The organism is Chryseobacterium arachidis (assembly GCF_900129245.1).
In the GTDB taxonomy this organism is placed as follows: Bacteria; Bacteroidota; Bacteroidia; order Flavobacteriales; family Weeksellaceae; genus Chryseobacterium; species Chryseobacterium arachidis.
Genome location: NZ_FQUT01000003.1, coordinates 172,450 through 403,135, shown reverse-complemented (window position 1 = coordinate 403,135; position 230,686 = coordinate 172,450). Strand labels below are relative to the sequence as shown.

Below are 230,686 nucleotides of genomic sequence, written 5' to 3'. Positions count from 1 at the left end.
CTTGGATGCTGGTGTGAAATCTATCTTGATTCACAAAGAAAACAGCAATGAATTCTCTATCATCCAGAATACATTACAGAAAGACCCTACTAACTCTGAAAAAGAAGCAGTAGAGTACATCTATCGTCAGTTAAGAAACGCAGATCCACCAGATGAGGAAACTGCAAGAGGAATTATTGAAAAATTATTCTTCTCTGAGCAAAGATATTCATTAGGTGAAGTGGGACGTTACAGACTAAACAAAAAATTAGGTCTTAACATTCCTACAGATACTGAGGTTCTTACAAAAGAAGATATCATCGCGATCGTAAGACACTTGATCGAGTTGGTAAACTCTAAAGCTGAGGTTGATGATATCGACCACTTATCAAACAGAAGAATTAAAACTGTGGGTGAGCAATTGGCTGGGCAGTTCGGTGTAGGTCTTTCGAGAATTGCAAGAACGATCAAGGAAAGAATGAACGTTAGAGATAACGAAATCTTTACTCCGCTTGACCTTGTTAATGCTAAAACTTTAACATCAGTAATCAACTCATTCTTTGGTACCAACCAGCTTTCTCAGTTTATGGACCAAACCAACCCACTATCAGAAATCACGCACAAGCGTAGACTTTCTGCACTAGGACCTGGAGGTTTATCAAGAGAAAGAGCAGGTTTCGAGGTTCGAGACGTTCACCATACGCACTACGGAAGAATTTGTCCGATTGAAACTCCGGAAGGACCAAACATCGGTTTGATTTCATCTTTAGGTATTTATGCTAAAATCAACAGACTAGGTTTCATCGAAACTCCGTACAGAAAAGTAGAAGATGGTAAGATTGATCTTGCTGCGGATCCTATCTACTTAAATGCTGAGGACGAAGAAGACAAAGTAATTGCTCAGGCAAACGTTGAATTGAGTGATAATGGTGATTTCTTAACAGACAGAATTATTGCAAGATTGGATGGTGACTACCCGGTAGTTGAGCCAGCTCAGGTGAACCTAATCGACGTTGCACCAAACCAGATCTCTGGTATTTCAGCTTCATTGATTCCTTTCTTGGAGCATGATGATGCGAACCGTGCATTGATGGGATCTAACATGATGCGTCAGGCAGTTCCTCTATTGAAGCCACAAGCTCCAATCGTAGGTACAGGGCTTGAGCAGCAGGTTGCAAGAGATTCTAGAATTTTGATCAATGCTGAAGGTACTGGTACTGTAGAGTATGTAGATGCTGACAAAATTGTTATTAAATATGAAAGAAGTGAAGACGAAGATTTAGTACAATTCGAGTCTGCTACTAAAACATATAACCTTACTAAGTTTAGAAAAACTAACCAGAGTACAACTATTACCCTAAGACCAAACGTAAGAGTAGGTGATGTAGTGGAAAAAGGACAGGTACTTTGCGACGGTTATGCTACTGAAAAAGGAGAATTGGCTCTTGGTAGAAACTTAGTAGTTGCGTTCATGCCTTGGAAAGGATATAACTTCGAGGATGCGATCGTAATCAACGAAAAAGTGGTTCGTGAAGACTGGTTTACTTCAATCCACGTGGATGAATATTCTCTTGAAGTTCGTGATACCAAATTAGGTATGGAAGAGCTTACAGCAGATATTCCAAACGTTTCTGAAGAAGCTACTAAAGATCTTGACGAAAACGGTATGATCAGAATCGGTGCTGAAGTGAAGCCTGGAGATATCATGATCGGTAAGATCACTCCAAAAGGTGAATCTGACCCGACTCCTGAAGAAAAACTTTTGAGAGCAATCTTCGGTGACAAAGCTGGTGATGTAAAGGATGCTTCATTGAAAGCAGACTCTTCATTAAGAGGTGTTGTGATCAACAAAAAATTGTTCTCAAGAAACATTAAAGATAAAAAGAAGAGAACTGAAGAAAAACTTAAACTTGAAGAAATTGAAAACACTTACAAGGCTAAGTTTGATGATTTGAGAAATACTTTAATTGAAAAATTAAATACACTGGTAAGCGGTAAAACTTCTCAAGGGGTGAAAAATGACCTAGACGAAGAAATTATCGGTAAAGGTGTGAAGTTCACTCACAAATTATTGACTTCAGTTGAAGATTACGTAAACGTTAGCGGTTCAGACTGGACTGTTGATAACGATAAAAACGAATTAATCAAACAATTAATTCACAACTACAAAATCAAGTTCAACGATATTCAAGGAGTTAAAAACCGTGAGAAATTCGCAATTTCAATCGGAGATGAGCTTCCAGCAGGGATCATGAAGTTGGCTAAAGTGTACATCGCTAAAAAACGTAAGCTGAATGTAGGGGATAAAATGGCGGGTCGTCACGGTAACAAAGGTATCGTTTCGAGAATCGTTCGTGAAGAAGATATGCCATTCCTGGAAGACGGAACACCAGTAGATATCGTATTGAATCCACTTGGGGTACCATCTCGTATGAACATCGGTCAGATTTATGAAACAGTTCTTGGATGGGCTGGTCAGAAATTAGGATTGAAGTTCGCTACACCAATCTTCGATGGAGCAAGCTTGGATCAAATCACTGAGTACACTGAGAAAGCAGGTCTTCCTAAATTCGGTCACACTCACCTTTATGATGGTGGTACCGGAGAAAGATTTACTCAGGCTGCGACAGTAGGTATCATCTACATGTTGAAACTAGGACACATGGTTGATGATAAGATGCACGCACGTTCTATCGGTCCTTACTCATTGATTACTCAGCAGCCGTTAGGAGGTAAAGCTCAGTTCGGAGGTCAGAGATTCGGAGAGATGGAGGTTTGGGCTCTTGAAGCATTCGGAGCATCGAATATCCTTAGAGAGATCCTTACTGTGAAGTCGGATGACGTGATTGGTAGAGCAAAAACTTACGAAGCAATTGCAAAAGGTGAATCTATGCCAGAACCTGGTATTCCTGAATCATTCAATGTATTACTTCACGAGTTACAAGGTCTTGGATTAGACGTAAGATTGGAGGAGTAAATTAAGATTTAATTATTTAAAAATTAAAGTATTAATTAACTCCGAGATGATAAGAGCGAAAGTGTAACAGCTTTCAATCTTTAATCTTTATAATCAAAAATAAAATTATGTCAAATAAAAATAAATCAAGTAGATTTAATAAAATAACCATCGGTTTAGCTTCACCGGAGTCTATTTTACAAGACTCAAGAGGGGAGGTGCTTAAGCCGGAAACTATTAACTACAGAACGCATAAACCTGAAAGAGACGGTTTGTTCTGTGAAAAGATCTTCGGTCCTGTAAAGGATTACGAATGTGCTTGTGGTAAATACAAGAGAATTCGTTACAAAGGGATCGTTTGTGACCGTTGTGGTGTAGAGGTTACGGAGAAAAAAGTAAGAAGAGAGAGAATCGGGCACATCAACCTTGTTGTTCCTATCGCTCACATCTGGTATTTCCGTTCTTTACCGAACAAAATCGGTTACCTTTTAGGAATTCCTTCTAAGAAATTAGATATGATCATCTACTACGAAAGATATGTGGTGATCCAACAAGGTATTGCTAAGAAATTAGACGGTTCTGATTTCGAAAATATGGAGTTCTTAACAGAAGAAGAGTACCTGGATATCATGGAAACTCTTCCGATCGAGAACCAATATCTTGACGATTCTGATCCAAACAAATTCATCGCTAAAATGGGTGCTGAAGCTGTTGAGGAATTATTAAAAAGAATCGATCTTGACGCATTGTCTTTCGACTTGAGACACAAAGCTCACAACGAAGGTTCAAAACAAAGAAGAACTGAAGCTCTAAAAAGATTGAACGTTGTAGAAGCATTGAGAGGTGCTAATACAAGAATGATCAACAGACCGGAGTGGATGATCATGCGTGTACTTCCAGTTATCCCACCAGAACTAAGACCATTGGTTCCGTTGGATGGTGGACGTTTCGCTACTTCCGATTTGAATGACCTTTACAGAAGAGTTATTATCAGAAACAACCGTTTGAAGAGATTATTGGAGATCAAAGCTCCGGAAGTAATCTTGAGAAACGAGAAGCGTATGCTTCAGGAATCAGTAGATTCATTATTCGATAATACAAGAAAATCTTCAGCTGTAAAATCTGAATCAAACAGACCATTGAAATCTCTTTCAGATTCATTGAAAGGTAAGCAAGGTCGTTTCCGTCAGAACTTACTAGGGAAAAGGGTAGATTACTCTGCGCGTTCGGTAATTGTTGTAGGTCCAAACTTACAGCTTCACGAATGTGGTATTCCTAAAGATATGGCAGCTGAACTTTACAAACCATTCATCATTAGAAAACTAATTGAAAGAGGTATTGTAAAAACAGTAAAATCTGCAAAGAGAATTATTGATAGAAAAGAACCGGTAGTTTATGATATCCTAGAAAATGTGATGAAAGGTCACCCTGTTCTATTGAACAGAGCACCTACGCTTCACAGACTGGGTATCCAGGCTTTCCAACCTAAGATGATCGAAGGTAAGGCAATCCAGCTGCACCCGTTGGTAACAACAGCATTCAACGCCGATTTCGACGGTGACCAGATGGCGGTACATTTACCGTTAGGTCCTGAAGCGATCCTTGAAGCTCAGTTATTGATGTTAGGTTCTCAAAACATCTTGAACCCTGCAAACGGTTCTCCGATTACGGTACCTTCTCAGGACATGGTTCTTGGTCTTTATTTCATGACTAAAGAATTGAGCTCTACAGAAGACAGAAAAGTTTTGGGTGAAGGTCTTGCATTCTATTCTCCTGAAGAAGCGGAAATCGCTTATGCTGAAGGTAGAGTATCTTTAAATGCTAAAGTAAGATGTAGACTTCCTGTTAAAGAAGACGGACAAATCGTTACAAGATTAATCGAAACTTCTGTAGGTAGAATTTTATTCAACCAGATTGTACCTAAACAGTCGGGATATATTAATGAACTTTTAACCAAGAAATCATTAAGAAACGTTATCGGTAGAATTCTTGCGGATACGGATTTCCCTACAACAGTGAAGTTCCTGGATGCAATGAAAGACTTAGGTTATTCAAATGCATTCAAAGGAGGTCTTTCTTTCTCATTAGGGGATATTGTAGTTCCTGTTGAGAAAAAACAGATGATTGCACAATCAATCGAAACAGTAGACGAAATTAGAGCTAACTATAACATGGGTCTAATTACCGATACAGAACGTTATAACCAGGTAATCGACGTTTGGACAAATACCAACGCTGGATTAACTGAAATGATCATGAGCAGAATGAAAACCGACCAAGGTGGTTTCAACTCTGTATACATGATGCTTGACTCTGGAGCGAGGGGTTCTAAGGAACAGATTCGTCAGTTATCAGGGATGAGAGGTTTGATGGCGAAACCGCAGAAAGCTGGTTCCACCGGTGCGGAGATCATTGAAAACCCGATCCTTGCAAACTTTAAGGAGGGTCTTTCCATCCTAGAATACTTTATCTCTACCCACGGTGCCCGTAAAGGTCTTGCGGATACCGCTCTTAAGACTGCCGATGCTGGTTACTTAACGAGAAGATTGGTAGATGTTGCACAGGACGTTATCGTTACAGAAGACGACTGTGGAACGCTAAGAGGTACAGAAGTTACTGCACTTAAGAAAAATGACGAGATTGTTGAAAAAATCTCTGAAAGAATCTTAGGTAGAGTTTCTTTACATAATGTTTACGATCCTGAAACAGATGAATTAATTGCTGAAGCTGACCAGGTGATTACTGAGGCATTAGCTAAGAGAATTGAGGAAGCTGGATTAGAAGCTGTTGAAGTTCGTTCACCATTGACTTGTGAAGCTAAGAAAGGTATCTGTGCGAAATGCTACGGTAGAAACTTGGCTACAGGTAAAATGATTCACATGGGTGAAGCGGTAGGTGTAATTGCAGCACAGTCAATTGGGGAACCTGGAACTCAGCTTACGTTGAGAACTTTCCACCAAGGGGGTACTGCAGGAAACGTATCAGAAAACCCGTCAATCGTTGCAAGAAGAGATGGTATCGTTGAAATGGATGAAGTAAGAACAATTACTTCTGAAGATGAAAACGGTAATACAGCTGAGGTTGTAGTGTCTCGTTCAACAGAATTCAGATTGGTTGCTGATAATGAGTCCAGAACTCCATTAATGGTAGCTAACGTACCTTACGGATCTATATTATCTGTAAAACCAGGTGATAAAGTAAGCAAAGGAGATACAATCTGTAGATGGGATCCGTATAACGCGGTTATTATTGCAGAAACTTCAGGTAAGGTAGAATACGAGGATATCATCCAGGGTATTTCATTCCAACTTGAAATTGACGAACAAACAGGATTTGAAGAGAAAGTAATCTCTGAATCTAGAAATAAGAAAGCCGTACCTACCTTGAAAGTGGTGGATTCTAAAGGTGTTGAGCAGAAAGCTTACAACTTACCGGTAGGAGCCCACTTAATGGTAAACGATGGTGAAAAAATTAAAGCGGGTAAAGTTTTAATTAAGATCCCAAGAAAATCTGCAAAAGCAGGGGATATCACCGGAGGTCTTCCGAGAGTTACCGAATTATTCGAAGCAAGAAACCCTTCAAACCCGGCGGTTGTTACAGAAATCGATGGGGTAGTTTCTTACGGAAAAATCAAGAGAGGTAACAGAGAATTGATCGTTGAAGCTAAAACTGGTGAAAGAAAAATTTATTTAGTTAAATTATCAAACCAGATCTTGGTACAGGAGAATGACTTCGTAAGAGCTGGTTCGCCACTTTCTGACGGTTCAATTACTCCAGACGATATCTTAAGAATCAAAGGTCCAACGGCGGTTCAGGAATACTTGGTAAACGAGATTCAGGAAGTTTACCGTCTACAAGGGGTGAAGATCGACGACAAACACTTCGAAATCATCGTAAGACAGATGATGACAAAAGTATCTATCGTTGACGGAGGTGATACTCAATTCCTTGAAGGAGCTCTTGAGCACAAGTATGACTTCTTAGAAGAAAACAACAGAGTATTCGGTCTTAAAGTAGTTGTTGATGCTGGTGATTCTAAAGTATTCCAGCCAGGTCAGATGATTACTGCAAGAGAACTAAGAGACGAAAATTCTAAATTGAAGCGTGAAGATCAGGCTTTAGTTGAAGTAAGAGAAGCTTTACCGGCTACAGCAACGCCTGTATTACAAGGTATTACAAGAGCAGCTCTTCAGACTAAGTCATTCATGTCTGCTGCATCATTCCAGGAAACAACTAAGGTTCTAAACGAAGCGGCGGTAGCTGGTAAAGTAGATGATCTGAACGGTCTTAAAGAAAATGTAATTGTAGGACACAGAATCCCTGCAGGTACAGGTCTTAAAGAATACCAAAACGTGATCGTAGGTTCTAAGAAAGAATTCGAAGATCTTAACTAAAATTAATGATTCGGAAATTTGAGGTTTGAAATTATTTTTATATTTTCACAACCTCAAAATTTCGAATAAAAAAATATTTTATAACAATGGACAACAATCAGAATCCACAAGACGGAAACATCAACATCGAATTAAATGAAATGGTAGCTGCAGGAGTTTATGCTAACCTTGCTTTGGTAAACCACTCTCCATCAGAATTCGTAGTAGATTTCATCCAGTTAATGCCAGGTGTACAACAGGCTAAAGTAAGATCAAGAATCATTCTTGCTCCACTTCACGCTAAGAGAGTACTTACTGCTCTTCAACAAAACATTGCTAACTACGAGCAGCAATTCGGAGAAATCAAAGAAGTTGAGCCTTTCGTATTAGGTGGAAACAACGTACAAGCTTAAGATTTTTCTTAATCATACATAAGAATGCCTCAGTTTTACTGGGGCATTTTTTATTGCAGGAAAATTTCGAAATAATACTTTTCTATAATTTAATTATGCTATAAAATATATATTAAGTCTGTTTAAACTATTTTTTAATTTAATTGCATCAGTCACATAAGATTTTAAAATGACTGTTAACCTGCCTATTAGAACACATTAGTTTTGAAATTTTCGATTTTCTCTTATGTGATCTTTATTTTTTCACGGCTTAAACTACAAACTAATGTGACATGTGGTTATGTCAAAAATTTAAACAAGTTTATTGCTAAAACGATATTTCCGTTGCAAAATGCTTATTATTTTTTCTTTATCATTAAATAATATTAATAGATAAAAAATCTGTCATACGGATTCTCTAATTTTATATATTTGTTGTTGAAAATGATACAACAGATATGATAAATGATCCATTTATTAATAATAAATTCGGTTTTTTGGGTGAAGAATTTTTAATTGAGTTTCATCAGCATGCTGTTGCCAGCAAAATAAAAGCAAAAACTGAAATTGTAAGAGAGGGGCAGAAGAACAAATTTGTTCCGTTTCTTATCAAAGGTTCTATAAGGGTTTTCACGCTGAATGATGGGCGGGAACTCATCTATTATTATATCAGGGAGAACGACAGCTGTCTGATGACATTTTCGTCAATTTTTACAGATTGTACCAGCAGAATTTATGCGGTAGCCGAAGAAGATTCCGATGTGTTGCTTGTACCCATTTCCGTTGTCCATGAATGGCTGATCAGGTTTCCTGAAATCAACAGGCTTTTTTACTACGAATATGATAAAAGATTCTTAGATGTCATGAATATGGTAAATGATGCTGTTTTCCATCGGCTCGACAAAAGAGTTTTGAACTATATCAAACAGCAGATCACAATACGCGGCAATAATCCGATTAAGCTTACCCACCGGGAAATTGCCAACAGTCTGGGAACTTCAAGGGAAGTGATAAGTCGTGTTTTGAAAAAAGTTGAAAACGAAGGCGAAATTATTCAGACAAAAGAGGGGATAAAAATGCCTGTAAATGAAAATGTTAGATAAGACTAATAAATAATATTTAATTAATTTAACAATATAATTGATAAAAACAATCTGTCCGGTGACTTTTATCACACAATTTTGAAGTTTTAACTCTATAAGTTTGCCATACTAATTTAAATAAATGTGTATGACAAAAACTCTCTTATTTTTGTCGATGTTAGCTTCAGGTTTTGCCTATTCACAGGAAGATCTGTTGAAGGATATTGACACCATTCAAACAAAAAATACCGAAATCTCGCCGCCTGCTTTTAAAGCATTGCAGATCGTCACAGGACAGTCTACAAAACTATCTGCGAAGAATGAATGGTATGTTGTCGTAGCTCACCGCTTTGGGGATGTAAGCAAAGGATTCAAAGATTTTTTCGGACTGGATGATGCTTCAACCAAATTAGGGGTTATCTATGGGGTCACAGACAATATTTCCGTCAGTCTTTCCAGGGAGACCAATCTCAAAACTTTCGAAGGTGGGGTAAAGTACAAGCTTGTAAAGCAAAACGAAAAATTTCCGGTTGATATTGTGGGATACAATGTGATGGCGGTAAATACGGACCTCAGCAAAGACAATTATCCGCATCTTCAGTTTGGAGACAGACTTTCGTACCTCACTCAGGCATTGATTTCGAGAAGATTCAGCGATGGCTTTTCTTTACAGCTGACTCCCTCTTATGTCCACAAAAATCTTTATGAGCCTTTAATCGAGGATAAAAATCAGTTTCTGGCAGGATTAGGCGGAAGATATAAAATTTCAAAAAGAATTTCGATCAATGCGGAATACTTTGTGAATTTCGACAGTCACAGTTTCTACAAAAATCCGCTCTCTCTGGGAATGGATATAGAAACCGGGGGACACGTGTTCCAGCTTTTATTCACCAATTCTCAGCTTAATTCGGACATCGGTTATCTCACCAATGCAGCCGGAAAATGGGAAAAAGGGCAGATTTTCTTTGGGTTTAATCTTTATAGAGTCTTTTAATTATGAAAAAGTATATGTATATCATTTCATCGGCGGTTTTACTAATTGCCTGTGAAAGCAGAACGTATGAAGAAATTTCAGATAAAACTCCGGTCGCAGAGCAGGTGACTTTCAATAAAGATGTAAAGCCTATTATCGATGCCAACTGCATCAGCTGCCATTCTCCCGGGTCACAAGCGCTTACGGATTACGGCCAGGTGAAAAATAATATTGACAATATTATCAACAGAATAAGCAGACCGACAGGAGATCCTCTGAAAATGCCACAGGGAGGAAGCTTATCGCCGACACAAATTAACATCATCACAAAATGGAAAGCCGACGGGCTTCTGGAAAACTAAAATTAATATGAAAAAGCTAGTATTACTTACCGCTTCGTTGCTTTTTACCAATCTTGTTTTTGCTCAGAAATATACGACTAAAACAGGTAAAGTAACGTTTGAGGCATCTGTGCCTTTATTTGAAGATGTTTTTGCCCAGGATGACAACAACATTGCTGTTATTAATTCGGATAATGGAGATTTTGCCTCTGTTTCAGCTGTTAAAAACTTTCATTTCAAAACTAAATTAATGGAAGAACATTTCAACGAAAGCTATGCCGAAACTGCAAAATATCCGAAAGCAACTTTTACCGGAAAGATCTTGAATTTTGATAAATCTAAATTATCTGCATCGCCACAGAAATATACAGTTCAGGGAACTTTAAATTTTCACGGAGTAGATAAAGCATACAATTCTACGGCTACCGTTTATGCCAAAGACGGGAAGATTTATATGTCGGGCGGATTTGTTGCAAAAACTGCAGATCATAAGGTGACAATTCCGAAAATGGTGTCCAAAAAGATTGCTGAAAATGTAAATGTTCAATATAATTATATCCTTTCAAAACAATGAGAAAATTAATTTTATTGATGGGGATTTTACTGAGTTTTTCATTCTTATCGGCTCAGGAAAAAGCAAAATCTATTTTTGATGTTGCAAGAAGCGGATCTGTAGAAGAAGTAAAAGAACTGATGAAACAGAACCCAGATATTATCAATCAGACCAATGAAGGGGGCTTCTCTCCTTTAATCTTAGCTTGCTACAGAGGAAATATAGCTGTTGCAGAATTTTTAATGAAAAATGTAAAAGATATTAATTCTGGGAGTGCTCAAGGCTCTGCACTTACAGCTTCGGTTTTTAAAAATAACAAAGAACTCACTCAGAAATTATTGGCAAATGGCGCCAACGCTAATCTTGCGGACAGTAATGGGGTAACTCCTTTAATTTATGCAGTACAGCTTCAGGACAAAGATTTGGTGAAAATATTATTGGAAAATAAAGCAAATAAAAACTTAGCAGATAAACAAGGAAAAACAGCATTTGAATATGCTATCTTCTCTAAAAATCAGGAAATTATTAACTTATTAAAAAATTAATTATGAAACAAATATTATCTTCTTTACTATTAATTGTAGGATTTTGGGGGACTTCTCAACTGAAATCTACAGGAGTGATGACATGTACAGTGGGTACAAGATCGGTAACGGCTAATATTACCTTGAATAATACCACAAACAAAGTGAGATTGGATTTAACAGGGCCTTCCGACAGATGGTTTGGATTTACTTTTAGAAGTGCAGCAAATGCAGGTATGTCCGGAGCGCCTACCGATGCTTTAACATTTAGTGATGCTGGATTTACTGACAGGAATCTTGGTGGCATTGGAGTTTATAATTCAGATACCCAGGATTGGACAGTAATAAATGCACCTTCAATATCTGGAGGAACAGTTTCAATGTCTTATGAACGTAATTTAACGACGGCAGATGGAGCCAATGATTATCAGTTTAATTATGCTACAGCAAGTAGTATTACCACGAAATGTGTTATTACAAGTTCTGCAGGTTTATCAATAGCACCCCATGGAGGAGCTGCAAATACTGCTGTTACAAATGGAACCTTTTCTACAGTATTAGCAACAAATGATGTTGCAGCAGAAAGTAAAAAAGTAGTTCTTTATCCTAATCCTGCAAAAGAATCTATTAGTTTTAAAAATGCAGATAAAATAAAATCTGTCGATATTTACGAATCTACAGGAAGAAAAGTAAAATCGATAGTTGGTGAAGGAAAAGACATCAGTATTTCTGAGTTGAAATCCGGAAATTATTATCTGGAAATTACCTTGAAAGACGGATCAACCTCTTTTGAACAATTAATTAAAGAATAAATGAAAGGCCACTGAAAAGTGGCTTTTTTATTGAAATAAAGCGACTCCTGTAATTACGATTAAAACCAATAATAAAATCCCTGCCAAAGAGTTTTTTAATCCCTCGGATTTTGGGTTAGTAGTATATATTTTGTTCATTTGCTTTGTATCACATCGATAAATAACAATCCAACGAACAAAATTTCCTAAAATGTCAAAGAAGAATTCCATTATTTTTTGTTTTAAATCAAATATAAATATTCTTCTATGTACATTAATTCTAAAAAATGTTTTTAATGTTTTTTTAACTCGCGAAACTTTTGTGTGAGACCTGCGGGAAGTAACTTTGCAGAAAATTTAAATAATGAAGCGAGGATTACAATTCTTACTGTTGATATTGTCATTGACAGTTTTTGCTCAGAAAGAAAATGCAGATACGGCTCAGGTAGTTATTCCGGACAGACATAATAGTGTTGAAGCCCAGACAAAACCTTATGTGATTATGATTTCTACAGACGGCTTCCGCTATGATTATGCTAAAAAATATAATGCAGAAAATCTTTTGAAGCTTTCAAATGGAGGAGTGCAGGCAAAAGCAATGATTCCAAGTTATCCAAGTATTACGTTTCCGAATCACTGGACTTTAATGACAGGTTTATATCCTTCTCATCATGGTTTGATTGACAATTTTTTTTACGATTATAAAAGAAAGCAATCCTATGCCATGAGCAATAAGCAAAATGCGGAAGACGGAAGCTGGTACGGCGGAACTCCGCTTTGGGCATTGGCTGAAAAGCAGGGAATGGTTTCTGCTTCTCTCATGTGGGTAGGCTCAGCAAGTGAAGCGGGAGGAAAAAGACCGACGTATTATTATCCTTATCACGAAAAATTCACGCCATCTGAAAAAGTGGAAAAAGTGGTGAACTGGCTGAAATTGCCTGTGGATAAAAGACCACATTTTATTTCATTATATTTTCCTGAGGTAGATGGAAGCGGACATCATTTCGGCCCGGATACCCAAGAAACAGAAACTGCGGTTCATTTGGTGGATAATGCAATCGGTGAATTGGTACAGAAAGTAAATGCTTTAGGATTGAAAAATGTAAATTTTGTTTTCGTCTCCGATCACGGAATGATAAAAGTGGATGGCGGAAATCCTCTTGAAATTCCTGCTATGCTTTTTAATAAAGATAAATTTGATTACTATAATTCTCAGACCTTGTTAAGGATTTACGTTAAAAATCCTGCAGAGGTAAAAAGCACTTACAAAGAATTAAAAGCAAATAAAACGGAGGACTATGAAGTATATTTAGATAAAAAATTGCCAAAATATCTTCACTTTGCAACAAAAGATGATAAGTATAACAGGATCGGGCAGATTTTGTTAATTCCAAAAGCTCCAAAGATTTTCTTGGAAAAAGGAAAGAAAACGTCTGTTGGGAAGCACGGTTACAATCCGAAAGAAGTTCCTGAAATGAAAGCTACTTTTTTTGCCTGGGGACCGGAATTTAAAAATAATCTTGAAATTGATGAATTCCAGAATATTAATGTATATCCTCTGATTGCAGAAATTTTAGGTCTGAAAATCGACCAGCCCATCGATGGAAAATTAAAAGTATTAAAAGAAATTCTAAAGAAATAAAATCGGGAGTCCCAAAGGGACGACTTACTAAAGGATAGGGTAAAACCCTATCAACAATATAATAAAAAATACAATAGTTTCGGCGAGCCTTTGGCTCGCCGAAACTATTGTATAATGACTGTAATTAAAACGACATAGGAAAATGAAGCGTTAAGAAAAATATTTTTGTGAACGTTAAGAAAATCCCACTGTTTGAGTGCGAGATAACTGTAGAACCGAAGAACCCATATTTAATCCGCACGAGTTTTGGGATTTTTAGAGAACAAAATTATTTTTTAGCGAAAGTTTCCAAGTCTTGAACTTTTCGTTCTTTTGTTTCAAGACAAGAGGACTAATCAAACATTAAATTTATCCGCAAACTCCTTCGCAAATTCTTCCAGCTTAACTTCTCCGCTAACCTCGGAACCATGTTCAATAAAATCCTTTTGTACAACACCTGTTCTGATTCCTCTTCCCATTTCAGTATACAATTCGGCCATTTCCTGTGGAACTCCTGCCTGAAGCATTCCGTTTAAAGAATCTTCATCTTTAAACTCGATCCACGGAAGTTCAGGTTTTCCAATTGCATTTCCAAAAACTGTGGCAAAATCAGAAGCGGGATGAACGTCACTCACAATATATTTCACATTTTTACCTTCAGAGTTTTCAGTCAATTCTTTTGCAGCTGCTTTCGCAATATCGTTTGGATGAACCAATGGAATGGTTGCGGTTGCAGGGAAGTTAGCTCCGATAATTCCGGCATTTTTAATTAATGGAATATCATTGAAGAAATTTAGATAGAAATACCCGGCTCTTAAGAAAGTGACAGAAGTATTTTCCAATTCATTGTAGAATTTTTCAATAAAATGAAGCCCTTTGATCGGCCCGTTTTCAACAGGAGATTCCACACCGATGCTGCTTAGCATGACAATTCTTTTAACCCCGGTTTGTTTGATGGCTTCTGCATAATTTTTCCCTACGGCAATGGTATTTTCAACAATATTCATGCCGCCCATATTCGGTGGCGTCATCAAAAATGCTGCATCAGCACCTTTAAAAGTCTGAATTAAAAAATCTAAGTCTGTAATGGAACCGATCGCTGATTTTGCTCCTGAATTTTCAATTTCATTTCTCTTAGTTTCGTTACTGCTAATGACAGTAATATCGTGTCCTTCTGCAATTAATTGTTGAGCAAGAGGTTTTGCAACGTTTCCTAATGAACCCGTGATTACAATTTTCATAATAATTTTGTATTGTTTGTTAATAAATATTTTTTTTATTTCTGAAAACAAAGGTATATTTGTACTTACTTTTATACAAGTACTTACCCTAAAGTATGTATTATGACAGCCATTAAAGAATCATCAACCATTCAGCAGAATAAGAAATACGCATTGGATTCCTGCCCGGTAACGTATGTCATGGAAAAAATCGGTGGATTTTGGAAACCTATTATTTTATATCATCTTTCAAGCGGTGATAAAAGGTATAGTGAATTGAAACGTGCCATTCCTGCTGTTACGGAAAAAATGCTGATCCAGCATTTAAAACAATTGGAATCTGACGGATTAGTGATAAGAACAGCAAAGCCTGTTGTTCCGCCACATGTAACGTATGAATTGAGTGAGGCTGGGAAAGGTTTAATTCCCGTCATCCACGCAATGGCAGAATGGGCTTTTAAAGATATGGACGGAAAATATGATATTTAATATAGCCATTTAAGAATCATAAAATGTAATTTCCTTAAACCTTAAACCTTAAACCTTAAACCTTAAACCTTAAACCCAAAAAAGACTCTCCGAAACCGAAGAGCCTTAGCATTAAAAAAGACGAAGAATTATAAAGATTGCATATCAATCACGAAACGGTATTTTACGTCGCTTTTCAGCATTCTTTCATACGCTTCATTGATGTCCTGCATTTTGATTAATTCAATATCAGAAACGATGTTATGTTTTCCACAGAAGTCTAGCAGCTCCTGAGTCTCAGCAATACCACCGATTAATGATCCTGCTACGGAACGACGTTGGAAGATCATAGGTCTTGTGCTTGGAGATTCGTTTTCAAATTCGCCTACAAATCCTACCAATACCAGGGTTCCGTTTAAGGCAACTGTCTGCATATATGGATTGATATCATGCTCATAAGGAACAGTATCAATAATCACATCAAATTTCCCTTTTACAGCATCCATTTGGTCCTGCTCAGTTGAGATAACCACATAATCTGCTCCTAAGTTTTTAGCATCTTCAGTTTTTCCCGGAGTTCTTGAGAATAAAGTCACTTCAGCGCCTAAACCTTTTGCTAATTTGATCGCCATGTGTCCCAAACCTCCTAAACCTACGACAGCAACTTTAGAGTTGGGTCCAACATTCCAGTGTCTAAGAGGTGACCAGGTTGTGATCCCTGCACAGAGAAGGGGGGCTACTGCTGCTAAGTCTAAGTTTTCCGGAACACTTAATACAAAATGTTCATCAACTACCACTTTCTGAGAATATCCACCGAAAGTATGACCTCCCAGATGCTTGTCTTTTCCATTGTAGGTTCCGGTAAATCCGTTTTGGCAATATTGCTCCAGGGCATGTTTACAGCTGTCGCAATGTCCGCAAGAATCTACCATACAGCCTACTGCTGCTAAATCTCCTATTTTAAATTTAGAAACTTCACTTCCTATGTTGGTAATTCTTCCCACAATTTCGTGTCCCGGAACTGCCGGATACATCGATCCGCCCCAATCGTTTCTCGCTGTGTGAAGATCCGAGTGGCAAACACCGCAATATAGAATTTCGATTTCTACGTCTTTGGGCGTTACTTCTCTTCTTTCAATATGTAATTCCTGTAAATCAGCAGTTTTAGATTCTGCTCCGTAAGCTTTTACTGTAAATGTGTTCATTGGTCTTTTAAAGTTTTAGTTTAATTTTAAATGTTTCAATCTTTTCCTGATACAAAATTCGTCAGTTTAAAGTTAACAATACTTATATAAATTACGGAAAGATTTACCAATTTTACCGACACTGTAAAATGTCCGCTCGGAAAGTGGTAATTTTGAATATTGATAAAATATACTTTATGGAAAATCCGGGTATTGAAATATATAACAGTGTTTCAGAATACAATAAAATGCTGAAGCATGAGACGAAGCATCCGTTGGTAAGTGTGATTGATTTTTCTAAATCTGATCCCATTTGCCAATTCAAAAGAACATTTGGTTTTTACACTGTTTTTCTGAAAGATGTGATGTGCGGAGATATGCAGTACGGCAAACACAGCTATGATTATCAGGAAGGGACATTGGTTTTTATTGCTCCCGGACAGACCTATGGACTTTATAATGCAGACACTTACATTCAGCCTGCAGGTTTTGCGTTAATTTTTCATCCGGATTTACTGAAGGGAACCAATCTCGGTAAGAACATCAAAGATTATAATTTTTTCTCGTATGAAGTTCATGAAGCTTTACACCTTTCCGAAAAAGAGAGAGAAATTGTCTTGGAATGTTTTAAAAATATAAAACTGGAACTCGAGCAATCTATAGACAAGCATAGTAAGTCTTTAATTGTCAATAATATCGAATTGTTTTTGAATTACTGCATGCGTTTCTACGACCGTCAGTTTATTACAAGAGACCACGTGAATCAGGGATTTATCGGGAAATTTGATAATTTACTGGATGAATATTTACAATCTGATAAGCCTAAATATATCGGTTTGCCAATGGTCAATTATTTTGCGGAACAACTTAATCTTTCTGCGAACTATTTCGGTGATCTAATGAAAAAAGAACTCGGAATTTCCGCACAGGAATATATTCACAATAAACTGATTGATGTGGCTAAAGACCAGATTTTCGATCCGGCAAAATCCATCAGTGAAATTTCTTATGATTTAGGTTTCAAATATCCTCAGCATTTTACAAGATTATTCAAGAGTAAAGTAGGCGTTTCACCAAGTGAATATAAAACTCTTAATTAAAATGTATAAGAAACAAAATTTGTAAATTGTATGCATCAATGAAATTTAAATCTACCAGATGACGATACAGCAAAACATTGTAACCCATACTTTTGAAACTCCTTTCGGAAAGATTTTAGGATTAAGAGAAAATGGAGTTATCCGGGTAAAAAATATTCGTTATGCCCGTTCTGAGCGTTTTAAAAAACCTGTTCCTGTGCAAACGGCAGATTTTGAGATTTCCGATAAAATTCCGGTGTGCCCGCAACATGTGAGCCCGTTTTTGGAGAGGTTAATTGGTAAAACAGATGTTAATCAATTTATTTCAGATGAATCACCGCAGTTTCTCACAATCACTCGTCCGGAAAATTATGATGAAAACGAAAGGCTTCCTGTGGTTGTATGGATTCATGGAGGTTCGTATGAAATTGGAGGTGGAGATTTGCCGACTTCAGATCCTTCGGTTTGGGTGCAAGAACAGCATATTATGGTTGTGGCGGTAACTTATCGTTTAGGTGTTTTCGGATTTTTGGGCGGTGATGAAGACCGGCCTGCCAATTTAGGTTTATTTGACATTATAGAATCTATAAAATGGATTAAGAAAAATATTCATAGTTTTGGTGGAAACCCTGAAAATATTACGCTTTTCGGACAGTCGTCAGGAGGTGATGCCATTGCACATCTGATGATCTCGGAAGGTGTGGATGATTTATTTCAGAGAGCGATTATTCAAAGTGCACCTTTGGGTTTTCGGATTAAAAGAACAGCCATGTCCGCCGATTTTTTTCAAAAGACACAATTTTTAAAAGATGAATCGGACCCGATGAATATGGTCGATCAGTATGTGAATTTTTTGCCGTCTTTTAGAAAATATGGTTTGAAAACAGCTATGCCTTTCTGTACACAATACGGGCATTCACCTTTATGTAAGGAAGAAGAAAGTCTTCCAAAATGGAAAGAAAACGCCAAAAAATATGATGTCTTAATTGGTTTTAATAATGATGAAACGGCTTTTTATGTAAAAACTGCTGAAAAAGGAATTTATACGTATTTACCTTCAACAATTTTAGATAAAATCGTAAGCGTTACGACAAAATCAATTTACGGAAAACCTATCGATATTTTTGCTCAGAACTACAAAGAGGGTGGGGGAAATATTTATCAGTACAAAATAAATTCAACAATAAAAAATCACTATATCGGAGCCTCGCACTGCATCGATCTTCCTTTTATTTTTGAAAATGAAGCTGAATGGAAATCTGCCGGATTACTAAAAGATGTTCCGTGGGAATATATTCAGGAAAATGGGAAAAAGCTGCGGGCGCTTTGGGCAGAATTTGCCAGAAACGGAAGCATATCAGAAGATTTCGAAAGACCGGAAGTTCTGGAACTCCGAAAAGTTTAATTTAAAACAACAAATAACACGAATTTTTACACGAATAAAATACCCATAATATTTGTCACTCCGTAGGAATCCAAGCGTAGTATTAGAGATAAAAATATTAGCCTAAATTCCTACGGAATGAGAAATGTTATGAAATATGAACCTATCAAATTTCAAGCTTCTAACATCCATCTTCCAGCCCGAGAACTATTCAGCAAGCCAAACACTTACATTTCCCGCCGGAACAGGAAAGTTCCCCCAACCGTTTTCGTCTATGGTAACTTTATCTTCAAATCGTCCTAATGCATCATAAAATGTTTTTCCAATATATTTTTCTCCCATTTCCATAGGTTTTTCGTAGGCTTCTTTATTGCTTAAAACGACAGCACATCCGGAATGTTCTTCATCTCCTTCACGAACCCAGCCCAGACAATTGGCGTCTTCAAAATAATCTCTTTGGTTGCCGTAAGCATTATTTTTTCTGGCTTTTAACAATTCTTCAATTCCATCGACCTTATTTAGAAATATTTCCTGATCGTTGCCTTCTCTATCTTTATCCACATAATGTGCACCATACAAATCAGGATAAAAAACACAAGGATAACCGTCTTTCCTCAACAAAATAAGAGCATACGCCAAAGGCTTGAACCATTCTTCAACAGGTGCCTCCAAATCCTGTAAAGGCTGCGTATCGTGATTGTCAACCAGACTTACCGAATGAAAAGGATCTGCCTGTGTAAGGGTTTCGTCAAAAATTCTCCGTAAATCGTAAGAACCGCCTTCTTTGGAAGCCGTGTGAAAATTGTTTTGTAAGGAACTGTCAAATAAACTCATGCAGCCCTCTGTCACTTCAATATATTTTTGTAATAAATTTAAATATCCCGGAGCCCAATATTCTCCAACCGCAAAAATATTTTTCCCTGAATTGGAACGCAATAAGGTGATCCATTCTTTATAAAAATCAAAGGAAATGTGTTTTAACGCATCTAATCTTACCCCATCAAAATCGGTTTGTTCGAAATACCATGTGGCCCAATTATTCAGTTCTTCCCGTACAAACGGATTGCGGTGCTCCACATCATTAAACATCAGATAATCATAATTTCCTTTTTCATCATCAATCATCTCTTCCCAGTCGGTTCCGTATTCATTTTTAATTTTGAAAATATGAGAATCCATTCCTTCTGCATAATCTACTCCGCTGAAACACGTGTAATTCCATTCAAAATCGGAATATTTTTTTTTGCGTCCCGGAAATGTAAATTTGGTATACGATTGTATTTCTATCTCATTGGAAATTATTTTTTCTCTGTTTTCTTCATCCACTTTCAGGGCTTTAAAAGTTTCTAATTCGTCACCGCCTGCTTTGTGACCCAGCACAATATCAACAATAACCTGGATGTTTTTATCTTTTAAAGCTTTAATAGCATGAGTATAATCATCTTTTGTTCCGTATTTGGTGGGAATGGATCCTTTCTGATCAAACTCACCTAAATCGAATAAGTCGTAGGCGTCGTAACCTATCGAATATCCCCCATTTGTTCCTTTGTAAGCGGGAGGAAACCAGACTGAAGTAATCCCGAGTTCTGATAAATAATCTGCCTGATTTTGGGCTTCTTTCCAAAGTTTCCCGTCTCCTTCTGAATACCAGTGGAAAAATTGAATCATCGTTTCATTCATAAATTGTAAAATTTGGTAACTACAATGTAGTGAAAAAAATCCGGATTATCAATCTTCAAATTCTTTAAACGGTATTTTTAGTTGAACGGATACAAGTTTTTTTTCTTCGGTATTAAGTTGAGATAGAGACAATCCCAATAATCTTACGGGTTTATCGAACGGGCGGAGTTCCCAAAGTTTTTTTCCTGTTTTTAAATATTGTTCAGCAGATGAAAAGTATTCTTCTTTGGTAATGCTCCGGGTGAATAAGGAGAAGTCTTTATACTTGATTTTTAAGGTCAATGTTCTTCCGAGAATATTGTTTTTCTGTAAACGGGTATGAAGTTCTTCGCTTAGATTTTCCAGCTTTTCGTTGACCTGATTTTCATCAAAAAGGTCTTCAAAAAAAGTTCTTTCTACGGCAACACTTTTCTGGATACGATGAGGTTTTACTTCGGAAGTATGAATTCCACGGACGACGTTATAATAATACGCTCCGGATTTTCCGAACATTCTTGTTAAATCTTCAATAGATCTTTTCTTTAAATCTTTTCCTTTGTAAATCCCTAAACTAAACATTTTGTTAGCTGTAACTTTTCCAACACCGTAAAATTTTTCGACAGGCAGTTCTTCTAAAAAACCTTCAATTTTGTCGGGATGGATCGTTTTTTGTCCGTTAGGTTTGTTGATATCTGAAGCAACTTTAGCTAAAAACTTGTTCACAGAAATTCCTGCTGAAGCGGTTAAGCCCGTTTCGTTAAATATTTTCTGACGAATCTCCTTGGCAATCTGATTGGCAGATTCTATTCCTTTTTTGTTCTCGGTGACATCAAGATAAGCTTCGTCCAGCGAAAGCGGTTCTACAAGATCTGTATATTCATAAAAAATTTCTCTGATTTTTCGCGAAATCTCTTTATAACGAGGGAATCTCGGCGGAACGAAAATAAGATGAGGACATTTTTCTTTAGCCGTTTTACTGGGCATGGCAGAACGAACTCCAAATTTTCTCGCTTCGTAACTCGCCGCCGAAACAACACCCCGGTGTCCACCGCCTACAGCAATGGCTTTTCCTTTCAATGCAGGATTATCATGCTGCTCCACGGAAGCATAAAATGCATCCATATCAACATGAATTATTTTGCGGATAGGAAAAGGAAAATCCATATCGCAAAGATATGGATTCATTATTTTAAATAATTTCTTTTGTCTTGAAACAAAAGAAACAAAAGTTCAAGACTTGGAAATTCCGACTAAAAATAAATTCTGTTCTCTAAAAATTCTAAACTCGCGCGAATTTGAGATTTTGTTATTCGATTCGAAATTTGTCTCGCGCTCAAACAGAAGAATTTTTTTAACGTTCACAGATTTTATTTTCTTAACGTCCCCATTTCCTATGTCGTTATTTTAAAAGTTTATCAATTGTAGCTTGAATTTCGGGGTCTTCAGGAGTAATGGCGTAGTATTTTGCAATCGCAGACTTTTGATCGATCACCATATATCTGGGAATCCAGTTTAAATCAACATAATTATTGAAGTCATTTTTCCAGCCAGAAGCAAACCAGTAATTTTCTTTGTCTTTCATTTCAAATCGTTCAAGATTTTTATCAAAACCTTCTTTTGAACGGTCTAAAGAAAGGAAAACAAAATCTATATTTTTATTGTTTTCTTCTAATTCTTTGGCTTTTGGAAGTGCTTTCAGACAGTCTCTGCACCAACCTGCCCAGAAATCAATCACCAAAACTTTTCCTTTATGCTGATCTAAAATTTGTTGGATTGTAATATTTTTCCCTTCTTCATCTTCCAGTTTCTGTGCTAAAGCTTCTTTGGAAAAACTTGTTTTCAGAACTTCAGGAACCTGCTGTGAACAGCTCAATCCAAAAAATCCCATCATTAATAATAACAACGGCTTTTTCATATTCAATATCATTTTGTGCAAATCTAAACAATGAAATGCAATTTGAAACTGATTTTGTATGAATTAATAAAAATTTATGAAATTGAGAAATTCTATAAAGATGAAGAGTAATTTTTCACCAAACCCTTTACTACGGTGATTACACTTGGCATGGCTTTATTCGCTGCATTTAAAACTTCTTCGTGAGAAACGGCAAACGCAATATCTGGTCCACCTAAATCTGTAATTACAGATATTCCGAAAACATTCATATTCATGTGTTTGGCAACGATCACTTCAGGAACAGTACTCATCCCGACCATATCGCCACCGATTGCTTTGATCATTCCGTATTCTGCGGGAGTTTCGAAAGTGGGCCCTTGTAAAGCAACGTAAACGCCCTGATGAATTTTAATACTATTTTCAGAGGCAACCTGTTCGGCAACAGCAATCATTTTTCTGCTGTAAGGTTCACTCATATCTACAAAACGGGGTCCGAATTCATCGATATTTTTACCACGCAGCGGATGTTCAGGCATCATATTGATATGATCCTTTAAAATGGCAATGTCGGCAACGCTGTAATTTGAATTAACACCACCGGAAGCATTGGAAAGAATTAAATTTTGAATTCCTAATAAATGAAAAACTCGGATAGGGAAAACAACGGTTTCGATAGAATGACCTTCATAATAATGAAAACGGCCACTCATCATCAATACTTTTTTGCCTTCAAGAATTCCGTAAATTAGTTTTCCGCCATGACCGGCAACCGTAGTTTGAGGAAAGTTAGGAATTTCATGATACTCCAAAGTATGAATGGCTTCAACTTCGTACTGCAATTTTCCTAATCCCGAACCTAAAACGATAGCGAAATCAGGAGTTTCTTTAATGATGTTTTTGATGAACCCGGCAGCTTCCTTAATTTTTTCTAACATAATCTAAGATGATTTGGTTGAATTCTTCCTTTTTATCAATGATCACATTGATAGGCCAGTAGTAAACAATATCTCTAAGATAGTCAAAACTTTTAAGACGAACGTAGTCTTTCTCGGTTGTTAAGATTAATTTATATTCACCTAACTTTTTATATTCTGCAATGATATTCTTAATATCCGCATCTGTAAAATTATGATGATCCCTGAATTTTAAATGTTTTACCCTTTGCGAAAATTTGGCAAGATGGGTCAGCAACGGTTTCGGATTGGCAATTCCTGTGATCAAAAGAATGTCGTAATAATTCAGGTTGTTATCAGGAAGTATTTTCTCTTTCCCGTACACATTTTCGTCGTATCCAATGGATGAAAAGAATACTTTTTGGGTACGATCCGGCCTTATTCTTGAAACATAATATTGCTTGGTTTCCTCCGTCAGTTCATCCGGACATTTGCTTACCATAATAATATCCGCCCTTTTTGCCCCGTTTCTTGACTCTCTTAAATCTCCGGCAGGCAAAAGATGGTCTTTAAAATAAGGATCATTAAAATCGGTCATCAGAATATTGAAACCCGGTTTAATGGCTCTGTGCTGCATGGCATCATCCAGTACCAGAACATCAAGATCCATATCATCGATCACTTTTTTGGCTCCGGGAACTCTTTCTTCGGAAACAGCGATCACAAAACGGTTTTTGAAGCGCTCAAATAACTGCATCGCTTCATCGCCTACCATTTTATAATTACTGTCATAGTTGGTCACGGCATAGCCTTTTGTCAGTCTTCCATAACCCCGGGAAAGGACTCCTGTTCTGTAATGTTTGGATAAAAACTGGGCAAGGTACATCACCATCGGCGATTTCCCGCTTCCGCCCACAGAAAGGTTGCCGACACAGATTATCGGTGTTTTGAATTTCGTAGATTTAAAAATTCCCAGATCATACATTGTGTTTCGGATACCCGTTACCATGTGATAACCGAGGGAAAAAGGATAGAGGTACCATCTTTTCATACGTTTGCAAAAATAGGAATTTTCGGAGGGATTTGACTTAATATGGTAGCTACTTTTCTATATTTATTTAAAAAAATCAATAATTGATTATCATTAAATTAAAGTATTTTTGTAGAGTTATAATCCGTTGTGTATTTTAACTTGTCTTTCTATATTAAGTGAAACACCTTTGTTTATCTTTAAGATATTGGAGAAATTTTAGATAAATACAAATCTTTATTTGTCTTTGCGTTTAATTTCTCGCAGGGTTAAACAAAGTCTTATTAAAACAGAACTTTTTAAGTCAAACAAAGCCACTTCGTTTATGAAAGAAATACAAACTGATTTATATATCGAGATGAACAACAGATATTTATTTTTATTACATTGAGGTATTTTATTGAATTTTCCTACAACGGCAAAAATTATTTCGGTTATCAGATTCAGCCGAATGCTGTTTCCGTGCAGGAAGAACTGGAAAAAGCACTTTCCACGATTTTAAGAGAAGAAATTAAAACGACAGGGGCGGGCAGGACAGATACAGGTGTTCATGCAAAAAAAATTTTTGCCCATTTTAATACAGAAAAAGTATTGGATGAAGAACTGCCGAGAAGATTGAACAGCTTCCTTCCGGCGGATATTTCCATTAAAAGAATTTTTCAGGTGAAAGATGATTTTCATGCCCGTTTTGACGCTACTTTCAGGACGTATGAGTATTATATTTCACTGGAAAAAAATCCTTTCACGGAAGAATCGGCATGGCAGCATTGGAGAAAACCTTTGGATATTACCAAAATGAATGAAGCCTGTAAAATTTTATTTGAATATGAAGATTTTACAAGTTTTGCAAAACTTCACACCGACAATAAGACCAATCTTTGCAAAATGTACAAAGCGGAATGGGAACAAAACGGAAGTGAGCTGAAATTCACGGTTTCTGCAAATCGTTTTTTAAGAAATATGGTGAGAGCGATTGTGGGAACAATGGTTGAAATTGGTTCAGGAAAACTGAAACCTGAAGATTTACGAAAAGTAATTGAAGACAAACACCGTAATTCTGCAGGAACTTCTGCGCCGGCGCATGGATTGTATTTGGTGGATGTGGGGTATGATTTTTAAATAAAAATTATGATCTCGGTTTTCATCTCTCAAATATTTTTGGAAGAAAAATACTTAACTTTATCAGAGAAAATGAAAATATAATGATGGTGGCTTGATGTATCAAAGTCACCATTTTTAATTTAAAAAACTAAAACCATGGATGAAATTGAAAAGCTGGCCTTTGCCCTCAATCATTTTGCAGGACTTACGGAAGAGGATTTTAAATTATCTGAAGATTGCTGGCTTCCTAAAAATTATAAAAAAGGAGATTTTTACAACCTGAGAGGAACGGTTTGTACCTATTTTGGATTTATTGTGGATGGCGTTTTCCGTTCTTATACCATTGATGAAAAAACAGGGGAGGAAAAGAATGTTTTCCTGTATTCTGCCAACGGTTTTGTGGTTTCTTTTAAAAGTTTTATCAATCAGATGCCTTGTGATTATCATACTCAGGCTCTTACGGATGCTTCTATTATTTATATCCGATATACCGATTTGTTGGCGCTGTATCACCAATCGCACCGTTGGGAAAAATTTGGAAGATTGCTGGCTCAAGAAGCTTTTAATGTAACGATGAGCAGAATCGAAGGTTTTATTTTAAAATCCCCCGAAGAACGTTATCTGGATTTGATTAAACAGCATCCTGATATTTTCAATAATGTTCCCTTGTATCATATTTCTTCTTATTTAGGCATTCAGGGGCCTTCTCTAAGCAGAATCCGAAAAAGAATTTCGGGTAAATAATACGATTTTAACCAAGGTTAAAATTATCCTCATTTAATTCGCGGAACTTTGTCTCATAATTTAAAACCAACAAAAAATAAAAGTTATGAAAACAAAAACTATCGTATTAATTCATGGATTATTTGTGAACAATACAAGCTGGAAAGAATGGAAAACTTATTTTGAAGCACAAGGTTACACGGTACACACTCCTGCCAATCCGGGACACGCCGGGAACCCTGTTGATTTGAAGAAAAATATTCCGGCAGATTTAAAAGATGTAGGATTTGATGATGTAGTAGATTATTTATCAAGATTTATAGACACCCTTCCCGAAAAACCGATTGTTGTAGGACATTCTTTCGGAGGATTGATGGTTCAGAAGCTGATCGATATGGGGAAAGCTGTTGCCGGAGTAAGCATCGACGGAGCTCCTCCTAAAAATATTGTTGCTCCCTTTGCAACCGTGAAAGTGGTTTGGCCCGTGGTGAATTTCTTTAAAGGAAACACCGTATTTATGGGATCTAAAGAATGGTATCACAAAGCATTTTTCAATAATTATACCAGAGAGGAAAGTGATAAATTATATGAAACCGTTGCGGCTCCTGAAAGCAGAAAACTGGCAAGAGATCCTTTATTTAAATCATCAGCTCAATTAGATTTAAAGAAACCTCACGAACCATTATTGTTTATTGCAGGAGAAAATGATCATATTTTTGCAGCCAATTTCTCAAGAAAAATCGCAGAATCTTATAAAGATAAAAACAGTATCGTAGATTTTAAAGCGTTCCCAGGAAGAAGTCACTTTATCGCTGGTGAAAAAAACTGGGAAGAAGTTGCGGGATATGTTTTGGAATGGCTGAAGAAAGTAAGTTAAAAAATAGTAATTATCAATTGATGAGCCGTGTCAAGGTTTTAAACCTTGACACGGCTTTTTAGTGTTGTAGAAACAAGAAAAATGGACACTGTTTTTTTTCTTGAGATTATTTCTTCACTTTGTCTATCTTAATAACAACAGACTGCAACCCTAGCCCAGATTGCAGCATTTGTCTGAGCTCATTTTCTAATTTTTAGGCTGCGGCGGCGAAGCCGCCGCAGCCTAAAAATTAGAAAATAGCGAGTGCGGAAAGCTGGAAAAAGCTTCTAAAAATGAGTGATAAAAACAATTGTCAATCCCAAATCATCTATACCATAAATAACATCAATCTGTATTTTTCATGGGGATTTCACAAACTTGTAAAGGCGGAGAAATTATAAAGTCTTATTTTTGCAGGGAATTTTATTTTAATTCTTTTCTTCAATTCGTACAATGAAAAAACAAGATACCTGGGGAATTGTAAAGAGGCTGTTCTTTATCGGAATGAAGTTTCGTTCGTGGTTCATCCTTACTTTAATCATCTCCGTGATATTGGCTGTAGTTTCCACTTATCGCCCATATCTTACCATGGAAGTGGTGGATAATGACATCACAAAGCTGAAAGATAAGGCTTTGATGATGAAACATATCTATATTTTGGTGGGATTGGTTTTTGCCGAGACCATTTTAAACTTTTTCCTGGTGTATTTCTCCAATTATATTTCGCAGAACGTAATCAGGGACATCAGAGAAAGATTATATAACAAACTGATTTATTTTAAAACCTCATTTTTCGATAAAACACCGATCGGTCAATTGGTAACAAGAGCTGTGGGTGATGTAGAAACCATTGCTACCGTTTATACAGACGGATTCCTGATGGTTTTCGGAGATGTGTTAAGAATTATTTTTGTGTTGGTAATGATGTTCAGCACAAATGTTCATCTAAGTTATATTACACTGGCAATTTTACCTTTAATGGTGGTTATCACAAGATTTTTCCAGAAAAGACTGAAAACGGCTTTCGGAGATGAAAGAAACTGGACATCCAATCAAAACTCTTTTGTTCAGGAAAGATTAGCAGGAATGCCAATTATTCAGGTGTTCAACAGACAGGAATCTGAGTTTAAGAAATTTGATGATATCAACATCACACTAAAAGCCGCCCTGCTAAGAACGGTTTTCATATTCTCTTTATTTTTCCCTGTGGTGGAATTGATTTCTTCGCTGTTTATCGGATTTATTCTTTTCTACGGAGGATATATTACGATCAGTGCCGGGGTTGTCATTGCATTTATCCAATATATTTCGATGCTGATTCGTCCTTTAAGACAGATTGCAGACCGATTTAACAATATTCAGAGAGGGATTGTTGGGGCAGAAAGAGTGTTGGGATTGATGGATGAAGATAATGCGATGCCAAATACCGGGAAAGTGGAAAAAGATCAGTTCGACGGAAAAATTGAATTCAAAGGAGTTCGTTTCGCGTATGATGATAAACAGGAGGTTTTAAAAGGGATTGATTTTAAAGTAAATCCGGGAGAAACCGTCGCCATTGTAGGAGCAACCGGAGCAGGAAAATCTACGATTATCAGCTTGATTACAAGATTGTACGACATTAATTCAGGAAATATTCTCATTGATGATGTGGATTTAAAAGACTACGAATTGTATAACCTGAGAAGCCACATCGGGGTGGTATTGCAGGACGTTTTTCTTTTCCACGGGAGTATTTTCGAGAATCTTTCCTTTGGTGATGAGAGCATTACTTTAGATAAAATAAAAGCAGGAGCAAAAGAAATTGAAGTCGACCAGTTCATAGAACAGCTTCCCGGCGGTTATGATTATGTGGTAAGTGAAAGAGGTTCGTCGATTTCTTTGGGACAGAGACAGCTTCTGTCATTTTTAAGAGCTTATTTATCAGATCCGAAGATTTTAATTTTAGATGAGGCAACATCTTCCATCGACCACGAAAGTGAAAAATTAATCCAGAGAGCTACGGAAAAAATTACCAAAAACAGGACATCAATAATCATTGCGCACAGACTTTCCACAATTGAAAAAGCGGATAAAATTATCGTCATGGAGCACGGTAAAATTGTAGAAGAAGGAAAACATCTGGAACTTTTGGACAAAAACGGATATTATTCCACACTGTATAAAGCCCAGTTGAGACATGAAGTGGAAATAGAAGAAGAAAGTTCACAATAACATCATTAAAGCATAAAAAAAACGGTTAAAATCGACGTCGATTTTAACCGTTTTTTTATTTGATCATATATTCTTTCTGTAAGATTTCCAAAAATTCCTGTTTGGAAATTCCTTCTTTCGATTGGAAATTAATATTGATTAAACCCTCATCAGTAGTATGTTTGTCCTTTCCGTAAATATGATTCAGTAAGTTTTGAAACTGATATTGTTTTGCTTCCACTTTGTAGATCGTATCATCTTTGCTATTAACGTCAATAAGAACAGGCTCATCTTTATTAATAAACACTTTTTGTTCAATGTGGAGATTGTAATTTTTTCCGTGGTCAATGTATGGATTGATGAAAAATGCCATGACACAAGGAATTGTAATACCAAACAACAGATTCCATATCGCATGATAAAGCATACTGCAGAAAATATTCAATCTCACCCGGATAAAGCTTAAAATAAGACCTCCTGACAACTGAGACGCAACAATTAAAGGTGATAAGGCATAGAACTTCCACGAATCATTCATATAATTATCCAGATGAACCAATCCGAAAACGGAAGATAAAATATACACTAAGAACGGGAAAATTTTATTCCATTTTTCCCGGCTGACCAATTTTGAAAATAAACTGTTATATCTCAGAGAATATCGGAAAATCCATTCTTCCAACACAGGAGCAACGATTACAAACAAAAAAACAGCTTCGTACCAACCCAAATTTTCAAAAGCTTCGGACTGCTTTAAAGTAATCAGTTTTTCAGCGATATAATTTAACGGAAATACAAAGATCAGAAAGAAAATAATCTCAATCATCAATAAATTAAAGATAAATAAAAACTTTTCTTTTACGGAAAGTTTTATCTGCACATCATTTGGCCTTTTAATGAATTGTAATAAATCAACAGTATCGTTCTTTAATCTTAAAAAGTAATTCACGGAAAATTTTTTCCTTATATGTTCTGCTGAAAGGGGTTTTGTTACAACATCAATATCATTTTTTGTTGTTCTTAATAATAGGATGTATTCTTCAAGAAGCGTCTGTGGTAAAGCTTTTGCAAGAGCATTTAATTTTTTTTAAACAAAGTAAATCTAAATAAATTAAGAATATGTTGCGAAATTGATTCTTTATTTTAAATAAAATTACAAAAATGTTAACCAAATGTTGTGTTTGTATTAATAAATTTATTAACTTTAATCAGAATTTGAACACCACCCCTGTAAAATGGTAGGGTGTTTGATATAAAAAGGTAATTTTAATTAAATCCCAAAAATATAGATGAAGAATATCCAAGATGAATTTCAGGTTTTTAAAGACGAACTGAGAAAATTAAATATCGAAGTACAAAAAGTGGTGAAAGTAGGAAATGGCAGTATGGATTTCCACGAAGTTTTTTACAAGTCGCCAAGGTATGAAGATGTGAAGAGTGTGTATGTTCAGCGACATAATCTGGACAATATTCTGGCAAAATTTAAGCAAGCCTATCATTAAAAATAAAGCGTGCGGCTCAGGTTTCCTGAGCCGCACGCTTCTTTATGCTGTAACACAATTAATCCCGATCCAATGTTGAGGTTTTCTTTGTGTCTTTCATTTGTACATACACCACAAATGAAAATAAAATACAAATTGTAATATACCAGTAAAAATAATGTTCTACATGCTCCTGCTTAAACCAAAGAGCAATGTACTCTGCAGTTCCGCCGAAAATGGCAACCGTTAATGCATAAGGCAATCCTACTCCCAAAGCTCTTACTTCTGAAGGAAAAAGTTCAGCTTTTACCACTGCATTAATTGAGGTGTAACCACTCACAATAATCAATGCCGACATGATCAGAAAAAATGCGCCCCACATAGAAGTGGTTGTACTTAAAGCATTAAGCAATGGATAAGTGAAAACCGTTCCCAGAATTCCAAAGCATAACAATAAAGGTCTTCTTCCTATTTTATCCGACAAGGCTCCGAAAACAGGCTGAAGACAGGCGAAAATAAACAACGATATAAAAGAAATCAGTGTAGATTCCTCTTTGGTGAGGTGAACCGTATTCACCAGAAATTTCTGCATGTAGGTGGTGTACGTATAGAATGCCAACGTTCCGCCCAATGTTAATCCGACTACAGTTATTAATGCTTTCGGATGTTTCAGTAATTCTTTTATGGTTCCTTTTTTCTTTTCGCCCACATCTTTTTTGTTTTTAAAAGCTTCAGTTTCATGAAGATTTGATCTCAGATACAATGCAATAACAGATAGTAAAGCCCCGATTACAAAAGGAATTCTCCATCCCCAATCTTCAAGCTGGGCTTCTGTTAATAATAATTTTTGTAGAATTAATTGAATTCCCAACGCAATCAATTGTCCGCCAATCAACGTGACATACTGAAAACTTGAGTAAAATCCTCTTCGGTCTGAAGTGGCCATTTCGCTGAGGTAGGTTGCCGATACTCCGTATTCCCCGCCAACACTTAATCCCTGGAGCAATCTGGCCATCAACAATAATAATGGGGCTAAAACACCGATTGTCTGATAAGTCGGGGTTAAAGCGATCAGTAAAGATCCAAAAGACATTAATAAAACCGAAAAAGTCATTGCTTTTTTTCTTCCGACTCTGTCGGCAATGCTTCCGAAAAGCCATCCTCCTACAGGTCGCATCAGGAAACCGACTGCAAAGATTCCGGCAGTGTTTAGGAGCTGCGCCGTCATATCAGAATCCGGAAAAAAAGAGTTGGAGAAATAAATGGCAAACGCAGCATACGCATACCAGTCGTACCATTCTACCAGATTTCCGATCGATCCGCCTACAATCGCTTTGATTCTTTGGGCAGTGGTGATTTGTGATGAATTCATGGGGAAAAGATATAAATTTTTGAAATAATGAAATAATTCAAATTTCCAACATTAAAAAAATAAAAACCGCTCTCAAAAAGAACGGTCTCAAAACTATGTAGATAGATGTTAAACTCAAAAAATTCTCCAACCCTAAAACTCTCCGACTAAAACCTGTATCCCAAAGACAGCCCGCTTCGGAAACCAAGCCAGGGTCCGTCAATATTCACTTTTGCTCCATTTGCGTTCGTTTCTACCGTGTAATTTACATACGGAATATCGAGATCTTCAATTTCCTTTTTCAGCTGTGCCTGCATATCGGGTGTTAAAACGACGTCGCTGGTCATGGTAAAGTCGCCCTGTCCTTTTCCGTAGTGGGCGCCTGCAATCCAGAAATCAAGAACAAGATTGCGGCTTGATGTCAGGAAAAACTGTACTCCGACCATTACTCCGCCACTGTTTCCGTGGGCGCTGCCGTTTCCTTTCAAAGGAATTTGGTAGGTCGTTCCGCTGAAGGTATAATCATAATAAAAATCAAAAGTATTGGATGTAATTTTCGAATAGCGGTAATAAGGAGCAATATAAAACCCCTTTCCATAGCCTGCACCGAGATAGAAACGCGGTTCGATGGTGAAATTAAAAGACTTTACTTCAAGATTCTGAAACCTTTTTTCATCTTCATCACCTAAAAAAGAATTAATAAAAGGAACCTTTCCTTCGGGCATTGTACCGAATCCCATATTTACCGAAAACCAGTTGGTAAATGCTCTTTCATACGAAAGATTGATATTTCTGAATACATAAGCGGTGACATTCGTTTTAATGATGTTCATTTTCTCCGAAGATTCGGCGCTGGCTGTTTCCTGTGCAGATATTCCTGAAAAAATAAAGCACGGAAGTAAAAGAAGATATTTTTTCATGATGGTATATTTTAAGATGTGATGGTATTGAACTGACAGCAAAAAACGGGCAAAAATTTTATGGATAATAAATTTAATTTTAATTATGATTAAAAATTAATGTTTAATAAACAAAAAAGAATCCGCACAGAATATTTCCGTGCGGACTCATCGTTAACAATTAAAATGTAATTTCTATTTCTTGATAAATTTCGATGCTTCCGGTTTTTTATTATCCTTACCTGAAACCTCAATAAAATAAGAAGCAGCAGGGAGATCAGAAACCTGTACTTTTCCTGAGTTAATATCAGATGTTTTCACCAATTTTCCATCTAAACTGTAAATTTTTGCTGTTGAATAATTGTCTGAATGACCTTTAAATTCAATAAAGTCCTGAGCAGGATTCGGATAGATTTTTAAACCTTCTTTTTTAATGATGGTATTGTCATGTGCAGCAAGAAAGGTTTCGCTTAAAGCCTGAGCTCCTGTTGTAGTCTGGTTGATGTTAAGAACCTGTGAATTAAGGTTTGCACTTGTATAAGAAAGCAAAGGATACTTTTGGCTGCCATTATAATAAAAGTAGGCTGTATTGGTAAGAGTTGCCAAAGGAATTCCATTGATTATTAAATAAAAAGTTTGAACAGATTTTACCCTTAATACATTGGTATATGTTTTCGCACCAATAATTAAAGTCCCACTCGCATCTGCTAAAATATTAATTGTTCCGGTAAAATTTCCGTTGGCAATAGATGATGTAAACGTTCCGGAGGCAGTATCGTTAGTGGTCGTTCCAAGAACTGTAGGATAGGCAATATAAGTTCCGTTATCGGTAGAGAAATTCAGAGTTGCATCAGGAGTAACGAGCCCTGTGATTTCCAATAGGCTAGCCGATTGCTTAAAGAAAATTGTGTTTCCACTCCCGACCATTTTTAACGTAGATCCAGGATATGTTGAAATTTCACTGGAAGTTGGTGTAGAATAGGTTGTGGGAGAAGCCGCTCCTTGTGTTACAGAAGGGTTATTAAATGTTGCGCCACTACCGGTCGCAGAATTATCTATCGTTCCGTTTACGGTGAAATAGTTAGGCGAATCTCCCGCAGTTGGATCATTAAATGCTTTCGTAATAGTTTGTGCCGACAAAATACCAGAAGCTGCCAGCAAAAAGAATAAAGTTTGTTTCATAGCTTAAATTTTCATTAAAGTTAAATAAAATAAATAATATTTAGATTTTAAAAATGTTAATTATCTTGTTGGAATTGAATGTAATATATTGTAGATCTTTGTTTTTTAGAAATGTTTTTAAATTGTTTTTGTACAGAATTTGTGTGAATTTTACTTTTTGTGAAAATATATCTTTTCTATGAAAAAGATCAGGTGTTTTTTACAGTTAATTCGTGGATTGGTTAAGGCTGAAAATTTATTTTAAAATAAAAACCGCTCAAAGATTGAACGGTTTTCTGTACGTTAATATTTTTGCTAAAGGTTGGATGATAGAAGTTTAAAGTATGAAGAATTGTATGCTTCAGGATGACTTCCGGTTCCATCTTCCAACTCTCTTAATTTTGACTAATCAGCATTTTTCGGTAAGAATAAATATCTTCAATGGTAACGACAGTCATTTCTCTTTTCTCTGCGAAATCTGCAATTTCGGGAAGTCTTGCCATCGTTCCGTCTTCGTTGGTGAGTTCACAAAGTACAGCATCGTTGCCAAGATTTGCCAGTTTTATCAGATCTACGCTTCCTTCCGTATGTCCGCGTCTTTCAAAAACACCATTTTCCCTTGCAATTAAAGGAAAAACGTGTCCCGGACTTGCAATGTGATTGGCTTCTGCATGTTCAGCAATTGCCGTTCGGATGGTTGTTACACGGTCTTTCGCTGAAACTCCGGATTCTACACCTTCTTTTGCTTCAATCGAAATCGTAAATGCAGTTTGATTTTTAGAATTGTTGGCTTCCACCATCGGGCGAAGATTAAGATGTCTGCTTTTCTCTTCAGAAATACATAAGCAGACAATTCCACTGCATTCGCGGATTAGAAGTGCCATGTCTTTTTCTGTGATGGTAGAGGCGGGAAAGATGATGTCGCCTTCGTTTTCACGGTTTTCATCATCTACTAAAAGGATTCCTTTGCCTTGTTGTAATTTCAGAAGTGCTTTTTCTACACGTTCTTTCGGAGTTGCTCCGAATTTTTCTAATAATTTTTCCATGTTATTTTACTTTTGAAAGTTAAAATACACTTCGGTACATGGAAATGAAACACAATACAATGAGTCCATCGAAATAGCCTCACTGATTGTTCCATTTTCTTCTCCCATCCAGACTTTAACTGTCGGTTTTGGAATTTCACCAAATCAGTCCTCTCAAAAAGAAAGGAGTCGCGGACTGTAACCGCCGGTAGGGAATTTCACCCTGCCCCGAAGAAAACTTATTCTAAGTTTTACTGTATGTTCTGTTTAAATTTTTAATTCATTAATTTTTTGTTTAACGCACAGGCTGCTAATTTCGGAATTATTATTTATTTTTCTAAAGATTTTTTCCATGGATTTTCCTTTTGCCAGTTCATCAATCAGTTATGCTTTTTCAATATAATATGGATAAACTCCCGCAAAAGACATCTTATAGACTCTTTCGTTGTTTTTCATGAGTAAAGATTTAATAGCTAAAGATAAAAAAACGCTCTGAAAATCAGAGCGGTATTTCTTAAGAGATCTTTGCCATAGAGTGTTGTTCTTCCAGTTCTTTCATCAGTTTCAAAAGCTCTTTTTTCTTGTAAAAATATTTTCTGTGGAGAAAGTAAGGAAGATAATTGATAGCCTTCATCAGAAGCTGAAGGTTGCGTTCCATATATTCGTTATTGTTAAAATAAAGATGCTCTTTTTCCGTATAGAATTTCAGGTCCTTTATATCTTCTTCATTCATTTCTTTAACAAGCATCTCATTCTGATAAAAAACGGTAATCTGGTATTTTAATTTTTCCTCAAGAGGTTTAAGATCGCTAAAGTTTTTTCTGATCTGTTCGAAAGGGGTCTTCGTATTCAGGAACGCCGTTGCATTCATTAAATCGATATACAGTTTGTATTGATTATCATATTCAGCATCGTATTCTCCAAAGCTTTTGTAAAGCTGTATAAAGTCAGTTTTTTTCTGTTGCTCTTCTGCTTTCTTTGCAAAATAATTGTAAATAATGGCGTCATTCTGATGGATCTTTTCCTTAGTTTCTTCAATTGCTTTCTGGACAGTAGGAATTAAATTTTTTGCTTCAGCCTGTTTGTATTTTTTACCATCATAATCAAAAGTTTTAATGTTGTATTCCTTTTGGGAAATCGCCTCTACGGTTTTTAGATCATTTTCAAGAGCAATTAATGTATATACCCATTCCACTTTTTCCTTGCTGAAAAGCTCATCGAAAGAAATTTCGTTGGTTAATTCACTTTCTTTTACGGTGAAATCCGGGTTTTTGTTGTCATAATAAGCATTGAAAATTTTATCGAATGAATCTTTCTGATATTGTTTTTCGAATTCAGACTGAAATTCCTCAAATTCCAGATCTGTTTTTTGTTTCTGGTATTGTACTCCTGAAAAAAGCTTTGAAGTGATCTGTTCTTCTGTTTTCTGAAAGTTTTTGAAAATATTTTTTGCAGGCAGATTATCCTGTTCTTTTACAATATTTAAAGCTCTGAGTTTGGTGATTCTCTCTTGCTGGGAAGGGTGGGAGGCCCACTGGTTTTCAATATTGAGTTTTGATTTATTAAATAATCCCGATTCCGAAAGCTGAATGTTGGGAAGTCCGTTTTTGGATTCCACTTCACTCTGTTCGGCAAGAAAATTCATGACAAAAAACTGTTCGCGGTAGATGTTTTTACTCGATTCGTTTTTAGAATATCTTTTATCATAAAAGCTTAAAACATTCTGATAGGAATTGTCGGCAAGTTCCAGCCTTAAAAGCGATTCTTCCAATGCCAGTGAACCTGCAATATTAGCAGCTACTTCATCCGCATGAAACTCCATTTCTCTGGAAAGTGCCATGTGACGGATATTGACAAAATTATACATCTTTACCAAAACCCACTTGATTTTTCCGGTAAAGAAAAATGCGAGGGCTGCAAATATGGAAAAATAGCCGCTTACACTCGCAAACTTTTCTACCGAATTACGGTAAGATTCATCATCGTTTACCAGGTTGAAAATGATCTGATTAACATTGTAGACATAACTTCCCACTTTCATGGAACGTTGGGAAAAGTGCCCGAATTCGTGGGAAAGAATGGCTTTCAGCTCCTGTTTTGTCGTGGTATTGATCAGTCCCATTCCAATCGTCAGATTTTTCTGAATGGGTAAGAACATGCTCCAGAAACTTGAATCATAAAAAACGCTTGCATTCACATCATAGGAAAGATAAACTTTTTTGGGAGCATTGGTTCCTGCTTCCTGTACGATTTCATCGATCATTCTGAAAAGTTCAGGCTCGTCATTTCTTCTGATTTCGGTAAGGTCACTTCTGTCGTTGATGTGTTTTTTAAATAAAAACTTAATAATAAAAAAGAATACGAAAAGCCCGGTTCCCGCCAAACCTGCCCCTAAAATAAGGGTAATAAACATTGGTTTAGCGGCGATAATAGCAATTCCACCAGCGATGCATCCAAGCGCCAAAGCTATTGTAAATAAAAATAAAAGGATATAAACGAAAACGAAAATGGCAATAGACAATACAGCCGCTTTGGTTTTCTTCTGAAAATCCTGAGAAACTTGAATATACATGGAAATAATTTTTTACAATAATACGTACAACGGATCAATAGAGCAAAAAAAATTCCTGAAATTGAGTTACTTTATTCTGCCTTAAAGTAATTAATATCAAGCAGTCCCTGTTTAAATTGTAGGCGGATTGTATTTATTTTTTTCAATTTTGAAGCATCTTTTATAAAAAAACAAAATAGTAACGGGATTTAAGAAGGTAGAAATTTTTAAACAGGTTTTATTTAAAATAAAGATTCTCCATTCAGATCCGTAGTTAATACTTCGCTCATATAGTCAAAAAAAGGACGCATGGCTAATAAGGTGAGAACAGCCTCTTTCTGAAAATCATCGGAGAGAACTTCCTTATCTGTAAATTTTCTCATGACTACATATTGTTTTTTTCTGATGAGGTGTATAGCGGGATGATCTTTATCAAAACCTCTGGGAGCAGTTTTTACGGCATCGCCTTTAATTTCTCCAAAATATTTTATGAATGTATCGTCTGAAGTGATCTTTTCAATTTCTGTAGTACTGATTTCAAACTCTTTACGGATGCGGAGCAGATCTTTAGCATCCGGACCCCAGAATCCGCCTCCCACAAAACTGTTGCCGGGCTCCAGATGAATATAATATCCACCTCTCAACATAGGTTTCGAACGGGAATATCCAACTCCGAAATTAGTCTTGTACGGAGTCTGATCTTTGGAAAAGCGAACATCTCTGTAAATTCTGAAAATATGGATTCCTTTTAAATTATCATATTCCTGAAGTTCAGTATAAATCTTATGAAACAATGTTTTGTTTTCTTTTACCACCGAATCATAATCTGCTTTGTGCTGGGCAAACCATTCACGATTATTGTTTTTCTCTAACTGTTTAAGGAATTCAAAGGCTTTTTTCATTGGTGGTCTTTTAGCAACTGGTGATGTTTTTATTGAGTATTATTTTTTACAATTCTAATTGATAATCTCAGCATCGGGATTTTCACGCAGTTTTGCAATTCTTTCTTTCCAGTTTTGAAGTTCTTCATCAGTTAGTTTTATCCATTCTTTTACTTCGCCGACAACTTTCAGAGGTTCTGAACTTCGGTAAGATCTGGTAGGATTCCCTGGAAATTTTTTATCAGTGACATTTGGATCATTTTCAAAACTTCCTAAAGGTTCTACAATGTAAATACGTTCATCACCATCACCTTTTGCTAATGCTGCAGCCAATCCGGCTCCATTTTGCAATGCTGTAAAATAGATATGATTCATGGTGATCTCAGAATAATAATTCGATTTGAATCCGGCGGTAAGTAAATCTCCTATTTTCAGATCGGCTTTTGTTCCGTGATAGAATGGGCCGTTGTCCAGAATGTTTTCGTCTTTTTTGTTTTCCATTGTGTGAAGTGTTTTTTGAGGTTGGAAGAACCTATAAATTTAGGAATTTGTTTTTGAATAGGAAAAATAAAAGTCTTATTTCATGGCTGGCTTAAGTCTAGGCAATTACTGTTACATCTGTATCGTGTGCCATTTCATTATTAAACTTCCATCTCCTTTTCTGTCTGATATTTCAAGAAATTGAAATTTATTTTTAGAAATTTTTTTATATAATTTATGAAAATCTTCAAAGGCTTTATATTTGCCGTTATTATAATAAAAAGTAAATACTCCGACAGATTTCCATTGGCTATTCTTCAAAGTCCAAATCCGGATTGCTTTAAAATTACTGGTGCATGATGAATTATATTCTGCAATTTCATTTCCGCCATTTTCGTCAATATCTCCGATGCTGAAAATACTTTCTGTATGACAACAATTTGATTCAGTTTGTATCCTTGGAATTTTATTATTGGTAAAATAATAGGACTGTCCTTCTTCACACCAATTCAAACCGGGCAAAATGAAAACTGAATCATTTTTTTTATCGCCATCCAAATCACCTAAATTTTTAAAATCTTTGATGAAATTTATATCTCCTTCGACAGGATATTCATAAAATAAGTCTTTTTTAATTATATTCGGAAGACATTTTTTTTGAATATCTTTAGATTCGTATCGAGAAATATCTAATTTGAATTTTCCTTTAAGGACTGAGTCGTTTATATATTGAATATCATTAGATAATACGGAGTCTTCAGATTTATTAATTTTAAAATTCTCAATTTTATCTTCACAAGAAAGTGCTTTTTGAAAATTTGCTTTAATAGCCATTTTTCCGTTGTTTTTTTCCTTCTTATTTGTACAAGCAAATAATCCCAAAAGTATAATTAAAAAGATAATATTTCTCATAATAAGATGTTGTGATGTGTTTTAAAATTCTTTTTTTTTACCTAACCTAACTGAAAATGTAAATTTTAAAAAACTTCTGGATTATTGGTTTAAACTTTTTTAATCTTTGAAATATAGAAATCAAGAACATTCTAAAACATTATTTTGTTGATCTCAGAATTAATTCTTTCGATGATCCACTGTTTGTCTTCAAGAGATAAATCATTCAAAAGATTGTCATTATTTTCATTAAAATCTGTGATGACATCTTCTAAAAATTCTTTTTTTATTTCTGAAACTCGTGTCTCGTTGTTCATATCCAATGTGCCAATTTTAGAAATTGCACTTTTCAGCCTGTTTTGAGTGACATAGTTTCTCAGTTCATCTACAATAAAAGATAATTCTTCTGTTTTAGAGGAAATATTAGGAATGAATGACCATTTTTCAGCCTCGTGGAATTTCTCTTCTTCATCAAATTCAGGATTTTTCAATTTAATAATTGGTCTTGTAAAAAGTTTGTTATCTGTCTGATTAAAAGGTTTTATCACCACTCCTTCAATTAAATTATTCTGTAATTCCGGAAGGTTGAATTCTTTAGGAATAGAGGAGTTGATTCTAATATTAAAATTCATCGCTTCATTGAATTTTCCGATCAATAATGGCTGTGCATGAAAAATTCCAAACTCATTAAAATAAGCCACTGAACTTTCATAATCTAAATAATATTTAGAACCTGAACCATCGGTTTCAATAGCAATATCAAAAGCGCAAAATTCAATATTGGGCGTATAATAAACTCCTGTCTGGATGGCATGTAAATCTTTTACAGGTTCTACTTCAGGATGAGGATATTTTCCTCCAAACAATTCCCCGTAAATAATATATTTTTCTGCGGTTATTTCGTGGCTTAATTTTTCGAAAAGACGTAGAATGTTATTCTCTAATTTGCTTGCAACCAATTGAAAACCAAAAAAATCGTCTGTCCAGTTGAGGTATTCTTTTCTTTTGGCAAATTTAAGATTGCTGTTTTCATAGACAAAGCTGAAGTTGGCGCCGTGAACTTTTTCTGTAACCACCCATTTCAGTTTTTCCATTTTCGAAAAATCACTTTCGCTAAGACCTAATTTTTTTAAGTTGTTGGGCATTTTTTCGTACCCTGAAAATTCATTCATTGTTTTGTTTTAATTGTGTAATACTTCTTTGGATTAATATGTTGAGATTTTGAAAGTTAATGTCAAAAATAAAAACAAATGAATCAAAATGAAATATTTTATTTACGGTTTTATAATGGAACGGCATCTATTCCTTGTAATTTAAGATTTTCATATACTTTGGGATCATTACTGAAAAGCGTCATTTTCTTTAAGTTCGGAAAATGTTTGATATCATCGTAAACTTCAATATTAAAAGAATCGTCTTCGCCATCCCAATAAGGTGTGATGTTCATGTAAATGTCATTTCCACCGTCTTGGTATATTTGAGTGATCTCTGTGGCAAATTTTTTATCAATTTTTAATTCTTTGAAATATTCTATTGCTTCAGGAATCGCTTTATATCCTTCTTTTTCAACATCTATTTCTCTTTCTTTGTAAGAATCTACAAACTCAAAAATATCGAACTTAGGTTGTATAAGCTCTTTGATGTACATTAATTCTTCAATAATAGCCAATTTAAAATTGAAGTCTGTAAATTCAATTTTTTCTCCTTTCATATAAAAATTCTGATTTAATCAATTTATTTTACTCATACATTCTACCCATTTCTAATAAATCGCCTAAAGTTCGCCAACTTACTTCAAATTCCTGATTATCATCTCTTACGTGATCCATAAAACATCTCATTCCACAATCTAAAATAGAACTTGGATCAAAATTATACCATCTGTTTCCTGTTTCAGAATCAATTCCAAAATATCTTCCTTCATCTTCCAATTGTTTACCTTTCATTTTGTGCAATTCAGCAATCTGAAACTTCAGAACGGCAACTGAATAATAGAATTCACCGATATCTGAAACTCTGGTTTTATCTGTTGAAGAGTTTGTTTTTGAATTCATAAATGTATTTTCATCAGGTTCGTCTTTGATTTTTAACCATTCAACATTAAATTTTTTTGGTTTGGAAGTACATGCATCCTGTAAAAGTTTTAATAATAATTCGGCGGTTAAAATTTGTTCTCTTTCCTGCTCAGCCAGCTTGAGTAAAGCCAAGAGATAAGTTTCCAAATCTCTATTTTTTAGGCTTCCAAGATTAATATTATTGTCAAATTCTTGATACGTCATATTTTAATCAAATGTATTGGTAATTATGCACTTCATTTCAGGAGATTAATCCATAAAAATATCTAAATAATCCTGTAGAATAGTATCATTTCCTATTATCTCGATGGTGAATTCCTTAATTTTTTGGATCAGCTTAGATTCGTTGGTATTTTCGTCTATATCTATCAAACGCAATGAAATTTGCGATTCGTCATCTTGTAGATTGATTTTTATTGATCTTCCGTCAAGAATGGTTATTCTGGTGGGAACAGACGGGTTTCTGTAACACTCTTTTATAAGATTTGTGATCTCAAAAAGCTTTTCTGTTTCCAGAATTTTTCCACTCCAGACTTTGCCATTGTGATCTCGGAAATACTCGGATTTAGATGCGATCACTAAAAGAGCATAAAAATCTTCATTTCTTTTGATTTCTACATCAAATTGCCCATCAATAGTATGTATTTTAACCTTGATCATTTGGTTTTATAAGCTTCAATTTTTTCTGATAATCTTTTGGCTAAATAATCATTTCCGTCTTTTAAATATTCAAGAATAATTTTTGCTTCTTCGAGGTATTTTTCTTTTTTCGATTCGTTCCAATAATAGGGTGGTGCATATAAATTACAGATTCTGTCTGCCATTTTAACTGCCCAGACTTCCTTTGGCTGTGCTTTTATCCGTTCTAAGCTATCGATCATCTGATGCTTTTTTTCAAGGTTTGTGTTTTTTGTGAGTGCAAGAACACCCTCCTTTACTTCTTGGCCATATTCCTTTTCAAGATTTTCGATACTAAAATCTGTATCTTCTATGATATCGTGTAGAAATGCACATTTTACGGCAAGATCGAAGTTAAAATCTGAAGTGTTTTTAGTTGCATTCATGATTTCAAATACAACGCTGCCGATGTGGTTGATGTATTCTATTTTTTGATCTTTATTTTGTCCACCGTAGGTTTGTCCGTTATGCAAAATGCTTACTTTTTGCCATATATTCTGTAAGTCGTCGATTGTAAAATTGTTGTTCATTTTTTTGTGATTTTATTAACAGTTATCTATTTGAATTTTCAGCCAGTCTTCTAATTCTTTGAATTTTTCAACGGAAATGTAATCTTTACAGTTCCTGAATTTATTTAATAAATCTTCATAATCTTCCTGATCATAATAAACATTTAGATTTTCACCATTTTCCATTAATTCGTTATTGAATAATATTAATTCATTTATTTTTTCAATATAAAAATCAGCAATAATTTCCGGAGATGAAGCATAATCTAAAATAAGATAATTATCGAACTCATCGAATTTGCCCTTATCTTTGAAGTATAAAACACCGTCTTTAATTTCATATTTATCAATATTATCGCAATAATCTACACAAAATAAAGCATCTTCTAAATAGGCAGACAGAGTGCTCATAAAATCCACATAATCATAACGATTGGGACCATGTTTGCTTTGACCTCTTACTTGTACGTATATTCCGGGTGTTTTAAAATCGATTACTTTCTGATCATAATACATGGCATATCTTTCTACAATTCCGTCATTAGAAATTGTCATAAATGTATGATCAAAAATTCCCATTTCGCCTAAACTCGTAATACCAACAGGGTATTTTTCTAAAAATGCTGCTTCTTTTTCTTTTTTTATTTTCAAAATAGCTCCACCCAAAATTATTCTAGGTTTTAGCTGTGTGACTCCATGTAAATCTCCCATTTTTTGATTTTAGATTAATAAAGTTGAACAATAAAGATTCTGTCCGGTATTTAGAAACTTAGATTCTATCCAAATATTTTTCTCTCATCAAATCAAGTATTGGGCTAAATAGATTAATATCTTCTGTTGCAGCTTTCCAAGTGTAATCTATATTTTTATTTTTTAAAATGAAACCGAATTTCCAAAGAGAGCTATCTAAAATGATTACATTTTCTTCGTTTATATTTTCGGGCAGCTGGATTTTTTCCAATTGTGACAAATGTTCTTTCAGCAAGGCGGATTCTGTTTTGGAAAGAATGTTTTCTTCGGTGATTATTCGCAGTCTGTCCAGATTAAAAATTCCGTTATCCCATCGTGTGAAATCATATTCTGTATCCCATTGTCTAAATCTTGAATAAACAATCCCCTCAGAGTTTTCAACTAAAATTATTTTATAGGGAAATCCACTCATTGATGGTAATTCAGATAAATAAGCAATGATGTTTTCTCCGTTTTTTAGAGCGAAATTTTCTATTTCAATTTTAGCCTCACTCATCAGTGCTTCTATTCTGTTTGAAAATCTTTCCATTTTTATTAAACATTTTTTATGGGAGTTTCCAATTAAATTTTGTCATTTTATTCGTCAGTTTCTGATCCACAATTTCGATGCTCAATTCTCCGTTTTCTTTTGTTAAAATAATCATACAGCCTTTTTCTAAAATCCCACTTTCATTAAATTCCAGCTCTTTTATTTTGATGGCTTGTGTGATGCCGTTGAAATCTGTTTCTTCTTTAAAAGGCTCTCCCGTATGTCCGTAAAAATGATAATGAAAAATGACATTATCGAGCACTTCCCGGATTTCTGCCATTCCGTATCCTCTTTGGCTGCTGTCGTCTTTATCGTGGGTGATTAAAACATCAAAAGTATTTTTTGTTTTCAGCAATTTCCTGATTTCCTTTCTTTCATAATCCTGAATAAATCGTTTCTCCGATCTTCCTTTTCGATCTCCGATTCTGCCGATACCCACAAAATTTAAAACCTCATCTTCCGTTTCTAGTTTTTGTTCCAAACCAGATCTGCATACAAAAACTCTTTCATAAACATCAATAGGAAATATACTTTTATCTAAGTTTTCTTTTTCCAGAGCATCTAAAAAATCGTGGTCTTCATGATTTCCGCGAACACAAATCATATTGATATTGAGTTCATCTAAAAATGCCTTGATATCTTGATCGACTTTGGTAAAATCGTCATGAAATCCCAATTCATCCCTGTCGTATTGTGCGTGCTTTATCGTTGCTTTGTCTAGGTTTTCTATAAAAGGATATGCTCCCATATCTCCGCATTGCAGGATGAAATCAATTTTATTCCCTGTTTCTTTTTGATATAGATCGACAAGTTTGAAAGGTAATAGAATTTTTCCGTGGATGTCAGAAAAAAGAGCGATTTTCATGGTTTGTGTTTTTTTGTTCTGAATTTAGCTTATCAGATTTGAAATTAATAAAATAAGTTGATTAACAAAGATAATTGAAAAACATTTAAAGTAAAAGATAGATTTTAACAGCTTTAGAATTCTTTAGAAACAAAATCCCGAACCTGAAGTCCGGGATTTTAAAACTATTGTTTAATGCTTTTTAGAAAAGTTTGCATATATGTATCTAAATCCTGTGCTGTTGCTGTACTTCTTAGTACTTTGTTACAAATCATCAATATCAGATCAGGATTTGTAGGATGATTTAGAATATAGATTTTAAACTGGCCTACATCTTTATATAATTTTCCGTCTTGTCTGCCGGTATTGTATAAACCAGACTCAAAAGAATAGCCTTTCATTTTACCAAATTCTGCTTTTTGATATAAGGTCATCAAATCAATAGATTTTACTGATTTATTGGTGTAATAATCCACGTTTTGGATATGTTCATCACGGAAAAGATCACAGATGTCATACCAAGGTAGTTCATATTTTTTAAAATCATATTCATGAATTTTTTTTACTTTATCGTTATTAGAATCATAAGCAACTTTATGAATAAAATCTTTAGCTACTTCATCAACTGTTAAGCCAGGATGTGAACTTTTTTCAAAAGCATAAACAAGATAAGTAACTTGATTACGATTCATTTGATAACCCACTTCGGTGCGGGGATCCGCTGTACTACCTGTTTGGTCTGTGTCGATATCTTCTTTTATATTGGTTTTGTCAATAGTTAAATCAAGATAAGGAAGATAAAGATTTTTTGTTTCCCAAATAGGAACATTGAAAGAGATAGGCTCTAATAACTGAACTTTTTGCCCATATTGCTGATAACCTGTTTCTTCCTTAACCCAAAGTCCGATTTCTACTTTTATGCTTTTTTGGTTTTCCGATCCATTGGCTCCATCCAAAACCCATTGAAGTGTATTTCCTTTAGTGTAAAAATCATTTCCTTCAAAAACACTGAATTTCTTTGTAGCGGGTGTGTTTTTAAGAAAATCTTCCATAGCAGTATAGCCGTCTTTTTGCATACCCCAATGGGTGATGTAGGTATTGGTATTATCCGCAAACTGAACATACAAATGCGAAAAACCAGAATAAGGAATTACATTTTTTGGTTTTTTGAAGCTAACCTGTAAAGTTGCCAAGTCTTTTTTTGAAATAGTTGCACCGGATTTTACTTCTTTCCCATTAATAAATGCCGAAAGCTGTGCCTTACCAAAACTGAAAAAAAGTAATGATAAGAATAAAAATAAACGAGTAATTTTCATGATATAATTTAAGAATTCAATTGTTGTTAGTTTTTATAAAGATTTGCCAAATATAGGTTTTATCTTATGAAAGTGCAAATACGGAAGAATACGAAATCCTTTAAATACAGTGAGTTTTGAAGTATTTTTATTCAAGTGTGAACCGTAAAGTCTGCAGGTATGTTGTCAGCCAATATAATTTTTAAGTATAGCTTCTTCATTCATTTTCAGTTTGATAAGATCTTTTATTTGATAAGCTTCATCCGTAAGATCGACTTTTCTTGCCAAATCAATGATATTATCATTTTCCTGATTCCATTTGAATAATGTGGTATAGATTTCTGCAAACGATTCCTTTTTATGGACTGCAATATCATTAACTTTTATTCTAAGTAATGCAAAAAATACGTCCAGATAATATTTGAGCTCTTCTTTATCGGAAACTGTTTTTATTTCCTGATATAATTCTTTAAAAGTGATGTCTAAATTTTTTAAGCCCTGATAAGCGAAATGAACAGTACCTGTTCCTGTAGAAGATGTTTCCCAGTCTCTGTCAAAAAGAACTTTCTTAAAATATTCTCGTCCTTCTTCTCCACAAAGCGAAAAACTAAGTATTATTCCGGCATTGCAGTCTGTGGAAGCAAATTCACTTCCCAATTCATAAAGCTTTTCAAGGATTAAAGTTCTGTCTTTTAGTTTGCAGACCAAAGCAGGAATAAATTCAGGAAATAAGCCCTGTCCATAGCATTTTTCAATTTCTGTTTCAATCTCTTTTTGGTATTCGGTACAGTCAAAATGTAACAATCCCAAAATGGCAGATCTTGAAAGATAGTAATCGTTTTTTTCCTGATTTCCAAATGTATAATCAGCCAGGATTGGCTTTACAGGTTCATATTTTAAATGTCCTAAGACTTCCAAAATTTCATAATTGGTATCTTCCATTAATTTGTTTTGGCGGATAGAGCTCTTAAAAAGCTTTTCTGCAAGAGAAAGATCTCCAAATGCTTTAAAAACAGGGAGTAAATAGGTGTAATGAAAATCAAAAGGATCAATCAGACATTGTTTTAGAATTTCGTCGGCATCAGTTTTGCCGCCGCATTGTAGAATAGAGTAGACCAAGGAAAAAATGACAGTCGATTCCCTTTCGGAATGGTCAAGTTTTAAATATTCAATGAGTTCGGATGTGGTTTTCAGCATTTGGTTTTTGTTTGATTTTAATTGATGGTTTTTAGTATTTCAATATATACTATTCTTAAATTTCAAGAGGAAAACTGTTTTTTATTATTGAAATCGCCAAATCTTCTTTGTTGAAAATAGTTGAATACCAAAATCCTTTTCCCCACGTTCCTTTTCCTACAAACTTATCCGGATATTCAAAGCTTAAAAGGGTTGCCGTTCGACTTTTTAATCTTGCAATTTTTTGATTAATTGATGTGACATCTGAGAATACCAACATCTCGACTTTTGATTCACTGATGTTCAGCATTGCAATGTCAGGTCCATCAATAATTCTGTCTCCGTTCTGTCGGCAGAGTTTTTCGATATCAAGCCTTAATTGGTTCATTGACTTTTCATCTAATAAAAGCCGATCATTTCGCGAATCTCTATTGACATATTCCGTGGGTAATTCACGAGATGGGTTACAGTTGATATAGTTTATATTCTGCTTTTGTAATTCGGCATAGGTATCAAGAAGCTTTTGCCAATTGCCATTTCTATCCCATACAGGATATTCGTTGAATGTTGTCCAGATAATATGAAATAGCTGTTTCTTACTCATGGCTTATCAGTCAGATTTAATGTTTTGGCTTTCAACTAAATTAACAATTGCTTTTATGGAGGGAATTTTGGGAACAAATTATTTACATAAAAACAGTGAGCTGCAATAATTAACTTAAAAGTTCAACTATTTCTTGGTTTTCTCTTGCTTTTGCTAATGTTAAGGCTGTGTGTCCTTCAGCTTCAATATCTTTATCGGCACCATTTTCCAAAAGAAGTACAACGATTTCTTTATATCCCATTTCAGAAGCTCTGTGTAATGCTGTAAATCCTCTGTCATCTTTAGCATTGACTAATGCTCCATATTTCAATAATGCTTTTAGATGGTCGATTTTATTAGACTTAGACTGGGCTGCATTCATTATTGGTGTTGCTCCCTGAATAGTTCTTATATTCGGATCTGCTCCTAATTCTAAGAGTTTTAGCAAAGATTCAGGATCTTCCGGTGCAATGGCCCAATGCAAAGTTGCCAAGCCGTCACCTGCCAAAGAATTGATGTTTATTCCATTGTTAATTTGGTTTTCAATTTCCTGTATATCCGATTGTGCAACGGCAATGTGCAGCAAAGAATGAGAACGTAGCTTTCCTCTTGGTGGAACGATAAAGTTTTCTTTGAAAATTCCGACGTGTGCCATGTTTCCGTAACTTGAAAATGCCCAAAGTCCTGCACTTTTTGTATCAGATATGAGCTCTTTAGGCAAAGGAGCAGGGATAACTTCGTCAAGACAATGGCTGATAAGAAGAAAATTCAGAAAAGAAATTGTAAAAGCCTCTGTTTCTCCTTCTGTGAATTCTCCAATTATATTTTCGATAATGAGATGATCAAGTTTTTGAGAAGCTTTAGCAATTACAAAAACCTCTCTTAGCCAACTGCGGATAAAGATCAAGTATTCTCCGTCAAAATAGATAGCCCATTTATGCTCCATGGTTTCAGGTTTAAATAATACTCCCGGAGCTAAAGAACCATCAATAGGAAACCATAAATTAGTTTGTATTGTTCTGGTATTTTTTGGTCTTTGGTTATAAAAAGATCTTCCGTCTTCTGCTCCATAAGAGATAGCATTCACAGCCATTTGCTGGTTTTGAGAAGTTGAAAGCATGGTCTGGCTGATAGGTCTCAAGTCAAGCAGTCTCACATTCCACGGGTTTTCTGTAGGCTCTATCCAAGGTAAATTTTCCTCAGAATTTTTTGATTCCTGCTGTTGATCTTTTTTTCCAAAAAGTTTTTTAAAAAATGACATAATCTTTTGTTTTGTTAGGTGGGTAATTTGAATTACTCGTCATAATTTGGTGTTATATTCATGATCATGTATTACAATATAAAATCTGTATTATTACTGAAAATTAAGATTTATTGAATGAATAATAGGTTACATACGTCCAGTATACAGACAATGTATTGATATTATTTTTTATCTCTTGCAACCAGTATATATCTTTAAAATCAAATACATTTTCAGGCTTTTTCTCCAGAATTTCATCAATGTCTTTAGAAATTGAGATGATTTCGTCGTAGAGTGCTTCATTTTGCTCTTCAAGAGGATAGAGGTCTCCCACCAGGTCATAAACTTCACCTGCTTCCATAAAAAACAGATCCAATTCTCTTTCCGGATACTTTTCAAAGAAATCTTGTGTTTCCTGCCTGAATCCTGATATTACTTCTTTATCAATATCTGCCTGAGTTTCGAGATACTCTAAAAAATCGTTAAACTTCTTTAATCCTTTTTTAGAATCCCCTGTTATGATAATCGGAAGTTCAAAATTCCATATTTTGGAAGTAGACATTTGAGTTTCAGAACCTAAAATAATTTTATAGAATAAAGGGATTTCGTTTGCCCATTCCGATACATCACGGAATTGGGTTAATTCTTTGTTTGCGCTGTATAAATAGGCTCTGTTTGCCATTGGTTATTAGTTTTTATTAAAATTGTAGAATTTCAAATCTACGGATTGCATAAATATTTCACAAATAAAGTCTTACATATCAATGAAAAATTAATGTATATAATCCAACTATTGTGGAAAAAAATCAAGGTTTTGCATTTAACCAAAAAATTGAAATTTTCTCTTTAGCAATATATTGTTAAGCCGATATTGGATGACCTGTTTTTATATTTCCAATACTTTTGTTTCAGTATTTCGATACTTTGCCTTTAAGGTTTCAATTTTCTCTGCAAATTTTTTATGATTCTCTTCAATTTCTCCGGGATAAAAATCAAGCCAGCGGCTATGCTCTCTATACGCTCTTTGTCCATCAGCAAGCTGTTGTTGTCTTTTGGCTTCATTGGGGACCAAAATATTGTTGATGATTAATTCATGCGGCTTTAACATTTCAGAGATGGTATCAAAATCTTCAAAATTTGATCCTGTGTTGTAAATTACAATATTATCCTCTGAATTAATAATCTCTTTTGAGAGGAATTCAAGTTCATTCAGCTCGGAATCTTTTTCGGGATGATAATTGTTTTTCAGAAGAACGTCAGAAAAATCCACAATTTTAAAATGAGCAAATTCTGAATTTTTTATATCGGATTCATAAATTCTATAAGTTAAAATTACCTTTATTTTCTTTTTTGATGCTGATAAATTGTTTTCTATGATATTCATGAGTTTGTTTTTTTTTATTAAATCGACGTCCACATTGGCCGTCTTTATTGTGTATGAGACAGAGCGGTTTATCTTTTCCATATTAACCCAGAGGAGTTTTCCAATGTCCAGGTTCCAGGTTTCACGATCTTATTATTGGGTAGCAGTTCCAATATATCTTCTCTCATATCAACACCTGTAATGAAGCCAAGTTCGTTACTATGCGCAGCTTCAAGAAGTGAAAGAAGTTCCTCCCCTAACGAATCATCATCATGTTTCAAATTCTCCTTGTCCAGATAAAGATACTGAAGATCTTCATGAGTAAGCCAATTGGTAATTCCCATCCCAGCATTATGAAGAAAAGGGTTCCAATCATCAAGTTCATCCATAACTGAGCAGGCAAGTGTTTCTGGAGATAGTTTAAACTGTCGCATTACACCACCTTTTCCAAGAGGCAAATGTGGGAAAAAATCGGCACAGGTCTTAAAGATATAAAACTCAAAAAACTTACAAAAATCATAATGGATGTTTAAGTTATTTAAAAATTCTATCTGAGCATTATAATCTCCTATTTTTTCATATTCACTGTTTATTTTAAAAGTTTTGTCAAATGAGTTGGAGATTGAAACAATATTTTCAATGGTTTCATTAACGAGTTTAGACAAATGTACAGTACTTCCGGTGACATGAGATTTTAAGAATTCCTGACAATCGGCGGTTAAGTCTCCTGTTTCTCCTTTTAATGTGGGAACTATTTCTTTATAAAATTTTTTATCATCGAATAAATGTAGCGTGCGCCAATATCCCATTTGTGTTGTTTTTATTACGTTTGTATTATTTATAAAATTTTGATTATTGATATTTTAGCAGATTTTTAATATTCAATAACTGAAGTTGTTGAGCTCTACTTTTTAAACAGATTCTTAGCTACAACCAGTTTTTTCTCTGAGTGAAATTACTCTGAGCTCTCTGTCCGTAGAAACAATCAGATTTTCTTTATTTTGATCTAAATATAAGTCTTTTATTTCGGCGGATAAGTCTAATGTTAGTTCATCATTCATAGTTTGATGAAAGATATCAATCATTAATAATATTTTCCCTTTTCCGACAATAATTGTATTATCGTTTATAATTGATACACAACTGTGATTGTGTTGCGATTGATATTTTGAAATGTCAATTTCCCAATGTTTTTTCAGTTTTCTTTTCTTAAAAGAATAATATTCTGCGACATAAGGAAATGAAACGGCAAAATCATTTTGATGGAAGCTAAAACCACATGAAGCATTATTCCAGTCTTTGAAAAAACTATCAATATATGTAATATTTAAATCATCGTCAATTTTGTATAGCGTATAGAATGTTTCCTGATCGTAGCTTAAAAATGAAACCAGACTGTTATCCTTGCTTATTTTGGCTCGAATCGTTCCGTATTCCGCTTTTGATCTCTTAATAACTTTATAATCTTCTGAAAGCAAAACCAATTTCCGATTTTGAGAGCTTCCGATAAAGATTTTTTTGAGCGGTAAATATTCAATCTGGTCTAGATCTAAGCCGTTTTCAAGTTCAACAGAATTGAGTAAGCGGAATGTAATCTGGTCAACGATTAACAATTTATTGTCAGCAGTTGGAATGACTATATTGTCATTTTTATCAAAGCTGAAATTCCTGCTATGTGAAATATCTATTGCTGCAATCCTGTCAATCCGAAGCTCCTCATTCTCCAAGACATACTTGATGAGTTTATTTTTTACTGTTAAGCCAATGAAACAGTTCGGGCTGATCAAACTTTGTTTAAGAAAAAATATCCTTTCAAACTCGTAATGATCTATCGGAATATCCACAATTTGGTGCGATATCAAATCTGAATACTTTTCCTTAAAATGTTTCAGGATATTTTCGCGTCGCCCTTGTTTAGCTACATAATAAGGTGTTCGGCCGCCAATGTCTTCCTGCCAGGGACAGCCATTATTGTAGGCAAAATCAAAAACTTCAGGAAGGTCTAACCAGGATAATTTATGTAATAGGTTGCTTTTAAAATTATTACATCCATCTATTTCTATGTTGTGCTTAAGGTAAATTTTGATGCACTGAATACTTTTACATTCTAAATATTGAGGTTCTGTGAGATCAATTTTTGCTCCTTCGGACAATAACAAATCAACAATATCAAATTTATCCTGATTGGTGGCCAGATCAAGTTCTTTTTCATTCATTGTTGCTCCATGATCAAGGAGAAATTGAGCTATTTCGAGGTTATCCGCCCAGCATAAAGGTGTCGCAAATTTTCCACTTCTTTCGGCATTGACTTCAGCTCCGTTTTCGACCAGATATTTCACCATTTCAAAGTTTCCGTTTAATGAAGCAATGTGTAAAGGCGTATTGTCCATCCAGCCTTTAAGGAATATTTCGGAAGGATTTTGCTTTAAATACCTTATGGCGTCGTCGTTTTTCTTCTCTTTAATGAGCGTGAAGATTTCCGGTGTTTTTTTGTAATCTGTTTGGTAAATGTTCATCTTTAGTAATTGTATACAATACTCAAATATTTATGCGCCGCCATTCAAAACAGCATTGCAAAACGTTTTGAAATCGCCCAACTCAATTCCATCTTCCGGACTCATGAAAGGACTGTCATCATAGAATTCACATACCTGACCATACAATTCAGACCGTTTGTCACAACAGATGAAGAAAAATCCTCGCTCATTTCGATGACCTACATAAAGCCAAAAGACAGGTTTCCCTTCTTGATTGCCATTACATTTCATATCATCAATGGTATAATAAATCATCTGATATAAACCATAAATGTATTGATCTATTTTGAAAAAAGCGATACCCGAATTTTCTGTCTTCTCTATAAACCGAGCATAATCTTCCGGAATTGCAAGATGTTTATAGTCTTCATAAGGACAGTTATTGTAAAAACTTCTAAAAATATTTTCAAAAAAGTTTTCTAAATCAGCTTCCATAGAATATAATGTTCCTTCTGAGGCTAATCTGCTGTATATTTCATCCATTTTTTAATTTTATTTGAATATCCGTTATTTATCATACTTGGATTTTAACCACTAAGTGCACTAAAGATTTCACAAGGAATACAATAGTTGTGAGCTTAGTGGATAACCTTAGTGTACGTTGTGGTAAAAAAATAATCATGATTACTGCAAACAACATTTAATTATAGCATATTGCGGACAATCAGAAGTGATAAAAATTCATCAAAATGCACAACGGGAATTTGTGTATTAAAACCTAATACGATGTGAAAATACTAATTTCAAAGAAAAGCGAGAAATTTTATAAAGTTAAATACTAAACTAAGCTTTGTAATAGGAGTTATTTTAAGTACTGAAATTCAGATGATGTGGATTTATAATCCGTGCTCAGTAAGTGAATCGAAATTGAACCCATTAAAATATTTCTTCTCTGAAAACTCCTGTAAGTTATTGAAAAGCAATAAATTACACTTGATTACCTCTTCGGAGTGGTTGATTGAGGCTTCGGACTGCTTGAACGCCTCTTCGGAGTACTTGATTGTCTCTTCGAACTGCTTGATTCCCTATTCGAAATGATTGATTGGGCTAAGGAAGTACTTGATTGCTTTAACGAAATGCCTGATTGACCTATCGTATCAGTTGAATGCTACGACGAAGTGGTTTTTGGGATTATGTTGGAAACTTTGGTTATTTTTAGAACCAACCACCCAAAAATTTCTTTAAAATCTATCCAATGTATAAACAATGTATTCAAACTGGTCTAAAGCCATCTCTGTGAGGATCGGTATCAACTTTCGATTTAAATACATTCTCATTGGCTTATTTCGCGGAAAGTGCTCCTTCACTAATATCCGCAACCTGAATGCTTTTAAGGGCTGATTGGGTTGAAGACGTTGTACTTCCGCCGATGATGTATAATTTATTGTTATAGATTTCCGCAGCAGAATGTCTTCGTGGAATCATGTTGGATGATAACTGATGTAATTTATTGGTTTCTGTATCAAAATAAGCCAGAAAAGTTTGATTATTATAACCTCCTGCAATAAAAATCTTATTGCCGGATACCGCTAATGAATGACCGGATATCGCAGCAGGCATGGTATATTGCTCAGTCCAAAGATTTTTGTTAAGATCATACACATTAATCAGGCGGGAAGATGTACCATTAAAACCTCCAATGACATACAGTTTATCATTCACAATTTTGCCCTTTGTTTCTCTGGCTACGGGCATATCAGGTAATGGATGCCAGGTATTGGAAGCAATATCATAATATTGGAATCTGTTAGAAAATACAGTGGTTGCAGCATTGTTTAGTCCACTGCCTCCGAACACATATATTTTTCCGTTATGGATGGCAGAACCTGCATTTCCTGTATAGGCACGATTAACAGCTCCCTTCGTTATTTTATGAGTTTTAAGGTCTACAATTTCAAGATGGCTATTTCCCCAACCGTTAAAAATATAAATTTTATTTTCGTAAGTCTCCGAATTAGCGAACTTTCTGGGAAGCAGAGTAGAGCTGATGATACTCCAGCGGTTATCTTTAATACTGTATTTCTCCATAAAGTTGGCATTACCATCCGAGCTTTTATACCCATTGCTCACATAGATATTATCATCTACAATGACACTGCTTATACCTCCTCTGCCCATAGACATACTCGCAAGATGTTTAAAATTTAGGGTTTGTGCATTCGCGAAGAATAAGCCGAAAAGTGAAAGGAGGAATAGTTTTGTTTTCAAGGGTGGTGGGATTTGGTTTTAAAGATAGGGAAAAGTCATGGATTGTTAATTCGCGACATAGATTAGACAACATTGTTATCTAATTTAAAATTATTAGTTATTAGCTCTTACATATGGATCTTTATCTATAAGACTTTTTGTAGAAAGTCGTGATAATATTTCTGTAAACCCAAATCCCATTGTGCCATTAATTGCCCTTATCCAACCACTTACAAAAATATCTTCTATTCCATCATCATTGAAATCTGCTCTGAATTGTTCTGACAATGAAGTTTCAAAACCTGCAAACTCTAAGCTAAATTCAAATATTCCAGCCGAAACATGATATTTTATAATTCCTTTTTTTACTAATTCTCCAATTGATGCCCCTTCTTTTATATATTCACTTAATCCTCCTTCTACATCATATATAATGTTTGGAGATAAATAATCTAGCATATTTATTTCTATCCATGGATTATTAATAAATGAAACTTTAGGCATTTTTGCTATTTGTAGAGCTTCAATAAACTCTTGGAAAAATGTAAATGTATTTGACATTTTGATAGCATATGTTGTCATAGGATAAAATCCTTTTTTAGTAGCGTCTTTCCATTCATTTAATGTAGAAACATTAAATCGTTCATTTTTATCATTTTCTAATTCTAAATATTCAGCATCATTATATATCTTTAACTTGTCTAATAGGCCTTCAAAATTTGTGTCAAAATAAAATATATCATATATTTCATCGATGAACTCAATTCCTATTGGTAATTTTATTTCTTTCAAATTCCAATCTTTTTGTTCCGCTTCATATAGAATTCTTTTTAATTCTTTGGTATCTATAATTTTTGCTGAAAGTGCAGACTGAAGTTTAGAAATAATTAATCCCTTGTTTTTTTTTGTTTTGAGTCTTATGATTTCAGCTTTAACTTTTGGTTCAGCTTTTAAAGCAAGTGAAAGGTAATAAAGAGTAGTCTGCTTAATATAAAGATCATCACTTTTTCTTGAGTTACATTTGCTGTGAGAAGGAACTAAATTGTAAGTTTCATTAAGGTTGAAATTTTCATCCAATCCTAGATCCTTTTTAATTAAATCAAATTTTTCTTGCTTATTTTGAAGTGACTCTGGAAGGATATGATCAATTTGTAAATCTCCCCAATCTAATGCTTAACTGCAATAAAAACATAAAAAGTTGTGTGCAGTCCATATACTACTTCTGGTTATATTATCAAATGTCGTTTTACTCATTGTTTTTATCCTTGTGATTTATTAAATATATAAAAATAGTTGAAAACTGTATTACAAACAAAAAACCGCTCTATTTTTATAGAGCGGTTAGTATATTAAATTGTCTCAGCGACACGCTGTTACATCATTCCCGGCATTCCACCACCCATTGGCATAGCTGGCTCATCTTTTTTCACTTCAGTGATTACACATTCAGTTGTTAAAAGCATTCCAGAAACAGAAGCTGCGTTTTCAAGGGCAACTCTTGTTACTTTTGTAGGGTCGATGATACCTGCTTCAAGCATGTTTACATACTCGTCAGTTTTAGCGTTGTATCCGAAATCTCCGCTTCCTTCTGCAACTTTAGCAACGATTACAGAACCTTCACCACCTGCATTGGCAACGATTTGTCTCAATGGCTCTTCGATTGCTCTTTTTACGATTTTGATCCCTGTATTTTCGTCTGCATTTGATCCGGAAAGAGATTCTAATGAAGAAATCGCTCTTACTAAAGCAACACCACCACCAGCAACGATACCTTCTTCAACTGCTGCTCTTGTAGCGTGAAGTGCATCATCCACTCTGTCTTTTTTCTCTTTCATTTCAACTTCAGAAGCTGCACCTACGTAAAGAACGGCAACACCACCGGCTAATTTAGCTAATCTTTCCTGCAATTTTTCTTTATCATAGTCAGAAGTAGAAGTTTCCATCTGAGCTTTGATCTGAGCCACTCTGCCTTTGATTTTACTTTCTTCACCACCACCGTTTACGATCGTTGTGTTGTCCTTATCGATAGATACTTTCTCAGCAGTTCCCAACATATCCATAGTAATGTTTTCCATGGTGAAACCTTGCTCTTCAGAAATCACTGTTCCTCCTGTAAGGATCGCGATATCTTCCAACATTGCTTTTCTTCTGTCTCCGAATCCTGGAGCTTTTACAGCAGCAATTTTAAGAGAACCTCTTAATTTGTTTACCACTAAAGTTGCTAAAGCTTCACCTTCAACTTCTTCAGAGATAATTAATAAAGATTTACCACCTTGAGCAATTGGTTCAAGAACAGGAAGCAATTCTTTCATTGAAGAGATTTTTTTCTCAACTAAAAGGATGTATGGATTTTCCAGTTCAGCTAACATTTTTTCAGGATTCGTCACGAAATATGGCGATTGGTAACCTCTGTCAAACTGCATACCTTCTACAACATCAACCGTTGTATCGATACCTTTAGCTTCTTCTACAGTGATAACTCCTTCTTTACCCACTTTTCCGAAAGCTTCAGCGATCAAAGCACCAATAGTTTCGTCGTTGTTAGCAGATACAGAAGCAACTTGCTTTACTTTATCTGTAGAATCTCCAACAGCCTGAGATTGAGTTTTCAAGTTTTCAACAACTGCAGTTACAGCTTTGTCGATCCCTCTTTTCAAGTCCATTGGATTTGCACCTGCAGCTACGTTTTTAAGACCTTCTCTTACGATAGCCTGTGCCAAAACAGTAGCGGTAGTCGTACCGTCTCCTGCAATATCATTAGTTTTGGAAGCAACTTCTTTTACCATTTGTGCCCCCATGTTTTCTACTCTGTCTTCAAGTTCGATTTCTTTTGCAACTGAAACACCGTCTTTAGTTACGTGAGGTGCACCGAAAGATTTTTCGATTACCACGTTTCTACCTTTTGGTCCTAAAGTCACTTTTACTGCATTAGCCAATGCATCAACACCTCTTTTTAAAGCGTCTCTTGATTCGATATCGAATTTTATTTCTTTTGCCATTTTGATTAGATATTAGATGTTAGATGTCAGAAGTTAGACATTAACACTGGTTTTAATTTGATTTTAACTTAAATAAATCTGAAATCTGATGTCTTGTATCTGGAATCTTATCCGATGATTCCCAATAAATCTCCTTCTTTTACAATTAAATAATCCTTTCCTTCCAATTTCAATTCAGAACCTGAATATTTTCCATAAAGAACTTTGTCACCCACTTTTACAGTTGTAGGCTCATCTTTTTTACCTGGACCAACTGCCACTACAGTACCTTCCTGTGGTTTTTCTTTTGCGGTGTCCGGAATAATAATACCTGAAGCTGTCTTAGTTTCTGCAGCGATTGGTTCTACCAAAACTCTGTCTGCTAATGGTTTAAAGTTTACTGACATAATATATTTAATTTTTTAATTATTTCTGTGTTGAAATTCTCTAATTGTGTGCCATCGATTGTTCGTGACGGAAATGGCAGAATTTATTTTTCAGGGTGGAAATTTTGGCAGAAAAAAACCTCCGAATATTTTCGAAGGTTGGATTTTATTTTGTGCATTTTGAAGCATATTCGTCCAAAAGCGTTTCGTAAGGTTTCATTGCATAATCATGATCGATTTTCATAGCTGCAAAATTTTCCTGACCTCTGTCTTTAAGTTCTTTTCTTGCCTGATTTTTCAGTTTTATGCCTTCTCCTCTCGATGCTTTTACTTCTTTTTCCAAAGCTTTCATTCTTGTACTTAAAGCGTTAGAAAATGCAGGACAATCTTTTGTAACTTCAAATAAACCTTTCTCAAGTTTATCATCAATTTTGCCCATGTTGAAAAGATTGATCCTATTGATATCTATCAAAATATATCCATACTCATCATCCGGTTTTTTAACATAAGGAAGATATAGACTGCTTACATATTTATTATTTTGAAAAAAGGCGATATTAATTCCATAAAGATTTACTTTTCCTTCCTGTTCAAGAGGTAAAACAACAGTTTTATTGACGTCTATCACTTCATTGGAAGAATTGATGGTCTTTAGCTTCATTTTGTCGTACACAAGCTTTTCGGAGCCATCATTATTTAAAATGACAATTCTTTTTAGATCTTCAATTTTAATGATTTGTATTGCTGAGGTTTTTTCTTCTTTAAACTTAAATTCTTTAGTTTCAAATTTCAATTTTTTCTCTATACCACTTAAAAAGCCAACATCAGTTTCCACAAATCGGGGAGTCTGAAAATTTTGGAGAAATCCTGTTTTGATGTCGCCGTTTTCCATAATGATTTCTGCTCCTACAAAGGGTTTTCTGCCAAAATATAGATCAACCTGTGAAAAAGTTGAAATACAAAGCAAAAGAGAAAATAAGGTTATTAATTTCTTCATAAATTATAAAGTTTTATCTGGGACAAATCTAAAAAAAAAGTATCCAGATTCTGAATACTTTTTATAAATAAAATTTGATGTGTTTATTATTTTTTTCCTGCGGCCTGCATCGGATTTACCTTTCCGTTAGAAGCGCCTCTTGCATTTCCTCCTTCTTTTTGTTTGAACAGTTCAAACTTCGATACCTGTTCTGTTCCTCCGCTGTTGCTCCAGAAATTATTTGAAGTATCGATATCTGCGGTTTCTCTCATCGGATCAAGCTGAACAGATTTTAATTTTTTATCAAAATAATACGTTTTGGAAACTTTCTGTTCGTTCATTCTCCAGATTTGTGCTGAAGATTTATCCGTTAATTTTGTTCCGTCTTCGAAAGTAAATTCAAGAATAATTGGCATTACCAAACCACCTTTATTCACGAAATCGATCTGATAAGCCGTAAGATTTTTGAACTTGTCTTTTTCTTTCGGTGTTAAAGGCTCTGTTCCTTCAAATTTAGAAGTGTATTCTTTATTGCTGTCTACTTTTTCCTGACCTCTGTCGTATCTGTAATAAAAATCCTGTGCTTCTTTGTCTTTATCTACATAGAAAGTAATGTTTTTATCCTCTCTGTTCCTGATTTTTGAAATATCTTCAAATTCGTTCAGGGCAGGTTTGTCAACTTTATATTTGTTTTCTTTGGCTTCTCTTGGAGGTGTATTCAGATCGGGAGTTGCAATCGTCACTTTATCAATCGCGATATCTACAGGATCAGTTCCGTAGAACCATCCTCTCCAGAACCAGTCCAGATCTTCACCGCTGGCGTCTTCCATTGTTCTGAAGAAATCTGCGGGTTCAGGATGTCTGAAGGCCCATCTTTTCGCATAGGTTTTAAATGCTTTATCAAAAAGTTCTCTTCCCATGATTGTTTCACGAAGAATATTCAGTCCTGTTGCCGGTTTAGAGTACGCATTCGGACCAAACTGAACGATGTTTTCAGAATTCGACATAATGGGTTCCAGCTGATCTTTCGGAAGTTTCATGTAATCCACAATCGTCCACGCCGGACCTCTTTTTGACGGGAATTTATTGTCCCATTTTTCTTCGGTAAGGTATTCTACGAAAGTGTTTAGTCCTTCATCCATCCAGCTCCATTGTCTTTCATCAGAGTTGATGATCATTGGGAAAAAGTTATGTCCGACTTCGTGAATTACTACACCCAACATTCCATTTTTAATCCCTTCAGAATAGGTTCCGTCTTTTTCTGTCCTTCCGTAATTGAAGCAGATCATCGGATATTCCATCCCGTTTGCCGCTTCTACAGATTGTGCAACAGGGTATGGATAAGGAATAGTGAATTCTGAATACGTTTTGATCGTATGTGCAACGGCTTTTGTTGAATATTTTCTGTACAGACCGTAAGCTTCTTTTGGATAAAAGCTCATTGCCATTACTTTATTGTTGTTTTCCGGAATGGTAACGCCCATTCCGTCCCAAACAAATTTTCTTGAAGAGGTCCAGGCAAAATCTCTTACATCATTCGCTTCGAAAACCCAGGTTTTTCTTTGTTTTGAATGATTTTTCTCTGCTTTTTTAGCTTCATCCAACGTTACAATTTCTACAGGCTCCGTCGAAGTTTTAGATTTGTTATATCTAGATAATTGATCCGATGTTAAAACCTGATCATAGTTTTTACATTCCCCGGTTCCGCCCACCACGTGATCTGCAGGAACGTTCATGGAAACTTTAAAATTTCCGAAAACCAAAGCAAATTCTCCTCTTCCCGTAAACTGATGATTCTGCCATCCGTGGAAATCGCTGTACACGCACATTCTCGGATACCATTGTGTCATCGTGTAAAGATCGTTTCCGTCTTCCGGGAAGTTTTCGTAACCGCCACGTCCGCCCATTTTCATTCGGTTCGGAATATTATAATTCCAGTCCACTTTGAAAACCAGTTTTTCCCCTTTTTTAAGAACTTTAGGCAGATCAATACGCATCATCGTTTTGTTAACCGTATATTTTAAAGGATTTCCAGACGCGTCCGTTACTTTTTCAAGATTCACCCCATAACCATTGTCTGCAACAGGCAATTCGGAAACTTTCAACTGCTGATCTGTCGAAGCTTTCGGAAGAGTAGAGGAGTATGGAAAATCCGCTTTCTTTACCGTAGATTGTTGATTTTCATCCAACTGCAGCCAGATATAATCCAAATCATCCGGAGAATTATTGTAATAGGTAATGGTTTCGGAACCTTTTAAGTTTCTTTTGTCTTCATCCAGATAAGCCGTGATGTCGTAGTCGGCTTTATTTTGCCAGTAACCGTGACCCGGTGCTCCTGAGGCAGTTCTGTAAATGTTTGGAGTAGGAAGAATGGTTCCCAACTGTTCAAATTTATTTCCGTGGTTGCTCCCCGGGTTATTCTGAATATTTTGTGCGGTGAAACCTGTATACGCAAATACAGAAAGAGAAAGTATGGCAACTTTTAGTTTCATAACCGAGATTGTTTAAGGATTTTCAAATATAACAATAAGTAGCTGAAAAGTTGAAAATGTTTCAGCGTTAAAACGGAATTCTTTCCAATGTCATTTTCAATGATAAGGCAAATACTCCGGAAGAGACAAAAAGGATCCAGTCTTTCTGGTTTACCTTACATATTTTAAGTAAAATAAATAACAGAATTAAAATTCCAAAGACAATCGCAATCTGCCCTAGTTCCAGCCCGATATTAAAGCCTAAAAGCGGTATGGTAATACTCTGGCTTTTGGCAATCATGACTCTGGCGGTATTCGCAAATCCCATTCCGTGGATTAACCCAAAGATTAGAGCCAAATAATAACTGACTGTATTTTGTGACTGTTTTTTATTTTTCATTACAATATTTCCGAGAGCCGTCAAAACAATGGTGAGCGGAATTAAAAATTCCACCCAGGCAGAATTGATTCTTACAATATCAAAAATACTTAACGCTAAAGTGATGGAATGCCCGATCGTAAAAGCAGTGACAAGAATTAGGATTTTCTTTAAATCATTAAAAGAATATACCGCAATTAATGCCAATACAAAAAGCTGATGGTCTAATGCGTCTAAAGAAATAATATGTTCCCAGCCAAGGTTTAAATAGAATAAAAAATCCTGCATCATAATGAAAATATAAAGGCTTACGAAAATAATGATTAATTTCGGAACAAATTAAAATATTTAGGTTTATGAAATGCCTGTGGCTGTTCTTGCTTCCGATCTTTCTTTTGTGTTCCTTTACTAAAGAAAAACACCCTTACCATGTAGGTTCTGTAGAAATCAGTTACAATCAGAAATCAAAGACATTTGAAATTACAGGACGTTTTTTTTTGGATGATCTGGAAAACGGACTGAATAATAAATACGGCAAATCTCTTCATTTTAATGATCCTAAATTTAAAGTTCAGCTTAATGAGTCGCTTAAAAACTATTCTGCTGAATATTTTAAATTAAAAACCAACAATAAATTTTTAAATGTAAATTTTGTAGGCTACGAGGAAGATCATGAATCTGTAAATGTTTATCTGGAATCTGAAAAAGTTGACAGCCCTAAAAAAGTAGAAGCGGCGGTAAGTTTTCTGTATAATTTATTCGACGACCAGATGAATATTGTGCATATCATCGTCAACGGAGACAGAAGAAGTGAAAAACTGACGTATCCGAACCGATATCTATTCCAGCAGTTTTAATATGTATTTGATCAATCGAATTCATTAATCATCACCATTTATTTAAAAAACTTTTAATTCAGCCTTAAATAATATTAATTCGGTAATTTTGCGCCCTATTTTTAATTATGAAGATGAAGACGGCGATTACGGTATTCGGGATATTATGTTCTATAATGACATGGGCTCAGCAAGACAGTATCAGCATAAGTACTGACAGTCTGGAAGTACAAAAAGATTCAATCTTAATTTCCAACTCCGACGAGTCTGTTGCAGATCAAAATAAAAAAAACAATATCTGGAACCGATTAAAATATGATGTAAGTGCAATGGCCGGTGGCTTTGCCAATGCGTATACGCGCCCACTTTCCTGGGAGAAAAAAGATTATTTGAGATTGGGAGCTACTGCTGCTGCTGTTGGGGTGGCATATCTTGCAGATGAAGATATCAGTCGTACTTTAGTGAGGAACGAAGAACACGTTCCAAATGTTTTTAAAAAGTTTGGATGGTATTTTGGTAGCCCACAGATTAATTATGGTATTACTGGGGCTGTATATGTAACGGGGCTTTTAATAGATAATGAAAAACTAAGAAGAACGGGAGTGTTAATGATTACAGCAGCCAGTGTTACAGGTGCTGTTCAGCAGATTTCTAAATCAGCTACAGGTAGGGCAAGACCGATAGCGGGGCTTGGAAAACACTTTTTTAAGCCGTTTGGTAATGACATTGCTTACAGAAGTTTTCCTTCCGGCCATACCGTTCTTTCTACCACGACGAGTTATGCATTGTCAAAACAGTTTAAAAATCCATGGATAAAAGGAGGAATTTTAGCTGTGGGATCTATTGTTCCGATATCTCGGGTGGTTGATGGGGCACACTGGTTTTCGGATGTTACATTAAGCGCCATTATGAGTGTTGCTGTTGTAGAAGGAATCGATAAATTTCTGAAACGAAAAGAGAAATATGCCGAGGATAAAAAATATAATCTGGAACAGAATCTTAAAAGAAAAATCACCTGGAATATTAATGCCGGCCCTTTGGGAATGGGAGTTGTCGGACAGTTTTAATCTATTTTTCCAATTGTAAAAGCGCATTCACTCCTTTTGCGTGTTCTAATAAATCAGGAAAAAAATCATCATAGCATTCCTGAAGAAAGTCTTTATTCTTCAAAAAAGCTTCATGAACCGGAATATCCGTATGTAAATATTTTGCTTTATGAAGGACGTTCCGCATGCTGTAGCCGATATTTTTATCGTTGCGGTAATTATACAACCAGTCTTCATTTTCCATCCTTTCAAACATTATTCGGAAATTTTCGGGAAGAAACTCATAATGCTCATTAAGAACTTTATAGACGTGAAGAGAATGTGCTTTCCACTGTGCTAAAGAATTTAGAGATAAATCATTCGCAACAAAATAATCCATCGAAACATCCACAAAAGCTCCGGCGTACAATCTTACCAAAGGCGCAAAAACTTTTTTCGCTTCATGAATGGCCGGGTGAGAATCTGTAAAAGTATCTATGGCTCTGTGCAGGGTGATACCCTCCTGAATATCTTTCGGGAAAGAAAAACGGTCTCTGTTTTTAATGAAATCTTCCAAAAACTGACCAACAATCTGTCCGTTGCTAAAAGTCAGAAAAGAATGAGCCAAATAATTCATAAACGAATATAAAAATTTTTACACAAAGTTTTACCGTCTTTTACTGTTTCAACCCAGACTCCGTTTTCAGTTTCAGAATAGTTGAAATCGATCTTAGTTAAAACGATTTCTTTCTGCGAAAGGAGATGGACGGAAAGTTCTCCATCGTTTACGAGACATCTTAACTGAATCGGAAATGAAAATGGATTTTGTATCTGCAAATCTTTGTAACCGTAAACCACCGTACAATCCGAACCCAACGGTGCAAAACGCTCATGTTCTTTGTAAATATCCATCGAATGTGGAAATCTCTCAATAATTTTTAAACCTGACTGCAATGCCAGGAAATATAATATCGAGGAAAACTGACAAATTCCGCCGCCAAAATCACTCGAAATCTTGCTTTTAATTAAATTTCGACCTTCTTTAAAACGGTTTTTCTGAGTTGGTTTTCCGATTAATTTCCAGAATGAAAAAACTTCATTGGGCTGAATAACCAGATTATTGATTTTATTTCCGACAATTTTTAAATTATGAACTTTATTCTCATAAAATTCTCCTTTTTTAATACTTTGCTTAAGCTCAAGTTTGTGTTCACCAATATTTTCCGAACTGTAACTTTTTGGATAAGAATATTGTGTTTTTTGCTCATCAAAATACCGCTGCAATAGCTTTAACTGTAGTTTCCAGTGATGAGGTAAGTGTTTTTGAAGCAGCCGTTTCATATTTTTTCCAAAACGGCAATGTGGTAAGACGCCCAATTTTTCAGGAAAGTTCTACACAAAAGAATATCTAATGGTAGAAAATATTTTCTCAGATTTTTAGGGAATCTATGAATGGGAAACAATAAAACTCCGGTAGTATTTTTTAGTTTGAACTGATTTTCTGAAAGTTGCGAAATTTCCGAGGAAGTAAAGCTGTTATTCGCATGCCAGTCCTCCTGTGGAGAAACCACTTTTCGCCTGTTTTTCGTTGGATAATCAAATATTAAAGTTCCGTTTTTGCTTAATTTTTTGTGACATTCATTTAAAAAAGATTTCGTTTCTTCCTTACTTTGATGCATAATGACATGGAAACAAAAAATACAGTCGAAATCATCACGAAAAGGGATTCCGGAAATTTCTCCTTTGGATATAATTTTTTCAGGATGTTTTCGTTTAGCAACATTCAGCATTTCTTCACTAAAATCCGTTCCGTGAGTGGCAAAATTTAATAATCTTCCTGTTCCGCAACCCAAATCCAGAACCTTTGAATATTTTTTATTTCTAAAGAAAGAAGTTAAAAATTTTCTTTCCTGCTGATCAATATATTTCCCGTAAGAATTCCCAAACCGATTTTTGTCGTAGGTTTCTGCGAGATTATTATAATATTCAAGGATGCTGGTTTTCATGGTTTAAAACAGTCTTTCGTGGAAATCTTCAATTTTGCTCACTTCTTCAATTTTGATTCCGAATTTTTTCTTTGGAAGTTTATTTAAATTAGAAATGAAAATTTTCTCGTAACCCAATTTTTCAGCTTCTGTAATTCTTTGTTCCGCCTGTGCAATAGGACGGATTTCTCCACTCAAACCAATTTCTCCCGCAAAACAATAGTGTTCAGAAATCGCAATGTCTTCATTGGACGAAAGAATTGAAGCGACAACTGCCAAATCCAAAGCCGGATCATCGGTTTTTATTCCTCCCGTGATGTTTAGAAAAACGTCTTTGGCACCCAGCTGGAAGCCCGCTCTTTTTTCCAGAACAGCAAGAAGCATGTTTAATCTTTTGGCATCAAAACCTGTTGAACTTCTTTGCGGAGTTCCATACACTGCGGTACTCACCAATGCCTGAATTTCTAATAGCATCGGTCGGTTTCCCTCCAAAGTTACCGCCACGGAATTTCCGGAAAGTTCTTCGAATTTCTTTGTAATTAAAATTTCAGAAGGATTTTTAATTTCCTTTAAGCCCTGAGAAATCATTTCATAAATTCCAATCTCGGAAGTCGATCCGAAACGGTTTTTATTGGCTCTTAATAATCTGAAAAGGTGATTTCTGTCGCCATCGAAATTCAAAACAACGTCTACCATGTGTTCCAAAACTTTTGGTCCTGCGATTTGTCCGTCTTTGGTAATATGTCCTACTAAAAATACAGGAACATTGTTTTCTTTGGCATATTTTATAATTTCATTGGAGCATTCACGGATTTGCGAAACCGTTCCGGGAGAACTTTCAATCAGTTGAGACTGTAGGGTCTGAATAGAATCGATAATGACAAAATCCGGCTCTAATTTTTTAGCTTCGTGAAGGATTTTTTCCAGATTGGTTTCCGTAAAAAGAAAACAGTTCGGATTTTGGATATCCGTTAATCGGTCGGCTCTCATTTTAATTTGGGATGCACTTTCCTCACCGGAAACATAGAAGACTTTTTTCTTCATTTTTAAAGCCAACTGAAGAAGAAGAGTAGATTTCCCAATTCCGGGTTCACCGCCAATTAAAGTAACAGATCCTAGAACAATGCCTCCACCCAAAACACGGTTGAGTTCTTCCGAAGGAGTCTTTATTCTCGGTTCTTCATTGGTTTCAACTTCTACTATATTGATAACATGCTGCTTCGTTTTAGAAAAAGGCGGTGTCTTGTGTGAAGAGGTTGTTTTTTCTACAATTTCTTCCACCAAAGTATTCCATTCTCCACAGTTTTTGCATTGCCCCATCCATTGTGGGTACTGGGTTCCGCAATTCTGACAGAAATATGCTGTTTTTAATTTTGCCATACTGCGAATTTCAAAATTTTTTTTGAATTTTTGTTACTTTTAAGTTATGAAAAATGTTTTCCTGAAAAGCTTTGTGATTTTTATAGTGATGAGCCTTCTGAATGCTCAGTTTATAGATTGGTCTTTAAGTTTTGTAAAAAAGCATTCAGGAGGAATTGGAATGGCTCCAATTGCGGTTTTCATTGAATGTCTAATCGCTTCTGCAATAGGTTTTGTAACAGTTTTAATTTTCAGAAAAACTTATTCCTCAATTTTAAAAATTGCAGTTTTATTTGAGATTATATATTTAGTTACTATAACTATTTCAGGTGCAAATCCTTTTCTATATTTTTTAGGTGATAATGAAATGGCGCTTTTGGATTTTTTATTGTATTTAAATTCATTAATCGTTTTATTGATTATGTATTTGCTTCATTTACTCTATTCAAAAATAATTTCATTACAATCAAAATAATACCATAGATCAATGCGAGACTTTAGTATTCAACATAAATTTGTCAAATAAAATAAATAATATATACAATGAAAAAGATATTTCTAACTTTTGTATTTACCTTAATAAGTATGGTAAGTTTTGCACAGAACGTATGGGTAGTAGATCCGATGCATTCTTCTGTTAATTTTAATATCAAACACATGGGCATCAGCTTTGTGCAGGGTAGATTTGATAAGTTTGACGGGAAAGGAGTCATCAACGGGAATACTCTTGATAAGGCAGAACTGAGCTTTAATGTAGATGTAACCACCATCAACACAGGAGTTGAAATGAGAGATAAGCATCTGAAAAGTGCAGATTTTTTTGATGCAGAAAAATTCCCGAAAATGAATTTTGTAACAGGCTCAATTACAAAAGAAAAAAATAATACATATATCCTGAAAGGAAAACTGACGATAAAAGATGTCACTAAAGAAATCAGTGTTCCGGTAACCTTCGGCGGGGTGACAAAAAACCAGCAGGGAAAAGAGGTGATGGGTATTCAGACAACATTTAAAGTAAACCGTTTAGATTATAATATCAAATATGATCCAACGGGAGCAGGTGTGGCTAAAGACGTTGACGTTAACTTATACTTTGAGTTAATTAAGCAATAGTTTTCATATATAATTTGGTTTAGGAAAAGGTTTTCAAGTTTTTGGAAACCTTTTTGTTTTAATAATGAATTTTTCTTGTGATCCAAAATTGAAAATCCACAATTTATAAAAATTATGGACTTTTGGTTGATTAATTTTAAGCAGATGCTAAATAAGACAAACCCCAAAGACAAAGTCTGTGAGGCTTATATTAACATTGGATTTTAAAATTTAAATATTCTTACTTACGAATTCAATTTCCCTGAAGAAACCGTAAAAATTCCAAAATCGTCGATCAGCATATTTTCCTTTTGAATATTGTTAAAAGTAAATATTCTGTCAAGTTCCTTTTGTGAGCGCCTTCTCATAATCCAGTCTTTGTTTTGATGATTATTTAAAACATAAGCAATCATCTTCAGTTGCGGATGCCACGGTTGCCCGGTATAAACCACGAAAGAATTTTTTTCTGAAATAGAAACAATTCCCTGAACAGCTTTACTGGTCATCTCATTGTCTCCGAAAAGTTCAAAAATCCCTGAGACGATTGTGATATTAGGTTCAAAATTAAGTTTCTGATAAGTTGCAGGATCAAAACAGTCCAAATTGGTAAAACGGATATTCTGATAATTTTTGTTTTTGATAACCCTTTCCCCAATTTCGATATTTGCCTGTACAAATTCGTTGATCACAACTTCTGCTTCAGGATATTTTTCTTTGATGTCAAATAAATAATTTCCGGTTCCTCCGGCAATATCAAGAATTTTAACCGCTCTTCCTTCCCGCTTTAACTGCTGAATTTTTTCTTCTAAAATTTGAATCAAATGTTGCTTTCTAATCCTGATTCCTCGCCAGCCAATCGCCTCCAGATAATTTTTATCCATTATCTTCCCGAAACCTAATTTTCCGTTAGGCTGATTATGATAAACATAATCCAATGAAGCTCCGGAATCAAAACCATATTTCAGACCAATCGCCATTCCGTTGCTGATCTTTCCAATTTTACTTAATGAAAATTTTTGAAGTTTAAAATTCAGGTTGTTATCAACATTATTTTGTAAATCCTGATATTCTTTTACCGAAAATTTGTCAGGCGAAAGTGAAGGCGTTCTCTGAGTTTTATTGAAACATTTTTCTGCAAAATCTACAATTTTATCATACACCATTTCTTTTCCGGTATCAAATAAAATTCCGTGGAAGAAATTAGGTAGAACTTCATAATGTTTTAAATCCGTATCTAATTTATCATGAAAAATTTTCTGATCTTTATTAAAAACCACATGATCTTTTTCTGCGGCCAAAATCAAAGTCGGGGTATCGATTGCTTCGGCATCTTCAACCATTCTTTTTCCTGCTTTGGCAAGATCAATTAGTAATTCTGCATCAATCGATCTTGAAATCAACGGATCGGTATCGTAAGCTTTTTGCTGTTCAGGATCGTGGGTCAGCATTTTTGATTTTACATAACTTTTTATGATTAATCCTTTTTTTAATTTAGTCCCCAAAGTAATCATTTCGTTGGCTAAAGGAACAATGAGATTAATTCTGAATGCCGGTGCCAATAAAGCCATTCCTGCAATCTGTGGAGCAAAATCGTGAGCCCAGGCCGATGCCACAACCCCTCCGATACTGTTGGCAACGACAAAAATATCCTGAATTTTCACTTCATATTTCGTCTGTAAAAACTTAGCAAACGCGTCCAGATCACGAACGTAATCCATAAAAATAGAAGATGTTTTGGTCTTGGTATGACCGTGACCACGAAGGTCAAACGCAAAAATATTATATTTAGAAAATTGAGGGGATTGTGCGATGTCATTCAGTCTTTCAGAATGTTCATGACCACGATGGATCATGATGATATTTTTTTGCTCAGGCTGAAAATTCCATTCACGATAAAAAATTTCATTGCCGTCAAAACTTTTAAAAATTCCGCTGTTCATAAAGTTAAATTTTTTTCAGAAAATCCAATATATAAGAATGGATAATTGCATTTTTATTCTTGTTTTTCATGTGGGTTACTGCTTCTTCTACTGATAAAGATAGAATATTTTTCATTACCAGAATCCCAATGACAGAACTTCTTGTAAAGCCCATGGTACAGTGAATCAGAATTTTTCCATCTTTCGGAAGATTGTGATAAATGTTGCTGATTTCGGTTACTAATTTTCGGGTTTCATCAATATCAAAACTTCCGATATCTAAAAACGGGAGGGAATGATATCTTGTGTTTTCTTTTAACTGTTTAGTTTCTTCAATTTCAGCCGACAAATCATAAACGAAAGTATTTTTATTAACATTAAAGCCAATTAAATCTTTCTTGCTTGGTTTTGATGAAATATAAATATTGTGAACAATTTCAATAGGTTTTTTATTCTTTCTTAAAAACTTCCAAAATGTCCAATAAATCAATAAATAAGGCACGTAGAATATCTTTTTGGAGACGGGAATATTTCCGTTTTTATCTTTTAAAAAGTGAACATTATTCTTTTGATATTGATAACCAATAAGAGCTATTGAAAAAGTTATCCACAATTTTATCCACAGAGTTATCCACAAAAAGATGGAATTTGATTGCTGTAAAAATTGATAAAATAATAATGTAATTGTTAAGAAAACCCAACTGAATAGAAAATAATAATTCGCTACTTGGAAATTTCGGTATTGAAAATCATTTTTTCTAAAGGGAAATATAATAAAACTGATATGTGCAAGAGCAGCTCCTGTTAAAACGTCCATCAAATGATGTTGATATGTTGTGAGTGTAGAAATTCCTAAAAGAATCAGCCATATCATTAAAAATATTTTCCCATGTTTTAAATTTCTGAAAACTGACCAAAAGATAAAAGCATACGCAATATGTAGCGATGGGGCTTGATTAAAAGGGGAATCGAATATTTTTAAAAACTGAAATGGAATTCCCAAAACAGAACTGTTGATTTCAGGTTTATTTAAGGAAAATTTTAAGGGAAATAAAAGAAAACAAGTTCCTGCAATCAACGTCACGAAAAGTATTCTTTTGGTTAAAACATACAGTTCTTCCTTGGTTTTACAAAAGAAAAATACCAGACAAAAAAAGAGTCCGCTGGTCATATAAGGAATGATTGACCATGGAATAAAAGGAATTTGTTTTTCAAAATCAAAGACAAAAGACGGTACATGTTCCAACTTTGAAATATGCCATGCTGAGTAATTGTAAACCATCGTAAATACAACAGAACACAAAACTAAAGCATAAATTTTCTGTGATATTTTCAGTCGTTTTTCATCCATTTTGCTTTTCTGAACATGATGATATTTAGTAATGAAGCAGGAAGGATGGAGAGTGATTTCATCATCCATTTCATTTTTGAAGGAAAAATGATAAATTCTTTTTGGTCATTAACCGCTTTAGAAATGATTTCTGATGCTGTTTTTTCATCAATCAAAAATGGTTTTTTGCTGAGATCATTATTGTTGAGGTTTCTTAACTTTTGGGTGTCAATATAACCCGGAGCGACAGTCGTTACGGAAATACCAAAGGGTTTTAAAGCTCTTCGGTAAGCATCGGCAATCTGAATCACAGACCGTTTCGTTTTTGTGTACAAGCTTGAATTTTCGTAGTCTAAAATTCCTGAAACAGAAGCAATCGCTGCAATTCCTCCTGATTGTTGATCTTTCATGAAATTTCGGGCAACTTCAAAACAGTTGACTGTCCCCAGAATATTGGTTCTTAACATTTCTTCGGCTTCTTCGTAAGAAATATTTCCGGCAACATCTTCTGCATAACTTCCTGCGCAGTTGATAAACAAATCTAAATTTTCATCGTTGAGAAGAAAATTGTTCACTGCGGAAGATAAAGCATTTATATCACAGACATCGGCTTCAAAAGCTTTGAAATTTTCGGAATGATTTTCCGGAATTTTACTTACATCACGTCCGCAAACTCCTACCTTAAAACCTTTTGCTAAATAATGTTCAGCAAGAGAATAACCGATTCCTGAAGTTCCGCCTGCAATAAAAATGGTCATGAGATTTTTGTGATTTTGAATTCGATGTAAAAATAGATTTTATTTAGCAATGGAATGAATGTTTATACTTTTTATCGTCTTATCAAAACCATACTGCCATTGTTTTTCCATATCGCTTTTAAATTGTGGATAACTTTTAGGAAAAGAAAAATCAATTTCAAATTTTCGCCAATTGATGCCCTTGTTTAAATAATGCCCTTCTAAATCTTGTTTTATATTAACAGTATCAATCTGAAAATCGGGTGAAAGTTTTTCAATTTCCTGTAATCTTTCATTTCCGCTGTATCCTAAAACGGAGCGAACAAATGCTTCTTCTGTCATATTATAAGATTGTTTTTTTTCAACAATAACCTGATCAGCGATATGTTTTGCTAATTCAATCGGAACAAGGTCAACAGCTCCACCAGCAAAATATTTCCCATGAAAAAAAGCGGGTTCAACGTAAAACATATCAGAAATTGAAATTCTTGTGCTTTCCAGCATTGAAAATCGGGTTTCTATTTTGGGAAGATTTTCAATGGCGCTGTTTTTTAAATTTTCAGAATTAATAATGATTTGATTGGGAATAATTTTCTTTGCCGTTTCAAAATCGGTGAAAATTGTTTTCTGATATAATTTCCTGTTGCTTCGTTTTTGATTGACTTCTTTTGAATTAAATAAAATTTCTGAACCGATAATTAAAGTCGGAATTTCCTGTGAAAATTTTACATTTTTTAATGACGGAAAATCTTCCGATAAATCCTGATTCATTTCTACCAAATAGCGATTAAAGACATCTTCGATAAAGGGTGCGTTATTTTTGTTAAATAATTTTTTTAAAGTGAACAGCCCAATTTTATTGAGTTTTCGATGCTTTGTTAAAGTCGTTTTTGATACAAATTGATAATATTCTTCAGACTGTAAATATTGTTTTCTTGAAAGATTATCTGAAAAAGCATTAACCACAGTTGCTGCAAAAGCTCCACCACATGAAGCGATTAAAACATCGGGTTTCATTCCGAGTTCTTCGAGGGCGGAAAACATCCCGAGGTAGATCATCAATCTTGTTCCACCTCCTGAAAATAATACTGCTTTTTCAAATTTTTGATTCATTTTTTAAATCTTTAAAAGATAAGGAAGTAACCAGAAAAATAGGGGAGCATTAAAAATTAAGCTGTCCATTCTGTCTAATAATCCGCCATGTCCTGGAAGAAGCTTTCCGGTGTCTTTGATGCTGGCTTTTCGTTTTAAATAAGATATAAAAAGATCTCCGAAAAATCCTGAAATTCCTAATGCTAATCCTAGAATTGAATTAACTAAAATGTTAGTTTTCAATAAAAAAAATCCTAAAATATTGCTTAAAATGATTGTCAGAAAAACTCCTCCAAGAAATCCTTCTAATGTTTTGTTTGGGCTGATTTGTGGCGTGATTTTATGTTTTCCAAAGAATTTTCCCATTAGATATTGAAAAACATCATTCAATTCTGTGACCACAACAATAAAGATAATGGAATGAATGCCTGAAAAATTTTCTCTGATAAAATACAAATGTGGAAAAGCAAAAAGGCAGACAATCAAGGCAATTACAATTTTTGAAATCTGCTGAAAAGGAGTTTTTAATAATGAAAAATAAATCAGGACAATTATACTTAATACTAAACTATACAAAAAATAATTTTCCAGGCTTGAAAAATTCAACAACAAAAATTGTGAAACTCCTACAAAAATGGATGGAATAATTCGGTTTGAACTGATTTTAAATAATCTTAAAAATTCAAAAAAACTTTGAAAAGCAATCCATGAAACGAAGATTGTCATGATAAAAGGATGTGAAATTCCAAGGGCAAAAATGAGGATGATGTAGATCCATGTTTTTACGCGCAAAGGAACATCAGCGAATTTATTTTCTTCTTTATTCATGCAGAGATTTCTTTAATCTTATCAATGTACTGACGACAAGAAGAGCGATAATAATGCCGAAAATATAGTTGGAAATTCCTGAAATATTTACCCCGAAGAAAATTAATAATCCATATAAACCTAACATCAAAGCGCGGTCACTTTTTCCCATTGGTCCGTCGTAACGTCGATCTTTGCCAACCGCTTTTCCGAGCAAACCTGAAAATTCATTAATAACACTTAAAATGATGAAAAGAATAATTAAATATAAGCTTTCGGGCTGAAATTTTAATAAAGGAAAAAAGATAATCACGTCTGAAACGATGTCACCAACTTCATTCAAAATCTCGCCTAATTTGCTGGTTTGGTTGAACTTTCTTGCCATCATTCCGTCCAAAGCATTCAATGCCATTCTTATCAATAACCCGACTGGCAGGCTCAGAAAAAAACATTTTGAATGATCGGCGTTCCAGAATAAAATTCCAATTGCTACAGAAAGCAAAATAGAACTTACGGTAATCTGGTTTGCCGTAACTTTATTTCGATGAAGAAACAATAGAATAGGAGTGAGGAGCTGTTGAAATTTTGGTTTGAGCTTATATACGGAAATCATTGTGTCTATTAGCTTTTCAGATTTTGGTAAGATCAAATATAAATAAAATTACGGATCAAATTTCAGAAGATATTTTTGTTATTTCTAAAATTGATAAATCTAAAAAATTGCTTTGTATTTCTTTTTCCCCTAACTTTGCACAAACCTAATCTAATGAGTAAAAAGAATACAAAGTACATCTTTGTGACAGGAGGTGTAACTTCATCTTTGGGAAAGGGAATCGTTTCAGCTTCTCTTGGACTTCTACTAAAATCACGTGGCTTCAACGTAACCATTCAAAAGCTTGATCCTTATATTAATATTGATCCGGGAACTTTGAATCCTTATGAGCACGGAGAATGCTATGTAACCGAAGATGGCGCGGAGACGGATCTGGATTTAGGACACTATGAGCGTTATCTTGATGCTCCGACTTCCCAAAACAACAACGTTACAACAGGAAAAATTTACCAGACTGTAATCGAAAAAGAAAGAAAAGGAGATTTCCTTGGAAAAACGGTTCAGGTAATTCCTCATATTACGAACGAAATCAAACGCAGAATTAAAATTTTATCGAAACAGAACTACGATATCATTATTACTGAGATCGGAGGAACTGTGGGAGATATCGAATCTTTACCTTACATCGAAACTGTTCGTCAGTTGAAGTGGGAATTGGGTGAAAAAAATTCTATGGTGATTCACTTGACATTACTGCCTTATCTGGCTTCAAGTGGAGAATTAAAAACAAAACCTTCTCAGCATTCTGTTCGTCAGTTAATGGAAAGTGGAATTATGGCGGATGTTTTAGTTTGTAGAACGGAGCATAAAATTCCGAAGGATCAGAGAGCGAAATTGGCTCAGTTCTGTAACGTTCCTTTAGATAATGTCATTGAATGTAAAGATTTGGAAACGATCTATGAAGTACCGATGTATCTTCAAAAGCAAAATTTTGACGATGTGGTTCTTAAAGAATTGGATCTGAAAAGTGATAAGGAAGCTGATCTTAAAGATTGGAAATCTTTCTTAAAGAAATTCCAGAACCCTAAAAGATCTGTGGAAATTGCATTGGTTGGAAAATATGTTTCTCTTCAGGATTCTTATATTTCAATTGCGGAAGCTTTCAAACATGCAGGTGCAGATTTGGAAACCGAAGTGAAAATCAGATGGGTGTACAGTGGAGATTTGACGAGTGAAAATATTAAAGAAACTCTAGCTGGTGTTAGCGGAATCCTTGTTGCTCCAGGTTTTGGCGACAGAGGAATCGAAGGTAAAGTTCTTACTGCACAATATGCAAGAGAAAATAAAGTTCCGATGTTGGGAATTTGTTTGGGAATGCAGATCATGACTGTTGAATTTGCCAGAAATGTTTTAGGATATTCTAAAGCCAACTCAATGGAATTTGATACATCTACGGAACATCCTGTAATTTCATTAATGGAAGAGCAGAAAAACGTAGTAGACAAAGGAGGAACAATGCGTCTTGGGGCTTGGAAATGTTCTTTGAAAAACGGTTCTAAATTAAACGATATCTACGGAGCAAAAAATATCACGGAAAGACACCGTCACAGATATGAATTCAACAGTGACTATATCGGTGAATTCGAGAAAAACGGTTTCTTAGCAACAGGTACAAACCCTGAAACAGGTTTGGTGGAAGCCTTGGAAATGCCGGATCATCCGTTCTACGTGGGTGTACAATACCATCCGGAATATAAGAGTACGGTAGCAACACCGCATCCTTTATTCAGAGCTTTTATTAAGGCTTGTTCAGGGAAATAGCATAAATTATTAAACCTTTAAGGTTTAAATCTTATGGGTTTAAACGAATATAAAGTAATTTAAATACTACAAACGTCATACATAAACTCAGACTGATTATTCTCAGCCTGAGTTTATTATATAGTAACATATTATAGTATAGAGTTTTGATAAAAAAACAGTATTTTTGTCGACTCGAATTACGTACATATATTTATGTACAGATAAAAGTTAAAAATTTTAATTAAGATAAAATGCAACAGAACAACGGACTCGATAAAAGTCAGATTATTAGTTTTGCGGTTTTATGTTTGGTTCTTTTTGGTTTCATGTTTTATTTCCAAAACAAGCAATCGAAAGAAGATGCAGTAAAAGCTCAGCAACAGAAAACCGAACAGGCAAAAAATACTGTAAAACAAACTCAGGCAAGCAATATCAATCCAAATGTAACTCCGAATGCCATTCAGACTGCAAATCTTTCTAACAAAGAATTGAAAGTGGAATTTGCAAGCTTGGGTGGTCAGGTTTCTAAAGTAGAACTTGCGGAATACAAAGCATACGATCACAAAACGGATAATGCAGACCTTCCGTTGTACCTGATCACAAAAAACAATTCAAACTACGGTTTCCAGTTTAAGGATAAAACTGGAAAAGTGATCAATACTAAAGATTTAGTTTTTGCTCCGACTGTCAACGGAAATGCAGTAACCATGACGGCTAATTATAACGGAGCTGTTATTCAATTCATTTATACATTACTTCCAAAATATACCTTAGATTTTAAAGTAAGAACTCAGGGGCTTGCAAAAATTACGGCTGATAATAAAGCAGATTTCATCTGGGATTACAACGTAAGAAACCTTGAAAAAGGTAGAGCTCAGGAGCAGTCTCACTCAGAATTCTCATATGCTTTTAATAATTATAAAGATTATGATTATGATGGAAGAACCACAATGGAGGAAGATAAAGAAACACTGAACTGGATCGGTGTAAAACAACAGTTTTTTGCTTCTGTTATTGAGTCTAAAACAGGATTTACACAAAGTAAAGGAAATCAGGAAACAGTAGAAGAAGGTGAATATTTGAAAAAACTAAACTATGAAGGTTTTGTTCAAATGACAGGAAGCGAACTGAATCAGGATTTTACCTGGTACTTCATGCCTTTGGATTTACCTTTATTAAAATCTTACGATAAAAACTTCGACGAAATTTTACCATTAGGCTGGTCTTTCATCGGATGGATGAACAGAGGATTCTTTATTCCTATTTATAATTTTATTGCTTCTTGGGGATTAACTGCAGGTTGGGCAATTTTCTTATTAACGATCTTGGTTAAATTGATCTTATCACCAATTATGTACAAACAACATAAATTGAGTGCAATGATGAGAGTAATCCGTCCGGAAATTGATGAAGTCAATGCTAAATTTAAGGATGCAGATCCTATGAAAAAGCAGCAGGCAACAATGGAGGTTTACAGAAAAGCGGGTGTTAATCAGATGGCAGGATGTTTGCCTGCGTTGGTACAAATTCCTATTTTCTATGCACTGTTCCGTTTCTTCCCGAATTTTATTGATTTAAGAGGTAAAGGATTCTGGTTTGCAAAAGATTTGACGGCATATGATGATTTGATTAAACTGCCATTCAAAGTTCCTTTCTTGGGAGATCACTTAAGTATTTTCGCGATTGCATGTACGATTGTAATTTTAATTTATACTGTAATGACCTCAGGAAACATGCAGCAGCCACAACAGGAAGGAATGCCAAACATGAAAGTACTGATGTATATTTTCCCGATTACATTCCTATTCTTCCTGAATACTTCTGCTTCCGGTCTTTCCTGGTATTATTTTGTATCGAATGCAATTAATATCTTAATTATATTAGTGATTAAATATCTGATTTTAGATGAAAAGAAAATCCATGCTCAGATTCAGGCGAATAAAGAAAAGCCAAAAGCAGAAGGGAAGTTCCAAAAACGTATGAGAGAAATGATGGAGAAAGCTCAGGAGCAGCAGAATGTACAACAGCAACAGAGAAAGAAAAAGTAAATTATTTTTATACAATAAAAGAGAGGCAAATTGCTTCTCTTTTTTATTTGTACATATAATAAGAAATAAGAATTATGAAAAAGAAATTTAAATTTTAATCATATTTTAGCCTGAATGACTGACGATGATATTTTGTCGGACCCAATTTAATTAAAGCTTCCTGGTGTTTTTTTGTGGCATACCCAAAGTTTGTGTTCCAGCCATATTCCGGATGTTCTTCGTGAAGTTCAATCATTAATCTGTCTCGGTAATTTTTTGCCAAAATTGAAGCGGCAGCAATCGATAATACTTTTGAATCTCCTTTAACGATACATTCATGTGGAATGAAATTATAAGGATGAAATCTGTTTCCGTCGACCAATATCAATTCCGGGCGGATTTCCAGCTTATCAAGTGCCTGGTGCATGGCATGAATGCTCGCATTTAAAATATTATGCTCATCTATAAATTCTGCCGGCAATTCGGCAATTGCATATTCTTTTACATTGTCTTTTATATAGTTATCCAGATCCATTCTGGTTTTAAAATTTAGCTTTTTTGAATCGTTAACTAAATTTTGGTTAAAATTTTCATCCAAAATGACTGCCGCTGCTACTACAGGCCCACATAAGCAGCCTCTACCAACCTCATCGCACCCTGCTTCAACATAAAAAATCGACCATTTTTTTATTAAATCCATAATTATCCTGCTAATCAAAACATAAAAACATGCAATATTAAAGATTTTTAACAAAATATTTGGTTACTTTAAGAAAGTTTTACATATTTGCAAATAATAAAAAAATAATCAATTTAAATATGAAGAAATTAACAGCAAGTGTTTTTTTAGTGGTTGTGTCTTCGTCTTTCGCTTTGGTTAAAGCGCAGGATTCAACTAAAATTAAAACACAAGATATTTCTGAGGTCATCATAACTGGACCAATGAATATTAAAAAGAAAATTGATCAGCAAACATCATCTGCAGCCGTTATTAATAATGCAGAGTTAACACAAGCAAATAATCAAAATGCTGTTCAGTCATTGACTGGTAAAGTTGCTGGTTTAAATATTAGCCAAACAAATTCTAGTGTAAATGGAACATTTGATATTAAAATTAGAAGTTCTAAAACTTTAACAGGATCTACAACACCACTAATTGTAATTGATGGGGTTAAATCGACTGCAGCAATTTTTCAGCAGCTTCCATCAGATATGATAGAATCTCAGACTATTCTTAAAGGTATGCAAGCGGCAGCGCTTTATGGATCCGATGGTGTTAATGGTGCTATTATTGTTACAACAAGAAAAGGAACATCTGGTAAAAAAGTTAGAATTACATTAAATAGTGGGGTCGAATTTGAAAATATTGCATTTGTTCCTACTAGACAGAAGAAATATGGCCAAGGATGGTATGGAGAAAGGATTCATGTAGAAAATGGAGCATGGGGACCTGCATATAGTGATCCTGCTTATGCAGGTCAGGAGCTTCCAGTAGGCATTCCTCTATATGATGTTGATGGAGATGGGCAGATTTCAATTAATGGTAATAATGGAAATTATCCATTAAATGACATTACAGCTTCTAAATATTTTAAAGATGCTCCTTTAGATAAAGATAATGTAAAGAATTTTTTCCAAACAGGAACGGCTTTGACTAATAGTTTAACTATTGCAAGTGGAGATGCGAATGCCTATTCTGCTTTATCTCTTACACGTCAAGATAGAGAGTTCATTGTAATGGATGATACATCTAAAAAGACTACTGCAATGTTTAAAGGTGGTTTCAAAAAAGATAAATGGACTTTAGATGGTGTTGCAACTATAACTTCTATTAGTACAAAACAAACTAACGGAGATATATATCCCACATTACTGCATACAGCTTCAGAAATCGACCCAACAGCTTGGAAAGACTTTAATAATAATGATCGGGCTTATACTTGGAATATGTATTATTCTAATCCTTATTGGCATATTAAACATAACAGAGCGAACTCAAAATCCACAATTATTAATGGGACTGTAAATTTATCATATAAATTAAATGACCATATTACAATTTCAGATAATGGATCTGTTCAATATGTTGTGGGTGATGGTTTAGCATATAGAGATGCTTATTCTGGGACGAGTGAAGGGATTGCTGGAGTGGCTGCTATTACCTCTGCGTATTCTCAAAATAACTCTATAAGTAGAGTCATATATAATGATTTTATGGTTGATTTTGATTACGACTTAACAAGTGATTTAAATCTTAAATTTTTAGCTGGATTCAATACGCAAGAAAATTATACAAAAATTACAAGTGCTGGAGGATCTATTCTAAATATTCCTGGAATTTATACTGTTTGGAATGTTTCTACTCCTACGCAGCCTTATAACTTAAGCAACGCTAGAACACTATTTAGAAAAAATGGTTTATTTGGTAACTTAGATTTGGCTTATAAGGACTATTTAAACTTTAATGCTACTATTAGAGGCGATTGGAGTTCAAAATTTCTTAATAGTAATTCTTCATTCTCGAGCGATTATCAATACTGGTATCCATCTTTTGGGGTTTCATTCAATGTTAAAAATGCTTTCCTAAAAGAAGTTAATCCGCAGGCTTTGAGTAGATTTGTAGTTAAAGGATCTTGGACTAGAGTAGGTGGTGATGATCCAATTGGAGCTTATTCTATTGAAGACACAGCTGTACTTGGAGCGGGATATCCTTATGCCTCAGGGCCTCTTAGTTTTGTAAATAACGCAAGTCCTACGGCTTTTGATGTAAAGCCTCAATTTATTACATCTGTTGAATTTAACTTAGGATTAGGTTTTTTTAAAGATAGATTAACATTAGATGTTAATGCTTTTCAAAATGACACAAAAGATCTAATTACTTTCCAGACTACTTCAAGTGCTTCTGGTATTAATTTTAAAAGGATTAATGTAGGGCAAATACGTTCGAGAGGTATTGAAATAGAATTGGGAGCAACCCCTATTAAAACGAGTGATTTCAGATGGGATCTTAGAGCATCGTATTATGCTGATACTCAAGAGGTATTGGAGCTTCCTGATGGTCAAGATGAAGTTGCTTTATATTCAGCTGGAAATGTGGGAATTTATGCTATTAAAGGTGAAAAATATCCAGTGATAAAAGGTACAGGATATATAAGAGATCCTCAAGGTAGAATTGTGATTGATCAGGCTACTGGTGATCCTTTATATAGTAATAAGTTCATTGAATTGGGAAATGCTAACCCTAAATATGTTTTAACTTTCAATACTAATTTGAAATATAAAAATTGGGGGTTATATGCAAGTATGGATTTCCGTACAGGTCATAAACTTTTTGCTGAATCTATGCAAAGACTTGCTTGGGGCGGATATTTAGAATCCTCTGCTGAATTTGATAGAACTCAAGGAGGGTATGTTATTCCAAATTCGGTTTATTTAAATTCTGCAGGGCAGTATGTTGCAAATACATCTATAAAATCGGGAGGTACATCTTATGCTGACTTACCATCATATTATGGAGGTGTTTACCAAAATATAGCTGAAAACTTTGTAATTGATGCAACAGCATTTAAAGTTCGAGAATTAGGTATTAATTATACATTAGGAAAAGATACCGCTAAAAGTATTGGTATTGAGGGGCTTACTTTTGGTGTTTATGCCCGTAATCCATTCCGTGTATTTTCAAAAGAAAACAAAGGATACGTGGATCCAGAAACAAGTGTAGGAAGTGGATCTAATGTTTATGGTGTTGCATCACAAAGCCAATATCCTACAACAAGGGTAATTGGTTTTAATACAGTTATTAACTTTTAAATTTTAAGTCAAAAATGAAAAAAATAATATTATCATCTTTGGTAATCACCAGCTTAATAGGGCTAAACTCATGCAATGATTATTTAGATGTAAATGAAAATCCGAATGAGGCATATAATGAACAATTATCTCCAAAAGAACGTTTAGCTGCTGCAGAAACGACACTGTATTCTACACAGGCTGTTACATTAAATAGATTTGGGAATCTTATGATGAATGCATGGGCTGGAAATATTTATCAATATACAGCTCCATTCGATGATGAGATGAAAATGAACGTTTCAAGTACATTTTATAGTGGAATTTGGGATAATTATTATATTGGAATAGCTAATTTACAGTCTATTATTAATACAAAGGATGCATCTGTACAGTACCCTTCTCATGTAGCTGCTGCAAAAATATTGAAAGCTTATTATATGCAAACTATTGTTGATTTATATAATGACGCACCTTATTCTGAAGCTTTTCAATTACAGAGTAACGTATCCCCTAAATATGATAAAGGTAAGGATATCTATAAAGCTTTAATTAATGAAGTTGATGAAGCATTTGTTCTTTTAGCAAAAAATGCTACGATTACTGCAAACCAAGACCCTATGTTTGCAGGTAGTTTAGCAAAATGGGGGCAATTTGGGAATTTGGTGAAACTTAAGCTTTTAGTAAGATTGTCTAAGAGCACGGATCCAGAAGTTATAGCTTATCGTAATGCTGCTTTGGCTACATTACCTAACGCTAATGCAGCAGTTCCTACTGAAGTTGTAAAATATATTCCAGCTTCGTTGACAGAAGATTTTACTATTCAACCAGGCTATAATAGTGGTAACGCAACTCAACAAAACCCTTTATATCGTAACTATGGAGTTTTGGTTATTGGCAATGAAATAAATGCTAACTATAGACTTATCTTTGGCTCTGCAAATATTGTAGATAATATGATGGGACGAGTATCCAGAACAACAGGTTTAGTAGATTCTAGAATAGCAAGAATGTTCCAGGCAAATGTTTGGAGTGCTTTAGAAGATGCTGATGTTACTCCAGGTTTTGAAGGATACTACGGAATTCCACAAGGAACTAATAATAATCCAAGCAATACTGTTGGTGATTATGTTGGTCTTGGGCAAAAAAACTTTTTAGTACTTAATTCTGCAGGGCAATTGAGCTTATCGTTGGGATCAAGCCAAGCGGGAATAGTAATGTCAAATGCAGAGGCTCAATTCTTATTAGCAGAAGCAGCTGTTGTTTTTCCATCTAAATTTACTGGGGCACAAACATTCTTTAATAATGGTATTTCTTCTTCATTCTTATATTATGGATTAACTGCAACACAAGCAACTACCTATATCAATAACTCCAATTTAAGAGCTAATGTAGGTTGGAATGCTACAACTGACAAGATTGCTGCAATTCAATATCAGAGATGGATTGCGTTAACAAATATTAATCCGACAGAAACTTTTATTGGTTATACAAAAACAGGATATCCTGTAACGCCGATGCCACTTAATGCATCTACGTCAACAAGACCATTACGATTAATTTATCCACAATCTGAATATGTTGCTAATAGTGCAAATGTACCTAACTTAGTAAAATCAGATGCATTTAGTTTAAATCAATACTCACCATTCTGGTTAAAATAATAAATTCAATTTATTATAACATATCAAAACCGCCTTCGGGCGGTTTTTTTATTTTCAAGTGTTAAAATTTAACTTTTGTAAAAAAAATTATTATGCATAACATTTCACCTTAAATATCTTTAAATAATTGTTAATCCATTTTTTAACGTATAATTTATTGTAAATCACGATGTTTAGATATTATTTTAACAAGTGTTAAGTATAGATTTTTTCAATTGATAAAAATTGCATTTTACTTAATTATACAATTGTTTTAAAATTATTATTTTGTTAATAATTTTATTTTTAACAATTATATTTGAACTTTAATTATTTATTTTTGATATATTTTGAATAATTAATATATTTTATTGTTTTTCTTTTGTCATTTTAAGAAAGTTTTACAAATTTGTTGAAGCAAATTAATTTGATATTGATATGAAGAAAATAACAATGGGTGTACTAGCTCTAGTACTCTCCTCCTCTTTGGCTATAGCTGAAGCACAGCAACAAAAGAGTGATACAGTAAAAACTCAGGATATCGAAGGAGTGGTTGTAACTGCACTAGGTATTAAAAGAGAAAAGAAATCTTTAGGGTATGCTTCCGAGGAAGTAAAAGCAGAAGCTCTTACAGGAGGTACTACTAATACTGGAAACGTAGCCTCATTACTTTCCGGTAAAGTTTCCGGTTTACAGGTAAATACTAACAACAACTTTGGCGGTTCTGCCAATTTATTAATCAGAGGATATAAATCGTTATCAGGAGGAAGTCCTCTAATCGTAATCGACGGTTCACCAGTGAATAATGGAACGGTTGGCGGAGCGATTTTCGATTATGGTAACTTCTTATCTGATATCAATCAGGATGACATCGAAAGTATGAACGTTCTGAAAGGAGCTGCCGCATCAGCACTTTATGGTGAACGAGGTAGTGATGGAGTTATTTTGATCGTAACAAAAAACGGACGTGGAAAACAGGACGGAAGTTGGGGCGTTACACTAAACTCCGGTATCACAGCAGGTTTTATTGATAAATCTACTTTCCCTAAATATCAGACGAGATATGGAGCAGGATATGGTCCTGTATACGGAAATGATACCAATGGAGACGGAAATCCGGATGAATATTTTAATTATGATCCTGTTACCGGACAGTTACAAACACCTTTTACAGAGGATGCTTCGTATGGAGCGGAGTTTAATCCGAATATAATGGTAAGACAATGGGATTCTTATAACCCTGACTCTCCTAATTACGGAAAAGCAACTCCTTGGCAAGCTGCAAAAAATGGTCCGATTAAGTTTTTCGAAACACCGGTAACCTATGTTAATACAATTTCATTAGAGAAAGGAAGTAAGTCATCAAATATTTCACTTTCTTACACAAATATGCTGTCTAATGGTCTTTTACCTAATTCAGATTTAAGAAAAAATAGTATATCTGCTAAATTCAATTATGATTTTACGGATAAATTACATGCAAGCGTATTCTCGACATTGACAATTCAGGATACAAAAGGGAGAAATGAAACGGGGTACTCTGATAACCTGGTTACAGGTTTCAGACAGTGGTGGCAAACCAACGTAGATGTGTATGAGTTAAGAGATGCCTATGAAAGAAGTAATTCTAACCTTACTTGGAACAGAACTTCAGGCTCAAACGGGACTCCGGCATATTGGAACAATCCATATTTCCAGAGATACCAAAACTATCAGTCTGATACCCGAACAAGAACGTTTAGTTATGCTCAATTGAAGTATGACATTACCAAAAACTTCGGAATTACAGGAAAGCTTTCTTACGATCAAATGCAGATGTTGATTGAGGAAAGATTAATGAATGGCTCATTGCCACAGGCTTTTGGTGCCTCAGGAAACAATGTGACTTCGGGATACTCTCGTCAGGATATTCGTACAACGGAAACCAATTTTGATTTATTCTTAAATTACAAATTCGATATCACAAGCGATTTGAATGTTAGCGGTATTGTGGGAGGAAATGTCAGAAGAAATTTAATTGATAATGTATATGCAAGTACAGAAGGCGGGTTGGCCACTCCGGGATTATTTGCTATTTCCAACTCAGCAAGTCCGATTATTCCGCCAGATGAAAATTACGAAAAATGGGTAACTTCAGGGGTGTATGCTACCGCATCATTCGGATATAAAAACTTATTGTATGTAGATGGGACTGTGAGAGCAGACCAAAGTTCAAACCTTCCGAAGAATAATAACTCTTATGTCTATCCTTCAGTTACAGGATCTTTAATTTTATCAGAATTATGGAAGCCAAGCTGGTTAAGTTTCTGGAAAATTAGAGGGAATTACGCAGAAGTAGGATCTTCAACAAAAAATTATCAATTACAGAATACTTATAGAGTAAGAGGTGGTTTTGGAAATACAGGTCTTGTAGACCAATCGTATTTCCTGGCAAATCCCAATTTAAAACCTCAAAGATCCAAAGAAGTGGAATTTGGTATGGAGGCGCAGTTCTTTAAAAACAGACTCGGTTTCGATGTTGCTTTATATAAAACAAGAACCTTTGATCAGATTATTAACCTGCCAGTTTCTTCAGCAACAGGATACAGAACTTTCCTTGTAAATGCAGGGCAAATTAATAACAAAGGTATTGAGGTACAGTTGAATGGTACTCCTGTGAAAAATGAAAACTTTAAATGGGATATTGATGTAAACTGGTCTAAAAATGAAAATGAAGTAATTTCGTTATACGGAGATTCTCAGAATTATCTGTTGGCGTCTTACCAAGGTGGGGTTTCATTGAACGCCAGAGTAGGAGAGGCTTTCGGAGCACTTGTAGGATCTGATTATGTCTATTTGAACGGAGAAAGAGTAGTCAACCCTACTACGGGAAGATATTTAACAAATCCCAATCAGGTGATTGGAAATATTACTCCCGACTGGATTGGAGGGGTGCGAAACAGTTTTAACTACAAAGGGCTGTCAGTGAGTTTCCTTATTGATGTAAAACAGGGAGGAGATGTATTTTCAACAGATATGTATTACGGACTTGCGACAGGTCTTTACGAAGAAACTGCTGTTGGAGATTACAGAACTGCTGGTGTAGTGAATCCTGGGGTTAATCCTAACGGACAGGTCAATACAACGCCAACCTCAGCTCCAAATACTTTCGGAAACGTTGACGGATACAGAAGAATGCCAAATTCCAGATTTGTATATGATGCGTCTTATGTGAAATTAAGAGAGGCAAGTATTGGATATAGCCTTCCTAAATCTTTATTGGCAAATACATCATTCCAGGAAGTAAAAATTTCTTTAGTAGGAAGAAACCTGTGGATTATTCATAAAAATTTACCTTATGCAGATCCTGAAGCTGGAACAGGAAATGGCTTAGCTTCAAAAGGAAATTCTATTGGTGTATTACCTACAACACGTGATTTAGGTGTCAACGTAACCTTAAAATTCTAAAAAATGAAAAAAATATTTTTAATACTTAGCATACTTTCTTTAACAGTCGTTACCAATTCTTGTGAAAGCGACATCACCACACTCAATGAAGATCCGAAACACCCGACTGTTGTACCTTCCGGGCTTTTAGTGGCAAGTGCGGAGCAGGAACTGATTTCTCAATTGCTTACTCCGAATGTAAACAATAATATTTCGAGATTTTTCACGCAGCAATGGGCACAGACTACCTATATCGATGAGTCTAATTATGATATGGTGACAAGACCTATTCCTAGAAATCACTATAACAGGATGATGGCTTCAAGTTCGGCGATTGTTCATTCTCCGGGAGTTTTATCGGCACTTAGAGATGCGAAACAGTTTCTCCAGAATGAAAGTCTTTCTGCCGCTGAAAAAGGAAATAGAGAAGCAATTATAGAATTAATCAGTGTGTATACCTGGGCAAATTTGGTGGATACGTACGGCGATGTTCCTTATTTCGGCGCCTTGAAAGCGGTAGCTGGAGCAAACAACGCTTCTGAAATACCGTACGACGATGCCAAAACCATTTATCTTGATTTAATTAAGAGAATTGATGATGCGAATGCAATGATTAACACCAATCAAAGTGGTTATACTGATGACATTTTCTATAAAGGGAATATGGGGAAATGGAAAAAAATGGCTAATTCTTTGAAATTCAGACTGGCTGTTACATTAGCAGATGTTGAACCTGCTTTATCAAAAACCTATGCTGAAGCAGCTTACAATGCCGGTTTGTTTGATAATAAGGATGATAGCTGGGGATTATCTGCCTTCCCTTCCGGTTTATTTGCTAATCCTGTTTACCAGGAATATGTACAGTCGGGAAGAAGTGATTTTATTCCTTCGGATGTATTGGTAAATTATATGAATTCTACAACAGATCCACGAAGAGACAGATGGTTCGTAAAAGCTGACAGAGTATTTGATGATGTTGCTGGAGATTATGTTGCCGGAACAGGAACATATAAGGGAGGAGTTTACGGAGCTAATAATTCTTTTCTAAGTTACTCACGTATGTCGTCTCCTAAAGTTGATATTAATGGAATTGCTGATGCAGCAGACGATGGAGATTATATGATTGTAACTGAAAATGCTCAGGGTTACTTGTTAGATTATACAGAAATTTCATTTTTAAGAGCAGAAGCTGCGGCACGAGGATATAGTGTAGGTGGAACTGCCGCAACATTATATGCTGCTGCAATTACTGCTTCCATGAAAGAATATGGAATTAGTGATGATAAGATCACACCTTTTATTGCTGCAAACCCTTTCAATGCTTCAAACTGGAAACAGTCTATTGGGTTCCAAGCATGGGTAGCGATGTTTAATAAAGGTTTCCAATCTTGGAATTTTGCCAGAAGATTGGATTATCCGGTATTTGTAAATCCTGACGATTCTGCAGTAGACGGTGTTCCGGTAAGAATGAAATATTCGGATCAGGAATATTTGTTAAATAAAAATAATGTAACAGCGGCAGCACAGAAAATAGGAGGAGACCAGGTAACAACAAAAGTTTTCTGGGACGTTTTCTAATTATAACAGATTAAAATACACAGAATATTCCTGTCATTAAAAGCAGGAATATTTCTTTAAAATGAAAAATATGAGATTATTTATTAACCTATTTATCTTAATGGCTACTGTTATTTCATGTTCAAATGATGATAATAGGGAAGATACAATCATTGAAACACCCAACCTTAATGGAACCTGGAAACCTGTAAGGTATGAGTACAAAGGAAAAACATATCCGTTAAGCGAATGTGAGAAAAAAGGACAGATACTCGTGAATACGAATTCTTCCGGAGTATATGAAAGATATGGAGCTTCAAGTTCAGGAACAGATTGTAATTTATACGATTCATTTTCGGGAAGTTGGAATTATGATGCGATGAACAGAACCCTGACTCTATCATATAATGAAAATGGAACTCCTAAAACATTGCAAAAACAGATTGAAGATTTTTCCAGTACAGAATTAAAAGTTACAGATACTTCAAAGGATCTTGACAATGTGCCCGGTAACGACGAGGCAAGTCTGGTCTTTGCAAAACAATAATTTAATTTCCTTCATATTTATTCCGCCTTCGGGCGGTTTTTTTATTTCCGTATATTTGTACTTCAAAATTTCAGAAGAAAATTGCTGCGGCGGTTTTACAAAATCAATATCAACAGATGAATATTAAAAATATAATAGAAGAAAAACTTTCAGAAGTTATTTTAAATGTCTATCAATTGAAAGGCATTAATCTGGAAGTTCAGGAAAATAAAACCGAATTCGAAGGAGATTTCACGATTGTAACATTCCCTTTGGTGAAGCAATTGAAAAAAAATCCGGAAAGCATCGGAGTAGAATTGGGAGAAGCTTTAACAGAACAGACTGAGTTGCTGGAAAGCTTTAATGTGGTAAAAGGTTTTCTTAATGTTAAGGTCAAGAATCAGTTTTTTGTAGACAATTTCAAATCTGTTACGACTGGCTTTGATACTATTAAAAAGAAAAATTCTACGGTAATGGTGGAATATTCTTCTCCGAATACCAATAAACCGCTTCACTTAGGACATGTTAGAAATAATTTATTAGGTTTTTCGGTTGCTCAAATTTTGGAAGAAGCAGGTTATGATGTGATTAAAACACAGATTATCAACGACAGAGGAATACACATCTGTAAATCGATGCTGGCCTGGGAGAAATTTGGAAAAGGAGAAACTCCGGAATCTACTGATACAAAAGGAGACCATTTCGTTGGAAAATATTATGTAGAGTTTGACAAGGAATTGAAAAAGCAGACCAATATTATCTTTAATGATTTTAGAGTAAATAATTTTGAACGTTTTGATACTCCTAAAAAAGAAGAAGTCAAAAGTTTAAACGAAAAAATAGATCTTCTTGAAAATAAGAAAAAAGAAGCCATTCAGATAGCAGATGTATCGGAATTATCTACATTGCATGAAGAGTTTAAAAAACAATTTCAGGCAGCTTTGGATAACGATTCATTGATTTCTGCGGTTCCTAAAAAAGTGGAAGAAATTATTTCTAAAAATGTAGAAGAGAAAATTTCCGATGAAAAAGAAATGGAAATTGTCAGAGCACAGACTAAAACATTTACAGGTTTATTTAAAGAAATCATAGAAATTGAAAGCAAGCTTGAATCTGAAAAATCAAATCTAAAAGAAATCTGCAAGCCGCTTACTGAGATCATGAAAGAAGCTCAGAAAATGTTGTTGGATTGGGAAAACGGAGATGAAAAAGTAAGAAACCTCTGGAACGAAATGAATTCTTGGGTTTATAAAGGTTTCAACGAAACATATAATAGATTAGGAGTAGATTTCGATCAGGTTCAGTACGAAAGCAATACATATATTTTAGGAAAAGACCTTATTCAGGAAGGTTTGGATAAAGGTGTTTTGTACCAGAAAGAAGATGGTTCAGTTTGGTGTGATTTAACAGATGAAGGTTTGGATCAGAAATTATTATTACGTTCAGACGGAACTTCTGTGTATATGACTCAGGATTTGGGAACTGCCGTAGAGCGTTTTAAAGAAGGAAATATCCAAAAGTTAATTTACACGGTTGGAAACGAACAGGATTATCACTTCCAGGTTTTATTTAAAATCTTAGGAAAATTAGGATATTCGTGGGCAGATCATTTATATCATTTGTCTTACGGAATGGTAGAACTTCCAAACGGCAAAATGAAATCTCGTGAAGGAACCGTTGTAGATGCTGATGATCTGATGCAGGAAATGCACAATATTGCAAAATCTGCGGCTGAAGAATTAGGTAAATTGGATAATTTAACGGAAGACGAAAAAGCAGCAAACTACGAAAACGTAGGAATGGGTGCATTGAAATATTTCATGCTAAAAGTTGATCCTAAGAAAAAAATGCTTTTCAATCCGGAAGAAAGTATTGATTTTAATGGAAATACGGGACCTTTCATTCAATATACTTTTGCACGTATCCAGTCTTTATTGGCAAAAGCAAATTTTGAATATAAAGAAGTGAATGATGTACAGCTGAATCAATATGAAAAAGAATTGATTATGCAATTGACAAATTATAAAATTGTCGTTCAGAAAGCAGCGGAAGTTTTAAGTCCGGCTTTAGTAGCCAATTATGTTTATGATTTGGTAAAAACATATAATTCTTTCTATCAAAGTAATCCTATTGTCATCCAGGAAGATGAAAATATAAAGCAAATAAGATTAAACCTGTCGGATCTTACGGCAAAAACAATACAAAAATCTTTACAACTTTTAGGGATAACAACCGTAAATAGAATGTAAACAAAACAAGACCTTCAGACCTTCTGAAGGTTTTTTCTTTAGTATAACGTGGCAGAGTTATAGTTTTTACAACATTCAGAATGTTTTATACAATTTTTGGCAATGCCGAAACAATAATTTTGTGAAAAATAAATTGTACCAATGAATATACTAAAGAAAATTTTCTACGCCGCTTCTATTTTTGTTTTCACGGCAACTGTTGTGTCATGCAGTTCAGATAATGACGAAATTGTGGCAGAAGTTGTACTTACACCTTCTCAGCTGCTGTCTTCCACGCCTTGGGAAACCACCTCATCCAAAAATCAAAACGGACAGTCCGTAAGTTTAACGGATCCGAATGTGTCTAATTTTGTAGGATTTGCTTATTTCAAAGAAAACGGAACATTTACGATGTATAACCTCGATGATTCACCAAAGATGCAAGGCGATTGGTCGGTATCTGAAGACGGCAAAACGAGAACTATTATTGCTAAAGATAATAATGGAAACGTATTATTTACCCGAGTGGTACAAATTACGCTATTAACGAAAACCGAATTTACCTACAGAATTTACCCTGATGCAGCGGATACTTCAAAATATTATGATATTATCCATACTCCGACTACCCATCCGGAACCATAATAAAGTTAAAGTTTAAGCAAGTTATAAACAAAAAAAGGAACTCAAACGGGTTCCTTTATATTGGTTTTTTCTGGCTTTCTTCATACAGTTTTGCATCGCTCCACTTTGCATGTTTAGACGGGATAATCGTATGCCCCTTTTTATAGGCGTAAACCTTGGTATATTCTGCGCCAAAAAAAATCAGCATGCAGGAATAATTAATCCACATCATGATCAGAATAACCGTTCCTGCGGCTCCGAAAGCGGAAGTGGGTTTTGCGGTTCCGAAATAAAGACTTAATAAAAATTTTCCTAAAGTAAATAAAACCGCTGTCAGAAAAGCACCTCGCCAAACCGGTTTCCAGCTGACTTTTACATCGGGGAGAACTTTGAACATCAAGGCAAAAAGAAACATAACGATGGCGAAACCGATAATAAAATTCACCAATTGTACCAACAGATAAGTTTCTAATCCGAAATAAGCGGTAATCCAGTTATTCAAAACACTGATCAGGGAGGAAAGAACCATCGTAATCATCAGTAAAAAACCAATGATAAGGATCATTCCCAATGAATTAGCTCTGTCTAAAAGAAACTTTACAAAAGCTTTTTTCGGAGCAGCCTGTACATCCCACAATGTATTTAACGAATGCTGAAGCTGAAAAAACAAGGTAGTGGAACCATACACAAGTGACCCGACACCTACAGCCTTCATGATTACATTTTCTTTATCAATTAAAGCTCCGGCAATCATATCCTGAATACTTTTGGCCACATCCTGCCCCATAATTCCACTGATCTGATTGCTGATTTCACCACGGATGGCTTCCTCACCAAAAAAATATCCGGCAATCCAGATGATGATAATTAATAATCCCGGGATAGAAAAAATAGCATAATAAGCTAAGCTTGCAGAATCATTAGACGCAGAAGAATTATTCCACTTTTTGAATGTTTCATTTAATGTGTCCCAGAAAAAATTAATATGCTTTGTCATCTGTAATTATTTAATGAATTAGAAAGGATATCCGATGGCAATATTCAAAACAAGGTTATCTCTTCTCCAGTTGGAATCTCCGAAATTAATTTTATCAAAAGCCCATCGGTCGTTCTTTTCATAATACGGGATACGCAATGGCATGGCAAGATCCAGTCTTAAAATTAAAATAGAGAAATCAAGTCTCAGACCAAATCCGGCTCCCACTGCAATTTCACTTAAAAATTCTTTCGAAAATTTGGCTCCCGGCCGCTGTGGGTCATCATTCACCAGCCATATATTTCCTGCATCTGCAAAGAGGGCAACATTTAAAAATTTATAAAGATTCGCGCGGTATTCTGCATTTAATTCCAATTTAATATCTCCCGACTGATCAAAATAAAATCCGTCGTTAATGGTTCTTGGATCAAAGCTTCCAGGCCCCAATGTTCTTGCACGGAATGCTCGTACACTGTTGCTCCCTCCGGAGAAGAACTGTTTGGAGAAAGGGATGAATTCAGAATTTCCGTAAGGATAGGCAATGCCTCCGATAAATCTTGTGGCTAAAGATGTTTTTTCATTAAACTTATGATAGAATCTGAAATCATTCTCAATCTTGGCATACTGACTGAACGGGATTCCGAAGATCTCCTTTTCCTTATCTTTTTTTGCATTGGCTCCTGTCACCAAACCTGTAATATTTCCAGCTAAATCCAATGTTCCTTTATAATACATGGTATTGGTTTTCGGCAACATCGTGTTGGTATATGTATAAGAATAGGTTGGCCCGAAGATCAGCTGTTTCTGGACAACCCTCTGCAAAGCATCACTGTTTTGGGCATATTGTTTATAAAGATCGGTAACGTTGGCAGGAGATACTAAGGTGATATCGATAATTTTCAGGTCGTGTTCTTTTCTTGCGTTTTCCTTCCAGTTGTAGCCAAACGATCCGGTGAATGTATTTAAAGTATAATATTCCGTACGGTTCTGGAACTCATACCCTAAACTGATATTGGTTCTCGGTACAAATGCACTGGAAGAATTAAAACGGAACGGAGCCACAATTCTAGGAATCGAAAGCTGTACATTGCTCCCGGCTCTGAAAATATTTTTAGCATTTTCCGGTCCGCCGATCTGTACATCAAATGCTCCGTATACTGAGGCTTTAAACTGTTCTGCTCCACGGAAAAAGTTTCTGTGTGTCCAGTTCAGATTCAGTTCGCTTCCTGCGTAATTTGCAGAGTTTGTTCTTCCTAAAGCTTCCAGGCGGAGAGACTGAAGTTCCCGTGGAGTCAGCAGATAATAGGCATCAAATTTATTCTGTAAAGAGTCTGAAACAATAAATTCATTTTTAACAAATTTAAAAACTCCTAAACTGATCAGCCGGTTTAGCGTAAGGTTGTGATTGGTTCTGTTATAAAGATCTCCTTTTTTAAAATACAAAGCCCTGTCGAAAATCTTTGGTTTGAATTTATTTTGAGGATCAATAACGTAAATATCTTCATGCGCATATTTCTGAAGAGAATCTGCCTCCATCGGAATTTTGTATTTCCCGTTTTTTACATCTTGAATATTGTAATTCGGAAAAACAATCACTTTATCAATGCTGAACTGCTGAGTGGAAAGATCCGGCGTATTGTCCTTCAGCTTTACATTAAGCTCTACATTGTGGCTTTTGGTTACCGTACTGTCGGCCTGAACAATAATATTGTCGGGATGAAAATAGTAGAACCCTTTTTCTTTTAATCCGTTATCGATTCTTTCTCTTTCGGTTTTAATGACATCCAGATCAAAGGGTTTTCCTGCTTTTAACAAAGTTTTTCCTGTAAGGTTCTGGATTTCCTGATTCACCAATGAAGAATCTTTCTGGAACTTAACATTGCTGATCAGATATCTTGCCCCCGGTCTCAAAGTATAGATAACCTGCGCTTTTTTATTCTTAGAAACCGTATCATACGTTGCTTTTGCATTGAAATATCCTTTGTTTTCAGAATAGTTTTCAATAATATCTTTATTGAATTCACGATCTACATCACCCAATAAAACAGGTTTTTCACCCACTTTATATTTCAGCCAGTAATTGAATCCTTTTTCTTTTTTAGGTTCTTTTGCAATATTATAAAAATATAATTTCGGTCTCAATCCTAAGAAAGAAGAATTGGGTTTTGGAGTAAGATTGGCTTCCAATGCAGTTTGCAGATCTTTTTTTTCATTTTTAGACAGCGTATCATTTTCAATCTTAATCTTAGCTCCGGTGTAAAGCATCTGGCCTTCTTTAAGGTACCTCGTATTGCTGCAGGAAAGAGCTACGGAAGCAACTCCGAAACTGAACAGATATCTGAAATATGTATGATAATTTTTTTTCATTATTTAAATTCTACAACTTGGTTCTGTTGATTTTTTCTTAATTCTCTCTGTTTTTTATTCTTTGACCGCTGGAAAATATCCCGGAATTTGTCATAATCCAGTGTGATGATAAACCCAAGTCCCGTTTCCACGATCTGCCCCTGAAGTGCTACCTGATATTCGTTTTTACGGTAGGCACGAAGCATATACCTTCCGTCTTTGGAAAGGCTGTAATCCACAGTGACGTCCCCGGCGATATTCGTCATGTTTTCATTTTGGCGGGCTTCACCTTCGAGGGCAAAATTACTTCCCACCGAAACTTTCAGACGGTCGTTTAATAATTTTTTACTCAATCCGACATTCAGGTCGGTTCTTGTATTTTTGGCTCCTGAAGAATAATCTTCGGAAGATTCAAGATCAAAATTCAGATCCACACCTTTGATGAGGTCGGAGGCAAGATTATTCAACTGTTGCGAAAGAATTTTACTTACACTCTGTCTCGCCAGCATCTCCCCGGAAAGTCCGGCACCCGATTCGAAAGGATTTTCACCGATGAATCTGTTTAACAGCAATAAAGCGAAAACCTGTTTATTCATTTCGGATTCCTGAGTTCTCAACTGAGACAGCTTCTGATCGACAATATCTGTAACGGTAGAAGAAACAGCATTGTTTTTCTCGTCTGTAGTAATGTCGAAAGTAATAACAGGCTTTAATAATTCACCTTTCATTTTAAGTAATGTATTGAAAGGAATTCTCTGTTTAAACTGGTTCAACGTTCCCGCAGCTTCTCCACTGATCTGCTGTTCCACTAAATCAATCGGTGCAGCTTCGGTTTTATAGATGGCGGTGATGTCTAGATTAGCAGTGGTCGGTTCTCCTGTCCAGGTAATGGTGCTTCCTTTCTGAATATCGAACTTACGTTTCAGGACACTCACTGTCATTTCATAGCTTCCGGATTCCACTTCATACACACCGACAAGAGTCGTTTTTCCGGATGGATCAACACCACCTGTTAGCTCAGCTTCTCCCTGAAGTTTCACAAAATCCCCGTTGGCTTTGTCGATTAATAGAGATAGTTTTGCTTCTTTGCTGATTTCAATATTCACGTTCACATCCATTCCTTTGATGCGGCTGTCGGTATTTAAAGAATCTGCTTTAACGGTTTTGTTTAAAACCACCTGATCCTGATCAATAAACTCTACAATCCCTTCTCTTTCCTGTAAAGTAGGCGAAGACTGAGGAAGAACAAAAGTGAAGTCTGTATTATCTGCAACTGCCAGTCTTCCGTCTACTTTTGGCAGATCTAGATTTCCACGGATTCGCAATCCTGCATCAATAGACAGAATTCCGTACATAATCGCATCATTGGATTTTTCAGAATTTACGACTTTAAAATCTTTGGCATTAAGATCAAGATTGAAAGCAAAATCTCTGTAGGTCTGTGTTAAAACCTGTCCATCTATATTCAGAGAGTTTCCATCTTTATCATTAATTTTAAAATTATTGAATTCAATTCCTCTGCTGGTAAAATCAATTTCATCATTCAGCTTTCTGAAATCGCTTCCTGTTTTGGCAATTTCAAGGCCTGCATCATTAAATTTTACTTTACCTAAAATATTCGGTTTATCAGCTGTTCCCGTTATTTTTAAATTTCCGGAAATATAACCTTCCGTATTGGTGATCGCATTCATCGAGAATCCCTGAACACTTTTCATCTGTAACTGATTGATGGCCATATTCAGATCAAATGTGCTGGAAGTAGTGTTGTAATCTCCCAGAATTTTAACATCATTATTATTTCCGGAAAGGGCAATGTCTGCATTTAATAAATTCGGTGAGTTGTTGTTCACTTTTACCGCAAGATTTCCGACTGCATTTCCGTACACAATTAAATCTGAAATATTCAGGTCCGAAGTGAAGGTCATGTTTTTCGTCAGGTTGCGTAGCTGAGCCGTTCCGTTAATGGTTCCTCTTGCTAAAACGGTGTCTTTTTTAATAAGTTCTGTAATCGTTTCAATTTTAAAATCTTTCAAAGAAACATTCAGAGGGGCATTGGCTGTCTGACTTTCAGATTGTAACAGGATTTCGCTGCCTCCGTTTGAAAGCCTGAAATTGTCTGCCAGTATCCCGTTTTTCCCAATCTGGATCTTATTGTTTTCCGAAACAGTCCAATCGGTGTAATTTAATTTTAAACCATTTGGATTTAAAGAGATTTCGGTGATGTCATTTAGTGATTTTGCATTTCCTGCAATTAAAAATTGCGTGGCATCTTTCTCGTCTTTTGTAGTAATGTTGTAATTGATGATATTATTGGCAACATCTCCCGTGATTCCGACTTTATTTAAGGCAAAGCTTGAGCTTTTCAGACCGGCAACATACAGATTATATTGTAAAGCCTGATTTTCATTGGTGACTTTTAAAGTCGCATTTTCAATAGAATTTTCGCCATATAGCAATTGAGGAATCTGTCCGTCGATTTCAATTTTTTGTGAATCGGCATTATAATTTCCGTTTAAATTAATGGTTTCAAAACTTTTCAGATCCGGAACAAATTTTCTGATCAGATCATCATTTTTAATTTTTGCATTAAAGGTAAAAAACTGTCCGGCCTGAATTTTCTGAGTTTTTTCCGGCTTTTGGAATTGATAATATTGATTAACTGTGTTCGCTAAAGAACCAAAAATCTGTGTCAGTTTATATTTTCCTTTTAATTCAACATCTGCAATCTGAGAATTGAAAACGATATTCGTAGAATCGTTGGTTGAAGATGCTTTTAAATTCACTTCCTGAACGGGATACACTTCTTTGGTATCGGAAAATGCAAAATCTTTTAAGTTTAAATATCCGTTCAGATGATCGGGATCTAAATTAGTAAAGTCTCCGTCGATTTTTCCTGCTAAAATCATAGGATCTTTATAGAATCCTAATTTATTGAGATCAAGCTTGATGACTTCTCCATTTACTTTTACGGTAGGATTTTTTTCGTCATACATTCCGGAAGCGGTTAACAGTAAATTGGCATTCGGATCTTTTGAGTTTAAAATAATATGGTAAGCTCCACGATTTATTTTCCCCGTCAGATTCATATTTTGGTAACGGTAACCTTTGTAAACTGCCGAAGCAACGTGACCTTTCAGATCTGCTTTTGCATTTTTGAAATCGAAGCTTTCTCCTTTGGCATAAATCTGTGCTGAAATCGGCCCGATATCTTTATTCTGAATAATTTTTCCGATTTGTAATCCCTGAAGATTTGCTTTTACATCATACAGTTCACGGTTTTCTCTGCGCATGTCGACATTAGCTTTGATTGCGGCATTTCCCAACGTGGAGTAGAGGTTGAGATCGGCATTCACAACTTTCGTGGTTCCCTTTGCTGTTCCTTTCACACTCATGTTGGTAGGCAGAGAAATATTGGAAGGAATGGTGTTTTTCGGAACTAAATTGAATATCGTTTTAGCGGATGAAGACAGTTCGGCAATCCTTAAATCATAATATAAATTGTCGGGATTCATTGCATTTTTAATTCTTCCTGAAGCAGCAACTCTCAATTGATCCAACCCTGAGACTTTAAGATTATTAATCAACAAATCATTGACGTTGCCTTTAACATTGGCATTGACATTTAAAATAGCATTCGGATATTTATTGAAAGGAACTGTGTTTCTCAAGGTAGGAACCAAATTCAGGATATCTGAAAATCCGATTTTTGAATCTTCGATATTCGCTGAAATCTGTACGGCTCCCAAATTGGAACTCAGCTGTTCAACAGAATTATAATTTAAAATAACCTCATCACGCAAAACTGTTTTCGGGGTTTGTAAATACAAATCTTTCAGATAAGCTTCTTTATCATTATACACGAAATCCGTATTGAACTTCTGAATATCCAGTCCTCTGGCTTCCTGAATTTCCGCTGAATTCACGCTCCCTGCAAATGTATTGTTCTGCATTTTGAAATCCCTTACCTCAACATTCATTTTAGAAAAATTCAGATGGTTGAAATCCATTCCCTGCTTTGTAGGAGCGATGGCTGGGTTGTTGTAAACGACTTTCACATCGTTCAGAACTAATTTATCAAGCAATAAACTCAACGCTTTCTGCTGATCTGTAGCTTTTGAAACTTCAGGTTTTTCGGTGTTTTTCGGATTGGCATTTTGAGCCGGAAGATAAAGATTGGCATTGATATCAGCTCCGGAAAGAAAAACATTATCTACATCGTAAGCGCTGTTTTCCAGATCCAGTTTGTTGACTTTCGTGCTTAATTCTTTAAAGAGAATTTTGGCAAAAGTTTTGGTATTGTCATCGCCGTAATCAATATTGAAATTGGTAAGCTTTATACCTTTTAAACCGATCTGCATCGGCTTCTTATTATTTAAAGAATCGACCTTCTTTTCAACAGTCTTGGAAACTTCTTCTACCAAGTCCTGTTTTAGTTTTAATTGTAATCCGTCAAGATTAATGTCGTTAACAGCATATTTATTGTTGTTGAGATCAAAAGTTTTTACTCTTGTATCAAAAGATTTAAAGTAGAGTTTTATATCATTTCTGGATTGCTGGTCATTAAATGTGACACCGATATCTTTTAATTTGATTTTATCTAACGAAATAATGAAAGGTTTTGAAGGGCTTTCCTCCTTATCACTGGTGGCAAAAGCATCTAAAATATAATCGAAATTGAACTTTCCGTCGGGTTTCCTCACCACATTGGCTCTCGCGCCTTCCAGATCAACAGAGGTGATATCTGCCGTGGAATTGATAAGTTTAAGCATATTCAAGCCTACATCCAGTTTTTTCACCGCCAGAAGGGTGTCGATATCCTGTCCTTTCAAGTACAGATTTTCCATCACCAGGCTGTTAGGGAATCCTATGTAGACTCTTTCGAGGCTTACTTGGGTTTTAATTTTTTTCTCAAGATAGACGACCAGCTTATCTTTGATGAAGTTCTGAACTACGGGAAGCCGCAAACTGAGAATAAGCAATATAAGAAAAACCAATATCGAAATAATGGTTATTACAAATCGCCTTAAGAGTTTTCTTTTGTTGATTTTTAGTTCCAAGAGTGATCGGGTTTAAACAAATATAATAATACTAAATGTACTACTGTTGTGTTGTGGTACCCTTTGCGAATACAAAAATCCTGCCTTGGCTGCCAATTATGGAATTTAGTTTAGTGAATTGTCAAGTGAATGAGTTGATGACGACAGCCAAGACCCGGATTTTTTAGTTTTAAAAGCCCCCTTAGATCATTTCTGTTGAAAAGGTTAGCAAAAATGAAAATTCAAATGTTAGTTTAGTTCTTCAAAGGGGGCATAGCATGAATCATATGCTGAGATAATAAATTTTTATTCGTTCCCGTTTTCCCATTTTACTTGTTCGCCTTGGGGTTCCGCACCGCCCTGAGCTGGAGTCACAGAAGGTGTTTCCTGATTGATATGATAGACATACGCTGCAATTTTTTCGGCATCTCTTCCTGTGATGGTTCCTTCTTTTATAAAAGGTCTCATGGTAGGATTATTTGGTGAGCCGTTTTCCAGCATCCAGATCACATTTTTGAATAAACTTTTTTGTTTTATATTGATCCAATGAGTGTCTGTCAAATTAGGTCCGATTCCGCCTTTTCCGTTGTCTCCGTGGCAGGTTACGCAGTTCGTTTTAAATAATTCCTGCCCTTCTGCGATATTGTCAGCACTGTATTTTGCGGTTTCCAGTGTTACCTGTGGCGCGGTTTTTTCAAACTCAGCAATGGAAGCAAGCATGGTTTTGGTTTCGCTGTTCAGTTCGGCTTCAGGATGCGCATAATCTGTGAAGGCAAAAGCCGTAAGATACACCGCACAGAAAATACACCCGAAATAGAACAATCCGATCCACCATTTTGGGAGAGAATTGTCGAGTTCTGTAATTCCGTCGAAGCCGTGATCTATCAAAATATCTTTTTCCTCTGTTGCAGATTGTTTCTTAAATGCGGAATTCCAAAGCTTCTGAAAATAAGGTGTATTTTTATCTTTTAAATATTGAGCTTTTTCCTCATCTGATAATTTGCTGAAATTCTGATTTTCAATTAAATCTCCGATCGAATTCATAATCAAAAGAAGAATAATCGCGATCAGCATCAATACCCAGAAAAAAGGTGAAGAAAAATATCCTGAATTGTGCGCAAACATTTCGAACGCCATGATGGTCAAGCCTATTGTGACAAGGATGTAGATGGAAATTGGAGTTCTTGTTTTCATTTTTAATTGATTTTAATTATTCTGCACTTGCAGTTTTAATCTGAGTGGTTTTAATATCTGTTCCCAACCTCTGCAGATAAGCGATCATAGCGACGATTTCTCTCTGCTCCAGCGGAACAAATGTTGCTCCTTTTGCAGTTCTGTCTTTTTCAATCTGATCTTTTACATCTTTTGCTTCGGAATAAATTCTTTTTACAATATTTTTTGCCTGATTGTCTGCCCATTGATTGGCGGAATCTATTTCAGCTTTTGAATAAGGGACGTCGAAGTAATTTTTCATCAGTTTCATTTTATCCACCATTTGCGTTTTGTTTAATTTATTCGTGATCAGCCAAGGAAAACGAGGCATTATTGAACCTGCTGATGTAATTCTTGGGTTGTACATGTGTTTAAAGTGCCAAGAATCTGGGTTTCTTCCGCCTTCTCTCTGCAGATCCGGTCCTGTTCTCTTTGATCCCCAAAGGAAAGGTCTGTCATAAACGAATTCTCCAGCTTTTGAATATTGTCCGTTTTTACCTTCAAATCTTACAATTTCATCTCGGAAAGGTCGTATCATTTGTGAATGACAGGCGTTGCAGCCTTCTCTGATATATAAATCTCGTCCTTCCAACTCTAATGGTGAATAAGGTTTTACCGCCGAAATTGTAGGCACACTCTGCTTTAAAGTCAGGGTTGGAATAATTTCTACCAAACCTCCGATTGCTACTGTAATGAAAGCTAAGATTGCCATAATTCTTGGTGTTCTCTCGATCCAAAGGTGAATTCCTTCGCCTTCTTTTCTTGCCGACCCAATGTTTGCCAATGCTGGAGCTTCTGCCGGAACATCTTTTTGGAAAGATCCTGCTTTAATGGTTTTAATAACATTCACCATCATTAAAATAGCTCCCGAAATATAAAACAAGCCTCCCAGGAATCTCATTTTATAGTATGGAATGATCGCCGTTACCGTATCCAGCCAGTTTTTCCAGACTAAAGTTCCGTCGGGATTGAATTGTTTCCACATTAATCCCTGCGTGAAACCTGAAATATACATTGGTACTGCGTAGAAAATAATTCCTAAAGTTCCCAGCCAGAAATGCCAGTTGGCTAATTTTTTAGACCAAAGCTGTGTTCTCCACATCACAGGAATCAGATAATAAACGATCCCGAAAGCCATGAAACCGTTCCAGCCCAACGCTCCGATGTGTACGTGACCGATTACCCAGTCTGTGTAATGCCCAATTTTATTTAAAGATTTTGTTGCTAAAAGCGGCCCTTCAAAAGTTGCCATACCATAACAAGTTACGGCTACTACAAAGAATTTCAGAATAGGATTTTCTCTCACTTTATCCCAGGCTCCTCTTAACGTCAATAAACCGTTCAGCATTCCACCCCAGGAAGGAGCGATCAACATGATGGAAAAACCTGTTCCCACTGCTTGCGCCCAAGCCGGAAGCGCAGTGTATTGTAAGTGATGTGGTCCTGCCCAAAGATAAACGAAGATCAGTGACCAAAAGTGGATAATTGATAATTTATAGGAAAATACGGGCCTGTCCGCTGCTTTTGGTAAGAAATAATACATTAAACCTAAAACCGGAGTTGTTAATACAAACGCCACTGCATTGTGACCGTACCACCACTGAACCAAGGCGTCTTTTGCTCCCGCATAGATTGAATATGATTTCCAAGTTGTGAAAGATAACGGAACTTCAAGATTGTTAAAGATATGAAGCATTGCTACGGCTAACCATGTTCCGATGTAGAACCAAATGGCAACATATAAATGTCTTACTCTTCTTTTAGCAATGGTTCCGAACATATTGATTCCGAAAATTACCCAGGAAATGGTAATTAAAATATCAATCGGCCATTCGTGTTCTGCATATTCTTTTGAGGTGTTGATCCCCATTAAAAAAGTGATCACAACGGAAATAATCATGATCTGCCAGGTCCAGAAATGAATCCATGATAGGGTGTCGCTGTACATTCTTGTTTTAAGCAATCTCTGCATACTATAATATGCACCGCAGAAAAAGGAATTACAGACAAACGCAAAAATAACCGCACTTGTATGTAACATTCTGATCCTTCCGAAGCCTAAAGCTCCTTGTGTATTAATCAATCCTTGAATATTTCCAGATGCTAAACTTTTAATAGTTGTATCGTCTGTTCCGAATAAAAATTCCGGAAGTTCAGGATAAAAAAGCATCAGCGCAGCGGTAAGCCCGAGTACAAACCCGACTAAACCGAATGCAATTGTAGCATAGAGGAATGCTCTGACAATAGTATTGTCATAATTAAATTGTTGCGTCTCCATAATTCCTATGTGTTGTACTGAGGTGATATTATCTTTTAAACAGAAGCTTTGAGTACATTTTTAGCTTATGTTTCAAATATCATGTAGCGTGATAATGTTTTGACAAAGGTATTTACTAACTTTGTGTAAGTCTAATAGATATCCTTCTAAAATATACCGAAAACTACTAAAATAAGGATCATGAAAATATGCGGGCAAAATATCAGGAAAATAAGAAGAAGTAAGGATTTTACTCAGGAATATATGGCTTTTGAGATGGGAATTTCCCAAAAAGCTTATTCTGATATCGAAAATGCTAAAGTGAAGATCAATTTTGAAATTTTAACCAAGATTTCGGATATCTTAGAAATCAAACCGTCTGAAATCTGCAGCATCTCTCATAAATGTGGAAATGATGAATATGAGGATAAGTTTCATGATCTTGTAGAGTATATGAAAAAAAATAATATTGCGATTCCGAAAGAGTATTTATAAATATTGTTAGATATAAAATCAGAAAGGCTGCTTCATGTGAGGCAGCTTTTTACTTTAATATTTTTTAAGTTATTACTTAATCGCAAAGGCGCAAAGTTTTCTTAAAAATTATAACGTTTTAAGGCGCAAGGATTTTATCTTCAATAAAATTTAAGGATGCTTTTATTGCTGAAAATCTTTGATTTTCTTGCGCCTTAAAACGTTATAATTTTTAAGAAAACTTTGCGTCTTTGCGATTGACCTAAAATTTATCAACAAGAAAAAATTATTTCGCTAACAACCCAGGATATAGAATCCCGTCTGTTTTTAAATTAAGGTTCAATAAATAAGCAATTAATGGAGCAATATCTTCCTGTCCCATTAAAGGCAGCACTGTTCCTTTTTTAATTCCTCTTCCGAATGCAACAAATCCTGTCTGGATCTCTTTAAAATCGGTAGGCAAATAACCATGCGTTCCTCCATCTGCAGCTTTTAATAATTCTCCGGTAGCTGTTGCCCCGAAACTAATTCCCTGATAAGCAGCCAATGCTAATGAAGCCGTCGGATCTCCGCTTGCTTCAGTAATTTGTTCTTTATTCAGGACATGAAACATTTTTTTGTAACCCTCGGGTAAATTTTTGAGAAGTTCGTTCACTTTATTTAAAGTTGCTTTATCATTAGGATTTTTTAAATGTAAAAATGCAGAACCTCCACTTGCCTGAAAATAGGCTTTCCAGTTTTCTTTCTTATCATTGTCATATAATCCGGCTTTTGCCAACATTACATTAGGATTAAACTGAGTGTGAATATCCACAAAACCATGATCTCCTGTAATGATAAATGTTGTGTTTTCACTGATTCCTGCGGCTGTTGCAGCATCAATTAAAGTTTTAATAGCCACATCGGCTCCTGCAACGGCGGAACGAACCTTATCCCCATCTCTTCCTTCCTCATGCTCGAAATGATCGGTTGCTGCAATATGAAGTGCCAAAAACGAAGGTTTGTATTTCTTAAAAATATAAGCCGCCATTCTTGCTTTATTCTGGTCGGTCACTGCATAATCCAAGCTTGCTCCATATTCTCCGAATTTTCCTACCGCATAATCTTCAACTTCCTGGAAAAGCTCCTTTGGAGTAGATTCCATGCTCATTGCTTTCACTTCATCTTTTTTCTCGCCTTTATTTTTCGGAAGATACACATATTCCGGTAAGTTGTAAGTAATAGGCGCACCTACGGTAACAGGCCAGCTTACCCCTGCAGTTGTAAGGCCAGCGTCTTTTGCCACACTAAAAATAGTAGGAACCTTAATGTCCTTATAAAACCAAAACCATTCTCCTGTAATTCCTAACGGTTGGACCGGCGTGTTATAATAAATTCCGTGTTTTGAAGGTAAAACTCCCGTAACGATAGTTGTATGGGAAGGATACGTAACTGTCGGGAACGAACCACGGACTCCCTGTGCATAAGCTCCTTTTTTCATCATTTGCCTAACGTTCACCATCGACCATTCCGGATTCATATAAAATTCGGGTCTTAAACCATCTACACTTATCAAAACCACATGATTATTATTGTTTTGAGCCTTTACTAATCCCGCGGAAAGTGCCAGAAAAAGGAATATTTTTTTCATTGTAAAAATTTTTGCAAGATTAGAATATTACTGTTAACAGGGCGTGAACAGTTTATTAAATGTTTGTTTAAATTTATATTGAAAATTAATTGTAGAAAGATTGAAATAATTAAAATAAAAAACCACCCTTAAAAAGGGTGGTTTCCGTAGTCAAAGATGAACAATTTTCGAACCGCATGGTTGATGATTTGATAGTATTGTCAGAATTAAAATCGTGATAAATTACGCTTCTTTTTCCACCACTAAAGTTATGGCTATGTCGGTTAAATAAGAATGAGAATTGATGAAATAGAAAGGCAATTCAGGATTACAATCTGCAAGAGTACGAGAAGGAACCTAAGAAAGACTTAAGGACTATAGTACAGAAATGATTTCTAATATTAATACAAAATATATGGATTTTACAAAGATCCCACGAAGATATTAATAAACCGTTCTCATTGACTAGAGTAATATTTTATAAATATGCTTAGATTCTTGATAATTATACGGATGAGGAAACAAAAAATATGAAGGCTAAAAATCAGTTTACATTTCCTAAATGTTCTAAAGCTTCTTTAATAATAAATAATTATTACTTTAGTGCAAAAAATATATATCTAGTAGTGCATTTACATAATTATCTGCTTTTTATACGCTACATTATAGACAATATACGTAGGCAATTTGTTATTTACAAAAGCACCAAAGGGTAATCATATAAATTAATATTTTGGAGGTTTATGAACAAAAATTTGAAAACAAAAAAAGAGTATGTACAGCATTTTTCAACTAGAATTCCATGGAAAGATAATGATTACACAGGGCGGGTAGATGATAATCCTAAATACAATGTTGCTGCGCAAGTAATACCTAACATAGGAAATTCAAGAGATATAGAATTAGAGGAAAAAAATAAAGGGAAATTTTATCAAAATATTGGTTCGGAAAAATTTAAAAATTGGATTACAGAGAATTCTGCTTTCATGAGTAAAACAGAACTCGAAGTTAAAATGAATCATCCATATAAGAACGGTAAAAATGAAAAATTTTCTCACTATCGAGAAACATCTTTTAAATTAAAACCGTATTCTTTTTTGTTACGACCTTTTGCATGGACATTGAAAGGAAATGCAAAAGAATTAGCAAAGTACTACAATTTTAATTTTGATTACGAAGGAAACGAAAGGATGTTAAATTGGAATAGCTCTTGGATTTCACATGGAGAATCCCAAAGAGCTATTTTTGAATACTTTTTTTCAGGTATTGTCCCAAACAAATCTTTAATATTTCCTTATTACAAGCAAGTACCATTTATTGAAGATAATAGACGTGTAATTGCTGGAATTGGAAATTTAGTAAATTTCTTTGAACTGAAGGAATATTCATCAGATGGAAGTAGAGAAGAAAAAAATTATATATGGGAAACAAACACACCACATTCAATAAGAAATCATGGAGAACAAGGGTTTTTAATGCCATATTTTGAAATTTCTAAATATTTAATAAACAATCCTGATTTTGATGTTTCAAGTGTTACGTTATTTGAACCAGAAGGTTTTCGGAATGAGTTTTCATACGCTGCCGAATGGGTTAGTTATGATGCAACAATTGACGTATTAAATCAGGCAAAAAAAGTGCTGAGAAATATTGCAAAACTAAATTTAGAAACTGCCAACCAGGATTGGGTTAATATTCAATTGGAATACGTTGAAAAACAACTAAAAGCTGTTTGGAATCAGAGAGGTATTTTTCCTGGATTGGCTTCTGTATTATTTGCTTTAGGTATAAAACATAGTTTTGATTTAGCTCGTTTTATTAACACTTCTGAAAATGATCTAATTTCTGAATTAAAGCAATATTTTTCGGGAGAAAAAGAAACAGGAAATGACAAGCTAGATGAAAGTATAGCAGAAAAAGAAGACGAATTTAATGGTCTTTTGAAACATGACAATAAGTTAAAGTATTTTGAACTATTAACTAGAATAAGCCTTTCCGTAAAGCAGGCAAGTAATGTTTGGAAAAAATTCAAAGATGATCATGCCTCTGAAATAATAAATAACCCATACCTATTGTATGAGTTAACACGCAAGGAAAGTCAAGAATACCAAATAGCAATTTCCCAAATTGACAATGCAATGTTCGTGAATGATTTGGTTGAAAATAATTATCCACTTACAAATCCAACAAAAATGAGAACGGAGGCTGACAAACGTCGTTTTAGAGCCATGACAATGTTGGTATTAGAACATGCTACAAATTGCGGTCATACTTTACTTAGTTATGACCAAATTATTGAAAAGATTAGTAGTTTACCTTTAGATAGAAAGACAGAATTTCAAACTGAAAAAATTGAAGGAATCATAGAGTTTCTTGTACAAGGAGGATTATATGTTGATATCACAAATAATTATATCAAACTAAAAGAATATCAAGAGTATAAAGAATTAATATTCAAAACCCTATCAGAACGTATAAATGAAAACATTGGTAATAGGCAAGAATGGCTTGATATTATTAACAAGAAATTTGGAAGTTTAAAAAAAGGCAATGAAGAAAAAGACAGAGTCGCTCGCAATGAAAAAGCAAAAGCATTAAAAACTATAGAATCATCAAAAGTATCTGTTTTTTTAGGGAGAGCCGGTACAGGAAAAACAACTGCTCTTGGAATTTTTGCATCAGTAAATGAAATAAAAGAAGGAGGTCTTTTAGCCCTAACTCCTACAGGAAAAGCTAGAATTCAACTTGAAAATTCATTTAAAGAAAATAATGTAGAAGCAGAATGTATGACTATTGCCCAATTTTTGGTTCGCTCTGGCGGGTTTAGTTGGAGTACAATGTCGTACAAATTACCAAATAAAAATAGCACAAGCGTTTCAGAGACGGTTATTATTGATGAAAGTTCAATGTTAACTGAAAATATGTTTGCAGGTATATTAAAACTGGTTTCTACGCATGCAAAACGTATTATTTTTACTGGAGATAAAAATCAATTACCACCGATAGGCGCAGGAAGACCATTTACTGATATGATTATGTATTTGGAAAAGAATGCCCCGGAAAAAATAGCTTCGCTAATGACAGAAATGAGACAGGATGACACAGGTGACGATTTGGCTTTTGCTCAGCTTTTTTCAGACATTAACTCTGTTGATAAAGGTGTAATTCAGCGAGTAAAAAGTAAAAAAACAGACGAGCGGCTTGAATATATTGAATATACAGATTTAGAGCATTTGGAAAATTTATTTTTTGATAAAGTTTTACCAAGTATTACAGAAATGGAAAATAGAGAAGATATTGATGGATTTAATAAAAGCTTAGGAGCTACAATGAATGATCAATACACCCATTACAATACTAGTAAACATATCGAAGATTGGCAAATTATTTCTCCAACTAGATGGATTGGAATAGGAACTTATTACTTAAATGAACAAATACATATACATTACAGACAAAATATTGTTGATAAGTGGAATTATCAATGGTCAAAATGTAATCCTCAAAGTATACAAAAAATTGTTTACGGAGATAAGGTAATTTCTAACGTTAATGAAGATAGAGAATGCTGGAGCAGAGAAAAGAGCCAAGGATGTAAAGAGTATATAGCAAATGGTGAAATCGGCATTATGATGAATTATCCAAAACAATTCGGTAGAGATGATAGAAACGACAAGTACTATAAATTTATGTTCAATTCCTATGATAGTCATATTTTCTCATATACTAAAAATGATTTTGGGAGTGATGAAGGCGATTCTAAACTAGAATTAGCTTATGCTCTCACAGTTCATAAATCCCAAGGCTCAGGTTTTGGAAAAACACTTGTGGTTATAAATGGTAAAAGTGCACTTCTATCCAAAGAATTATTATATACAGCTTTTTCTCGACAGAAAGACGGATTAAAAATATTAAGTGATTTGCCCATTGCAGAATTATTAAAATATTCAAATGATTGGTATTCTGACACAAAACAGCGTTATACTGATTTATTTGAAAAACCCGATATTGTTGAAATCCAATCAACAAAACAAAAAAGGTATTTTGAAGAAAAGTTAATTCACAAGACTGTTCGTGGTGAAATGGTCAGGTCTAAATCTGAGGTAATTGTCGCAAATATTATTGATAAAATGGGCATAGACTATACTTACGAAGAACTTTTAACCATAAAAGGAAAAAACTATTTACCTGACTTCACGCTTCGATATCAAGGTCGAACAGCTTATCTGGAGCACCTAGGAATGTTAGGCAATATTTTATATAAAGCCCATTGGAAAGAAAAACAGTCTAGCTATGAGGAATCTGGAATCTCAGAACAAATAGGAAATCTAATAATTACTCAAGATGGTCTAGATGGTAGTTTAGATTCGAAGATAATTGAAGATAGTATCAATAAATGGAAAAACAACATATAATGGTAATAAGATTATAAAACTAAAGTTAAAATATACAATTTCATAGTAATCAAAAACACTTTCATTTAGCGATTACAATTAAAATTTGAGGAAATAAAAACTGTCAACAAACTAAAATCAAATTATATCAGAAGTATTAGTATTCACGTGAATACTGTTAGCAATCAATTTATAATGATTACTTTAATCAGTTGTTCTGAGGGAAATACACTCATTGCAATATTTTTGGCTTTGCCGAGTTTGATATATTTTATATGTGGCTTTTCAGATGAAGTGAGCAATTTGATATTATTTTGATCTAACATTTCATCCGTTAATTGATAAAAAAAAATTGAAATCTTGCATCATTGTAATAAAATCTTGAATATTCATCATTATCAAATTTTAAGTGGATCGTTTAATGTAGATATCTCTACTAACCATTAGTCTAGGCAAAAAAACTCACTCTTCAAATCTTCTTTTTCCAATACTATTTCGTTTTAAATTCACTACTAGAATTATTATTTGAAAATGCCAAATCAAGTAAACCTTCTAATAATGCTTTTATGTTAGCTGTTTTTTTTCTCAGTAATTCGTTCAGTACATTAGACTTTGATGAAAAATAATCTAATTTTTCAACTAATTGATCTTGCTCTAATTTAGGAGGACAAAGTAACTTTATTTTAGCCAAATTTTTATAAGAAATGTTATGAACACTTGATGTACCCGACTTAATCTCATTTAATTTATTTTGAATGTTATTCGATTGAAATTGATAGTACATATATTTGGAATTAACATTTTTTTTAAATCTAATACGCAAAATGTTATTATTATACAATACTACCTCATCAGAATTAAAAACCCCTACTTGACCAATACTATCATTGCCACTTCTTATATTAATTAAGAAGTCGTCTTTTTCCAGTTTGTATTTTGCTAACTCCTCTTCTGTGGCAGATACTTTTAATACATTATCAAAATTTATAGAATTAAAATCTCCAGATTTAAGGTATTTGTAGTTGTTTAAATTTACAATTTTTTCTTTAGGTTGAATCATTCCAACTGACTTAATGCTGACGAGGTCATCTAACGTAGTTTCAAATTGATTATTAGAATAATTTCTTACTGAAAAAATATCACTGTTGATAATATTTTTAAGTTCCTTAGTTAGGTCAAACAGTTCTAAATCATCTTCAATAACACTTTCAACTAGTTCCAATGGAGATTTAACCTCTAAAGGAATTATTTTATTTGGATTTCTTGCACTTAAATCAAAATCAATAATATCATCGACGCAGACTGTCCAGTCATTACAGTCATTATTTTTTTTACGATTTGTATTATTTCTTTGCTTGGGATTTTTAAATAATTTCACAAAATCCTCCATATGTGCGTAGCTTATTGGTTTATTTTTAGTCAATTTATAGGGAGGATTAACCTCATAATACCAGATTTTAGATGTCTTTCTATTCTTATCAAAATAAAGAATATTTGTTTTAACACCGCTGTAAGGGAGAAAAACACCACTGGGTAAACTTACAATAGTATGCACATTAAACTGCTCTAATAAAGTTTGCTTAATTTTCTTAAAAGCAATACTTTTCTGAAATAAAACACCTTCAGGAATTATTATAGCTGCTCGTCCATTGAATTTAAGCATCTCCATAAAATGTTGAATAAATAGCATCTCTATAGCATTGGTTTTAATCGAAAATTTCTGGGGTAATAAAGAATCTTCTTTTCCTCCAAAAGGAGGATTTGATAGAATTACGTCATACTTTTGCTCATTGTTTACATTTGATATATCTTTTAATAATGTATCTTCTCTGTAGACATTTGGATTTTCAATGCCACGAAGAATCATATTTAATATTCCCATGATAAAAACTGATGAAGTTTTCTCACTGCCATAAAAAGTATCTTCATTGATAGTTTGCCAATCTGATGTAGAAAAATTACTCTTATCATTTGAAGATAATAAGAAATCATATGTTTCTACTAAAAATCCAGCACTACCAGTTGCACCATCATATACAGTCTCACCTATCTGTGGATTCAATGTGTTAACCATAGACTTAACGATCGCTCTTGGTGTATAAAATTCACCAGAATTCCCTCCGTCGAATCCCATGTTTCGTAAAAGATTTTCATAAATTACTGATAGCTCAGAAAGCTCAATTGAATTTTGAAAGTTCAACGAATTTACAATTTCAAGAATTTCTCTTAGTATATTACCACTTATTATTCTATTATCTAGTAATTCGAACACTGATCCAATTTTAAACTCTAAGGATGTCGGTTTATATTGATTATTTTTGAATTGTTTCAGATAAACAAATAAGCTTTTGTTAACAAATTCAATTAAATCATATCCGATTAAAGCTCTTTCAGTATCAAAATTACCATCTATATCTTTCGGAAATGCCCAATTTTCCCATCGAAAATCCTTACGAACAATAAACTTATATTCTTTTTTATCATATGTAAAATCTTTGCATCTTTTTTCCTCAAGATCATTTAAAAATTTCAAAAATAAAATCCAAGATATCTGTTCTGTATAATGAATGACATTACTAATACCTTCGTCTCTCCTAAGTATATTAGTTATCTTTTCTATTTTTCTACTTATATCATTCATAAAGCAATTGTATTCTTCAAGTAATTATACATTAAATTGATATCATTTGAAATCTCAGTAGGATTAATGTGACTGATCATTTCTGTTAACATTTCCTCGTTAAATCCTGAGCCCTCCATATTATAAAATGGTCTTAATATTGTTTTGAAATCTCCAATTTTAAAATCACTTATATTATCCAAATTGTCTCCAATACTATAATTTGGCAAATTATAAAGCGCGTTTATATCGTTAGTACAGTTTTTTGCAGTAAATAAAGAAGGTGATAGAAGATAATTTTCAATTTCTCTTCTTTTCCAACTAAGAAGGTGAGTTTTAGTATTATTATTATTATTAAATTTTTTAATATTATCAAATTTTTGATTAATTGCAACTTTCATGTCTGCACCAATTTGATTTAATGGTAACTCATCTTTATCACAAATTAAAAAAATATTCTTAGTGAGAATTGTTTTACCTAGATTCTCCTTTCTAAATTCTTCAACAAAATAAAGTTTTTGATGTCCAAAGATTTCATTTGTAGTATCAAAACTCGAACTTTTGGCTATAGGTAAAAATTTATCTAAAATTAATAAAGATTCTTCACCAAATTTCTTTACAACAAGTTTTTTGAAAATTATCCAATCGCTTAGATTATCCATTATGACAGGATACTCAACTCGCGATAAAATTTTAAACTGATAATTTTTTTGACCAACTATATTATCTAGCCTTTTAGAGAGTTCGAAAAAAGTTAAACTTTCTTCAATTTTACCACCTTCAATGACTTTAATATTTTCGATTTTATTTTGTAAAATTGATTCTGAAATATGAGTTGTTGTTATAATGATCCCTCGTGAGTTCTTTAAAACATTCCACATTTTATTTAAATTTTCATAATATAAATGAGAATCTATTTCATCGAACAAAAATATTGTGTTTTCATCGTCAAACAGGTCAATAATAGCATACGTTGATAAAATTTGATATTCTCCGTCACTTAAATGTTTAAACTCAATATCGCTAAATGACAAATTGAATTCAGATAATTCAGAATTTGAAAGCCAACCGTTAGTCGCTAATGCCCAAAAACTAAATACCATGTTAATATCCTTATGTGTGAAGACTTCATATGCTTTTTTAGAATCGAATGTTAGCCATCTTTTAACTAAATTGTCATTGTTTTGGAAATCAAAGTCAATATCAAAAGCTGTAATTATCTTTTCTAAAGTTTCATGGAATTCGGTTTTTCGTAACAGATTTTCTTGAATTTCATAGCCTTCTTCACTTACGTTAGTTCCGAGCTCTTCTTGTTCAATTTCATTTCTGATGCTAAGCACATAATCCTTTCTAATTCTGAATCGAAAATGAAGTTTAGTAGAAATATCATCATTTAAAGCGTCAACATTAATATAATTTTTTTCTAAGAGATATTTCCTAACCAAACCATTTTCTTTAAAAATAGTTGCCCAGAATATTAATAATTTTATCCACTCACTATTAAAATAAAAAGATTGAATAGTTTCATTTCTTTCACGTAAATATCTACGGTTTGTTCGTTTATGTTTATTAAAAATCTCACTAAAAAGTTCATTTTGCCCTGAGCTAAAACATATAACTCGAAAATCATCATTTTCAATATAAGTTTCGAAAATTGATTCTAAAATTGAAGATTTGCCAGAACCATTACCTCCTATGAATGTTGTGATTCCGTTATTTAAAGTAAGTTGCTGAATACCTTCAACAATTTTACTTTTGAATTCTAACGTCATATGCTTTCCGATTATAGTTTTTATTCTTAATATTAATGCTAACAACCTAAGTTTTTTATTACATTAGCTTGCAAACAAATATACGCATTTAAAAGCACCAAAAGAATCAGTAACCGTTGTGTATATAATAAAATATTATATTTAGACTAGCTGAAAGCTAACAAATTCACACATTAGGCAATAGATGATTTTAATGAGATACTTAATTTAAAATCTTAATATTTAGAAAATTCTGCTATCTCCACTCGCAAGAAGAAGTGAAAAAACAAGCTGCTAAGCTTTTTAGAATATATATTATTACGTAGCAAACTTTAACAACTACATAGAGAAGTTAGGAGCTCATTCGCAACTTTGAAAGTCGTTCCTCCAAACAAAGTTGCTGCTTCGCTCTGCGAGGCATTGTAATGGAAAAAACAACTTACATTTCGTAATGATAAAAATATTAGTATTATTGGAATTAGTTAAAGAAGCATTAGTTGGGGAAGAAATCACTAGTTACCATTCTTAAAATACATATTCCAGATAAAGGTGTTTTTTTAATACATTTAATAAGAGAGTTACAAGTATGATATCAAATCATTCGTCTAATTTGTAATTAAATATTTCAAAAAAACTTTAAATTAAATTTATTTAGCAATTATCTTTCATAACAAAAATGAATAGTTAGAATTTCCTGTGAAATTAACTATTTTTGTACGTAACTTCCGATAATATAAATTATATAGAAGTAAAAAATGACACCAGAACAAAAAGCTAGAGAAATTATCAATCGAATGCTTAATGAATCTGGGTGGGAAATTGTCAATAGAGACCATTACTCACCCAATATTTCTGCTGTGGCTATTGAAGAAGGGATTTTAAAAGGAAGCCTTGAAGCTGATTATCTTCTATTTATTAATGGCAAGGCTATAGGTATTCTTGAAGCAAAAAAGGAAGAATATCGGCTATCCAATGTTGTAATGGAGCAAGCTGAAAGATATGTTCGACGATTACCAAATTGGTGTTCTTACTGGTATGAACCGTTGCCCATCATTTATTTATCAAACGGTAAGGAAATATTATTTAGAAATATTAATAATCTTGATGAAGATTATCTGACAGTCCCTCGTATCCATTCGCCAAAAGAGATTGTAAAAATGCTTGGAATTAAAGATGAATATGCAGGTCTGCCTTCACTCCAAAAAAAGGGACTAAGAGACTGTCAATATGAAGCAATTACTGAATTGGAATCTAGTTTCAGATTAGGTCAATCCCGTGCGTTAATGGTACTTGCAACAGGGGCAGGAAAAACTTTTACGGCCTGTATGGCTGCTTACAGACTACTTTCTTGTACGCCGATTAAGAGGGTTTTGTTTCTTGTTGACAGAAACAATTTAGGGCGACAGGCAGAAGGAGAATTTAGCACATTCCGGCTTACAGAAACAGGAGAACCATTTAATACGATTTTTACAACAGAGCGATTAAAATCTGCTAAAATCCCCAAAGATGCAAATGTTGTTATTTCAACCATTCAAAGACTTTTTGCGCTACTTACAGGGCAGGAATTAAATGATAACGATGATGATGAATCATATAATGAAGATGGAAAAGAAATACAATTGGATGGAAACTTAAATCTTCCTCCTGATTTTTTTGATTTAATCATTATTGATGAGTGCCACCGTTCCATTTACGGCAACTGGCGAAAAGTCTTGGAGTATTTTAAATCAGCAAAAATGGTTGGTCTTACCGCTACACCAGCTCCTGAAACTTTAGCTTTTTTCAATAATAACCGTATAGTAAATTATACCCTTGAAAAATCTATCGCTGACGGAATTAATGTTGATTATCGTGTGTTCCGTATTAAAACTCAGGCTACGGAAAATGGAGGAGCTGTAAAAGAAGGAGAAAATATAACGCAGATAACAAAATATTCCGGTAAGGTAGAAGATATAAGAACTTCAGAAGAGAAAACATATACTTCTACAGAACTCAATCGCAGTATTATCAATCCTTCGCAAATCAAACTTATTTTAGAAACTTACCGTGATTCTATATATAACGAGCTTTATCCAGATAGAGAGCCTCAATTAGAGTATATTCCTAAAACTTTGATTTTTGCTTTAAATGATGCTCACGCAACCAATATAGTCCGAATTGCGAAGGAAGTATTTCCTAACCAGTCCGAAAAATTTATTCAAAAAATTACTTATTCTGCAGGAGACAGCAATCAGTTAATAAGAAGTTTTAGAAATGACAAAGATTTCCGGATTGCTGTTACCGTGACATTAGTGGCAACAGGAACGGATGTAAAACCTTTGGAAGTTGTTATGTTTATGCGAGATGTGGAATCGGATGCTCTTTATACACAGATGAAAGGTCGTGGTGTAAGAACAATTGGAGACGAACAACTCCGTAACGTAACTCCCAATGCGGTCAGTAAAGACCTTTTCTTTTTGGTAGATGCAGTCGGAGTAACAGAACACGAAATGCAGGTTACTCGTCCTGGTGCAGATATACCGCCTCCTAATATGTCTTTGAGAATATTATTAGAGCGCATTACGCACGGAGATTTGTCGGATGATAATTTAAGACTCTTGGCAAGTCGTTTATCACGAATCAATATTAAATCGGATGATAAACAACGTCAAAAATTCACAGATTTAGCAAGAATCAAAATAAAAGATTTGACAGTACAAATATTCAGTGCTTTAGAAGAAGGAATATTGGAACCTTTTATTGAGGTCAATCATCCAAATCTTGGACGAAAAGGTCTCGTACGTCCTCTTACGCATAATCCGAAAGCAAGACAATATCTGTTAGAACTGAATGCAGGATTTATATCCATTTTGCAACCGGGAGAAGATAATTTAATTGAGAAAGGATTTTCGATTGAAGAAGCTCAGAACACCACACAAGCATTTGAAGATTATGTCAATTCTCATAAAGATGAGATTGAAGCTTTACGTATTATTTACAACAACAGCAATGAGCCGATTACTTATAAAATGTTGAAAGAACTACGAGAAAAACTAATTCAAGCCAGCAACAAATTCAATCCTATCCTGTTATGGAATACCTATTCTGTCCTGGACCCGAATCACGTTGTCTCTTTTCGCTCAAAAGATGAAAAAGATGCGCTAACCAATATTATTCAGTTAGTACGTTTTGCATTCAAACAAAGTTCTGACCTACGTTCTTTGTCATCAATGGCTGCAAGTCGCTTTGAGCTTTGGTGCGGACAAAATCAACGACCTTTGACGGACACTCAAAAAGAGATTATCCGCAACGTTGTTAATTATATTTTAGCTAATGGAAGTTGCAATTTTAATGACATTAAAGAGGAAGACAAACCTTTGGTTGCTCAAATGGTAAGAGATTTTGGCACTGCAGATTCTGTAAATACTGCCATCATCTCACTTTCACAATTTATACTAAAAGCTGCTTAAAATAAAATTATTAATGGCAAAAAAAACAGCTGCGACTGAACAGTCGCTTACAAAAAAAGTCTGGAATTTAGCTACCATTCTTTCTTCACAAGGTGTAGGCTTCACCGATTATATAACACAGTTAACTTATCTTTTATTTCTGAAGATGGACAACGAAAATGTTGAGATTTTCGGAGAGGAATCGGCTATTCCAGACGGTTATCGCTGGAATGATTTAACGGAACTGGATGGACTTGATTTAATCGACCACTACGAGAAAACCTTAAAATTATTGAGTCAGGAAGACAACCTGATAGGAACAATCTATACAAAAGCCCAAAATAAAATAGAGAAACCGGTATATCTCAAAAAAGTAATAACACTTATTGATGAAGAAAATTGGTTGTCGATGGATGGAGATGTTAAAGGTGCAATTTATGAAAGTATTCTTGAGAAAAACGGACAAGACAAGAAAAGTGGCGCTGGGCAATACTTTACTCCACGACCACTAATTAATACTATGGTTGAAGTTACCCGTCCGCAAATTGGAGAAACGGTCTGCGATCCAGCTTGTGGTACAGGTGGTTTTCTTCTTACTGCTTACGATTATATGAAAGAGCAGTCGCAAGATAAAGAAAAACGGGCATTCTTGAGGGATAAAGCATTGCACGGTAACGACAATACACCTCTCGTTGTAACCCTCGCTTCAATGAATTTATATCTGCACGGAATCGGCACGGAACGCAGCCCGATAGAATGCTGTGATTCATTAGAAAGAGAACCGGATACATTGGTAGATGTAGTACTTGCTAATCCTCCGTTCGGGAATAGACCTGCTGGTTCTACAGATATTGCTGCTATGCGTACCGATTTATATGTTTCCACGAGCAATAACCAACTGAATTTTATGCAACAAATTATGCTGATGCTTAAAAATGGCGGAAGAGCAGCAGTTGTATTACCTGATAACGTATTATTTGAAGGCGGTGCAGGAGAAACGATTCGCAAAAAATTACTTACAGAATTTAATCTTCATACTATTCTTCGCTTACCTACAGGTATTTTTTATGCCAATGGTGTCAAAGCAAACGTATTGTTTTTTTCAAAAGGAAATAAAACCAACGAAACGTGGTATTATGATTACCGTACCAATGTAAAACATACTTTGGCAACCAATCCAATGCGTCGTCAGCATTTAGATGATTTTATAAAATGCTACAATGCTGAAAATATTAACAGCAGGATAGAGACTTATTCCAAAGAAAATCCATCCGGTCGCTGGCGGAAATATACTTCAGCAGAATTATTGGGAAGAGACAAAACCAGCCTAGATATAACCTGGATTAAAACAGGAGAAGAGACCGTAGATATGTCGCTTGCCGAATTGTTGTCACAAATTGAAGAGAAAAGTTCCAATATATCAAGAGCGGTAACTTCATTAAAAGAAATAATCGGCAAAATAGAGGAATAATGGATACCAAGAAATTAAGACAAAAAATCCTCGATTTAGCAATACGTGGAAAATTAGTTCCGCAAGACCCAAATGATGAGCCAGCTTCTGTACTTATTGAAAAAATACGTGCAGAAAAAGAAAAATTAATTAAAGAAAAAAAAATTAAACGAGATAAGAACGAATCACACATTTACCGTTCCGATAAATCATATTACGAGAAGTTCGCTGACGGAACCGTTAAATGTATTGATGAGGAAATACCGTTTGAGATACCGGAGAGTTGGGAATGGTGTAGGTTGGGAAGTGTAGTTTCTTTAATTTCTGGACAAGATTTTCCACCAGATAAATACAATTCTAATGAAGACGGAATACCTTATATAATTGGTGCAAGCAATATTTTTGACGGTAAATTACAAATCAATCGTTGGACTACAACCCCAAGTGTTTTTGCAGGTAAAGGTGATTTACTGTTAGTATGTAAGGGTGCAGGTGTTGGAAAAATGTGTTTATGTGATTTACCAAAAGCACATATTGCAAGGCAAATTCAATCTATTAGAGTATATAATAATCACATAAGCATAGAATATATTAAACAAGTTCTTGATTGTAGGATCGAAGATATAACATCTAAAGCAAATGGTCTAATACCTGGATTGAATAGAGAATTAATTCTTGATTTTTTTATACCAATTCCTCCTATTGATGAACAAAAAAAAATAAATCAAAATATTATATCGTCTGTTGAGTTGATTAATAGTATCAACAGAAATAAACTTGATTTGTCAAAAATCATTAATCAAGCCAAATCCAAAATCCTAGACCTCGCCATCCGTGGCAAACTTGTCCCGCAAGAGCCAAATGATGAGCCAGCTTCCGTACTGCTTGAACGCATAAAAGCAGAACACCCGGAAAGCAAAAAAAAGACTAAAAATGCAGGGGATAACTCACATTATCCCTTTGAAATTCCAAAATCTTGGGAATGGTGCTATTTTGAAGATATTGCAACTAATGATTTAGGCAAAACATTGGATAAAATTAAAAATCAGGGAAAGTATTATCCTTATCTCCGTAGCGTAAATGTTAGGTGGGGAGATGTTATCTTAGATGACTTGAAAGAAATGAAATTTGAAGATATTGAAATCTATCGTTACTCAATAGAGAAGGGAGATTTACTTATTTGCGAAGGAGGGGAAGTTGGGCGATGTGCAGTATGGGATAGAGAGAACAGCATGCTATATCAAAATGCGATACATCGAGTACGTTTCCATTGTAAAATTGATTCTTATTTGTATATGTATTTTTTGTGGCATTATAATAATATACATTTCCTCGACAATTACAGCAAGGGAGTTACTATTAAACATCTCACAAAATCATCTTTAAATACTATTCCTTTTCCTTTACCCCCACTATCAGAACAAAAACAAATTGTCCAAAAAATTGAAGAAATTTTTGCTTCACTTGATAAAATAACAAATTCAATTATAGCGTAAGCATCTGCCTACGCTATAATTTTCAGTCTTTACCAATTCACAATTTTGTCGACAATGGCTTGTTGTTCACTTGCGGTACGGCGAAGATAAATTCTAGTCGTTTCTATGCTTTCGTGTCCCATAAGGTCAGCAAGCAGTGCTATGTCATTAAATCTATCTAAAAAGTTTTTGGCAAATCGATGGCGAAAAGAATGTGGATATACTACATTTACATTCAAGCCATATTTTGAAGCAAAATGTTTCAACTGTTGAGATATTCCACGCGTTGTAATTCTTTCTCCAAAACGATTGAGAAATATATATCCTGATTTGATACTTTTTGTTTCTAACCATTTGATAGCTTCTGCACGAAGATTTTTAGGTATATATAAACGTCTGATTTTCCCTCCTTTTGTGTACATATCAAGATGTCCTATTTGAACGTGTTCTGCTTTTATCTGCAACAATTCACTGACCCGAGCTCCGGTTGCAGTTAAAAACCAAACAACAAAATACCACTCAATGTTTCCATCAGCTTTTAACTTTGTTTTGAAAAACTTGTAATCTGCATCACTAATGACGTTTTCGAGAAAATTTTTCTGTTGAACCTTAACAAATTTGAGCTTCAACCTATCTTTTTTGATAAATTCTAAATACTTGTTCATTGCTTGCAAACGCAGATTCACTGTTTGTGGTTTAAAATGTTCGATTAGAAATCCTTTGTAAGCCAAAAGGTTTTCTTTATTTACTGCCCCATATTGGGTAAGAAAGTGATTTACCGTCCATACGTACGACGTAATTGTGTTTTCTGCCAAGTCATTTTTACTTAGTGATTTTTTAAAATCTGTTACCATTATTCTATTAATTTTTTAAAATAAGACAACAAATTTATCTTGGCTATCTCACATTATCAGAACTTGCCCTTTGAGATACCCGAGAATTGGATGTGGGTGCGAGGCTATTCTTGTTTCAATCAAATGGAAAGTACTAAGCCTACGGAAGATAGTTTTATATACATTGATATTGATGCAATAGATAATAAAACTCATAAAGTTATTAACCCAAAAACCATTAAAAAACAAGATGCTCCAAGTCGGGCTACAAGGAAATTATCAACAGGAGATACTCTTTTTTCTATGGTGAGACCATACTTAGAGAATATTGCTTTCATAGATTGTTCCCTGAATAATTGCATTGCTTCTACTGGTTTTTATGTTTGCAAACCTAATGCTTTATTATTCCCTATATTTTGCTTTAATTTAATGACTTCCAAATATGTGATAGATGGATTAAACAGCTTTATGAAAGGAGATAATTCTCCGTCAATAAATAATGAAAACATTCTTAATTGGCTATATCCGATTCCTCCTTTTGAGGAACAGATTAGAATAACAAAAACAATTAATTCATTATATACTATGCTTGATAACATAACAGCAGAGTTATAACTCTGCTGTTATGTTGTCTAATCGTTGAAATAGACTTTCTACAACTTGGATTATTCTAATTTGTTCTTGACTTGGAGGTAATAGAATAGGAAAACTAGTAATTTTCTCCTTTGAAATATTGGGTTGTGCCCCGCCTTCTGCCTTCATTTGCAAAATTTTCTTCTTAGCCATCAAAAGATAAAAAAGAAATTTATTATAAATACCTGAATATGTAATGCAGGTACAACAAGCTTGATTTGTAGTAGCTGGTATATTTAGAATACCAATTTTCCCAATAGTTGCGCCATACATTGCAATCAATACGCTATCTTTTGGATTTAATCTAACTGAGCATTCTTTAAGGGCTAAGTCGGTTATCTTCTCTGGTATATAATCAATATAGCTATCATTTAGGTCGCCAGTTTTCAACCAACTAATCGTTCCGTTTTCATAATACATTTTATTTGAGCGATTTGGAGTTGCTCCAGAAGACCAAGAGCCGATACTTTCTAATGTGCATTCTGTCCATCCTTGAGGCAAGTTCTGATAATGTGAGTTATCCCCTGCATTTTTAGCCTTTTTTTTGCTTTCCGGGTGCTCTGCTTTTATGCGCTCAAGCAACATAGAAGCAGGCTCTTCGTTTGGGTTTTGTGGGACGAGTTTGCCTCGGATGGCGAGGTCCAGAATTTTGCTTTTTGTTTTTTGAATATAAGAATATAATTGATCCTTATCATTCCCAATGCCATCAACAATCAAAAATAATTTTGATATACTTGATAGAATTTTACATATTTCTTCTAGAGGTGGAAGTGCAATAAGATAATCTCCGATAATATCTTTTCCGACACGTTGCTGTCCTACGGCTCCAGAAAAATTTGCTATCCCATTTGAAATAAAGTTTTCCGTCTTTGATATGTATAAAGCATATTCTGCAATAATAGGAAAAACAATGGGACGAAATATGTGTAATTCTGTAGTTCCTGCACCATAATTATTATACAAGTTTTTAAATATTACAGATTTTCTATTTTCAAAACAAGGGGTAATTTTAGCTATACCCAGATCATTGTTTTGAAAATGTGTAAATCCTAATTTTATGTCTCTCCATTGTCGTCTGTCAAATTTAGCTTCATTTGCATATCCATCCTTTATATAGGCCATAGGTACAAAAGAAACTTCAACATCTTCTTCTATTGTGTTTTTGGGATTCATCTGGAAAAGGTTTCTCCATCTACACCATTCCCAGCTCTCCGGTATCTCAAAAGGAATCTCCTCATCAACACATTTCACAGTTCCGTCAGCGAACTTCTCGTAATATGATTTATGGAATGTTATTTAGAGAGAATTTTTTAAAAAAATCTTTTCTAAATAGACAATAATAACTTAAAAATCAATGAAATTTAAATTGTTTTCTTGCAAAAAAATCTTTCCATAATTTAATGGACTATTTTAAAATCAAAAAATTAGTTACTAAAAATAAGTTGTTACTCAACCTTTAGTTAGATCCAAAGAAGTCTTTAGACTAAGAAAAATTATTTTATACTTGGATTCTTTCATCTAAAGATTTTATAGCAGAGGCAAAATAGAATAAAAATGGCAAAAACATTGGTAAAAGATCTTGTTGGTTTAATGGAAAGAGAACAAAAAACAATCAGCATCCACATCCAAGATTTAATAAATGTCTGAAAAAAATTTGAGATTTTTAAGTAAGTCTAATACTTTTTATGTATTAAAATTTATTATTAAATAAATGTAAATCAGCTTTCCACTTAATAGCCAAAGGAAGCAATTTCATCGTCTTCATAGACACAATAACTAATAAATGAATAGTTATTAGTTATTGTGTCTATGAAAACTTCCATTAATTTCAAAGCGGCAAAATCAGATTCCGAAGCCCATAACTTCAGAAAGAAAATTTTCGATTATATTCGAAAAGACTTAACAGCTAAAAACGAATATTGGTCAGAAGAAAAACTTTCAGACAGACTACACAAGATTGAATCTTACTGCAAAGAAAAGTCTGGAAGAAAATTGCAAAAAAATGCAATGCCTATTCGAGAAGCGGTTGTAGTGATTAAAGAAAATACAACAATGCAGGATCTGCATCAGCTTTCAAAACGACTTGAAGAAGAATTACAAATCAGAATTTTCCAGATTGCTGTCCATAAAGATGAGGGACATTTTGATAAAGAGTCTAAAGAATGGAAACCCAATTATCACGCTCATCTTGTTGCGGATTGGCAAAATCTGCAAACCGGAAAAACTTTAAAGCATCAATCTTTCCACTATTCAAAAATGCAGGATATCACATCGGAATGTTTAGGAATGGAGAGAGGTACTGAAGGCTCAAAAGGTAGATTAGAAGCTATAGAATTTAAGATCCAGAAAAAAGAACAGGAGCTTTTAGCACTGGATGAAAAGATAAACGGTGTCAAATCTGAGCTGAGTTCCAAAAAGTTTGAAGATTTGATTGTAAAAGAAAGTGATTTCTTAGGCTTTAAGAAGATTAAAACCGATCTAACTCTCGACAACTATGAAAAAGCTTTTAAAACTTACAATATCCGGCTTAGCAAAAACGAACAGGAATTAGATTTAAAAAACAAACTTATAACAGAACTGCGCAGTAAAAATTTTGATCTTAAAAAAGAAATTTCAATTTTAAAAAATAAATTATCCACCGTTCTATCCAACGGCAATATTTATTCGAGTGAAAAAATAAAATATTTGGATTCGGTAAAGGATACTTTGGTCAAAACATTACAATTTGAGAAAACAAAATTACCTCAGCTATTTACTGGCTCTAAAGAAAAGTTAATCGCAGAAATCAATAATATTTGTAAGAAGGTTTCGCAGGAGAACAATATACCTTTCTCTGCATTTGAAGAAGTTTTTAAAGATTCAGAAAGTGTTTCTCAAATAATATCTTTCTTAAATTTTGGCAATTCTGAGATCAATTATAAGTCTGAGCAAATTACTTTACAACAAAAGAAGAAAAAACAACTACGGTTGTAATAGAAGATTGTAAAAAATAATAAAAAGAAAACAAATAAATAGTTTCAGATTACAAACACAAGTTCAAGCCTATCGGTATCAATAAAAATCTCCACCTTTCAAGTCGTATTTTTATTGATAAACTTGCTTATTAAAATCTGTAACAATGATGGACTGGCTTTCTTTTTTTTCTTTTTTTCTTTTAGAAATTATTCTGAAATAATTTGACATCAACTAATGATGTTTTGATTAAAATAGAAGCAAACTTTTAAAGCTCTTATCAGATCTTGATTTATTCAAAATAGATTCTGAGGTCATACATTGAATCGTCATCAAATATTACTTTTCTAATATCATAAATAGAAAAATTATTTGGAATTCTCTCTGCAATGTTATTAATGTGCTCTTTTGCACGTAAGTAGGGAATACCAAATTCAAATAGTTTTGTCATTATCTTCTTAGAAGAATCAACTTTAAGACTGTCTTGTCCTAAAAATTTATTATAAAATAAGATTCTTTTGACGTTTGCTTCCTTCATAATGTCAGATTTTAAGAGAAATTGACTATTATATGAACGATACAGTTCATTTAACTCTATGATAAACTCTATCGCAGGAATAACTTTATGAGGAACAACATTGTAGATCATTTTAATAACAATAGAGACAACTTTCGAGAGACTTTTATCTTTAAATCTATTTTGAAATCTTAAATTTTCCACCATTTCATTTATTGTCACATATCCAGAACTTAAAACAACATTAATACTAAAAATATCAGGATCTGAAGCTTGTAATGTGCCCAAAACTCCGAATAGATTAATTTCAGGTTTTTTGCAATAATCAACTAACTTCTTAAATTGTTTAATTGTAAAACCAAAATTGTTTAATAGCAAACTAATTTGTTCAATAGGAACAGTTCCGTAATTTGAATCTTCTAAATAACCTTGAGTTTTAATTTTAAACTCGTCTCCTGTCTTATTATCTACAACATCATTAGTTTTGGTGGAATTATATTCTTCCTCTCTATTGATTTCGATAATTTCGTCCTCATTTTGAATGATAAAATTTAAACTAATATTTTCATAGGGTCTGTTTGCTTCATCAAAATGTTTTTGATGCAATTCTTGATAAAATACATTTCCAACCTTATGCTTTCCTAAACGACCTGCTCTTCCAATAAGGTTTTTAAACTTGATTAGGTTTTTATCGCCTAAAATCTTTGTTGCTGTTGTAATGTAAATATTTTTTGTTGGTGTATTAACTCCTTCAATTACAGAAGATGTAGCAAGCAATGTTTTTAGCTCTGAAGTATTAAAGAGATCGATTACTTTTTTCTGTATGAATTTTGGCATAGGTCCATAATGTATGCCTATACCTTTTTTAATTGCTTTAACTGGAGTCCATTCGGGGTGAAAATCCGATTCAACACGCTCAATCCAACTTTCGGATATTTTGCTATTCTCATTTAATGAAAAATCTATTTTGTCCAAAAAGAAAGACTCTACATCTGATGGAGAATTAAAATATATCAGATTACTTTCTGTACTATTTTTTATATCCTCAAGTAAAATCTTATTAAAAGACTTTAGAGGAATGAAATTCTTAGCTACAGGTGCATAATCAGTACTTAAAGTTTTAAAATTTAAATTATCTAATCCATTAATTTCATTAACTAGAGGTAGTAATAAAACAACTTTATCCGCCACATTGAGCGTGTCGATAAAAGTTCTATTTAATAATACCTCTCTACTACTATTAATTTTATCACTTAATTTATAAGCTTCGTCTATGACAAATAAGTTAATCCTTAAATTAAAGTATTGAAAAATTTGGTAGTATTTTTCTTGAGTTCCAATAAAAATACTTTTATCGCCTATAATGCTTCCTTCTTTTATTGTATCGTAAATGGTATATCCTAAAGGTTTAAATAAAGAATTAAAATCCTCAATCAACTCATCTGCTAAAGAATTTGTTGGTACTAAAAAAACTATGACACTGGGCTGTTCATTAAAAATAAATTCTTTTACTAACATTGTTTTACCAAAGCTTGTTGGTGCAGAAATTAGTATTCTTTCATTTTCAATAATTTGATTATAAATTTTTACCTGCTCTGGAGTAAAAGAGATATTACTTAGGTTATGATTTAACAAATTATTTATCTGTATAAATTCCAATTGTTTAGAAAAAAAGGAATTATCTTTTTTCTCATTATAATATGGAGACAATTCGTAAAGAAAAAGATCTTCAATATTAACCTTTTGCTCAGAATCATTTAAAAGTTTGATTAAGGTCTCTCGATTTTTTTGATTTATCATAAATTATTTTTTGAGATCAATAATTAAATCTAAAGCTGTTCTTTGAGCTTTGTATATCAGTTCCGTTTTAGATTCTATAGGCAAATGGTATAGATGGATATTATAATGTGATGGAAAATCTGATATTTTAATGTTATCAACTAAATCATATGTTTTGTCGTAGTTGTCAGATTTATTTCTAGTATGCAAGACGAATCCCGATAATATGAGTGGCAATTTTTTAATTTCTTCCGAAGTTTTTTCGCAAATATCTCCAGTAATATCTTTGAGGATAATTTCAGTATCTGAACTCGTAACATTTTTTATGAAATCTGATAGTTTACTATTAAAGCTGCTATCTTCAATTATAGAATGAATACCTTTATTCAAAGAGCCATAAAATTTTGCTTCCCCTAAAACTAAGGTTCTATCAGAAAACATACAAACATCTGCTCCAGTCGATATTTTTGTTAAATTTTCGTTCACAGAAATAACACCAGTAATTAAATGATTATCAACGTAATCAATATTTAATCTTGCTAAGAGTGCTTCAGCAAAAAAGGAGTAATATGTCTGATTTTGATTTGATGAAATAGATTTGTAAATCTCTGTATTATCAACGTCAGCCTCCCTATTTATAAAGGAATTCTCTAAAAATCTTTGTAATTGAATGATTCTTTGTTTTGAAGAAATTGATTTGCTTTTTTGAAAAAGATAGTTCAATTTGCTTTCTTCATACAGTATTTCTAGAATATAAGCATCCAATTCATCAAATGTTAAAGAATGATTATATATCGAAAAGTTATACTTTTTACAAGTACTACATTTTTTGTTTAATAAAGTTAATGACATTGGTTATTACTCTGGTTATTAGTAGTTTTTTAGAATGTAAATTTATATTATTTTTCAATATTAACGATAAATAAAGCTGCTATAAAATTTAGTGGATAAAGATAATGAAGAAGATAATATCAATCTTACGACAATCCGTAATGCTAACATATTGGTCAAAGAAAAGCAAAAATGATTGGTTGAGCTAAAAAGGCTCAACTTTATGTTGAGCCTTTCTTATGAAAAAGTAATTATCCCGAATTACTTATATTTTATTTGTTGATCAGCTTCTCTAGCCTATCCATCATTTCATCTTTCTCTTTCAACATTCTTTCATATAAAGCAATCTTTTCTTCGTGAAGTTTTAAAATTTGCTCAACTGGATGAAACGTTGGATTGTCATTTCTTTGAAATCCAATGCTATGATCCCCAAACGTATTGGCAATAACATTGACAGCAAGTTCCTCATCAAAGTTCTGAAAAGCCTCTACAGGAATTTTAAGAGCAGTAGAAATTGCTTTCAATATATCATCTTCGATAATATCTTTCTGCTCCAGCATAGAAATTTTCTTTTGATTCCAGTCCTCGCCTAAATCAAATGCTAAAGCTTCCTGCTTAATACCAAGCATTTCTCTAAAGCGTTTCACGTTTCTTCCCTGATGTATTTTCTGTTCCATAGCGGTTATCAAAATTTTGAAGGCTTAAAGATAAAGCCATTTCTATTAATTCGTCTGAATTGTAAAGTTAAAAAATTATCCTGTAAAATATCCCTTCCAACGGATATTTTATTCGCTTAAAGAATAGATTATTCAGTCGCCAAAAGAGAATTTAGTTCTCAAATTTTAAAACCTATTCCTATGAAAAAGATAAAAATATCGATGGAAACCAATTTTTGGGCAATCGATGAAATTGTAGATCCATTTAAGCTGATCAATGCTTTCTTTAATTATTGTACTATAGATATTTATAAAAGTACACTCAGCGAGATTATGTTGTATGTAAATAAAGCTGAGGTCTGTAATAAAGAACGCCCGGGAGATCTTTTTGATTTTCATGCTGCTGTCAGATCATTTATAAGAGGTGTGTATCTGCTTAACTTCAAAGCTAAAAGATGGGAAGTAAAAAAAGCTCCCAAAGATTGGCAGATCTTAAGTCAGGGATCTTTAAACAAAGAAGAATATCAAAATCCATTTCTTGTATTTGAAAAAGCATTTGAATGTAAGACTTTAGAAGAATATGAATTTTTTCTTAACGAAATTGTTCACGTATCGCTATCTCCTTATAAGGAACAATTTGATTATGACCTCATCACTCCACATATCCACTTAGTTAAGATGTTGGATGCAGCACAGATAATTAACGAAAGAGGTATTAAAAAAATCAAGAATAAAGTAAATAAGAATCGTGAATAAAATATCCCTTACCTGAATAGAATATCTCTTATCCCTTTTTCAACTTTACTAAAGATAAAATTATTGATATGAAAAATAACACATTCTTTAGTAAAGAAAAACAGCTTGTACAAACAAAAGAACAAGCTAAGATCGCATTAAATATTCTGGTTCAGAATTCTCAAGGAGAAGATCTTGAATTAGGTTTATTCCGCCTGCGTGACCAACTGAATAATCCCAGACTCACAGAACTGCTCGATAGCTATCCAGATTTGATTCAAGAATACGAACTGGAGAAATTGTTATCAGGAAAGATTGAGATCAAAGATGCAAGCAGGCAGGATATCAAGACGGCAGGATTGCTTTCGTGCCTGTTATTACTCATTCACTTTTACTTTGACAAGGATGAAGGTAATTCGAGCAGATGCAAGGTTTATAACGTAACTCAATTTGATAGCATAAATTATATATTGAATGCAATCACTTCCGAGGAATGTATTAATGAGCTGTTTCTTATTATATTATCAGTAGTTGGAATTGACTATTTTGAGAAGTATCAGGAAAAGATGAAAGACCCTGATTTTGTTTTGAAACAAACAGTAGGATTTGACAATGACCCCGAAATGGATGAGTATATTGACATGATGGTGTGGTTTGCCTTGGTTCGTTTATTTATTGAAGCTATCTTTATATATTATGATAGTGGTTTTGAATCTAAAAACCTTCAGCTATGAAAACACCAAATAAATCTCCGTTTTCAATTCTCGCCAATGAGTTTATTGAAAATACACTAGAGCAAATTGTTAAGGATTATTTCATCGGTCAGGTATTCTATAAGAAAGAAAAGCAATCAACTCGATCACACATTTTGGTTCAGCTCAATAAATTTGCAGATGTAGCGAAATTGCGTTCAAAAAGATGGTTGAAAGAATTTAGAGATCAGTATGAAGTTTACTTTTATTTCATTGATTATTCAAGATTAGAATATCAATTGTCAAAGGGTCATCCTTTCATAGAGTACCATTGCCAGCGATCTTCGATAATCTATCAAAATGAAGACTCAAGATTATCAATTTTGACAGATAGGATTTGGAAAAAATACAAGAAAAAATACAACCGCTACGAAGATGCTTTCCACCACGACCACGAAATTCGTAGGATAAAAATTGAAAGACTTATTGCTGAGGATTCATATAACAGTGTTTTTACCTCTTTCGAAGAACTGATCCAATATGACTTAGAATACTTAGAGGAACTATATAGCGGAGACAGGACAAGTGACATCGATCTGAACCAAAGGATAAATCAATTGTTGATTTATATTCCGGAACTACAATCCTATTTTGTCAAAAAAAATCCAAGGGAATATTTTATAACTGAACTTTTCGCAAAAGTAAAGAAAGCGATTAACGAAGATGATCTGATTTACAATACAGAAATGTTTGAATCCTTAAGAATCATCGAAGATTCGCTGTTTACACTAGTTGAAGCTAGATTCTACGAATTGAAGCATCTGATCAAAAAGCAATATGAAAAAATTTATACTGTTGGTCAGGATATATTCCCTATAGAAGAGTATCAAACAGATGAAATACTTAATAAGGCAATTGACAGAATCCTAACCTTTATAGAATTGGAACAAATATATTTCTTTCATAAAACAACCTATGGAGAAGTGACAACCTACTATTTACTTTTGATTGGCTTGAATGTTAATAATGAAAAAATAAAAGCAATTACTCATTCTTTGACGAGTATATTTGGAAAAGAGTACAAATTTTTATTGGTCGGTCACGATCGGTATTGGATTCAGAAGAATCTATATCAATATCAAAGCTTCTTCGTTTTCATTATGCAAGGCAAACATTTGGTCTATTCCTCAGATAAATTTCATCCTGAGCCACATTGGGAAATGCCTCATCAACCACAGCATAGTGATCTGTATTTCCATTATAAGAGTACATTACAAAGTTCATTACAGTTTTATAAATTAATTGATGGAGAGCAAGAAAATTATCAGGGAGTAGATAATATCTTCGCATTATTTCTTTTGTCCTTTTGCAGAACTTACATCTATGTAAAAACATTTTATCTACCTAATTATATGACCAGTGAAGCCCTTTGGCAATTATGTATCTACGCTGATAAGTACATATATAAGTACAACTATATGTTTGAGCAATTTTCTAATAATATATTTTCTTTTACTGATTACAATATGAGCGTGCATCATAGTGTAGGAAAAGTTGACACAGAGAAAGTAAATTGTATGAAAATAATTGTAAAAAAGCTGATGGATGAACTTAAAGAAACTGTTGTTAATGGTAAATTGCTAGATGATTTTAAGACGAATTTAATCTGCGATAAAACGGAGAGTGCAATACTATCAGAAAATAAAATAGACCTTTAGAAAATAATTTTTTTCTAATTGAAGACTTTCTGTGCCTAACTATGCGGTGAGATACATATCACGGAATAAATGGAATTTCTCTGAATTATTTTTAGGGAAATTCTGCATTTATGTCTAAGGCAAAAGAAATCAAAAAAATACCAATAGAGGAAGTTATCGAATATTTCCGGTCTGAAGGTACGGAGCTTTCGAAAGAAGAAGCTGAATTGATAATGGAGTTTCTTTACAACCTTACATTGATGGTCATTAAAAAGTACTTCGATACTGATCAGAAATGATATTCCTTACTAGAATATCCGACTGATAAACCTGAAATTTTCTTATTTGACCATACTTACTATAATTCCACAGAACTAAATTTTAAAATTATGAAAACAGCAGATTTATATATACGTGTATCGACAGATGAACAGGCAGATAAAGGTTATTCCCAAAGAGATCAGGAAGAACGTCTCAGACGTTATTGTTCACAAAATAATTTAACTGTAGGAAATGTTATTTATGAAGACCATTCTGCAAAATCTTTTAACCGTCCCGAATGGAAGAAGCTTCTGATTGAACTTAAGAAAAAAGGTTCTAAAACCAATATTATTTTGTTCACGAAATGGGATCGTTTTAGTAGAAACGCTGGCGATGCCTATCAGATGATAAGCATCCTTTCAAAGTTGGGTGTGGATTTACAAGCCGTTGAACAACCGCTTGATCTTTCCATCCCTGAAAATAAAATGATGTTGGCTATCTATTTGGCTGCGCCCGAGGTTGAAAATGATAGAAGAGCACTTAATGTATTTTATGGGATGAGAAGAGCTGTCAAAGAAGGGCGTGTTATGGGAAAAGCCCCATTTGGTTATGCTAACAAGATAACCGAGAATGGTAAAAAGTATATTGCAATCAAAGAGCCGGAAGCAACAAAAATGAAGTGGGCATTCAATGAATTGGCTAAAGGTATCTATGCTAGCAATTCAATAAGAACAAAAATTAATGAATCTTTGAGAAAAGGTGTCAGCAAGACATCCTTTCATATAGCTATTCGCAACCCGATTTATTGCGGTAAAGTATTTGTTCCAAAACATAAGGATGAGGAAGCCTGTTTTGTTGAAGGTCAGCATGAGCCATTGATCAGTGGGGAACTTTTTGACAAAGTACAAGAGATTCTAGATGGAAAGAAAAGACCTCAAAGACCGAACACAAAAATCACTGTTCAGGAAAATTTTCCACTTCGTGGATTTTTAAGGTGTCCTAACTGTGGTAAAACACTTACGGCCAGTGCTTCAAGAGGTCGAAATAATAGATACTATTATTATCATTGTAATTCTATTTGCGGATTCAGAGAAAGAGCAGAGATCGTCAATAAATTTTTTGAAGATGGATTAATGACATTAGAAATGAATGCGCCAGTTAAAAAATATCTTAAAAAGCTTTTAACTGAAAATTATCAGAACTTCATCAGCGATCCATTAAAAGAGAAAAAGAAAATATCTGACGAAATTGATACTTTAAATAACAAACTTTCTTTTGCTCGAAACAAGTTTCTTAGTGAGATAATTGATGATGATGAATATCTGGAGATTAAAAGAGAATGCAAAGACCGGATTTCAAAGTTGGAAGAAGAACTGAATAAAAGTTCAATCCCTCAAATTAGCAATATAGATAAACTGCTCGAACAAGCCTTAGAGACACTTCAAAATATCGGAAAACACTATCAAGAAGGGGAAATTGAGGTAAAGCGTGCAATTATTGGTTCGATATTTCCTGAAAAATTAGAATTTGACGGAAAACATTATCGAACCGCCCGAATTAACTCAATAGCATACCATATATTTCAGATAAACAATGAGTTAGATGGTGTAAAAAAAAAGAGAAATGATCATTTTGATCATTTCTCCTTGAATGTAGACTCACAGGGATTCGAACCCCAGATGACTGAACCAAAATCAGTAGTGTTACCGCTACACCATGAGTCTGTGTTTGTTTTTAGTGGTGCAAATTTACAGCTTTTTTCATTACATGCAAGAACTTTTTGCAATTTTTTTTAAATTTACTGTACATTTTATTTACGCTCATTATGCAGATAGACTTTAAGAATCTCGATATTAATCAATTATGCTTTGAAACAGAATTTGAAAAAAAGATCAAGCTTTTTTTAGAAGAATGGCTTTCAGATTCCACAACCGTAAAAGTGCAGACTTCAGGTTCCACGGGAGTTCCGAAGGTTTTTGATATTGAGAAAACAAAAATGATCAATTCTGCGGAAATGACCTGTAATTTTTTAGGATTAAAAGAAAGAGATACCGCATTGATCTGTCTGCCAATTGAATATATTTCGGGAAAAATGATGATCGTTCGTTCTATCGTGAGAAAATTAAAATTAATCATCGTAGATCCGTCGACGAAACCAATTGAAAACTTAGAACAAGAAATCGATTTCTGTGCTATGACACCTCTTCAGGTAGAAAATTCTCTGGATAAATTATATCGAATTAATAATCTGATCATCGGTGGAGCTGCGGTTTCTGAAAGTCTGAAAATTAAAATTTCTCAAACTCTTCAGCACTCAAACCCTCAAACCAAAATATTTGAGACTTATGGAATGTCTGAAACACTTTCCCATATTGGATTAAAGCAGATCTTTCCAAATGCGGAAGATTATTTTACCGTTTTTGAAAATGTTGAGATTTCTCAGGATGAAAGAGGTTGTCTAAAGATTTTTGCCCCAAAAGTAAATTCTAAAATTTTGCAAACTAATGATTTAGTTGAGATTAAAAATGAAAATCAGTTCAGGTTTTTGGGAAGGATCGACAATGTGATTAATTCCGGAGGAGCAAAAATTTTTCCCGAACAGCTGGAAGCTTTAGTAAAAAAAGAAATCCCGAATGAAGCTGTATTTTTAGGAATTGATGACGAAATTTTGGGACAAAAATTGATATTAATTATTGAAGGAAGGGAATCTGAATTTATAAATGAGAAATTATCAACAATTAATTATCAACAAAAATTCCATAAGCCGAAAGAAATTATTTTCGTTGAAAAAATTCCCAGAACGCCAAATGGAAAAGTAAACCGAATAGAATTAAGAAATATTTTAAAGTAAAGTCTTTTATCTTTGCTGTATCATCCGTTAATCTAATTAAAAATGAAAGATTTTACCAAAGAACTCAATTTTAAAACTTCCCGCAGCAGTGGGGCAGGAGGACAGAATGTGAATAAGGTTGAAACTTCTGTAACGGTTCTTTGGAATGTTTCAGAATCTGAATTTTTTAATGATGATCAAAAAGATTTAATTCAAAATAAACTGAAAAACAGGATCAATGCGGAAGGATTTTTATTCTTAACGGTTTCGGAAAGCAGAACTCAATTAATGAATAAAAATAAGGCCATTGAAAAAATCCTGGAAATTGTGGATAAAGCATTATTTATTCCGAAAAAGAGAGTTGCTACAAAACCTTCAAAAGCGCAAAAGCAGAAAAGATTAGACACGAAAAAAAAATTGTCTGATAAGAAGGAAAACCGACGCTTTAAGTTTTAAAATTCTTCTGTCGTTCAGCAGTTATCTTACAGTCCAAAATTCCTATCTTTGCAAAAATTAAAAAAATGAGCAAACCGATAACTGAATTCATAGAAAAGTATTACCTGCACTTCAACGCAGCTGCATTGGTGGATGCTTCTAAAGGATATGTTGCACACCTTAAGGATGGTGGAAAGATGATGATCACTTTGGCTGGAGCAATGTCTACTGCAGAGCTGGGAAAAATTCTTGCTGAGATGATCCGCCAGGGAAAAGTAGATTTTATTTCTTGTACAGGAGCGAATCTTGAAGAAGATTTAATGAATCTTGTGGCACATTCTCACTATGAAAGAGTTCCTCACTACAGAGATTTAACGGCTCAGGATGAGTGGGATCTTTTGGAAAGAGGACTGAACAGAGTTACAGATACCTGTATTCCTGAAGAAGAAGCTTTCAGAAGATTACAGAAACATATCGTTGAGATCTGGAAAGACGCTGAAGCTAAAGGTGAAAGATATTTTCCTCACGAATTCATGTATAAAATGATTCTTTCCGGAGTTTTGGAGCAATATTATGAAATTCCAAGAGAGAATTCTTGGATGATCGCTGCTGCAGAAGCAAATCTGCCAATCGTAGTTCCGGGATGGGAAGATTCTACAATGGGTAATATTTTCGCTTCTTACTGTATTAAAGGGGAATTGAAGCCTACAACAATGAAATCGGGGATCGAATATATGACGTATTTGGCTGATTGGTATACTAAAAATTCAGGTGGAAAAGGAGTTGGGTTCTTCCAGATTGGTGGAGGTATCGCAGGAGATTTTCCGATCTGTGTGGTTCCGATGTTGTATCAGGATATGGAAATGCATGACATTCCTTTCTGGTCTTATTTCTGCCAGATTTCAGATTCTACGACTTCTTACGGTTCTTATTCAGGGGCTGTTCCTAATGAGAAAATTACCTGGGGTAAGCTTGATATCACTACACCGAAATTTATCGTTGAAAGTGATGCTACGATCTGTGCACCATTGATGTTCTCTTACATCCTTGAAAACTAATTTTATAATTTCAAATTAATTATATTTAAAAGGCTTATTTATTAAGCCTTTTTGTTTTTTAGCTGAACACAAAGCTCACAAGGTTTTTTTTAAATATATTTTTAAAGGTTCACAAAGACGCTCTGCTTTAAAAGACCACAAAGTGTTGTTTTAAAAACTGCTCATCTTTTATAAGCGAAGCGGCTTTGTGAAACAAAAATAGTTTTAGATAAAAATAAAAACCCTGTGAACTTCGTGTTCAGAAAATCAATACTAAAATATATTTATTCTAATTGGAAACCCTTCAGAAAAATAAATTCGATGCTTTAACAGGAATGCGTGCTATTGCGGCGATCATGGTATTTGTGTATCATAACCGTAAATACTGGCGCAACGATCTTCCGTTTGAAGTAATGCGTTTCATCAGTGAATGGCATATTGGAGTGACCGTTTTCTTTGTTTTGAGTGGATTTTTGCTTGCGTATCGATATGAAGAGAAACCTTTAGAATCCAAAAAATCTTATTTAAAATATATCCTGCTTCGTATTGCAAGGATTTTTCCGTTGTATTGGATTTTGTTAAGTGCTTATTTTCTGGATACTCCATACTCTAAAAATGTGGATACTTACTTCCTGCAATATTCACTTTTCTATTCTTTGTTTGAGAAATATTCGGTTTCCGGAATTGTTCAGGCGTGGTCGCTTACGGTAGAATTTTTCTTCTATTTGCTGGCGCCTCTTTTATTTCTTTTGTTGAAAAAAAGTTGGAAATATTGCGTTCTCTTCCTGATTGGATTTTTTCTTTTGGGTTGGGGAATCGGGTATGGCTTGCATGAATATAATGGTAAATCAAAAGGTTTTTTATATCCTCTGGAATTCATGATCGGAAGTACCTTTTTCGGAAGAAGCCTTGAATTCTTTTTCGGGATGTTATTGGCTTATTTAATGAAAAGAGAAAGAGGAATCCAATTTTTAAAAACTTTAAAAAGATCGACATTGACCGGCGGAATTTCAATGATGATTCTTACTATTGCCATTGCGTTTTTCGCAAGAAATAACTTTGTACATGGAGTAGAACGATGGGAGGGAAGGGTAATTCATGAATTTCTTTTGCCTGTTGCAATTGTCATTTTCTTTTGGGGGCTGATGTCTGAAAAAACCTGGATATCCAAAATATTATCGACCAGATTTTTTGTTCTGTTAGGTAATGCCTCATTTGTCTTTTATCTGATCCATCTCAGCTATTTCAATATGAAACTGAAATCATACCTTTATTTGCCCGATAACAATTTTGTATTGCTGTGGATTTGCTCAATTATCATTTATCTGCTGATCGAGAAGCCTTTGTACGAAGGGTGTAGAAAATTGATTGCTAAAATTTAATCTAAAGAATTTACAAGGACAAAATATCGATACGCCAGAATTCCTTTCTGAATTTTTGTCAGTTTATTAGGATCTTTATCACTTAATTTTGGAAGCACAGCTTTATTGATCTTGTTTAAAAATCGGAAGAATGACTTTTTCATGATATGCAGTATTTTGATGATTTACTATATTCAAAAATTGTGCGATTTGACAAATTAAACTTAATCAAATCAGACTTTCAAATAAAAAAATTGCCTGCCAAACGACAGACAATTTCACCACTAACAAGATTAAATTAATTATATCACTTCATATAACTATATTTACGGGTTTCCGTACATGTTGGATTCACCTCCGTCAATCGCAATCACCTGTCCGGAAACATAACCGTTTTCATCACTTAATAAATATGCAACCAAATACCCAACATCCATAGGATCTCCCAATCTTCTTGTAGGATTTCTCGATGCATATTCTTTTTCGGCAGCTTTTGGGTCATCAGGATTTACCTGTCTGAAAGCTTCTGCAACCATTGGCGTTAAAATAGCTCCCGGTGCAATTGCATTGGTTAAAATATTATCTTTTCCGTATTCTAAAGCTGCATTTTTTGTCATTCCGGCTACGGCGTGTTTGGTTGCCACGTACGCCGTCTGATTCAAAACACCTCTGATTCCGCCCACAGACGCTACGTTTACAATCCTTCCTCCTCCGTTTTTCTGCAATTCAGGAATCACATATTTCATTCCGTAATAAACGCCTAAAAGGTTGATGTCAATTACTTTTTTAAAGACATTGATATCATAATCGATCAAAGGAGCCTGCTTTCCTTCGATTCCGGCATTGTTATAAAGCCCGTCGACTCTTCCGAATGTTTTTACGGTTTCATCAACATAATTTTTCACATTTTCTTCAACAGAAACGTCTGCCGCAACGGTTAAAAATTTATTATCAGGATATTTTGACTGCAGATCTGCCTTTGTTTTATCCAAAGCTTCAGCGTTGTAATCTACCAGTGTCAAATCGGCTCCTTTAGAAGCTAATACCTCTGCTGCAGCGAGACCAAGTCCCATGGCTGCTCCCGTTACTATTATTACTTTTCCTTTTAAATTTGCCATAATATTTTGTTTTAATATCATTGCTTCAATTTACAACAATAATAACAAATGTCATCTTGATCTATGATAATTTTTGTAATATTTTACATACAAAATTATCGAATACAATATTTATTGATAAAAATGGGGCTTGAAAATATTCATTTCTTATTTTTGATTTAAATAAACCAAAGTATGAACGAAATTTTCAAACAACAGGTGTGGGAAATTACAAAACTGGTTCCTAAAGGCAGGGTAACGAGTTATGGAGCGATTGCCAAAGCAGTGGGTTATCCCAATCATTCCCGCCATGTAGGGAAGGCAATGGGAGGCTGCCCGAAAGATGTTCCGGCTCATCGTGTGATTTCAAGTTCGGGAACTTTGTCGGTACCGGAATTCAAGGAAAGATTGGAAGCTGAAGGAATTGTTGTAGAGAATTTTAGAATTAAGAATTTTAAAAAAATATTCTGGAATCCTTTGGAAGAACTTTAATATAGTCAATTTTACGGTTCAGTAGTTTAAAATTACGGCTGAGTCTGTTTTTTTAGTAAGAAATATACCGGAAGTGTAGTTTTGTAGTATAAAATTAATCTATGAAAACAAAATTTTTACTTTCAGTACTTTTTTTATTCACAATCTACCTTTCTAAAGCACAGATGGATGATAATTTCTATAAGCCGAATAAGGAACTTCGTCCCATAGAAAATTTGAACTATGAAGAATTTTCTATTCCTGTGCAAAATGATATCATCACCGGAATTATTTTGAAACCGAAATCCGGCAAAATAAAAGCAACCGTTTTATTTTTTCACGGAGCAGGAGGAAACGTTTCAACTTATTTATTTATGACAAAGCCGTTGGTTGAAAATGATTTTCAGGTGGTCATGGTAGATTTCCGAGGGTATGGAAAATCAACTGGCAAACCGACCCATTTGAATATTGCATCTGACGGACAAATATTCTTTGACAATATGATTCAAAGACCTGAAATTGCTAAAACGAAAATCATTCTTTACGGTGCTTCTATGGGATCGCAGGTTGCTGCTCATTTAGCGAGAAGCAATAAGACCAAAATTGCCGGATTGGTAATGGATGGAAGTCTGTCTTCTTTTACAGATATTGCCATGTATTACAAACCCGAATATAAAGAGGTTATTTCTAAATATGTCGTTTCCCCCTATTCCGCAAAAGAAGATGTACAAGATACGGAAGGTCTTCCCAAACTTTTTATTCACAGCAGGGGTGATAAAGAAGTTCCTTATGAAGAAGGCTATGAAAATTATTCCAAGGCTTCTCTCCCAAAAGAGTTTTTCGAATATTCAGGAAACCATCTTGAAGCAATGAAAGATAATTCGGACAAAATTATTGCGCAGATTGAAAAGATGTTAAATAAATGATGTTTTTCGGTTTCGGGCGGCAAAGCCGCCCGAAACCGAAAAACAAAAAGCTCCGGCGAAGCAAAGCTTCGCCGGAGCTCAATATAAAATAGTCAAATTATTTATTCAGATTCTGATAACTTTTTTGAATAAAGTCTGTCAAATCTTTTCCTTTCAATAAATTCTGAGAAAGTTTAGCCAGATCCAAAGCATATTTAATCAAACCTTCTTTTTCTTCTGTATTTTCAGTTTTTAAAATCTGATTGGAAAACTTGCTGTTGGAATTCACCACCAGGTTATACATTTCAGGGAAACCGCCCATTCCAAACATTCCGCCACCTCCGGTTGCCTGCATATCTTTCATTCTTCTCATAAATTCCGGCTGAGTGATCGTGAACGGAGCATCATTGCTGTCTAAATCTTCAAGTTGAACGGTGAATTTAGTATCATTAATTGCTTCCTCGACGTTTCTCTTTAAAGATTCTTTTTCCGTTTCATTTAATTTTGAAATGATGGGTTCATCTTTTTTAATCAAGTTATTTACGTGATCTGCATCCACTCTTACAAAAGAAATTTTCTCTTTTGAAGTTTCCAGTTTTTGAATAACATGAGGTACAATATGAGAATCCAAAAGCAAAACTTCATATCCTTTATCTTTTGCAGACTGAATATAGCTGTGCTGCTCATCTGCATTGGAAGTGTAAAGAATCACCAAATTCCCATCTTTATCAGTTTGATTCGGTTTGATTTTTTCTTCTAATTCATTCCACAAGAAATATTTTCCGTCTGTTGTTGGATATAATGTGAATTTATCAGATTTTTCAGCGAATTTTTCTTCCGTTACAATTCCGTACTCAATAACGATTTTAATGTCGTTCCATTTTTTCTCGTAATCTTCACGGTTTTCGTTGATGAGAGAAGACATTTTGTCGGCAACCTTTTTTGTAATGTAAGACGAAATTTTCTTCACTGCGCCATCCGCTTGTAAATAAGAACGTGAAACATTCAACGGAATATCCGGAGAATCGATCACACCGCGAAGAAGCATTAGGAAATCAGGAACGATACCTTTTACTTCATCCGTTACAAAAACCTGATTTTGATATAACTGAATTTTATCTTTTTCAATATTTAAATTATTGCTCAGTTTCGGGAAGAATAAAATTCCTGTCAGATTGAACGGATAGTCAACATTCAGATGAATATTAAATAAAGGCTCCTCAAACTGCATTGGATAAAGTTCATGATAGAATTTCATATAATCTTCATTCGTCAGTTCGCTCGGAGCAATTGTCCACGCTGGAGTAGGGTTGTTGATGATGTTGTCAACTTCTTCAGTTTCTGCAACGGCATCTTCAGGAGCATCTTCCGGTAAAGGTAGAGTGTGGGTTTTTGTTCCGAATTTAATCGGAACAGGCATGAACTTGTTATATTTTAACAACAATTCACGGATTTTATTTTCTTCTAAAAACTCTAAAGAATCTTCTGCAATATGAAGAATAATTTCTGTCCCTCTGTCGGTTTTATCAGTTGTTTCTTCCAATGTAAACTCAGGGCTTCCGTCACAGATCCAGCGAACTGCCGGCTCGTCTTTGTAAGATTTAGTTAAGATCTCAACTTTCTCAGCAACCATAAACGCAGAATAAAACCCAAGTCCAAAATGTCCGATAATCCCCGAATCTTTTGCCGTGTCTTTGTATTTTTCCAGGAACTCTTCAGCGCCTGAAAAAGCTACCTGATTGATATATTTTTCAACTTCTTCACCCGTCATTCCGATTCCCTGATCGATGATGGTCAGTGTTTTATTTTCTTTATCGATTTTAACCTCCAGCTTAGGATTTCCATATTCAACTTTTGCTTCACCGATGCTTGTTAAATGCTTCAATTTTAAAGTAGCATCTGTTGCATTGGAGATTAATTCTCTTAAGAATATTTCGTGGTCACTGTAAAGAAATTTTTTGATAAGCGGGAAAATATTTTCCACAGATACATTAATATTTCCTTTAGTCATAATAATTTTTGTTTTTTAATTTTTCTATTTCTTTTCAAAAAAAATACCGTTTGACTAAAAGTGACATTTTGGCATTATTTATAAATTAAGATTTTATTTTTCTGTTGTGACGGCGATCATTATCCCAAAATCTCCGTCTTCCTGAATCCATTTTTCTTCCGGAAAATAAGTTCTTGAGACAAAACCATCAAGATACAAAGCTTGTTCACAGCCCAAGTTTTTGAATAGTAAAGCAAAATTGTGAAAATTGATTTCTTTTTTAGACATTACAAAAACGGGATTTCCATTTTTTAATATTCCGACTCCGTTTCTAATGTTTAAATTTTTAGAATCTTGCTTAAAGATAGAATTAATTTTTCCTTTATTAATAAGCATCGGTCCGGATTGTGTCGCAAACTTTATATTTGAATGATGTTTAAAATTTTCGGTTGAAACAATTTTATATTTATTAGATTTTGTGATATAAAAAATCCCGTTGGGTTGGAGATAAAAATTTCCTTCGCCCTTTAAAGTGTCAATTGGAACTAGGGTTTTAAAATTTTCTATATAAAGCCCTTTCGGAATATTATTTTCAATAAACATTCCTCCATTCATAGCAAACTTTAGTTTTTTATTTTTTGTAGTAACATATGTTTTTAAATTTTGTATACTTTTTAAAGGTTGATTTTTTTCATTTTTCCAAAATAGTTCGACTTTTTCATTTTTTGAATTAACAGAATAAATAACAAAGTCAGGATTGATTTTTATTTCATTTTCACAGGAAATTAAAATGATAAACAGAAAAGAAAGTAATATTTTGGATAAGATATTCATTTTGTTTTTTACTTAAAAATACACAAAAAAGACAGCTAAAAAAGCTGTCTTCCCATATTTTAAAAATCAAAAAACTATTTGTTTTTCAACTCTTCCTTAATTTTATTTTCCAGTTCTTCAGCAAGTTCAGGATTGTCTTTCAATACATCTTTTACAGCATCACGACCTTGTCCCAATTTTGTTTCTTCATAGCTGAACCAAGAACCGCTTTTTTTCACAATTCCTTGTTCTACAGCCTGATCTAGGATTTCTCCAGTTTTAGAAACACCTTCGCCGTACATAATATCAAACTCAGCCATTTTGAAAGGTGGAGCCACTTTGTTTTTCACGATTTTCACTTTCACACGGCTTCCGATCGCTTCGTCTCCGTTTTTAATCGGTGCACTTGCTTTTCTGATGTCAACTCTTACAGAAGCATAGAATTTCAAGGCGTTACCACCCGTCGTTGTTTCAGGGTTTCCAAACATAACTCCGATTTTCTCTCTCAACTGGTTGATGAAGATTACCGTACATTTTGTTCTGTTGATGGTTGCAGTCAGTTTTCTCAACGCCTGAGACATCAATCTTGCATGAAGCCCCATTTTTGAATCTCCCATTTCCCCTTCAATTTCCGCTTTTGGAGTTAAGGCAGCCACGGAGTCAATTACCACGATGTCGATTGCTCCCGAACGGATCAGGTTATCAGCAATTTCTAAAGCCTGTTCACCGTTGTCCGGCTGAGAAATGATCAGGTTTTCTAAGTCAATTCCCAATTTCGCAGCATACGTTCTGTCGAAAGCGTGCTCCGCATCAATGAAAGCTGCAATACCACCTGCTTTCTGAGCTTCTGCAATCGCGTGGAGTGTTAAAGTTGTTTTACCGGAAGATTCAGGACCATAGATTTCAATGATTCTTCCTCTCGGATATCCACCCACTCCTAAAGCGATGTCTAATCCCAGAGATCCTGAAGGAATCACCTCGATCGTATTATCTACAGAACTGTCTCCCAAAGTCATTACAGTTCCTTTTCCGTATGTTTTATCTAATTTGTCAAGCACTAAAGCCAGCGCTTTTTTCTTATCGTCTATGTTACTCATCTGTTGTTTAAATAATTTATCAAAACTACGAAAATTTACAGTCAAAAACTAATATTCTCTACCACTAAAAACAGTTTTTATAGTTAAAAAAACATAAAATTCTGATGGGTAAATAAATGTGTATCATTTATTTTTTAGGAGCTTTTTCGCGCTTTCCGTTACAATCTTTTTTTTCAAAAAAGGATTTCCACTGCAATCACGGCTAGGTGGGAGTTAACTTACAATTTTAGGGGATATGATCTTAAAATCAATTGTTTATAGCAGATTTGAATAAAGATTACATCAAATAACCGGATATAACTTTTTAGGCAAAACAATAAATGATTTAATGAAAATTGGAGTTGTCAATAATATTATGATAATCATTTAAAACTTTCATCTGGTCTTTATTTCCTTTCCGGATTCTCGCGTCACGGCTTACCAGTTTATCGTAAACTTTGTTAATCATCCATTTTGTTTTAGGAAAGACATTTCTGTTAGAAACTTCAGGAATTTGTAGCCTTTTGCAGACGTCATCATCCAGCAGAAACCAGGTGCAGCAAATGTGCAGATAGCGAAGATTTTTTCTCTGGAATTTATATTTTAAAAGAGGATTTTCTAGCGATTCATTCAAAAGAGAATGAGCGAGAAGAACAGAATCTTTGTCCGAAGGTGGCTGAATAGAAGTCCAGAGATAAAAATATTGGGTAGCCTGTTTCTTATCGTCGGGTAAAAGATTTTCAGGGATCCCCAGCAAATATCCGACATACTTCCATAGATGAAATAATCCTTTCTCTTCTTCGGCAGAAAATGTATTTCCAAGCTTGTGAAGACTGTGCATGAAGACCAGGCTGAAGCCGATATAAGTAGCCATCATATCCCAGGAATTGATCGGCTCGCCCCAGTTTTCAGTATCCCAGTTTTTATAATGTTTCTTAATGGAAAGCCTTGCGTAAGAATGAATTAATCTGGTTTTTATCGCAAATTCATACCCTTTTTTATGAACCTCCAAAGCATCATATCTTGTAACATTCACCCAAAAATCCAGCGTTTCTGACAGACGTTTTACGGCCCCTTTTTTTAAGGCCTCCGTGGCAATCAGTGGTTTGTTGAGGTAAGCATAATCATAACCTCCGATTAAACAATAGTCGCGGAGAGAAATTAAAGAGTCGAGATTGCTTCTCATGCAGAGTTCTGCACCGTTTTTTAGCAAATTATAATCTAACCAGTCGGGAATATGCTGAGTCTGCGCAAAAAAATTTTTTACACTTTCCGGAAGATCCTTGTGCTCTGAAATGCCATTGCGGATATAAGTTTCGATCTCCCTGGATGCTTCATTGAACTTTTTCGTCAGATAAATATCTTTTACAACCTGATCGCCAAGGTCATCAACATGATAATAGTATGGCGAAAACTGTTCGAAATTATTGAAATTTACTTCTGCTCCTGAAAATTCCAGAAGCTGTTTTCCATTGCCTTTCGACCAGAAATCTTTAAAATGTTGTGCATCTTTAAAACGTGGTTGCAAAATGTGTTTTTCCATCAAGGTTAAAAATACAAGTTTTACACCGAAATAAAGAAGTGAGATTTATCATCAATCAAAAAATAAATAAAACTAATCATTCATAATTAAATAAGTCCCCATTCAAAAGCTTTTTTTAATAATTCCTTACTGTTTCTGGAGTGGGTTTTCGTTAAAATATTTTTCCTGTGAGTTCGGATCGTATGTTCGGATAATATAAGTATTTTTGAAATTTCCGAACCGGAATATCCTTTGGCAATAAGCGACAGAATTTCGATTTCCCGCTTGGTTAAATTAATTCCTGGTGCTTTTTCGGATTTACAAGGAATTTCGATTTTTATCCGGTGAAAATCATTGATCGTCCCAATACCTGTCACCAACACCGTGTGAGAGTTTTCTTTGGTAATATGATTAATATTTGTGTGGATATTAATCGACTGGATCAGATTTTTATGCTCATCTTCCATAGTAAGCATGGCCTGATGATGAAACAGTTCATAGTTTCCTTCTGCTGTTCTCATTCTGAAACAATAGCTGGATTTCAGATACAGCTGATGTGCTCTTCCGATTTCCATCATTTTTTCTATCACTTTTTGTTCAGCTTTTACCACAAATTCCAGATCGTCGGGATGAATGAGATCTATGATTTCTTTTAAATTCTGAGGGTATTTTTCAATTCCATGCAGCTTCAGGATATTGGGATGGTGGTGAGAAACCGTACTGTTGGTAAGGTTTAAAACATAATAATAGAACTCACCGATAGCAAACATCTCACCAAGAATCTGTTCTATTGGGGGAACCTGAGAAATCTGTCTGTTTTGCCTCTGCATACCCGGATAATTGTCCCAGATCTCAACAAGCGGATGTTTTTTTTCCTGATTATCCATAATGAAGTGCTTTTGTTAAAAATAGTTAAAATTTTCTTAAAAAATACCACAAATGGGGGATTTTTTTGTATTAAGAAATTTTTAAAATTTGTATTAACGAATAACCATGAAAGCTTTTTCTAAAACTGTTCCGTTTTCCGGTTCTATTTTCTAATTTTAAAAGCACAACTTTAAAATATACAACCAAAAATTTCAGAAATAGTTTTGATTTTTCTGTTAGCTGTTTGAAAATGATAAGCTGGAATCCTCTGCATTTGCGGAGGATTCTTTTGTGATGTATTTATTGTCATTAAAAATACCACAAAAGGGTGATTTTTTTGTATTGGAAAAATTGCAAAATTTGATATAAACTAATCATTATGAAAACTCAATTTCTATAACTGCTTTTTCTGTAGCTCTGGTTTTTGTGTTCTCTTTTTCTCTTTTAAAACTTTAACCATTAAAATAAATAATTATGAGAACAAGAATTTTATTACTATTTCTGCTTGGATGGGGAAAAATAGCTTTTGGACAGGAAATTTATGATGTTCAAAAAGAAATTGATTCCTTAAAAGAAAAATATAACAAGTCCAAAACAGAAATTCATACATTAGAAAAAGAGTTTGAGATATTAAAAGGAGAACTTACAGTAACTGTTTCAGAAGATTTAAATATTAAAATAAAAAATACGCAAAAGAAAATTCAAGAAGAGAAAAAGTCGTTCAAGAATACATATCAGCTTGTGGAGAGTTATAAAAATGTTTTAGAAAATACTAAAAAGGAAAACAAAGATAATGTGGAGCATATATTCGCTTTCTTCAAAGAAGAAGACAAAAATTGTTTTCCTGAAGCGGTAAAATCCGAAAAAATGGAAACCAAAACATATCTCTATTTTGGTGAGAATAAAATAATAGACCAGGATTTATTCGCTAATAAAAAAAGTACAGAAACAGAATTGCTAAAAAGTTTACTCTTGAATGTGGGTAAAGAAAGTTACTTAGGAGATATTACTATTCCTAAAGCTGGACAAAAGTTTCTTTTCTATAATAACGAAATGAATATCTGTACACAACAACGTTATAGTTTTCAAAAGTTGAAAGTGGAAATTAAAGACGGTTATTTTAGTGATATTATAGTTTATGTGACTGATGATTCAGGAGATGTGCATGTGTTTACAAATCAAGTAGGATTAAGCATTTTATTTTATTCTCAATATGGAAGCAGAAGATTTATGTATTACCTATATTCTATAAGAAAAGAAGATTTTACGAATGAAAATTTAGCTAATAGATATACTGATGAGGCAATGGCAGGTTTGTTGATAAAAGTTACTGATGTGATGGGGTATAGTTATAAAATAGGTAATCATTATATTCCGCAAGACTTGGCAATAGAACTTCCGCAGGACGATGTTGAAGGTAAAAAAACAAATGGTAAAAGTGGAGCGACTTATCAGATAAAGCAAGATACTTATTTGGAGAAGATCGTTGAACTCAGAGCATATACAGATTTTCTTGCATTATTTGGACAATCTCAAAATGGTTTAGCTCAAATTGAAGGTAGGGCGAAATTTTATTTGTTTCCTTATCCTTTCAGATTTTTTGGTAGTAAAAGAGTTATGGGGCAGTTAGAAGTTGTTCCCAGTATTTCTCCTTTTGTTAATTACTCTAAATTTGATGATAAATCGAAATATGTAAATCTAAATACAATAGCTGATTATCGTTTCGAATTGGTTGAAAAGCGATTTCTTACGATGGGGCTTCATTTAGAAGCTTTTAAATGGCAGCATAAAAATTCACCGGTCAGTATTTCTTTGTATGGAATTGTAGATTATAATCTTACACAAACTAATTTTGGAACTGAAGAACAACCAGATGAAGTTACTATTAAAGCATTGAAATATGGTGGAGGTATTCATTTAAATGTGAAGAGGTTTAATAATTTTGGATTTAATTACAAATTTGAATATTCTGGGTTCAATTATTTAGATTTCAATGGTGAAGCTAAATTAGAAGACGAAAATAAAAAGACTAAACTGCCGAGTTGGATTCCTGTTGCAAAACACGAAGCAGAAATATTTTATCATCCTAACGGAAATCCGAATCAAGCTATTTTCACAAGACTTATAACATATAATGATGCAGGCAAAAGTAATAATCAAGCTTTTTATCAATTCCAATTTGGTTATAAGTTTTCTATAGGAAGCAGAACTGTAAAGCAGGTTTCGGAATAAGATATCTTAATTACCCATCTATTAGATTTGAAAATCATACATAACCTTCGGTATTATGAAGGAAGTTCTGATATATATATCAGAGTTTAAGAAAAAATGGCAGACAAGATTATGTATATATAGATAAGAAAACAAAAAACAACCTCCCAATTAAGAGGTTGTTTTATATGTAAGCTAAAACTTTATTAGTTAGATAAAGAAGCAGCGTGGATTAGCATATCAACTAACTTGTTGGAATAACCCATTTCGTTGTCATACCAAGAAACAAGTTTTACAAAGTTAGGAGAAAGCATGATACCAGCATCTTTATCGAAGATTGAAGTTCTCTTATCTCCTACGAAATCCTGAGAAACTACAGCATCTTCAGTGTATCCAAGGATACCTTTCAATTCGCCTTCAGAAGCAGCTTTAATCGCAGCACAAATCTCGTCGTAAGAAGTAGCTTTTTCTAATCTTACTGTTAAATCTACTACAGAAACGTCAACCGTTGGTACTCTGAAAGACATACCTGTTAGTTTTCCGTTCAAAGAAGGGATTACTTTTCCTACCGCTTTAGCAGCACCAGTAGAAGAAGGAATAATATTGTTTAGAGCAGCTCTACCACCTCTCCAGTCTTTCATTGAAGGACCGTCAACAGTTTTCTGAGTTGCCGTTGTAGCGTGTACCGTTGTCATCAAACCTTCTACGATTCCGAAGTTATCATGGATCACTTTAGCCAAAGGAGCTAAACAGTTGGTTGTACAAGAAGCATTTGATAAGATTTTCACATCGTCAGTCAGTTCTGTGTGGTTTACACCCATTACAAACATTGGAGTATCATCTTTAGAAGGAGCAGAAAGGATTACTTTCTTAGCACCTGCAGCAATATGTTTTGCAGCACTGTCTTTATCAAGGAATAAACCGGTAGATTCTACTACGTAATCTGCACCGATTGCATCCCATTTTAGGTTACTTGGGTCTTTTTCAGCGGTTACTCTGATTCTTTTTCCGTTCACAACAAGGTCATTTCCTTCTACAGAAACTTCACCCGGGAAAATCCCGTGAACTGAATCATATTTAAGCATATAAGCCATGTATGTAGCATCGATAAGGTCATTGATTCCTACTACTTCGATGTTGTCTCTTTCAGTCATTGCTCTGAAAACAAGACGACCAATTCTACCAAACCCGTTGATACCTACTTTAATTGTTGACATAATAGTTTGTTTTAAATTATATTAAAAATATTAGATTGCTAAAATTTCTGAAATCAATAGGAGATCCTGATTAATTTCGTTGTGTTTTTTAATGGCTTCCTCAATTGGTGTATATACCAATTCGTTAGAACGCATTCCTGCCATTACATTAGTTTGCCCTTCCATTAATCCTGTTACTGCTCCGTAACCCAATCTGCTCGCCAAAACCCTGTCTGCACAACTTGGCGAACCGCCTCTCTGCATATGGCCCAAAATAGCAACACGGATGTCATAATCAGGAAATGCCTCTTTTGTTTTTTCTGCTAGTCCGTAAACGTTTTCTACTTTTTCACCTTCTGCTACTACTACGATGCTTGAAGACTTTCCTGATTTTTCGGCAATCCTGAAATTGGCGAAAAGTTCATCAATGCTGTCTTTTTTCTCAGGAATCAAAATATCCAGTGCACCAGTAGCCAATCCGCTGTTCAGCGCAATAAAACCTGCATCACGACCCATTACCTCCACAAAGAAAACCCTGTTGTGAGAAGTTGCCGTATCACGGATTTTGTCAATCGCATCCATTGCAGTATTCAGAGCGGTATCATAGCCGATGGTATTATCCGTTCCGAAAATATCATTGTCAATAGTTCCCGGTACCCCGATGACACGGATTCCGAATTCTTCATTAAAGATTTTTGCTCCTGTGAACGTTCCGTCTCCGCCGATACATACCAAGCCATCAATTCCGTATTTTACGCAATTGTCATACGCCTGCTGGCGCCCTTCTTTGGTTCTAAACTCCTGGGATCTGGCAGATTTCAGAATAGTTCCGCCCTGATTGATTATATTTTTTACGGAGCGAGGTCCCATTTTCAGGAAATCGTCGTGAATTAAGCCATTGTAGCCTTCTCTTACTCCGTAGCATTCTATGTTATAATAGTTCGCGGTTCTTACGACCGCCCTTAATGCAGCATTCATACCGGGAGAATCTCCTCCTGAGGTAAGAACTGCAATTTTTTTTACAGCACTCTCTTTCATCTAGTAAAAAATTACGAACACAAATCTACAAAAACAAGTTCAGATAATTGCAGTAACTTTATAGGAGATTTGAATATAAACGATTAAAAACTTCTAAAATTTATTATTTTGGGAAAATAGAAAGGAATATTTCCTAAAATATAGCTTTTGCATGGTTTCTGTTTAAATTTTTAATAACATGCAAATTGAATTATCATTGATTAAACTTTTGAATAATTATTTTTCAAGTAATAATTTTCCCATGCATTTGGTTGCTGAAAAATGGTTAGAAGCAAATCCGACAAAAGAAACAAATTATCTTATAAAAAAACATTGAGAACCATTCAGAAGTAGAATTAATGGATTACCGCTTTTCGGTTAAATATTTCCAATATCTTCTCGGAACATGCTGAATATGCAGTTTCAGATTTTTCCTTTCCACAATATTGGTTTTCGTGAAATACCGTTGCCAAAGCACCTGATAATTTTTTTCCTCATCGTGAAACTTCTGCTGATATTTGTTTAAATCCAGCTTTTCATCAGGATAAAAGAAATCGCAGGTTTCCAGATCATAAAGAATTCCATAGTTTCTCCTTAAGTCATAAATCATCCATTTCTGATCCTGATAACGGTCTTTAAAATGTTTCCGAATTAAAGGAACAACATTGAAATCAGGATCTATTTTTGCGAAAAAAACTCCATCCTGCATTTTTTCGAAACGGACGAAAGCGGTCATCCGATGTCTTTCGCGACTGACGGATTTGCAGATTTTGGAAATTTTTAAAATATCATCGTCGGCATAATTTTTTAAAATATTTTCATCCGGATGTTTAATAGATTGTTTTATTGCTGAAAAAATAAGCTGTTCCAATTCCGGATCCTCTGATAAATATACCTTTAACAACTCATGAATTCCCTGTTTTCCAATATTGTGCTCCAATTTGTTTAAAACTCTTTCTGCTTTGTCATTTTGAGTAATCACCTCATGAATTTCGGCAAAAATATTTTCCTGATGAAACCTTTCTCTGCTTACAATTTCCACGTCTTTGTAACGATATTCAAAAACCTCGAATATCGCGGTGAGAAGTCCGTCGAAACTGCCGTCGTAGAGTAGGGTGGTCATTTTTTTAATTTGAAAATGTGATAATTTGAAAATTAATTAATTGTTTTTGCTTTAAATCTGTCATTCTGACGAAAAATATCAAAAATTTGTGCTTTAACTGCCATTTCGAGATTATGAGATCTATTGTGTAAGTATTAGATCTTCAATCCATTGCGCCTCGTTCTGAATGACAGTATGATTGTTTTTAAAACAAAGTCAGCTGTTGTGAAAACTGATTATGAAATTTTGAAGAACTTCCGCCAATCAGCAATTTTCTCAGGTTCTGATCTGTTAAATATTTAAGGAAAGCATTTCCTGCATTAAAATCAATAAAATATTTTGCACGATTCACTGCGGCTCCCAATTTTTTTAAATGATCCATATTCAAAACCTGAAAACGTCTTGCACTCACAATTTTTTGTGCTGTTTTCACTCCAATTCCAGGAATTCTTAAAATCATCTGATAGTCTGCAGTCTGCAAATTCACAGGAAACTGATCCAGATGTCGCAAAGCCCAACTCAGTTTCGGATCGACTTCCAGATCAAGAAAAGGCATCGTTGGATCTAAAATTTCTTCGGCTTTAAAACCGTAAAAACGCATCAGCCAATCCGATTGGTATAAGCGATTCTCCCTAAGCATCGGAACTTCCGTCGTTAAAGAAGGTAATCTTTTATCCTCCAAAACCGGAACATAACCCGAATAATACACTCTTTTTAAGCTAAAATTTTTATAAAAATGATCGGCAACTTTGATGATCTGTAAATCATTTTCATTGGTTGCGCCCACAATCATTTGGGTGGATTGACCCGCCGGAGCAAACTTTGGCGTTTTTCTGAAAATCTTTTTTTCGTCTTTATATTGTGCAATTCCGTTCTGAATATATTTCATCGGATTCAGCATATCCTGTCGGTTTTTTTCAGGAGCCAGTAATTTTAATCCGCTTTCGGTAGGGATTTCGAGGTTGATGGATAAACGGTCTGCATACAAAGCAGCTTCCTGCATCAGTTCATCACTCGCTCCCGGAATCGATTTTAAATGAATGTATCCATTAAAATTCTCTTCCAAACGTAATTTTTTCGCCACACGAACCAAACGCTCCATTGTTGTGTCCGCATTTTTAAAAATTCCTGAACTTAAAAATAAACCTTCAATATAATTTCTTCGGTAAAAATTAATCGTTAAATCGACAACTTCTTCTACTGTAAAAGCCGCTCTTTTAATATCATTTGAACTTCTGGAAACGCAGTAAGCACAATCATAGATGCAATGATTGGTCAAAAGAATTTTGAGAAGCGAAACGCATCGTCCGTCTTCCGTATAGGTATGGCAAATCCCGCTTACGGAACTGTCTCCCAAAGCGCCTCTTTTATTCTTTCTCGTCCCTCCGCTGGATGAGCAGGAAACATCATATTTCGCTGCATCGGCAAGGATTTCGAGTTTTTCTTTCAGGCGGTCAAAATTCATACTTTTATAATTTTCTTACCACAAAAGTCACAATCGATCTTAATTTCTCTAAATTAAAATTATTTATTCTTTTTCTTAACATTAAGTAATTCAGTTAATTAAGATATTGTTGTTTAAGGGATCAATATGTTGATTTTTCTTAAGTTTTTTAAGCTAAATACTCTTAATTTCTTAATGTTAAATTATAAATTTAAATAGAATCTTAAATGTACTTTTTAAAATATTATATTCAACTTTTTAATTCCTAAAATGTAAAAGCTTTTGTGGTTTAAAATTCTAATTTTTATGTTCAAATTTAATTCCAAAATTGATAAATGTCAATCTTTTTTCGTGGAAGTTATCCACAGTTTACAGAGACAAAATTACTATATTTACGGTCATTAAATTTATGTTATGAATCATAAACCTGTAGAAGGTTTTTCCAAATTAACGAAACAAGGAAAAATCGATTGGCTCATCAGCGAGTATCTTGAAGGGAACAACGAATATCAAAATATATTAAACCAATACTGGAACGAAAATGTTGATTTACAGAAACTTCATGACGAATTTTCTGAAAATACGATTTCCAACTTCTACATGCCTTACGGAATTGCTCCGAATTTCCTGATTGACGGAAAATTATTTGCGCTTCCGATGGCTGTTGAGGAAAGTTCTGTTGTGGCAGCGGCTTCCAAAGCAGCAAAGTTCTGGATTGATAAAGGTGGTTTTAAAACAACAATTATCAACAATGAGAAATTAGGACACACTCATTTTATTTTTAATGTTGAACCTCACAAATTGGCTCATTTCTTTAATTTTAATTTAAAGAAAAAATTAATCGAAGCTACGAACGATATCACGGCGAATATGAGAAATCGCGGTGGTGGAATTTTAGATATTAAATTGATCGATAAAACTTCCGAAATGCCGAATTATTACCAGTTGAAAGCAAGTTTCGATACGGTAGATTCGATGGGAGCGAACTTTATTAATTCTTGTCTGGAACAGTTCGGAAAAACATTGAAGCAGGAAGTGGCAATCTGTGAAGATTTTTCACAGGAAGAAAAGAATACTTTGCAGATTGTGATGAATATCCTTTCCAACTTCACACCGGATTGTATCGTAAGAGCTGAGGTTTCTTGTAAAATTGATGATTTAAAAGACGACAGTGGAATTTCCAACGAGGAATTTGCTGCAAAATTCAAACAGGCGGTAACGATTGCAGAGATCGAGCCTTTCCGTGCAACGACTCACAATAAAGGAATTATGAATGGAGTAGATGCTGTGGTCATTGCAACTGGAAATGACTTTAGAGCCACGGAAGCCTGTGCACACGCATACGCAGCGAGAAATGGAAAATATTCTTCTTTAACGCATTGTACAACCGATAACGGAATTTTCAGATTCTGGATCGATCTTCCGATTTCTGTAGGAGTTGTGGGCGGTTTGACAAATCTTCACCCTTTGGTAAAATTCTCTTTAGCTCTTCTTGGTAAACCTTCTGCTCAGGAACTGATGAGTATTTTGGCGGTTTCAGGTCTGGCTCAGAATTTTGGAGCGTTACGTTCTTTGGTAACAACGGGAATTCAGAAAGGTCACATGAAAATGCATTTGCTGAATATTTTAAACCAATTAGGTGCTACAGAAGAAGAGAAACAACATTTTGTGACCTATTTTAAGGATAAAACAGTGAGTCATCATGAGGTGATCCATGAGTTTAACAGGTTAAGAGAAAGATAATGCTGCAAATTATACTGTCTGTATTTTTTATTGCTTTTGGGATATTTCTTAAAAAAACAAACCATCCCGGCTTCAGGAGTTCAAAGGGGCTTTGGAAGATTTTTGTGATCTTGGGAGGTGCGATATTAATCAGTAAAATAATATCAAATTTTATACATTTTTTATAGTGAAAAAGAAATTTTTATTTTTTCTGCTGATTTCCGGGTTGATTTTTTCACAACAGAAAAATATAACCATCAAGAATTTATCGCCCAAAACAGAGAGTTTTGCTTTTCCGCAGGTTTCTTATCCTCAAAATCCAAGAATAGAAAATAAAATCAATACTTTTTTGCAGGTTGATCAATTAGAACATATTCCCGGAGCCGGGGGAAGCACTTCGCAGGCAGCTTCGTCCGGAAAAACGTTTTATTCCAAGTATAGTTATTTTTACTGGGAAAAGATGGAATCTCCTAAAAATATTTTGAGCATTGCGATGGATGGTGAATTCTCCGGCGCCAATCCGGAAGATTTTTCAATCTGGAGGAATTTTGATCTGAGAACCGGAAATTTAATTAATGTTAAAGATCTTTTTCAGCCCAATGCTGTGAAAACAATAGAAGACTTAATTCAGAAAAGCATCAAAAAAGAAATCAGTGATTTTCTTGCACAACTAAAAGCAGAGAAAAATCCTACTCAGGAAATTTTGGATCAGATTGCTCTTTATGAAGGATGCTATACCCATCATACTTTGGGAGGTGTCGGATATTATTTTGCAGAAAATAAAATCAGATTTATCGCTGGGAGATGTGCCAATCGTGCAAAGAGGCAGCTGGATGAACTGGATTATTATGTCATCGAGTTTCCTTACCAAGAACTGGAGAAATATTGGAGTCCGTATGCGAAAAATTTATTGTCAGATTCAGACAAAATTGATGCAACCAGCCTTAGTCATAAACTCTATAAAGGAACTATTGACGGAAAATATCCGATCACTGTTTTAATTGGTGATGTGTATGGTGAAGGAGAACTTTCTGTTTCTGCAAAATATTGGTATGATCATAAGAAAAAACTGATTGAATGGCACGGAAATCTGAAAGGAAATCATTTATCACTTTTGGAAAGCGATTATTATAGCGAGGAAACTCGTATGTGGATCTTAAAAGCCGCAATAGAAGCAGATTTGAAAGGTAATAAAATTACAGGATCCTGGCAGGATGAGAAAACAAAAAAATATTTAAAACTGGAATTAGAAGAATTATAAAATGAAAACAATTACTTTAGTTTTTGGTGCCGTTTACGGTATGTTATCCGTTATTTTAGGGGCATTCGGTGCGCACGCTTTAAAGAAAATTCTATCTGTAGAAAGGCTGGAAAGCTTTGAAACAGGAGTGAGATATCAAATGTATGCTGCTTTCTTTTTATTGATTGTCGGCTACATTTTGAAGTTTGAAACCAAAACCGAAAGTTGGATTTCGTGGTTAATGATTTTCGGAACAATGCTGTTTTCTTTTAGTATTTATGGATTAAGCATGCAGGATTATCTAGGGACAAACTTGAAATTTTTAGGTCCAATTACTCCGCTTGGAGGCTTGCTAATGATCTTAAGCTGGGGAATTTTGATTCTTTACTTTGCGAAGAATAAAATGTAAAATACAATAAAAAAGTTCAGGCGTAAACCTGAACTTTTTGTTTTTACAAAGAAAAATTCTCCTTCATCCATTTCAGTTTATTAAAGCTTTTCAGAAATTTAGTTTTAATGGAAATAAATTTTTCCTGTGCATCAATCACTTTATTTTCCCTTGAATTGATCAGAAAAAGTGAGCTTTCTCCATTGCTGTATTTTGTTTCTTCAGCATATAAAAGCCTTTGATAATTAGTGAGATTATTTTCCGAAAGATCAATCTGACTATGATAATTCATCAGTTCATTTTTGTACGTTTCGATTTTTGTATCCAATTCTCTTTTTTTCATTTGGGTATCCAGCTGGTTTTGATTGATTTTAATCTTGGCCATCTGATAACTGGCTCTTGCTTCTCTTTGAAATACAGGAATTTCAAGCTTTAAACCATATTGGAAATTATTGTCAAAAAGAGGAAGGTAATCCGCACGGTAGTTTTCTTTATTGAAGAAATTATAGGTAAAATCTAATTTGGGCAGGAAACTTTGCCATTTCAGTTTTCGTTCGCTTTCCAGGATATTATTTTTCTGATTGTAATATAAAATTGATAAATGACTGTTCGTTTCCATATTTTTAAATTCCTGCAAAAGAAATTCAAAATCAGAATAGGCAGCATGATCAGAAAGTTGGTCTGAAGGATAAAAAAGCTGTGAAATTTCAAATAATTCCTGCCCGTCTTTCCATAAAAATACCTGAAGCTGCTGTGTACTTTTTACAAAATTAAGATAGGCATCTCTCTGTTGAAGTTCAAAGCTTTGCAACTGCGAAACGGCTTCAACTGTATCTATGGCTGGCCTTTCTCCATATTCAAAAGTTTTTTTGGTAAGCTGTAAACGATCTTTATTAATGTCGACGATTTTAGATTTTAGTTTATAAATTTCATAATACTGTACCCATTCCCAATATGTGTTTTCGGCTTCTAAAAGAAGATCATTCGTAAGAACAGCCTGTTCGGCTTCGGTCATTTTTTGTGCAAATTTTGCCTGATCCAATACCGCCCTTCGTTTATCATACAATAGATTTTTAGCTAAAGGAACCGTAATTCCCATTTGATACAATCCGCCTTTGGTATCACTGGAATTCAATTTTTCACCGTCCAAATAATTGTAACTTCCTGTTACTTCAATTCCGTACCAGGTTGGAATACCCAGTTCCACATTTTTCTGTTCATAATATTTTGTTCCGTCAATATTTTTTTCACCCAGCTTGGCTCCTAAAACAGGGTCAAAACTTCCTCTTGCTTTTGTGATTTCAGCTTCTGCCATCTTATTTTGAAGCCGATATTTTAAAGCAAGCGGATGATAATTTTTAACCACAGAAATAAATTCCTGAACTGAAATTTTCAGTGAATCCTGCGCAAAACTGCATTGAAAAAATAATAAAAGAAGCGTAAAAATAATTTTATTTAGCCTTTTCATCTTTGCCTGCTTTTTCATTTTTTACTTCATAATAATCCGGTGGAAAACCATTGATGTTTCGCCATAATTCATACCAGATCGGTACATCATTCAGAATGGCAATCCCTTGTACTCCTGTTCCCATCTTGATCTTGGGTGGCCATCTTTTTTCTTTTTTATCTTCAATCACTAATGCTTTGAAAAGTCCGTTCACGCTTATATTACTTTCTACTGCAATCACTTTTCCTGCAAATGTTCCGTAGCTTGAATTAGGCCATCCCGAAAAGACAATCGCAGGAAAACCATCGAAAATACACATGACACGCTGCCCTTCTTTTATTAATGGAAGGTCGACTGGTTTGATATAAATTTCCACGGCATGATCTACAACGGTTGGAACAATAGTCCCGATATTTTCACCATCTTTCAAAATCTCTCCGATTCCCGCTTTGTTCAGCTGCACAATCTGCCCGTCCTGAGAAGCAATAATGAAGTATAAACCTTGCCTTGCCCTATAATTAGCAACCTGATTTTCAAGTTTGGCAATATCTCCATCGCTTCCTTCAATCTGTCCCATACTCTGAAAACGTTCGCCTTCAATCTTACTTAGCTTTTCAGTATAATCCTGAATAACAGAATTTTGTTCGATGCCGACATTTACAATTTCCTGACGCGTTTGAGCCACTTTATTTTCTGAAGATGTTTTTTTTGCCACTGCATTTTGATAGGAAATGCTTCTTTGTTGAAACTGCGTAAGAGAAACCAAACCTTCATCATACATTTTTTTCTGTCTGGCAAACTGGTCTTCGGAAAGTTTCAGCTCATTTTTAACAGCTTCCAGTTCTGCTTCTTCACCTACAAGCTTATTATTCAGCTGGCTGATCTTTATTTTTAACTGATTTAATTTTAAATCTCTTGTTGCATTTAAAGCTTCAAGCTGACTTTTTGCTGTTCCTACTTTCGCTTCGTAATAGTCCCGCACTCCTTTTTTAGCATCTACCTGTTCCTGCGTTCTCTGCACCAAAAGCGGATCTAAATAGTCATCTTTTATCTCCGAAAGCTGAAGCAATGTATCTCCCTTCTTTACATAATCCCCATTTTTCACATTCCATTTGGTGATTTTTCCGGGAATAGGGGAGTTAAGCTGCTGAGGTCTCTGTTCCTGATATAAAGAACTTACATTACCTCTAACTTTTATATTTTGTGTCCAGGGAAGGAATAAAGTGATGATTCCACCAATCAGGATAAATAAAAACCATCGTTTTACCCTAGATTTTTTATGAATATGATATATTTTGTCGAATGAATGTAGTTTCATTTTGCTGAAATTTTATGATAGAATTTTTAAAGTACCGTTCTCCATGTGAATATGCTGATCCGCGATCTCCAACAGGTTTTTATCCTGCGAAACAATAATAATCGTGGTTTTTTCTTTTTTAACTTGAAGATACTGCATCATTTTTTCCTGATGTTCTGGCTGCAATCCGGCAAACGGATTTTCTAAAATAATGAGTCTTTTTTCTCCTAAAAGAGCTCTAAGAAGCAGTATTTTTTTCTTTGAACTAAACGTAATTTCAGAATCTGTCTCGCTGATCTCTGTGAAAAAACCGCTGCTGAAAAGGCTTGAAATATTTTCAATTCCAATGTGTTCGGAAAGATCAAGGATATCTTCAGTCGTACTTTCTGTATTTCCTAGCAGAATGTTTTCTTTTACATTTCCCTGAATGACTTTCATATTTTCCAGATACAAACCAATAGAATTTCGCATCTTCTGCTTATCTATATTCTGTAAAGGAATTTTATCGAAAAGAATGGTTCCTGAAGTTGGTTCGAAAAATCCGGCGACCATATTCAGCAAAAGAGATTTTCCGGTTCCTAATTTTCCGGTTAAAACCGTGATGCTGTTTTCTTTTATTTTAAAATTAACGTTTGAAAGAATAGGTGTACTGTCGTTGAAAGAGAAGTTTACATTTTTAAACTCAATTTCAGTTCCTTTTTCTTTTTGAGAAAGAACAATTTCGCCATTTTTTTCTTCTTTAAGATCCGTAATTTTGGAAAGTTTCGCAAAAGAAGCAATAAGGTCATAGTAGCTTTCAAGGCTTACAATCAGTTTTTCAACTGCCGCCATAATGCTTAAAACAACAATTTCTGTGGCAATAAAAGCTCCGATATTCAGTTTCTGGTTAATCAATAAATATGTCCCGATTGCAAGCATTGCCAAGGTGATAATCACTTTAAAAGCAATAATGGTTTTGTATTGAAAAACAAGAACCTTAAAGTGAGAAGTTCTGTGATCAAGGTATTCCACCACGCGGTCGTCTGTACCTTTAAGATGAGCAGCGCTTTCAGAATGCATTTTGAATGTCTTTACCGATCCTGCAATATCTTCTATCCAGGCTGCCGTGTCGTATTTTTTGTTGCTTTCTTCAATGCTTGATGTAATTCCGCTTTCCATTGTATAACGAAAAATGATAATGACACAGATCACAACCAAAGCCCCGAATGCCAAAAACCATGGATGATAAAAAGAAAGCAGTAAAATTCCGAAGAAAATCTGGATCAATGCAGTCGGAATTTCCAATAAGATTTTAGAAACACCTTTCTGAAGATTCTGAATGTCAAAAAAACGATTAACGAGCTCAGGAAGGTAATATTTTCTGGCGTAGGAAAGATCGATTTTAGGAATCTTTTCGGCAAAAGCAATAGAAAATTCAACATATATTTTCTGCTGTATTTTCTCAATAATTTCGATAACTTTTAGCCTGAAATAGCCGACAAGCCATGTCCCAATAACGACAAAAAATATTAGGATATAAATGGAAGTGGCCATCGTGGCACCCATCACAAAACTCACGATAGACTGTATTCCCAAAGGAATGCTTAACGAGACAAGCCCGTTTAAAATAGCATAAAAATAAATGTTGGTAACGTCTTTTTTCTCTTTGGTGATGTATCTCAGGAGTTTCAGTCCATATTCATTTGCTGTTGCCGCCATTTTATATAGATAAATTAATTGATAGAAGTTTTCCGGAAATCTTTTAAAAAGCCCGAATTTAATAGCATTAATTATCAATATTGTATGTAGTGTGTATCGCTGGAAATAGAAATCTTCTTTCTACTATTTTGGAGGCACAAAGATAATGGATGTCGTTGGTTTTTATCTTTTAACAAGATTAGAATATGATTAAAATCTGATTAGAATTTTTGAGTTATCATGCGGAAAAGCTTTTTGTTACACCCTAAAACAGAGAAATTTTCATTAATATCAATATGAAACTTTCTTATTGCGTTAAAAGTTCCACAAATTTCTTTTTAACCTTGTTCATTTTTATTAAATTTGTCAACCTTTAACTATTAAAATAAAATAATAAAAATAATATGAATCTTCACGAGTATCAATCAAAAGAGATTTTATCAAAGTATGGAGTAGCTATCCAACGTGGTTTCGTTGCAAACAACGTAGATGAAGCTGTAGCTGCTGCTGAAAAACTAACTGCTGAAACAGGCGCTCAGGGATGGGTAGTAAAAGCTCAGATCCACGCTGGTGGCCGTGGTAAAGGTGGGGGTGTAAAGTTTTCTCCAAACATGGATAAGCTTAAAGAAAACGCTCAGAACATTATCGGAATGCAGTTGATTACTCCTCAGACTTCTGCTGAAGGTAAAAAAGTAAATTCTGTTTTGGTTGCAGAGGATGTATATTATCCTGGTGAGTCAGAAACTAAAGAATTTTATGTTTCTATTCTTTTAGACAGAGCTGAAGGTAAAAATACAATCGTATATTCTACTGAAGGTGGGATGGATATCGAGCACGTGGCTGAAGTAACTCCTCATTTAATTCACAATGAATTAATTGATCCTGCTTTGGGTCTTCAAGGTTTCCAGGCTAGAAAAATCGCTTTCAATCTAGGTCTTGAAGGAAATGCTTTCAAAGAATTTGTGAAATTTATCTCTTCTTTATATAATGCTTATGTAGGAATTGATGCTTCTCTTTTTGAAATCAACCCTGTATTGAAAACATCTGATAACAAAATTATCGCTGTAGATGCTAAAGTAACTTTGGATGGTAATTCATTATACCGTCACAAAGATCTTGCTGAGCTTAGAGATACAAGAGAGGAAGATCCTTTGGATGTTGAAGCGGGTGAAGCTGGTCTTAACTTCGTAAAACTAGACGGTAACGTTGCTTGTATGGTAAACGGAGCGGGTCTTGCAATGGCAACGATGGATATCATCAAATTATCTGGTGGTAACCCTGCAAACTTCCTGGACGTTGGAGGTACTGCAGATGCTGCAAGAGTAAAAACTGCTTTTGAGATCATACTAAGAGATTCAAACGTAAAAGCGATCTTAATCAACATCTTCGGAGGTATCGTAAGATGTGACAGAGTAGCACAAGGGGTTGTAGATGCTTACCACGCAATGGGAAGCCTTCCTGTTCCGTTGATCGTAAGATTACAAGGAACTAACGCTGTTGAAGCTAAAAAATTAATTGACGAGGCTGGATTGCCAATTCACTCTGCAATTACTTTGGAAGAAGCTGCAAACAAGGTAAAAGAAGTTTTAGCTTAGTCTAAAATCTTTATATAAAAGTAAAACCGTTTCATTTTTGGAACGGTTTTTTCTTGTTTAAAAAGCAAAATAATAACCCATGAAAAACATAAACATTCCCAATCCCTGCTCAGAAAACTGGGAACTGATGTCTTCTCAGGAAGAAGGGAGATTCTGTTCTGTATGCAGCAAATGCGTGATTGATTTTACTCAAAAACAACCACAAGAAATTCAGCAAATTTTTGATGAAAAGAAAGATGAGAAAATCTGCGGAAGATTTTATGATCATCAATTAAATAAAGCCGATGAATCTGAAAAATTAAAAACTCAGTTTTTTAAATATATTCCTTCTTTTTTTCAAAACAACAGAATAACGTTAGCTGTTCTTTCTTTGATTTTATTTCTGACAGGCTGTTCCAAACAAAAAGAAGAATCTTGTATGACTACTACAGGAGTTTTGGTTTCGGATATTGAAATAGATACCCTGAAAAATAAAAATTATGTAATAGGTGAACCTTTAGCAGTTGAAAATGATTCTGTTGCTAAAATTCATAAGAAAGATAGTATCGTAGTAAAAAATAAATCTTCAAAAAAATAACCGTTTCGAAATTGGAAAGGTTTTTTTGTTTAAATTTTAAATCATTCATTTTAAAATCTTAATTTTACGGCAATTGAGTTTTTAAAATGAAAATATACCTTTACTTTTTTCTTTTTTTATTTCTTAATTGTCAATCTCAAATTGCCGGCAACAATGCTGCGCTTCAGAAAAAAGAAATCCAGTTTGAAGATCAATACCATTATCCTTTTACTTTAACGAAGAAAAGTTTCCTTATCATTAGTTCTCAGGACAAAATGGATGAGGTTTTTACACGTATTCATAAAAATAACACAGGAAACCGGTTTTCTCCGATTCCTGCAGTGGTGGAAAATGAAACGTATATTATCATCAAGCCATTATTAAAGAATTCTAATGATATTTTAATTGATACAATACATTTAGATAAAAATATACTTTACGTAAAAATCTCAGAATTTGACAATCCTGATCTCAGTAAAACTAACAGAACTTCACCGAATATTTTATTAAAATTAAATGGAAATATAACTTTTAATAAAGTCATCATTAAATATTAATATGTAAAATTAAAAACATGAAAACTAAAACATTAATCGTCTCGTGCCTGTTGATCGCAGCACAGGGTTTTGGCCAGAATTACTGGTCGAAGCTGAAGGATAACAAAGTAAGCAGGGAAAATCTCAATCCGAGATGGACTACTCCCAACAATTTTTCTTTGTATCAGCTGGATCTGGATCATATTAAGGCGGATCTTAAAAATGCTCCACAACGTTTTTCTAATGATGAAAGCCTTGTGATTAAATTTCCGGATTCTGATGGGAATATAAGAGATTATATTGTTCAGGAAGCTTCTATTATGGAGCCGGAGCTGCAGGCAAAATTCCCCGAAATCCGAACGTATACAGGCTGGCAAAAAAGGCACCCAGAAAATACGATTCGTTTCAGCGTAACGCCGTCAACCGGAATTAGTGTCATGTATTTTGATAATTGGGAGATCAGCTATCTCGACAGTTATGCAAAAGATAATTCGGCTTTTATTTTATACAAAAGAAAAGATTTACCTAAAAATGATAGGCTTTTCGAATGTCATGTTGAAGACAAGTTGGATAATTTAAAGAATAACGGTTCCGCCAACAAAGCACCTTTAGTTTCTGACGGACAGTTCAGAAGATATCGTTTAGCGGTTGCAGCTACTGGAGAATACACCGCTTTTCACGGTGGAAGCATACCTTTGGCGATGGCTGCCATCGTAACCACTATGAACAGGGTAAACGGAGTGTACGAAAAAACAATTTCCACTACCATGACATTAGTTGCCAATAACAGTTCTATCGTCTACACCAATGCAGCTACAGATCCTTTTACCAATGGAGCTCCTGGAACGATGATCGATGAAAATCAAAGCAATACCAATACTGTTATTGGTTCTGCGAATTATGATATAGGACATGTTTTTGGAACAAATAGTGGCGGATTGGCTGGCTTAGGGGTAGTTTGTGTTGCCAATAACAAAGCAAGAGGAGTTACAGGCTCCGGAGCACCTATTAATGATCCTTTTGATATAGATTATGTTGCACACGAAATGGGGCATCAGTTCGGGGCAAATCATACCTTCAGAGCGGCAACTTCTAATTGTAGCGGTAATTTCAACAACAGTACGGCTTATGAGCCGGGAAGCGGAAGTACCATTATGGCGTATGCAGGAATCTGCGGAACGGCAAATAATGTTCAGAATAACAGTGATGCGTATTTCCATGCGGCCAGTGTAATAGAAATGTATAATGTTCTGCAGAGAGCAACAGATTGTTCTTCTAAAATATCCAATAACAACGGAGTTCCGACTGCTGATGCGGGAGCAGATTATACAATTCCCAAAGGGACGGCTTTCGTTCTTACGGGAACGGGAACAGATCCAAATGGAGATCCCCTAACGTATTTATGGGAGCAATATAATAATACAAACAATACACAACCTCCGGTTTCAACAGCAACAGCCGGTCCGGTTTATCGTTCTTTAACACCAACGGCTTCACCTTCGAGATATTTTCCGGTGCTGAGTTCTGTGGTAGCTAATAATCTTGTTCCTAAATGGGAAGTGACGCCAAGTGTTGCCAGAACTTTGAATTTCTCCCTTTTGGTTAATGATAACAGGGCAACAGGAAATCAGGCAGCAAGAGATGCAATGGTAGTGACAGTTACCAATGACGGGCCTTTCACTGTTACTTCACAATCCACTGGCGGAACTTCTGTGAACGGAAATTCTACAATCCCTGTAACCTGGAATGTGGCAGGAACCAATACAGGAGCAATTAATACACAGAATGTAACGATTTTGCTTTCTAAAGATGGAGGAGCTACATTTAACACGGTTTTGGCAGCAAGCGTCCCAAACAATGGCTCGGCTAATGTTACGCTTCCTAATGAAAATATTTCGGCTGCAAGAATTATGGTGAAAGCTTTAGGAAATATTTATTATGCGTTGAACTCGGCTAATTTCTCTGTGAGTCAGGTGGTATTGGCAACGGCAGAAGCAGATGTAAAAAGCTTCTCGATCTATCCGAACCCTTCACACGATGTGGTAAATATTTCGTTGAAAAATACTTCTCAAAAAGCAAATTATACGTTATTTGATGCTTCAGGAAGATTGCTTAAAAACGGAAATTTTAAAGGTGAAACTCAGGTCAGAGTAAATGATTTAATGAACGGAAATTATTTGATTTCAATCGTTTTGGATAATGGAACAAAAATGACTGAAAAATTAATCATCAGCAAATAATTATTAATTAATACCCATTGTACATTTTGCGAAATTTTGGTATTAAATCCATCAGTTTGAGTGTTTTTTCGTAACAAAGTGAAGAAAAATGTATCGAGAACAAAATGATCTTCAATATTACAAACTTTTCGATACGATTTTCTTCAAAATCTATCGGAGTGACGAAAAACAAATCAAAATGCACAATGGGTGATTGAATATAAACAGGAAAGCAGCTTTTTGAAGGCTGCTTTTTTTATTAATGATTAATACGTTTGTTATTTATTGATTATCCAACGTCGTCACTGCGAGTAAATTTCTGAAAAAAATATATTGAGAATGTTTTTCTTTGATTTAATTAATCATGATTTTCATTAATCAAACTTTCTCCTCCGGTAATGCTGATGCTTGTAGGTGTTACCAGTTGGATATTGTCTGCATCGAGTCTTTGTTTAATTTTCAGATACGCTTCACTTTTTAGCTGAGTCATATTAGCGCCTACTTTCATCCAGAATTTTGTCTGCAAATTGAAGACTCCCTGCTTAAGATCCGTGAAAATTACTTCTGCAGCATCCAACCTGTCTACATCTTGCAATCCTTTAATGACATCCATGATTCCTTTCTGTGCTTTTGTAACATCTTCATCAGCAGGGATTTCAAAATTTAAAATAATTCTTCGCTGAGGCGACGCCGTAATATTTGAGAATGGAGCATTAAAGATAACTTGGTTGGGAATGTATACTTTTTTGCCGTCATCCGTAATGATTTTAGTAGTTAAAAATCCTATTTCAGAAACAGTACCGGAATTGGTTCCAATACTTATATAATCTCCAATTTTAAAGGCTTTATCAATCCCAATCAACATTCCCGAAAATATACTTGATACAAGGTCCTTTAAAGCAACCCCGGCAATAACCCCCGCCACTCCTAAACTTCCTATAAACTTCCAAAGGAAATTGCTGAAGCCCATAATTTCGAGTGCAATGAAAGTTCCCATCACCATAATCAAAAACCTGAAGACACTGATGAGTGTTACCAGAGAACTTTCTTTTTTGCTTTTAGGAAATAATTTATGAAAGATTTTTACCGCAAACTGACTTAGATACTTACTTGTAATCAGGAAAAAAGAAAAAACCAATATCCCGACAACTAATTTGGGGGTAAGCTCTGCAAATTTTAAATACCAGTTTTCTAAGACTTTATAAACAACATCAATATAACCTAGACCATTTTTCTCCATAGAGGAAATTATTTTTTAATTAAAGATATAATTTTTCAACAAAAATTTTGCCAGTTTCAAAAACTCTACTAAATTTGTAGACTAATAAGAACAAAATATTATGTCAATTAAACTAGGAGACACCGCACCCGATTTTCAGGCAGAAACTTCTGTCGGTGATATTAATTTTTATGAATATTTAGGAGATTCCTGGGGGATTTTGTTTTCGCATCCTGCAGATTATACTCCGGTTTGTACTACAGAATTAGGATACACTTCAAAACTGAAGGAGGAATTTGAGAAGAGAGGAACGAAAGTCATTGCTTTGAGTGTGGATGGAGTAGAAGATCATCAAAACTGGATTAAAGATATTAATGAAACCCAGAATACCGAAGTGCAGTTTCCTATCATTGCGGATAAAGACAGAAAAATTTCCGAGCTGTATGATTTTATTCACCCTAATGCTTCTGCAACCGCTACTGTCCGTTCTTTATTAATTATTGATCCGGCGAAAAAGGTGAGATTAATTATTACTTATCCTGCTTCTACGGGAAGAAATTTCAATGAAATTCTCCGTGTGCTGGATTCTCTGCAGTTGGTTGATTCCCATAAAATTGCAACACCGGTCAATTGGAAACACGGAGATGATGTGATTGTTCCGCCTACAATCTCTACGGAAGATGCCAGAAATGTTTTCCCGAAAGGAGTGACTGAAATAAAGCCGTATTTAAGATATACGCCCCAACCGAATACATGATTTATTTATTTGATTTTTTATAGTTTAGTTTTAATTTGTACGAAAATCGCCGGAATAAAAATTCCGGCGATTTCATTTGTAAATGTATATGTGAATGTGAAGTGATTGGCTATTTTACATCATTAGCGATATCTTTTGCTTTCGACGTTGGAAGATAAATACTGAAGCCTAAATTAAACGAGATATTAGAATTTAAACCTTCACTACCGAAACCGGCTCTCCCTCTGTATTTTACTAAACCTTCAAGACCGATATTCGGTGTGATGAAGTATGAATATCCCGGACCAACTCCGAAATCAAAACCTGTGGTAGAGTCTGCATTTTCTACTGATCTCCCTCCGATTCCGGCGTTTCCTTCAAGGAACCAACGCCCGTGATTTAGCAAGTTATCCACTCCTTTTTCTCCCGGAGAAAGATAATAACGCCCTAAAGCTCCAACTCCATAAGTAAATTCTGTGGGACTGCCGTTTGTTACTTTATTGAATCCTAAATCAACATATCCACCGACTGCAAGATTGTCCTCAATAAAATATGCTCCTTTAGGCTGTAATGCTATATTATAACCGCCACCGGTATTTAATCCGAAATTACTTGATATTAAACTACTACCAACTAACCAGTTGCCTTTTTGAATTTGCGCATTCATAGAAGTAGCTAAACCCGCCACTGCTAATATCCCTGTAAAAATTAGCTTTTTCATAATTTATTATTTTAATATTGTGATGTGTATTATTTGTGATTTCAGAAAATCAATAAATGTGCCAAATAATCCTTGTTTAGTGAATTTATGGGAAATTCTCGCCCAAAACTGAAAGATTTTTTAAAAAGATTCCACATCCTCTATTAAAATAATTGTGTTTTAAACAAACAGCAGAATTATCGATACAATAAGCCCTGCGATGGTAAAAGCCATCCCGCGTTTGAAAGCTTTTGTCTTCGGATTGAACATCCAGAAACTGGAGATCACGAAGAAAAATAATGCAACACCAAAAAAAGTGTTTAAAGGGGAAAGTGTATCTTTGGATTGTGCTTTATGAAGTTTTGTCATTTTATCCAAAACGAATGGCAATTCTTTTTTAGAATATTTTGCCTGTCCTGTGGCTGAATCATAAGTTCCCTGCTTGAATTTCAAAATGGTTCCTTCTGTTTTTTCAACTTCAAAATTTTTAATTTTCAGCTCTTTGCCTAATGCTTTTTCATCAAGGTTTTTATCGATTACTTTATCATAATTTTTTTCCTTTTTCAGAAAATCTGTATCTCTGTATACCAATAAAATGCCGCTTAATGCATAAACAGCCATGATTCCCGCCAAAAAATATCCTAGATAACGGTGAGTGATTCTCATGAAACTTCTCGTGTCCTTAATTTTGTCCATATCTTATCGTTTGTTTTTTTTAAAGTTCAAAAGTGGAAACTGCAAAAATGCAATTCCCACTTTACTTGAAGAAATTATTAATAATTATTGTTTTAAAGTTTATACGTCAAGGTGAAATAGTAATTTCTCGGTGTAATGGGATTAACAGAATAGTTTTCGTGAACATTGTAGTTTACTGTATCGAATAAGTTTCCAACTCGACCTTGGATTGAGAATTTATTCCATTCATAACCAGCTGATAGTGAAACTGTAGTATAATCCTTTAAATCAAACATTCTTGTTACATTATTTCTACTTGTATTGGTAGATTTTGTGTCATTCCATCCTGCGATTCTATCCCCAATGTAATAAATCCCAGCTCCAATTTTTAAGCCTTTTACATAGTTTGTAAATTTATAGAAAACCGACACATTAGCTGTTGTAGCTGGAGTTCTTACTAATCTTTGTTTTTCAACATATCCTTTCTCCGGAGTATTCAGATAAACAGAATTATTGTAAGAGAAACCTCCGATAATTGATAAATTTTCGGTTGGATTTCCTGTAATATCCAATTCCACACCACGACTTCTCATATCTCCTGCAAATTCCTTAAGATTAGTATCCGTTGAATTTGTTGGTGCTGCATTAGGAGTAGTTGCAGAAATAAACCAATAGGTCTGATAATAGTTATTATACATAATCTGGTAGGCCGTTAAATTAACAGCTAAAGCGTTATTCCAGAAATTCTTTTTGACACCAACTTCATATTGGTCAACAGTTGATGGCTTTATACTCTGTCTTGATAAATTCGCTAACTGATTTTGAATTTGTGCCGCAGATTGATTGGTATTTACTGTACCGAATTGGTCGGAAGTATATCCCGCATTTGCAGCGAATGAGTTTGTATAGGTTGCAAACACCGATAGATTTTCATTTGGAGCATAGACTAAGCCTACCTTTGGAGAAAATGCATTATCAGAAGTTGATGAATTGGCTACTGGAATTTTATCATTTGATGCAAAGCGAGTTGTCAATGTCGGCATGTTTTCAATATAAGACCATCTTAGGCCTGCGATAACTTTAAGTTCTTTTGTAAGACTGATAAAATCTTGAGCATATATCCCAATTCTTCTTGTATTGATTCTGTTTTTCGTAGCAAGAGTGGAATTTGGCATATCTACATTTCCCCAAGTTGATGGATTGTCAAGATATAAAAGATTCGTAGGTGCGCTTATTGTATAAGCATACGCATCTGCCTGACTATAGTCTGCATCAGAGCCGATCAATACTTTATGGTTGATCTTTCCGGTATTGAATTCTCCGTTTAAGTTTAATTGAGCAGAAGTATAGTTTTGTTCATTGTAAGTTTTGCCAAAAGGTCTTTTCCAAGATAATCTGTTAGGATCTACAGTTGGATCTTTAGTGTCATATATCCATTGTACTCTTTCTGAAGAAAAATAATCTTTAGTATAATTCTGATAAGATGCAGTAGTGTTCAAAGACCATCTTTCATTAAACTGATGATTGAAAGTAACATTCGCAGAAGCTTGCTGCACATTTTGATATTGCCAGTCTGTTCCGAAGAAAACATTTCTGGACACCATATCGTTTAATCTGTAGCTTTGATCTTTTTCAGTAATAGATCCGATTCCGAAATCTGGGGTAAAATTATTTTTAAGATAATCTGCTTCTACAATTAATTGAGACTTATCACTTAAATTAAATAAAAATGAAGGGTTGAAATAATATTTTTCAGACTCCACAACATCTCTGAAGCTCTCTGCATGTTCATATGTTCCGTTTACTCTGAAGGCAATATTTTTAGACAACGGCCCGTAGATATCAACCATTGGCTTATAAGAGTTCCAGCTTCCTGCATTCATTCCCACGCTACCTCCAAAATTAAATTTAGGCTTTTTGGTAATCATATTGATAACGCCACCTGCAGCTGTATTTCCGTAAAGCATAGCATTTGCTCCTTTCAGAACTTCAACTCTTTCTAAACCGCTAACCTCAGGAAAAACTCCGCTGTTGATTCTGGAGCCGTTCTTGAAAATATTGTCATTTCCCAAAATGAAACCACGTCCACCGAAACTATCCTGAGAATTTCCTCTTGAGGAGGTCACATAAATACCGTTTACATTCTGAAGAACATCACTCAGCTGTTTTGCCTGTTGTTGCTCGATAATTTCATGCGAAACGATAGCAATGGGCTGTGGTGTTTCCATTACCGTCAAATTCGATTTAATTGACATGGCTTTGGCTTTATTGGGATTGCCCGTCTTGTGAAGGTTGACATCTTCAATACTTTGAACTTTAACAGTATCAGCTTCAATATTCTTCATTTGTGCACCTAAGGACACTGCTGCGAATAGAAGTCCTAGGGTTACTAGCTGTTTTTTCATTTTTACGCTTATTATTTAGAGTGGTTTTAAATAAAGTGCAAAAGTATATTATTATTTAGAATTAATAAAAATTACAGAGTGATATTTATCATTTATTAATGATTTTTTAATTATATGATTAAATCTTTGAATGGGTATTTTGTAATTTTTATAAATATATTTGTTCAAAATAAATTTATGCAATTGGTAAAAGTAGGACTTTGTGCATTTGGAATGAGCGGAAAAGTTTTTCATGCTCCATTTTTAAAAGAGCATCCTGGATTTTTTATTTCCGCGATTGTTGAAAGAACGAAGCAAGAATCTAAAGAACAATATTCTGATGCCACCATTTATCGCTCAGTAGGGGAAATGCTGGAGCAGGCTGATATTGATCTGGTTGTTGTGAATACTCCGGTTCAGACCCATTTTGAATATACAAAAATGGCATTGGAAGCCGGAAAAAATGTTGTTGTGGAAAAACCTTTCACTGTAAACGTTACCGAAGCGGAAGAATTGGTAAGATTGGCAGAGGAAAAAGGTTTATTTGTAAGTGTTTATCAAAACAGAAGGTTCGACCGCGATTATCTTCAGGTTCAGAAAATTATAAGTGAAGGTCAATTAGGAAATATTAAAGAGGCGGAGATCCGTTTCGACAGATTCCGTACTACTGCAAGCGGAAAAGCACATAAGGAAAATCCTGAAGCCGTTGGATCGGGCTCACTTCACGATTTAGGTTCGCATCTGGTAGATCAGGCGGTGCAGTATTTTGGTTTTCCTGAAAAATTGTTTGCCGATGTGTTTTCAATGAAAGGAAATGAGTTTGCCAATGATTATTTTGAAATTATTTTATTTTATCAAAATGATTTGAGAGTAAGGCTAAAATCTTCGGTCTTCACCAAAGAAGCACATTATGCGTACGCTGTTCACGGAGATAAAGGAAGCTTTTTACAGGAAAGATCGGATGATCAGGAAAACGAACTGGTTGCCGGAGCGATCCCGACTTATGGAGAAGACTGGACTCAGCCTTTAAAAGAAGCCGACGGAATTTTAAATTATATCAATGAAAACTCGGAAACGAAAAGAATGTTTACCTCAAGCGAACCGGGAAATTATATGAATTATTATCAGCAGATCTACGAATTTATCGTTTTCGGATATGCATTGCCTTCCCCGGCGGAAGAGGTGATTAAAAATATGAAAATCATCGATGCAGCCTGGGAAAGTTCTCAAAAAGGACAAATTATCACTCTGTAAATAAGTGGCAGGGTAGGAGTGTTTGAGATTGAGCGTGTGAACATAATATCTCTACATCCTCAAGCACTCTCACTCTCAAACACTAATATTCTCAAACTCTCACGCCTTCCAACCCAACTCAACTAAGCTTCTCCTAAAATCTCCTGCAGTTCCAGCCATCTCAACTCATGGTTTTCAAGCTTTTCGGAAATGCTTTCTAAATCTGCAGATAATTTTGAAATTTTTTCATAATCCGCTTCATTATTAAGCTGGTCGAGAATTTTGGCTCTTTGTTCTTCAAATTCAGGCATTTCTTTTTCGATGATTTCGAGCTCTCTTTGTTCTTTAAAGGAAAGCTTTTTCTTTTTTGGTGAAGCTTGAGAAGTATTTACAACGGGAGCTATTTCTTTTACAGGCTCAGTTTTTTGATTTGACGATTTTTCCAAAGACTCTTCACGGCTTTTTGCTTCACGGTATTCTGAGAAGTTTCCAACAAAATCCCTGATTTTTCCTTCGCCTTCAAAAGCCAGAACATGATCCACAATTCTGTCCATAAAATATCTGTCGTGGGAAACTATAATCAGTGAGCCCTGGAATTGCTGTAAAAAATTTTCAAGAACCGTCAAAGTTGGAAGATCCAGATCGTTGGTGGGTTCATCAAAAATCAAAAAGTTTGGATTTTGATATAAGATATACATTAAATGCAGTCTTCTTTTTTCGCCACCCGAAAGCTTGGAAATAGGAGAGTATTGCGTTTGATCATCAAACAAGAATAATCTTAAAAACTGCGATGCAGAAAGACTTTTACCGTTGGCTAAAGGATAGTATTCCGCAACTTCCTTAATGAAATCAATAACTCTTTCATCTTCTTTATAGGTTAATCCTTTTTGTGAAAAATAACCGAAATGAATCGTTTCTCCCGTTTCAATTTCTCCTTTATCAGCCTTTTCGAATCCCTGAATAATATTTAACAGAGTAGATTTTCCGGCTCCGTTTTTTCCTACAATTCCTACTTTTTCGCCTCTCTGGAACTGATAGCTGAAATCTTTCAATAACACTTTACTTCCGAAACTTTTATCAATGCCATGAAGTTCAAGAATTTTGCTTCCCAGTCTTTTCATTTCAAAATCAAGTTCCAAACCTTGTTTTCGTGTATCTGTTTTGGCTACTTTTTCAGTTTCGTAGAAAGCATCGATCCTAGATTTAGATTTTGTCGTTCTGGCTTTCGGCTGTCTTCGCATCCATTCCAGCTCCTTTCTATAAAGGTTATTGGCTTTGTCGATGGTTGCGTTCATATTGTCCTCACGGATCATTTTATTTTCAAGGTATGTCGCATATGAACCGTTGTGTACGTACAGATTTTTATCCTCCATTTCCCAGATCGTTTCACAAACACTGTCCAGAAAGTACCTGTCGTGGGTCACAAGAAGTAAAGTGATTTTTGCTTTGCTTAAATAATTTTCAAGCCATTCCACCATTTCCACATCCAGGTGGTTGGTAGGCTCATCCATAATTAACAGGGTGTGGCGGTGTTCCGCTCTGGTTTCAGTAAGTAATTTTGCCAATGCCACACGCTTAATCTGCCCTCCCGAAAGCGTTCCCATTTTTGCCTCCAGATCTGTAATTTTAAGCTGAGAGAGAATCTGTTTCATTTCGTTCTCCAGATCCCAGGCTTTGTGCGCTTCCATTTCCAGTAATGCTTTTTCGATAAAATCATTATCTGTGGAATGAAGCGATTTGTGATAGTTTTTTAAAGCTTTGATCGGCGCAGAATCCAAGGTCATCATGAATTCGTCAATTGTAAGATTCGAATCAAAATCAATCTCCTGGTCAAATAAAACTACTTGAATATCTTTGTTGATGATTACTGTTCCGCTGTCCGCAATTTCTTTTCCCATCAGAATTTTCAGGAGGGTAGATTTTCCGCTTCCGTTTTTGGCAACAATAGCAATTTTATCCCCTTCGTTTACATGGCAGGTAATATTTTGGAACAGAACCTTGATGCCGTAAGATTTGGTAAGGTTTTCAACAGAAACGTAATTCATTGGAATGTTTGGGTTTGATTTAAATACTTAAACTGAGCCGCAAAAGTACAAAAATGTAATAAGATAAAATCAGGGTACGCATCTCTTCAATTCCAATGGCGGATAATCTTTTGTGGTGGAAATTAATAACGGTTTGGTGAATTTTTTAATTTATTATTTGTTAAATAGCTTTTTGTTTGGTTTATTTTAGTTAAAATTAAATTTAATTTGCGTTTTATTTATTTTTGTATTGATTTTTGATGTAGATTTATTATAGATAATTTAAAAATTAAAACTATGGCAGAAATCAACTCTTGGGCTATTTTCGTGGCCGCACTTGTCCCTTTAATCATGGGATTTATATGGTATCATCCCAAATTGTTTGGAAAAGCATGGATGGAAGAGGTGGGATTAACAGAAGAGAAAATGAAAGGCTCTATGGCCGGTGTTTTTGTTTTTTCTGTGATTTTGTCTGGATTAATGGCGCTTTTTATTGAGTTTGTCACAATACATCAATTTGGTGCTCTCGGAATGGTGGGCGGTGACGAAATGAATGCCAATCCGTCGTATCATGCATTTATGAAAGACTATGGAATGGCATACCGGTCGTTTGGTCATGGTGCTTTGCATGCTTTTATGGCAGGATTTTTATTTGTTTTTCCGATGATTGCCATTAATGCCATGTTCGAAAGAAAATCGTGGAAATATACGATGATTAATACCGGATATTGGGTTATCACCATTACCATTATGGGGGGAATTATCTGCGGTTGGTACGCAGTGGACGGTTTTCATTGGGTGACACAAAAATAATTTGAACACATTAAAAGATAAGGCCACTTTTGCGTAGCCTTTTTTATGTCATATACTTTAAAAATTTACAGCAAAACTTCCGATTTACCTGAAAGTTGGAATACAATTGTCGGGAATCATAATATTATGCTTTCCAAAGAATATTTTTATGTTCTTGAAACTTCCGGACCCAGAAATATGGAATGCTTTTTTGTTGGATTTTTTATGAACGAAGAATTAATAGGCGGCGCATTATTTCAATATCTGAGTTTTATCCGGCATAAAACTTTTCAGAAGAACGAGGTTTGGTGCAATGTGAGAAATTTTACCGCAAGGCAGTTCAGTAAAGATGTGATGATTTTGGGAAACAATATGCTGACAGGGCAAAACGGTTTTTATTTTGATGCTTCCAAAATTACAGTTGAAAAAGTGATTCCGCTTTTGGATGAGGCTGTCATCAAAATGCAAAAAGAGATCAGGAAAACGTCGTTGGTTATTTATAAAGATTATCAGTCGAATTTCGTTCAGTTTTTTCAGGATAAAAAGCATAAATCTTATTTCAGGTTTTCTGTTCAGCCGACCATGATGCTGAAACTGAGGGATAATTGGAAAACTTTCGAAGATTATCTGAATGATTTTTCCACAAAATACAGAAGCCGGGTCAAATCTGCCAGAAAAAGGCTGACTGAAGTTAAAAAGCATGAATTAGATCTAGATGAAATAAAAAAACATCAGCAAGAAATAAATTTCCTTTATCAGAATGTTGCTGAAAATGCTCCTTTCAACACCTTCTTTTTAGCAGAAAATCATTTTGAGAACATGAAGGAAAATCTGAGAGAAAAGTTTAAAGTCTTCGGATATTTTTCAGAAGAAAAATTAGTAGGTTTTTATACTTTAATTTTAAATAATGAAGATATTGATACTTATTTCTTGGGCTACAACAAAGAGATTCAGAAAGAAAAGCAATTGTATCTTAACATGCTGTTGGATATGGTAGGGTTTTCAATAGATCACCGGTTTAAGAGAGTTATTTTCGGAAGAACGGCATTAGAAATAAAATCAACAATCGGAGCTGAACCTGTAGAAATATTCGGATTGATAAAGCATAACAATTTCCTTTTAAATCAATTCATAGAAAAGATTTTTACATCGGTGACTCCCAAAACAGAATGGATTCAAAGGAAGCCATTTAAGTAATTATTTCCCAATAAATATCGCAGTTTAACCATGTTTTACATTAATTTTAACTAAATCAGATTTAATTTTAATATCATGTTATGATTGTTTGTGGTTTAAAAATTTGATTTTTGCTGCAAACTTTTTACTATGAAAAAAATCAATATTTTATTTCTTTTATTTTCTGCTTTTTATTTCAATGCACAGGTCGTTTCCGGAACCGTTGTTTCCAGAGACGAAAAAATACCGATTCCTTATGTGAAAATTGGAGTCGAAAAAGAATCTGTTGGAGCAATTTCAGATGAAAAAGGAATTTTTTCCATTGATCTTTCAAAGGCAAATACATCGCATAAAGTGAAAATTGATGTGGCAGGCTATGAAAGTTTTTCCCAAGGTATTAAAGATTTCATTAAAGAAAACCCTCAAAAAATTATTTTAACTGAAAAGGTAAGGGATATTAAGGAAGTTAAATTGGCACCGAAAAAGTTAGTTGATAAAAACTGGGGTGTTAATACAAAAACGAAAAGCGTGACGTATTCTGTAAATCCTGATTTTAATAACTCTAATTTTCTAGGAGAAACAGCCTTAGAATTTAATGCGAGTAAAAGGTCTAAAATTAAAAACATCAACCTGAATATTTCAAAATATACCTCCAACCAGCCGGTAATGATGCGTTACAGTATTTATTCGGAAAAAAATGGGATGCCGGATAAAAATATTCTGGAAGAAGAAATTACGGTTGAACTGACTGAGGATATGATTAAAGACGGTACTTTTACATTGGATGTTAATGACAGAAATATCTGGGTTCAGGGCAAGTTTTTCATCGGAATACAATTTCTGAAAAGATTTGAAGGAAGAATAAATATCAGTGCTGCATTATTCAGAACAGGTTATATCCGAGAGTTTTATGGGGATTGGATGAAAATGTCGATTGCGGCACCGGCAATAAATATAGATGTAAAAGTGGATAAAAACGGGAAAAATATCAAAGACGAAATGAAAGAAAACAGTGATAAAGCTTCCATGTTGTTTCCGGATTTAAGTCAGTATAATATAGAATCGGAAAATTCTATTTACGGTAAAAATGATGCTGTCGGAAAAATGGTAAAATTGAATGATGCAGAGTTGTATTATGAAATCTATGGTGAGGGAGAACCGTTAGTTTTGCTTCACGGAAACGGCGGAAGTATTAAAGAATTTTACAAACAGATTCCTGAACTTTCAAAAAAATTCAAAGTCATTGCCATCGATACAAGAGCTCAGGGAAAAAGCAAGGATTTTACCAATAAAGATCTGAATTATAAGATTTTTACCGATGATCTGAAAAATCTGATGGATCATTTAAATATATCAAAAACTCATATTTTAGGCTGGAGCGACGGCGGAAATTCGGGACTGGAATTTGCCTTGAAATATCCCCAAAATATAAATAAGTTAATCGTAATCGGAGCCAATGTCTTTCCGGAGGGTTTGGATGAAGATCTATTAAAGGAATTTAAGGGTAAATTCAGGATGATGCAGCTTGCCAATCAGCCGGAGAATGAAAATGAAAAAAGACTGTTGAATTTGATGTTAAAAGAACCCAATATCAATAAAAAGTCTTTACATACAATACAAACCCCTGTTTTAGTCCTTGCTGGGGAAAAAGATGTTATTAAAAGAGATCATACCGAAATGATTGCCAAAGAAATCCCCAACGCAAAATTGAAAATTTATCCTAAAGCTTCCCATTATCTTCCTTTCGAAATTGCGGACGAACTGAACAAAGATGTGATTGATTTTCTGAAAAACTAATTTATAGTCAGCATTTTTAAAGACCATAAGCTGCCATTGTAGATATCCAGGTCTACTTTGGTATTTATTCCGTGAACGATTCCGTTTTCTGTAAACTGCCAGAAATCCCAGCTGTCATCCGGAGAAGGAGTGGGGACATCGTTATAATTGGCCAGCCATAAAGGATATCCTTCAAATTCGCCTTTCAGAAAATCTTTGTAATAATGATAATAAGTGTAAATAATAGGTTTTTCCCCATAGGTTTCCTCCACGATTTTGCACCAGACTTTCAGATCTTCAAGGAGTTTTTTATTTGTCTTGCGTTTCGGGATTTTTTCAATATCCAGAATAGGCGGAAGATCTCCGCTTTCCAGCTTTACATTCTCAAGAAAATTATTCGCCTGAATCACCGGGTCTTCATCTGCGCGGTAAAAATGATAGGCCCCACGGATCAGGTTTTGCTTTTTCGCCTGCTCCCAAAAATCATCAAAATGTTTATCGGCATTCCGGTTTCCCATTGTGGCACGCATCACAACAAATTCCAGCGGAATGGTTTTGTTTCCGATGGTTAAACTGTCCCATTTTATGTCTTCTTTATTTTGATAATGAGAAATGTCAAATCCATAGGTTTTATCCAGATTATTGGACAGTATTTTCTGGATTCTCAAGGTTTCGGTTTCGTTGTTATGAAGCTTTTTATGTGTGAATTTATTAAAGTATAAAGCGTAATAGTAACTTATTGATTGCTTTAGGTATAACCCCGTTCCGATTAATGCAATAAGCAAAATTACGAGAACCACTTTACGGCGGAAAAAATAATTCTTTCGGCGGGTTTTATGGATCTTTTTGGCGGTTTTTTTGCTGTACATCGTTTGTGAATAAAGTTTTACAAAACTAACTTTTTTCACTTCTAAATGCTAAATAAAATCAGTAAATTTGTGTACTATGGAAACACGCGAAAAAGTCATCATCATAGGAGGAGGTTTTGCGGGGCTGCAACTTGCGAAAACATTGAACAACAAGAACAAAAAAGTCATTGTTCTGGATCGGGTCAATCATCACATGTTTCAGCCGCTTTTCTATCAGGTGGCGTGCGGAAGGATAGAACCGTCCAATATTTCTTTTCCCTTCAGAAAGATCTTTCAGCGTTCCAGAAATACACAGTTCCGTTTAACGGAAGTGAAGGAAATTGATACCCTTAACAATAAGGTGATTACCGACGAAGCAGAATTCAGTTACGACAAACTGGTGATTGCAACAGGCTGCAAAACTAATTTTTTCGGGAATAAGGACCTTGAAGGTAAAGCTTTCGGAATGAAAAATACTCAGGAAGCCATCAGCATCAGAAATCATGTGTTGATGACTTTTGAAAAATTGATCATTGAGAAAAGCCGAAGCGACGACGGAAACTGGAATATTGTAATCGTTGGAAGTGGGCCTACCGGTGTGGAATTGGCAGGCGCTTTCGCAGAAATGAAAAAGGAAATCCTTCCGAGAGATTACCCTTACATGAATTTTGATCATCTTCAGATTATTTTGATCAGTTCCACAGAGAAGCCGCTTGCTGTGATGAGCTCTGAAGCACAGGAAAAATCCGAAAAATATCTGAAAGACCTGGGAGTAACTTTCCTCAGTCAAGAATACGTGACGGATTATGACGGCGATAAAGTTTTCATGAAAAGCGGAAAAACCATTGCTTCCAATAACGTAATCTGGGCAGCCGGAGTTACAGGCAATGTGGTGGATGGTTTTCCGGCGGAAAATTTAATCAGGAACAGATATATAACAGACAGATACAATAAAATAAAAGGCTACGATAATATTTATGCAATAGGGGATATTGCCTATATGGAAACTCCGAAATATCCTCAGGGGCATCCTCAGGTGGCTAACGTAGCGATTAATCAGGCAAAAAATTTAGGAAGAAATCTTTTAAAGAAAAGCTCTGCAGATTGGGTAGAGTATGAGTACGACGATAAAGGATCATTAGCAACCATCGGAAAACACAGAGCTGTTGTAGACTTACCATTCATTAAATTTCAGGGATTATTCGCCTGGTACTTCTGGATGTTTTTACATTTGATGTTGATTTTGAGTGTAAGAAATAAGCTGGCGGTGTTCTTCAACTGGATGTGGAGTTATTTTAATAAAGATTCTTCTTTAAGATTAATAATTTTGCCGAATAAGAAAAATAAAACAGTACAATGAGAATTGACATTATAAGCGTACTTCCGGAATTGATGGCAAGCCCTTTTCAGACTTCTATTCTGAAGAGAGCAATGGATAAGGGGCTGGCAGAAGTACATTTTCATCATTTGAGAGAGTGGGGACTAAACAAGAAAAAGCAGATTGATGACGAACCTTACGGCGGTGGAGCAGGAATGGTAATGATGGTGGAGCCTTTGGATAATTGTATTTCCGAACTAAAGTCTCAGAGAGAATATGATGAAGTGATTTATCTGACACCGGATGGCGTTACTCTAAATCAAAAAATAGCCAATACACTTTCTATTAAAAACAATCTGATCTTTTTGTGCGGTCACTATAAAGGCATCGATCAGCGTGTGAGAGATCTGCATATTACAAAAGAAATTTCTATTGGAGATTATGTTTTAACGGGTGGTGAATTGGCAGCATGTGTTCTTGCAGATTCGGTAATCCGTCTGCTGCCGGGAGTTTTAAACGACGAACAAAGCGCTTTAACAGACAGCTTTCAGGATGATTTACTATCTCCGCCGATTTATACAAGACCGGAGGTTTACAAAGGTTTGGAGGTGCCTAAAGTACTTTTAAGCGGAAATTTCGGTAAGATTGAGCAGTGGAGACATGACGAAGCCGTAAGAATAACGGCTGAGAAACGTCCTGATTTGCTCTAAAATATTCATCTATTTTTAGGAATTGGAATAAATATTTCATCAAAATTTATAAAATATTGAATACCATATTAAATAAAATAATAAATTTACAATTTAAAGCCAAGTGTAAATTATTAAATTTAGAAAAGCGTGTTGATGGAGCTGTTCAGTTTTTACAACGTTGAAAATTTATTTTTACCAGATCCCACGCCAAGACATCGGTTAGATCCTACAAAGTCCGGGCTTAGGAATTGGGACGACAGAAAATATAAGAACAAGCTTTCCAGGATTGCTCACGTTTTTCAGCTGATGAAGGAGGATAATGGTGTAATGCCTTTTATGATCGGTCTTTCCGAAGTTTCCGGAAAGAAAGTTCTGGAGGATCTGGTACAGCTGAAACCCTTTGATTCGGAATACTGGATTGTACATTACAATTCTATGGACGAGAGAAAGGTAGATGTAGCATTATTGTATGATAAAAATAAGGTGGAAGTAATAGACTCAGAAGCTATTACATTCTTCTTTGAAATTACAGATAGAAACACAGGAAGTTACGATACAACCAGAGATGTGCTGTATTCAAAAGTAAAATATAAAGGGGAAATTATTAATGTTTTTATTGCGCACCTTCCCTCAAAGCGCGAAAAAGATATTAATAAACCCAAAAGAGACTTTATATTGAACGAAATCCGGGGGCGGATATTGGATATTGTACGCGAGGAAGAAAACGTAATTCTCTGTGGTGATTTTAACGAAAACCCAGATGATGAAAATCTAGTAAAAATTCTCCACGACAATGCCGACAGGAAAGTATTGGAAAATCCTTTTCAGCAATTGTTCTCCACAAGAAATTATTCTACTTTTCATTATAAATCCGGACTGCTGTTTGATCAGATCATATTGTCGAACTCTTTTTTTAAAGACAGTAATGTTCTGCATTTTCAGAATGCTGAGGTATTCAGCTCTGCGAAAATCAGCAGCCGTGACAGGAATTTTGAAGGCAGGCCCTTCCGAACCTATGCCGGAACCCGGTATTTGGGAGGATACAGCGATCATTTTCCGGTTTTTGTGAGATTCACAAATTTATAAATATTTAAAAACATAAATAAGTAGAAAAATGAAAACCACGGACAACACAACGTATCAGCTGGATTCTATTGATAAAGAGATTATCTATATGCTTATGGATAATTCTAAATCGTCTCTGGCACATATTTCAAAAAGTGTAAGGATTTCAACCACAGCGGTTCATCAGAGAATTAAAAAGCTTGAAAATGCAGGGGTGATAGAAAATTCAATTTCGCTTCTCAATCCTAAAAAAATAGGATATAAAGTTATTTCCTATATTGGCGTATTTTTGGATCAGCCAAGTCATTATCCGGATATGGTAAAGGCGCTGAAAGATATTAATGAAGTGGTGGAAGCTCACTATACTACAGGGAATTATACGATTTTCCTGAAGGTATTGTGTAAAGATAACGATCATCTGATGCAGATTTTAAGTAAACTTCAGAAGCTGAAAGGAGTAACAAGAACCGAAACTTTTATATCTTTGGAACAGGGTATTTACAGACAATTGAAAGTATAAAAAATTATGAATATTGCTCAGTATTTAGATTCAACATATTTAAAAACTCCTGCACAGTCGGGACTTTCGGAACAGGAAACGCTACAGAAAGATATTGATCTTACTCAGGAAGCGATTGATCATGGTATTTTTGCTGTAATGATTCGTCCGGATTATGTATCAGACATCAAAAACTATATTAAAGAAAGAAATTCTCAGGTTGTCGTCGGCACTGTGATTGGTTTTCATGAAGGAACATATTCTGCTGAGGAAAAACTTGTGGAAGCTACAAAAGCAATTGCCGACGGAGCAGATGAATTGGATTTTGTCATTAATTATAATGCTTATCTGAAAGGAGATATTGAGACTGTAAAAGAAGAGTTTGTAAAATGTACCTGGCTATGTTTGCAGCATCATAAAATCGCAAAATGGATCATTGAGATTGCAGCTTTAGAAGACGGACAAATCGCAGATCTTACCAAAAAGATTTCCAATTGGGCAGAAGAGAAATTCTCTGAGGAAGAACTGTCTAAAATTTTCGTAAAATCTTCGACAGGATTTTTTGAAACAAAAGACGGAAAACCGAATGGGGCAACCTTTGAAGGAATAAAAATAATGCTTGAAAATGCCGGAAAGCTTCCTGTAAAAGCAGCCGGCGGGGTAAGAACTCCTGAAGATGCAGAAAAAATGATCAGTCTCGGAGTAAAAAGAATCGGAACGTCTTCAGCGCTGGCTTTAATTGAAAATCAATCGACTACGGAAGAATATTAAAAAATATAACATTAAAGTTATAAAAAAAACCATCAAGTAATTTGATGGTTTTCTTATTATGCCTGTTGAGCTAAATATGCGGTGTAGAACTCCTGCGTTTCTTTGATCAGGGCGTCCATTTCTTCCAGCGTAAATACTTCTAAGAATTTTTTTCTGAAATCTTTAAAGTGAGGAACTCCCCGGAAGTAATTGCTGTAATGCTGTCTCATTTCCACTAATCCTAATCTTTCGCCTTTCCATTCTGCACTCCATTCTGCGTGTTGACGAACAGCTAATAATCTGTCTTCAATGGTTGGAGCAGGTAAATGTTCTCCGGTTTTAAAGAAATGTTTAATCTCATTAAAAATCCACGGATATCCAATGGCGGCACGACCGATCATAATCCCGTCGCAAGCGTATTTCTGTTTGTATTCTAAAGCTTTTTCGGGAGAATCTATATCGCCGTTTCCGAAAATAGGAATTTCGATATTCGGATTTTGCTTAATTCTTGAAATATGTTCCCAATCCGCTTCCCCTTTGTACATCTGCGCACGGGTTCTGGCATGGATTGTCAAAGCTTTGATTCCTGTTTCCTGCAGACGTTCTGCCACTTCATCAATATTTATAGAAGTACTGTCCCATCCCAAGCGGGTTTTTACCGTTACAGGAAGGCTTGTAGAGCGTACCACAGCTTTTGTTAAACGAACCATTAGGTCAATGTCCTTCAAAACTCCGGCTCCGGCACCTTTGCAGACTACTTTTTTTACCGGGCAACCGAAATTGATGTCCACTAAGTCCGGGTTTACGGTCTCCACAATTCTGGCAGACATTGCCATTGCTTCCTCATCTCCTCCGAAAATTTGGATCCCCACGGGTCTTTCATAATCAAAAATATCCAGCTTTTTTCTGCTTTTAATAGCGTCACGAATTAACCCTTCTGAAGAGATAAACTCAGAATACATTAAATCTGCACCGTGCATTTTGCAAAGTCTTCTGAACGGCGGATCACTTACATCCTCCATCGGAGCCAATAAAAGCGGAAATTCCGGCAGTTCTATATTGCCTATTTTTATCATGGCGCAAATTTACAAAATTCTGTACACTTGAAAATATGATAATATCTATTAGTGTTATGAAGCATGAATTTAGGACGCAGAAAAATTTAGAATTATGGCAAAGAATAACTTAAAAACCTTGAACATAAAACTTTGAACAGGATATTTAAAAACTCGCCTTCACCTGCATACTTCCGATATGGATCGTTCTCTCCCCAGAATTTCTACCTTCATAATTCAAATTCAACTGTAAGAAAGAATTAATCGCCTGCTGAATAAATACGCTCCAAACCTGGTTTTTCCCTGGCTTCAGACCGTCGAGCATCTGGTTTCCTACGATACTGAAGTTATTGCCGTTGAAATTATTATTAATAAACGAGAAATTTCCTCTGATAGAAGTCTTCTTACGCTCCCATTGGATGGTTCCGGTAATGTCAAAGGCCTTCAGCAATTCTTCTCCGTCTATTCTTTGTTTCTGGCGGAAAGCAGAGGAAAGTTCAGCCTGGATGGCATCTGTGAATTTATAGGTGGCTTTGGGTTTTGTTTCAAAATTGTTTAATCGGTAATCTCTTGTGGCAAACAACTGAGATGAGTTTTTAATATCATGTACAGAGTTTTCCCAGTCTACCCTGAATTCTTTATTGAACCAATAACCAATATTTAAAAAATGAGAGATCTGTTCACGCTCTTCGTTGCTGAAGTTGGCATTGATGAGGTTGTCGTTCGAGATGAAACGGTAGTTACCATTCCAGCCGGATTTATCGGTAGGACTGAACTGAACGGATGTTAAAATATTCTGATTTTTAAGGATCATATCATCGTTTTTCTCAAAAGGATTCAGGACTAAAACTTTATCCTTTTTATAGAAAGAGTTTTGAGAATTTAGTGAGATATTGAAATTCCAGCGTTTTAAAAACTTATTTTCAGAATTAAATACAATCGACGGATTAACAAATAAAGCCAACTGGATTTTGTTTTTATTGGAAGGAATATATCGTACAGAATTTGTATAAACCCTGATGTATTGTGCCAAATCTGAATATTCGGCAATTTCAAATTCGTCCAATTGCTGAATGCCGTCGCCGTTATAATCGGTCCATTTATAAATTCCCTGTCCGTCGGTTACTTTAATGTATTGGAATTCCCTTTGCGCTTCCTGTCCGTTTCCGAGCTCATAAAAGGCTTGCAGACGCATCCCGTTTCGGAAAAGTTGTTGGTTGTAAAGAATATTCCCCACAACAAAGTCGTTGTTTCTCGACATATCCACATCCTGATTCTGATAAAAGAATTTTCTGTAGTGGAGAAGGGCGTTCAAGGTCGTTTTTTCAGTCTTAATAATCTGGCTTTCTGCCATGAAACCAAGAATGTTATTCATGCTTTGAAGACGGTTGTCGCGCACAGAGTCGTTGTCTCTCATGTACACTTTTGCCAAGAGTTTGGTTCTGGTACTGTCGCCGATTTTCTTCTGGACAAAAATTTCTTTCCAGCTGAAACTTGTAACATCCAGCAGTTGGGTGTCATTGTATTTTTTTTCGTTGTGCTCCATGCTTCCACCGATTGCCCAGCTTCCTTTTTTGCCGGTATATTCTGTAGAAACACCTCCTCGGATAAATTTGGTATCCTGAAGCGTGGCGTTTGTATTTAGGTACGATAGATTTCCTTTTGTAAAGAATTTCCCACTGATCCAGCCAAAGTCCAAGTCGTTTTTAATTCCTTTATAGGTATCCTGTTCGTCAAGATAATTGATTCTATAATTTATAGTGGATTTATTGTTCCATTTATTTAAAAAACTGAAAATAAATCGGTTTTGAGTTCTTCCGCTGAATTCCTGTGCAAGGTTGAAATCTCTGGAGAATTCTACATCATTTATTCGGTCTAAAATATGAAACTGCCTGTCGATATACTGATATTCAAAATTAGGAGTACCTTTCCAGTTGTTTTTAGTAAATGTTTTATTCCCGAAAATTCGCCATGCATACCCGATGTTCTGATCTGAATCTTTTGAAGAAAAAAGGTTCACATCATAATTGCTTAAAGAGATATCTGCCCCGATTTTTCCGTCTTTTAATAAATATTCAGAATTTAAAGAAAATACCTGAGATTTTTGCGGTGAAGGTAATTTTCTTACGGCTCTGTAATCTCCCATATTCGGGCCTACATATTCAAAAACACGTCCATTATTGGTGGTCTGGGTAATTTTATAATCCCCGAGATTAGCTCCGAAATAAGTATAGGAAACGGTATACAATGTTTGGGTTGCATCAGTAGAAAACTCATAATGATTTCCGTTCGGATCCTGAACTAATCTGTATAAAATTTTATTGACATCATATTCCGTAACGACACCGGAAGGCGCATACATCAGATTGGGATCATTTCCTGCATCGGCAAGAATTTGTTGGTCTTCGGAAGATAAATTTAAAGCAAGAGGAGCGTTTTTATTGTCATTTTCCATGAACCAGTTTAAGCCCAGTTTTAATTTCTCTCTTTTATGTTCTACTTTTCCTGTAAACAGATATCTGGAATAGTTTCTGTTGGTATAATTATAAGATATTGTAATGAAATTCTGCTGGAAAATCGGTCGGAAACTGGTAAAAGTAACTTCCCCGGTATTATAATTAATAATATAATCCTGGTTTTCTCCACGCTTCATCAGGATACCGTCAATAAAAACCTGTTCGGAACCTGAGATCAGAGTGATAAACTGTTCGCCGTTCTTGCCGGTAAGACGATAAGGCCCTTGGTTTCCTTCAACCCCCTGAAAACGGATTCTGTGAAATTCACTTCGTGCGACCCCCATCGAAACATCAACAAAAGTTTTATTCTCTTTCCCGAATTCAGTCTGGAATTCGAGCCCCATGCTTCGTCTCTGATATTTCGCAAAATAATTTTTTGCTTCCACCAAATCCAGATGTCCGGCTCTAAGAATAGATTTATCCTTAATATTAAGCTGCATGTAGATTTTATCAAATTCCTCAAGGGTTTGGGTATAGCCATCTGCCTGAATCGGTAAATTGTGATCTGAAATACTGGCAAGAATCGTAACATCTTTAGAAAGCCTGCCGGAAATCTGAAGATCCATCGAGCTTTGTACAGACTGCCCCTGATTATTCCCAAATGTAATCCCACGGATAATGGAACCTTTGGAATTTAATTCTCCCAAAAATCTTTTCTTATCATTTTTAGCAAGAACCGCTTCATCTACAATAATTCTGTTCTGGGTTTTGATAAAATCCAAAGTATCTTTTGCGAAAATATCCTGCTCGAATTTTAATGCCAGAATGCTGTCCTGTCGGATGCTGTCATATTTTAAACTGTCTTGCGGGATATTTGGGTTTTTCCACGTGAATATTTGGGCATCAGTAATTGTTATGCCCATAAATAATATCATGAATAAGAGGAAAAAATTTCGCAAGAACTTAAAAATAATTCGTAAAAATAACTAAAAATTGTATATAATTATTGTTTTAGCATTATTAACAAAAATTTATATAAATTATTGTGTTTGAAATAAAAATGACCGTATTTTAGCCGTGTAAATTATTAATAATTAAATTTTTAAAATCATGAAGAAAATTTATTCTTTGGCAATAATTTGTTTTACAAGTTTTGCTTTTGGGCAAATTAGTCTTAATTCATTAAATTCTGCTTATACTCAAAATTTTGATGGATTAGCAATTACGGGTACAGGTTCTACCGTCTTATCCGGCACATTAGCTGGTTGGAGTATTTTAGAAACGGGTTCTAACGCAAATACAACTTACACTGCAAGTACAGGATCAGTAAATCCGGGAGATACTTATAGTTATGGAGCTACAGGAAATACCGATAGAGCACTAGGTGCGATTGCAAGTAGTAATTTAACCTCAAGATGGGGAGCTCAATTTAAAAATGATACCAATGTTACAATTACTCAGTTATTGGTGTCATACACAGGTGAAGAATGGAGATTAGGTGAAGCGGGAAGAGGAACTGACGATCAGATTGTCGTTGAAATTAGTACGAATGCAACTTCATTAAATAATGGTACCTGGACAGCTGTTCCTTCATTAACGTACAGTACTACAGATGTTACGGGTGCTGTGGGTCTTAGAGATGGTAATAGTGCAAGCTATAGAACTGCTTTAAGCTCAACAATTACAGGATTAAATATTGCTGCAGGACAAAATTTTTGGATAAGATTTGTTGATGTAAACATTACAGGTACCGATGATGGTTTGGCAATTGATGATTTTTCTTTAACTCCTCAGCAATCATCAGTATTGGCAACAAATGAAGATTTTTTATCTAAAAAGCTTTTTGTAAAAACAACAGTGGTAGACAATGAAATTTATTTTGGTGTAAAATCTGATGTGAAGATTTACAATATGTCCGGACAAATTGTAAAGACAGCTTCTGTAAAAGAAAACGAATCATTAATTATTACTGAACTTAAAGAAGGTAATTATATCATTACAGGAACAGTAGACGGTAAAAAGGTTTCGGAAAAAATTATCAAAAAATAGCTTTAACAAATTGTTAAATATAAATCATCAATTATTGATAAATGATGATTTTTTTGTAAGTTTATAAATGTAAATTATTAATAATTAAATTTTTAAAAATCATGAAGAAGATTTATTTTTTATTAGGGATGTTGGGTTTTGCATCTGCATTCGGACAGGCTGCTTTACCTTATTATGATGGGTTTGCATATAGTGGTACTGCATTACAAACGCAAACCGGATGGGCGGCTCTTAATTCTGGAGATGATATAGCAATAGTTCCTGGAAATCTTTCTTATACAGGTCTACAAGCTTCTACAGGTAACAAAATTAGTTTTGCAGGAGCTGGTATTGATACAACTTTATCTGTTGCTGCGCAAAATTCGGGTACTGTATACTATTCTATGTTGGTAAATCCAGTTTCTATGGCAGGTGTGACGGATGCAAACGGAGGGTACTTTGCTGGACTTATTCAGGGAGCTCCGGCAGGGAATGTTTTTGGAGGGACATTATGGACAAAGAGAGTCGATGACAATACTTTACAATTTGGGATTGATGTTAGATCTAATACTGGAGCAGCGACTACATGGACTAGTACTACATATTCAACAGGACAAACATATCTTATAGTTGTTGGATACACATTTAATACAGGTGGTACAAACGATGATATAGTTAGTCTTTGGGTAAATCCTGCAACAGGTGGTTCAACACCTCCAACTCCTACTATAACAGATACTAATTCCACTACTGATTTAACGGGCATTAATAATTTCCTTTTAAGACAGGATAGTGCTACGGAGACGCCTAGTTTAGAAATTGATGAACTTAGAATTGGAACAACTTGGGCAAGTGTTACTCCTTCTGCAACATCATTAGCAGTTGGAGACCTATCCACTATTAAAACAGGAAGCTTTGTTAAAAACACTTTTGTTAAAACAAACGAAATCACTTTCGGGGCTGAAGCAAAGGATGTAAAAGTTTATAACATGTTCGGGCAAATTGTAAAAACGGCTTCTGTAAAAGAAAATGAGTCAGTAAGCGTTGCAGAATTGGCAAAAGGAAACTATATCGTAACAGGTACAGTAAACAATAAGCCGGTTTCTCAGAAAATATTGAAAGACTAAGGCAATTCGTTTTAATGATACAACAGATCTCCGTTCCTTCTGAAGCGGAGATTTTTATTATTGATTAATAGGTGGTTATAATTGACTTTTTCTAAAGGCATGGTATTGTTTTTGTATTTTTTAGCTGTGAATCACAAAACAATCTGCCATGAGAAAAATTTTTACTTTTATAGGGTTTATTTCCCTCATTTTTACAAACGCCCAAATTATCATCAATGAAATCTATAGCGGCGGCGGAAGTTCTGGTTCCGCACTGAGTAATGACTATATTATTTTAAAGAACATCGGTTCCGACACTACCTCTCTCAATGGAGCTGTAATCCAATATGCTTCTGCTGCAGGAAATTTCATACAATATCACACCTTACCAAATATTACTTTAAATCCGGGGCAAAGCTATCTTATCCAGGAAGGGGCAAATGTTGTAGGAACTGTTAGTCTTCCGGCTCCCGATTTTATTGCCAATGAAATTGTAAACTTTGACGGTGCACAAAATTCTTTCGGAGGATTGGATCTTAATAATACATCAGGAAAAATTGCTTTGACAGTCAATGCGGATCAGGTGATGGATGATAAAAGTGAAAATATTATAGATTTTGCTGTTTACGGAACAAACAATGCGGCGCCGGCTTTTATTTCTACGGCAAATACTGCGTATAGAAGGGTGTCGGGAAACTCGGGGAGCAGCGATTTTTTTGTGACAGCGGCAGATCCTGTTAATTCATCAACTGGAAATGTAGCCGTTTCTACTGCTGGATTAAATTATTCAAAATTTAATTTTATTGTTAATTCTTTTATTAAAGAGAATAATGAAATTACTTTCGGAGGCGAAGTTGAAAATGTAAAAGTGTATGACGAATTTGGGCAGGTCGTGTTAAAATCTCCTACTAAATTTGCTTACGGATTAAATGTTATAGAACTTCCGAAAGGAAAATATACCGTAACCGGAATGATTAATAATTCCCCGGTCTCCCAGCAGATTGTTAAAGATTAAAAGTTAGTTTTTTATATATATTTTAATGAATAGTTGTACTTTTTGTACAGCTATTTTTAGTACCAGCCTCTTCTAGCAGCATTAATTATTGAATTTAAATTCAAGATCAGGGTGTATCGGATGCGTCTTCCATAGTCTTTAAATGCAGGCTCGAAACCTAAAGAAGACTGAACAGGCAAGTAAATTTCAAGGAAATCCGGAATGATTCTTACTTTCACACCACTGTCCCAAATAAATTTAGTCGGCTGATTTTTATTGTCATAAACACCCGCATCTGCATACACATGGAAAATTTTCCAAACGCTGGTGTCAACATTTACAGACGTAATCCATTTATTGACACTTCCGGGAATGAAAGATTTGAAACCTCCGTCTGCCAGAATAAACTGTTGCGAGAGAATTCCGCTGGTAGCACTTTGCCCTAACAAATTATAGGAAAAAGAGTAGTCGGAAACTCTGGAAATCCCATAATTAAAAGTATTATTTCTTGTATTGTTTTTAGCAAAATAACCGGCGAATAATCTTACACTGAGTTTTTGTCTTGGAGCAAATTCCCAACGGTAAAAGCCTTCCGCTGTTACTTTATGGAAATCTTCCATCCATTGTGTACTCACACCCAATCCTTTCTCATGAATACTTTGGCTGTCATTATATCCGTAGCCTGCAGTCCAGAGATTATATCTGTCATAATCATTTCTTGCAATCATTGCCGGGCTCAAATCCCGCTCAAAAAAACTATACGAAAAACCAAGGCTTCTGCTTACTGTACTTCTGGGATTTTTTCTGAAATTCAGATTGGCAGAGAGCGAGGCTTTACGGTACGCAAGATCATAATCGTAATGAAAATAAGATCCGGAAGCTCCAAAAGTCAGACTTCGGATGATACTTTCAGCGGGTAAAAAAGAATAAGCCAATGCTCCGGAACCCGTTAACTGCCCGGTTCCTGTACTATACGTCGGAGTAAATGAATAAAGGAATTTCTGATCAAAAAAAGATTGATTTTTAAAATTAAATCCGATCAAAAATTTATCATACGTATTATTGAAACGGACTCTCGGACTGATGTAAATCTCATTGAATTCAGGATTCGGAATGTCCTTGATCAGTTTTAATTTAATTTTTTTCGTGTTGGAGAAAAAACCTTTCGCATACAAAAAATTATCTCTGTAATTGGATTCAGGGAAAATGTAATCGTCATTCAGGGTAATTTTGTACGTATCTAAAGCCGGAATGGTAATGGTTTTTATCTTTTCATTTCCTTCCGTTTCTACCCAATATTCTGTTGTTTCACCATTTTTTGAGGTGGTCTGAAGCTTTACAGGAATATTGGCTAAAGTATTTTTTTCAACTTTAATATTTAAAGAATCACCTTCTTTTCGGAATCTTTTCAGCTTAAAATTAACTCTGTTTTTATGCTGTAAAAATTCGGATAAATAAGATGTTCTTTTATCTTTTTCCGCTAATTCTTTTAAAAAGTCTTTTGGATTAACCTGTTTATCCGTATTTTTTGCAATGAAATTCTGAATCAAACTGTCAAAATTTTCATAACCCATTTTATCCGCAGAATAATTGAATAACGTTCCTGTTTCAAAATTACTGATGGCCATATCATTGAAATTGCTCAGCACAGTGTACTTTTCATCAATCTTTTGATCCAGATTTTGAGACATAATGTATTGATAGGCTAAGCCGTAACGTTCAATCAGTTTTACATTAGAAGCGTGGAATAATTTCAAAGGTTTTACCCCGAAGATCTTCGTTTCAGGTAGAGTTCCCAATAATTTGGTATCTGCGTAGAATTTTTTTAAATACTGGATTTCAAGATAAGATTTTAAACCGCTTTTGAACCAATGGTAATTTTGCTTGTCGGTGATAATACTTTCATCCAGGATTTTTTTGGCTACAATCCCGAAATAATCCAGATCTGTATTTTCTGCAGGAGTAAATAGCTGAAATCTGAATTTCAAAAACGTAATATCATTATTCCCGAAGAAATCTTCCTTATTCCTGAATTTTTCTGAAATGAAAATTCTTTTCGGAAGAACTCCGATTTTTTCTTTAATAAATTTTAAATGTAAAGGAAGATAAAATTCTAAGTTCTGCTTTTCTTCAGGTTTTAGGTTATACCCGAATTTTACTTCAGTATTGATATCATCGGTATTTACATTAATGGATGGATATTCATTGGGTGAAATTAAAAACTCTGGATCGGAGTCCAGATAACCGCTGAAAGAATTCATCTGAGTCTGCAGGAGATTACTTTCTGCAAAATAATTGACAGGCAGATCAAAATTTACTGTCCAAAAAGTATTAAAGCTTACCGATTCTTCGATATCGTGATAATTTCTCTTGGAAATATTGTCCGGATCAAAACGATCCGGAACAATAAAGAAATATTTTAGGGCTATATTTTTATCAGAAGTTCCATATCCTGTAAATCTCTTGTCAGGAAGCTGGATCTGGTATTGCAGCTGTAATTTTACTTTTTCTCCGGGCTTTAAAATTTCTTTTAAAGGAAGAAAAAAATTCTCGTCAGAAATATTATTAACAAGAATTTCCTGATCTGAACTTTTTATATTTAGACTTACTAATTTTCCAAGCTCATTTTTCTTTGCAAAATGGAGATCGGTGTTTCTGTCTTCCAGTTTTCTGTAAACCAAAGAGGTTCTTCGTCTATTATAAGCCGAAATCCAGTTCAACAGTTTTACCGTGTTGAGATCTTTAGCCGAATTGTTATAATACGTAATTTCTTCATTTACGTTCAGCATTTTTTTATCTGAAGATAATTTAGCTTCAATATAAATGCTATCCTTCTGCGCAGAAACCTCTACAACACCCAAAAACAAAATAAGACAAATACTAATCCTTTTCAATATTCCTGATAAAGTATCAAATATAACTTATTTTATATAGATTTGGTAATGATTTTAATTCTGAACTGCTTTTTTTTCTAAAGAACTTAGATATGCATTCCAGCCTTCATTTTTATAATTCAAAGCTGCCTGTTCAGCATTTTCAGCTTTATAAATTCCTCTTCCTACGATAATGAAATCGGTGTGAAGCGTTTTGAAAACATGTTCAGGAGTATTGTACTGCTGTCCTTTTCCATCACCGGAATCTGCTAAATTTACACCAGGGGTGAACAGTAACATTTCTTCAGGAAGCGGATTCTGGGAAACTCCTCCGATTACATTTGGATGTGATGAAGCCACTTTTAAAGCTTCTTCTCTGTAAGCGCTCGTCGTTAAAGCTCCTTTGGAAGACATTCCGATAATAGCAACAACACCTACGTTTTTGAAACAGTCTAAAGATTCAAAACCACCGATTACCTGAGACGTTACAAAATCGGCCCAATCTGTAATTTTGAAAACTCCGCTTGTAAACTGAAGTTCCTGAGTATTTCCGATGTCTGCAAATTTTCTGTCTTCCATTAATAAGAAGTTGTGTTTTGCAGCCAAAGCCTTCAACGGAGTAATTGTTTTTTCGTATTCGAAATCTGAAATAATATCGATATGCGTTTTTAAAGCAATTACATGTGGACCCACTTTTTCAGCTAAATCTAATAATTCCTGGGTTGTTGTAACATCTGCAGAGGCAATTAAGTTAGATTGTTTTGCCAAAGCTGTTTCCAATAATTTTTTAGAAACCGAATGTTGTGCTGTATTTAATTTCTGTTCGTAAGAAGGTCTGATTTTTTCTTCAAACTGAATATGATTTCCCTGTAAAAAATCCTGAATTCTTTTTACTTCATCATCAGAAAGTTGTCCGTCTTCCTGAAGAATTTCACAAACTTCTGTAATATTGAAAAGCGTATGAACTCTGAAGCCTTTGCTTTCCAAAAGCTGCTTTCCGCCTTGTTCTCTGTCTAAAACAACAACAATATCGGCAACTTTCAGGTCTTCCTGCTCAACTTCGGCAATCGTTTCGATCAAAGATTTTCCGGAAGTGATGACATCCTCTACCAAAAGACAGTTTTGCCCTTTCTGGTAAATTCCTTCGATCAGTTTTTTCGTACCGTAGTTTTTAGCTTCTTTTCTTTTAATAATTAACGGAATATAGCTTTCCAGAGACATCGCCGTAGCCATCGGAAGCGCAGCATAAGGAACTCCGCAGATCAGATCAAAATTATCCAGAGGAAGCATTTCCAATAAATAATTAGCCAAATTTTTCAAAATTTTTGGATCTGAAGCCAAAGGTCTTAGATCTACATAAAACGGACTTTCGATGCCGCTTTTTAAGGTAAATCTTCCGAATTTAATGATGCCCAGTTTGTAGCACTCCAAAAAGAATTCTTTTTTACTTTCCATTATTTTTTATTAGATGTTGCAAATTTAATAAATTGAGAACAAAATGAAGAAATGAAGAAGTCAATTGTCGATTTTTACATCTTAAGTGAATGATAAATTGTAAGATTAAAAATTTTAAACAAAAAAACCATCCGATAACGAATGGTTTTTAAATATTGTTTTTAAATTATTTTACAATTTCGGCATCAATGACTTTTGTGATACCCGAATCATATTTTTGCTCGGCTTCCCAAAGTAAGAATTTATCTACTTCTCTGATCAGTTTCGGTATTGCCAGCGATAAAACGGCCAGATCATCCAAAACTCCGATCACAGGAACCGCGACTTCCGGCAGAAGATCAATAGGAGAGATCACATACAAAAGTCCCAACAAAGGCAGGATAATATCAAGGGATCTCATAGGATATTCTCCTTTTCGCCACATTTTTACCATTCTGAAAATGTCTGGGATTTTTTTTACAAACCCTTTATGGCTGATGGCTTCTTTTGCCAGGTTTAATTTTGAATACTTCATTTTGTGTTTAGATTTAAATAATTTTTTAACAGTACAAATTTCGCAAAATTTGTACCAATTCGATATAAAATTTAGTTAAAAATTACTTAATAATATTGTCAATGAACTGGTGGGTAGATTCTGTGTTCCAGTCTCTTGAGGCATCTTCCTTAATCAGAATTCTTCCGTCTTTGTCCAGTAAATAGGTTGTAGGAAACACTTTGGGAAGTATTTTTTCTGAAATTGGGCTTTGTGCGATATAAACAGGAACGTTATAATTATTTTCTTTTAAAAACTTTCTCACCGCATCTTCCTGATCGTTCATCGCGATCAATACAAAATTGACATGATCCTTGCGTGTATCATATAATTTCTGGATAGAAGGCCATTCTTTTCTGCACGGCGGGCACCAGGTTCCCCAAAAATTAAGAAAAACTGCTTTATCTTTAAAGGCTTTAAGATTGGTATTCGGTACATTGATTCCCTGTAAGTCGATATCATAATCTTCATCGCTGATGTGCACCGCATTTTCTATGGTTGCAATCGGGAAAAACATATCCTGTAATTTTTCTTTCACTCCCGGCACAAATGCGATAACGGCAATAATGCCGATCAATACAACGTAAATTATATTTTTTTTCATAATATTTATTTTATCCCAATATACTGGAAGTAATTATTATTTAACTGATATATTAAAAACTTTTTCGAAACTGCACCTTGTTCATCCACAATCGGAATATACAATTTGTTCTGATCAAATTTAATTAGTTTAAAGGGACGTTCCGGTCTGTCCACCACACTGAAGAAATCAAAATCAACCTGAATTTTATTAAGCGTTGTCGTTTTTGTTTTAAAAATTTTGTCCGAATCAATTAATTGACCGTTTCTGATGGTATAAGCCTGAACGGCCTGTGCCTGATCTTTTGTAGAGAAAATTCCATTAGAAATCACAAGATAATAATTCTGTTGATTGATCTCCTTTTTTACAATCTCTGATATAAAATAAGGTGTGTCAGATTGCTCTTTGCTGTAAATTGTTTTTACTTTACCGTTCGAAGAATATTGGATTATCTGATCGAAACTTTTCATCGTTCCTCCTAATTCCGTATCCCAAACGTAGAATCTTAACTTTTTATCTTCAGAAGTAATGATGTATATATTCTCCTTCAATTTATTAAAATCGTAAGCGAATGTTTCAGGATTTTCTGAGATAAATTTTTTGAACTCCTGAGAAAATTTTACAGACTGAACAGTTTTAGTATCATAATCTTCATGACCTGATAAACTTTTATATTCTTTAGAAAAGTATATTTCTTTATTATCCAACGTTGTATTTTGTCCATACAAAGTGCTGGAAATAAAAAAACAGATCACAAAAAAACTGAAAAATTTTGCCATATTTTAGATGAGTTCTAAAATTTCCTGAACAGCATCTTTTCCTCTGTTTTTAGCATAATAAATCTGGAGATCATTATAAAACTGATCTTTTGTGTATGCTTCAGGGTCTGCTTTGTATTTCATTAGCAATTCTTTCCCGTATTTCGGACGCGGTCCCCAGGAATTTTTCACATTAAAATCTTTATCCAGAATAATAACTTTCGGGATGGATTCCGTTCCGTTCGTTAAAAACTGACTGATTAAGCTTTTATCGCTGTCTCTCAGGAAAATCCTTACTTCATTTTTACCTTCAAAAAACTTAACCAATGCAGGAACAGTGGCACTTGCATCACCACACCATACTTCGGAAATAATTAAAATTTTTCCGTCAAAATTTTTAGATTCCAATTCCTTTACCTGTTCTTCATCAGCAACATACTTTTTCAGTGTCCTGTCGATTCTCTGAAGTCCAAGTTCGTAATATTGTTTATAGTCTATTTCCTGTTGAGTTGCAGGGTTTGCTAATCTGTGTTTTCCAATTTCAAGATACTCTTCAAAAGAGATGCTTTTTTCCCAGTAATTTTTCATTACTAAAAATATTTATATTTAAAAATTATTGATATTTCTTGTTTTATTGATCAAAAATAAATCTGCTAAAACAAAAGCCGCTAAACTTTCCACTACAGGAACCGCTCTCGGAAGAACACAGGGATCATGACGTCCTTTTCCCTCAACAACTGCAGGATTTCCAAATTTGTCAACACTTTCCTGAGGTCTTAAAATTGTTGCCACAGGTTTGAAAGCTACCCGGAAATAAATATCCATTCCATTGGAAATTCCACCTTGGATTCCGCCTGAAAGATTAGATTTTGTGGTAAAATCTTCGTTGAAAAGATCGTTGTGTTCTTTCCCTGTCATTTTTGCACCGCAGAATCCGCTTCCGTATTCAAAACCTTTTGCAGCATTTATATTCAGCATTGCTTTTCCTAATTCTGCCTGAAGTTTTGAGAAAACCGGCTCGCCAATTCCTACAGGAACATTTTTGATGACACAGGTAATCGTTCCGCCAATCGTGTTGCCTTCTTTTTTGATTTCCTTGATTCTTTCGATCATTTTTTCTGCGGTTTCCGAATCGGGACAACGAACTTCATTACTTTCTGTTTTAGAAAAATCCAAGGCCTGATAAGGTTTTTCACAGAAAATTTCACCTACGGAAGAAACGTAAGCGTTGATCTCAATATTTGATAAAAACTGTTTTGCCAAAGCACCTGCAACCACCCAGTTCATCGTTTCTCTCGCCGAAGATTTTCCTCCGCCGCGATAATCTCTTAAACCATATTTTTGATCATAAGTGAAATCTGCGTGACTCGGACGATAAGAATTGGCGATATGATCATAATCTTTTGATTTCTGATTTTCGTTTTCGATGATAAAACCAATCGGAGTTCCGGTTGTCTTTCCTTCAAAAATCCCTGAAAGAAATTTCACGGTGTCACTTTCTTTTCTTTGAGTTACGATGGCGGATTGTCCCGGCTTTCTTCGATCCAATTCGTATTGAATTTTATCGAAATCAACCGTTAAACCAGCGGGAAAATTATTAATGATTCCACCATAAGCCAGACCATGACTCTCTCCAAATGTTGTAAGACTGAGAAGATTACCTAAAGTATTTAACATAGTGCAAATTTACAGCTTTTTCTTCAGATAAGGATTCCGTAGAATTTACTTCTGTTTATATGAATTGTTGATAGAATTGATAACATTTTCAGCTTCTTTTTTTTCTTTTGAATCTAATTTTTTCCAGATAAATCCTTTTTTGATATTTTTTTCGTCGATCATTTGAGGAAAAATTCCTGCTTTTGCGTCATCACGAAGATAATCTTCTGAGATGGCCGGAAGCTGAGTATCAAAACTGTAAGGGTATTTTTTTGAAACATTGAATCTTAAATTCCCGACCTTGTAAGATTCAAATTTATTATAATGATAAGTAGAAGGTTGGTACAATTGCCTGATTTCAAATTTTCCCATAAAATTTCCAAGCCTGAAGCTGGGCAGATAAATCTGAAGAACATTAGGTAATAGAAGAATTCCAATAAAGGCTGTGCTTAACACAGAAAAAACTGTAATCGATCTTTTCTTATTAAAATAATTAATCATCATCACAAAAAAGATCACAAAGAAAACATCCAGAAAAAATCTGTACTGTGCAGAAAAGAGAAGAATTATAACACTTTTGATGAGGATAGAAATACAAATTAAGCTGGTAATTCTATTCTTTTTAATAAAGGAAAAAATAATAAACGAGATTAAACTTACAACAAAAAGAATATTAATTTTTGATTTAATTCCATTTAAAAATAACCAATTTTTAATATAATCTAAACTTGAGAATTTCTGAATTTCCCCATAGGAGTATTGCATATCGTACGTTTTCTGAATGGCAAACTGTGAAGAAATTTGCAAAACTTCAGGATTGGGTTTCCAGTTTACTCCAAAATCTCCAATTGAAACTGGGAAAATAGGATAACCAAAAGTATAGATGTTTTTAATGAAAAATAATAAAACGATTAAAATTCCGGGAATTAGATTTTTAAGGTTTGATTTGATAATTAAAATAGAGTAAAAGAAGCTTAAAATCGGAAGCCAGATCATTGTTGGTTTTATCGCAAAAACAAAAACCGAAAAAGCAAATAGGAGAGAGGTGTGTTTGTTTTCTCTAACGATCTCGTTGAGAATGATCAGCGAAAAAACAATCACAGGCAAATCCGGACTTGGAGATTGTGAGAATAACAGTAAAACCGGAATGAAACATAATTGAATCCAGCTTTTTTTTTCTATGATATATAAGGTATAAACAATTAATAAAATGGAATTGATCCTTAAGAACGGATCTGAAAAATTGGAAAATCCAGCCTGAAAGATATGCCAAAGTGATATTTGTCCTAAAGTGAGATCTAAGTTTGAAATGCCTTTCACTACACCGAATTCTGTCAGCCATTTTATCGTTGGAAGATAATATCCAAAATGATCTAATATATAAGGATAGAATGAGCCACAGAATAAAACGATCAGCGAAATAACGAAAATCAACGAATATTCTTTCTTTGAAAAATGATAAAATTCCCGATACAGTTGACCTTTAAAAAAATAAATAAAGCCTAAAATAATTGTAGTAATTTCTACATAGCTATTTAAAGGTATAAAAAATGCAAGGATTGTCCAAAGCAAACTGATTCCTACAATCCCGGATAATATTTTCCCGGAAATTCCTTTTATTAATATTCCTGAAAAATTTTCTAAGGCTTTTCCTAATCCCATTAAAACAGGAATGAGTAAAATCGTAGAAAGCAAAAGTAGAACCATAAAAAAAGATTGCCTAAAAATAAGCAATCTTTCTCGTTATCGTGAAAATAAATATTATTTCGGCTGAACTCTTCCGCTTTTTCTATCCTGTGCTCTACCTAATGTATATCCTGTTGCACCCCCGATGATACCTCCAATGGCAGCACCACCTCCCGGGCTTTTCTTATTTACAATCGCACCTAATGCAGCACCACCTACGGCACCAATAATAGTCCCTTTAGCAGCTTCACTCATCCCTTTTTTCTTTGCAGTAGTTTGAGAGGTTGTACCGTTACTTGCTGTACTTCCTGCGTTTGAGCTTGAGCTTGAGCTTGAGCTTGGTCTGTCTCTGTATACCGTATGTGTTTCTCTAATGACTTGCGGTTTTGCATTTGCAGCAGCAACTTGTGCTTTTTGCACTTCAGCAACGCTGTCTGCTTTTTTCTGAGCTTCATAAGCCATTTTTTCCTTTTCAATGGCTAATTTTTGTTTCTCAATTTCCAATTGTCTCATCTGGAACTCTATTTTCTGTTGCTCCAGAGATTTTTCGGCTATCTGATCGTCTTTTTTACAGGCTGTCATTATAAAAACTGACAATAATCCTGTTAACACTATACTTTTCATAATTCAAATTTTAATAAGGATTTTCAAAGCATAAGACTTTGATGGTATAGTATTTTCAATTATGAAGCCAAAATTATGTTAACTAATGTTAAAAAATGTATTCATGAGAATTTTATTAATGAAACTCCTCATTTTCAACTTTCTGAAAAATGAGGAGTAATCATTATTTATAGGATAGTAAAAGTGGTCTTGATTTTACTCATCAGCCTGTAAGGAATTTTGGTCTGATAGCTGAGGAGGTTGTAAATTTCTTCAGAACTGGTAAAATGTTCCGGAATATTTTTATTTTTTATTGAGGTAATACCTCTTCGTTTCATGGACTGATGGATCACCTTTGCAAAAGAGTCCTTTGCATGCCCCCGGGAGCCTGCCTGTGAGATCCCACCCGAATGAAGTCTATATTTATAAAGAGGTTCCTGAATAAACTTGGCTTCACCAACTTCAAGAATTTTTAAATAAAGATCCTGATCTACTGCACTTCTTAAATAAGGATTAATTCCCTCAGTTTTTAAATAAGCTTCTTTTTTGAATACAAAAAATGCGGAAATCTGTATAGGACAGTTGAAAAAATATTTATCGTTGTGAATTTGTTTTATTTTAGTGAAAACTTCTTTAGGATTTAAATTTTCATCACAGAAAAATAGCTGGGAATATACAGCTGCAATTTTAGGATGTTTCTGAAATTCTTCCATACAGCATTCTATCGAATAGTAGAAGAGGGCATCATCCGGATCTAAAAAAGCACAATAATCCCCTGTTGCCAACTCTGCACATTTTCTTTTGGTGTAGCCGCATCCTCTGTTGACTTCGTTTTCATATAATTTAAAACGGCTATCATTTTTAATGAGATTTTTTATAATGTTTACGGAATCATCTGTTGAACAGTCGTCTACAATGATTACCTCCCAATTGTCATAGCTTTGAATGACCAGGGAATCATAACAATCCTCGAAATATCGTCCGTTGTTATAATTTGCTATAAGAATTGAAATTTTATTCACTGTTTATAGATTTAAATTCTACTTCAAATCTACAACAAAAAACCAACATTACATTATGATTAAGATCACTATATTTTTAATTAATTTTTGCATTTTATAGTGAAATAATTAAAATGATTTATTCATAATTAAATATTTTGTGATTGTATTAAAGACAATTTTGCTGTTTTTTCTGCAATCATTCTATTAAAATTCTTTAAATAATACTTTCAAAGTGTATGTGAAATAAATTTTAGAATAAATTCAGAATTTTAGTATAGTCTTAATTCGAAAAATTCTCATAAAGATAAGCTGCTGCAATAATAAATTTAAACATTAAACGTTTGTTTTAAATCTACGGGAAATATAGATTTTGATAAATTCTCTATTCAATTTTTAGAAAATTTATACAAAAAATATGACTTTTTATACTATATATTAGTAAAAAACGAATTAGATTTGCAAGGATTAATATTAAATGATAACTTATGAAGAAAATTTCTACTTTTCTAGTACTTCTTCTGTGTTTGTTAAATTGGGGCGCCCTATCGGTCGTCTATGGGCAAACACCGTTACCCTATTCTCAGAACTTTAACACCGCCAATGATTTTACGTTTGTTAACGGAACATTGACAAACAAATGGGTATATGGTTCTGCAACGGGAAATACTGGTAGCTCCATTTACATTTCAAATAACGGAACTGCCAATACGTATACTACCAATTCAGGAAGTATTGTACATGCGTATAAAGATTTTACGATTCCTGCCGGCTCCACGATCTCAAATTTTTCATTTGATTGGAAAGGGGCAGGTGAATCTGGATGGGACTTTTTAAAAGTTTGGCTGGTTCCTGCAACTTTTACCCCTACAGCTAATAATAATATCACTGCAGGTGGAGGTAGGATTCAAGTCGCAGGCGATTTTAACCAGCAGACTACTTGGCAGACCTACAGTACTCCGACTTTGAACATAAGTACTTTTGCCGGAAATACAATGCGTCTTGTTTTTGAATGGACCAATGACACCAGTGCAGGAACGCAACCACCTATTGCAGTAGATAACATCAATATCAGTATTCCTACTTGTATTATGCCTTCTGCAATGTCGGTATCAGCAATAGGAACAAATACTGCTACTCTGGGATGGACGGCTCCTACGCCGGTTCCAGGAGTTGGATACGAATATTACCTTAGTACAACCAATACAGCACCAACAGCTGCAACAGTGGGAACTGCCAATGCAGGAACTACGGCAAACCCTGGAGGTCTAGCTACAGCTACAACTTACTATTGGTGGGTGCGTTCAGTATGTAGTGCGACTGATAAGAGTGTTTGGGTAGCGGGGCCTAGTTTCTCTACTACACAGATTCCGGGTACGATTCCTTACACACAGAATTTCAGTACAGGAAACGATTTGCAGCTTGCTAACGGAACGATGACCAATAAATGGGCATATGGTTCTGCAACAGGAAATCCTGCAAATTCTCTTTATATTTCCAATAACAACGGAACTTCGAACGCGTATACAACGGGGCCTTCGGTTTCAAACTATGTTCATGCCTTCAGAGATCTTATTGTTCCTGCCGGAACTACAGAAGCGACATTGCAGTTCGACTGGAAAGGAGTTGGTGAATCTGGCTGGGACTTTTTAAAAGTCTGGCTGGTACCGATTACCTATACTCCGACTGCAGGAACGCAGATTACTGCCGGAGGCGGAAGAATTCAGGTAGGAGGTAACCTTAATCAGCAGTCGGCTTGGCAAAATTACTTTAATCCTTTGGTAGACTTAAGTACTTTTGCTACTAGTGGATTCGTAAGACTTGTATTCGAATGGACCAATGATACGTCAGGCGGAACACAGCCTCCTGCTGCTATTGATAATATTAATTTAAGTATTCCTACATGTAAGGTTCCACAGAACATACAAGTTGTAAGTGTGGGATCGAATACGGCATCAATCAGCTGGACGGCTCCGAATCCTGCTCCGGTTGGAGGCTATCAGATTTATTGGTCTACAACAAACGTTGCTCCTACTGCTGCGACTGTACCAAATTCAACTTCTACAGCCACAACAGCAACTTTATCACCTTTAACACCTAATACGACTTATTATTTCTGGGTACGTTCTAAGTGTGCAGGTACTGATGCTAGTTTCTGGATGGTTGGTCCAAGCTTCACAACAGGACAGATCCCTGCTACGATTCCTTATATTCAGCAATTCAATACAGGAAGTGATTTAGGATATACTAACGGAACTCAGACTAATAAATGGGTGTACGGAAGTGCAACAGGAAATACCGGGAACTCTCTGTATATTTCTAATACTAACGGAACTACGAATGCTTACAGTACTTCATCAACAAGTATCGTGCATGCATACAGAGACATTCTTATCCCAGCGGGAACAACTACTGCTACTTTCTCATTCGACTGGAAGGCTGCAGGTGAATCTTCATGGGATTATTTAAGAGTTTGGTTGGTTCCTTCTACATTCATGCCTACTTCGGGTGTTAACATCGGAGCAGGAACAGGAAGAATTCAGGTAGGTGGTAATTATAACCAACAGACTACATGGCAGACTGTTCTTAACCCTACACAAAACCTTTCAAGCTTTGCAGGACAGACTATGCGTCTTGTATTTGAATGGACAAATGACTCGAGTGGTGGTACACAGCCTCCTGTGGCAATTGATAATATTAACATCCGTATCTGTAGCACAGCAACTCCGGTTGTCACTGTTGGTACTCCGACTTATAATTCAGTGGTGTTAACTTGGCCTCAGGATAACGGTGGAGCAAGCTATATTGTAAACTACAGACCACAAGGTTCTGGAGCTCCTTGGCAAAGTGTAACCGTTGCAGCAGTACCATATCCGCAACCAACGAATACAACTACATTAACAGGACTTCTATCTGCAACCCTGTATGAAGTACAGATTGTTGCGGTTTGTAACGGTAACCAGGGAACACCTTCTCAAAATACCTTTACAACAAGATGTGATCCTACGCCTCCGGGAGTAACGGTTACAAATATTACTACTACTTCTGCATTAATCACTTGGTCTCCTGTAGCACTTGGTTCGCACTACTATATCAGATATAGACTTACCGGAAGTGGTAACGCCGGATGGAGTGCACCGATCCCGGTACCTGTAGGTTCAGGAAACTCTTATTTGTTACAGGGGCTTAACGTTTACACTTCTTACGACGTTCAGGTGGCTAATATGTGTGATACAGATAATACATTAAACCCATGGTCTAACCCTAAAGTATTTGTAACAGCAAGAACTTGTGATATTGCACCTCCGGGATTAACAATTACAAGCATAACTCCAACTACAGCTGTTGTTACTTGGGATCCGTTCCCGGGTGCTACTTATATATTAAGATATAGAAAGATTGGTGTTCCTAGCTGGACTCCTGTGACATCGAATACAAATTCGATTACATTGACAGGCTTATTAGAGCTTACACAATATGAAATGCAGGTAGCTAATATCTGTAGCGGAACTCCGGGCAATTATACCTTACCATACTTGTTTACAACCCCAACGATTGTATATTGCCAGATGGCTTCTACGGGATCTACTTCTGAATATATTTCTAAAGTAACGGTTACTCCGAATGGTAAGCCAGAAAAGCAAAATGCCTCTTTAGCTTCGAATTATACAGATTATACAGGAGATCAAACTAAGTTTATTGAAATGATTCAGGGATCTTCTAACAATAAGATCACGATTGATAAAAAACTTACTGGAAATACAAATGCAGGAGTTGCTGTTTGGATTGACTTCAACAGAAATGGATATTTTGATATCGATGAAAGAATTTTAGTTGCTGGTCCAAGCAATGAGCAAACGGTAAGCGGAACATTTACTGTACCTGCCGATGCGTTCATCAGCATGACAGACTTCAAATATGTTGTGATGAGAGTTGCTTTACAGAAAGACGGAATTCCTGTAACATGCAACAGTTTCGCAACAGGTGAGGTAGAAGACTATACGGTAAGAATTTCTAAGCCTATTATTGCTAATCCTATTAATCAGACAGAAATACTTATTTACCCTAATCCGGTAACAACAGTATTGAATGTTAAAAACGTAAGCAAAAGAGCGAATTATAAGATTTATAACGCTACCGGACAAATTGTATCATCAGGAATTATTCTTAACAATAAGATTGATGTACATGCCCTTATTAATGGTGTTTACGTAATTGATATTGATGATGTGCAGGGAACTGCTCAGAAAAAGTTTATCAAAGAATAAGATAAGCTATCAGATAACAGTAAAAAAGGCTCTCAGAAATGGGAGCCTTTTGTTATTTTTAACACTTACGCTTTATTCGAATATTATGTAATTAATCAGTTTTGGAAACGTGAAAAGTACTATCAATACAGTGTTTTTTATGATATCAGTTAACTTAAAAGCATGTATTGTCAATAGTTAATAAGATTTTAATCTTACCCAAATAATGTTAATTGATTCAATTAATGAATCGTATAGACCCACCTTAAGAAAACATTCTCTAAATTTGCAGTCACTCATGTTTAATTTGAGTTTTCATGGTTATTAGTTTTTATCCTCGTAGTAATACGAGGATTTTTTTTATCCATATAATGAGTACAGTAGGGAGCTTTGCCCTAAAGAATAAGTTTTGAAATAGCTTGGATGATGTAAATAAAGACTTATTTAATTGCTCAGTTCTGATTTTTATTAAATAGAAACACTTTGAATTTAGAATCACTGCTGTAAGTCTTACAGCTATCATCTAAAAATGTTTCCGGAGATTTACGGAAATCATCAATATATCTTTGCCCCTCTTCTTCTATGGCAGGAATAATAATATAATCATAAAGACTTTTTGTAAACGTGCTGGAATTCTTTAAAATGGTTTTCTTTTGTTTAAGGGCTTCATTAAAGGTCATAAATATAGTTTTTTGCAAATTTAATCAATGTTGTGTGAAAAAAAAGAAAAATTTGTAACAAATTATAGACCAAAAACTCATATTTAAAAAATAAATCAATACATTTGCACTGATTCTCATGTTTAATTGAGTTTTCATGGTTATTAGTTTTTAATCCTCGAAGCAATTCGGGGATTTTTTTGTGATTATAATCATAAGATATTGATATTTATTTCTTTATCATTACAGAATACTTTATTTTATTGAAATTTCTTAGTTAGTGCCCTTCTAGTTGAAGGGTTTTTTGTGCATGATGATAGAAATTGATTTTTAAACAGCCATATCTACATGTGTTTATGACGTCAGTCATAATTTAAAAGAAGAATGCATTCCTACATTTGATGACTTTCAAACATTTCATATTGCATATTTATTACGGCTCCTCTTTTATAGAGGAGTCATTTTGATTATAATCATAGAATGTTTCCGTTATGCTCAATATTTTTGTGGCGGGAAGCCATTAAGTGTTTATTCTCGGTTATTAGTTTTTGTCCTCGGCTTCGGTTGGGGATTTTGCTGTTTTTTGGCAGCTTAGTCCAGACTTTAATCTTGTTTAAGGTTAAATACTTCTCTTAAGTCAAAATTTATCCCAATGGCTAAGAAATAGGTTCAGAACAGCAGCTATTTCGGTAAGCTCAGATCTCTATTGAAATATATTTTGTCTTTGAGTTTCCTTTTCTATCGAGCCTGTGCTTTCTTATCTGTTCCAGGGGTCTTTTTCTTCTTTACTACAGATAATAGTAAATATTTTTCTTCCAAAGTAAAAGGTATTATTGTTTATTATTTTAGCTGTGAAATATAAAAAGTACCACAAAAACTCACTTTTTAGAGAATGATTTTATTTGTGGCACGGTGCTTGAATAACCTTTCGCAACTATTAAAAAATAAACACAAAGGGAATGCAAATATTCTCGGAGTCATCTGAGAATATTTTTTATCGAAACCACATCACAAAATAATAATTTTTTCATTTTTAAATCCCCGGCTTTGGTCGGGGATTTAGTTTTTTGCCATAAAATCAATTGTTATTGAACGGATGAAAAGATTATTTATTTTGATTTAAACAATTAAAACTCAGATTGCTGAAAAATGTTTAAATTTATTCTTAACTAAAACCAAAAACTTAAGAATATGAATTATCCAAACATTCTATTAGGCAGTCCCAAAGTTATCGCAGAAGGTGCACGTTATTTGGGAATCAATGAAATTAAAGGAAAAGCTCACAATACCACCATTATGTCATGGGCAAAGGAAGTAGGCGTACAAAATATATACACTTCTGATGAAGTTGCATGGTGCGGATTGTTTGTAGCTAAAGTTGTTCTGAAAGCAGGCTTCAAACCTGTAAAAGATCCGCTTTGGGCACTAAATTGGAAAAATTTTGGAACAAAACAAAATATTGCGATGCTTGGTGATGTTCTTGTTTTCAAGAGAGAAGGTGGCGGACACGTAGGTTTCTATGTGGCTGAAGATGATACATATTTTCATGTTTTAGGAGGCAACCAAAGCGATTCGGTAAGTATTATGCGGATTGCGAAAAACAGATGTGTAGGTATCCGCCGCTGTGATTGGAAAATCGCACAACCTCCGACTGTAAAAAGATATATTGTTGCGGCTAATGGCAAGATTTCTACTGATGAATCTTAAGTTCTCTAAAATCATTTATATGATGTAAACCTTGGATAGAAGAAAGGTTAAAAATATCAGGTTCATTTTATTTCCTGCAGATTGCACAGATTTTACAGATAAGGATTTTGATTTTTTTATAACCACGGATACACGGAATTTAAATAATCTTCCTGTTAATTCCAAATGTATCAGGATTTTAGGGTTAATCTAAAAATGTGAATAAGATAATTATCCTGAAATTAGTTAATAAAAAACCCTAAACTATTAAGAAATAGAATAGGGTTTTATCATGAGGTGCCTAGCGGATTCGAACCGCTGTAGATGGTGTTGCAGACCACTGCCTAGCCGCTCGGCCAAAGCACCTTGTTTTACCATTTTTAGGTGTGCAAATATAGCAAAATATATTAGTTAACAAAAATTTTTCAGGCAATTTGTTCCTTTAAAATGGGGATTGTTTTGTTTTTCACTGTTTATCAGACTGATAAATTTACTAAAATGAGATGTGGTTTTTAAAAACCTTTAAGCAGTAGCTTTAATGTTGCGTTGGTATCAATCACGGCAGTAATTCCTGAAGGATTCAAAAGAATATCGCCGGGCTTTATATTAAATACCTTTCCACTCATTTTTATCCCTTTGTAATATTCTTTGTTAAAAGCTTCTTCTATACTCTTCTTTGAGCTGTTTTCCAGTTCTTCTGTAGGAATTCCGTATTCTTCTTCAATCATCTTTACTATCCTTCCTTTAAACAGAAGAGTGGCAGTTTTCTGTAAAATATTCGCCGTTCTCAGATTGAATTTGGTTTTAGACAATACAATCTTCTTCTTGGTTTCGTCGTACACCGGTATTCCTGAAATAAATGCTTTTCCGTTGACGTAACCTTCCGTTTCTGCTTCAATCATTACTTTATCGTCAACACCATATACTTTGATATCTTTAATCGTAACCGTTGAACCGCGTACGTCATAGCTCTTGTTTAAAAACATATTCCGGGCAATAGCTGTTGCTTCTGTAAAAGGAATATTGGCAGTAGTCTGAAGCGAAAACTGATTGTCTAAAACCGGAACAAAGTTGAAATTTGAGGCCGATTTAATCAAAGGTGAAGAAACCGGCTTATTTCCTGTAAATGTCTCAGAAAAAACATTAATTCCTATTCCTGTATCAATCTGGTTAGCGTAAAATTTAAGCGGAGTAATATTTACATTAATCGGCGTTACTTTCAACCAGGTATTGTATTCTTCGGAAATATTGAATGGGTTTGAAAATACATTCCAGGCAGCCACGGCATACTGCTGAAAGTTCAGTTGGGTTGCCATTTGCTGGTCGATTGTTTTGCAGAATTTTTCCTGTTGTTCAATCAGGCTTTTTTTCACCAAAGAAGTGATCGGGATCTGAATTCTCCCGTAATCCAAAACAGGTTTTGTTACCCACCTGAAGCCATTAGGCTTTGTATTGGTAGTGATCGTCCAGTTATTTTGAAAGGTTAAGGCTGTATTGAATGACATTACCGTTTCAAAAGTCGTATTTTGATAGCTGTAGACGCCAAGTGTTCCGATGCCTTTTTCTGCCCAGATTTTCAAAGGAACCTCAATTAAAAGGTTCTGGTTGGTGCCTCCGACAAGACGGATAGGGCGTGTTTTCCAGACTTTTACTTTAAACTGATCATTGTTGTTGTCGGTATAAGAGTCATCCTGATAAATGAGCTCTTTCACCGATGCATTGATCATGTTGCTGATCTCCGAAAGCGGAATCGTCACAGGCATGGTAATGCTGGACTTTAACTTCGGAAAATTATAATGAGCTGCCTGATTTTCGACATTCGTTTGTCCGAAAATAGTAATGGCTGCGAAAAGAAATAATATTTTAATGACTTTCAATTGTGTAATTTTTAAAGAACGAAATTAAGAAATAATTTAATTTCCGGGTTTAAAACTTTTTTCCAGCTCAATGCTTGCGCCTTTCATTTCGCCCTGCATCGGGGGTGCTGTTTTGGTGATTTTCAGTTTAATATAATCTACCTGCGAGAATTTTTTATGAATTTTAGAAATGATTCTTCCCGCAACATGTTCTAATAATTTGGATTTAATTTTCATTTCATGATGAATGATTTCATTAATATCGGCATAGCTGATGGTATCATTTAGATCATCAGATTCTGCGGCTTTCCACAAGTCGGTATGGATTTCAAGATTTAAAATATAATAGGTTCCGATAGTATTTTCCTCTGGAAGAACTCCGTGGTAGGCGTATATTTTTACGTCCTCAAGAAATATTTTGCTCATACTTTTTTTTATTAAACAAAATTCGTTTTAATTCTGCAGATTCAAAATATATTTTTCTGCTTTTTTCTTTTTTGTTTCTGATGCTATCCGGCAACACTTTTCACAAATTTATTTGAGTTGATTTAAACAACTTTTTGTGTTAATTGGTTCAAATATTTTTCCTGTTTGTGGTGAAAAATTACATTTTAGAGTGTGTAATGAAATGTTATAATATTGATTAATTGATATTTAACATAATATAAAATTTATCAAAATTTGGTGATTTATTATTGTTTTTTATTACTTTTAAAAAGTTAACTAAAAATAAATACTATGAAAAATCTTAAAAAATTAAAAAGAGAAAATTTGAGATCTATCAATGGAGGTGCAGGAGATGAGTGCTCAGTAGATCTTGATTGCGGACCAGCTGGGTGCGCCTGGTGTACAGATTTGAAAGGACGTAAAGTATGTCTTGTTTCTGCAAGTTATCCACTATGTCCAGATATAAATCCTTTCTAAAAATGATTCACAGATTTATTAACCAAATCAAAATTAAATCATGAAAAATCTAAAGAAATTGAACAGACAAGATTTAAAAGTGATTAGTGGAGGTACAACTGATCAATGCCAGGTTGATGCAGATTGTGGTGCTGTAGGATGTGCTGTATGTGTAACAATAAGAGGAGCGTTTAAAACTTGTATGTTTGTTATCGATCCACAGTTTTGTTAATAATTAATGAAGGTTAAATCGCTATGAAAAAATTAACAAGATCAAAATTAAAAGCCATTAAAGGTTCATTAAGTTGTGCAGGTTGTCCGATTCGGAATAATTACGGACCGGGTTCTGAATATTCGAATACCTGTGAACAGTATTTTGCATTATCTCAAAATTGTCAGATGTGCGTAGATGTGAGCGCATACTGTTTTGAAAATTAAATTGAAAAAGAAAAAAGCACTGCCAAAAACAGTGCTTTACTTTTATTTTATACTTTTCGAAAGATCAAGCATCGCCTCGATCGGCTTTAAAGCTTTTAATCTTAATTCTTCGTCGATTAAAATCTCAGGAAGCTCGTATTTCATGCACAAATACAGTTTTTCCATTGTATTACGTTTCATGTAGAAACATTCTGAACAGTTGCAGCTTTCGTCGAAAACCAAAGCTGGAATCAATTCTTTGTGAGGAGCACGTTTTCTCATTTCATGAAGAATTCCTTCTTCGGTTGCAATGATGAATTTTTGACAATCGTCCTGTTCAACATAGTTCAAAAGGGCAGAAGTAGAGCCGATAAAGTGAGCGAGTTTCAAAACAGCTTCCTCACTTTCCGGGTGCGCAATTAATTTTGCATCCGGATTGTCTGCTAATTGTTTTGCAATTCTTTCCATTGAAAATGCTTCGTGTACAATGCAGCTTCCGTCCCAAAGAATCATATCGCGACCTGTTTTCTGAGACAAATATCTTCCCAGGTTTTTGTCCGGAGCGAAAATAATCGGTCTGTCTTTCGGAAGAGCCTCAATCACTGTTTCAGCATTTGAGCTTGTTACGATAATATCACTTTCTGCCTTTGTTTCAGCATTACAGTTAATATACGTTGCGATCAAAGCATTCGGATGCTGCTCGCGCATTTTTCTTAACCCTTCCCCCGAGCAGCCGTCTGCCAAAGAGCATCCCGCCATCGTGTCGGGAAGAACTACTTTCTTGGTCGGGTTCAGAATTTTCGCAGCTTCCGCCATGAAATGTACCCCGCAGAATACAATCATATCAGCATTGGTATCTTTTGCCTGTCTCGCCAATTGTAGAGAATCTCCCAGAAAATCAGCAATATCCTGGATTTCTCCAGGTTGATAATAATGCGCTAAAATAACCGCATTTTTTTCTTCTTTCAATTTAAGAATAGCCTGTACAAGCTCTTCTCCTTGAGGAATCGCTATATCTTTTATATCCAAAAATCCTCTTACCGGAATTGCAGATTTAGCTTTTTCTAATGTTTCGGTACTCATATCAACCTCAATGTTTTATAATCAGAAATTAGATGTTAGAAATTAGAAATTAGAATTTTGACGTTATTATTAAACCTCAAACTTCCATCATCCATCTTCCGGCCAATTAATTCCCAATAAAATTTTTTATTAAACTTTCTATTTCTTCTTTTGCTATATCTAAATCGGAATTAATCACGATTTTATCAAATTCTTTCGCATAAGACATTTCTTCTTCTGCTTTTTCTACACGTGTTTTGATAGTTTCTGCATCATCCGTGTTTCTTGAAATCAATCTTCGTTCCAACTCTTCAATGGATGGCGGTTCTATAAAAATGGACAATGCTTTTTCACCAAAATATTTTTTCAGGGAAATTCCGCCTTTTACATCTACATCAAAAATCACTACTTTTCCCTGATTCCAGATTTTCTCCACTTCAGATTTTAATGTTCCGTAATATTTATCCGTATACACCTCCTCAAATTCCACAAAAGCATCTTCCGCAATTTTCTGCCTGAATTCATCAGGACTTAAAAAATGATAATCCACCGCATGCACTTCGCTTCCTCTCGGCTGTCTCGTGGTACAAGAAATCGAGAACTGCAATTCATTAAAAACCTCCAAAGAATGTTTTACTAACGTCGTTTTTCCACTTCCGGACGGCGCTGAAAATATGATAACTTTCTTCATTTTTTTAGTTATGAATTATGAGTTATAAACGATGAATTATTAAAATCATACAAAAAGCCACTCATAACTCATTGTTAATAACTTATAATTTTTACAAAACGTTTAACGTCTGTTCTTTAATTTTTTCCAGATCATCTTTCATCATCACCACCAGTTTCTGGATCTGTGCATGATTGGCTTTTGAACCTAAAGTATTGATTTCACGACCGATTTCCTGAGAAATAAACCCAAGTTTTTTCCCGTTGAAATCTTCGTTATCCATTACCTCTTTGTAATATTTCAAATGTTGTGTGAGTCTCACTTTTTCCTCAGAAATATCCAATTTCTCTGTGAAATAAGCCATTTCCTGATAAAAACGGGTTTCATCTACATTTTCAAATTCCTTCAGAGATTTTTGGTAACGTTCTCTTACCGCAACAATTCTTTCTTCTTCGAAAGGAACTACTTCATTCAGATATTTATCAATATTCTGGATGTTTCTTTCAAGTTCTTCATGCAAAATTTTACCTTCTGTCTTCCTGAATTCAAGAAAACGGTCAACAGCATTGTGTACAATTCCGGCCAAAGTTTCCCATTCACCTTCGCAGATTTCGTCGGGTCTTGAAGTAATGGCATCAGGAAGTCTTACTGCCATTTTCAGATATTCGAAATCGGGTCCGTCGGAAGCAACTTCACGAAGCTGATTGATGTAAGAATCGATTAAACCTTTATTGATTTTCACATCATTCGTTTCCTCAAGATTTTCTATATTGATGTAGCAGTCTACTTTCCCACGAATGAGTCTATCATTAAGAATTTTTCTGATCTCAAATTCTTTTTCTTTATAACGTAAAGGAATTTTAATATTTAAATCGAAACTTTTGCTGTTCAGAGATTTAATATCTATGGTAATCTTTTTCCCTTCAAAAACTCCTTCGGCTCTACCAAAGCCGGTCATTGATAAAATCATAGTTTTTTATTGTCGTACAAAGATAATCATTTAAGTCTATAGTTTGGCTAATGTTGTATGGCTGGAAGTTTGGATGTGGGAAGCGGGAAGATTGTCATGTGTGTAAATGAACACCAATTTTAACTTCCATCTTCAGGCTTCCATCTTCCATCCAATTAATATAAACTCCTTTTCGTAAATTAGCAGCGTGAAAAAGAAAAACTTAATTTCTGTTGTAGGACCCACCGGAATTGGAAAAACAAGACTGGCAATAGACTTAGCTAAACATTTCAACACGGAAATTATTTCCTGTGATTCCCGCCAGTTTTTTAAGGAGATGAAAATCGGAACTGCGTCACCTTCAGAAGAGGAGTTGGCAGAAGCACCTCATCATTTTATTGGAAATCTTTCGGTTGAAGAATATTATTCTATCGGGCAATATGAAGAAGATGCTTTAAAAAAACTTAATGAACTTTTTGAAAATCACGATACCGTTATTTTGGTTGGCGGAAGTATGATGTATGAAAAAGCGGTGATTGAAGGTTTAAATGATTTACCGGAAGCCGATGAAGACAATCAGAAAAAATTAAATGAAATTTTCGAAAACGAAGGAATTGATAAACTTCAGGAAATTCTGAAAGAACTCGATCCTGAATATTTTTCTGTGGTTGATTTTCATAACCACAGAAGGCTTTTACGGGCAATTGATGTAATCTGGCAAACAAATCAAAAATATTCTGAATTAATTGCTGTTTCTCAAGACTCAAGAGATTTTAATACGATCCGAATTGGAATTGAAGCGCCTAGAGAAGAATTGTACGACAGAATTAATAGGAGAGTGGATATGATGATGGAAAAAGGCTTGTTGGAAGAAGCTAAAAGTTTAGAAAAATTTAAACATTTGACCGCTTTGAATACCGTTGGCTATGCTGAATTATTCAAATATTTTGATGGTGAATGGGATTTGGATGTTGCCGTTTCTGAAATCAAGAAAAACAGCCGGAGATATGCAAAACGCCAATTGACCTGGTATCGGAAAGCGAATGATATTCATTATTTGACTTTGGGATATTCGGAGGAGGATTTTGATGGGTTGATTGGGTATATCCATCAAAAGATTTTAAATTAGAATAATAAAGCGAAGCTTATGAAAATAGAGCGAACATTATTCTGGTTTAGAGATGGACACGAAAAGCTATTACATCTTAATGAATATTTTTATGGGCTCAGTGTTTTGTTGAACAATTTGTTGAACGACAAATACGAAGGTAAAAGAATTCAGTTTATTAATATTGATTTTTTTACGGATAAAACCTATGAAATTTTTCCAGCTATAGAGAAGGAAAAACTTTCTTTTTTTAGTCAGGATTTGAGATATAACGGTTTCTTTGATGAGGAAGATTTATATAAAATGGTTTCTTCCGAAAAGAAAAAATATATTTGGGAAAAAGCATATAAATACTTAATAGATGCCGCTGAGATTTCCAGTAATTTACACTTGCAAGAAGCTGTAAAATATGCGTATTTAGAAGGGTTAAAGAGAGATTTGGTTGCCGATTACATAACGAAATCCATTGATTTTGAAAGAGAAGGTGAAAATTATGTAGCTTCGGTGTGGATCAGCTTTCAGGAAGACAAAATGTATTCAAAATTCACTTTAGAAAAAGATGATCATATAATTTTTGAGAAGAATATCGCAGAAACAAAAAGCGGAACAGAATTTTTTCTTGAAATTTATAAAAAAATAACTGTAGATAAAGATTTTATAACAATTTATGGTCCGAAAGATGTGGATCATCTGCCTTTGAAAATTTCCTTTAGTGAAATGTTTACTGTCTAGATCAGTTAAGTTTTTTAATTTATAGATTCTTCACTCCCATTTCATTTCGTTCAGAATGACAATGCAAATGGTTAAAAAGTTTAGTTTAAACAAAAAAATGCGATCCCGAAAGACCGCATTCCATTAACAATATAATTTTAATTTACTACTTCCAACCGCCTCCTAACGCTCGGTATAAGTCTACAATACTGCTCAATCTCTGTCTTTTTACGGATGCCAGATTAAGTTCTGCCTGTAGAGAATTTCCCTGAGCTGTTATTACTTCTAAATAGTTTGCCATTCCGCCTTTGTAAAGCATTTCGGCACTTTTAATTCCATTTTTTAAGGTTGCAACTTGTTCGGTTGCTTTTTGTTCTTGAACTTTTAGACTTTCATTAGAAACCAAAGCGTCAGAAACTTCACCCACTGCATTCAAAACAGATTGACGGAACGCCAAAACGTTTTTCTCTCTTTGAATTTTAGCAACATTAAGATCCGTTTTCAATTGTCTTTTCTGGAAGATAGGTTGAGTCAATCCTCCTAAAACAGAACCGAACAATGAAGCCGGAATCTGAAACCAGTTATCAATTTTAAATGAATTTACCCCTCCGTTCGCTGTGATTTTCAATGAAGGATACATATTTGCCTGAGCAATTCCTACCACTGAATTCGATTCCAATAAAACCAATTCCTGTTGACGAACATCCGGACGACGACTCACCATCGCTGCAGGAAGTCCCGCAGAAATATCCTGTGGTAAAGATGTTTCAGACATTTCAATGGTTCTGCTGATTTTCCCCGGATTTTCTCCGATCAAAATACTCAATGCATTTTCCTGGATCGCAATATTTTGTTCCAGTTGAGTAATCAACAATTCCGTAGACTGCTTTTGAGCGGTCGCCTGCTGTACTCCCAAAGATGTTGTGTCACCGCTTTTCCATAATTTTTCTGTTAAAGAAAGTGTGTTTGTGCTTAATTCTAAATTGGAGTTGGCGATCTGCAATTGTTTGTCAAGCATCAACAAATTGTAATATCCTTGAGCAATCGCTGCAACAACCTGTGTCTGAATCGCTTTTGTCGCTTCATAAGTTTGCAGATACTGCATTTTTGAAACTTCCTGCTGATTTTTAATTTTACCCCAAATATCGGCTTCCCAAGACAAATTAAACGCTGCATTGTAATCTTCTACATAGCTTTTTCCTAAAAACAGGTTCAGGCTTTGTCCGTTCATACTGTTTTTTGAAGGCTTTGAAATCTGTGCAGTCACTCCAAAACCAACATCGGGATATTGAAGATATTTTGCTTGTTTTAGTTTTTCCTGTGATGAAGCAACTTGTTTTAAAGCAATCTGTAAATCGTAGTTGTTTTTAATTCCTTTTTCAATCAATGTTTGTAACATCGGATCGTTGAAAAATTGTTTCCATTCCAAGTTCGCAACGCTTGCTGTATCAGCGGTTGCTGTATATTTAAACGTTTCGGGAAGATCAACTTCAGGTTCACTTAATGCCAGTTTGGGCACACAGGAAACCGAACCTATAGCGATTCCAAAAGCGATGATTATATTTTTTACTCTTTTCATAATTTAATTTTTAATTGAATACAAAACTTTGAGAGGTTTTGTTTGGGCAAAGTTGTCTTTAGTAGGAGAAAATGCTTTGCTTTTTATATGATATAGTTTGAATAGTTTGCTTCTCTATTTTTTTAATTTGAACCATTAAGAACATTTAAGAAGTTAAGTTTTAATTAAGAAATATACTGAAAACGAAGCTTCACTTAATATCCTAAACTTCTTAATGGTTTAAATTTTTAAGTCAAATCTCTCAAAGTTTGTTATTCATTTTTATTAATGAGCCGCAGCTAAAAGTTCTTCTTCTAATTTTTGTCTTTGAAGTCTTTTCTTTTTTCTGCTTGGCATTTTTTCATGTAAATACTGGAAGATTACGAACATTACCGGGATAATGAAAATTCCGAATACAACTCCTGTCAACATTCCGCCAACAGTACTGAATCCGATGGAGTGGTTTCCTTTTGCAGAAGCTCCCTGCGTAAATACAAGCGGTAGCATACCGACAATAAACGCAAATGATGTCATCAAGATAGGTCTCAAACGTAATCTTGAAGCCTGAAGCGCAGATTCCAATAATGATCTTCCCGCATTTCTTCTTTGTACGGCAAATTCTACAATCAGAATCGCGTTTTTCGCTAACAATCCGACGAGCATGATTAATCCAACCTGAACATAAATATTATTATCAATTCCAGCCAGTCCTGTGAAAGCAAATACTCCGAAAATACCTGTTGGAATCGTTAAAATAACCGCAAACGGAAGAATGTAACTTTCATATTGAGCCGCCAACAGGAAGTACACAAACAAAATACTTAAAGCAAAAATAAATGCTGTCTGTCCGCTTGTTTTGATCTCTTCACGAGTAATCCCCGTCCATTCGTATCCGAAACCTCTCGGTAATGATTTTTCTGCAACTTCTTCAACCGCTTTAATTGCGTCTCCGGTACTGTAACCAGGTTTTGGTGTTCCGTTGATCGTCACGGCGTTGAATAGGTTGTTTCTTGTCACTGTTTCAGGGCCGAAAGCTCTTTTTAATGTTACTAATGTTTTTACAGGAACCATTTCACCTGATTTATTTTTAACATAAATTCCTTCCAAAGAATTCGCATCTGTTCTGTACGGAATATCTGCCTGAGCCATTACTCTGTAGTATTTTCCGAATCTGTTGAAATCTGAAACGAAGCTACTTCCGTAATAAATCTGCATCGTCTGCATCAATTCTGTGATGGAAACTCCAAGCTGGTTTGCTTTATCATTATCAACTTCAATCGTAAATTGCGGGTTTCCGGCTGCATACGTTGTGAAAGCAAATGCAATTTCCGGACGTTTCATCAATTCCCCAATGAAGGCCTGCGTTGTTGTTCCTAAATTTTCTAATGAACCGTTTGTTTTATCCTGAAGCATAAATTCGAAACCGGAAACGTTACCAAATCCCTGAACTGTCGGGAAGTTGAAGAAGAATGCACTCGCATCTTTCACTTGGGATACTTTACCTGTCAATCCTGCTGCAATCTGATCCGGATCGGTGATTTCGCCACGTTGCTCATGATCTTTTAATTTAATGAAACCTGCAGAATATGGAGACGCATTCGCATTACTGATGAAGTTCAAACCGTCTGCAACCCAAAGGTGATTTTTAGCTTTTTCACCGTTGATGATTTTATCAATTTGTTCAGTTGCTCTGTGTGTTCTGTCCAATGAACTTCCCGGAGGAGTGTTCACCGCATATAAAATAAACCCCTGGTCTTCCGTAGGAATAAATCCTGATGGTGCTTTTTTAATTAAGAAAACACTTGCTGCGGTAATTAATACTAATCCACCGACTGCAACCCATTTATTTTTAATTAAAAATTTAAGACTATAGATATATTTTTTAGTCATGTTATTAAAACTTGCATTGAAAGCATTGAAAAATCTTGCCCCAAAACCAGTTTTTTTACCATGTTCTCCGTGTTCACCCTGAGGATCATTCAAGAACATTGCACATAAAGCCGGACTTAATGTTAATGCATTAATCGCAGAAATCATGATCGCAATCGCCAATGTAAAGGCAAACTGTCTGTAGAAAACTCCTGCAGGACCTTGCATGAAACCTACCGGAATAAACACAGCGCACATCACCAATGTAATGGAAATAATCGCACCGGAAATTTCGCTCATCGAACTCATGGTCGCGTGTTCAACAGGCATGCCTGTATGTTCCATTTTGGAGTGAACGGCTTCTACCACAACGATCGCGTCATCCACCACAATACCGATGGCGAGTACCAAAGCAAACAATGTCAACATGTTGATACTGAAGCCGAATAACTGAAGGAAAAAGAAGGTACCGATAATCGCCACCGGAACTGCAATGGCCGGAATTAATGTAGATCTGAAATCCTGAAGGAAAATATATACTACAATAAATACCAGGATAAATGCAATCACTAATGTTTCAACAACCTGATGAATTGAAGCATCCAAAAAGTCTTTGGAATTGTACATGATGATGGGTTCAACTCCTTTTGGAAGGGTAGTTTTAAACTGATCAACCTGTTTTTCAATTTCAGTCAAAATTTCGTTGGCATTAGATCCTGCCGTCTGCATAATTGCAAAACCAGAAACCGGTTTGCCATCCACTCTGTTAGCTGCTGTATATGTATAGGAACCGAATTCCACTCTTGCCACGTCTTTCAGTCTAAGGAAAGAACCATCGCTGTTAGCTTTGATAGCAATATTTTCGTAGTCTTCGTTCTTGTTTAATTTACCTTTATACTTTAAAATATATTCGTAAGTTTCTTTGCTTCCCTGTCCCAGACGTCCCGGAGCAGCCTCTAAGTTGTGATCTTTTACGGCATTTAAAACTTCCTGTGGGGAAAGTCCGTTGGCTGCTAATCTGTCCGGTTTCAGCCAAAGTCTCATTGAATAATCTCTCGTTCCGAAAACCTGCGCCTGAGCAACCCCGGGGATACGCTGGATCTGTGGAATGATGTTGATTTTCAAATAATTTTGTAAGAAAAGTTCGTCGTATTGTTTAGGATCATCACTTGTTAGTCCCATGAACATAATCATACTGTTCTGAACTTTCTGCGTTGAAATTCCCGCCTGTACAACCTCCTGCGGAAGCTGGCTCATCGCTTTCGATACACGGTTCTGAACGTTTACGGCAGCATTGTCAGGATCAGATCCTTGTTTGAAAAATACGCTCAGCGTCATGGTACCGTCATTACTTGAGTTGGAAGTCATGTACGTCATGTTTTCCACTCCGTTCACCGCTTCTTCGATCGGGGTTGCAACCGAACGGGCTACAACTTCCGCATTCGCACCCGGATAGAAAGCTGTCACCTGAACGCTCGGTGGCGCAATATCCGGAAAGAGGGCGATGGGTAAATTAAAGAGGGACAATGCCCCCAATAATAAAAGTATTATGGAGATGACCGTTGAAAGTACCGGTCTTTCTATAAATTGTTTTAACATAAGAAGTTTATTTTTTAATGTTGTTTAAACTATGTTCTTACCACAAAAGGCACAAAAGCTTTTAAACATATTAGTCACATTAAGTTTTAATTAATGTTTTAAAAAGAACACATTAGGTTTGAAAATCTTCGATTTTCGTTTTTGTGAACTTTAAAATATTAGCATTTTAACTTTTTAAAACAGAGAAAAAGCTTTTGTGACTTTTGTGGTGAAAAAAAGAAAAGTTTAAACAGTTCTGATAAAGGAGTTTACAAAGGTTTTGCTTTCAACAAACTATCAGAAGAAATAGCTTTTGGCTGAATAGCAACCCCGTCTTTCAATGCACCGATTCCTGTGAATACGATTTTATCTCCTACAGAAAGCCCTTCAGAAATAAAGTAATAACTATCTGTTTTTCCTGAGATTTTTATAGGTTTTCCGGTTACTTTTTTATCCTTTCCAACGACATAAACGTAAGTTTTATCCTGAATTTCGAAAGTAGATTCCTGTGGAATGACCAATGTTTTATCGAATAACTGAGGCATACGAACTCTACCCGTATTTCCTGTTCTCAGAACTCCGTTTGCATTTGGGAATACCGCGCGAACACTGATTGCTCCTGTAGTTTTGTCGAATTGCCCGTCAACAATACTCATTTTCCCTTTTTCAGGATACGTGCTGTTGTCTGCAATAACCAAATCTACCATTGGCATATTTTTCAGTTTTTCATTCAAAGTTGCTCCCGGATATTTATTTTGGAAAGCAATGAAATCCAATTCACTTAAAGAAAAGTAGGCGTAAATTTCGCTGATATCAGATAATAAAGTCAATGGACTAGGATCGGTTCTTGAAATCAAGCTTCCTTTTTTGTAAGGAATTCTTCCGATATATCCGCTTACAGGAGCTGTAATGGTTGTAAATCCTACATTTATTTTTGCGCTTCCTACTGATGCTTTTGCCTGTGAGGCGGCTGCCACTGCGGCTGCGTAATTTGCTTTTGCAGTTCTCAACTGTACGTCTGAAACTACTTTGGCAGCAACAAGAGGCTCTAATCTGTCTACCTCAACTTTTGCTTTTTGAATGTTGGCGTTGGCAACTTGTAAATTGGCACTTGCCATATTCATTTGTTCGCCGTAACTTCTTGAATCTATTTTAAATAAAGGCTGTCCCGCTCTTACATAAGCGCCTTCTTCTACATAAATTTTATCTAAATATCCATCCACCTGAGATCTGATTTCTACATTGTTTTTTCCTTCCAAAGCTGTCGGGAATTCTTGATAAACAGTAGCAGGAGAGGTAATTACGGTATAAACTGGCAACTCTGGAGCAGGTGGAGCAGCGTTTGATCCTTCTGCTGCTTTTGTGCAATTTTGTAAAAGGATAATACTTGCGATAAGTACGATGATCCTCGTTTTTCCAAATATTTTCATTTTGAGTTTAAATTTTTAATGAAGTGTTAAATTAAATAATGTTGTTTGTTAATTTTAATTCCGTTATATTTCCTAACAGTGTTAATGATTTAGTCAAAAAAAATTTCAGAATTCTTAATACTCGATTTTAGATCGGTGTTTTCATAATTGAAACTTGTTTTAATGTTGGTTTAAGTATAATTAGGATGACGTGCAAATTGTGTTATTTTTACTAACAGTGTTAATTGTTTCGGTAAAAAAATAATTTTTACGATTAATTTTCTAATCTTATATAAGATGGTTTTTAATTTAAATTTTGTTTTAAATGATTAATTTACATTAATTCAGTGTTAATATTCCTAACGGTGTTGATTTTTAATTCAAAAAAAAATTCTACAAAGACTTAATGAAAGCTGAAACAGTTTCGTCTAAAGTAGTCTTGTTCATTGTAGAAGGAATATCGTCGTTACGCATCATCATAATCGAAATCAAACCGTGCACCGCCGAAAATAAGGCATGTGATGAATGGCAGGCATTCTCAGGATTCGATCCTTTTTTCTTAATAATTTCATACGTGCAATCATAAAGCATGTCCTGAAACGACGAAAATTCTTCTTTCATCATTCCTTTTCCGCTACATTGCATTCCCAATCCGAACATCAGTTGGTAATACTCTTTGTTTTTAAATGCAAACTTCCAGTAGGCATCCACAATAGCTTTCAACTGGTCTTCCGGATTGTCGTGTTCTCTCTGAGCTTTCAACAATTCGATATGTAAACAATGGAAACCATTCAACGAGATTTCGTATAAAATAGCTTCTTTGTTTTCAAAGTGATCGTAAACCACCGGTGCACTGTATTCAATGGCATCGGCAATTTTTCTCATGGAAAGTGAAGCCCACCCTTCGGTTTTTGCCAAAGAGAAAGCCGCGTCCAGAATACTGGTGCGTATATTTTCTTTTTCTCTTTGTCGACGTTCATGTAGACCCATGATTTTTTAATTACTAACAGTGTTAGCAAAACTACAAACTTTTTAATATAATTTCCAAACAAATTTCAGAGTTTAACTTTTAACGGAAGATTTTTAAAGAATATGAAATTTGGCTGGATGCTGGAAGAATGGGAGCTACAACAGATTTTAGATTTTGAATTTTGAATTATTGTAAAAATTAATGAAGTTTATAGCCAAGCTCAATGAATAACTTTCATCCTTTCCGTATCCATCTTCTTTACAGAAATAATCAGGAAAATCTTATCTTTGTGGTTAAAATAAAAAAGTTATGAATACTCCCTCCAATATGATTGATTTGGGTACAAAGGCACCTTTTTTTGAGCTTCCGAACCCTTCAAAAAGTAACGAAATCCAATCGTTGGATGATTTGAAAGGAGAAAAAGGGACGTTGGTTATATTTATGTGCAACCATTGTCCGTTTGTTCTTCATGTCATTGATAAGTTAAACGAATTATATGAAGATTATAATGAAAGAGGGATTGAATTTATTGCTATAAATTCAAATGACGTAGAAAAATATCCTGCAGATTCTCCGGAAAAAATGATCGAATTCCAGATCGAAAGAAAATTCGATTTTCCTTATTTATATGATGAAAGCCAAGCCATCGCAAAAGCATACGATGCAGCTTGTACACCGGATTTCTTCTTCTTTGATGAGAAATTAGACCTTATCTACAGAGGCCAAATGGATGATTCAAGACCGGGAAATAATAAGGATGTCACGGGTGAAGATTTAATTATTGCTTTTGAAAATCTTTTGTTGGGTGAGCCACAGGAAGAAATTCAGAGACCAAGCATGGGTTGCAATATCAAATGGAAGTAAATTTTGATTGATGGTTGCCGGTTATCGGTAGATGGTTCTACAACTTAACTATATAATATATAAAGCTGTTCTTTGGGACGGCTTTTTTTGTTTTATCGCACAGATTTGGAAGATGGCGCAGATTTTTATACGCAATCATCTGCGAAATCTGTGTGATCTGCGGAAAGTTTTAAACGCAAAGATTTATACAATTTTTATGTTTGATTTTAAGTAAAGCAAAGGCAAATAAATTTGCTTCGAGAAGCGAACGTCTAACTTCATCAAATCAACTTGTTGATTCAATCTTTGCTCCTTAAAATATATGTGTAAAAAATAAATCTTTGCGTTAAAAAAAATTGCGCTATCTGCTAAATCTGCGAGAGGTTTAAAATAAAATGTATTAAAAGAACCACTATATTTAGTATCGAAACATTTCAAAAACACCTTAAAAACTAGCTTTAATCTTCACCTCATTTTCCACCTTCAAATCCACATTTACTTTATTGTGTGCAAAATTCTTCATAAACTCCGAAGGAGTTTTCTCCGTATACTTTTTAAACATTCTATTAAAATATGTCACGTTATTAAAACCACAGCTATAACTGCATTCCGAGATGCTTTTGTCCTGCGCCATCAACAGACAAGCCTTATTAATTCGGTATCGGTTTACAAATTCTGTAAAGGTAATCTGCGTCGCTTTTTTAAAAAAATTACAGAAAGCAGGCAATGTAAGATTTGCCAGTTTTGCGACATCTTCAATATGAATTTCTTTATCATAATTGTGTTCAACGTAGGTGAAAATATTTTCCAACCTGGTTTTATTTTTGGAAATGATAGTATAGGGCATAATTTCATTATTCAAAAGCTCGTAATCTTTCGATTTTGAAAGCTCAAAAAGAATTTCCAACAGCAGTAAATATCTTTTGTATCCTTCAGATTCCAGCATCAGTCTGAGTTTAGGAATCATTGCCCTATTAATTTTTCTGTGAAATTTAATGCCGTATTTCGATAGTTCCAATAAATCTTTTATCGATCTGGCTTCCACTTCCTGTTGCGGAAACTGCAGAATTTCTTCTTTGAATTGAAGAACAATTTCCTCATGCGGATCAATAGAATTCAATCCAAATCCTGAATGCGGAATGTTGGAGCCGATTAATACCAGATCACCGTTCGTATAATTGCTTTTATGATAGCCGACGTGTCGCGTTCCGCTCCCGGAAATCACGCACACAAGCTCAATTTCGGGATGATAATGATATTCCCACTTAAATTCAGAAATGGGAGAGTTGTTATGGATGGTGCGAAAAGAGCTCTTTTCATCGGGAATTACCCTTTCAAAAGTGACTTTCATTTAGTTAATCATTATTTGTTTCCTAAAATAATAATTATATTAATATAGTTCAAATATTTGTTTATCATGTTAAATTAACGTTAAGCCAAATGCATATATCTTAGCCAACAAGAAATTATATGAATGAAAAATTTCAACATTAAGGCAGTTTTATTTTTAAATTATTTCGTTTTTGCGATTCTTCTGAATTCTGTAGGAACAGTCATTTTACAGATGCAGCAGAACTTTGGGATCTCAAAATCTTCAGCGAGCGTGCTGGAAGGTTTCAAAGACCTGCCAATTGCAATCTGTTCATTCATTCTGGCTTCATTTTTACCGAAGATCGGTATTAAAAATTCGATGTTGATCGCATTGCTTTTGGTAAGCGGTATGTGTTTTGTGATGCCATTTGCCAACGACTTCTGGTTTTTCAAGCTACTGTTTACGATTGTTGGGATTTCTTTTGCTTTAATTAAAATTTCCGTTTTCACTTCTATCGGACTGGTAACGGAGACAGATAAAGAACATTCGAGTTTTATGGGTTATCTGGAAGGTTTTTTTATGATTGGCGTATTAATGGGAAATGTTTTATTCAGCTTATTCATAGACGACCAAAATCCGAGATCAACCCATTGGCTGAATGTGTACTGGGTTTTGGGTGGAATTTCAACACTGTCTTTTTTGTTTTTATTCTTCACAAAATTAGACGAACACGAAGCAAAAAGCGAGAAAACAGATTTGCTGGGAGATCTTAAAAACAGCGTAAGCTTATTCAGTTATAAAAAAGTGTTATTCTTTTTACTGTGCGCTTTCCTTTTTGTTTTGGTGGAACAGAGCTTTCAGACCTGGACACCGACTTTTTACAAAGAAATTTTGAAAGTTCCTACTTCGATGAGCATTCAGGCGGGAGCGGTTTTGGCGGGAGCTTTTGCTTTAGGAAGATTTCTTTCAGGCTTTTTCTCTAAAAAATTCAGCTGGATTTACGTGGTTTCGTTTTGTGTGGTAGGTTTTGCAATAAGTATTTTACTGGTTTTACCTTTAACTCATAACATTAACATTGACACAAACACAACTTGGCTAAACGCTCCATTGGTTGTTTATTTATTTCCTTTGATGGGCGGTTTGCTGGCTCCGATTTATCCGAGTATCAATTCGGTAATCTTAGCATCAATTCCGAAATATTTACACAGTGCAATGTCCGGTTTAATCGTGGTTTTTTCTGCAATCGGAGGAACGATCGGTTCGATTATTACAGGTTTTGTGTTTCAGGAATTCAGTGGACAGCAGGCGTTTTACCTTTCATTGATTCCACTTTCTCTGTTGATTATTTCGGCAATTTTCATGAGTAAATTAAAAATAAATCCTAAAAAATAAAAATGAACAAGCAGCTATATATAAATGAAATTCAGGCTCTTTTTGATGATGTGCAAAGATCAAAGGTCTTTGAAGATCAGAAGATGATGACCGATGCGGTTCCGTTGTTTCCGATTGAAGAAATTAATGCAAAGTATGAAGCGGAAAAGCAATCTGAAAATTTTAATTTGAAGGAATTTGTGATGTCGAATTTCGATTTTTTAGGAGCTAAAATTTCTATTCAGAGAGAAGATCATCTGCCAATTGAAGAACACATCGAAAAATTATGGGATGAACTGACAAGAACTGCTTACGAAGAAAAAGGAACATTGCTGAAACTTCCAAAACCTTACGTTGTTCCCGGAGGTCGTTTTAATGAATTTTTCTATTGGGACAGCTATTATATCATGCTTGGTTTACAGGTTTCGGGAAGAATAGAAATGATGGAAAATATTATTGAAAATTGTTCTTATTTGATTCAGAACGTAGGATTTGTGCCAAATGCAAGCAGAACTCATTTTTTAAGCCGTTCTCAGCCACCTTATTTTTCACTGATGCTGGATCTGCTTTTTGAAACAACGAAAGACGAAACTCTTTATATCAAATATCACGATACTTTAGAAAAAGAGCATGCTTTCTGGATGAACGGAGCTGAAAAACTGGAAAACGGCTCGGCTGTGAAAAGAGTGGTAAAAACGATTCATGGAGATATTTTGAATAGATATTACGATGCTGAAAACGAACCTCGCCCTGAAAGTTATTTGATTGATATTGAAGACAGTGAAAATGCCGGGGAAGAATTTTACAGAAACATCAGAAGTGCCTGCGAATCGGGTTGGGATTTTTCCAGCAGATGGTTTGCAG

186 protein-coding genes, 2 tRNA genes, 1 pseudogene and 1 riboswitch (2 of these 190 running past the window's edge) are annotated in these 230,686 nt (G+C 34.7%); of the genes and pseudogenes, 80 read left to right on the top strand and 109 right to left on the bottom strand.

All coding sequences use genetic code 11. The features are described from left to right. The 10 genes from rpoB to BUA89_RS07995 all read left to right on the top strand — a co-directional run. Nucleotides 1-2,956: the 3' portion of a DNA-directed RNA polymerase subunit beta gene (gene rpoB / locus BUA89_RS08045; RefSeq protein ID WP_072955481.1), read on the top strand. 866 nt of this gene lie to the left of the window's left edge; 2,956 of the gene's 3,822 nt are visible here — the last part of the coding sequence; its start codon lies off the left edge, out of view; the stop codon is at nt 2,954-2,956. A 107-nt stretch (nt 2,957-3,063) separates the two neighbouring features. Then, nucleotides 3,064-7,329: a DNA-directed RNA polymerase subunit beta' gene (rpoC, locus tag BUA89_RS08040; protein ID WP_072955478.1), complete on the top strand. Its 4,266-nt coding sequence runs from the start codon at nt 3,064-3,066 to the stop codon at nt 7,327-7,329. Between the two features lie 86 nt (nt 7,330-7,415). Further along, nucleotides 7,416-7,721, top strand: coding sequence for a DUF3467 domain-containing protein (locus BUA89_RS08035; protein ID WP_072955474.1), 306 nt, complete (start codon nt 7,416-7,418; stop codon nt 7,719-7,721). Between the two features lie 437 nt (nt 7,722-8,158). After that, on the top strand, nt 8,159-8,803 hold the full coding sequence (locus tag BUA89_RS08030; RefSeq protein WP_072955471.1) for a Crp/Fnr family transcriptional regulator: 645 nt from the start codon (nt 8,159-8,161) through the stop codon (nt 8,801-8,803). A 127-nt stretch (nt 8,804-8,930) separates the two neighbouring features. Next, nucleotides 8,931-9,776 carry a DUF5777 family beta-barrel protein gene (locus BUA89_RS08025; RefSeq protein ID WP_072955468.1) on the top strand — a complete coding sequence of 282 codons (846 nt, stop codon included), beginning with the start codon at nt 8,931-8,933 and terminating at the stop codon, nt 9,774-9,776. A 2-nt stretch (nt 9,777-9,778) separates the two neighbouring features. Further along, entirely contained in the window at nt 9,779-10,117 is a 339-nt protein-coding gene (locus BUA89_RS08020) for a hypothetical protein (protein ID WP_072955466.1), read from the top strand. 7 nt (nt 10,118-10,124) lie between these two features. Further along, nucleotides 10,125-10,670 (top strand): YceI family protein, encoded by a 546-nt coding sequence (locus BUA89_RS08015; protein ID WP_072955463.1) that lies wholly within the window; start codon nt 10,125-10,127, stop codon nt 10,668-10,670. Further along, complete coding sequence (locus BUA89_RS08010) at nt 10,667-11,194, top strand: ankyrin repeat domain-containing protein (protein WP_072955461.1); 528 nt, start codon at nt 10,667-10,669, stop codon at nt 11,192-11,194. The genes BUA89_RS08015 and BUA89_RS08010 overlap by 4 nt, the downstream gene beginning before the upstream one ends. Nucleotides 11,195-11,196: 2 nt before the next feature. Continuing rightward, entirely contained in the window at nt 11,197-11,985 is a 789-nt protein-coding gene (locus BUA89_RS08005; RefSeq protein WP_072955458.1) for a T9SS type A sorting domain-containing protein, read from the top strand. Nucleotides 11,986-12,328: 343 nt separating this feature from the next. Continuing rightward, nucleotides 12,329-13,606, top strand: a complete 1,278-nt coding sequence (locus BUA89_RS07995; RefSeq protein WP_072955454.1) for an alkaline phosphatase family protein — start codon at nt 12,329-12,331, stop codon at nt 13,604-13,606. A gap of 335 nt (nt 13,607-13,941) precedes the next feature. Here BUA89_RS07995 and BUA89_RS07990 read toward each other — a convergent pair whose 3' ends face one another. After that, nucleotides 13,942-14,826 (bottom strand): NmrA family NAD(P)-binding protein, encoded by an 885-nt coding sequence (locus BUA89_RS07990; RefSeq protein WP_072955452.1) that lies wholly within the window; start codon nt 14,824-14,826, stop codon nt 13,942-13,944. Between the two features lie 102 nt (nt 14,827-14,928). Here BUA89_RS07990 and BUA89_RS07985 point away from each other — a divergent pair, with 102 nt between their 5' ends. Continuing rightward, nucleotides 14,929-15,294 carry a winged helix-turn-helix transcriptional regulator gene (locus BUA89_RS07985; RefSeq protein WP_072955450.1) on the top strand — a complete coding sequence of 122 codons (366 nt, stop codon included), beginning with the start codon at nt 14,929-14,931 and terminating at the stop codon, nt 15,292-15,294. Nucleotides 15,295-15,422: 128 nt separating this feature from the next. Here the strand turns inward: BUA89_RS07985 and BUA89_RS07980 are convergent, their stop codons facing one another. Next, nucleotides 15,423-16,478 (bottom strand): NAD(P)-dependent alcohol dehydrogenase, encoded by a 1,056-nt coding sequence (locus BUA89_RS07980; protein ID WP_072955448.1) that lies wholly within the window; start codon nt 16,476-16,478, stop codon nt 15,423-15,425. A gap of 176 nt (nt 16,479-16,654) precedes the next feature. On the opposite strand from BUA89_RS07980, the gene BUA89_RS07975 reads away from it, so the two are divergent. Continuing rightward, a complete protein-coding gene (locus tag BUA89_RS07975) occupies nt 16,655-17,557 on the top strand; it encodes a helix-turn-helix domain-containing protein (protein ID WP_072955446.1) in 903 nt (300 codons plus the stop codon). Between the two features lie 58 nt (nt 17,558-17,615). Then, nucleotides 17,616-18,941 carry a carboxylesterase family protein gene (locus BUA89_RS07970; RefSeq protein WP_072955444.1) on the top strand — a complete coding sequence of 442 codons (1,326 nt, stop codon included), beginning with the start codon at nt 17,616-17,618 and terminating at the stop codon, nt 18,939-18,941. 186 nt (nt 18,942-19,127) lie between these two features. Here the strand turns inward: BUA89_RS07970 and BUA89_RS07965 are convergent, their stop codons facing one another. The 5 genes from BUA89_RS07965 to lpxK all read right to left on the bottom strand — a co-directional run bounded on the left by BUA89_RS07965 (nt 19,128) and on the right by lpxK (nt 24,420). Then, nucleotides 19,128-20,600 carry an alpha-amylase gene (locus BUA89_RS07965; RefSeq protein ID WP_072955442.1) on the bottom strand — a complete coding sequence of 491 codons (1,473 nt, stop codon included), beginning with the start codon at nt 20,598-20,600 and terminating at the stop codon, nt 19,128-19,130. A gap of 48 nt (nt 20,601-20,648) precedes the next feature. Then, nucleotides 20,649-21,743: a DNA polymerase IV gene (gene dinB, locus BUA89_RS07960; protein ID WP_072955440.1), complete on the bottom strand. Its 1,095-nt coding sequence runs from the start codon at nt 21,741-21,743 to the stop codon at nt 20,649-20,651. A 235-nt stretch (nt 21,744-21,978) separates the two neighbouring features. Continuing rightward, nucleotides 21,979-22,494, bottom strand: coding sequence for a TlpA family protein disulfide reductase (locus BUA89_RS07955; protein ID WP_072955438.1), 516 nt, complete (start codon nt 22,492-22,494; stop codon nt 21,979-21,981). 92 nt (nt 22,495-22,586) lie between these two features. Then, entirely contained in the window at nt 22,587-23,411 is an 825-nt protein-coding gene (locus BUA89_RS07950; protein WP_072955435.1) for a purine-nucleoside phosphorylase, read from the bottom strand. Continuing rightward, nucleotides 23,395-24,420 carry a tetraacyldisaccharide 4'-kinase gene (gene lpxK, locus BUA89_RS07945; protein WP_072955432.1) on the bottom strand — a complete coding sequence of 342 codons (1,026 nt, stop codon included), beginning with the start codon at nt 24,418-24,420 and terminating at the stop codon, nt 23,395-23,397. Before lpxK ends, BUA89_RS07950 begins: the two co-directional genes overlap by 17 nt. Nucleotides 24,421-24,786: 366 nt before the next feature. Between lpxK and truA the strand changes: the two genes are divergently transcribed. From truA to BUA89_RS07925, 4 genes are all read left to right on the top strand, one after another. Next, nucleotides 24,787-25,518, top strand: coding sequence for a tRNA pseudouridine(38-40) synthase TruA (truA, locus tag BUA89_RS07940; RefSeq protein WP_072955429.1), 732 nt, complete (start codon nt 24,787-24,789; stop codon nt 25,516-25,518). 138 nt (nt 25,519-25,656) lie between these two features. Beyond that, nucleotides 25,657-26,244: a Crp/Fnr family transcriptional regulator gene (locus BUA89_RS07935; protein ID WP_072955405.1), complete on the top strand. Its 588-nt coding sequence runs from the start codon at nt 25,657-25,659 to the stop codon at nt 26,242-26,244. 85 nt (nt 26,245-26,329) lie between these two features. Continuing rightward, nucleotides 26,330-27,100 (top strand): alpha/beta hydrolase, encoded by a 771-nt coding sequence (locus BUA89_RS07930; protein ID WP_072955402.1) that lies wholly within the window; start codon nt 26,330-26,332, stop codon nt 27,098-27,100. Between the two features lie 432 nt (nt 27,101-27,532). Next, nucleotides 27,533-29,290, top strand: coding sequence for an ABC transporter ATP-binding protein (locus tag BUA89_RS07925; protein ID WP_072955401.1), 1,758 nt, complete (start codon nt 27,533-27,535; stop codon nt 29,288-29,290). A 55-nt stretch (nt 29,291-29,345) separates the two neighbouring features. On the opposite strand, the gene BUA89_RS07920 is transcribed toward BUA89_RS07925, so the two are convergent. Next, nucleotides 29,346-30,218, bottom strand: coding sequence for a CPBP family intramembrane glutamic endopeptidase (locus tag BUA89_RS07920; protein WP_072955400.1), 873 nt, complete (start codon nt 30,216-30,218; stop codon nt 29,346-29,348). 340 nt (nt 30,219-30,558) lie between these two features. On the opposite strand from BUA89_RS07920, the gene BUA89_RS07915 reads away from it, so the two are divergent. Beyond that, entirely contained in the window at nt 30,559-30,771 is a 213-nt protein-coding gene (locus BUA89_RS07915) for a hypothetical protein (protein WP_072955399.1), read from the top strand. A 58-nt stretch (nt 30,772-30,829) separates the two neighbouring features. Here the strand turns inward: BUA89_RS07915 and BUA89_RS07910 are convergent, their stop codons facing one another. The 32 genes from BUA89_RS07910 to BUA89_RS07755 form a co-directional block, all read right to left on the bottom strand. Beyond that, entirely contained in the window at nt 30,830-32,122 is a 1,293-nt protein-coding gene (locus BUA89_RS07910) for an MFS transporter (protein WP_072955386.1), read from the bottom strand. Between the two features lie 146 nt (nt 32,123-32,268). Next, complete coding sequence (locus BUA89_RS07905; protein ID WP_072955383.1) at nt 32,269-33,021, bottom strand: DUF3575 domain-containing protein; 753 nt, start codon at nt 33,019-33,021, stop codon at nt 32,269-32,271. Nucleotides 33,022-33,195: 174 nt separating this feature from the next. Then, entirely contained in the window at nt 33,196-34,182 is a 987-nt protein-coding gene (locus BUA89_RS07900) for a T9SS type A sorting domain-containing protein (RefSeq protein ID WP_072955380.1), read from the bottom strand. A gap of 374 nt (nt 34,183-34,556) precedes the next feature. Then, nucleotides 34,557-35,207 (bottom strand): 3,4-dihydroxy-2-butanone-4-phosphate synthase, encoded by a 651-nt coding sequence (gene ribB, locus BUA89_RS07895; protein WP_072955376.1) that lies wholly within the window; start codon nt 35,205-35,207, stop codon nt 34,557-34,559. A gap of 92 nt (nt 35,208-35,299) precedes the next feature. After that, a riboswitch (FMN riboswitch) is annotated at nt 35,300-35,426 on the bottom strand. Nucleotides 35,427-35,700: 274 nt separating this feature from the next. Further along, nucleotides 35,701-37,758: a M48 family metallopeptidase gene (locus tag BUA89_RS07890; RefSeq protein WP_072955371.1), complete on the bottom strand. Its 2,058-nt coding sequence runs from the start codon at nt 37,756-37,758 to the stop codon at nt 35,701-35,703. Between the two features lie 221 nt (nt 37,759-37,979). Next, nucleotides 37,980-38,639 (bottom strand): DUF2461 domain-containing protein, encoded by a 660-nt coding sequence (locus BUA89_RS07885; RefSeq protein ID WP_072955369.1) that lies wholly within the window; start codon nt 38,637-38,639, stop codon nt 37,980-37,982. A 54-nt stretch (nt 38,640-38,693) separates the two neighbouring features. After that, nucleotides 38,694-39,119, bottom strand: a complete 426-nt coding sequence (arr, locus tag BUA89_RS07880) for an NAD(+)--rifampin ADP-ribosyltransferase (protein ID WP_072955367.1) — start codon at nt 39,117-39,119, stop codon at nt 38,694-38,696. A gap of 111 nt (nt 39,120-39,230) precedes the next feature. Further along, nucleotides 39,231-40,010 (bottom strand): hypothetical protein, encoded by a 780-nt coding sequence (locus BUA89_RS07875; RefSeq protein WP_072955365.1) that lies wholly within the window; start codon nt 40,008-40,010, stop codon nt 39,231-39,233. Nucleotides 40,011-40,141: 131 nt separating this feature from the next. Further along, nucleotides 40,142-41,161 (bottom strand): RNA ligase family protein, encoded by a 1,020-nt coding sequence (locus tag BUA89_RS07870; RefSeq protein ID WP_072955362.1) that lies wholly within the window; start codon nt 41,159-41,161, stop codon nt 40,142-40,144. A 110-nt stretch (nt 41,162-41,271) separates the two neighbouring features. After that, nucleotides 41,272-41,700, bottom strand: a complete 429-nt coding sequence (locus BUA89_RS07865; RefSeq protein WP_072955343.1) for a DUF6892 domain-containing protein — start codon at nt 41,698-41,700, stop codon at nt 41,272-41,274. A gap of 28 nt (nt 41,701-41,728) precedes the next feature. Continuing rightward, a complete protein-coding gene (locus BUA89_RS07860) occupies nt 41,729-42,268 on the bottom strand; it encodes a hypothetical protein (RefSeq protein WP_072955340.1) in 540 nt (179 codons plus the stop codon). Between the two features lie 45 nt (nt 42,269-42,313). Further along, complete coding sequence (locus tag BUA89_RS07855) at nt 42,314-42,724, bottom strand: hypothetical protein (protein WP_072955337.1); 411 nt, start codon at nt 42,722-42,724, stop codon at nt 42,314-42,316. After that, nucleotides 42,721-43,272 (bottom strand): bifunctional (p)ppGpp synthetase/guanosine-3',5'-bis(diphosphate) 3'-pyrophosphohydrolase, encoded by a 552-nt coding sequence (locus tag BUA89_RS07850; protein ID WP_072955310.1) that lies wholly within the window; start codon nt 43,270-43,272, stop codon nt 42,721-42,723. The genes BUA89_RS07855 and BUA89_RS07850 overlap by 4 nt, the downstream gene beginning before the upstream one ends. A 15-nt stretch (nt 43,273-43,287) precedes the next feature. After that, nucleotides 43,288-43,962, bottom strand: coding sequence for a hypothetical protein (locus tag BUA89_RS07845; protein WP_072955306.1), 675 nt, complete (start codon nt 43,960-43,962; stop codon nt 43,288-43,290). A 58-nt stretch (nt 43,963-44,020) separates the two neighbouring features. Continuing rightward, nucleotides 44,021-44,530, bottom strand: a complete 510-nt coding sequence (locus BUA89_RS07840) for a hypothetical protein (RefSeq protein WP_072955303.1) — start codon at nt 44,528-44,530, stop codon at nt 44,021-44,023. 16 nt (nt 44,531-44,546) lie between these two features. Then, on the bottom strand, nt 44,547-45,395 hold the full coding sequence (locus BUA89_RS07835; protein ID WP_072955299.1) for a metallophosphoesterase family protein: 849 nt from the start codon (nt 45,393-45,395) through the stop codon (nt 44,547-44,549). A gap of 164 nt (nt 45,396-45,559) precedes the next feature. Beyond that, on the bottom strand, nt 45,560-46,690 hold the full coding sequence (locus BUA89_RS07830) for a hypothetical protein (protein ID WP_072955294.1): 1,131 nt from the start codon (nt 46,688-46,690) through the stop codon (nt 45,560-45,562). A gap of 165 nt (nt 46,691-46,855) precedes the next feature. Then, nucleotides 46,856-47,866, bottom strand: coding sequence for a hypothetical protein (locus tag BUA89_RS07825; protein ID WP_072955291.1), 1,011 nt, complete (start codon nt 47,864-47,866; stop codon nt 46,856-46,858). Between the two features lie 55 nt (nt 47,867-47,921). Continuing rightward, nucleotides 47,922-48,449 carry a hypothetical protein gene (locus tag BUA89_RS07820; RefSeq protein ID WP_072955287.1) on the bottom strand — a complete coding sequence of 176 codons (528 nt, stop codon included), beginning with the start codon at nt 48,447-48,449 and terminating at the stop codon, nt 47,922-47,924. Nucleotides 48,450-48,558: 109 nt separating this feature from the next. After that, entirely contained in the window at nt 48,559-49,689 is a 1,131-nt protein-coding gene (locus tag BUA89_RS07815) for an ankyrin repeat domain-containing protein (protein ID WP_072955283.1), read from the bottom strand. A gap of 103 nt (nt 49,690-49,792) precedes the next feature. Further along, nucleotides 49,793-50,353, bottom strand: a complete 561-nt coding sequence (locus tag BUA89_RS07810; RefSeq protein ID WP_072955279.1) for a DUF7822 domain-containing protein — start codon at nt 50,351-50,353, stop codon at nt 49,793-49,795. 204 nt (nt 50,354-50,557) lie between these two features. After that, nucleotides 50,558-51,055: a hypothetical protein gene (locus BUA89_RS07805; RefSeq protein ID WP_143152288.1), complete on the bottom strand. Its 498-nt coding sequence runs from the start codon at nt 51,053-51,055 to the stop codon at nt 50,558-50,560. A 68-nt stretch (nt 51,056-51,123) separates the two neighbouring features. Further along, entirely contained in the window at nt 51,124-51,843 is a 720-nt protein-coding gene (locus BUA89_RS07800; RefSeq protein WP_072955272.1) for a hypothetical protein, read from the bottom strand. Between the two features lie 114 nt (nt 51,844-51,957). Then, entirely contained in the window at nt 51,958-53,550 is a 1,593-nt protein-coding gene (locus BUA89_RS07795; protein ID WP_072955269.1) for an ankyrin repeat domain-containing protein, read from the bottom strand. Between the two features lie 30 nt (nt 53,551-53,580). Further along, nucleotides 53,581-54,054: a hypothetical protein gene (locus BUA89_RS07790; protein ID WP_072955266.1), complete on the bottom strand. Its 474-nt coding sequence runs from the start codon at nt 54,052-54,054 to the stop codon at nt 53,581-53,583. Between the two features lie 798 nt (nt 54,055-54,852). Beyond that, a complete protein-coding gene (locus BUA89_RS07785) occupies nt 54,853-55,779 on the bottom strand; it encodes a Kelch repeat-containing protein (RefSeq protein ID WP_143152287.1) in 927 nt (308 codons plus the stop codon). A 93-nt stretch (nt 55,780-55,872) separates the two neighbouring features. Next, nucleotides 55,873-56,835 (bottom strand): hypothetical protein, encoded by a 963-nt coding sequence (locus tag BUA89_RS07780; protein ID WP_072955260.1) that lies wholly within the window; start codon nt 56,833-56,835, stop codon nt 55,873-55,875. 296 nt (nt 56,836-57,131) lie between these two features. Further along, nucleotides 57,132-58,757, bottom strand: a complete 1,626-nt coding sequence (gene groL / locus BUA89_RS07775; RefSeq protein ID WP_072955257.1) for a chaperonin GroEL — start codon at nt 58,755-58,757, stop codon at nt 57,132-57,134. A 107-nt stretch (nt 58,758-58,864) separates the two neighbouring features. Beyond that, entirely contained in the window at nt 58,865-59,143 is a 279-nt protein-coding gene (locus BUA89_RS07770) for a co-chaperone GroES (protein WP_039369684.1), read from the bottom strand. A gap of 145 nt (nt 59,144-59,288) precedes the next feature. Next, a complete protein-coding gene (locus tag BUA89_RS07765; protein WP_072955254.1) occupies nt 59,289-60,119 on the bottom strand; it encodes a hypothetical protein in 831 nt (276 codons plus the stop codon). Between the two features lie 86 nt (nt 60,120-60,205). Next, complete coding sequence (locus BUA89_RS07760) at nt 60,206-62,590, bottom strand: M1 family metallopeptidase (RefSeq protein WP_072955250.1); 2,385 nt, start codon at nt 62,588-62,590, stop codon at nt 60,206-60,208. Between the two features lie 67 nt (nt 62,591-62,657). Next, complete coding sequence (locus tag BUA89_RS07755) at nt 62,658-63,236, bottom strand: HupE/UreJ family protein (RefSeq protein WP_072955794.1); 579 nt, start codon at nt 63,234-63,236, stop codon at nt 62,658-62,660. Nucleotides 63,237-63,304: 68 nt separating this feature from the next. Here BUA89_RS07755 and BUA89_RS07750 point away from each other — a divergent pair, with 68 nt between their 5' ends. Together BUA89_RS07750 and BUA89_RS07745 are read left to right on the top strand one after the other, a co-directional pair. Continuing rightward, nucleotides 63,305-63,805: a DUF6702 family protein gene (locus BUA89_RS07750; protein ID WP_072955247.1), complete on the top strand. Its 501-nt coding sequence runs from the start codon at nt 63,305-63,307 to the stop codon at nt 63,803-63,805. Between the two features lie 107 nt (nt 63,806-63,912). Next, a complete protein-coding gene (locus tag BUA89_RS07745; protein ID WP_083531634.1) occupies nt 63,913-64,851 on the top strand; it encodes a phosphatase PAP2 family protein in 939 nt (312 codons plus the stop codon). Between the two features lies 1 nt (nt 64,852). On the opposite strand, the gene BUA89_RS07740 is transcribed toward BUA89_RS07745, so the two are convergent. The 4 genes from BUA89_RS07740 to radA are packed head-to-tail and all read right to left on the bottom strand — an operon-like array spanning nt 64,853 to nt 68,174. Beyond that, complete coding sequence (locus BUA89_RS07740) at nt 64,853-65,446, bottom strand: acyl carrier protein phosphodiesterase (RefSeq protein WP_072955242.1); 594 nt, start codon at nt 65,444-65,446, stop codon at nt 64,853-64,855. Next, nucleotides 65,443-66,150 (bottom strand): VanW family protein, encoded by a 708-nt coding sequence (locus tag BUA89_RS07735; RefSeq protein WP_072955239.1) that lies wholly within the window; start codon nt 66,148-66,150, stop codon nt 65,443-65,445. Before BUA89_RS07735 ends, BUA89_RS07740 begins: the two co-directional genes overlap by 4 nt. Next, entirely contained in the window at nt 66,147-66,815 is a 669-nt protein-coding gene (locus BUA89_RS07730) for a class I SAM-dependent DNA methyltransferase (RefSeq protein ID WP_072955235.1), read from the bottom strand. Before BUA89_RS07730 ends, BUA89_RS07735 begins: the two co-directional genes overlap by 4 nt. A gap of 3 nt (nt 66,816-66,818) precedes the next feature. After that, a complete protein-coding gene (gene radA / locus BUA89_RS07725; RefSeq protein ID WP_072955232.1) occupies nt 66,819-68,174 on the bottom strand; it encodes a DNA repair protein RadA in 1,356 nt (451 codons plus the stop codon). A gap of 46 nt (nt 68,175-68,220) precedes the next feature. On the opposite strand from radA, the gene BUA89_RS07720 reads away from it, so the two are divergent. Next, entirely contained in the window at nt 68,221-68,628 is a 408-nt protein-coding gene (locus tag BUA89_RS07720; protein ID WP_072955229.1) for a hypothetical protein, read from the top strand. Nucleotides 68,629-68,696: 68 nt separating this feature from the next. Further along, entirely contained in the window at nt 68,697-69,266 is a 570-nt protein-coding gene (locus BUA89_RS07715) for a YceI family protein (protein WP_072955226.1), read from the top strand. 224 nt (nt 69,267-69,490) lie between these two features. Here BUA89_RS07715 and BUA89_RS07710 read toward each other — a convergent pair whose 3' ends face one another. The 6 genes from BUA89_RS07710 to BUA89_RS07685 are packed head-to-tail and all read right to left on the bottom strand — an operon-like array spanning nt 69,491 to nt 75,743. Beyond that, nucleotides 69,491-71,185, bottom strand: a complete 1,695-nt coding sequence (locus tag BUA89_RS07710; RefSeq protein ID WP_072955222.1) for a bifunctional alpha/beta hydrolase/class I SAM-dependent methyltransferase — start codon at nt 71,183-71,185, stop codon at nt 69,491-69,493. 4 nt (nt 71,186-71,189) lie between these two features. Next, on the bottom strand, nt 71,190-72,584 hold the full coding sequence (locus tag BUA89_RS07705) for a phosphatase PAP2 family protein (RefSeq protein ID WP_083531633.1): 1,395 nt from the start codon (nt 72,582-72,584) through the stop codon (nt 71,190-71,192). Next, nucleotides 72,497-73,252: an SDR family NAD(P)-dependent oxidoreductase gene (locus BUA89_RS07700; RefSeq protein WP_072955212.1), complete on the bottom strand. Its 756-nt coding sequence runs from the start codon at nt 73,250-73,252 to the stop codon at nt 72,497-72,499. The genes BUA89_RS07705 and BUA89_RS07700 overlap by 88 nt, the downstream gene beginning before the upstream one ends. A 39-nt stretch (nt 73,253-73,291) precedes the next feature. Next, nucleotides 73,292-74,344, bottom strand: coding sequence for a patatin-like phospholipase family protein (locus tag BUA89_RS07695; protein WP_072955208.1), 1,053 nt, complete (start codon nt 74,342-74,344; stop codon nt 73,292-73,294). A 3-nt stretch (nt 74,345-74,347) separates the two neighbouring features. Beyond that, on the bottom strand, nt 74,348-75,151 hold the full coding sequence (locus tag BUA89_RS07690; protein WP_072955203.1) for a phosphatidate cytidylyltransferase: 804 nt from the start codon (nt 75,149-75,151) through the stop codon (nt 74,348-74,350). Then, on the bottom strand, nt 75,144-75,743 hold the full coding sequence (locus BUA89_RS07685) for a CDP-alcohol phosphatidyltransferase family protein (protein ID WP_072955200.1): 600 nt from the start codon (nt 75,741-75,743) through the stop codon (nt 75,144-75,146). The genes BUA89_RS07690 and BUA89_RS07685 overlap by 8 nt, the downstream gene beginning before the upstream one ends. A gap of 153 nt (nt 75,744-75,896) precedes the next feature. Here BUA89_RS07685 and BUA89_RS07680 point away from each other — a divergent pair, with 153 nt between their 5' ends. Continuing rightward, nucleotides 75,897-77,504 (top strand): CTP synthase, encoded by a 1,608-nt coding sequence (locus tag BUA89_RS07680; RefSeq protein ID WP_072955196.1) that lies wholly within the window; start codon nt 75,897-75,899, stop codon nt 77,502-77,504. Nucleotides 77,505-77,737: 233 nt separating this feature from the next. Next, on the top strand, nt 77,738-79,534 hold the full coding sequence (gene yidC / locus BUA89_RS07675; RefSeq protein WP_072955192.1) for a membrane protein insertase YidC: 1,797 nt from the start codon (nt 77,738-77,740) through the stop codon (nt 79,532-79,534). Nucleotides 79,535-79,628: 94 nt separating this feature from the next. Here the strand turns inward: yidC and BUA89_RS07670 are convergent, their stop codons facing one another. Next, on the bottom strand, nt 79,629-80,213 hold the full coding sequence (locus tag BUA89_RS07670) for a ribonuclease HII (protein WP_072955187.1): 585 nt from the start codon (nt 80,211-80,213) through the stop codon (nt 79,629-79,631). A 59-nt stretch (nt 80,214-80,272) separates the two neighbouring features. Here BUA89_RS07670 and BUA89_RS07665 point away from each other — a divergent pair, with 59 nt between their 5' ends. From BUA89_RS07665 to BUA89_RS07635, 7 genes are all read left to right on the top strand, one after another. Next, nucleotides 80,273-83,323 (top strand): SusC/RagA family TonB-linked outer membrane protein, encoded by a 3,051-nt coding sequence (locus tag BUA89_RS07665; RefSeq protein WP_143152286.1) that lies wholly within the window; start codon nt 80,273-80,275, stop codon nt 83,321-83,323. 14 nt (nt 83,324-83,337) lie between these two features. Next, the gene (locus tag BUA89_RS07660) at nt 83,338-84,966 is read left to right on the top strand and encodes a SusD/RagB family nutrient-binding outer membrane lipoprotein (protein WP_072955177.1); all 1,629 of its coding nucleotides are present in this window, start codon (nt 83,338-83,340) and stop codon (nt 84,964-84,966) included. Between the two features lie 417 nt (nt 84,967-85,383). Further along, nucleotides 85,384-88,392 (top strand): SusC/RagA family TonB-linked outer membrane protein, encoded by a 3,009-nt coding sequence (locus BUA89_RS07655; RefSeq protein ID WP_072955173.1) that lies wholly within the window; start codon nt 85,384-85,386, stop codon nt 88,390-88,392. 3 nt (nt 88,393-88,395) lie between these two features. Next, nucleotides 88,396-89,949, top strand: a complete 1,554-nt coding sequence (locus BUA89_RS07650) for a SusD/RagB family nutrient-binding outer membrane lipoprotein (protein WP_072955167.1) — start codon at nt 88,396-88,398, stop codon at nt 89,947-89,949. Between the two features lie 70 nt (nt 89,950-90,019). Further along, complete coding sequence (locus tag BUA89_RS07645; protein ID WP_178362442.1) at nt 90,020-90,475, top strand: lipocalin-like domain-containing protein; 456 nt, start codon at nt 90,020-90,022, stop codon at nt 90,473-90,475. 116 nt (nt 90,476-90,591) lie between these two features. Beyond that, nucleotides 90,592-92,703 (top strand): arginine--tRNA ligase, encoded by a 2,112-nt coding sequence (argS, locus tag BUA89_RS07640; RefSeq protein WP_072955157.1) that lies wholly within the window; start codon nt 90,592-90,594, stop codon nt 92,701-92,703. A 141-nt stretch (nt 92,704-92,844) separates the two neighbouring features. After that, the gene (locus BUA89_RS07635; RefSeq protein WP_072955154.1) at nt 92,845-93,327 is read left to right on the top strand and encodes a DUF4822 domain-containing protein; all 483 of its coding nucleotides are present in this window, start codon (nt 92,845-92,847) and stop codon (nt 93,325-93,327) included. A 55-nt stretch (nt 93,328-93,382) separates the two neighbouring features. On the opposite strand, the gene BUA89_RS07630 is transcribed toward BUA89_RS07635, so the two are convergent. The 5 genes from BUA89_RS07630 to ccoN form a co-directional block, all read right to left on the bottom strand. Continuing rightward, on the bottom strand, nt 93,383-94,303 hold the full coding sequence (locus BUA89_RS07630; RefSeq protein WP_072955151.1) for a YihY/virulence factor BrkB family protein: 921 nt from the start codon (nt 94,301-94,303) through the stop codon (nt 93,383-93,385). 18 nt (nt 94,304-94,321) lie between these two features. Continuing rightward, nucleotides 94,322-96,649 (bottom strand): translocation and assembly module lipoprotein TamL, encoded by a 2,328-nt coding sequence (gene tamL / locus BUA89_RS07625; protein WP_072955148.1) that lies wholly within the window; start codon nt 96,647-96,649, stop codon nt 94,322-94,324. Then, nucleotides 96,649-101,685, bottom strand: a complete 5,037-nt coding sequence (locus BUA89_RS07620; protein WP_072955145.1) for a translocation/assembly module TamB domain-containing protein — start codon at nt 101,683-101,685, stop codon at nt 96,649-96,651. Before BUA89_RS07620 ends, tamL begins: the two co-directional genes overlap by 1 nt. A 285-nt stretch (nt 101,686-101,970) precedes the next feature. Then, on the bottom strand, nt 101,971-102,858 hold the full coding sequence (locus BUA89_RS07615) for a cytochrome c (protein WP_072955142.1): 888 nt from the start codon (nt 102,856-102,858) through the stop codon (nt 101,971-101,973). A 16-nt stretch (nt 102,859-102,874) separates the two neighbouring features. Continuing rightward, nucleotides 102,875-105,154 (bottom strand): cytochrome-c oxidase, cbb3-type subunit I, encoded by a 2,280-nt coding sequence (gene ccoN / locus BUA89_RS07610; protein WP_072955138.1) that lies wholly within the window; start codon nt 105,152-105,154, stop codon nt 102,875-102,877. 180 nt (nt 105,155-105,334) lie between these two features. Here ccoN and BUA89_RS07605 point away from each other — a divergent pair, with 180 nt between their 5' ends. After that, nucleotides 105,335-105,628, top strand: coding sequence for a helix-turn-helix domain-containing protein (locus tag BUA89_RS07605; RefSeq protein ID WP_072955135.1), 294 nt, complete (start codon nt 105,335-105,337; stop codon nt 105,626-105,628). A 265-nt stretch (nt 105,629-105,893) separates the two neighbouring features. On the opposite strand, the gene BUA89_RS07600 is transcribed toward BUA89_RS07605, so the two are convergent. Then, the gene (locus BUA89_RS07600; protein WP_072955132.1) at nt 105,894-107,237 is read right to left on the bottom strand and encodes an alkaline phosphatase family protein; all 1,344 of its coding nucleotides are present in this window, start codon (nt 107,235-107,237) and stop codon (nt 105,894-105,896) included. A 734-nt stretch (nt 107,238-107,971) separates the two neighbouring features. Here BUA89_RS07600 and BUA89_RS07595 point away from each other — a divergent pair. Beyond that, entirely contained in the window at nt 107,972-111,631 is a 3,660-nt protein-coding gene (locus tag BUA89_RS07595) for an AAA family ATPase (protein ID WP_178362441.1), read from the top strand. Nucleotides 111,632-112,100: 469 nt separating this feature from the next. Here the strand turns inward: BUA89_RS07595 and BUA89_RS07590 are convergent, their stop codons facing one another. Both BUA89_RS07590 and BUA89_RS07585 read right to left on the bottom strand, forming a co-directional pair. Then, nucleotides 112,101-114,251 carry an N-6 DNA methylase gene (locus tag BUA89_RS07590; protein WP_072955126.1) on the bottom strand — a complete coding sequence of 717 codons (2,151 nt, stop codon included), beginning with the start codon at nt 114,249-114,251 and terminating at the stop codon, nt 112,101-112,103. Then, nucleotides 114,248-116,002 (bottom strand): ATP-binding protein, encoded by a 1,755-nt coding sequence (locus BUA89_RS07585; RefSeq protein ID WP_143152285.1) that lies wholly within the window; start codon nt 116,000-116,002, stop codon nt 114,248-114,250. Before BUA89_RS07585 ends, BUA89_RS07590 begins: the two co-directional genes overlap by 4 nt. Nucleotides 116,003-116,736: 734 nt before the next feature. Here BUA89_RS07585 and BUA89_RS07580 point away from each other — a divergent pair. Genes BUA89_RS07580 through BUA89_RS07570 form a run of 3 tightly spaced genes read left to right on the top strand, consistent with a single transcriptional unit; the run spans nt 116,737 to nt 122,355 of the window. After that, complete coding sequence (locus tag BUA89_RS07580) at nt 116,737-119,430, top strand: type I restriction endonuclease subunit R (protein WP_072955122.1); 2,694 nt, start codon at nt 116,737-116,739, stop codon at nt 119,428-119,430. A 13-nt stretch (nt 119,431-119,443) separates the two neighbouring features. Continuing rightward, nucleotides 119,444-120,880, top strand: a complete 1,437-nt coding sequence (locus BUA89_RS07575) for a type I restriction-modification system subunit M (RefSeq protein WP_072955121.1) — start codon at nt 119,444-119,446, stop codon at nt 120,878-120,880. Then, entirely contained in the window at nt 120,880-122,355 is a 1,476-nt protein-coding gene (locus tag BUA89_RS07570) for a restriction endonuclease subunit S (RefSeq protein ID WP_083531631.1), read from the top strand. Before BUA89_RS07575 ends, BUA89_RS07570 begins: the two co-directional genes overlap by 1 nt. Nucleotides 122,356-122,384: 29 nt before the next feature. Here the strand turns inward: BUA89_RS07570 and BUA89_RS07565 are convergent, their stop codons facing one another. Continuing rightward, nucleotides 122,385-123,188 (bottom strand): tyrosine-type recombinase/integrase, encoded by an 804-nt coding sequence (locus BUA89_RS07565; protein WP_072955118.1) that lies wholly within the window; start codon nt 123,186-123,188, stop codon nt 122,385-122,387. Nucleotides 123,189-123,311: 123 nt separating this feature from the next. Between BUA89_RS07565 and BUA89_RS07560 the strand changes: the two genes are divergently transcribed. Next, a complete protein-coding gene (locus BUA89_RS07560; RefSeq protein WP_143152284.1) occupies nt 123,312-123,782 on the top strand; it encodes a restriction endonuclease subunit S domain-containing protein in 471 nt (156 codons plus the stop codon). Here BUA89_RS07560 and BUA89_RS07555 read toward each other — a convergent pair. Then, on the bottom strand, nt 123,777-124,973 hold the full coding sequence (locus BUA89_RS07555) for a restriction endonuclease subunit S (protein ID WP_072955113.1): 1,197 nt from the start codon (nt 124,971-124,973) through the stop codon (nt 123,777-123,779). The genes BUA89_RS07560 and BUA89_RS07555 overlap by 6 nt on opposite strands. A gap of 636 nt (nt 124,974-125,609) precedes the next feature. On the opposite strand from BUA89_RS07555, the gene BUA89_RS07550 reads away from it, so the two are divergent. Further along, complete coding sequence (locus BUA89_RS07550) at nt 125,610-126,773, top strand: plasmid recombination protein (RefSeq protein ID WP_072955111.1); 1,164 nt, start codon at nt 125,610-125,612, stop codon at nt 126,771-126,773. Between the two features lie 271 nt (nt 126,774-127,044). Here the strand turns inward: BUA89_RS07550 and BUA89_RS07545 are convergent, their stop codons facing one another. The 3 genes from BUA89_RS07545 to BUA89_RS07535 form a co-directional block, all read right to left on the bottom strand. Continuing rightward, on the bottom strand, nt 127,045-129,069 hold the full coding sequence (locus BUA89_RS07545) for a DEAD/DEAH box helicase (RefSeq protein WP_072955108.1): 2,025 nt from the start codon (nt 129,067-129,069) through the stop codon (nt 127,045-127,047). 3 nt (nt 129,070-129,072) lie between these two features. Continuing rightward, the gene (locus tag BUA89_RS07540; RefSeq protein ID WP_143152283.1) at nt 129,073-129,900 is read right to left on the bottom strand and encodes a hypothetical protein; all 828 of its coding nucleotides are present in this window, start codon (nt 129,898-129,900) and stop codon (nt 129,073-129,075) included. A gap of 251 nt (nt 129,901-130,151) precedes the next feature. Continuing rightward, nucleotides 130,152-130,556, bottom strand: coding sequence for a helix-turn-helix domain-containing protein (locus BUA89_RS07535; protein WP_072955101.1), 405 nt, complete (start codon nt 130,554-130,556; stop codon nt 130,152-130,154). Between the two features lie 180 nt (nt 130,557-130,736). Here BUA89_RS07535 and BUA89_RS07530 point away from each other — a divergent pair, with 180 nt between their 5' ends. From BUA89_RS07530 to BUA89_RS23285, 5 genes and pseudogenes are all read left to right on the top strand, one after another. Continuing rightward, entirely contained in the window at nt 130,737-131,291 is a 555-nt protein-coding gene (locus BUA89_RS07530; protein WP_072955098.1) for a hypothetical protein, read from the top strand. 68 nt (nt 131,292-131,359) lie between these two features. Next, nucleotides 131,360-132,004 (top strand): hypothetical protein, encoded by a 645-nt coding sequence (locus BUA89_RS07525; RefSeq protein WP_072955096.1) that lies wholly within the window; start codon nt 131,360-131,362, stop codon nt 132,002-132,004. Then, nucleotides 132,001-133,680, top strand: a complete 1,680-nt coding sequence (locus BUA89_RS07520; RefSeq protein WP_072955093.1) for a hypothetical protein — start codon at nt 132,001-132,003, stop codon at nt 133,678-133,680. The genes BUA89_RS07525 and BUA89_RS07520 overlap by 4 nt, the downstream gene beginning before the upstream one ends. Nucleotides 133,681-133,790: 110 nt before the next feature. Beyond that, a complete protein-coding gene (locus BUA89_RS23100; protein ID WP_178362440.1) occupies nt 133,791-133,958 on the top strand; it encodes a hypothetical protein in 168 nt (55 codons plus the stop codon). Nucleotides 133,959-134,048: 90 nt separating this feature from the next. Continuing rightward, nucleotides 134,049-134,984, top strand: a pseudogene (locus tag BUA89_RS23285) (recombinase family protein); the annotation flags it as partial. 589 nt (nt 134,985-135,573) lie between these two features. On the opposite strand, the gene BUA89_RS07500 reads toward BUA89_RS23285, so the two are convergent. Next, a tRNA-Gln gene (locus BUA89_RS07500) sits at nt 135,574-135,644 on the bottom strand. Nucleotides 135,645-135,745: 101 nt separating this feature from the next. Here BUA89_RS07500 and BUA89_RS07495 point away from each other — a divergent pair. The 4 genes from BUA89_RS07495 (at nt 135,746) to BUA89_RS07480 (ending at nt 139,604) form a co-directional block, all read left to right on the top strand. Further along, nucleotides 135,746-136,771 (top strand): AMP-binding protein, encoded by a 1,026-nt coding sequence (locus BUA89_RS07495; protein ID WP_072955090.1) that lies wholly within the window; start codon nt 135,746-135,748, stop codon nt 136,769-136,771. Between the two features lie 42 nt (nt 136,772-136,813). Beyond that, on the top strand, nt 136,814-137,206 hold the full coding sequence (gene arfB / locus BUA89_RS07490; protein WP_072955085.1) for an alternative ribosome rescue aminoacyl-tRNA hydrolase ArfB: 393 nt from the start codon (nt 136,814-136,816) through the stop codon (nt 137,204-137,206). A gap of 65 nt (nt 137,207-137,271) precedes the next feature. Further along, nucleotides 137,272-138,243, top strand: a complete 972-nt coding sequence (locus BUA89_RS07485; protein WP_072955081.1) for a deoxyhypusine synthase family protein — start codon at nt 137,272-137,274, stop codon at nt 138,241-138,243. A gap of 272 nt (nt 138,244-138,515) precedes the next feature. Beyond that, nucleotides 138,516-139,604 (top strand): acyltransferase family protein, encoded by a 1,089-nt coding sequence (locus tag BUA89_RS07480; protein ID WP_072955079.1) that lies wholly within the window; start codon nt 138,516-138,518, stop codon nt 139,602-139,604. On the opposite strand, the gene BUA89_RS23095 is transcribed toward BUA89_RS07480, so the two are convergent. Together BUA89_RS23095 and BUA89_RS07475 are read right to left on the bottom strand one after the other, a co-directional pair. After that, nucleotides 139,601-139,747 carry a hypothetical protein gene (locus BUA89_RS23095; RefSeq protein WP_178362439.1) on the bottom strand — a complete coding sequence of 49 codons (147 nt, stop codon included), beginning with the start codon at nt 139,745-139,747 and terminating at the stop codon, nt 139,601-139,603. The genes BUA89_RS07480 and BUA89_RS23095 overlap by 4 nt on opposite strands. A 162-nt stretch (nt 139,748-139,909) precedes the next feature. Beyond that, the gene (locus BUA89_RS07475) at nt 139,910-140,701 is read right to left on the bottom strand and encodes a glucose 1-dehydrogenase (protein ID WP_072955785.1); all 792 of its coding nucleotides are present in this window, start codon (nt 140,699-140,701) and stop codon (nt 139,910-139,912) included. A 174-nt stretch (nt 140,702-140,875) separates the two neighbouring features. Here BUA89_RS07475 and BUA89_RS07470 point away from each other — a divergent pair, with 174 nt between their 5' ends. Both BUA89_RS07470 and BUA89_RS07465 read left to right on the top strand, forming a co-directional pair. After that, entirely contained in the window at nt 140,876-141,172 is a 297-nt protein-coding gene (locus BUA89_RS07470) for an MGMT family protein (RefSeq protein ID WP_072955075.1), read from the top strand. Nucleotides 141,173-141,273: 101 nt separating this feature from the next. Next, nucleotides 141,274-142,077, top strand: coding sequence for an alpha/beta hydrolase (locus BUA89_RS07465; protein WP_072955072.1), 804 nt, complete (start codon nt 141,274-141,276; stop codon nt 142,075-142,077). Nucleotides 142,078-142,174: 97 nt separating this feature from the next. Here BUA89_RS07465 and htpG read toward each other — a convergent pair whose 3' ends face one another. The 5 genes from htpG to BUA89_RS07440 all read right to left on the bottom strand — a co-directional run bounded on the left by htpG (nt 142,175) and on the right by BUA89_RS07440 (nt 148,344). Beyond that, nucleotides 142,175-144,067 carry a molecular chaperone HtpG gene (gene htpG, locus BUA89_RS07460; protein WP_072955068.1) on the bottom strand — a complete coding sequence of 631 codons (1,893 nt, stop codon included), beginning with the start codon at nt 144,065-144,067 and terminating at the stop codon, nt 142,175-142,177. A 93-nt stretch (nt 144,068-144,160) separates the two neighbouring features. Then, nucleotides 144,161-144,880 (bottom strand): phosphodiester glycosidase family protein, encoded by a 720-nt coding sequence (locus BUA89_RS07455; RefSeq protein WP_072955065.1) that lies wholly within the window; start codon nt 144,878-144,880, stop codon nt 144,161-144,163. A gap of 74 nt (nt 144,881-144,954) precedes the next feature. After that, nucleotides 144,955-145,956: a recombinase RecA gene (recA, locus tag BUA89_RS07450; protein WP_072955061.1), complete on the bottom strand. Its 1,002-nt coding sequence runs from the start codon at nt 145,954-145,956 to the stop codon at nt 144,955-144,957. A gap of 325 nt (nt 145,957-146,281) precedes the next feature. After that, complete coding sequence (locus tag BUA89_RS07445; RefSeq protein ID WP_072955057.1) at nt 146,282-147,478, bottom strand: oxygenase MpaB family protein; 1,197 nt, start codon at nt 147,476-147,478, stop codon at nt 146,282-146,284. Between the two features lie 86 nt (nt 147,479-147,564). After that, nucleotides 147,565-148,344: a response regulator transcription factor gene (locus BUA89_RS07440; protein WP_072955053.1), complete on the bottom strand. Its 780-nt coding sequence runs from the start codon at nt 148,342-148,344 to the stop codon at nt 147,565-147,567. Between the two features lie 454 nt (nt 148,345-148,798). Between BUA89_RS07440 and BUA89_RS07435 the strand changes: the two genes are divergently transcribed. Further along, complete coding sequence (locus tag BUA89_RS07435; RefSeq protein WP_072955049.1) at nt 148,799-150,556, top strand: hypothetical protein; 1,758 nt, start codon at nt 148,799-148,801, stop codon at nt 150,554-150,556. Between the two features lie 185 nt (nt 150,557-150,741). Here the strand turns inward: BUA89_RS07435 and gap are convergent, their stop codons facing one another. The 4 genes from gap to BUA89_RS07415 form a co-directional block, all read right to left on the bottom strand. Then, nucleotides 150,742-151,752 carry a type I glyceraldehyde-3-phosphate dehydrogenase gene (gene gap, locus BUA89_RS07430; protein ID WP_072955044.1) on the bottom strand — a complete coding sequence of 337 codons (1,011 nt, stop codon included), beginning with the start codon at nt 151,750-151,752 and terminating at the stop codon, nt 150,742-150,744. 30 nt (nt 151,753-151,782) lie between these two features. Then, nucleotides 151,783-152,769 (bottom strand): 6-phosphofructokinase, encoded by a 987-nt coding sequence (gene pfkA, locus BUA89_RS07425; RefSeq protein ID WP_072955041.1) that lies wholly within the window; start codon nt 152,767-152,769, stop codon nt 151,783-151,785. A 343-nt stretch (nt 152,770-153,112) separates the two neighbouring features. Continuing rightward, nucleotides 153,113-153,871 (bottom strand): TIGR03915 family putative DNA repair protein, encoded by a 759-nt coding sequence (locus tag BUA89_RS07420; protein WP_072955038.1) that lies wholly within the window; start codon nt 153,869-153,871, stop codon nt 153,113-153,115. A gap of 184 nt (nt 153,872-154,055) precedes the next feature. Next, a complete protein-coding gene (locus BUA89_RS07415; RefSeq protein ID WP_072955034.1) occupies nt 154,056-155,315 on the bottom strand; it encodes a putative DNA modification/repair radical SAM protein in 1,260 nt (419 codons plus the stop codon). 393 nt (nt 155,316-155,708) lie between these two features. Between BUA89_RS07415 and BUA89_RS07410 the strand changes: the two genes are divergently transcribed. The 3 genes from BUA89_RS07410 (at nt 155,709) to BUA89_RS07400 (ending at nt 158,665) form a co-directional block, all read left to right on the top strand. Next, nucleotides 155,709-157,037, top strand: a complete 1,329-nt coding sequence (locus BUA89_RS07410; RefSeq protein ID WP_072955031.1) for a hydroxymethylglutaryl-CoA reductase, degradative — start codon at nt 155,709-155,711, stop codon at nt 157,035-157,037. Nucleotides 157,038-157,203: 166 nt separating this feature from the next. Continuing rightward, entirely contained in the window at nt 157,204-158,277 is a 1,074-nt protein-coding gene (locus BUA89_RS07405; RefSeq protein WP_072955027.1) for a hypothetical protein, read from the top strand. A gap of 1 nt (nt 158,278) precedes the next feature. Then, nucleotides 158,279-158,665 carry a DUF423 domain-containing protein gene (locus BUA89_RS07400; protein ID WP_072955024.1) on the top strand — a complete coding sequence of 129 codons (387 nt, stop codon included), beginning with the start codon at nt 158,279-158,281 and terminating at the stop codon, nt 158,663-158,665. Between the two features lie 43 nt (nt 158,666-158,708). On the opposite strand, the gene BUA89_RS07395 is transcribed toward BUA89_RS07400, so the two are convergent. Genes BUA89_RS07395 through BUA89_RS07385 form a run of 3 tightly spaced genes read right to left on the bottom strand, consistent with a single transcriptional unit; the run spans nt 158,709 to nt 163,086 of the window. Continuing rightward, nucleotides 158,709-160,130 (bottom strand): TolC family protein, encoded by a 1,422-nt coding sequence (locus tag BUA89_RS07395; protein WP_083531630.1) that lies wholly within the window; start codon nt 160,128-160,130, stop codon nt 158,709-158,711. Then, complete coding sequence (locus BUA89_RS07390) at nt 160,096-161,409, bottom strand: HlyD family secretion protein (RefSeq protein ID WP_072955021.1); 1,314 nt, start codon at nt 161,407-161,409, stop codon at nt 160,096-160,098. Before BUA89_RS07390 ends, BUA89_RS07395 begins: the two co-directional genes overlap by 35 nt. A gap of 12 nt (nt 161,410-161,421) precedes the next feature. Beyond that, a complete protein-coding gene (locus tag BUA89_RS07385) occupies nt 161,422-163,086 on the bottom strand; it encodes a peptidase domain-containing ABC transporter (RefSeq protein WP_072955779.1) in 1,665 nt (554 codons plus the stop codon). Nucleotides 163,087-163,469: 383 nt separating this feature from the next. On the opposite strand from BUA89_RS07385, the gene sucC reads away from it, so the two are divergent. From sucC to BUA89_RS07365, 4 genes are all read left to right on the top strand, one after another. Continuing rightward, entirely contained in the window at nt 163,470-164,660 is a 1,191-nt protein-coding gene (sucC, locus tag BUA89_RS07380; RefSeq protein WP_072955018.1) for an ADP-forming succinate--CoA ligase subunit beta, read from the top strand. 79 nt (nt 164,661-164,739) lie between these two features. Next, nucleotides 164,740-165,237 (top strand): hypothetical protein, encoded by a 498-nt coding sequence (locus tag BUA89_RS07375; RefSeq protein ID WP_072955014.1) that lies wholly within the window; start codon nt 164,740-164,742, stop codon nt 165,235-165,237. A gap of 86 nt (nt 165,238-165,323) precedes the next feature. Further along, nucleotides 165,324-165,773: a hypothetical protein gene (locus tag BUA89_RS07370; protein WP_072955010.1), complete on the top strand. Its 450-nt coding sequence runs from the start codon at nt 165,324-165,326 to the stop codon at nt 165,771-165,773. Nucleotides 165,774-165,790: 17 nt separating this feature from the next. Continuing rightward, nucleotides 165,791-167,992 (top strand): reprolysin-like metallopeptidase, encoded by a 2,202-nt coding sequence (locus tag BUA89_RS07365; protein WP_072955006.1) that lies wholly within the window; start codon nt 165,791-165,793, stop codon nt 167,990-167,992. Between the two features lie 337 nt (nt 167,993-168,329). Here BUA89_RS07365 and BUA89_RS07360 read toward each other — a convergent pair whose 3' ends face one another. Further along, nucleotides 168,330-169,211: a mechanosensitive ion channel family protein gene (locus BUA89_RS07360; RefSeq protein WP_072955003.1), complete on the bottom strand. Its 882-nt coding sequence runs from the start codon at nt 169,209-169,211 to the stop codon at nt 168,330-168,332. A 100-nt stretch (nt 169,212-169,311) separates the two neighbouring features. Between BUA89_RS07360 and BUA89_RS07355 the strand changes: the two genes are divergently transcribed. Continuing rightward, nucleotides 169,312-169,947: a peroxiredoxin gene (locus BUA89_RS07355; protein WP_072954999.1), complete on the top strand. Its 636-nt coding sequence runs from the start codon at nt 169,312-169,314 to the stop codon at nt 169,945-169,947. Nucleotides 169,948-170,056: 109 nt separating this feature from the next. Here BUA89_RS07355 and BUA89_RS07350 read toward each other — a convergent pair whose 3' ends face one another. The 3 genes from BUA89_RS07350 to BUA89_RS07340 form a co-directional block, all read right to left on the bottom strand. After that, the gene (locus BUA89_RS07350; RefSeq protein ID WP_072954996.1) at nt 170,057-170,647 is read right to left on the bottom strand and encodes a hypothetical protein; all 591 of its coding nucleotides are present in this window, start codon (nt 170,645-170,647) and stop codon (nt 170,057-170,059) included. A 159-nt stretch (nt 170,648-170,806) separates the two neighbouring features. Next, nucleotides 170,807-171,322 (bottom strand): PepSY domain-containing protein, encoded by a 516-nt coding sequence (locus BUA89_RS07345; protein ID WP_072954993.1) that lies wholly within the window; start codon nt 171,320-171,322, stop codon nt 170,807-170,809. 92 nt (nt 171,323-171,414) lie between these two features. Continuing rightward, on the bottom strand, nt 171,415-173,706 hold the full coding sequence (locus BUA89_RS07340) for a TonB-dependent siderophore receptor (RefSeq protein WP_072954990.1): 2,292 nt from the start codon (nt 173,704-173,706) through the stop codon (nt 171,415-171,417). Between the two features lie 177 nt (nt 173,707-173,883). Here BUA89_RS07340 and BUA89_RS07335 point away from each other — a divergent pair, with 177 nt between their 5' ends. Then, nucleotides 173,884-174,939 carry a Gfo/Idh/MocA family oxidoreductase gene (locus tag BUA89_RS07335; RefSeq protein WP_072954987.1) on the top strand — a complete coding sequence of 352 codons (1,056 nt, stop codon included), beginning with the start codon at nt 173,884-173,886 and terminating at the stop codon, nt 174,937-174,939. Nucleotides 174,940-175,061: 122 nt separating this feature from the next. On the opposite strand, the gene BUA89_RS07330 is transcribed toward BUA89_RS07335, so the two are convergent. Further along, complete coding sequence (locus tag BUA89_RS07330) at nt 175,062-176,963, bottom strand: ABC-F family ATP-binding cassette domain-containing protein (RefSeq protein WP_072954984.1); 1,902 nt, start codon at nt 176,961-176,963, stop codon at nt 175,062-175,064. A 276-nt stretch (nt 176,964-177,239) separates the two neighbouring features. On the opposite strand from BUA89_RS07330, the gene BUA89_RS07325 reads away from it, so the two are divergent. The 3 genes from BUA89_RS07325 (at nt 177,240) to BUA89_RS07315 (ending at nt 180,707) form a co-directional block, all read left to right on the top strand. Further along, nucleotides 177,240-177,755: a DUF1761 domain-containing protein gene (locus BUA89_RS07325; RefSeq protein ID WP_072954981.1), complete on the top strand. Its 516-nt coding sequence runs from the start codon at nt 177,240-177,242 to the stop codon at nt 177,753-177,755. Nucleotides 177,756-177,800: 45 nt separating this feature from the next. Next, nucleotides 177,801-178,931, top strand: coding sequence for a peptidogalycan biosysnthesis protein (locus tag BUA89_RS07320; RefSeq protein ID WP_072954977.1), 1,131 nt, complete (start codon nt 177,801-177,803; stop codon nt 178,929-178,931). A 129-nt stretch (nt 178,932-179,060) separates the two neighbouring features. Further along, entirely contained in the window at nt 179,061-180,707 is a 1,647-nt protein-coding gene (locus BUA89_RS07315; RefSeq protein ID WP_072954974.1) for an alpha/beta fold hydrolase, read from the top strand. Here the strand turns inward: BUA89_RS07315 and BUA89_RS07310 are convergent. Further along, the gene (locus BUA89_RS07310) at nt 180,704-181,555 is read right to left on the bottom strand and encodes a glycoside hydrolase family 25 protein (RefSeq protein WP_178362438.1); all 852 of its coding nucleotides are present in this window, start codon (nt 181,553-181,555) and stop codon (nt 180,704-180,706) included. The two genes, BUA89_RS07315 and BUA89_RS07310, sit on opposite strands and share 4 nt — an antisense overlap. Before the next feature lie 76 nt (nt 181,556-181,631). Between BUA89_RS07310 and BUA89_RS07305 the strand changes: the two genes are divergently transcribed. From BUA89_RS07305 to deoC, 5 genes are all read left to right on the top strand, one after another. Continuing rightward, nucleotides 181,632-182,894, top strand: coding sequence for an NAD(P)/FAD-dependent oxidoreductase (locus BUA89_RS07305; RefSeq protein ID WP_072954971.1), 1,263 nt, complete (start codon nt 181,632-181,634; stop codon nt 182,892-182,894). Further along, entirely contained in the window at nt 182,891-183,562 is a 672-nt protein-coding gene (gene trmD, locus BUA89_RS07300; RefSeq protein ID WP_072954968.1) for a tRNA (guanosine(37)-N1)-methyltransferase TrmD, read from the top strand. The genes BUA89_RS07305 and trmD overlap by 4 nt, the downstream gene beginning before the upstream one ends. 135 nt (nt 183,563-183,697) lie before the next feature. Next, nucleotides 183,698-184,630, top strand: a complete 933-nt coding sequence (locus tag BUA89_RS07295; RefSeq protein WP_072954965.1) for an endonuclease/exonuclease/phosphatase family protein — start codon at nt 183,698-183,700, stop codon at nt 184,628-184,630. A 28-nt stretch (nt 184,631-184,658) separates the two neighbouring features. Next, a complete protein-coding gene (locus BUA89_RS07290; protein WP_072954961.1) occupies nt 184,659-185,129 on the top strand; it encodes an Lrp/AsnC family transcriptional regulator in 471 nt (156 codons plus the stop codon). Between the two features lie 3 nt (nt 185,130-185,132). Further along, the gene (gene deoC, locus BUA89_RS07285) at nt 185,133-185,879 is read left to right on the top strand and encodes a deoxyribose-phosphate aldolase (protein WP_072954958.1); all 747 of its coding nucleotides are present in this window, start codon (nt 185,133-185,135) and stop codon (nt 185,877-185,879) included. A gap of 56 nt (nt 185,880-185,935) precedes the next feature. Here the strand turns inward: deoC and dusB are convergent, their stop codons facing one another. Both dusB and BUA89_RS07275 read right to left on the bottom strand, forming a co-directional pair. Beyond that, a complete protein-coding gene (gene dusB, locus BUA89_RS07280) occupies nt 185,936-186,934 on the bottom strand; it encodes a tRNA dihydrouridine synthase DusB (RefSeq protein ID WP_072954955.1) in 999 nt (332 codons plus the stop codon). Between the two features lie 145 nt (nt 186,935-187,079). Next, complete coding sequence (locus BUA89_RS07275) at nt 187,080-190,292, bottom strand: hypothetical protein (RefSeq protein ID WP_072954952.1); 3,213 nt, start codon at nt 190,290-190,292, stop codon at nt 187,080-187,082. A gap of 187 nt (nt 190,293-190,479) precedes the next feature. Here BUA89_RS07275 and BUA89_RS07270 point away from each other — a divergent pair, with 187 nt between their 5' ends. The 3 genes from BUA89_RS07270 to BUA89_RS07260 all read left to right on the top strand — a co-directional run bounded on the left by BUA89_RS07270 (nt 190,480) and on the right by BUA89_RS07260 (nt 193,518). Next, entirely contained in the window at nt 190,480-191,418 is a 939-nt protein-coding gene (locus BUA89_RS07270) for a T9SS type A sorting domain-containing protein (RefSeq protein WP_072954949.1), read from the top strand. Nucleotides 191,419-191,519: 101 nt separating this feature from the next. Further along, complete coding sequence (locus BUA89_RS07265) at nt 191,520-192,524, top strand: T9SS type A sorting domain-containing protein (RefSeq protein WP_083531629.1); 1,005 nt, start codon at nt 191,520-191,522, stop codon at nt 192,522-192,524. A gap of 148 nt (nt 192,525-192,672) precedes the next feature. Continuing rightward, the gene (locus BUA89_RS07260; RefSeq protein ID WP_072954943.1) at nt 192,673-193,518 is read left to right on the top strand and encodes a lamin tail domain-containing protein; all 846 of its coding nucleotides are present in this window, start codon (nt 192,673-192,675) and stop codon (nt 193,516-193,518) included. Between the two features lie 56 nt (nt 193,519-193,574). On the opposite strand, the gene BUA89_RS07255 is transcribed toward BUA89_RS07260, so the two are convergent. From BUA89_RS07255 to BUA89_RS07210, 10 genes are all read right to left on the bottom strand, one after another. Then, nucleotides 193,575-196,286 carry a gluzincin family metallopeptidase gene (locus BUA89_RS07255; RefSeq protein ID WP_228420536.1) on the bottom strand — a complete coding sequence of 904 codons (2,712 nt, stop codon included), beginning with the start codon at nt 196,284-196,286 and terminating at the stop codon, nt 193,575-193,577. Nucleotides 196,287-196,445: 159 nt separating this feature from the next. Then, nucleotides 196,446-197,825: an orotidine-5'-phosphate decarboxylase gene (gene pyrF, locus BUA89_RS07250; protein WP_072954936.1), complete on the bottom strand. Its 1,380-nt coding sequence runs from the start codon at nt 197,823-197,825 to the stop codon at nt 196,446-196,448. A gap of 166 nt (nt 197,826-197,991) precedes the next feature. Continuing rightward, complete coding sequence (locus BUA89_RS07245) at nt 197,992-198,339, bottom strand: YkvA family protein (protein WP_072954932.1); 348 nt, start codon at nt 198,337-198,339, stop codon at nt 197,992-197,994. Between the two features lie 82 nt (nt 198,340-198,421). After that, the gene (locus tag BUA89_RS07240; protein WP_072954928.1) at nt 198,422-198,961 is read right to left on the bottom strand and encodes a TlpA family protein disulfide reductase; all 540 of its coding nucleotides are present in this window, start codon (nt 198,959-198,961) and stop codon (nt 198,422-198,424) included. A 5-nt stretch (nt 198,962-198,966) separates the two neighbouring features. After that, nucleotides 198,967-199,719 (bottom strand): hypothetical protein, encoded by a 753-nt coding sequence (locus tag BUA89_RS07235; protein WP_072954925.1) that lies wholly within the window; start codon nt 199,717-199,719, stop codon nt 198,967-198,969. Between the two features lie 3 nt (nt 199,720-199,722). Further along, on the bottom strand, nt 199,723-200,286 hold the full coding sequence (locus tag BUA89_RS07230) for a thioredoxin family protein (RefSeq protein WP_072954921.1): 564 nt from the start codon (nt 200,284-200,286) through the stop codon (nt 199,723-199,725). 18 nt (nt 200,287-200,304) lie between these two features. Next, entirely contained in the window at nt 200,305-201,375 is a 1,071-nt protein-coding gene (gene aroC, locus BUA89_RS07225; protein WP_072954918.1) for a chorismate synthase, read from the bottom strand. 45 nt (nt 201,376-201,420) lie between these two features. Further along, nucleotides 201,421-203,061, bottom strand: a complete 1,641-nt coding sequence (locus BUA89_RS07220; protein ID WP_072954915.1) for an LIC_10190 family membrane protein — start codon at nt 203,059-203,061, stop codon at nt 201,421-201,423. Nucleotides 203,062-203,115: 54 nt separating this feature from the next. After that, a complete protein-coding gene (locus BUA89_RS07215; RefSeq protein WP_072954912.1) occupies nt 203,116-203,664 on the bottom strand; it encodes a YMGG-like glycine zipper-containing protein in 549 nt (182 codons plus the stop codon). A gap of 167 nt (nt 203,665-203,831) precedes the next feature. Then, nucleotides 203,832-204,665, bottom strand: coding sequence for a glycosyltransferase family 2 protein (locus BUA89_RS07210; RefSeq protein WP_072954908.1), 834 nt, complete (start codon nt 204,663-204,665; stop codon nt 203,832-203,834). 467 nt (nt 204,666-205,132) lie between these two features. Here BUA89_RS07210 and BUA89_RS07205 point away from each other — a divergent pair, with 467 nt between their 5' ends. Continuing rightward, nucleotides 205,133-208,912 carry a fibronectin type III domain-containing protein gene (locus tag BUA89_RS07205; protein ID WP_072954904.1) on the top strand — a complete coding sequence of 1,260 codons (3,780 nt, stop codon included), beginning with the start codon at nt 205,133-205,135 and terminating at the stop codon, nt 208,910-208,912. A 431-nt stretch (nt 208,913-209,343) separates the two neighbouring features. Here the strand turns inward: BUA89_RS07205 and BUA89_RS07200 are convergent, their stop codons facing one another. Beyond that, on the bottom strand, nt 209,344-209,571 hold the full coding sequence (locus tag BUA89_RS07200; RefSeq protein WP_072954899.1) for a hypothetical protein: 228 nt from the start codon (nt 209,569-209,571) through the stop codon (nt 209,344-209,346). Between the two features lie 1,170 nt (nt 209,572-210,741). On the opposite strand from BUA89_RS07200, the gene BUA89_RS07195 reads away from it, so the two are divergent. Then, a complete protein-coding gene (locus BUA89_RS07195) occupies nt 210,742-211,257 on the top strand; it encodes a TIGR02594 family protein (RefSeq protein WP_072954897.1) in 516 nt (171 codons plus the stop codon). Between the two features lie 274 nt (nt 211,258-211,531). Here the strand turns inward: BUA89_RS07195 and BUA89_RS07190 are convergent. The 3 genes from BUA89_RS07190 to folB form a co-directional block, all read right to left on the bottom strand. After that, nucleotides 211,532-211,602 (bottom strand) — tRNA-Cys (locus tag BUA89_RS07190). A gap of 146 nt (nt 211,603-211,748) precedes the next feature. Further along, on the bottom strand, nt 211,749-213,113 hold the full coding sequence (locus BUA89_RS07185; RefSeq protein WP_072954892.1) for a DUF4403 family protein: 1,365 nt from the start codon (nt 213,111-213,113) through the stop codon (nt 211,749-211,751). Between the two features lie 36 nt (nt 213,114-213,149). Then, nucleotides 213,150-213,518: a dihydroneopterin aldolase gene (folB, locus tag BUA89_RS07180; RefSeq protein ID WP_072954889.1), complete on the bottom strand. Its 369-nt coding sequence runs from the start codon at nt 213,516-213,518 to the stop codon at nt 213,150-213,152. A 312-nt stretch (nt 213,519-213,830) separates the two neighbouring features. On the opposite strand from folB, the gene BUA89_RS23090 reads away from it, so the two are divergent. The 3 genes from BUA89_RS23090 to BUA89_RS07170 are packed head-to-tail and all read left to right on the top strand — an operon-like array spanning nt 213,831 to nt 214,433. Continuing rightward, nucleotides 213,831-214,016, top strand: a complete 186-nt coding sequence (locus BUA89_RS23090) for a bacteriocin-like protein (protein WP_072954885.1) — start codon at nt 213,831-213,833, stop codon at nt 214,014-214,016. Nucleotides 214,017-214,056: 40 nt separating this feature from the next. Then, on the top strand, nt 214,057-214,227 hold the full coding sequence (locus BUA89_RS23085) for a bacteriocin-like protein (protein ID WP_178362437.1): 171 nt from the start codon (nt 214,057-214,059) through the stop codon (nt 214,225-214,227). A 23-nt stretch (nt 214,228-214,250) separates the two neighbouring features. Beyond that, on the top strand, nt 214,251-214,433 hold the full coding sequence (locus tag BUA89_RS07170; RefSeq protein ID WP_072954882.1) for a hypothetical protein: 183 nt from the start codon (nt 214,251-214,253) through the stop codon (nt 214,431-214,433). A gap of 42 nt (nt 214,434-214,475) precedes the next feature. Here BUA89_RS07170 and nadA read toward each other — a convergent pair whose 3' ends face one another. The 3 genes from nadA to BUA89_RS07155 form a co-directional block, all read right to left on the bottom strand. Further along, nucleotides 214,476-215,495 carry a quinolinate synthase NadA gene (nadA, locus tag BUA89_RS07165; protein WP_072954878.1) on the bottom strand — a complete coding sequence of 340 codons (1,020 nt, stop codon included), beginning with the start codon at nt 215,493-215,495 and terminating at the stop codon, nt 214,476-214,478. Nucleotides 215,496-215,601: 106 nt separating this feature from the next. Further along, entirely contained in the window at nt 215,602-216,165 is a 564-nt protein-coding gene (gene gmk, locus BUA89_RS07160; protein ID WP_072954875.1) for a guanylate kinase, read from the bottom strand. A 91-nt stretch (nt 216,166-216,256) separates the two neighbouring features. Next, nucleotides 216,257-217,114, bottom strand: a complete 858-nt coding sequence (locus BUA89_RS07155) for a YicC/YloC family endoribonuclease (protein ID WP_072954871.1) — start codon at nt 217,112-217,114, stop codon at nt 216,257-216,259. A 187-nt stretch (nt 217,115-217,301) separates the two neighbouring features. Here BUA89_RS07155 and miaA point away from each other — a divergent pair, with 187 nt between their 5' ends. Next, entirely contained in the window at nt 217,302-218,222 is a 921-nt protein-coding gene (gene miaA / locus BUA89_RS07150) for a tRNA (adenosine(37)-N6)-dimethylallyltransferase MiaA (RefSeq protein ID WP_072954867.1), read from the top strand. 18 nt (nt 218,223-218,240) lie between these two features. Then, entirely contained in the window at nt 218,241-218,933 is a 693-nt protein-coding gene (locus tag BUA89_RS07145; protein WP_072954864.1) for a hypothetical protein, read from the top strand. A 145-nt stretch (nt 218,934-219,078) separates the two neighbouring features. Here BUA89_RS07145 and BUA89_RS07140 read toward each other — a convergent pair whose 3' ends face one another. From BUA89_RS07140 to BUA89_RS07125, 4 genes are all read right to left on the bottom strand, one after another. After that, nucleotides 219,079-220,491 (bottom strand): efflux transporter outer membrane subunit, encoded by a 1,413-nt coding sequence (locus BUA89_RS07140; protein ID WP_072954860.1) that lies wholly within the window; start codon nt 220,489-220,491, stop codon nt 219,079-219,081. A gap of 264 nt (nt 220,492-220,755) precedes the next feature. Further along, nucleotides 220,756-223,938, bottom strand: a complete 3,183-nt coding sequence (locus tag BUA89_RS07135) for an efflux RND transporter permease subunit (RefSeq protein WP_072954857.1) — start codon at nt 223,936-223,938, stop codon at nt 220,756-220,758. Between the two features lie 248 nt (nt 223,939-224,186). Next, entirely contained in the window at nt 224,187-225,347 is a 1,161-nt protein-coding gene (locus BUA89_RS07130) for an efflux RND transporter periplasmic adaptor subunit (protein ID WP_072954854.1), read from the bottom strand. A gap of 372 nt (nt 225,348-225,719) precedes the next feature. After that, nucleotides 225,720-226,316: a TetR/AcrR family transcriptional regulator gene (locus tag BUA89_RS07125; protein WP_072954850.1), complete on the bottom strand. Its 597-nt coding sequence runs from the start codon at nt 226,314-226,316 to the stop codon at nt 225,720-225,722. 289 nt (nt 226,317-226,605) lie between these two features. Between BUA89_RS07125 and BUA89_RS07120 the strand changes: the two genes are divergently transcribed. Continuing rightward, on the top strand, nt 226,606-227,160 hold the full coding sequence (locus BUA89_RS07120; RefSeq protein WP_072954847.1) for a thioredoxin family protein: 555 nt from the start codon (nt 226,606-226,608) through the stop codon (nt 227,158-227,160). Between the two features lie 424 nt (nt 227,161-227,584). On the opposite strand, the gene BUA89_RS07110 is transcribed toward BUA89_RS07120, so the two are convergent. Next, on the bottom strand, nt 227,585-228,490 hold the full coding sequence (locus tag BUA89_RS07110; protein WP_072954840.1) for an AraC family transcriptional regulator: 906 nt from the start codon (nt 228,488-228,490) through the stop codon (nt 227,585-227,587). Nucleotides 228,491-228,613: 123 nt separating this feature from the next. Between BUA89_RS07110 and BUA89_RS07105 the strand changes: the two genes are divergently transcribed. Further along, on the top strand, nt 228,614-229,843 hold the full coding sequence (locus tag BUA89_RS07105) for an MFS transporter (RefSeq protein ID WP_072954837.1): 1,230 nt from the start codon (nt 228,614-228,616) through the stop codon (nt 229,841-229,843). A gap of 2 nt (nt 229,844-229,845) precedes the next feature. Then, nucleotides 229,846-230,686: the 5' portion of a trehalase family glycosidase gene (locus BUA89_RS07100; RefSeq protein ID WP_072954834.1), read on the top strand. Its footprint extends 638 nt past the window's final position; only the first 841 of its 1,479 coding nucleotides appear in the window; it begins with the start codon at nt 229,846-229,848; its stop codon lies beyond the right edge, outside the window.

Coding starts and splice junctions, on each gene's coding strand:
- rpoC (WP_072955478.1), top strand. CDS start 3,064: ATGTCAAATAAAAATAAATCAAGTAGATTTAATAAAATAACCATCGGT.
- BUA89_RS08035 (WP_072955474.1), top strand. CDS start 7,416: ATGGACAACAATCAGAATCCACAAGACGGAAACATCAACATCGAATTA.
- BUA89_RS08030 (WP_072955471.1), top strand. CDS start 8,159: ATGATAAATGATCCATTTATTAATAATAAATTCGGTTTTTTGGGTGAA.
- BUA89_RS08025 (WP_072955468.1), top strand. CDS start 8,931: ATGACAAAAACTCTCTTATTTTTGTCGATGTTAGCTTCAGGTTTTGCC.
- BUA89_RS08020 (WP_072955466.1), top strand. CDS start 9,779: ATGAAAAAGTATATGTATATCATTTCATCGGCGGTTTTACTAATTGCC.
- BUA89_RS08015 (WP_072955463.1), top strand. CDS start 10,125: ATGAAAAAGCTAGTATTACTTACCGCTTCGTTGCTTTTTACCAATCTT.
- BUA89_RS08010 (WP_072955461.1), top strand. CDS start 10,667: ATGAGAAAATTAATTTTATTGATGGGGATTTTACTGAGTTTTTCATTC.
- BUA89_RS08005 (WP_072955458.1), top strand. CDS start 11,197: ATGAAACAAATATTATCTTCTTTACTATTAATTGTAGGATTTTGGGGG.
- BUA89_RS07995 (WP_072955454.1), top strand. CDS start 12,329: ATGAAGCGAGGATTACAATTCTTACTGTTGATATTGTCATTGACAGTT.
- BUA89_RS07990 (WP_072955452.1), bottom strand. CDS start 14,826: ATGAAAATTGTAATCACGGGTTCATTAGGAAACGTTGCAAAACCTCTT.
- BUA89_RS07985 (WP_072955450.1), top strand. CDS start 14,929: ATGACAGCCATTAAAGAATCATCAACCATTCAGCAGAATAAGAAATAC.
- BUA89_RS07980 (WP_072955448.1), bottom strand. CDS start 16,478: ATGAACACATTTACAGTAAAAGCTTACGGAGCAGAATCTAAAACTGCT.
- BUA89_RS07975 (WP_072955446.1), top strand. CDS start 16,655: ATGGAAAATCCGGGTATTGAAATATATAACAGTGTTTCAGAATACAAT.
- BUA89_RS07970 (WP_072955444.1), top strand. CDS start 17,616: ATGACGATACAGCAAAACATTGTAACCCATACTTTTGAAACTCCTTTC.
- BUA89_RS07965 (WP_072955442.1), bottom strand. CDS start 20,600: ATGAATGAAACGATGATTCAATTTTTCCACTGGTATTCAGAAGGAGAC.
- dinB (WP_072955440.1), bottom strand. CDS start 21,743: ATGGATTTTCCTTTTCCTATCCGCAAAATAATTCATGTTGATATGGAT.
- BUA89_RS07955 (WP_072955438.1), bottom strand. CDS start 22,494: ATGAAAAAGCCGTTGTTATTATTAATGATGGGATTTTTTGGATTGAGC.
- BUA89_RS07950 (WP_072955435.1), bottom strand. CDS start 23,411: ATGTTAGAAAAAATTAAGGAAGCTGCCGGGTTCATCAAAAACATCATT.
- lpxK (WP_072955432.1), bottom strand. CDS start 24,420: ATGAAAAGATGGTACCTCTATCCTTTTTCCCTCGGTTATCACATGGTA.
- BUA89_RS07935 (WP_072955405.1), top strand. CDS start 25,657: ATGGATGAAATTGAAAAGCTGGCCTTTGCCCTCAATCATTTTGCAGGA.
- BUA89_RS07930 (WP_072955402.1), top strand. CDS start 26,330: ATGAAAACAAAAACTATCGTATTAATTCATGGATTATTTGTGAACAAT.
- BUA89_RS07925 (WP_072955401.1), top strand. CDS start 27,533: ATGAAAAAACAAGATACCTGGGGAATTGTAAAGAGGCTGTTCTTTATC.
- BUA89_RS07915 (WP_072955399.1), top strand. CDS start 30,559: ATGAAGAATATCCAAGATGAATTTCAGGTTTTTAAAGACGAACTGAGA.
- BUA89_RS07910 (WP_072955386.1), bottom strand. CDS start 32,122: ATGAATTCATCACAAATCACCACTGCCCAAAGAATCAAAGCGATTGTA.
- BUA89_RS07905 (WP_072955383.1), bottom strand. CDS start 33,021: ATGAAAAAATATCTTCTTTTACTTCCGTGCTTTATTTTTTCAGGAATA.
- BUA89_RS07900 (WP_072955380.1), bottom strand. CDS start 34,182: ATGAAACAAACTTTATTCTTTTTGCTGGCAGCTTCTGGTATTTTGTCG.
- ribB (WP_072955376.1), bottom strand. CDS start 35,207: ATGGAAAAATTATTAGAAAAATTCGGAGCAACTCCGAAAGAACGTGTA.
- BUA89_RS07890 (WP_072955371.1), bottom strand. CDS start 37,758: ATGTATATTCAAGTTTCTCAGGATTTTCAGAAGAAAACCAAAGCGGCT.
- BUA89_RS07885 (WP_072955369.1), bottom strand. CDS start 38,639: ATGAAAAAAGCCTTTGAATTCCTTAAACAGTTAGAGAAAAACAATAAT.
- arr (WP_072955367.1), bottom strand. CDS start 39,119: ATGGAAAACAAAAAAGACGAAAACATTCTGGACAACGGCCCATTCTAT.
- BUA89_RS07875 (WP_072955365.1), bottom strand. CDS start 40,010: ATGAGAAATATTATCTTTTTAATTATACTTTTGGGATTATTTGCTTGT.
- BUA89_RS07870 (WP_072955362.1), bottom strand. CDS start 41,161: ATGAATGAATTTTCAGGGTACGAAAAAATGCCCAACAACTTAAAAAAA.
- BUA89_RS07865 (WP_072955343.1), bottom strand. CDS start 41,700: ATGAAAGGAGAAAAAATTGAATTTACAGACTTCAATTTTAAATTGGCT.
- BUA89_RS07860 (WP_072955340.1), bottom strand. CDS start 42,268: ATGACGTATCAAGAATTTGACAATAATATTAATCTTGGAAGCCTAAAA.
- BUA89_RS07855 (WP_072955337.1), bottom strand. CDS start 42,724: ATGATCAAGGTTAAAATACATACTATTGATGGGCAATTTGATGTAGAA.
- BUA89_RS07850 (WP_072955310.1), bottom strand. CDS start 43,272: ATGAACAACAATTTTACAATCGACGACTTACAGAATATATGGCAAAAA.
- BUA89_RS07845 (WP_072955306.1), bottom strand. CDS start 43,962: ATGGGAGATTTACATGGAGTCACACAGCTAAAACCTAGAATAATTTTG.
- BUA89_RS07840 (WP_072955303.1), bottom strand. CDS start 44,530: ATGGAAAGATTTTCAAACAGAATAGAAGCACTGATGAGTGAGGCTAAA.
- BUA89_RS07835 (WP_072955299.1), bottom strand. CDS start 45,395: ATGAAAATCGCTCTTTTTTCTGACATCCACGGAAAAATTCTATTACCT.
- BUA89_RS07830 (WP_072955294.1), bottom strand. CDS start 46,690: ATGAAAATTACTCGTTTATTTTTATTCTTATCATTACTTTTTTTCAGT.
- BUA89_RS07825 (WP_072955291.1), bottom strand. CDS start 47,866: ATGCTGAAAACCACATCCGAACTCATTGAATATTTAAAACTTGACCAT.
- BUA89_RS07820 (WP_072955287.1), bottom strand. CDS start 48,449: ATGAGTAAGAAACAGCTATTTCATATTATCTGGACAACATTCAACGAA.
- BUA89_RS07815 (WP_072955283.1), bottom strand. CDS start 49,689: ATGTCATTTTTTAAAAAACTTTTTGGAAAAAAAGATCAACAGCAGGAA.
- BUA89_RS07810 (WP_072955279.1), bottom strand. CDS start 50,353: ATGGCAAACAGAGCCTATTTATACAGCGCAAACAAAGAATTAACCCAA.
- BUA89_RS07805 (WP_143152288.1), bottom strand. CDS start 51,055: ATGAATATCATAGAAAACAATTTATCAGCATCAAAAAAGAAAATAAAG.
- BUA89_RS07800 (WP_072955272.1), bottom strand. CDS start 51,843: ATGGGATATTGGCGCACGCTACATTTATTCGATGATAAAAAATTTTAT.
- BUA89_RS07795 (WP_072955269.1), bottom strand. CDS start 53,550: ATGAACATTTACCAAACAGATTACAAAAAAACACCGGAAATCTTCACG.
- BUA89_RS07790 (WP_072955266.1), bottom strand. CDS start 54,054: ATGGATGAAATATACAGCAGATTAGCCTCAGAAGGAACATTATATTCT.
- groL (WP_072955257.1), bottom strand. CDS start 58,757: ATGGCAAAAGAAATAAAATTCGATATCGAATCAAGAGACGCTTTAAAA.
- BUA89_RS07770 (WP_039369684.1), bottom strand. CDS start 59,143: ATGTCAGTAAACTTTAAACCATTAGCAGACAGAGTTTTGGTAGAACCA.
- BUA89_RS07765 (WP_072955254.1), bottom strand. CDS start 60,119: ATGAAGAAATTAATAACCTTATTTTCTCTTTTGCTTTGTATTTCAACT.
- BUA89_RS07760 (WP_072955250.1), bottom strand. CDS start 62,590: ATGAAACTAAAAGTTGCCATACTTTCTCTTTCTGTATTTGCGTATACA.
- BUA89_RS07755 (WP_072955794.1), bottom strand. CDS start 63,236: ATGCAGGATTTTTTATTCTATTTAAACCTTGGCTGGGAACATATTATT.
- BUA89_RS07750 (WP_072955247.1), top strand. CDS start 63,305: ATGAAATGCCTGTGGCTGTTCTTGCTTCCGATCTTTCTTTTGTGTTCC.
- BUA89_RS07745 (WP_083531634.1), top strand. CDS start 63,913: ATGAAGATGAAGACGGCGATTACGGTATTCGGGATATTATGTTCTATA.
- BUA89_RS07740 (WP_072955242.1), bottom strand. CDS start 65,446: ATGAATTATTTGGCTCATTCTTTTCTGACTTTTAGCAACGGACAGATT.
- BUA89_RS07735 (WP_072955239.1), bottom strand. CDS start 66,150: ATGAAACGGCTGCTTCAAAAACACTTACCTCATCACTGGAAACTACAG.
- BUA89_RS07730 (WP_072955235.1), bottom strand. CDS start 66,815: ATGAAAACCAGCATCCTTGAATATTATAATAATCTCGCAGAAACCTAC.
- radA (WP_072955232.1), bottom strand. CDS start 68,174: ATGGCAAAATTAAAAACAGCATATTTCTGTCAGAATTGCGGAACCCAG.
- BUA89_RS07720 (WP_072955229.1), top strand. CDS start 68,221: ATGAAAAATGTTTTCCTGAAAAGCTTTGTGATTTTTATAGTGATGAGC.
- BUA89_RS07715 (WP_072955226.1), top strand. CDS start 68,697: ATGAAAAAGATATTTCTAACTTTTGTATTTACCTTAATAAGTATGGTA.
- BUA89_RS07710 (WP_072955222.1), bottom strand. CDS start 71,185: ATGAACAGCGGAATTTTTAAAAGTTTTGACGGCAATGAAATTTTTTAT.
- BUA89_RS07705 (WP_083531633.1), bottom strand. CDS start 72,584: ATGGATGATGAAATCACTCTCCATCCTTCCTGCTTCATTACTAAATAT.
- BUA89_RS07700 (WP_072955212.1), bottom strand. CDS start 73,252: ATGACCATTTTTATTGCAGGCGGAACTTCAGGAATCGGTTATTCTCTT.
- BUA89_RS07695 (WP_072955208.1), bottom strand. CDS start 74,344: ATGAATCAAAAATTTGAAAAAGCAGTATTATTTTCAGGAGGTGGAACA.
- BUA89_RS07690 (WP_072955203.1), bottom strand. CDS start 75,151: ATGAATAAAGAAGAAAATAAATTCGCTGATGTTCCTTTGCGCGTAAAA.
- BUA89_RS07685 (WP_072955200.1), bottom strand. CDS start 75,743: ATGATTTCCGTATATAAGCTCAAACCAAAATTTCAACAGCTCCTCACT.
- BUA89_RS07680 (WP_072955196.1), top strand. CDS start 75,897: ATGAGTAAAAAGAATACAAAGTACATCTTTGTGACAGGAGGTGTAACT.
- yidC (WP_072955192.1), top strand. CDS start 77,738: ATGCAACAGAACAACGGACTCGATAAAAGTCAGATTATTAGTTTTGCG.
- BUA89_RS07670 (WP_072955187.1), bottom strand. CDS start 80,213: ATGGATTTAATAAAAAAATGGTCGATTTTTTATGTTGAAGCAGGGTGC.
- BUA89_RS07660 (WP_072955177.1), top strand. CDS start 83,338: ATGAAAAAAATAATATTATCATCTTTGGTAATCACCAGCTTAATAGGG.
- BUA89_RS07655 (WP_072955173.1), top strand. CDS start 85,384: ATGAAGAAAATAACAATGGGTGTACTAGCTCTAGTACTCTCCTCCTCT.
- BUA89_RS07650 (WP_072955167.1), top strand. CDS start 88,396: ATGAAAAAAATATTTTTAATACTTAGCATACTTTCTTTAACAGTCGTT.
- BUA89_RS07645 (WP_178362442.1), top strand. CDS start 90,020: ATGAGATTATTTATTAACCTATTTATCTTAATGGCTACTGTTATTTCA.
- argS (WP_072955157.1), top strand. CDS start 90,592: ATGAATATTAAAAATATAATAGAAGAAAAACTTTCAGAAGTTATTTTA.
- BUA89_RS07635 (WP_072955154.1), top strand. CDS start 92,845: ATGAATATACTAAAGAAAATTTTCTACGCCGCTTCTATTTTTGTTTTC.
- BUA89_RS07630 (WP_072955151.1), bottom strand. CDS start 94,303: ATGACAAAGCATATTAATTTTTTCTGGGACACATTAAATGAAACATTC.
- tamL (WP_072955148.1), bottom strand. CDS start 96,649: ATGAAAAAAAATTATCATACATATTTCAGATATCTGTTCAGTTTCGGA.
- BUA89_RS07615 (WP_072955142.1), bottom strand. CDS start 102,858: ATGAAAACAAGAACTCCAATTTCCATCTACATCCTTGTCACAATAGGC.
- ccoN (WP_072955138.1), bottom strand. CDS start 105,154: ATGGAGACGCAACAATTTAATTATGACAATACTATTGTCAGAGCATTC.
- BUA89_RS07605 (WP_072955135.1), top strand. CDS start 105,335: ATGAAAATATGCGGGCAAAATATCAGGAAAATAAGAAGAAGTAAGGAT.
- BUA89_RS07600 (WP_072955132.1), bottom strand. CDS start 107,237: ATGAAAAAAATATTCCTTTTTCTGGCACTTTCCGCGGGATTAGTAAAG.
- BUA89_RS07590 (WP_072955126.1), bottom strand. CDS start 114,251: ATGAATGATATAAGTAGAAAAATAGAAAAGATAACTAATATACTTAGG.
- BUA89_RS07585 (WP_143152285.1), bottom strand. CDS start 116,002: ATGACGTTAGAATTCAAAAGTAAAATTGTTGAAGGTATTCAGCAACTT.
- BUA89_RS07580 (WP_072955122.1), top strand. CDS start 116,737: ATGACACCAGAACAAAAAGCTAGAGAAATTATCAATCGAATGCTTAAT.
- BUA89_RS07575 (WP_072955121.1), top strand. CDS start 119,444: ATGGCAAAAAAAACAGCTGCGACTGAACAGTCGCTTACAAAAAAAGTC.
- BUA89_RS07570 (WP_083531631.1), top strand. CDS start 120,880: ATGGATACCAAGAAATTAAGACAAAAAATCCTCGATTTAGCAATACGT.
- BUA89_RS07565 (WP_072955118.1), bottom strand. CDS start 123,188: ATGGTAACAGATTTTAAAAAATCACTAAGTAAAAATGACTTGGCAGAA.
- BUA89_RS07560 (WP_143152284.1), top strand. CDS start 123,312: ATGGAAAGTACTAAGCCTACGGAAGATAGTTTTATATACATTGATATT.
- BUA89_RS07555 (WP_072955113.1), bottom strand. CDS start 124,973: ATGAATCCCAAAAACACAATAGAAGAAGATGTTGAAGTTTCTTTTGTA.
- BUA89_RS07550 (WP_072955111.1), top strand. CDS start 125,610: ATGAAAACTTCCATTAATTTCAAAGCGGCAAAATCAGATTCCGAAGCC.
- BUA89_RS07545 (WP_072955108.1), bottom strand. CDS start 129,069: ATGATAAATCAAAAAAATCGAGAGACCTTAATCAAACTTTTAAATGAT.
- BUA89_RS07540 (WP_143152283.1), bottom strand. CDS start 129,900: ATGTCATTAACTTTATTAAACAAAAAATGTAGTACTTGTAAAAAGTAT.
- BUA89_RS07535 (WP_072955101.1), bottom strand. CDS start 130,556: ATGGAACAGAAAATACATCAGGGAAGAAACGTGAAACGCTTTAGAGAA.
- BUA89_RS07530 (WP_072955098.1), top strand. CDS start 130,737: ATGAAAAAGATAAAAATATCGATGGAAACCAATTTTTGGGCAATCGAT.
- BUA89_RS07525 (WP_072955096.1), top strand. CDS start 131,360: ATGAAAAATAACACATTCTTTAGTAAAGAAAAACAGCTTGTACAAACA.
- BUA89_RS07520 (WP_072955093.1), top strand. CDS start 132,001: ATGAAAACACCAAATAAATCTCCGTTTTCAATTCTCGCCAATGAGTTT.
- BUA89_RS23100 (WP_178362440.1), top strand. CDS start 133,791: ATGTCTAAGGCAAAAGAAATCAAAAAAATACCAATAGAGGAAGTTATC.
- BUA89_RS07495 (WP_072955090.1), top strand. CDS start 135,746: ATGCAGATAGACTTTAAGAATCTCGATATTAATCAATTATGCTTTGAA.
- arfB (WP_072955085.1), top strand. CDS start 136,814: ATGAAAGATTTTACCAAAGAACTCAATTTTAAAACTTCCCGCAGCAGT.
- BUA89_RS07485 (WP_072955081.1), top strand. CDS start 137,272: ATGAGCAAACCGATAACTGAATTCATAGAAAAGTATTACCTGCACTTC.
- BUA89_RS23095 (WP_178362439.1), bottom strand. CDS start 139,747: ATGAAAAAGTCATTCTTCCGATTTTTAAACAAGATCAATAAAGCTGTG.
- BUA89_RS07475 (WP_072955785.1), bottom strand. CDS start 140,701: ATGGCAAATTTAAAAGGAAAAGTAATAATAGTAACGGGAGCAGCCATG.
- BUA89_RS07470 (WP_072955075.1), top strand. CDS start 140,876: ATGAACGAAATTTTCAAACAACAGGTGTGGGAAATTACAAAACTGGTT.
- BUA89_RS07465 (WP_072955072.1), top strand. CDS start 141,274: ATGAAAACAAAATTTTTACTTTCAGTACTTTTTTTATTCACAATCTAC.
- htpG (WP_072955068.1), bottom strand. CDS start 144,067: ATGACTAAAGGAAATATTAATGTATCTGTGGAAAATATTTTCCCGCTT.
- BUA89_RS07455 (WP_072955065.1), bottom strand. CDS start 144,880: ATGAATATCTTATCCAAAATATTACTTTCTTTTCTGTTTATCATTTTA.
- recA (WP_072955061.1), bottom strand. CDS start 145,956: ATGAGTAACATAGACGATAAGAAAAAAGCGCTGGCTTTAGTGCTTGAC.
- BUA89_RS07445 (WP_072955057.1), bottom strand. CDS start 147,478: ATGGAAAAACACATTTTGCAACCACGTTTTAAAGATGCACAACATTTT.
- BUA89_RS07440 (WP_072955053.1), bottom strand. CDS start 148,344: ATGGATAATCAGGAAAAAAAACATCCGCTTGTTGAGATCTGGGACAAT.
- BUA89_RS07435 (WP_072955049.1), top strand. CDS start 148,799: ATGAGAACAAGAATTTTATTACTATTTCTGCTTGGATGGGGAAAAATA.
- gap (WP_072955044.1), bottom strand. CDS start 151,752: ATGTCAACAATTAAAGTAGGTATCAACGGGTTTGGTAGAATTGGTCGT.
- pfkA (WP_072955041.1), bottom strand. CDS start 152,769: ATGAAAGAGAGTGCTGTAAAAAAAATTGCAGTTCTTACCTCAGGAGGA.
- BUA89_RS07420 (WP_072955038.1), bottom strand. CDS start 153,871: ATGACCACCCTACTCTACGACGGCAGTTTCGACGGACTTCTCACCGCG.
- BUA89_RS07415 (WP_072955034.1), bottom strand. CDS start 155,315: ATGAATTTTGACCGCCTGAAAGAAAAACTCGAAATCCTTGCCGATGCA.
- BUA89_RS07410 (WP_072955031.1), top strand. CDS start 155,709: ATGAATCATAAACCTGTAGAAGGTTTTTCCAAATTAACGAAACAAGGA.
- BUA89_RS07400 (WP_072955024.1), top strand. CDS start 158,279: ATGAAAACAATTACTTTAGTTTTTGGTGCCGTTTACGGTATGTTATCC.
- BUA89_RS07395 (WP_083531630.1), bottom strand. CDS start 160,130: ATGAAAAAGCAGGCAAAGATGAAAAGGCTAAATAAAATTATTTTTACG.
- BUA89_RS07390 (WP_072955021.1), bottom strand. CDS start 161,409: ATGAAACTACATTCATTCGACAAAATATATCATATTCATAAAAAATCT.
- BUA89_RS07385 (WP_072955779.1), bottom strand. CDS start 163,086: ATGGCGGCAACAGCAAATGAATATGGACTGAAACTCCTGAGATACATC.
- sucC (WP_072955018.1), top strand. CDS start 163,470: ATGAATCTTCACGAGTATCAATCAAAAGAGATTTTATCAAAGTATGGA.
- BUA89_RS07375 (WP_072955014.1), top strand. CDS start 164,740: ATGAAAAACATAAACATTCCCAATCCCTGCTCAGAAAACTGGGAACTG.
- BUA89_RS07370 (WP_072955010.1), top strand. CDS start 165,324: ATGAAAATATACCTTTACTTTTTTCTTTTTTTATTTCTTAATTGTCAA.
- BUA89_RS07365 (WP_072955006.1), top strand. CDS start 165,791: ATGAAAACTAAAACATTAATCGTCTCGTGCCTGTTGATCGCAGCACAG.
- BUA89_RS07360 (WP_072955003.1), bottom strand. CDS start 169,211: ATGGAGAAAAATGGTCTAGGTTATATTGATGTTGTTTATAAAGTCTTA.
- BUA89_RS07355 (WP_072954999.1), top strand. CDS start 169,312: ATGTCAATTAAACTAGGAGACACCGCACCCGATTTTCAGGCAGAAACT.
- BUA89_RS07350 (WP_072954996.1), bottom strand. CDS start 170,647: ATGAAAAAGCTAATTTTTACAGGGATATTAGCAGTGGCGGGTTTAGCT.
- BUA89_RS07345 (WP_072954993.1), bottom strand. CDS start 171,322: ATGGACAAAATTAAGGACACGAGAAGTTTCATGAGAATCACTCACCGT.
- BUA89_RS07340 (WP_072954990.1), bottom strand. CDS start 173,706: ATGAAAAAACAGCTAGTAACCCTAGGACTTCTATTCGCAGCAGTGTCC.
- BUA89_RS07335 (WP_072954987.1), top strand. CDS start 173,884: ATGCAATTGGTAAAAGTAGGACTTTGTGCATTTGGAATGAGCGGAAAA.
- BUA89_RS07330 (WP_072954984.1), bottom strand. CDS start 176,963: ATGAATTACGTTTCTGTTGAAAACCTTACCAAATCTTACGGCATCAAG.
- BUA89_RS07325 (WP_072954981.1), top strand. CDS start 177,240: ATGGCAGAAATCAACTCTTGGGCTATTTTCGTGGCCGCACTTGTCCCT.
- BUA89_RS07320 (WP_072954977.1), top strand. CDS start 177,801: ATGTCATATACTTTAAAAATTTACAGCAAAACTTCCGATTTACCTGAA.
- BUA89_RS07315 (WP_072954974.1), top strand. CDS start 179,061: ATGAAAAAAATCAATATTTTATTTCTTTTATTTTCTGCTTTTTATTTC.
- BUA89_RS07310 (WP_178362438.1), bottom strand. CDS start 181,555: ATGTACAGCAAAAAAACCGCCAAAAAGATCCATAAAACCCGCCGAAAG.
- BUA89_RS07305 (WP_072954971.1), top strand. CDS start 181,632: ATGGAAACACGCGAAAAAGTCATCATCATAGGAGGAGGTTTTGCGGGG.
- trmD (WP_072954968.1), top strand. CDS start 182,891: ATGAGAATTGACATTATAAGCGTACTTCCGGAATTGATGGCAAGCCCT.
- BUA89_RS07295 (WP_072954965.1), top strand. CDS start 183,698: ATGGAGCTGTTCAGTTTTTACAACGTTGAAAATTTATTTTTACCAGAT.
- BUA89_RS07290 (WP_072954961.1), top strand. CDS start 184,659: ATGAAAACCACGGACAACACAACGTATCAGCTGGATTCTATTGATAAA.
- dusB (WP_072954955.1), bottom strand. CDS start 186,934: ATGATAAAAATAGGCAATATAGAACTGCCGGAATTTCCGCTTTTATTG.
- BUA89_RS07275 (WP_072954952.1), bottom strand. CDS start 190,292: ATGGGCATAACAATTACTGATGCCCAAATATTCACGTGGAAAAACCCA.
- BUA89_RS07270 (WP_072954949.1), top strand. CDS start 190,480: ATGAAGAAAATTTATTCTTTGGCAATAATTTGTTTTACAAGTTTTGCT.
- BUA89_RS07265 (WP_083531629.1), top strand. CDS start 191,520: ATGAAGAAGATTTATTTTTTATTAGGGATGTTGGGTTTTGCATCTGCA.
- BUA89_RS07260 (WP_072954943.1), top strand. CDS start 192,673: ATGAGAAAAATTTTTACTTTTATAGGGTTTATTTCCCTCATTTTTACA.
- BUA89_RS07255 (WP_228420536.1), bottom strand. CDS start 196,286: ATGCTGAACGTAAATGAAGAAATTACGTATTATAACAATTCGGCTAAA.
- pyrF (WP_072954936.1), bottom strand. CDS start 197,825: ATGGAAAGTAAAAAAGAATTCTTTTTGGAGTGCTACAAACTGGGCATC.
- BUA89_RS07245 (WP_072954932.1), bottom strand. CDS start 198,339: ATGAAGTATTCAAAATTAAACCTGGCAAAAGAAGCCATCAGCCATAAA.
- BUA89_RS07240 (WP_072954928.1), bottom strand. CDS start 198,961: ATGAAAAAAAATATAATTTACGTTGTATTGATCGGCATTATTGCCGTT.
- BUA89_RS07235 (WP_072954925.1), bottom strand. CDS start 199,719: ATGGCAAAATTTTTCAGTTTTTTTGTGATCTGTTTTTTTATTTCCAGC.
- BUA89_RS07230 (WP_072954921.1), bottom strand. CDS start 200,286: ATGAAAAATTACTGGGAAAAAAGCATCTCTTTTGAAGAGTATCTTGAA.
- aroC (WP_072954918.1), bottom strand. CDS start 201,375: ATGTTAAATACTTTAGGTAATCTTCTCAGTCTTACAACATTTGGAGAG.
- BUA89_RS07220 (WP_072954915.1), bottom strand. CDS start 203,061: ATGGTTCTACTTTTGCTTTCTACGATTTTACTCATTCCTGTTTTAATG.
- BUA89_RS07215 (WP_072954912.1), bottom strand. CDS start 203,664: ATGAAAAGTATAGTGTTAACAGGATTATTGTCAGTTTTTATAATGACA.
- BUA89_RS07205 (WP_072954904.1), top strand. CDS start 205,133: ATGAAGAAAATTTCTACTTTTCTAGTACTTCTTCTGTGTTTGTTAAAT.
- BUA89_RS07200 (WP_072954899.1), bottom strand. CDS start 209,571: ATGACCTTTAATGAAGCCCTTAAACAAAAGAAAACCATTTTAAAGAAT.
- BUA89_RS07195 (WP_072954897.1), top strand. CDS start 210,742: ATGAATTATCCAAACATTCTATTAGGCAGTCCCAAAGTTATCGCAGAA.
- folB (WP_072954889.1), bottom strand. CDS start 213,518: ATGAGCAAAATATTTCTTGAGGACGTAAAAATATACGCCTACCACGGA.
- BUA89_RS23090 (WP_072954885.1), top strand. CDS start 213,831: ATGAAAAATCTTAAAAAATTAAAAAGAGAAAATTTGAGATCTATCAAT.
- BUA89_RS23085 (WP_178362437.1), top strand. CDS start 214,057: ATGAAAAATCTAAAGAAATTGAACAGACAAGATTTAAAAGTGATTAGT.
- BUA89_RS07170 (WP_072954882.1), top strand. CDS start 214,251: ATGAAAAAATTAACAAGATCAAAATTAAAAGCCATTAAAGGTTCATTA.
- nadA (WP_072954878.1), bottom strand. CDS start 215,495: ATGAGTACCGAAACATTAGAAAAAGCTAAATCTGCAATTCCGGTAAGA.
- gmk (WP_072954875.1), bottom strand. CDS start 216,165: ATGAAGAAAGTTATCATATTTTCAGCGCCGTCCGGAAGTGGAAAAACG.
- BUA89_RS07155 (WP_072954871.1), bottom strand. CDS start 217,114: ATGATTTTATCAATGACCGGCTTTGGTAGAGCCGAAGGAGTTTTTGAA.
- BUA89_RS07145 (WP_072954864.1), top strand. CDS start 218,241: ATGAAAATAGAGCGAACATTATTCTGGTTTAGAGATGGACACGAAAAG.
- BUA89_RS07140 (WP_072954860.1), bottom strand. CDS start 220,491: ATGAAAAGAGTAAAAAATATAATCATCGCTTTTGGAATCGCTATAGGT.
- BUA89_RS07135 (WP_072954857.1), bottom strand. CDS start 223,938: ATGTTAAAACAATTTATAGAAAGACCGGTACTTTCAACGGTCATCTCC.
- BUA89_RS07130 (WP_072954854.1), bottom strand. CDS start 225,347: ATGAAAATATTTGGAAAAACGAGGATCATCGTACTTATCGCAAGTATT.
- BUA89_RS07125 (WP_072954850.1), bottom strand. CDS start 226,316: ATGGGTCTACATGAACGTCGACAAAGAGAAAAAGAAAATATACGCACC.
- BUA89_RS07120 (WP_072954847.1), top strand. CDS start 226,606: ATGAATACTCCCTCCAATATGATTGATTTGGGTACAAAGGCACCTTTT.
- BUA89_RS07110 (WP_072954840.1), bottom strand. CDS start 228,490: ATGAAAGTCACTTTTGAAAGGGTAATTCCCGATGAAAAGAGCTCTTTT.
- BUA89_RS07105 (WP_072954837.1), top strand. CDS start 228,614: ATGAAAAATTTCAACATTAAGGCAGTTTTATTTTTAAATTATTTCGTT.